Source organism: Ruegeria sp. CF5 (genome assembly GCF_056537325.1).
Genome location: NZ_JBQFRI010000003.1, coordinates 1 through 230,686, shown reverse-complemented (window position 1 = coordinate 230,686; position 230,686 = coordinate 1). Strand labels below are relative to the sequence as shown.

At 56.3% G+C, this 230,686-nt stretch carries 174 protein-coding genes, 16 pseudogenes and 1 riboswitch (1 of these 191 cut by a window edge); of the genes and pseudogenes, 84 read left to right on the top strand and 106 right to left on the bottom strand.

Annotated features, from left to right (window positions below; translation table 11 throughout):
* Both ACR0NW_RS10455 and ACR0NW_RS10450 read right to left on the bottom strand, forming a co-directional pair.
* Window positions 1–1,123: the 5' portion of a sulfatase-like hydrolase/transferase gene (locus ACR0NW_RS10455; RefSeq protein ID WP_480791684.1), read on the bottom strand. 518 nt of this gene lie to the left of the window's left edge; 1,123 of the gene's 1,641 nt are visible here — the first part of the coding sequence; it begins with the start codon at window positions 1,121–1,123; its stop codon lies off the left edge, out of view.
* Between the two features lie 24 nt (window positions 1,124–1,147).
* Entirely contained in the window at window positions 1,148–1,390 is a 243-nt protein-coding gene (locus ACR0NW_RS10450; RefSeq protein ID WP_480791683.1) for a hypothetical protein, read from the bottom strand.
* Between the two features lie 236 nt (window positions 1,391–1,626).
* Here ACR0NW_RS10450 and ACR0NW_RS10445 point away from each other — a divergent pair, with 236 nt between their 5' ends.
* Complete coding sequence (locus tag ACR0NW_RS10445; protein WP_480791682.1) at window positions 1,627–2,871, top strand: tetratricopeptide repeat protein; 1,245 nt, start codon at window positions 1,627–1,629, stop codon at window positions 2,869–2,871.
* Between the two features lie 135 nt (window positions 2,872–3,006).
* Here the strand turns inward: ACR0NW_RS10445 and ACR0NW_RS10440 are convergent, their stop codons facing one another.
* From ACR0NW_RS10440 to ACR0NW_RS10395, 10 genes are all read right to left on the bottom strand, one after another.
* Entirely contained in the window at window positions 3,007–3,459 is a 453-nt protein-coding gene (locus ACR0NW_RS10440; protein ID WP_480791681.1) for an SRPBCC family protein, read from the bottom strand.
* 106 nt (window positions 3,460–3,565) lie between these two features.
* Complete coding sequence (locus ACR0NW_RS10435) at window positions 3,566–4,378, bottom strand: XdhC family protein (RefSeq protein WP_480791680.1); 813 nt, start codon at window positions 4,376–4,378, stop codon at window positions 3,566–3,568.
* A 12-nt stretch (window positions 4,379–4,390) separates the two neighbouring features.
* Window positions 4,391–5,530: a vWA domain-containing protein gene (locus ACR0NW_RS10430; protein ID WP_480791679.1), complete on the bottom strand. Its 1,140-nt coding sequence runs from the start codon at window positions 5,528–5,530 to the stop codon at window positions 4,391–4,393.
* A gap of 47 nt (window positions 5,531–5,577) precedes the next feature.
* Complete coding sequence (locus ACR0NW_RS10425; RefSeq protein ID WP_480791678.1) at window positions 5,578–6,444, bottom strand: AAA family ATPase; 867 nt, start codon at window positions 6,442–6,444, stop codon at window positions 5,578–5,580.
* A gap of 53 nt (window positions 6,445–6,497) precedes the next feature.
* A complete protein-coding gene (locus ACR0NW_RS10420) occupies window positions 6,498–8,915 on the bottom strand; it encodes an aerobic carbon-monoxide dehydrogenase large subunit (protein WP_480791677.1) in 2,418 nt (805 codons plus the stop codon).
* On the bottom strand, window positions 8,912–9,406 hold the full coding sequence (locus tag ACR0NW_RS10415) for a (2Fe-2S)-binding protein (RefSeq protein WP_480791676.1): 495 nt from the start codon (window positions 9,404–9,406) through the stop codon (window positions 8,912–8,914). Before ACR0NW_RS10415 ends, ACR0NW_RS10420 begins: the two co-directional genes overlap by 4 nt.
* 14 nt (window positions 9,407–9,420) lie before the next feature.
* On the bottom strand, window positions 9,421–10,254 hold the full coding sequence (locus ACR0NW_RS10410; protein ID WP_480791675.1) for an FAD binding domain-containing protein: 834 nt from the start codon (window positions 10,252–10,254) through the stop codon (window positions 9,421–9,423).
* Between the two features lie 140 nt (window positions 10,255–10,394).
* Window positions 10,395–11,477 carry an MHYT domain-containing protein gene (locus ACR0NW_RS10405; RefSeq protein ID WP_480791674.1) on the bottom strand — a complete coding sequence of 361 codons (1,083 nt, stop codon included), beginning with the start codon at window positions 11,475–11,477 and terminating at the stop codon, window positions 10,395–10,397.
* A 528-nt stretch (window positions 11,478–12,005) separates the two neighbouring features.
* Window positions 12,006–12,398: a hypothetical protein gene (locus ACR0NW_RS10400; RefSeq protein WP_480791673.1), complete on the bottom strand. Its 393-nt coding sequence runs from the start codon at window positions 12,396–12,398 to the stop codon at window positions 12,006–12,008.
* Window positions 12,395–12,595, bottom strand: coding sequence for a hypothetical protein (locus ACR0NW_RS10395; protein WP_480791672.1), 201 nt, complete (start codon window positions 12,593–12,595; stop codon window positions 12,395–12,397). The genes ACR0NW_RS10400 and ACR0NW_RS10395 overlap by 4 nt, the downstream gene beginning before the upstream one ends.
* Before the next feature lie 218 nt (window positions 12,596–12,813).
* On the opposite strand from ACR0NW_RS10395, the gene sigZ reads away from it, so the two are divergent.
* Together sigZ and ACR0NW_RS10385 are read left to right on the top strand one after the other, a co-directional pair.
* Window positions 12,814–13,356, top strand: coding sequence for an RNA polymerase sigma factor SigZ (gene sigZ, locus ACR0NW_RS10390; protein WP_480791671.1), 543 nt, complete (start codon window positions 12,814–12,816; stop codon window positions 13,354–13,356).
* A gap of 99 nt (window positions 13,357–13,455) precedes the next feature.
* Window positions 13,456–14,166, top strand: coding sequence for a glutathione S-transferase family protein (locus tag ACR0NW_RS10385; RefSeq protein ID WP_480791670.1), 711 nt, complete (start codon window positions 13,456–13,458; stop codon window positions 14,164–14,166).
* A 274-nt stretch (window positions 14,167–14,440) separates the two neighbouring features.
* On the opposite strand, the gene ACR0NW_RS10380 is transcribed toward ACR0NW_RS10385, so the two are convergent.
* From ACR0NW_RS10380 to ACR0NW_RS10365, 4 genes are read right to left on the bottom strand one after another with little or no spacing between them, the layout of a single operon-like run.
* On the bottom strand, window positions 14,441–15,478 hold the full coding sequence (locus tag ACR0NW_RS10380) for a CaiB/BaiF CoA transferase family protein (RefSeq protein ID WP_480791669.1): 1,038 nt from the start codon (window positions 15,476–15,478) through the stop codon (window positions 14,441–14,443).
* Window positions 15,475–15,930, bottom strand: coding sequence for a MaoC family dehydratase (locus ACR0NW_RS10375; protein ID WP_480791668.1), 456 nt, complete (start codon window positions 15,928–15,930; stop codon window positions 15,475–15,477). Before ACR0NW_RS10375 ends, ACR0NW_RS10380 begins: the two co-directional genes overlap by 4 nt.
* Window positions 15,931–15,933: 3 nt before the next feature.
* Window positions 15,934–17,916, bottom strand: coding sequence for an acetyl/propionyl/methylcrotonyl-CoA carboxylase subunit alpha (locus ACR0NW_RS10370; protein WP_480791667.1), 1,983 nt, complete (start codon window positions 17,914–17,916; stop codon window positions 15,934–15,936).
* Between the two features lie 8 nt (window positions 17,917–17,924).
* Window positions 17,925–19,469 carry an acyl-CoA carboxylase subunit beta gene (locus ACR0NW_RS10365; protein ID WP_480791666.1) on the bottom strand — a complete coding sequence of 515 codons (1,545 nt, stop codon included), beginning with the start codon at window positions 19,467–19,469 and terminating at the stop codon, window positions 17,925–17,927.
* A 90-nt stretch (window positions 19,470–19,559) separates the two neighbouring features.
* On the opposite strand from ACR0NW_RS10365, the gene ACR0NW_RS10360 reads away from it, so the two are divergent.
* The 3 genes from ACR0NW_RS10360 to ACR0NW_RS10350 all read left to right on the top strand — a co-directional run bounded on the left by ACR0NW_RS10360 (window position 19,560) and on the right by ACR0NW_RS10350 (window position 22,251).
* The gene (locus tag ACR0NW_RS10360) at window positions 19,560–20,732 is read left to right on the top strand and encodes an acyl-CoA dehydrogenase family protein (RefSeq protein WP_480791665.1); all 1,173 of its coding nucleotides are present in this window, start codon (window positions 19,560–19,562) and stop codon (window positions 20,730–20,732) included.
* Between the two features lie 61 nt (window positions 20,733–20,793).
* On the top strand, window positions 20,794–21,387 hold the full coding sequence (locus tag ACR0NW_RS10355) for a TetR/AcrR family transcriptional regulator (protein ID WP_480791664.1): 594 nt from the start codon (window positions 20,794–20,796) through the stop codon (window positions 21,385–21,387).
* 9 nt (window positions 21,388–21,396) lie between these two features.
* Window positions 21,397–22,251, top strand: coding sequence for an HpcH/HpaI aldolase/citrate lyase family protein (locus ACR0NW_RS10350; RefSeq protein ID WP_480791663.1), 855 nt, complete (start codon window positions 21,397–21,399; stop codon window positions 22,249–22,251).
* Between the two features lie 243 nt (window positions 22,252–22,494).
* Here ACR0NW_RS10350 and ACR0NW_RS10345 read toward each other — a convergent pair whose 3' ends face one another.
* Together ACR0NW_RS10345 and ACR0NW_RS10340 are read right to left on the bottom strand one after the other, a co-directional pair.
* Window positions 22,495–23,010: a hypothetical protein gene (locus ACR0NW_RS10345; protein ID WP_480791662.1), complete on the bottom strand. Its 516-nt coding sequence runs from the start codon at window positions 23,008–23,010 to the stop codon at window positions 22,495–22,497.
* Window positions 23,011–23,085: 75 nt separating this feature from the next.
* Window positions 23,086–24,006: a tyrosine-protein phosphatase gene (locus ACR0NW_RS10340; protein WP_480791661.1), complete on the bottom strand. Its 921-nt coding sequence runs from the start codon at window positions 24,004–24,006 to the stop codon at window positions 23,086–23,088.
* A 105-nt stretch (window positions 24,007–24,111) separates the two neighbouring features.
* Between ACR0NW_RS10340 and ACR0NW_RS10335 the strand changes: the two genes are divergently transcribed.
* Window positions 24,112–25,023, top strand: a complete 912-nt coding sequence (locus ACR0NW_RS10335) for a LysR family transcriptional regulator (RefSeq protein ID WP_480791660.1) — start codon at window positions 24,112–24,114, stop codon at window positions 25,021–25,023.
* Window positions 25,024–25,176: 153 nt separating this feature from the next.
* Here ACR0NW_RS10335 and ACR0NW_RS10330 read toward each other — a convergent pair whose 3' ends face one another.
* The gene (locus ACR0NW_RS10330) at window positions 25,177–25,632 is read right to left on the bottom strand and encodes a PaaI family thioesterase (protein ID WP_480791659.1); all 456 of its coding nucleotides are present in this window, start codon (window positions 25,630–25,632) and stop codon (window positions 25,177–25,179) included.
* A 27-nt stretch (window positions 25,633–25,659) separates the two neighbouring features.
* Entirely contained in the window at window positions 25,660–26,532 is an 873-nt protein-coding gene (locus ACR0NW_RS10325; RefSeq protein WP_480791658.1) for a helix-turn-helix domain-containing protein, read from the bottom strand.
* Window positions 26,533–26,591: 59 nt separating this feature from the next.
* Between ACR0NW_RS10325 and ACR0NW_RS10320 the strand changes: the two are divergent.
* Window positions 26,592–26,774, top strand: a pseudogene (locus ACR0NW_RS10320) (DDE-type integrase/transposase/recombinase); the annotation flags it as partial.
* A 27-nt stretch (window positions 26,775–26,801) separates the two neighbouring features.
* Here the strand turns inward: ACR0NW_RS10320 and speB are convergent.
* The 7 genes from speB to ACR0NW_RS10285 form a co-directional block, all read right to left on the bottom strand.
* Complete coding sequence (speB, locus tag ACR0NW_RS10315) at window positions 26,802–27,740, bottom strand: agmatinase (protein ID WP_480791867.1); 939 nt, start codon at window positions 27,738–27,740, stop codon at window positions 26,802–26,804.
* A 38-nt stretch (window positions 27,741–27,778) separates the two neighbouring features.
* The gene (locus ACR0NW_RS10310; protein WP_480791657.1) at window positions 27,779–28,768 is read right to left on the bottom strand and encodes an arginase family protein; all 990 of its coding nucleotides are present in this window, start codon (window positions 28,766–28,768) and stop codon (window positions 27,779–27,781) included.
* Between the two features lie 73 nt (window positions 28,769–28,841).
* On the bottom strand, window positions 28,842–30,434 hold the full coding sequence (locus ACR0NW_RS10305; RefSeq protein ID WP_480791656.1) for an ABC transporter permease: 1,593 nt from the start codon (window positions 30,432–30,434) through the stop codon (window positions 28,842–28,844).
* Window positions 30,431–31,480 carry a quaternary amine ABC transporter ATP-binding protein gene (locus tag ACR0NW_RS10300; protein WP_480791655.1) on the bottom strand — a complete coding sequence of 350 codons (1,050 nt, stop codon included), beginning with the start codon at window positions 31,478–31,480 and terminating at the stop codon, window positions 30,431–30,433. Before ACR0NW_RS10300 ends, ACR0NW_RS10305 begins: the two co-directional genes overlap by 4 nt.
* A 72-nt stretch (window positions 31,481–31,552) precedes the next feature.
* Window positions 31,553–32,503 carry an ABC transporter substrate-binding protein gene (locus tag ACR0NW_RS10295; RefSeq protein WP_480791654.1) on the bottom strand — a complete coding sequence of 317 codons (951 nt, stop codon included), beginning with the start codon at window positions 32,501–32,503 and terminating at the stop codon, window positions 31,553–31,555.
* Between the two features lie 45 nt (window positions 32,504–32,548).
* Window positions 32,549–33,802 carry a Zn-dependent hydrolase gene (locus ACR0NW_RS10290; protein WP_480791653.1) on the bottom strand — a complete coding sequence of 418 codons (1,254 nt, stop codon included), beginning with the start codon at window positions 33,800–33,802 and terminating at the stop codon, window positions 32,549–32,551.
* Window positions 33,799–34,701, bottom strand: a complete 903-nt coding sequence (locus ACR0NW_RS10285; protein ID WP_480791652.1) for a dimethylarginine dimethylaminohydrolase family protein — start codon at window positions 34,699–34,701, stop codon at window positions 33,799–33,801. Before ACR0NW_RS10285 ends, ACR0NW_RS10290 begins: the two co-directional genes overlap by 4 nt.
* A gap of 109 nt (window positions 34,702–34,810) precedes the next feature.
* On the opposite strand from ACR0NW_RS10285, the gene ACR0NW_RS10280 reads away from it, so the two are divergent.
* A complete protein-coding gene (locus ACR0NW_RS10280) occupies window positions 34,811–35,716 on the top strand; it encodes a LysR family transcriptional regulator (RefSeq protein ID WP_480791651.1) in 906 nt (301 codons plus the stop codon).
* A gap of 15 nt (window positions 35,717–35,731) precedes the next feature.
* Window positions 35,732–35,935: pseudogene (locus ACR0NW_RS10275) on the top strand (IS6 family transposase); the annotation flags it as partial.
* Between the two features lie 71 nt (window positions 35,936–36,006).
* Here ACR0NW_RS10275 and ACR0NW_RS10270 read toward each other — a convergent pair.
* Window positions 36,007–37,047 carry a LacI family DNA-binding transcriptional regulator gene (locus tag ACR0NW_RS10270; RefSeq protein ID WP_480791650.1) on the bottom strand — a complete coding sequence of 347 codons (1,041 nt, stop codon included), beginning with the start codon at window positions 37,045–37,047 and terminating at the stop codon, window positions 36,007–36,009.
* Between the two features lie 441 nt (window positions 37,048–37,488).
* Between ACR0NW_RS10270 and ACR0NW_RS10265 the strand changes: the two genes are divergently transcribed.
* From ACR0NW_RS10265 to ACR0NW_RS10250, 4 genes are all read left to right on the top strand, one after another.
* Window positions 37,489–39,465, top strand: a complete 1,977-nt coding sequence (locus ACR0NW_RS10265; protein ID WP_480791649.1) for a DUF1989 domain-containing protein — start codon at window positions 37,489–37,491, stop codon at window positions 39,463–39,465.
* Window positions 39,466–39,502: 37 nt separating this feature from the next.
* A complete protein-coding gene (locus ACR0NW_RS10260; RefSeq protein WP_480791648.1) occupies window positions 39,503–40,474 on the top strand; it encodes an ABC transporter substrate-binding protein in 972 nt (323 codons plus the stop codon).
* A gap of 65 nt (window positions 40,475–40,539) precedes the next feature.
* On the top strand, window positions 40,540–41,589 hold the full coding sequence (locus ACR0NW_RS10255) for a quaternary amine ABC transporter ATP-binding protein (protein ID WP_480791647.1): 1,050 nt from the start codon (window positions 40,540–40,542) through the stop codon (window positions 41,587–41,589).
* Window positions 41,590–41,599: 10 nt separating this feature from the next.
* Window positions 41,600–43,117 (top strand): ABC transporter permease, encoded by a 1,518-nt coding sequence (locus ACR0NW_RS10250; RefSeq protein ID WP_480791646.1) that lies wholly within the window; start codon window positions 41,600–41,602, stop codon window positions 43,115–43,117.
* 305 nt (window positions 43,118–43,422) lie between these two features.
* On the opposite strand, the gene ACR0NW_RS10245 is transcribed toward ACR0NW_RS10250, so the two are convergent.
* Window positions 43,423–44,931: an aromatic amino acid lyase gene (locus ACR0NW_RS10245; protein ID WP_480791645.1), complete on the bottom strand. Its 1,509-nt coding sequence runs from the start codon at window positions 44,929–44,931 to the stop codon at window positions 43,423–43,425.
* A 1-nt stretch (window position 44,932) separates the two neighbouring features.
* Window positions 44,933–45,940, bottom strand: coding sequence for an ornithine cyclodeaminase family protein (locus tag ACR0NW_RS10240; protein WP_480791644.1), 1,008 nt, complete (start codon window positions 45,938–45,940; stop codon window positions 44,933–44,935).
* Window positions 45,941–46,046: 106 nt separating this feature from the next.
* Between ACR0NW_RS10240 and ACR0NW_RS10235 the strand changes: the two genes are divergently transcribed.
* Window positions 46,047–47,015 (top strand): LysR family transcriptional regulator, encoded by a 969-nt coding sequence (locus ACR0NW_RS10235; protein WP_480791643.1) that lies wholly within the window; start codon window positions 46,047–46,049, stop codon window positions 47,013–47,015.
* Window positions 47,016–47,017: 2 nt separating this feature from the next.
* On the opposite strand, the gene ACR0NW_RS10230 is transcribed toward ACR0NW_RS10235, so the two are convergent.
* Together ACR0NW_RS10230 and ACR0NW_RS10225 are read right to left on the bottom strand one after the other, a co-directional pair.
* Entirely contained in the window at window positions 47,018–48,271 is a 1,254-nt protein-coding gene (locus tag ACR0NW_RS10230) for an MFS transporter (protein WP_480791642.1), read from the bottom strand.
* Between the two features lie 128 nt (window positions 48,272–48,399).
* Window positions 48,400–48,777, bottom strand: coding sequence for a VOC family protein (locus ACR0NW_RS10225; RefSeq protein WP_480791641.1), 378 nt, complete (start codon window positions 48,775–48,777; stop codon window positions 48,400–48,402).
* A 40-nt stretch (window positions 48,778–48,817) separates the two neighbouring features.
* On the opposite strand from ACR0NW_RS10225, the gene ACR0NW_RS10220 reads away from it, so the two are divergent.
* Window positions 48,818–49,360: a winged helix-turn-helix transcriptional regulator gene (locus tag ACR0NW_RS10220; RefSeq protein ID WP_480791640.1), complete on the top strand. Its 543-nt coding sequence runs from the start codon at window positions 48,818–48,820 to the stop codon at window positions 49,358–49,360.
* 196 nt (window positions 49,361–49,556) lie between these two features.
* Here the strand turns inward: ACR0NW_RS10220 and ACR0NW_RS10215 are convergent, their stop codons facing one another.
* The 5 genes from ACR0NW_RS10215 to ACR0NW_RS10195 all read right to left on the bottom strand — a co-directional run bounded on the left by ACR0NW_RS10215 (window position 49,557) and on the right by ACR0NW_RS10195 (window position 54,057).
* Window positions 49,557–50,183 carry a LysE family translocator gene (locus ACR0NW_RS10215; protein ID WP_480791639.1) on the bottom strand — a complete coding sequence of 209 codons (627 nt, stop codon included), beginning with the start codon at window positions 50,181–50,183 and terminating at the stop codon, window positions 49,557–49,559.
* The gene (locus tag ACR0NW_RS10210; RefSeq protein WP_480791638.1) at window positions 50,170–51,405 is read right to left on the bottom strand and encodes a multidrug effflux MFS transporter; all 1,236 of its coding nucleotides are present in this window, start codon (window positions 51,403–51,405) and stop codon (window positions 50,170–50,172) included. Before ACR0NW_RS10210 ends, ACR0NW_RS10215 begins: the two co-directional genes overlap by 14 nt.
* A 90-nt stretch (window positions 51,406–51,495) precedes the next feature.
* A complete protein-coding gene (locus ACR0NW_RS10205; RefSeq protein ID WP_480791637.1) occupies window positions 51,496–52,248 on the bottom strand; it encodes a helix-turn-helix transcriptional regulator in 753 nt (250 codons plus the stop codon).
* A gap of 43 nt (window positions 52,249–52,291) precedes the next feature.
* The gene (locus ACR0NW_RS10200) at window positions 52,292–52,480 is read right to left on the bottom strand and encodes a hypothetical protein (protein ID WP_480791636.1); all 189 of its coding nucleotides are present in this window, start codon (window positions 52,478–52,480) and stop codon (window positions 52,292–52,294) included.
* On the bottom strand, window positions 52,480–54,057 hold the full coding sequence (locus tag ACR0NW_RS10195) for an FAD-dependent monooxygenase (protein WP_480791635.1): 1,578 nt from the start codon (window positions 54,055–54,057) through the stop codon (window positions 52,480–52,482). Before ACR0NW_RS10195 ends, ACR0NW_RS10200 begins: the two co-directional genes overlap by 1 nt.
* Before the next feature lie 175 nt (window positions 54,058–54,232).
* Between ACR0NW_RS10195 and ACR0NW_RS10190 the strand changes: the two are divergent.
* Window positions 54,233–54,343 (top strand): annotated as a pseudogene (locus ACR0NW_RS10190) (IS6 family transposase); the annotation flags it as partial.
* A gap of 109 nt (window positions 54,344–54,452) precedes the next feature.
* Here the strand turns inward: ACR0NW_RS10190 and ACR0NW_RS10185 are convergent.
* The 5 genes from ACR0NW_RS10185 to ACR0NW_RS10165 all read right to left on the bottom strand — a co-directional run bounded on the left by ACR0NW_RS10185 (window position 54,453) and on the right by ACR0NW_RS10165 (window position 61,480).
* On the bottom strand, window positions 54,453–56,306 hold the full coding sequence (locus tag ACR0NW_RS10185; protein WP_480791634.1) for an SLC13 family permease: 1,854 nt from the start codon (window positions 56,304–56,306) through the stop codon (window positions 54,453–54,455).
* 108 nt (window positions 56,307–56,414) lie between these two features.
* Complete coding sequence (locus ACR0NW_RS10180) at window positions 56,415–58,217, bottom strand: metallophosphoesterase family protein (protein ID WP_480791633.1); 1,803 nt, start codon at window positions 58,215–58,217, stop codon at window positions 56,415–56,417.
* Window positions 58,218–58,240: 23 nt separating this feature from the next.
* Window positions 58,241–59,749 (bottom strand): tripartite tricarboxylate transporter permease, encoded by a 1,509-nt coding sequence (locus tag ACR0NW_RS10175; protein WP_480791632.1) that lies wholly within the window; start codon window positions 59,747–59,749, stop codon window positions 58,241–58,243.
* A 13-nt stretch (window positions 59,750–59,762) separates the two neighbouring features.
* A complete protein-coding gene (locus tag ACR0NW_RS10170; protein WP_480791631.1) occupies window positions 59,763–60,278 on the bottom strand; it encodes a tripartite tricarboxylate transporter TctB family protein in 516 nt (171 codons plus the stop codon).
* Window positions 60,278–61,480, bottom strand: coding sequence for an ROK family transcriptional regulator (locus tag ACR0NW_RS10165; RefSeq protein WP_480791630.1), 1,203 nt, complete (start codon window positions 61,478–61,480; stop codon window positions 60,278–60,280). The genes ACR0NW_RS10170 and ACR0NW_RS10165 overlap by 1 nt, the downstream gene beginning before the upstream one ends.
* 93 nt (window positions 61,481–61,573) lie before the next feature.
* On the opposite strand from ACR0NW_RS10165, the gene ACR0NW_RS10160 reads away from it, so the two are divergent.
* The 4 genes and pseudogenes from ACR0NW_RS10160 to ACR0NW_RS10145 all read left to right on the top strand — a co-directional run.
* Window positions 61,574–62,557 carry a Bug family tripartite tricarboxylate transporter substrate binding protein gene (locus ACR0NW_RS10160; RefSeq protein WP_480791629.1) on the top strand — a complete coding sequence of 328 codons (984 nt, stop codon included), beginning with the start codon at window positions 61,574–61,576 and terminating at the stop codon, window positions 62,555–62,557.
* Window positions 62,558–62,632: 75 nt separating this feature from the next.
* Complete coding sequence (betC, locus tag ACR0NW_RS10155; RefSeq protein ID WP_480791628.1) at window positions 62,633–64,168, top strand: choline-sulfatase; 1,536 nt, start codon at window positions 62,633–62,635, stop codon at window positions 64,166–64,168.
* A 2-nt stretch (window positions 64,169–64,170) separates the two neighbouring features.
* Window positions 64,171–65,808 (top strand): GMC family oxidoreductase, encoded by a 1,638-nt coding sequence (locus ACR0NW_RS10150; RefSeq protein ID WP_480791627.1) that lies wholly within the window; start codon window positions 64,171–64,173, stop codon window positions 65,806–65,808.
* Window positions 65,809–65,865: 57 nt separating this feature from the next.
* A pseudogene (locus ACR0NW_RS10145) lies at window positions 65,866–66,099 on the top strand (IS6-like element ISPmar1 family transposase); the annotation flags it as partial.
* A 102-nt stretch (window positions 66,100–66,201) separates the two neighbouring features.
* On the opposite strand, the gene ACR0NW_RS10140 reads toward ACR0NW_RS10145, so the two are convergent.
* The 3 genes from ACR0NW_RS10140 to ACR0NW_RS10130 all read right to left on the bottom strand — a co-directional run bounded on the left by ACR0NW_RS10140 (window position 66,202) and on the right by ACR0NW_RS10130 (window position 68,878).
* Window positions 66,202–66,753, bottom strand: coding sequence for a HutD/Ves family protein (locus ACR0NW_RS10140; RefSeq protein WP_480791626.1), 552 nt, complete (start codon window positions 66,751–66,753; stop codon window positions 66,202–66,204).
* Between the two features lie 353 nt (window positions 66,754–67,106).
* On the bottom strand, window positions 67,107–68,312 hold the full coding sequence (locus ACR0NW_RS10135) for an alpha/beta hydrolase (protein WP_480791625.1): 1,206 nt from the start codon (window positions 68,310–68,312) through the stop codon (window positions 67,107–67,109).
* A 218-nt stretch (window positions 68,313–68,530) separates the two neighbouring features.
* The gene (locus tag ACR0NW_RS10130) at window positions 68,531–68,878 is read right to left on the bottom strand and encodes a winged helix-turn-helix transcriptional regulator (protein ID WP_480791624.1); all 348 of its coding nucleotides are present in this window, start codon (window positions 68,876–68,878) and stop codon (window positions 68,531–68,533) included.
* Between the two features lie 65 nt (window positions 68,879–68,943).
* Between ACR0NW_RS10130 and ACR0NW_RS10125 the strand changes: the two genes are divergently transcribed.
* A complete protein-coding gene (locus ACR0NW_RS10125; RefSeq protein ID WP_480791623.1) occupies window positions 68,944–69,864 on the top strand; it encodes an SMP-30/gluconolactonase/LRE family protein in 921 nt (306 codons plus the stop codon).
* 80 nt (window positions 69,865–69,944) lie between these two features.
* Here the strand turns inward: ACR0NW_RS10125 and ACR0NW_RS10120 are convergent, their stop codons facing one another.
* From ACR0NW_RS10120 to ACR0NW_RS10090, 7 genes and pseudogenes are all read right to left on the bottom strand, one after another.
* Window positions 69,945–70,394 carry a MaoC family dehydratase gene (locus ACR0NW_RS10120; protein WP_480791622.1) on the bottom strand — a complete coding sequence of 150 codons (450 nt, stop codon included), beginning with the start codon at window positions 70,392–70,394 and terminating at the stop codon, window positions 69,945–69,947.
* 77 nt (window positions 70,395–70,471) lie between these two features.
* Entirely contained in the window at window positions 70,472–71,731 is a 1,260-nt protein-coding gene (locus ACR0NW_RS10115) for an adenylate/guanylate cyclase domain-containing protein (protein ID WP_480791621.1), read from the bottom strand.
* A 25-nt stretch (window positions 71,732–71,756) separates the two neighbouring features.
* Window positions 71,757–72,923 carry an NAD(P)/FAD-dependent oxidoreductase gene (locus ACR0NW_RS10110; protein ID WP_480791620.1) on the bottom strand — a complete coding sequence of 389 codons (1,167 nt, stop codon included), beginning with the start codon at window positions 72,921–72,923 and terminating at the stop codon, window positions 71,757–71,759.
* 14 nt (window positions 72,924–72,937) lie between these two features.
* The gene (locus ACR0NW_RS10105; RefSeq protein WP_480791619.1) at window positions 72,938–74,170 is read right to left on the bottom strand and encodes an NAD(P)-binding domain-containing protein; all 1,233 of its coding nucleotides are present in this window, start codon (window positions 74,168–74,170) and stop codon (window positions 72,938–72,940) included.
* 27 nt (window positions 74,171–74,197) lie between these two features.
* Entirely contained in the window at window positions 74,198–74,758 is a 561-nt protein-coding gene (locus tag ACR0NW_RS10100) for an OsmC family protein (protein ID WP_480791618.1), read from the bottom strand.
* A gap of 311 nt (window positions 74,759–75,069) precedes the next feature.
* A pseudogene (locus ACR0NW_RS10095) lies at window positions 75,070–75,630 on the bottom strand (tetratricopeptide repeat protein); the annotation flags it as partial.
* A 33-nt stretch (window positions 75,631–75,663) separates the two neighbouring features.
* Window positions 75,664–76,623, bottom strand: coding sequence for a winged helix-turn-helix domain-containing protein (locus ACR0NW_RS10090; protein ID WP_480791617.1), 960 nt, complete (start codon window positions 76,621–76,623; stop codon window positions 75,664–75,666).
* Window positions 76,624–77,102: 479 nt separating this feature from the next.
* On the opposite strand from ACR0NW_RS10090, the gene ACR0NW_RS10085 reads away from it, so the two are divergent.
* A complete protein-coding gene (locus tag ACR0NW_RS10085) occupies window positions 77,103–78,320 on the top strand; it encodes an alpha/beta hydrolase (protein WP_480791616.1) in 1,218 nt (405 codons plus the stop codon).
* Window positions 78,321–78,587: 267 nt separating this feature from the next.
* Here the strand turns inward: ACR0NW_RS10085 and ACR0NW_RS10080 are convergent, their stop codons facing one another.
* Window positions 78,588–80,147, bottom strand: coding sequence for a winged helix-turn-helix domain-containing tetratricopeptide repeat protein (locus ACR0NW_RS10080; protein WP_480791615.1), 1,560 nt, complete (start codon window positions 80,145–80,147; stop codon window positions 78,588–78,590).
* 196 nt (window positions 80,148–80,343) lie between these two features.
* Window positions 80,344–81,261, bottom strand: coding sequence for a LysR family transcriptional regulator (locus ACR0NW_RS10075; RefSeq protein WP_480791614.1), 918 nt, complete (start codon window positions 81,259–81,261; stop codon window positions 80,344–80,346).
* Between the two features lie 115 nt (window positions 81,262–81,376).
* Here ACR0NW_RS10075 and ACR0NW_RS10070 point away from each other — a divergent pair, with 115 nt between their 5' ends.
* From ACR0NW_RS10070 to ACR0NW_RS10055, 4 genes and pseudogenes are all read left to right on the top strand, one after another.
* On the top strand, window positions 81,377–82,555 hold the full coding sequence (locus ACR0NW_RS10070; RefSeq protein ID WP_480791613.1) for a cytochrome P450: 1,179 nt from the start codon (window positions 81,377–81,379) through the stop codon (window positions 82,553–82,555).
* A 10-nt stretch (window positions 82,556–82,565) separates the two neighbouring features.
* Window positions 82,566–82,886, top strand: a complete 321-nt coding sequence (locus tag ACR0NW_RS10065; RefSeq protein WP_480791612.1) for a 2Fe-2S iron-sulfur cluster-binding protein — start codon at window positions 82,566–82,568, stop codon at window positions 82,884–82,886.
* A 33-nt stretch (window positions 82,887–82,919) separates the two neighbouring features.
* Complete coding sequence (locus ACR0NW_RS10060) at window positions 82,920–83,939, top strand: TRAP transporter substrate-binding protein (RefSeq protein WP_480791611.1); 1,020 nt, start codon at window positions 82,920–82,922, stop codon at window positions 83,937–83,939.
* Window positions 83,936–84,136 (top strand): annotated as a pseudogene (locus ACR0NW_RS10055) (hypothetical protein); the annotation flags it as partial. The gene ACR0NW_RS10060 and the pseudogene ACR0NW_RS10055, both read left to right, overlap by 4 nt.
* Before the next feature lie 49 nt (window positions 84,137–84,185).
* On the opposite strand, the gene ACR0NW_RS10050 reads toward ACR0NW_RS10055, so the two are convergent.
* From ACR0NW_RS10050 to ACR0NW_RS10010, 9 genes and pseudogenes are all read right to left on the bottom strand, one after another.
* Window positions 84,186–84,416: a hypothetical protein gene (locus tag ACR0NW_RS10050; RefSeq protein ID WP_480791868.1), complete on the bottom strand. Its 231-nt coding sequence runs from the start codon at window positions 84,414–84,416 to the stop codon at window positions 84,186–84,188.
* Between the two features lie 8 nt (window positions 84,417–84,424).
* Complete coding sequence (locus ACR0NW_RS10045) at window positions 84,425–85,846, bottom strand: pyridoxal phosphate-dependent decarboxylase family protein (RefSeq protein ID WP_480791610.1); 1,422 nt, start codon at window positions 85,844–85,846, stop codon at window positions 84,425–84,427.
* Between the two features lie 2 nt (window positions 85,847–85,848).
* Window positions 85,849–86,928, bottom strand: a complete 1,080-nt coding sequence (locus tag ACR0NW_RS10040) for a PLP-dependent cysteine synthase family protein (RefSeq protein ID WP_480791609.1) — start codon at window positions 86,926–86,928, stop codon at window positions 85,849–85,851.
* Between the two features lie 141 nt (window positions 86,929–87,069).
* Window positions 87,070–88,641, bottom strand: a complete 1,572-nt coding sequence (locus ACR0NW_RS10035) for a winged helix-turn-helix domain-containing protein (protein WP_480791608.1) — start codon at window positions 88,639–88,641, stop codon at window positions 87,070–87,072.
* A gap of 294 nt (window positions 88,642–88,935) precedes the next feature.
* Window positions 88,936–89,181 (bottom strand): annotated as a pseudogene (locus ACR0NW_RS10030) (DDE-type integrase/transposase/recombinase); the annotation flags it as partial.
* A 195-nt stretch (window positions 89,182–89,376) separates the two neighbouring features.
* A complete protein-coding gene (locus ACR0NW_RS10025; RefSeq protein ID WP_480791607.1) occupies window positions 89,377–90,426 on the bottom strand; it encodes a hypothetical protein in 1,050 nt (349 codons plus the stop codon).
* A gap of 23 nt (window positions 90,427–90,449) precedes the next feature.
* Window positions 90,450–90,761 carry a MocE family 2Fe-2S type ferredoxin gene (locus ACR0NW_RS10020; RefSeq protein ID WP_480791606.1) on the bottom strand — a complete coding sequence of 104 codons (312 nt, stop codon included), beginning with the start codon at window positions 90,759–90,761 and terminating at the stop codon, window positions 90,450–90,452.
* On the bottom strand, window positions 90,761–91,921 hold the full coding sequence (locus ACR0NW_RS10015; protein ID WP_480791605.1) for a fatty acid desaturase family protein: 1,161 nt from the start codon (window positions 91,919–91,921) through the stop codon (window positions 90,761–90,763). The genes ACR0NW_RS10020 and ACR0NW_RS10015 overlap by 1 nt, the downstream gene beginning before the upstream one ends.
* A gap of 78 nt (window positions 91,922–91,999) precedes the next feature.
* Window positions 92,000–93,028 (bottom strand): LacI family DNA-binding transcriptional regulator, encoded by a 1,029-nt coding sequence (locus ACR0NW_RS10010; RefSeq protein ID WP_480791604.1) that lies wholly within the window; start codon window positions 93,026–93,028, stop codon window positions 92,000–92,002.
* 178 nt (window positions 93,029–93,206) lie between these two features.
* On the opposite strand from ACR0NW_RS10010, the gene ACR0NW_RS10005 reads away from it, so the two are divergent.
* The 13 genes and pseudogenes from ACR0NW_RS10005 (at window position 93,207) to ACR0NW_RS09945 (ending at window position 109,329) form a co-directional block, all read left to right on the top strand.
* On the top strand, window positions 93,207–93,935 hold the full coding sequence (locus ACR0NW_RS10005) for an SDR family NAD(P)-dependent oxidoreductase (RefSeq protein ID WP_480791603.1): 729 nt from the start codon (window positions 93,207–93,209) through the stop codon (window positions 93,933–93,935).
* A gap of 12 nt (window positions 93,936–93,947) precedes the next feature.
* Window positions 93,948–95,102: a Gfo/Idh/MocA family protein gene (locus tag ACR0NW_RS10000; RefSeq protein ID WP_480791602.1), complete on the top strand. Its 1,155-nt coding sequence runs from the start codon at window positions 93,948–93,950 to the stop codon at window positions 95,100–95,102.
* A 10-nt stretch (window positions 95,103–95,112) separates the two neighbouring features.
* Window positions 95,113–96,027 carry a sugar phosphate isomerase/epimerase family protein gene (locus tag ACR0NW_RS09995; protein ID WP_480791601.1) on the top strand — a complete coding sequence of 305 codons (915 nt, stop codon included), beginning with the start codon at window positions 95,113–95,115 and terminating at the stop codon, window positions 96,025–96,027.
* A 45-nt stretch (window positions 96,028–96,072) separates the two neighbouring features.
* Window positions 96,073–97,110, top strand: a complete 1,038-nt coding sequence (locus ACR0NW_RS09990; protein ID WP_480791600.1) for an ABC transporter substrate-binding protein — start codon at window positions 96,073–96,075, stop codon at window positions 97,108–97,110.
* Window positions 97,111–97,183: 73 nt separating this feature from the next.
* Complete coding sequence (locus ACR0NW_RS09985; RefSeq protein ID WP_480791599.1) at window positions 97,184–98,668, top strand: sugar ABC transporter ATP-binding protein; 1,485 nt, start codon at window positions 97,184–97,186, stop codon at window positions 98,666–98,668.
* A complete protein-coding gene (locus ACR0NW_RS09980; RefSeq protein ID WP_480791598.1) occupies window positions 98,665–99,606 on the top strand; it encodes an ABC transporter permease in 942 nt (313 codons plus the stop codon). The genes ACR0NW_RS09985 and ACR0NW_RS09980 overlap by 4 nt, the downstream gene beginning before the upstream one ends.
* Window positions 99,603–100,610: an ABC transporter permease gene (locus ACR0NW_RS09975; RefSeq protein WP_480791597.1), complete on the top strand. Its 1,008-nt coding sequence runs from the start codon at window positions 99,603–99,605 to the stop codon at window positions 100,608–100,610. Before ACR0NW_RS09980 ends, ACR0NW_RS09975 begins: the two co-directional genes overlap by 4 nt.
* A gap of 12 nt (window positions 100,611–100,622) precedes the next feature.
* A complete protein-coding gene (locus tag ACR0NW_RS09970; RefSeq protein ID WP_480791596.1) occupies window positions 100,623–101,699 on the top strand; it encodes a Gfo/Idh/MocA family protein in 1,077 nt (358 codons plus the stop codon).
* Entirely contained in the window at window positions 101,696–102,811 is a 1,116-nt protein-coding gene (locus ACR0NW_RS09965; RefSeq protein WP_480791595.1) for a Gfo/Idh/MocA family protein, read from the top strand. The genes ACR0NW_RS09970 and ACR0NW_RS09965 overlap by 4 nt, the downstream gene beginning before the upstream one ends.
* A 501-nt stretch (window positions 102,812–103,312) precedes the next feature.
* On the top strand, window positions 103,313–104,479 hold the full coding sequence (locus ACR0NW_RS09960; RefSeq protein WP_480791594.1) for a 4Fe-4S double cluster binding domain-containing protein: 1,167 nt from the start codon (window positions 103,313–103,315) through the stop codon (window positions 104,477–104,479).
* A gap of 361 nt (window positions 104,480–104,840) precedes the next feature.
* A protein-coding gene (locus ACR0NW_RS09955) for an IS6 family transposase (protein WP_480791593.1) occupies window positions 104,841–105,513 on the top strand; the annotation gives its coding sequence in 2 pieces (ribosomal slippage) (window positions 104,841–105,164 and window positions 105,166–105,513; 672 coding nt in all).
* Between the two features lie 824 nt (window positions 105,514–106,337).
* Window positions 106,338–108,554 carry a VWA domain-containing protein gene (locus ACR0NW_RS09950; RefSeq protein WP_480791592.1) on the top strand — a complete coding sequence of 739 codons (2,217 nt, stop codon included), beginning with the start codon at window positions 106,338–106,340 and terminating at the stop codon, window positions 108,552–108,554.
* Window positions 108,555–108,609: 55 nt separating this feature from the next.
* Window positions 108,610–109,329: pseudogene (locus ACR0NW_RS09945) on the top strand (IS6 family transposase).
* 170 nt (window positions 109,330–109,499) lie between these two features.
* Here ACR0NW_RS09945 and ACR0NW_RS09940 read toward each other — a convergent pair.
* The gene (locus ACR0NW_RS09940) at window positions 109,500–109,781 is read right to left on the bottom strand and encodes an HlyU family transcriptional regulator (RefSeq protein ID WP_480791591.1); all 282 of its coding nucleotides are present in this window, start codon (window positions 109,779–109,781) and stop codon (window positions 109,500–109,502) included.
* A gap of 376 nt (window positions 109,782–110,157) precedes the next feature.
* Between ACR0NW_RS09940 and trhA (ACR0NW_RS09935) the strand changes: the two genes are divergently transcribed.
* Entirely contained in the window at window positions 110,158–110,805 is a 648-nt protein-coding gene (gene trhA / locus ACR0NW_RS09935; protein ID WP_480791590.1) for a PAQR family membrane homeostasis protein TrhA, read from the top strand.
* 273 nt (window positions 110,806–111,078) lie between these two features.
* On the opposite strand, the gene ACR0NW_RS09930 is transcribed toward trhA (ACR0NW_RS09935), so the two are convergent.
* Window positions 111,079–112,188, bottom strand: a complete 1,110-nt coding sequence (locus ACR0NW_RS09930; RefSeq protein WP_480791589.1) for a hypothetical protein — start codon at window positions 112,186–112,188, stop codon at window positions 111,079–111,081.
* Between the two features lie 91 nt (window positions 112,189–112,279).
* Here ACR0NW_RS09930 and ACR0NW_RS09925 point away from each other — a divergent pair.
* The 9 genes and pseudogenes from ACR0NW_RS09925 to ACR0NW_RS09885 form a co-directional block, all read left to right on the top strand.
* Window positions 112,280–112,372: pseudogene (locus ACR0NW_RS09925) on the top strand (acyl-CoA transferase); the annotation flags it as partial.
* Between the two features lie 535 nt (window positions 112,373–112,907).
* Window positions 112,908–113,780: a hypothetical protein gene (locus ACR0NW_RS09920; protein WP_480791588.1), complete on the top strand. Its 873-nt coding sequence runs from the start codon at window positions 112,908–112,910 to the stop codon at window positions 113,778–113,780.
* A 368-nt stretch (window positions 113,781–114,148) separates the two neighbouring features.
* On the top strand, window positions 114,149–115,144 hold the full coding sequence (locus ACR0NW_RS09915; protein WP_480791866.1) for an endonuclease/exonuclease/phosphatase family protein: 996 nt from the start codon (window positions 114,149–114,151) through the stop codon (window positions 115,142–115,144).
* 510 nt (window positions 115,145–115,654) lie between these two features.
* Window positions 115,655–115,963 (top strand): hypothetical protein, encoded by a 309-nt coding sequence (locus ACR0NW_RS09910; RefSeq protein ID WP_480791587.1) that lies wholly within the window; start codon window positions 115,655–115,657, stop codon window positions 115,961–115,963.
* Between the two features lie 397 nt (window positions 115,964–116,360).
* Window positions 116,361–117,896: a pentapeptide repeat-containing protein gene (locus ACR0NW_RS09905; protein ID WP_480791586.1), complete on the top strand. Its 1,536-nt coding sequence runs from the start codon at window positions 116,361–116,363 to the stop codon at window positions 117,894–117,896.
* Window positions 117,897–118,186: 290 nt separating this feature from the next.
* Entirely contained in the window at window positions 118,187–118,756 is a 570-nt protein-coding gene (locus ACR0NW_RS09900; protein ID WP_480791585.1) for a tyrosine-type recombinase/integrase, read from the top strand.
* A 355-nt stretch (window positions 118,757–119,111) separates the two neighbouring features.
* Window positions 119,112–121,502, top strand: a complete 2,391-nt coding sequence (locus ACR0NW_RS09895; protein WP_480791584.1) for a fatty acid cis/trans isomerase — start codon at window positions 119,112–119,114, stop codon at window positions 121,500–121,502.
* A gap of 71 nt (window positions 121,503–121,573) precedes the next feature.
* Window positions 121,574–122,242: a PAQR family membrane homeostasis protein TrhA gene (gene trhA / locus ACR0NW_RS09890; RefSeq protein WP_480791583.1), complete on the top strand. Its 669-nt coding sequence runs from the start codon at window positions 121,574–121,576 to the stop codon at window positions 122,240–122,242.
* Between the two features lie 308 nt (window positions 122,243–122,550).
* Window positions 122,551–125,085, top strand: coding sequence for a cation:proton antiporter (locus ACR0NW_RS09885; RefSeq protein WP_480791865.1), 2,535 nt, complete (start codon window positions 122,551–122,553; stop codon window positions 125,083–125,085).
* Between the two features lie 401 nt (window positions 125,086–125,486).
* On the opposite strand, the gene ACR0NW_RS09880 is transcribed toward ACR0NW_RS09885, so the two are convergent.
* The 7 genes from ACR0NW_RS09880 to htpX form a co-directional block, all read right to left on the bottom strand.
* Complete coding sequence (locus ACR0NW_RS09880; protein WP_480791582.1) at window positions 125,487–126,647, bottom strand: energy transducer TonB family protein; 1,161 nt, start codon at window positions 126,645–126,647, stop codon at window positions 125,487–125,489.
* Window positions 126,644–127,021, bottom strand: coding sequence for an ExbD/TolR family protein (locus ACR0NW_RS09875; RefSeq protein ID WP_480791581.1), 378 nt, complete (start codon window positions 127,019–127,021; stop codon window positions 126,644–126,646). Before ACR0NW_RS09875 ends, ACR0NW_RS09880 begins: the two co-directional genes overlap by 4 nt.
* A gap of 4 nt (window positions 127,022–127,025) precedes the next feature.
* On the bottom strand, window positions 127,026–127,352 hold the full coding sequence (locus ACR0NW_RS09870) for an ExbD/TolR family protein (protein ID WP_480791580.1): 327 nt from the start codon (window positions 127,350–127,352) through the stop codon (window positions 127,026–127,028).
* Between the two features lie 31 nt (window positions 127,353–127,383).
* On the bottom strand, window positions 127,384–128,046 hold the full coding sequence (locus ACR0NW_RS09865) for a MotA/TolQ/ExbB proton channel family protein (protein ID WP_480791579.1): 663 nt from the start codon (window positions 128,044–128,046) through the stop codon (window positions 127,384–127,386).
* Window positions 128,043–128,483: a hypothetical protein gene (locus ACR0NW_RS09860; RefSeq protein WP_480791578.1), complete on the bottom strand. Its 441-nt coding sequence runs from the start codon at window positions 128,481–128,483 to the stop codon at window positions 128,043–128,045. The genes ACR0NW_RS09865 and ACR0NW_RS09860 overlap by 4 nt, the downstream gene beginning before the upstream one ends.
* Before the next feature lie 593 nt (window positions 128,484–129,076).
* Window positions 129,077–130,390: an MFS transporter gene (locus ACR0NW_RS09855; RefSeq protein WP_480791577.1), complete on the bottom strand. Its 1,314-nt coding sequence runs from the start codon at window positions 130,388–130,390 to the stop codon at window positions 129,077–129,079.
* Between the two features lie 163 nt (window positions 130,391–130,553).
* On the bottom strand, window positions 130,554–131,459 hold the full coding sequence (gene htpX / locus ACR0NW_RS09850) for a zinc metalloprotease HtpX (RefSeq protein WP_480791576.1): 906 nt from the start codon (window positions 131,457–131,459) through the stop codon (window positions 130,554–130,556).
* 284 nt (window positions 131,460–131,743) lie between these two features.
* Between htpX and ACR0NW_RS09845 the strand changes: the two genes are divergently transcribed.
* A complete protein-coding gene (locus ACR0NW_RS09845; protein ID WP_480791575.1) occupies window positions 131,744–132,181 on the top strand; it encodes a hypothetical protein in 438 nt (145 codons plus the stop codon).
* Between the two features lie 22 nt (window positions 132,182–132,203).
* Here ACR0NW_RS09845 and ACR0NW_RS09840 read toward each other — a convergent pair whose 3' ends face one another.
* Window positions 132,204–133,184, bottom strand: a complete 981-nt coding sequence (locus ACR0NW_RS09840; RefSeq protein ID WP_480791574.1) for a serine hydrolase domain-containing protein — start codon at window positions 133,182–133,184, stop codon at window positions 132,204–132,206.
* A 246-nt stretch (window positions 133,185–133,430) separates the two neighbouring features.
* Here ACR0NW_RS09840 and ACR0NW_RS09835 point away from each other — a divergent pair, with 246 nt between their 5' ends.
* Window positions 133,431–134,411 (top strand): hypothetical protein, encoded by a 981-nt coding sequence (locus ACR0NW_RS09835; protein ID WP_480791573.1) that lies wholly within the window; start codon window positions 133,431–133,433, stop codon window positions 134,409–134,411.
* A 255-nt stretch (window positions 134,412–134,666) separates the two neighbouring features.
* Here the strand turns inward: ACR0NW_RS09835 and thiC are convergent, their stop codons facing one another.
* A complete protein-coding gene (gene thiC, locus ACR0NW_RS09830) occupies window positions 134,667–136,466 on the bottom strand; it encodes a phosphomethylpyrimidine synthase ThiC (protein WP_480791572.1) in 1,800 nt (599 codons plus the stop codon).
* A 102-nt stretch (window positions 136,467–136,568) separates the two neighbouring features.
* Window positions 136,569–136,689: riboswitch (TPP riboswitch) on the bottom strand.
* A gap of 183 nt (window positions 136,690–136,872) precedes the next feature.
* Here thiC and thpR point away from each other — a divergent pair.
* Window positions 136,873–137,391, top strand: coding sequence for an RNA 2',3'-cyclic phosphodiesterase (gene thpR / locus ACR0NW_RS09825; protein ID WP_480791571.1), 519 nt, complete (start codon window positions 136,873–136,875; stop codon window positions 137,389–137,391).
* A gap of 352 nt (window positions 137,392–137,743) precedes the next feature.
* On the opposite strand, the gene ACR0NW_RS09820 is transcribed toward thpR, so the two are convergent.
* Entirely contained in the window at window positions 137,744–138,616 is an 873-nt protein-coding gene (locus ACR0NW_RS09820; RefSeq protein ID WP_480791570.1) for a DMT family transporter, read from the bottom strand.
* A 91-nt stretch (window positions 138,617–138,707) separates the two neighbouring features.
* On the opposite strand from ACR0NW_RS09820, the gene ACR0NW_RS09815 reads away from it, so the two are divergent.
* A complete protein-coding gene (locus tag ACR0NW_RS09815; RefSeq protein WP_480791569.1) occupies window positions 138,708–139,589 on the top strand; it encodes a LysR family transcriptional regulator in 882 nt (293 codons plus the stop codon).
* Between the two features lie 267 nt (window positions 139,590–139,856).
* Here ACR0NW_RS09815 and ACR0NW_RS09810 read toward each other — a convergent pair whose 3' ends face one another.
* On the bottom strand, window positions 139,857–141,185 hold the full coding sequence (locus ACR0NW_RS09810) for an adenylate/guanylate cyclase domain-containing protein (protein ID WP_480791568.1): 1,329 nt from the start codon (window positions 141,183–141,185) through the stop codon (window positions 139,857–139,859).
* 294 nt (window positions 141,186–141,479) lie between these two features.
* Here ACR0NW_RS09810 and ACR0NW_RS09805 point away from each other — a divergent pair, with 294 nt between their 5' ends.
* Together ACR0NW_RS09805 and ACR0NW_RS09800 are read left to right on the top strand one after the other, a co-directional pair.
* Window positions 141,480–141,977 (top strand): DUF2267 domain-containing protein, encoded by a 498-nt coding sequence (locus tag ACR0NW_RS09805; RefSeq protein ID WP_480791567.1) that lies wholly within the window; start codon window positions 141,480–141,482, stop codon window positions 141,975–141,977.
* Between the two features lie 341 nt (window positions 141,978–142,318).
* Window positions 142,319–142,963: pseudogene (locus ACR0NW_RS09800) on the top strand (IS6 family transposase).
* A 64-nt stretch (window positions 142,964–143,027) separates the two neighbouring features.
* Here ACR0NW_RS09800 and ACR0NW_RS09795 read toward each other — a convergent pair.
* From ACR0NW_RS09795 to ACR0NW_RS09785, 3 genes and pseudogenes are all read right to left on the bottom strand, one after another.
* Window positions 143,028–143,129: pseudogene (locus tag ACR0NW_RS09795) on the bottom strand (IS6 family transposase); the annotation flags it as partial.
* Complete coding sequence (locus tag ACR0NW_RS09790) at window positions 143,117–143,557, bottom strand: invasion associated locus B family protein (RefSeq protein ID WP_480791864.1); 441 nt, start codon at window positions 143,555–143,557, stop codon at window positions 143,117–143,119. The gene ACR0NW_RS09790 and the pseudogene ACR0NW_RS09795, both read right to left, overlap by 13 nt.
* Before the next feature lie 57 nt (window positions 143,558–143,614).
* Window positions 143,615–156,811: a hypothetical protein gene (locus ACR0NW_RS09785; RefSeq protein ID WP_480791566.1), complete on the bottom strand. Its 13,197-nt coding sequence runs from the start codon at window positions 156,809–156,811 to the stop codon at window positions 143,615–143,617.
* A 513-nt stretch (window positions 156,812–157,324) separates the two neighbouring features.
* On the opposite strand from ACR0NW_RS09785, the pseudogene ACR0NW_RS09780 reads away from it, so the two are divergent.
* Window positions 157,325–157,615 (top strand): annotated as a pseudogene (locus tag ACR0NW_RS09780) (DDE-type integrase/transposase/recombinase); the annotation flags it as partial.
* A 750-nt stretch (window positions 157,616–158,365) separates the two neighbouring features.
* On the opposite strand, the pseudogene ACR0NW_RS09775 reads toward ACR0NW_RS09780, so the two are convergent.
* From ACR0NW_RS09775 to ACR0NW_RS09750, 6 genes and pseudogenes are all read right to left on the bottom strand, one after another.
* Window positions 158,366–158,528 (bottom strand): annotated as a pseudogene (locus ACR0NW_RS09775) (transposase); the annotation flags it as partial.
* Between the two features lie 140 nt (window positions 158,529–158,668).
* Window positions 158,669–162,748: a CHAT domain-containing protein gene (locus ACR0NW_RS09770; RefSeq protein ID WP_480791565.1), complete on the bottom strand. Its 4,080-nt coding sequence runs from the start codon at window positions 162,746–162,748 to the stop codon at window positions 158,669–158,671.
* Between the two features lie 91 nt (window positions 162,749–162,839).
* Window positions 162,840–164,861, bottom strand: coding sequence for a mechanosensitive ion channel family protein (locus tag ACR0NW_RS09765; RefSeq protein ID WP_480791564.1), 2,022 nt, complete (start codon window positions 164,859–164,861; stop codon window positions 162,840–162,842).
* Complete coding sequence (locus tag ACR0NW_RS09760; RefSeq protein WP_480791563.1) at window positions 164,858–166,588, bottom strand: alpha/beta hydrolase; 1,731 nt, start codon at window positions 166,586–166,588, stop codon at window positions 164,858–164,860. Before ACR0NW_RS09760 ends, ACR0NW_RS09765 begins: the two co-directional genes overlap by 4 nt.
* A gap of 151 nt (window positions 166,589–166,739) precedes the next feature.
* Window positions 166,740–168,914 (bottom strand): caspase family protein, encoded by a 2,175-nt coding sequence (locus ACR0NW_RS09755; protein ID WP_480791562.1) that lies wholly within the window; start codon window positions 168,912–168,914, stop codon window positions 166,740–166,742.
* Window positions 168,915–168,932: 18 nt separating this feature from the next.
* On the bottom strand, window positions 168,933–175,571 hold the full coding sequence (locus ACR0NW_RS09750) for a CHAT domain-containing protein (RefSeq protein WP_480791561.1): 6,639 nt from the start codon (window positions 175,569–175,571) through the stop codon (window positions 168,933–168,935).
* Window positions 175,572–175,831: 260 nt separating this feature from the next.
* Between ACR0NW_RS09750 and ACR0NW_RS09745 the strand changes: the two genes are divergently transcribed.
* Window positions 175,832–178,960 (top strand): CHAT domain-containing protein, encoded by a 3,129-nt coding sequence (locus ACR0NW_RS09745; RefSeq protein WP_480791560.1) that lies wholly within the window; start codon window positions 175,832–175,834, stop codon window positions 178,958–178,960.
* Between the two features lie 38 nt (window positions 178,961–178,998).
* Here ACR0NW_RS09745 and ACR0NW_RS09740 read toward each other — a convergent pair.
* The 5 genes and pseudogenes from ACR0NW_RS09740 to acdA form a co-directional block, all read right to left on the bottom strand.
* Window positions 178,999–179,367: pseudogene (locus tag ACR0NW_RS09740) on the bottom strand (IS6 family transposase); the annotation flags it as partial.
* A gap of 129 nt (window positions 179,368–179,496) precedes the next feature.
* Window positions 179,497–180,669 (bottom strand): CaiB/BaiF CoA transferase family protein, encoded by a 1,173-nt coding sequence (locus tag ACR0NW_RS09735; protein ID WP_480791559.1) that lies wholly within the window; start codon window positions 180,667–180,669, stop codon window positions 179,497–179,499.
* Window positions 180,666–181,886, bottom strand: coding sequence for a pyridoxal phosphate-dependent aminotransferase (locus ACR0NW_RS09730; RefSeq protein WP_480791558.1), 1,221 nt, complete (start codon window positions 181,884–181,886; stop codon window positions 180,666–180,668). Before ACR0NW_RS09730 ends, ACR0NW_RS09735 begins: the two co-directional genes overlap by 4 nt.
* On the bottom strand, window positions 181,873–183,495 hold the full coding sequence (locus tag ACR0NW_RS09725; RefSeq protein ID WP_480791557.1) for a thiamine pyrophosphate-binding protein: 1,623 nt from the start codon (window positions 183,493–183,495) through the stop codon (window positions 181,873–181,875). The genes ACR0NW_RS09730 and ACR0NW_RS09725 overlap by 14 nt, the downstream gene beginning before the upstream one ends.
* An 8-nt stretch (window positions 183,496–183,503) precedes the next feature.
* Window positions 183,504–184,721 (bottom strand): 3-sulfinopropanoyl-CoA desulfinase, encoded by a 1,218-nt coding sequence (gene acdA / locus ACR0NW_RS09720; protein WP_480791556.1) that lies wholly within the window; start codon window positions 184,719–184,721, stop codon window positions 183,504–183,506.
* A 94-nt stretch (window positions 184,722–184,815) separates the two neighbouring features.
* Here acdA and ACR0NW_RS09715 point away from each other — a divergent pair, with 94 nt between their 5' ends.
* On the top strand, window positions 184,816–185,703 hold the full coding sequence (locus tag ACR0NW_RS09715; RefSeq protein ID WP_480791555.1) for a LysR family transcriptional regulator: 888 nt from the start codon (window positions 184,816–184,818) through the stop codon (window positions 185,701–185,703).
* Window positions 185,704–186,006: 303 nt separating this feature from the next.
* Here ACR0NW_RS09715 and ACR0NW_RS09710 read toward each other — a convergent pair whose 3' ends face one another.
* Window positions 186,007–186,477, bottom strand: a complete 471-nt coding sequence (locus ACR0NW_RS09710) for a PaaI family thioesterase (RefSeq protein ID WP_480791554.1) — start codon at window positions 186,475–186,477, stop codon at window positions 186,007–186,009.
* Window positions 186,478–186,602: 125 nt separating this feature from the next.
* Window positions 186,603–187,694, bottom strand: coding sequence for an NAD(P)/FAD-dependent oxidoreductase (locus tag ACR0NW_RS09705; protein WP_480791553.1), 1,092 nt, complete (start codon window positions 187,692–187,694; stop codon window positions 186,603–186,605).
* Between the two features lie 86 nt (window positions 187,695–187,780).
* Between ACR0NW_RS09705 and ACR0NW_RS09700 the strand changes: the two genes are divergently transcribed.
* The gene (locus ACR0NW_RS09700; protein WP_480791552.1) at window positions 187,781–188,128 is read left to right on the top strand and encodes a winged helix-turn-helix transcriptional regulator; all 348 of its coding nucleotides are present in this window, start codon (window positions 187,781–187,783) and stop codon (window positions 188,126–188,128) included.
* A 524-nt stretch (window positions 188,129–188,652) separates the two neighbouring features.
* Here the strand turns inward: ACR0NW_RS09700 and ACR0NW_RS09695 are convergent.
* The 8 genes and pseudogenes from ACR0NW_RS09695 to ACR0NW_RS09660 all read right to left on the bottom strand — a co-directional run.
* A pseudogene (locus ACR0NW_RS09695) lies at window positions 188,653–188,817 on the bottom strand (IS6 family transposase); the annotation flags it as partial.
* 246 nt (window positions 188,818–189,063) lie between these two features.
* Entirely contained in the window at window positions 189,064–190,512 is a 1,449-nt protein-coding gene (locus ACR0NW_RS09690; protein ID WP_480791551.1) for an NAD-dependent succinate-semialdehyde dehydrogenase, read from the bottom strand.
* Window positions 190,513–190,582: 70 nt separating this feature from the next.
* Window positions 190,583–192,253 carry a BCCT family transporter gene (locus ACR0NW_RS09685; protein WP_480742193.1) on the bottom strand — a complete coding sequence of 557 codons (1,671 nt, stop codon included), beginning with the start codon at window positions 192,251–192,253 and terminating at the stop codon, window positions 190,583–190,585.
* A 66-nt stretch (window positions 192,254–192,319) separates the two neighbouring features.
* Entirely contained in the window at window positions 192,320–193,783 is a 1,464-nt protein-coding gene (locus ACR0NW_RS09680; protein ID WP_480791550.1) for an aldehyde dehydrogenase, read from the bottom strand.
* Between the two features lie 14 nt (window positions 193,784–193,797).
* Window positions 193,798–194,835: an LLM class flavin-dependent oxidoreductase gene (locus ACR0NW_RS09675; protein WP_480791549.1), complete on the bottom strand. Its 1,038-nt coding sequence runs from the start codon at window positions 194,833–194,835 to the stop codon at window positions 193,798–193,800.
* A gap of 6 nt (window positions 194,836–194,841) precedes the next feature.
* A complete protein-coding gene (locus tag ACR0NW_RS09670) occupies window positions 194,842–195,777 on the bottom strand; it encodes a flavin reductase (RefSeq protein ID WP_480791548.1) in 936 nt (311 codons plus the stop codon).
* Window positions 195,774–196,601, bottom strand: coding sequence for an alpha/beta fold hydrolase (locus ACR0NW_RS09665; RefSeq protein WP_480791547.1), 828 nt, complete (start codon window positions 196,599–196,601; stop codon window positions 195,774–195,776). The genes ACR0NW_RS09670 and ACR0NW_RS09665 overlap by 4 nt, the downstream gene beginning before the upstream one ends.
* Complete coding sequence (locus ACR0NW_RS09660) at window positions 196,573–197,175, bottom strand: amino acid synthesis family protein (RefSeq protein WP_480791546.1); 603 nt, start codon at window positions 197,173–197,175, stop codon at window positions 196,573–196,575. Before ACR0NW_RS09660 ends, ACR0NW_RS09665 begins: the two co-directional genes overlap by 29 nt.
* Between ACR0NW_RS09660 and ACR0NW_RS09655 the strand changes: the two genes are divergently transcribed.
* From ACR0NW_RS09655 to ACR0NW_RS09615, 9 genes and pseudogenes are all read left to right on the top strand, one after another.
* Window positions 197,174–197,971: a GntR family transcriptional regulator gene (locus ACR0NW_RS09655; protein WP_480791545.1), complete on the top strand. Its 798-nt coding sequence runs from the start codon at window positions 197,174–197,176 to the stop codon at window positions 197,969–197,971. The genes ACR0NW_RS09660 and ACR0NW_RS09655 overlap by 2 nt on opposite strands.
* On the top strand, window positions 197,964–198,260 hold the full coding sequence (locus ACR0NW_RS09650; protein ID WP_480791544.1) for a DUF1330 domain-containing protein: 297 nt from the start codon (window positions 197,964–197,966) through the stop codon (window positions 198,258–198,260). Before ACR0NW_RS09655 ends, ACR0NW_RS09650 begins: the two co-directional genes overlap by 8 nt.
* A gap of 681 nt (window positions 198,261–198,941) precedes the next feature.
* Window positions 198,942–199,946: an AAA family ATPase gene (locus ACR0NW_RS09645; protein ID WP_480791543.1), complete on the top strand. Its 1,005-nt coding sequence runs from the start codon at window positions 198,942–198,944 to the stop codon at window positions 199,944–199,946.
* A gap of 9 nt (window positions 199,947–199,955) precedes the next feature.
* Entirely contained in the window at window positions 199,956–200,903 is a 948-nt protein-coding gene (locus ACR0NW_RS09640; protein ID WP_480791542.1) for a DUF58 domain-containing protein, read from the top strand.
* Window positions 200,900–201,373: a DUF4381 domain-containing protein gene (locus ACR0NW_RS09635; RefSeq protein WP_480791541.1), complete on the top strand. Its 474-nt coding sequence runs from the start codon at window positions 200,900–200,902 to the stop codon at window positions 201,371–201,373. Before ACR0NW_RS09640 ends, ACR0NW_RS09635 begins: the two co-directional genes overlap by 4 nt.
* A complete protein-coding gene (locus ACR0NW_RS09630) occupies window positions 201,370–202,356 on the top strand; it encodes a VWA domain-containing protein (RefSeq protein ID WP_480791540.1) in 987 nt (328 codons plus the stop codon). Before ACR0NW_RS09635 ends, ACR0NW_RS09630 begins: the two co-directional genes overlap by 4 nt.
* Window positions 202,353–203,876 (top strand): VWA domain-containing protein, encoded by a 1,524-nt coding sequence (locus ACR0NW_RS09625; protein ID WP_480791539.1) that lies wholly within the window; start codon window positions 202,353–202,355, stop codon window positions 203,874–203,876. The genes ACR0NW_RS09630 and ACR0NW_RS09625 overlap by 4 nt, the downstream gene beginning before the upstream one ends.
* Entirely contained in the window at window positions 203,873–205,126 is a 1,254-nt protein-coding gene (locus ACR0NW_RS09620) for a BatD family protein (protein ID WP_480791538.1), read from the top strand. The genes ACR0NW_RS09625 and ACR0NW_RS09620 overlap by 4 nt, the downstream gene beginning before the upstream one ends.
* Window positions 205,127–205,239: 113 nt before the next feature.
* Window positions 205,240–205,733 (top strand): annotated as a pseudogene (locus ACR0NW_RS09615) (IS6 family transposase).
* 139 nt (window positions 205,734–205,872) lie between these two features.
* Here the strand turns inward: ACR0NW_RS09615 and ACR0NW_RS09610 are convergent.
* From ACR0NW_RS09610 to ACR0NW_RS09600, 3 genes are read right to left on the bottom strand one after another with little or no spacing between them, the layout of a single operon-like run.
* Window positions 205,873–208,914, bottom strand: a complete 3,042-nt coding sequence (locus tag ACR0NW_RS09610) for an efflux RND transporter permease subunit (RefSeq protein WP_480791537.1) — start codon at window positions 208,912–208,914, stop codon at window positions 205,873–205,875.
* 11 nt (window positions 208,915–208,925) lie between these two features.
* Entirely contained in the window at window positions 208,926–209,963 is a 1,038-nt protein-coding gene (locus ACR0NW_RS09605; RefSeq protein WP_480791536.1) for an efflux RND transporter periplasmic adaptor subunit, read from the bottom strand.
* A complete protein-coding gene (locus ACR0NW_RS09600) occupies window positions 209,960–210,427 on the bottom strand; it encodes a MarR family winged helix-turn-helix transcriptional regulator (RefSeq protein WP_480791535.1) in 468 nt (155 codons plus the stop codon). The genes ACR0NW_RS09605 and ACR0NW_RS09600 overlap by 4 nt, the downstream gene beginning before the upstream one ends.
* 364 nt (window positions 210,428–210,791) lie before the next feature.
* Between ACR0NW_RS09600 and ACR0NW_RS09595 the strand changes: the two genes are divergently transcribed.
* Window positions 210,792–211,847 (top strand): tyrosine-type recombinase/integrase, encoded by a 1,056-nt coding sequence (locus ACR0NW_RS09595; protein ID WP_480791534.1) that lies wholly within the window; start codon window positions 210,792–210,794, stop codon window positions 211,845–211,847.
* Window positions 211,848–211,913: 66 nt separating this feature from the next.
* Here the strand turns inward: ACR0NW_RS09595 and ACR0NW_RS09590 are convergent, their stop codons facing one another.
* Together ACR0NW_RS09590 and ACR0NW_RS09585 are read right to left on the bottom strand one after the other, a co-directional pair.
* Window positions 211,914–213,020: a ParB/RepB/Spo0J family partition protein gene (locus ACR0NW_RS09590; RefSeq protein WP_480791533.1), complete on the bottom strand. Its 1,107-nt coding sequence runs from the start codon at window positions 213,018–213,020 to the stop codon at window positions 211,914–211,916.
* Complete coding sequence (locus ACR0NW_RS09585; protein ID WP_480791532.1) at window positions 213,017–214,324, bottom strand: AAA family ATPase; 1,308 nt, start codon at window positions 214,322–214,324, stop codon at window positions 213,017–213,019. The genes ACR0NW_RS09590 and ACR0NW_RS09585 overlap by 4 nt, the downstream gene beginning before the upstream one ends.
* Window positions 214,325–214,770: 446 nt before the next feature.
* On the opposite strand from ACR0NW_RS09585, the gene ACR0NW_RS09580 reads away from it, so the two are divergent.
* The 5 genes from ACR0NW_RS09580 (at window position 214,771) to ACR0NW_RS09560 (ending at window position 220,770) form a co-directional block, all read left to right on the top strand.
* Window positions 214,771–215,472, top strand: coding sequence for a DnaA N-terminal domain-containing protein (locus ACR0NW_RS09580; RefSeq protein ID WP_480791531.1), 702 nt, complete (start codon window positions 214,771–214,773; stop codon window positions 215,470–215,472).
* Window positions 215,473–215,698: 226 nt separating this feature from the next.
* On the top strand, window positions 215,699–216,949 hold the full coding sequence (locus tag ACR0NW_RS09575) for a sarcosine oxidase subunit beta family protein (RefSeq protein ID WP_480791530.1): 1,251 nt from the start codon (window positions 215,699–215,701) through the stop codon (window positions 216,947–216,949).
* An 11-nt stretch (window positions 216,950–216,960) separates the two neighbouring features.
* Window positions 216,961–217,248, top strand: coding sequence for a sarcosine oxidase subunit delta (locus tag ACR0NW_RS09570; protein ID WP_170657547.1), 288 nt, complete (start codon window positions 216,961–216,963; stop codon window positions 217,246–217,248).
* Complete coding sequence (locus ACR0NW_RS09565; RefSeq protein WP_480791529.1) at window positions 217,245–220,205, top strand: sarcosine oxidase subunit alpha family protein; 2,961 nt, start codon at window positions 217,245–217,247, stop codon at window positions 220,203–220,205. The genes ACR0NW_RS09570 and ACR0NW_RS09565 overlap by 4 nt, the downstream gene beginning before the upstream one ends.
* Window positions 220,198–220,770, top strand: a complete 573-nt coding sequence (locus ACR0NW_RS09560) for a sarcosine oxidase subunit gamma (RefSeq protein WP_480791528.1) — start codon at window positions 220,198–220,200, stop codon at window positions 220,768–220,770. The genes ACR0NW_RS09565 and ACR0NW_RS09560 overlap by 8 nt, the downstream gene beginning before the upstream one ends.
* Before the next feature lie 9 nt (window positions 220,771–220,779).
* Here the strand turns inward: ACR0NW_RS09560 and ACR0NW_RS09555 are convergent, their stop codons facing one another.
* Complete coding sequence (locus ACR0NW_RS09555) at window positions 220,780–221,814, bottom strand: GlxA family transcriptional regulator (RefSeq protein WP_480791527.1); 1,035 nt, start codon at window positions 221,812–221,814, stop codon at window positions 220,780–220,782.
* A gap of 174 nt (window positions 221,815–221,988) precedes the next feature.
* On the opposite strand from ACR0NW_RS09555, the gene ACR0NW_RS09550 reads away from it, so the two are divergent.
* The 9 genes from ACR0NW_RS09550 to ACR0NW_RS09510 all read left to right on the top strand — a co-directional run bounded on the left by ACR0NW_RS09550 (window position 221,989) and on the right by ACR0NW_RS09510 (window position 230,454).
* A complete protein-coding gene (locus ACR0NW_RS09550; protein WP_480791526.1) occupies window positions 221,989–222,639 on the top strand; it encodes a helix-turn-helix domain-containing protein in 651 nt (216 codons plus the stop codon).
* A gap of 197 nt (window positions 222,640–222,836) precedes the next feature.
* Window positions 222,837–223,733 (top strand): class II glutamine amidotransferase, encoded by an 897-nt coding sequence (locus tag ACR0NW_RS09545; RefSeq protein ID WP_480791525.1) that lies wholly within the window; start codon window positions 222,837–222,839, stop codon window positions 223,731–223,733.
* Between the two features lies 1 nt (window position 223,734).
* Entirely contained in the window at window positions 223,735–224,418 is a 684-nt protein-coding gene (locus tag ACR0NW_RS09540; RefSeq protein WP_170657535.1) for a GltB/FmdC/FwdC-like GXGXG domain-containing protein, read from the top strand.
* Between the two features lie 20 nt (window positions 224,419–224,438).
* Window positions 224,439–225,767 carry an FMN-binding glutamate synthase family protein gene (locus ACR0NW_RS09535; protein WP_170657559.1) on the top strand — a complete coding sequence of 443 codons (1,329 nt, stop codon included), beginning with the start codon at window positions 224,439–224,441 and terminating at the stop codon, window positions 225,765–225,767.
* 84 nt (window positions 225,768–225,851) lie between these two features.
* The gene (glnT, locus tag ACR0NW_RS09530; RefSeq protein ID WP_480791524.1) at window positions 225,852–227,180 is read left to right on the top strand and encodes a type III glutamate--ammonia ligase; all 1,329 of its coding nucleotides are present in this window, start codon (window positions 225,852–225,854) and stop codon (window positions 227,178–227,180) included.
* A 120-nt stretch (window positions 227,181–227,300) separates the two neighbouring features.
* The gene (locus ACR0NW_RS09525; protein ID WP_480791523.1) at window positions 227,301–228,164 is read left to right on the top strand and encodes an NAD(P)H-dependent flavin oxidoreductase; all 864 of its coding nucleotides are present in this window, start codon (window positions 227,301–227,303) and stop codon (window positions 228,162–228,164) included.
* Window positions 228,165–228,483: 319 nt separating this feature from the next.
* Window positions 228,484–229,593 (top strand): aromatic ring-hydroxylating oxygenase subunit alpha, encoded by a 1,110-nt coding sequence (locus tag ACR0NW_RS09520; RefSeq protein ID WP_480791522.1) that lies wholly within the window; start codon window positions 228,484–228,486, stop codon window positions 229,591–229,593.
* A 15-nt stretch (window positions 229,594–229,608) separates the two neighbouring features.
* Window positions 229,609–230,046: a lactoylglutathione lyase gene (gene gloA / locus ACR0NW_RS09515; RefSeq protein ID WP_480791521.1), complete on the top strand. Its 438-nt coding sequence runs from the start codon at window positions 229,609–229,611 to the stop codon at window positions 230,044–230,046.
* A gap of 3 nt (window positions 230,047–230,049) precedes the next feature.
* Window positions 230,050–230,454, top strand: a complete 405-nt coding sequence (locus ACR0NW_RS09510) for a cupin domain-containing protein (RefSeq protein ID WP_170657526.1) — start codon at window positions 230,050–230,052, stop codon at window positions 230,452–230,454.
* Window positions 230,455–230,686: the final 232 nt, after the last annotated feature.

Below are 230,686 nucleotides of genomic sequence, written 5' to 3'. Positions count from 1 at the left end.
CGCCTTCCAGGTGTTGGGTCTTGCCGCCACGATAAATCAACTGGTTTAGACCTGATGTTCCCTCATAGTGATACATCAAGCCATTGTCAGCCATGATCATGACGACGGTGCTGTCTGCCTTGCCAGTTTCATCGAGCTTGGCCAGAACTTCGCCGATCCAGCCGTCCAGAACCTGTAATTTGTCGGCATGGAAGCCACCATTGCGGGAAACGGCCTCATCAGGATAGGCAAAGTTCAACGGATAAAGCGGCCAGTACTGCAGGAAAAACGGGACGTCCTGCGAGGCCAGTTGCTCCAGCTGTTCCAATGCCTGACGCTGATACCGTAGGTTCATTTCTTCGTATTTTGCCTGTGTCCATTCTTCGCCCGGCGCCATGTCGACTTCGCGAGCAAGGCCCCCTGCTTCACCTTCAACACCCGTTACGAGGCCGTAAGGTTTGAACCGCTCATCTAACTGGAACTGGTTAGACTGGCCCGATGCGTGGAAGCCAAGCATGTTGTTGGCAACCATCGCATCACGTGTCATCAAGCTGAGCTGAACTTGCTGATGCAAGGGAAAGGCCGCCCAGTCAAACCCCTGATTATGCGGGTAGGATTGTTCAATATCGCCCTGATGCCATTTCCCGACATGCACGGTGTTGTACCCTTCTTCCTTCAGGATTTCGGCAATCGTCACCTCTTCGGACGCCAGGCCTTCACCGACCAGAGCAACCTTGACCTCTTCCACGCCCGCACGCACCGGATGACGGCCGGTCAACATTGCCGTTCGTGTCGGTGTACAGGACGGCTCGGTATACATTCTCATCAGGGACATGCCCTCAGTGGCAAAATCGTTGATGTTGGGCGTATCGAAACCGGTGACGTAGTTCATCGTCCGGTTGCCCATCTGACCGAAACTGACATCGTCAATCAGAATATAAAGAATATTGGGTGGTTTACCGCCATTGGCGTCACGGATCTCGGAAAGCTTCGCTTCGATTTCTTTATCCTGCGCGTCCCATTGTTCGCCAAATTGCGCGCGGAGAAACTGAAACTCTCCATCATGAATGATGGGCGCATCCTGAGCAAAGCTCGGACCAGCCATCAGCACCATGGCCGAGACATGTTTCAATATTGATCTCATCGGTCTCCCTTCCCCCTTGTCGAATTACATCTTTCCTGCGCGCCGCAGCGACTGGACAATTTCATCCCGAAGTCCATCCAGGGTCTCGCGGATGTCGCATTCAAACTGGTACGATTGGCTTCCCGGCTCAGCATTCATGGAGAGATACTCGTCGCTGAGAAGCTGGTAGTCCCGGCAGATTTCATCGAACACCGTGTCCGCGCGCCGTAGGTTCGCAATTGCGGCGCGGTGGTCGGGAAACAGGGTATCAAGGACATAGCCTTTCAATTCCGACGCTCGTTCGACTGATCAACAGATTCCCGGATTGTTCGCCGAATTCACTTCTCACAATAGGTATATAAGGGCATAATACGGTATAATCATGGATATAAACCGCTGATACTATGGGATTATTCAGAGAAACCTCGCCTCTTCTGAATGAGGGTATTGCACCTGACAATGAGGAGGTGCGGGCTGCACTTCGACGACTTGTCAGGTCCTCGACCTTCGTGGGTTCACAACGATTGCAGGACTTTCTTGTCTATGTGGTCGAGGAATCGCTTAACGGCCGGGCCGATGACATCCGTGCCAAAACCATCGCAATGGATGTCTACGGCGGGACCATGTCCGAGATGGCGCGTCGAGAAAATGTGGTGCGGGTAGACGCTGGTCGCCTGCGTCGCAAGCTGGCCGAATATTATGTCGAAGATGGCCGCGATGAAATCACTGTTTTCGATCTACCAAAAGGCGGATACGCACCTAAGATATCGTTTAGGTCGCCAGGGACGGATCAGCCCGAAATACCCAAGAAAGAAACCAGGACGTACACCTGGCCAAGCCGGTTCATTGGGATTGCGGGGGTTTTCCTAATTATCTGTGTTGCTGTGGTAATTGCGTTAATGTCGACAAATCGTGGGGTTCCGGTCAGCCTGCCGGTCGATAGCCTGAGCCAAGATGAACGTCGCGCTATATTTGATGCATCCCCCATGCGGCTTCAGGCCGTGAACTTGGCCAATTCGGGCCGCGATTTGATCTTTCCGGCCTTAGAGCCTGCGCGACTGAACGGAGCCCTGACAATATTCAAAGGGGCAATCGAAAACGACGACAGCTATTTCGGAGGCCATGCAGGAGCAGCGCAAGTTGCAGCAACTATGGCGCTGGTTACACCGGACGCTGATCCGACCGGCGACTTGCTGCGTTACGCGGACACACGGGCCAGCAGGGCGATTGAACTGGCACCCGAAACGGGGTGGAGCCAAGCTGCAAAGGCCTGGGTCGAATTTACCAAGGGAAATTGGCCTGAAGCTATGGAGTTTTCGTACAGGGCACAGCGTTTGGCACCAAACGACGTGCACGTGCTGGAGTTCGTCTCACTGATCCTGTTGTACTCAGGTGAGTTCGAAAAAGTCGTGGCGATCAGCGAAGATGCGCTGTCGAAAATAGATCTGGACCGGGGTTATGTGTTTCAGAACGCGATGGGGTCTGCAAAGTTCCATCTGAAAGATTTCGAAGGTGCAATTTCCGCCTTTGAGCAGGTGACCGAAAAGGGCGGCCCCGTCGGTCCTGTGTCTGTTGCCTATCTGATGGCAGCTCATCAGATGCAGGGTAACGAAAGTGAAGCCCAGGCCTTGGCGGACAAACTCTCGCGTGAGTGGCCTGAAAGTCGGGTGGATATTTTGTTTCAGAGACTGTTTGCGAACCCGGAATACGGGGTTGAATTAGGTGACGCTATGAAACAAGCCAATTGGAAGCCAAAAGCTAACGAATGAAGTTCGTGTCTTGGCTAAACCCGTGAAAATTATGTTGGAAGACTTACGCGGCCAACTGTCCTTTCAGTGATACTCAGATGATGATTGAGCGAAGAAAGTTCGCATCAAACGGGCTCCTTTGGTCTGTGCGGCAGCCTAGCCGACGTGTTGCTCGGCTACGATTTCCCCAAACCTGTCGAAAAACTTGGCTGAAAGTTTTTTTGCTGTCCCTGCAATCAACCGGCTGCCCAATTGCGCAATTTTACCGCCGATTGTGACCTTGGCGGTATAGGATAAAACCGTTTCCTCGCCCTCCGTGCTAAGATTGACATCTGCACCCCCTTTGGCAAAGCCCGCAGCGCCACCTTTTCCTTCACCAGTCAGGGAAAACTCATCCGGCGCTTTGGAGTTGTCCAACGTCACCTCGCCGCTAAACCGCGCTTTGACGGGGCCGATTTTGAGCACAACTTTAGCCTCCAAGTGCTCGGGAGAATGTTGGATCAGTTCCTCACACCCGGGAATGCACTCACGCAACACATCCGGATCATTCAGCGCTCGGTACACGACGTCACGCGGAGCAGAGATACGGATTTCGTCATTTAGTTCCATTTGAGAGTCCTTTACTCAACAACATCTTGGGAAAACGCGAAGTGCGGTCTCGGCCGCCTCTTCCGGGGTCTGTTCTGGCATCACAGTCCGAAAGGACTGCAACCAATTACGCCATTTTTTCATCATGTGACGTCTCCTCGGATTTGTCTGAATTCCGCCAGAGGATGATCTCGGCAAGGATCGACAGGGCGATTTCGTGCGGGTCGATTGCATGGATATCCAGACCGGCCGGTGACTTAAGCCGACTGGTCTGCTCGGCGGTCAGTCCCTGCGCTTCCAACCTCTCGCACAACACCTTGGCCTTGCGGTGGCTCGCGACCATCGAAACGCTTCGTGCTGGTGATTCAAGCGCAGATTTCAGCGCTGCGCCATCGCCCTTACCCTGTGAGGCGACCACTGCGAAATCCCGTGGCTCAACCCCCAAAGCACTTAGGTCATTCGGATCAAAACCGATAAATTCCACCGAGCTTTCCGAACCTTCAGGCAAGCAAACACGCAATCCGATCAGCGCCGCGTGCGCGGCAAGCGCGTGTGCAATTGGAGACTCTCCGAATATGATCAGGCGCGGGGCGTGCTGATAGGGTTCGATCAGCAAATCGACCGTTCCGCCCGAAGGACAACCGCTTTTGAAGGTCTCAACACCATCTGGGTCTGTCATCGCCACTACCTTGTCCGAAGGTTTCACGCGGATCATTTTCGGAGTTCCACCAGACAGAGCCTCCTGCGCCGATGCGCGTACGACGCGCTGCACGCACGCTCCGCCCAGATGCCCCAAAATACACCCATCCCGCGTGATCACGGCCTTGCCACCTGCCTTGGCCGAGGTTGCGTCGGCAGTGCGAAGGACCGTTGCCACGCAAAAGGCGTCGCCCTTTTGGCGCAACTCCTCAATCGTATCGAAAATGTCGAAACCTGCCATCGCCGTGTCCTTTCACAGTTTTCGAAATTCGGATTCCAATGCCACCAGCGCGTCGAGCGTGTTGGCCGGTAGGTGCGCATCCAGATACGGCTCCGCAGCCTGCATAGCGGCAGCAATAGGCTGATAGTCTTTCCATCCTTTAAGAGGATTCAGCCAGACGATCCGCCGTGCCTTGCGCCGAATCCGAGCCAGAGCATCTCCCAGGGCCTCAGGTGACGAGCTGCAATAGCCGTCCGAGAGGATCAAGACGATCGTCCGCCCGTTCAATGCGCGGGCACCGTATCCGTTCAGAAACTTCTCAAGGCTTCCCGAGATGTCGGTCCCACCGCCGAACCCTTCGGCCATGAGTGATAACCGACCAGCTGCGCGCAGCGTGTCGTGATCGCGCAGCGCATCGGTTACGCGCATCAGACGGGTGTGAAAGAGATAGGCATCCGCCTCTGTTCCACTGCCAATCAGACCTTTGAGGAAGGCCAGAAAGACCCGTGAATAGACCGTCATCGATCCGCTGACGTCACACAAGGCCACAATCCGCATAGGGCGTGATGGGCGAGCGCGGCGATACAGATCCATCGGCTCTCCTCCTCGTGCGAGGCTGGCGCGTTGAATCCGGCGCATGTCCAAAGCAGAGCCCCGCAGAGCTTGCTTTCGCCTACGCGAGCGGCGGTCGCGGATCGCACGCGCGATGGCGGTCGCGGCCTGTTCCGCCTGCCTCAGGGCGTCTTCATCCATAAGTTCGCGCAAATCCCGGCGCGACAGGTTAGCCGTGCGGGTTGCAATTAGCTTCCCGTCTCTCCCCACGGCCTCCCCATCGCTGGAATCGGGTGCGGTGGCCTGATCGGTGCTGGTCTCGGATTCCTGAACATCCTGGCTCTCTTGCTGCCAGATCATCGGCTTGGCGGATTGAACTCGCACATGCGCGGTTTGGGCGGTTCCCGAGCGTTGCTTGCCGGTGTTGAACCAATAGGCTTCGAACAGGTCATCGAACCGCCGCCAATCGTCGGCGTCGCCGGCCAGCAACACGCAAAGCGCCTGCTGGGCCTGTCTGACATCCGTCGCCTCAACCGAAGCCAGTGCAGCCAATGCGTCTCCCGTCTCAGCCGGCCCGACGCGCAGTCCGTTCATACGCAAATGCGCGATGAATCCGGACATGCGATCCGCCAAACCAGATGCGCGAGTGGGGAACCGGGTGACCTGCATCACGCCACCTTTCCAATCAGACGATCCGTCACCTCTGGCGGGGCAGCGTCGTAATCGGCTGCAGTTTTCAGAAGGCAAACAAGGGTCGCCTGAACCTCTTCGCGGGACTGCGCCATGTCGTTTACGCCCAGCCCCGAAAGGGCAGCCGCCCAGTCCAACATTTCGGCAATGCCAGGGGTCTTCTCCAAGTCTTCTTTGCGCAGCGCCTGCACAACGCCAACAATCTGGCGCGCCAACAGCCCTTCGACTTCGGGCATGCGGGCTTTCAGGATTGCCAATTCCGTTTCACGCGATGGGTAGTCAAGGAAACTATACAGGCAACGACGCCGCAGCGCGTCCGAAAGGTCGCGTGTTCCATTCGCCGTCAGGATCACGATGGGCCGCGAACGCGCCTTGATGGTGCCAAGCTCGGGGATTGTGATCTGAAAGTCCGACAAAATCTCGAGCAGATAGGCCTCAAACTCCTCATCTGCGCGGTCGATTTCATCGATCAGCAGAACAGGTGGCTCTTCTTCGCTGATTGCTTCCAACAATGGTCGCTTTAGCAGATAGTCATCGGTAAAAAGCTGGGCCTCGCTGGTGCCACCCTGTGCTTCGCTTGCACGGATGGCCAGCAACTGGCGCTGGTAGTTCCACTCATAAATCGCATGGCTGGCGTCCAGCCCTTCATAGCACTGCAACCGGATCAACCTCGCCGCGCGCTGCGCTGCCAACGCCTTTGCGACCTCGGTTTTGCCAACCCCAGCCGGCCCTTCCAGCAACAGCGGGCGCCCAAGTGTCTGCGCCAGATGCAGCGCCATCGCCAAACGGTCGTCGGCAACATAGCCCACCTCGGCGAGGCCTTGCTGTATGTCCTGCAAGCTCATGCCATTCTCCCGGATTGCCGCCGCGCCGGGATGCAGCGCGGCGGCTTTTCCTTTTAGCCGTGCATTCCCAGACCGTTAGCGATCTTCCAGATGCGCCAGTGGTCATGCGGCATGTGGCTCTGAACAAGGCCAAATGGGCGGAATGCATCATGCACCGCGTTCGAGAACGCGGGCACACCGCCGACATTCGGGCTCTCGCCCACGCCCTTGGCACCGATCGGGTGATGCGGAGATGGCGTCACCGTGTGATCGGTGGTGTAGTTGGGCGTCTCCCATGCCGTGGGCAGGAAGAAGTCCATCAGGGTACCAGTCTTCACATTGCCCATCTCATCATAGGCAATTTCCTGACCCATCGCGATGGCCAACGCTTCGGTCACGCCACCATGGACCTGTCCTTCGATGATCATCGGGTTGATCCGAGTACCGCAATCGTCCAGCGCATAGAACTGCCGAACGTCCCATTCGCCGGTATCCACGTCGATCTCCATGACACAAATATAGGCCCCGAACGGGTAAGTCATATTCGGCGGGTCATAATAGCTGACAGCCTCAAGACCGGGTTCGAGCCCTGGGATTGCCTGATTGTAGGCGGCAAAGGCGATTTCCTTCATGGTCTTGAACCGTTCGGGCGCGCCTTTGACTAAGAACCGGTCCACGTCCCATTCGACGTCGTCGTCATGGACCTCAAGCAGGTAAGCCGCGATCATCTGCGCCTTAGCGCGGATTTTACGGGCGGCCATCGCCGTTGCCGCACCGGCCACAGGTGTCGACCGAGACCCATAGGTGCCAAGACCATAGGGCGCGGTGTCTGTGTCACCTTCCTCCAGAGTGATGTCATCGGCAGGTAGGCCGATTTCGCTGGCGATGATCTGGGCAAAGGTCGTAGCATGACCCTGACCCTGGCTGATCGTCCCCAGCCGCGCGATGGCGGAACCTGTTGGGTGGATTCGGATTTCGCATGAGTCGAACATACCCAACCCAAGGATATCGCAGTTCTTCACGGGTCCGGCCCCAACGATTTCGGTGAAATGCGTCAGGCCAATTCCCAGCAGTTTGCGGGTCTTTCCTGCCTTGAAATCCTCAATCCGTTGCGCCTGTTCGGCCCGCAGACCTTCATAGTCCACGGCCTTCAACGCCTTATCCCACGCAGTGTGATAATCGCCCGAGTCATATTCCCAACCCAGCGCGGACTGATACGGGAACTGATCGGCCTTGATGAAGTTGATCCGGCGCAGCTCGGCTGCGTCCATGTTCAGCTTGATGGCCAGAACCTCGATCATCCGTTCAATGAAATAGGCAGCCTCGGTCACCCGGAACGAGCAACGATAGGCAACACCGCCCGGAGCCTTGTTGGTGTAGACACCGTCTACAGCCAAATAGGCGGTCGGGATGTCGTAGGACCCGGTGCAGATGTTCATGAACCCGGCCGGGAACTTGGTCGGGTCGGCACAGGCGTCAAATCCACCATGATCCGCTGTTGTATGGCACCAGAGACCTGTGATCTTGCCATCTTTGGTCGCAGCGATCTTGCCCTGCATCCAGTAATCGCGGGCAAAGGCGGTGGACATCAGGTTTTCCATCCGGTTCTCGACCCACTTCACCGGCTGGCCGGTGACAATCGAGGCGACAACCGAGCAGACGTAGCCCGCATAGGCACCAACCTTGTTACCGAAGCCACCACCGATATCGGGGCTGATCACCCGTATATTATGCTCAGCTAGACCTGAGATCAGCGACACAACGGTCCGGATCGCGTGGGGGGCCTGGAAGGTGCCATACAGCGTCAACTTGCCGGTGACCTTATCCATCGAGGCTACACAGCCGCAGGTCTCTAGCGGGCATGGGTGGGTCCGATGGTAATAGACCATCTCTTCGGCCACGACATCGGCTTCTCCCAAAACGGCCTCGGTCGCGTCTTTGTCGCCTTGTTCCCAGGTGAAGATATGGTTGTGATGCTTGCGCGGGCCATGGGCGCCCTCGGTCTGACCCGCAAGGTCTTCGCGCAAGACAACATCGGATTTCAGCGCCTCGAAAGGATCGGTCAGGACTGGCAGTTCTTCGTAGTCCACCTCGACCAGCTCTGCCGCATCCGCTGCGATGTATCGATTTTCGGCGACGACATAGGCGACTTCCTGTCCCTGGAACAGAACCTTGCCATCGGCCAGCACCATTTGCTTGTCACCGGCGAGTGTCGGCATCCAATGCAGACCCAGCGGCGCCAGATCCTCGGCCGTCAACACGGCAACAACACCGGGCACGGCCAGTGCGGCTTCCTTGTTCACACTGACAACACGGGCGTGGGCATAGGGCGACCGGACAAAAGCACCGAACAGCATTCCATCCAGCTTGATGTCGTCGACATAGTTACCTTTGCCTTGGGTAAAGCGCACATCCTCGACGCGTTTGCGCGAGCTTCCCAACCCTTTGAGATTGGCCGCGCGTTCTTCGGGGGTCATGGTTTGATCGTTCATTCCGCGGCCTCCTTCTGAGCGTTCAGCATGTCAGCCGAGGCCGAGATCGCCTTGACGATGTTCTGATACCCGGTGCAGCGGCAGAGGTTCCCAGACATGCCAAAGCGGATTTCTTCCTCGGTCGGGTTCGGGTTTTCCTGCAGCAAGCGGTGCGCGCGGGTGATCATTCCCGGCGTGCAAAAGCCGCACTGCAGCCCATGATGTTCACGGAACATCTCTTGCAATACACCGAGGCTGCCATCGTCATTGGTCAGCCCTTCGACCGTGGTGATATCGGCGCCGTTCACCTGCGCCACGAAGGTTGTACAGGATTTTACGGATTTACCGTCGATATCCACGGTGCAGGCACCGCAATGGCTGGTCTCGCACCCGATGTGAGGACCGGTGATTTTCAGGTCTTCCCGCAGGAAGTGGATCAGCAGCGTGCGCGGCTCGGCCAGACCTTCGACCTGCTTGCCGTTCACGGTGAGTTTGACGTGCATCTTCGACATAAGTGTTCCTCCCCTCAGCCCGCGCGGCTTTGCGCTCGGTCGATGGCGCGGCGCAGCATTACGGCGGCCACGTGTTTTTTGAATTCGACGGGACCGCGGTTGTCGGCCACCGGGTCGATCGCGGCGAGCATCGCAGCAACGCAACCGTCCACGTTGCCCCCGGCCAGCTGTGCGCTCGCTTCGTCGGACCAGATTGGCGTGTCGGCCAGGTTAGTCATCGCGACCGAAGCCTGGCCATTGCCGACCATCACCGCAGCCGCAGCCGTCGCGTAATCGCCGATCTTGCGCTTTTGCTTTTCATAGGCTTGGCCAACACCTGCACCCGGCACGGGGATCGAAATCCTGGTCAGGATTTCCTCGTCCTCACGCGCGGTGAAATAGGCGGCCTCGTAGAAATCCCGGGCTGCGACGCTGCGGGTGCCATCCGGACCGGACAGCTCAAACGTTGCGTTCAGGCACTGCATCAGCCCGGGCATGTCATTGCCCGGATCGCCGTTTGCGACGTTGCCGCCTACGGTCCCCATGTAACGCACCTGAGGGTCCGCAATCTGCAAAGCAGCCTCGCGGATCAGCGGAATGGCGGTAGCCAGACCATCGTGGGAGATCAACTCATGCTGCGTGACCATCGCGCCAAGCGTCACGGTGTCGGATCCGACCTCGATGCCTTTCAATTCGTCAATCGCCTGAAGGTCCACCAAATGGCCCATCTCGGCCATGCGCAGCTTCATCATGGGGATCAGGCTGTGACCGCCCGCGATCACGCGCGCTTCGTCTCCATATTCTTGTAGAATGCCAATGGCCGAGGCGATATCGCCTGGCCGGTGATACTCAAATCCGGCTGGTATCATGTTTTTCCTCCCTGGGTCCGAGCGGTATGCCTTGGGGAACCTGCGAGGTAGGAAAGAACGTACGACCTAACGCTTCCAGCGGTCGAGAACAGGTCGCGCGGCTTGTTTCACGAAATGCGAATAGGCTGCACGAACTGCGATCAGAGGCCTAGAGCCTCGCGAATGTCCGTCAGGCGGGACCGGCTAACCGGCACTTTGGTCAACGCGTCGACCCCGTCAAAATAACAGGTACCGTTGTCCTTGTGACGTTCAAAGCTAGAGACGTGTTTGGGGTTCACCAGATAGCTGCGATGGGCGCGCAAAAACCCGTCCGGTTTCAGGCGGTTTTCAGCCTCGGTGATCGACCATGGACAGAATAGTTTTTCAGCACCCATATAGAGAACGGTATAATGCCCCTCGGCCCGGATGGCGGCAATGCTGGCGGGCTCAGTGAAATATGTCTGGCCTTCACGCTCGAACGGAACTCCGGCGCGCAGGGTTGCAGGTTCCAGCGGGCGTTCGGGCACCAACTTTTCCTTCGGTTCGATGAACGAGATCCCGGTTAGCAGAAAAGCTCCGCAGATCAGGAAAACGGAAACGGTGACGCCCATCGCCAACACCTGATTGTCCAGCGCGGGCCCCGCACCGCCAGCGGTGTCACTTGCCACAAAGTCGGTCAGACTGGTCGCCACAAAGTGCATAGTGAAAACGGCCAAACCAAAGCAAACTGTGCCCAGCAGAATATTGCGTTGCGTGCGGTTGCCATAAGCAACCCAAATAGCCGCGACCGACAGGATCACCGAGGCCAACGTCGCCAGTGCTACGTCCAAAACATTGTACACGGGGCGGCATAGCTGCATTCCGGCCATACCAATGTAGTGCATCACCACGATGCCCAGCCCCACGATCACCCCCGATCCGATCATCGTCTGAGGCGTACGCGGACGGAAATGCAGTAACAGCAGCGCCAGCCCAACCATCAGGATCGCTACAAGCGCGGAGATCAGAGTTATCAGAGCGTCGTAATAAAACAGTATCGGCAGCTGCAGGCCCAGCATGGCAACGAAATGCATCGACCAGATACCGCCGCCCAGAATGACCGCAGCCAGAGCAACGACAAGCTTGCGGCGCTGGCTATCCAGCCGGGACGCGCCATGCGTCAGATAAAGGCCGGTAAATCCGGCCATCAGCGCCACGGCCAAAGAGGCCGCCACAAGCCAAGCGTTGTGCGAATAGTCCAACATATAGGTGTACCCGCCCTCCCCAGCGCGTGCCTGACGTTAGCAAACTGAAATTCCCGGCACAATCTACTCTGACCGGACTGCAGCAGCGGCGGAACGTGTCTGCACGAAAGTGTCCTGGCTAGAGAGGGATCGCTCTTGCTCAAAATGGTAGCGGATCCAGGCATGAAAGGTGGCGATTACTGGAAATTCCATCCAAGTTGCGTCCAAGCAAGCTTCACCCCTTCAGACATTTTGCCTGCCTCCTACTGCCACCGACCTATCCAGGCGATCACGATGTAGAGTAAGGGCCAGGCCCGAGCAAATATCCAGTTGGCGCGAAGTCCTTTTCGGGCTGGAAGAGGCAGCTCGTGGCCCTGAGCGGACAATCAACGCAGGTCAGCGATGCTGCTACGCGGCCCGTCAGAAGAGACATTCGTTGCATGAGCGAGATCAAGGTTCATGCTAACTCGCAGATTGCGGGCAAAACTGTCATCCGTTTGTTGATTTTGAATGCCTAGTTTTGCTTTTGGTGGCGCCCAGAGCGATCGCTCAGGCAGCATTTGGTAGAAGAAAGATTGAGCGAGCTTTCTCAGCGTTGAGCCTTTCACGGTCATACCACTTCATTAGCACGTCCTTCGACATGAGGTCGGAGTTGCCCGCAACAAACGCATCAAAATCTACGTTGGGATTACTGTCCATTCGTTCAGCGATCAGGCTCATGAAGGCGTAGGTGATCGTTAGATTGAATTTCCTTGGTGCTCCGGCCATTGTAGCCAAAGTTCTGATGCCTTTCGCGTAAATTGAGGCGGCATCGATAAAGTCATATTTCCGAAGAAGATCGAAAGCCACGCGAACATGATCCGCGTGGTGAAACGCCGTGTTATCAATCTCGTGCGCTTCGAATGCGACGGTAATCGGGGCCATGTCAGGTGTCTCGGTCAATCGTCGACCTCCTTGAATTTGTGACTGTCCTCCGCGCTCAAATCCAAGTCATACACCGACTTGAGTTGCGCTATTTTCTTAATGGTTTCCGGCGAGAATGGTGGTTTGTTTTCAAAGCTGTGCAGCGCGATACCCTCAACGAGATCGCCTAACGACATATCCAGATGCTCTGCAGTAGCTTTGAGAACTTTCAGCAACCGTTTCTCGATCCGTAGTCCAGTTTGGGTTCGTTCTACTCTTGAAGTCATTTGTTACCAATGTACCAATGTAACAATAGAGTCAAGAACAGAATTAGAGGTTTGGCATTCACCAACCAATGGTCAAAGCTGGCAGGAAACCCATGCCAATCACTTGTCAGCAATGGATGTGCACTGCGATAAACCGAGAGACAAAGTGCAAAACGGCAGGTGTAGATATGAACGCGGAATCAGTAGTCGCAGAATACCAGTCATCTCTTCGGGCGTTTCTGCTGTCTCGACTGCGCGATCCATCAGATGTCGATGATGTCCTACAGGACGCTTTGGTGAAGACGTTTCGAAACCTTCACACACTGAAAAACGAAGACAAAATTAAGCCTTGGCTGTTTCAGATCGCCAATAATGCCTTGATGGATCACTTTCGTCGGAAGAGACACGAAACATCGATTTCGGCCGATGACCTTTGGTATGATCAGCAAGACGCCGTAGCCGAACATGCCTTCGAAGGATGCGTCGAGCCATTCCTGAACGCACTGCCCGGCGAGGCCGGAGAACTTCTTCGCGCGGTTGAACTGGAGGGTGTATCTCAGAAGGAATATGCAGAGCGTTTGGGCATTAGCTACTCAACGCTTAAGTCGCGGGTGCAGGCTAGTCGGAAAGAAATGCGCAAACTTTTTGATCAGTGCTGTGACATCGCCTTTGCCGCCGACGGATCAGTATTGGATTACAGCAGAAAGTCGCGAGGGTGCGATACCTGCTAAGGCCGCTCAGCGGTGCAACTAAAAAAGTTCATCCGACCTTCGTCTTTCTCGAATGCCGAGCGTCTCACTCATAGACATCGACATTGAAAGGACAAACCGATGATCAAAATCGTGAGTTTCAAAATTTGCCCCTTTGTTCAGCGTGTGACCGCGTTACTGGAAGCCAAAGGAGTTCCATATGACATCGAGTTCATCAACCTCAGCGACAAACCACAGTGGTTTCTCGATATTTCTCCCACCGGACAGGTTCCCATGCTGATCACCGAAGACGGCGAGGCGCTTTTTGAAAGCGACGCCATCGTTGAATACCTCGAAGAGGTGACGCCGGCTCTCGTGGGCGACGTTACTCCGGTCCAACGCGCAAAAGATCGGGCATGGAGCTATCAGGCGTCTAAACACTATCTGGTTCAATGCAGCACCATGCAAAGCAAAGACCAGACCGTCCTTGCAGACCGTGAGGCCAAGCTGACCAAGGCGTTTGAGAAAGCCGAGAAGCAGCTGGGAGATGGCCCATTCTTCAACGGGAAGACGCTTGGAAATGTGGACATAGCCTGGCTTCCTCTATTGCACCGGGCGCAAATTGTCAGGGAGCATTCTGGATACGACTTCCTTGCCGACTATCCGAAGGTTCAAGCGTGGCAGTCCGCCCTTGCTGAGACCGGTCTCTATGCGAAATCTGTGGCAGATGACTTCGAAGAGAAGTTCTCGGAATTCTACCTGTCGGATCTTACGTTTTTAGGCCGCGGCGCCGATTTCTCGGAGCCAAGTTTGGCAGCAGAACGCTCGAAGACAGCAAGCTGCTGCGGATGAATAGATCAGTGGGTCACCGATCTTGGTGACCCATCTTTTTTCTCGAAAGCCGTCATTCGCTGTGATCGCTTCAAGGAGAAGACTGGGCTCACTACCGACCTCGGAGCGAACGCAGCATCCGATCGACAAGCGCTTTGCTCTTGGTGAGGGCGGCCCATAACAGACCTTCAGGTTACTGCCTGCAAGAAAGCTGATTAGGGCGAAACCTGCCATTGCATTGAACAGCTCGCACCAGTTTGAGTGTTTACTGTTTCACTTCTCCCAATCAGTTAATTCATTCTATCGGGGTGAATCGAGGTGCCGCAGAAACGAAGACCGAGCCGGTATCTCGGAGAATTGTCCGGCGAGACTTCATATGGCCACTCTTTCCGACCTCTTCCACTGGAACCACCCATGAGAGGCAGGCGTCCGGTGTGTCTACTGCCCTCTGCAAAGTGTCCAAATTCATTCTCTCGATTGCGCTGGCAACTTTCTTGCACATCTCTGGCCAATTTTTCCGGTTCATCTGGTCGGAAAAAATAGGGTCAATCAGGTTCAGAGCCTCGCACATGGCCGCGTAGAATTTCGGCTCGATCGCCCCGGCTGCGATGTAGCGGCCATCCCGGGTCTGATAGCAACGATAAAACGGGGCGGCACCATCAAGCAGGTTGCCCTCTCGGCCTGGTTGCCAGACCCCCGCATTCGCCCAACCGTAAGTCAGGGCCATCAACAAGGCAGCGCCATCAACCATGGCAGCATCGACGACAGATCCCTTACCCGTCGTGTGGGCAGCAAAAACTGCAGCGACTATACCGAACGCTCCCAGCATTCCGCCCCCACCGAAATCGCCAACCAGAGAGAGCGGGGGTGAAGGTGGTTGATCCGCTGGCCCCATGGCGTGCAGCGCGCCGGTTTGGGCGATATAGTTGATGTCATGCCCGGGGTGCAAAGCAAGCGGCCCGCTCTGCCCATAGCCCGTGATACGGCAATAGACCAAAGCTGGATTTACCTCATGACAAGTTTCGGGGCCAAGCCCCAATCGCTCCATGACGCCGGGGCGGTGCCCCTCCAACAGGACATCCACCTTTGCAAGCAGGGCGCACACCCGGTTGCGTCCCGTTTCTGACTTCAGGTCTACGGGTATCTCGTCGGCGCGACCGCGCAGCAGCATGTCACTGTCGCCAACATCTACGCCATTCGGCTGCCCTCCGGGGCGTGTGATCCTGATGACTTCTGCTCCGTGATCGGCCAGCATCATGCCGCAAAAGGGTACCGGGCCGATGGCGTCGAATTCCAGAACCTTCAGCCCAGCCAGAGGTTGGACCACGGTCATGTTGCTGGCCTTTTGCGCATGAAGGCCACACGCTTGCAGCTGGCGACCAGAACGCCATCCTGATTGCGTGCTTCATGTAAGAAATTCACGATCCCTGCATCAGGCCGGGAACCGCTTTCCCGGGAGCTTTCGACCGTGGTCTGGATACGAAGCGTGTCGCCATGAAAGACCGGTGCAGGGAAGGAAACATCACTCATGCCCAGATTGGCGATGGTCGTGCCAAGTGTGGTTTCATTGACCGACATGCCGATCATCGCACCAAGGGTAAACAGCGAATTCACCAATGGCTTACCGAACTCGGTTTTCTCTGCAAAGTGGCGGTCGATATGAAGGGGTTGCGAGTTGTAGGTGAGCGAGCAAAAAAACATGTTGTCCGCCTCGGTGATCGTGCGGGTGATCGCATGGTCGATCACCATTCCCTGGGTAAACTCTTCGAACCAAAGTCCGGCCATGGGTTAGCCCTCCACGTCTGTCAGATTAAGTCGAACAAGCAATGAACCCGCCTCCACGGTCTTGCCTGCTTCTGTCTGGATGCCCGCAACCGTGCCCGCGGTGTTGGCCTTCAACTCCATCAAAAGCTTCATGGATTCCATCACCACAAGCGTGTCCCCCTCGGCCACCTCTGCCCCCAGTTCGGCGCGCAGCTCGACGATCAGTCCGGGCATCGGTGCCGTGATGTGGTCGGGAGATGCAGCAACGTCTTCCTGTCGCGTGGCGTTGAAATCCCCCAGCATGACGGCCTGATGCGTAGCATCGAAATTCCGCCCCCAGAGATGGACAACTTCCCCGCAAATCACTGCGCCAATTCGATCTTGAACACCGTCCCGGACGACGGTCAGTGTATGTGGATCGCTCCAAACCGCCTGAGCCGTTTCCGAACGGCCATCCCGTGTAACCAAGATCCCTTCGGGCGTGTCCGCAAGCGTCACGCGCTGTGTGGGGTCCTGCGCATCCAGATAGGTGGTTCGCGCCGGATGTCCGGCGGCTTGCAACAGGCGGAACCCTTGGACATTCTGCCAAGGAGAGGTCGCCAGTTTCGGCTGAACATGCAATGCAAGTGCCGCAAGGGTCAGGCTTTCATTTTCCTCTGGTTGCCAGCCGTCAGGCCATTCTTGCGGCAGGAAGTCGGTTGTGGCACGACCGGAAAGGAACCGTTCGCGCAGAATAGCATCACGCAGGAATAAGCGTGTGGTCTTCAGACCTGCCACTTCCAGGTGCTCCAACCCCTTGGCGAGTTTCTGACAGGCCATTTCGCGATCGCTTCCGTGCGCGATTAACTTGGCCACCATGGAATCATAGCTCGACCCGATAACGGACCCGGTCTGAATACCACTGTCACTGCGCAACTCGGGGCTGACCGACCAGTGCAGGATCATTCCTGTCTCTGGCCGGTACCCATCGCTTGCATCTTCGGCGGTCAGGCGGGCCTCGATAGCGTGGCCGGAGCACGTGACTTGATCTTGAGTGATTGCAAGAGGCTCTCCTGCTGCGGCACGCAATTGCTGCTCCACCAGATCTAGCCCGGTAATTTCCTCGGTCACCGTGTGTTCAACCTGAAGTCTTGTGTTCATTTCAAGGAAATAGAAATCCTCGGTTTCGGCATTAATGATGAACTCAACTGTGCCGGCGCTGTCATAATCGATCCTGCGGCCCAGCCCGGTGGCGGCCTCGTAAAGCGCTGCGCGGGTGTCGGCGCGCAAATTTGGTGCGGGGGCTTCTTCCAGCAGTTTCTGATGATTGCGCTGCACCGAACAATCGCGTTCGAACAGGTGCAGCATGTGCCCATGCTTGTCGCCGAGGAGTTGAACCTCGATATGGCGCGGATTCTGGATAAGCTTTTCCACCAGAAGCCGGTCATCGCCGAACGACCGTTTCGCCTCGGTACGGGCGGCTGAAATGGCGGCGGCAAGCTCTTCCTGATCAAAGACCGCACGCATTCCTTTGCCGCCGCCGCCAGCACTGGCCTTGACCATGACAGGCAGCCCGATATCGCGGGCGGCTGCGATCAGGGTGTCATCGGACTGATCGGCGCCGGCATAGCCGGGGATGCAGGGCACGCCTGCGGCCTCGGCAATTATTTTCGCCTCGATCTTCGAGCCCATCGAGGTGATCGCTGCAATATGCGGCCCTACCCAAGTAATGCCCATATCGGCACAGCCTTGCACCAGATCGGGTTGCTCGGACAGGAAGCCATAGCCAGGGTGGATGGCCTGCGCACCGGTCTTTCGGGCAGCGTCCAGAATGCGATCGGTGCACAGGTAACTATCAGCAGCTGCGGCGGGACCGATATGCACGGCCTGATCGGCCATCTGCACATGCAACGCCCCGGCGTCCGCATCCGAGTAGACAGCAATGGTGCGCAGACCCATTTTTCGGGCGGTTTTGATGATGCGGCAGGCGATTTCACCGCGGTTGGCGATAAGAAGGCTATCAAACATGTCGGGCCTCACATTCTGTAGACCGGGCGCGGGCCTGTATCCTGATCTTCCCCGGCCGCCAAGGCGATGCAGAGGCCAAGAACGTCGCGGGTCTGGTTGGGTTCGATGATGCCGTCATCCCAGAGCCGGGCGGTGGCATAGTAGGGGTCGGACTGTTCTTCGAATTGGGCGCGAGTGCGGGTATCCAGTTCGGAGATATCTTCTTCAGTGGCAGGGGATTTCAAGCTGGCGCGTCGCAGATCGGTGACGACAGTCGAGGCCACGTCCGGGCTCATTGTGGCAATCCGGGCATTGGGCCATGAAAACAGGAAACGCGGGCGGAATCCTCGACCGCACATGCCGTAGTTGCCTGCGCCATAGGAACCGCCAACCAGCACTGTGTATTTGGGCACCCGTGCGTTGGACACCGCATAGACCAGCTTGGCCGAGTGCTTGGCGATGCCTCCGCGTTCGGCCTCGGCACCAACCATGAAGCCAGTGATATTTTGTAGGAAAATCAACGGAATCTGGCGTTGATCGCACAGCTCGATGAAATGCGCGCCCTTGACCGAACTTTCGGAAAACAGCACCCCGTCATTGGCAAGGATGCCAACGGGGTAGCCATGAATGTGCGCAAAGCCGGTGATCAGGGTTTTGCCGTAATCCGGTTTGAACTCGGAGAACTCCGACCCGTCCACCATGGTCTTGATCAGCGCGCGCATATCGATTGGGCGTTTGAGATCAACCGGGGCGTGATCTTGAGTTTCTCCGTGGGTAGGCGAAGGGGGACAGCTGGCCTGAGAAGGAGGCGTGATACGGCGGCAGTCACCTAAATTGGCGATGATCTCGCGGAGCTTTTGCAGGGCGGTTTCCTCATCCGCTGCAATATGGTCACTGACACCAGAGACTTGCGTGTGCATTTCCGCCCCGCCAAGGGTCTCGCCGTCCACAATTTCGTTGATCGCGGCCTTGACGATGGGTGGACCACCCAGATGGATGCGCCCGGTGCCCTTAACCAAGATCACCTGATCCGAGAGCGCGGGTATGTAGGCGCCACCTGCAGTGCAGCCGCCAAAAACCACCGAGATCTGCGGGATGCCTGCAGCCGACATCTGGCACTGACGCCAGAAGCCGCCGCCGAAATGATCCTGGTCGGGAAAGACGCGATCCTGCTCAGGTAGAAAAGCGCCGCCGCAATCCACCAGGTAGATGCAGGGCAAACGATGTTGCTGGGCAATTTCCTGCGCTCTGGAATGCTTGCGCACGGTTTCGGCAAAGAAGGACCCACCCTTAGTGGTCGCATCATTTGCGATAATCATGCAGCTGCAACCATGGATCATACCGATGCCCGTAACGATCCCGGCACCGGGTACTTCACCGCCGTACAGGCCATGCGCCGCAAGCGGGGACAATTCCAGAAACGCGCTTCGGGGATCGAGGATCATCTCGATCCGATCACGCACGAACAGCTTGCCACGCTCATTATGGCGGGCGCGGAACTTCTCTCCGCCCCCTTGTGAGGCATGCATGTGCCTTTCCCTCAGTTGGGCAACCAGATCGGTGATGTCCGTCATAGTCGAATCCCTTGCTCTAATTTTGGGTTGTAAAACTACCTAACGACCGTTAGAAAAGCTGTCAACAGGCCAAACCAACGGAGAATCGCCATGACGGCACTCGGATTTGACGCCACGACCTCCAGCAGCTTCTTTTTCGAGGAGGAGCACCACATGTTGCGCGCCCAGGTGCGCCGTTTTGTCGAAGAGGAAATCAAACCTCACGCGGAGGCATGGGAAGAGGAAGGGGCCACGCCCCGCAAACTCCTACGCAAAATGGGTGAGCTCGGGTTCTTTGGTATCACTTACCCTGAGCAATATGGTGGTTCGGACATGGACGAACGCGCCACGGTCGTTCTGGCCGAAGAGTTGGGGCGCAGCACCTATGCCGGAGTGGCGATCACTGCGCTGGTTCATACCGACATGGCGTCGGTCCACATCTTCAACGCCGGCAATGAGAAACAGAAGCAGAAATACCTGCCCAGGGTGATCTCTGGAGAGATCATTACTGCAGTGGGGGTGACGGAACCTGATGCCGGGTCGGATGTGAAAGGCATTCGCACTACGGCACGGCGTGAGGGCGACCACTACGTCCTGAATGGTGCCAAAACCTTCATCACAAACGGGGTGCTTGGCGACGTGTTCTGCGTCGCCGCCAAGACCGACCCGAAAGGCACGCCAAGCCAGAGCGTCACAATGTTCATCGTCGAAAAGGGCGTGGAGGGGTTCACGGTCTCACGATCCTTGAAAAAGCACGGCTGGAACAGTTCGGACACGGCAGAGCTGTCTTTCGTGGATGTTCGTGTGCCGGTTGAGAATGTGCTTGGTCAGGAAGGCCGAGGTTTCTACGAAATCATGAAGAATTTCCAGAACGAACGGTTGGTTCTTGGTGCGATGGCCATGGGCGAGGCGCAAGCTGCAATCGAGTTGACCGTGCAATATGTGAAGGATCGCAAGGCGTTTGGAGCACCTCTCTGGGACAAACAGGTGATCCGCAAGCGGCTTGCCGAGCTTTCAGCCAAGGTCGAAGCCGGGCGCCAGATGATCTATGCCACCGCGGCAAGAGCAGCAGCGGGTGAAGACCTGGTGCGTGAGGTTTCGATGATCAAATCCTACTGCGGCGAATTGGTGAACGAGGTCATGTATGCCTGCGTCCAATACCACGGCGGTATGGGCTTCATGCGTGGAAGCGCCGTCGAACGCATGTCGCGCGATGCCCGTGTTCAGTCCATCGGCGGCGGCGCAACGGAAGTCATGCTGGAAGAGATCGCCAAACGGATGTGATCCCCTTGCAGTTGGAACAGGAGTTGGAAAGACTCCTGTTCCGAAGTTCAGGAGAGTGATCGTGCCCGAGACCACGCAAAAACCGCGCCAAAAAACCAAAGCCGCGACCGCACGCCAGGAAATACTTGCTGTTGCCGCAAGCAAGATGCGCCGAAATGGCTATGCTGAAATGTCCCTAAGGGACCTGGCCACCGAGGTCGGCATGAAAGCGGGAAGCCTGTATTACCATTTCCCCTCCAAAGATGCGCTGGCCACCGAAGTCATGCGCCTTGGGGTCGAGGTAGTTCAACAGGCTGTGCAAAAGGCATTGGAGGAACAGGACGAAGCTACGGCCCGAAACCGCCTGATTACCGCAATGCGCGTTCACTTAGAAACTCTGCTGTCGGCAAGTGATTTCTCTTCGGCCCACATTCGTTGCTATCCGTTCGTGCCGGATGCGGTGCGCGCCGAATTGACAGAAGTGCGCAAAGGCTATGACCGAGACTGGGATGACATCATCTCGGCCTATCTGGGCCCCTCGGCAGAAGCGGCACAGATACGACATCTACGCCATACCCTGTTGGGGGCGCTCAACTGGTCGCTGGAATGGTTCGATCCGAACCGGGACAGTGTCGATACCTACATAGTCTCACTGGCTCAATTGCTTCCTGAATAGGAGAAACTGATGAAGCTCCCCCCTCATGCCTTCGGTTCCTGGCTGTTTGTGCCCGGAGATGACACGAAAAAGCTGTGTAAGGCTTTGGGGAGTGATGCGGATGTGTTGATACTGGACCTTGAAGATGCCGTGACCCTCGACAGGAAGAGTATTGCACGTTCGTTGACCTCGGCGGCGCTACGCAAAAAGGCACAACCTGCGCGCTATGTCCGGGTTAATGACTTGTCTACGGGGCGTACGGCTGAAGACGTGGCCGAAACGATTGCGGGACGCCCCGATGGCTATGTTCTGCCGAAATGCGAAGGGCCACAGGATATCGAAGCCTTGGCGGTTATAATCCGATCTCATGATCCCGAACATCTGCCCGGCATCCTGGCCATCTGCACGGAGACAGTCCGCGCAGTGCGCAACCTGATGCGGCTGGATTGGTCGCACCCGATGCTGATGGGCTTGGCCTGGGGCGGAGAGGATCTTAAGGCAGACATTACCGCGTACGCGAACCGATCAGACGAAGGCCACTACCTCTCGCCCTTTGCCATGGCCCGTAATCTAGCCCTTTTTGCAGCACGGGACGCGGGCGTGTTGGCAATTGATGCCGTATACACCGATTTCCGAAATGAGGCGGGTCTCGTCGAAGAAGTACGGCAAGCAAAACAGTCCGGGTTCGATGGCAAGATGGCCATTCACCCGGTCCAGGTCGGGCACATTCGAGCAAATCTTAGGCCCGATCAGGCTGAAAAGAACTGGGCCGCGAAGGTTGTTGAATTGTTAGAAGCAACCGAAAACGGCGTGGCTCAGTTGGATGGTCAGATGCTTGACCAACCCCACCGGAAGTTGGCACAAAAAATTCTTGACAGTGCTTGATACCCGAACAGCATCCCTTCTCAATCGAATGTGTTTCGAAAGGGCAACTCGGAGCAAAGCCAACGTTAGCAATCATTGCTGCAAAAGCCCGCATTCCGCCGACCCGCGGATTTGAATTGTCCCCTTCGGGCTGCGACCTGCCAATTGAACTGATTGCAGAATATGGCAACTTCGAACTCTTGTTTCCGATTGCCTTCAGGTAAACGATTCTAAGCCATCGCCGAGCAATTTTTTGTTGTCATTTTAAGACGTTTCTTGAGATTCTGGTCGACCTTCTGAACCGTCTCGATTGAACCAGCCGTTTTCCTGGTGTTGCTCCACAAGCCAGGCTTCAATCTGTTGCGCCAGATTTTCGGATAGTCCGTCCAACTGTTCTTGCTTCGTGCGCACATAACCTGAACCAGCGGCGAAAGACGCCAGTGTCGTGTCTTCAAACACTGTGAATTGCTTGGGTTGATCGGTCAGTTTATGGCGTGCCGCATCATCCCAGACAGAAACCTCGGCAATCAGAGCCGATTTTGGGCTCAGCAAGATTGGTATACCCGGCGGGGCCAGCATGTAGCCCCCAATACTGACTGCAATATGATAAAATCGGGTGCCGGGGTAGTCACCAAACCGTTCGTCAATTGCCTGGTCCACACTACGCTTCAGTTCCAGTTCGGAAGCCCGGCGCGAGAGCGGGATGCTACCGGCGGAATCGGCGACTACGACGCTGTGTCCCAGCTTGAAGTCACCAAGGTTTTTGGGTGCATCGACCAACCGGCCCGTGCTGCACCCCGCGGCTAGAAACAGTACCGCAATCTTTAGTAGTTTTTGCATGGCGCTACTGGTGTTTCAGTTCTGAACGAGCAAGTTTTTCCTGATCGCTTCGACCTCTTCATCACTGATGCCGAGAACATCGCGACGATAGGTATCGAAAGAGCCATGAGCATCTTTGACCGCCTGGATGGAAGCCCTGATTTGTTCCGGATGCGCGCCGAAGGCGGGGCGTAGCGAGTGAGGGCCCATGCCAACAAGATGCTCCAGCTCGTCATAGGTAAAGGCATTGGTGGTGAGGTAGTCGCGCAGAGCGTCTTCTTCGGAGTAGCCCAAAGTCAGCATGGTGATGGCGGCCATGAATCCCGTGCGGTCCTTTCCCCCGGCGCAATGAAAGAGCATCGGAAAGTTGTTCGCATCTGTCAGCAAATGCAGGAACCGCGACACTTGCGGATCAAACTTGGTTGCAAAGTCCTGGTAGCGGTCGATCCTGATCTGGCGCAGATCTACATTGTGATCCGCAAGCAACCGGTCGATCTCCTCGAACTTTCCGTCGAACCACATCGGACGGATTTGCGACGCGATCTCTATAGGCATGATCTTGGCGATGTCGGCGGGGTCTGATCCTATAGGCAGATTGACGGTGAAATCTACGGAAGGAATCTGCGCGTTCGGGTGTGTTTTCAGTTCTTCCGGGGCGCGCAAATCAACGATGGTTTCTATGCGAAGGCTATTCAACTTGGCAATGGCGACGTCGGAAAGGTCATCCAATTGATCCGAACGAAAGAGAACACCAGGCTTGATCCCCTTATCCGGCGTCGTGAGTTCGCGAAAATTCTCAAGCCCCTCAACCGGATGGGTAACTTTCACGTGTTCACACTCCGATGGCAGATCAATGTCCAAATCAGTGTTGCAGGCGTTAGTTTGCGCGGTCGCTGTGCCGACAGAGAATGTGCACGCAATTACCGCTGCCAAACTTAGTGGGGAGTGCGCCTTCATACCGTGTTTCCTCAAAGTAGATATCTGGTGATCAGACGCTCTTTAATCAGAGGCAGGGCCGATATAGAAAGTTAAAGTCCATATAAAATTCCGATAGAGTTTCGAATGCCCGAAATCGAACAGTTACGCGCTTTTGTCACCGCAGTTGAATGCGGCTCGTTCTCGGCCGCTGCACGAAAGCTGGGAAAAGCACAATCTGCCGTTAGCGCGACGATCTCCAATCTGGAGATTGATCTAGATCTGGATCTGTTCCACAGGGATGGCTATCGCCCAGTGTTAACGAAATCCGGTGAATCAATTCTGAGGCACGCAAGGTCGGTGTTGAGCAGCATAGACATGCTTCGCGGGCAAGCTGAGGCGCTCTGCGGAACTGTTGAGCCCAAATTTTCCTTCTTTGTCGAAGACGGTTTGTTGGTGGATCGGGTTCGAAGTCTGATCTCAGGCATGGCCGACAGATTCCCAAGCGTAGAACTCCAGGTAGAGCAGCTTTCGAGGTCTTCTGTTCTAAACGCAGTTGAAACAGGTGAAGCGGACGCTGTTTTCGTAAGTGAGGCGCCAAAGGGAGCGCGCAGCTACAGGTGTCTGGGCGTCGGGTTTCAGAGGATCGTGCCCGTGTGCCACGTTGACCACCCGCTGGCTAGGCTGGCAACTGTAGGCCGGCAAGATCTGTCGCAATACCGTCAGGCAGTCGAACGAAATTTAGAACCGAAAACCACAGGCGAACGCGTGTTCAGCCCTAATATCTGGATCTCAAACACCCCGACCACCAGAAAGGCACTTGTGATAGAACGCCTGAGCTGGGCCGAATTGCCAGTCGTTTCGGTGGAGCAAGAAGTCTTGCGCGGCGAGTTGAAGGTTCTGGAGTACGAATTCGCCCAGAACGCGATCCTAAAGACGGTGGATTTCCTTGCTACAAACGCGACCGATCAAGGACCTGTAATGAGGTGGTTGACGAGTGAAATCACATCCTGGGATCAGCGCGCCTGGGTTGGCGATCATCAAGTTGGCAGGCGATAGCAAAGCCGAAGTTCTAGAAAACAACGAGAACTCACCATTTGTCCGGTCAACCGTTATGCGACACTGTGGTTCTCAATGCCCGGTCCATGCGAGAATTCAGCGGTCTGCAATGGCGGCGTCTTGGAGAGAAAGCGCGTTCTCCAAAACAAAAAGTCATTGCCTGATCCCGCTGCGGCCGACGATGGCCATCATGGTTCCTGTCATGGTGGCTATTACCTTCTCGGTCCCGCCCTTGACCGCATATGCAGTTGCATTCACCACGGTCAATGTGCGCCCAGGTTTGACCACCTCCGCCCGGAACAGGAACCTGTCGCCATCTGCAGGGGCAAGCAGGTTGGTTTTGAACTCGACGGTTAAAATCGCGGCATCGTCCTCCATCAGCGAAAAGGCCGCATATCCACACGCGCTGTCGAGCGCTGTCGAGACGATGCCGGCATGAATGAAACCGTGTTGCTGCGTGAAATCCGGACTGTAGGGCATCATCAATTCGATCTTTCCCGGTTCAAGAGCGACGATCTCAATGCCCAGCGAACCCATCGCGGGCTGTTTGGCAAAACTGCTGCGAACTTTCGCCTGATAATCGGCACTTCTGGGTTTGTGTTCCGACACGCCTGCTCCCTCCATACTGGCTGTTCATCAATCGAACGAGATAGCCAATCGTATGGTGGAACCTGGGTCGCGGTCTTGAACGAAATGGACAGAGTGGGCCTTCCACAGATTGGAAAATTGCCGGGGCGTCTTGCCGGACATTTTACGAAAGTCTCTGGAAAAATGGGGTTGGTCCGAATAGTCGCAACCATAGGCGATGTCGCTCAGGCTTTGGTCGTTTTTTGCCAATTCAGTCAAGGCCCTATGAAACCGCGACAAGGTGTTGTGCCGTTTGGGAGCTAACCCGGTTAGAGCCTGAAAGCGACGGCGCTCGGTGCGCCTGCTCATGGGACGGTCAGGGCGAAATCTGTCCGCTTGCACAGACCCTTGACGCTCAAGATTCAGGAGGTCGCACAGGTTTCGGGTTGCAGCCCGGAATTCGGTTTCGAGCTCGGCAAAAGGCAGGTCCGCCTTCATTAGCTTCATGTGCTTTTGCTTTATTTTGGCCAGATCATCCGGGGCAATGGCCTGCAACGCTTCGCCAATACAACAGCGAAATTTGGCACCAAAGACCCACCCATTGTCCGGAGCCATTCGCTGACGGGGCGCAGTTCCCGGTGGTGTCACCATAATTTCGGGCTGCCCTGAACATGCGCGGGCATCATAGGCGAAGCGAACGGTTGTCAGATGCGACGCGAATTCTGTTTGGCTTATCCGGCTAAACTTACCTCGATCTCGCAGAATAAATGCACATTCCAACGCAGCCGTTTGATCCGCCGCAGGGTCAAATTCAAGGTAGAACGCGTCGGAGGGATGGGTATGAGGCAAAAGGCGTCTTTCTTTGCGGTGCTTTATGTCAAGCAAGCGGTAACGACGACATCTCGTCAAGAAAAACGCCGGGTCGCCAGTTCGCGTTTCCATCGTTGTTTGATTGGGACACAGGGTCAGAACCAAAGAACACGGGGGGCTTGAGCGAGTATCGGTGTGCAGGCGCAATCGCTGAAGCAGCGCGTCGTCGTAAGGTTCTGAGCGACCGCTCTTGGATAGTGGATGAAATGCACATCAAAGTGAAAGGCACGTGGGCCAATCTCTATCGCGCTGTATATAAACACGGCAAAACCCTGGATTTCATCCTGTCCAAGTGGCGAAATAAGCCAGCCGCCTGATTAACCTTCAGCACAGAGCCGCACTCAAGGCGTGTTCTTCGCAACTGTTTCAGACAGCACACATATAAGCTCAAACATCAAAGATATACCCAGCCAGGCCGTGCCACCTGCAGCATCAAAAGGAGGCGCCACCTCAACCAGATCAGCCCCAATCAGATTGACACCCGCCAGCTCGCGGATCACTTGCTGCGCTTGAAAACTGTTCGGCCCGCCGATTTCAGGCGTGCCGGTTCCCGGGGCATAGGTCGGATCAACAAAGTCGATATCATAGGTGCAATAGGTCGGCTGTTTGCCGACAATCTCTCGCACTTCGGCCATGACATGCGGGATGCCACGTTCGAACAATTCCTCGATGCGGATGATGCGAACGCCCTGATCGATACCCCAGTCAATATCCTCGGTATTATACGCGGTGCCCCGTATTCCGACCTGCACAAACCGGTGCGGATCGACCAGCCCTTCCTCGATAGCGCGGCGGAAAGGCGTGCCGTGAGTGAATTTATTTCCGCCGAAATAGCTGTCGAACAGATCGGTGTGGCTGTCGAATTGTATCAGACCAAGCGGGCCGTCAGCCGCCAGTGCCCGCAGGATCGGCAAAGTCACCAGATGGTCGCCACCTGCCGTCATCGGGGTGATGCCGTTCGCCTTCAAATTAGCGTAGAACGCAGTGATCCGATCCAGACTGTCGTGGATGTCCACCGGGTTCGGCGGCACATCCCCCAGATCGGCACAATTGACAGATGAGAACGGACTGACGCCCGTGGCAGGGTTCATTGCGCGGATCATGGTGGAATAGTCACGCAGTTGGCGCGGCCCGTGCCGCGCACCGGGGCGGTTAGTGGTACCACCATCCCAGGGCACGCCGACCAGACCCATCTGTACCTCGGAATATCGCGGATGATCCGGCGTCAGAGCGGGCAGCCGCATGAAGGTCGGTACGCCTGCAAACCGTGCCAGTTCCATTGCCGAAACCGGTTGAAAGAAATCGCTACCCTGCTTGTTCACTGTGCTGTCTCCGTCTTCACGTTTTCCGCCACCATCGAGATCATTTCAAACATGATCGCCGAAGCCGTCAGAGCCGTGATCTGATTGGGGCTGTCCTTGGTCGGCATCATGCAAACGATATCACCACCGACGATGTTCATCCCGCGCGCCGCGCGCAGCAGGGTTACGGCCTCGTCAATGTCGAACCCTTTTTCACCTGGTTCCAAGTTCGACACAGCAGGCGCGATCGACGGATCCAAACAGTCCAGATCAAAGGTGATATATACTGGCCTGCCTTCCATGACGTCCTTTATTTGCTCCACGACATCCTCAATCCCGCGTTTGCGGAATTCCTTCATCGTCACGACGTTGTAGCCGTAGTCATACGAGGGCTGCAGCCAGTCCAGTGTGCGCGCGTGGCCGCGCAGACCAATCTGCATCGAATGGTGCGGATCGACATTGCCCTGATCGACAAGATAAGCGCCCCAATGGGCGGCCGATTTCTTGGCGCCGAGGAAGTGATCAACCTTTGTGAAGACATCCGTATGGGCATCGAAGTGCAGAAAACAGACCGGCTCGCCTCCCGTTATATTGCCGCGTCCCAGCGCCTGCACGATGCCCCCGGTGATCGAATGATCGCCGCCGACCGAAATCGGGCGGGCCCCCGCCGCGTCGATTTCGTTGTAGAACCGGGTAATCTGCTCGATACAGTCTTCGTTGTCATTGGCGCGGGGAAAGGGCACATCTCCGACATCGGCAATCTTCGCCGCGGTCCATGGGTCAATCTGAAACTCACTATGCACCCTCCGCGCAACCGAGGATACGTTGCGCAGCGCGCGCGGGCCAAGGTGCTGATCCCGCTCAGTGGTTCCATTGCCAGCGGAGTGCGGCACGCCTACAAGGGCGATGTCCAGCCCTTGCGGGCCTTCGTTAGGACATCGGAACATGGTCGGAATACCCCACCAATAGAGATTGTCCATCATGGATTTCAGATGTTCGTCAGCCATTCCACAATTCCATTTTGACCTTAAAAGAACGCCCCGGCGCAACAGTACGCCGGAGCAGTTGGGGGGAGGAAACCTATGACCTGCCCACCTTACGGCGGTACATGCCTTGGGCTATCCGGTCGATCACCATGGCGCAGAACAGAATGGCCAGACCGCCCAGCAGCCCCTGTCCCTTGGCCGCGTATTGCAGCGCTTCCAAAATCAGCGCGCCCAGGCCCTCGGCCCCAATCAGCGAGGCGATAACCACCATCGATAGCGACATCAGAATGGTCTGGTTGATACCCGTCATGATCGACGGCAGCGCAAGCGGCAGTTCGACGTTGAAAAGCAATTGCCGTTTCGAACAACCAAAGGCGATTGCGGCTTCTTTGGTGGTTTCCGGCACACCGCGCATTCCAAGCGCCGTCAGGCGGATAACGGGAGGCATGGCAAAGACCAGCGTTGCCAGAACGCCCGGTGGTTTGCCGGTGCCGAAAAAGGCGATGATCGGGATCAGATAGACAAACGCGGGCATGGTCTGCATAAAGTCCAACACCGGCTCGGCAAAGGCATAAGCGCGTTTGGATTTGCCGAACCAAATGCCCAGCGGAATACCGATCACAATGCAAAGGAACGCCCCGGCGCCAATCAACGCGATGGTGATCATCGACAGTTCCCACAGGCCCATGAAGGCGAGATAGGCCAGCGATGCGGCCGTAAAGATCGCCACCCTTGGCCCTGCAAGCCGCAGTGCCAGCACCACGGTTACAAACATCACCACGGGCCAGGGCGTCTGGATCAAAAGGATTTCCAGCCCATCCAGCACCCAGCGGATACCGGCGGTTACCCCGTCGAATACATCGCCGAAATTGTTAGCCAGCCAGTCGAAACCCGCGTCCCCTTTCTTGGACAGATAGGCGAAGTACTCGCGACCCACAGGGAATTCTGTGATTGAAATCCGATCCCCCAGCAGCCCGCCGGTCAGCTTGGCGACAAAAGCGTTAGGATCAGCGACGGTAAAGCGGATCAAGGTCAGCGGCCAGATTGCCAGTAGACCCAGCAGACCGAACATGATGCTTGAACGGTTGATACCTGCCTGTTCCTTCTGCGAAGCGCGCCAGCGCAGATACTGCGCCTCATAGGCGTAGTTGGCATAGAACCCCTCAGCCAGCTTGACCAGGACCAGCAGGACCAAACCGGTGATCAGGATACCGGTTGCTTCGTTTGAGGCAGCATTCGCGGCCTCAAACGCCTTATCCGCTGCACCGCGCAGGTTATCGGCGATCTTCAGTTTGGCATCGGCGCCTGCAACGTCCCCCGAGGCGGTCAGCTCGGCCGCCTGCGCCTCTCGCTTGGCGATATTTTCCAGCAAGCGGTTGTAGCGCTCCAGTTGGTCGGCCCCCAACTGGCCCCACAAGCCTCGGCCAAGTTGCACTAGCGCAAAAAGTTCCAGTACCAGAAAAATCCAAAAGAAGCCCCAGGCCCCACGCGCCGCGCCCCAGATCGGACCGAACACAGCAGCCATCGTGTTCCACGACCAGGCAAAGCCGGTCTGGCCTTGTATTTTAGCGAACTCGGTAGCGTAGTATTCTGCGTTTTCGACCGCAAAAGCCTCGACGCTGTGGTTCTTGACCACCGCATCCCCCGCGCCCATCATTCCTGTTTCTGTCATGGTTGCATCGGTCATGCCTTGCCCCCCTGAATACCTTTCAGCAGCGTTGCCCGATCGACCACGCCGATATCTGCACCGTCATCGCTGGTGATGACGATCACGTTGTCAGTGGTGATGGCGATATCGATCAGATGATCTAGATCGGTGCCGTGATGCGCGCGAGGGCTTTCATCGAAATTCACCGGGCGCGAGGGCACATATTCGCTGATCGGCACCATGATCGAATGGGCAAAGACCAGCTTCAGCTTGGAAATACCGTCCACAAAGTCACGTACATAGTCGTCGGCGGGTTGGGTCACGATTTCCTCGGGCGTACCAATCTGCACGATGCGTCCGTCTTTCATTATAGCAATACGGTTGCCGATGCGGATCGCCTCATCCAGATCATGAGTAATAAATACGGTGGTTTTGTGCAGTTCAGCCGACAACGCCATGAACTGATCCTGCAATTGACGACGGATCAACGGATCAAGCGCAGAAAACGGCTCGTCCATCAGCAATACGTCAGGATCCGAGGCCAAGGCCCGCGCCAATCCGACCCGTTGCTGCATGCCGCCGGATAGTTCTCTTGGGAACCGGTCCTCATACCCCGTCAGGTTGACCCGTTCCAGACAGCGCTGCGACACTTCCCAGCGTCGCGATTTTGGTTCGCCACGTACTTGCAGGGGAAAGCCTACGTTGTCTCGGACGGTACGGTGCGGCAGCAGCGCCATGTGCTGAAATACCATGCCGATGTTGTTGGCACGCATGTCGCGTAACTCATTGTCGGACAGGTTCAACATGTCATTGCCCATCACGTCGATACTGCCTGCAGTGGGCTCGATCAGTCGGTTCAAATGGCGCACCATGGTAGATTTACCAGACCCCGACAGGCCCATTACGCAGAAAATCTCGCCCCGTTTCACGGAAAACGAAACGTCGGCGATCCCCACCACGCAACCGAACTCCTGCAATACTTCAGGTTTGCCAAGGCCCCTTTCGCGAATGGCCGACATGGCTGCATCTGCGTTGGGGCCAAATATCTTCCAGACACCGTCCAGAGTGATTACGTCGTCTGTCATGGCTTGCTCCCGGCCTGACCAAAGATGTTTGGGAGTGTTGGGCGGCACGAAATTCGTGCCGCCCGGTGATTGTCAGTTGAACCAGGAATCCACCAGATCGGTGTTTTCATCGACCCACTGACGGGCGTATTCCGCCGGATCAATCCCATCCACGGACAAGGCATAAACGATCGCATTAACCTGATCAGTGCTCAGCTTGACCTTGGACAGCATATCCGCCGCCTCGGGCTGCGCCTCTTCCAATGCCGAGGAGTAGAACACGTGCAGCTTGGCCGCATCCCACGCGGTCGGTGCGGTCGAAACCTCCAGCCAGTTTGGGTCATCCGTTGGCTGGGTAATCGACCACTGCGCCTCGTCATAGGCAGGCTCAGTCAGCGGCACCAAATCATAGAGCGAGAACATGTGATGCGGCGTATAGCAGTAGAACACGATGTTCTGACCCTGCGCGACGGCATTGTCGACCTGCGCCAGCGCCAGTGCCTCGTCCATTTCCATCAAGTTCATGGTCTCGGCATAGCCATAGGATTTTGCCCGGATTTTCTCGACATTGGTCGAGGCCCAGCCCGCGCCGCCGATCCACATCTCGCCCAGACCATCACCATCGGTGTCGAAATTTGCCGCCATGTCCGGATCGGTCAGATCGCTGAGCGCGCTGATACCGGTCCGTTCCTGAGTGTCCTTGGTGACGCAGATCTGCTGGTCGGACAGAACAGCGTTCGGGTTGAATTTGACGCTGCCTTTTTCAGTGACAAACGTGTCATGCAAGTTCTGCTGGTTAGGCAGCCAAACCTCGGGATGGACATGCATCGCACCGGAATCCATCGCCTCGAAGATGATCGGGTTGGTACCATTCTGCAGCTCAACCGACAGGCCAAGGTTATCCTCCAGCGCGACCTTGAGGATATGCGCCGTACCGCGGACCGAGGCCCAGTTAGGTACACCGATGATAACATCCTCGGCCAGCGCGGTGGTACCAAAGGACATCGCCAGAGTTGCGGAAGTCAGTGTTTTCCAGACTTTCATTGTTTTGATCTCCTGATCTGTTGGACATTTTTTGTTATTGCCGCTTCAAACAACCGGTTCCGGTGCCAGTGCGGATTGGTGCGACAGCGCCAGCGCCGCCTGAAACAGAACATTGCAGCCCGCCGTCAAATGCTCGGGCTCAGCCCATTCCGCCTCGTTGTGGCTGAGGCCATCTTTGCAAGGAACGAACACCATTGCGGTGGGCACTTTGCGCGCAATCATGCAGGCATCGTGCCCGGCACCCGACACCATGCGGCGATGGGGATAGCCCAAGGCGCGGGTGGCGGTTTCAATGGCATCGACACAGCGCGCATCGAACCGGACCGGCGGGTTGTGCCAGATCATCTCGGGCTCCACACGCGCCTCGGTCTCAGCCAGCGCGGCCTTGCAAAAGGCGCTATCCATGGCGCTAAGAACCTTGTCGTCGGGATTGCGAAAATCGATGGTGAACTTCACCTCACCGGGAATGGTGTTGCGGGAATTGGGGCTGACATTCAGCTCGCCCACTGTACCGACCCCATCCGGGCCATGGGCCAGCGCGATCTCTTGCACCGCGTTGATCATCCGCGCGGCCGCGACCAGCGCATCGCTGCGCCCCGGCATCGGGGTGGATCCGGAATGCGCGTCGCGGCCGGTCACCTTGACATCATACCAGCGCTGCCCCTGCCCGCCGGTGACAACGCCGATGACTTCACCATGACGCTCCAGCACCGGACCCTGTTCGATGTGCACCTCCAGAAACGCGCCCATTTCATGTGCGCCGCAGACTTCGGACCCGGCATAGCCAATTCGGTTCAGTTCTTCCCCCAGGCGCAGCCCGTCAGCATCGGTACGCGACAGCGCAAAGTCCAGTTCGAACAGCCCGGCATAAACGCCGGAGCACAGCATGGCGGGTGCAAACCGCGCGCCTTCCTCGTTGGTCCAGTTGACAACTTCGATGGGCGCGTCGGTTTCAATCCCGTGATCGTTCAGGCTGCGCACCACCTCCAACCCGGCTAGCACACCGTAGACACCATCGAACCGCCCGCCATGGGGCTGCGTGTCCAAATGGCTGCCGATGGCAATTGGCGGAAGATCGGGCTTGCGACCGGGACGGCGGGCAAACATGTTGCCCAGCCGGTCGAATGTCACGCTGCACCCCGCCTCTTCGGCCCAGCGGGTGAACAGATCGCGCGCAATCTGGTCATCGTCGGTCAGTGTCAGTCGCCCGCAGCCGCCTGCGGGCAATGCACCGATCCGCGCCATCTCCATCAGGCTCTGCCACAGGCGATCGCCGTTGATCCGCAGATCGGTTATCATGCGTCTTCGCGGTGCAGTGCCTGACACAGGCAATGTACGCCGCCACCACCGAGGGTAAACATCGACATGTCGGGGTCATAGACTTCGAAACCCAGCGCGCGCATCTTGGCGTTCAGATCCGTAGCCCCGGCCATCGACAGAACTTTGTTACCGCCCAAAGCCACCAGATTGACGCCCAGGTTCTTGGCCTCTCGGTATTCGACGTCGACGATCTCGATACCCCAGCCTTTGACGATATCGACCAACCAAGGCTCCATCGCGTCAACACAGGCCACGGCCAGTTTCTTGGCCAGAGGCACAATCAAACCGTCCATATGCACGAATTCGCGGCTGATCGGGGCTACAACAGCCTCCCACCCTTCGGCCCGAACAAATTCGGCCACCTGTTCCGAGCCTTCCTGTTCGGACCTCTCGCCGCAATATCCGATCAGCACGCGGCCCGGTTCGATGATGTTGAAATCACCGCCTTCGAAATGGCCAGCCGTAGCGAATTTCCAGATCGGAATGTTGTTTTCCTGATAGAACTTGATCGCGGTGGCGTAATCCGCCCGACGACATTTTAGCTGCATATGGCAGATCAGAGCCCCCCAGGGCGTCATGGCCGAACTGTCGCGGGCAAAGAAGTTGCGGTGCAGCACCTCGTCACTGTCCAGATAGTGACAGGTCACACCGTTTTCTTCGTAGATCGAGACCATCTCGGCATGTTGCGCCATCGCCAGTTGCAGATCGAATTTCACGCCTGTCTTGTGCGCATTGGCCAACGTGCGCCCGATCAGAGGACCAGCCTCGACCCATTTGAAATATTCGGGGCGACCCAGCAGAATATCCGTCAGCTTGGCATAGTCGTTGTTGATGCCCCAGTTTTGTGAGAGCCCGCCATCTAAACCCATATTGCTCATATCCTCCCATGGGTAAGCATTTCGAGCCCGAGCGTCGCATGGGATTCATTTTGATTAAATTACAAAGTAAGGGACTTAACTTTTACAAATATACAAGTATAATCTGCTTATGCTTCCCCCTTCCCATTCAAAGGCTGACTTACATCTGCTCTACGTCTTCTCTGTCGTTGTGGAAGCACGTGGGTTTTCGGCAGCGCAAATCGTGCTGAATGTCTCCGCATCGACAATTTCCCGGCAGATATCCGACCTCGAAACCCGTCTGGGCATGCGATTGTGCCAGAGAGGCCGAAAGGGCTTTCGACTGACGGACAAAGGGGAAATCGTCTATGCCGCTTCTCGAAAGCTGTTTGCCGCGCTCGACCATTTCGGCGAGGCGGTGGATGGCACACGTGGAAAACTCGTCGGTCGCCTTTCAGTTGCCGCGATAGACAATTGGGTATTCAACGATGATGCTCCAATTATGGGTGCGCTCACCGAATTTACCAAGATAGCCCCAGACGTATCAATCGAGCTGCATTCTCTCGCGCCCGACGATATCGAAGTCGCAGTTCAAGACGGTCACGTCGCCATAGGTGTAGGAGTGTTTCACAAACATAAACCTGGGCTGATTTATGAGCTTCTTGGAACCGAGAAAATCGGCCTCTATTGTGGAAAGGGACACCCTTTGTTCGACGCTAAGGCGCCAGCAGATTTTGAGCGTCTTTTGTCAGAAGCAAATTATTGCAAGCGCGCCTATTTGAACGAGGACATTGTGGCCCCGATTTCATCTGGATTGCGATCAAACGCTTGCGCACATCAGATTGAAGGAATTGCGATGCTGGTATTGACCGGCAGATATATTGGGTACTTACCCGAAAGCTTCGCCGACATCTGGGTACGTGATGGAAAATTGCGAGCAGTCGCAGGAGGTACGTTCGATTTGAAGTCAGATATAAAGCTTGTCCGGAAGCGTGGTGGGGAACCAAATTTAGTTAGCAAGACCTTCATCCAACTCTTAAAGGGCTCGAGGCAATGAACAAATTTGTCCGGGATTTCTTTCTTCTACCCAAACAATGCTTCGTGTTTGCGCGCAAAATTGGTCTGTCGCGATCTGGAAGAAATCATGGCGGAACGTTGTGTTGAACTGGATCTCGCGACGTTGAACCGCTGGGTGGGCAAATACGCTGTGCTCGTGGCTAAGGCCGCGAAATATCGAAAGCGTGCTGCGGATCGTTCTTGGCGCTTAGATGAGACTTGAGCCTCCCCAACTAAACTCAACAAGTATCGAGCCGCACTCATACTTCAGAGCGGTTTGCGACTGAACCATCACATCTTTGTAGCTGAGTTTCGTATGGCAGAGTTTCTTTCAATCACCCTTGCCTCTAGCATTTCAGCTTCTGGTCTCTCCTGAGTAGAAATCCACCTCGCCAATGCGGCCGCTGCCCTTTCGCCCATTCGGGAAACCGGAAGATGAACTGTGGACAAGGAAGGAACAGCGACGGCAGAGCTCGGCAGATCATCCAGGCCCATCAAAGATACGTCTCCCGGAACACTTACTCCTTTGGATTGAAGGCCAAACAAAACTCCTAACGCTACGACGTCCGAAAGGCACAGAATAGCGTCCGCCTTAACCGAGTTGCTTACGATGCGCGCAGCTGCCTCGGCCCCACCGCGAAGACTGATTTCAGTCTCGACTGTTGCGAGTTCACCATTCCAATCCACCGCGCGTAGCCCAGAAAGCCGAGCTAGTGTCCGGTCATTATTGTGAACCGGGCCGTGTACCACGGTGATTTCCCGATGCCCTAGTTCAATGAGGTGCTGCAATGCCAATTGGGCCGCGGCCTTGTTGTCGTATCCGATCGTTGGCAAAGGATTGGAGCCGTCAAAATAGGATGTGATGATCGTGGGGATCATCGTACGTTCGACAAGTTCGTGGAACTCATCGGAATGGGTTGCGCCGGTAACGATCAGGCCTTCTGCCCCAATATCGACAAGCCCCTTCGCCTTTTTGGCTTCTATCTGCAGGTCAGAGTCAGTCGTGGCCACAATCAACGATAACCCATCTTCGGAGAGTTTTCGCTCCAGAGCGGCCAAAAACCGAGCGAAAATGGCGTTGTCCAGTGTTGGAACCAGCGCGCCTACAAAACGCGTACGGCCAGAGTTAATTGCTCGGGCAGCCGCACTAGGGACGAATCGAAGCTCAGCAATTGCTTTCTGAACTTTTTCCAGTGTGTCCTTTTTCACCACCCCCGGTTCGTTCAGCACCCGCGACACCGTTGCGACTGATACGCCGGCAGCTTTTGCTACATCTCTGAGATTTGCGCGTTTTTTCAGCGCCGGGTCTTTTTTCGTCACTTGATTGTGCATCCCATTTGCCGGGTTTCAACGAAAGTGTTGACATATGTAACTAGTTTCATCAACCTCTGTAACTAGTTTCATAACTGAGAATCTAACAGAGACATGCAAGGTTCTGCCGTCTTACACGAGTTCACGAATTCCGGGTTCATAAGCCCCGGACGGAGATTCCCCGGGTTCCCGAGGACTTCGGGCGTCCGAAGATATGTCTTGGCATCTCGAGAAGCGATCCGCCTAAAGATGGGCCCAGGTGATTTGTTGTCATTGGAAGCGACATCGCAGACACAGCCTCTGGAAATTGTTGCATTTCTCGACGGGCAAACGGCGCTCGCTCATCTGGGCTTAGAGGCAAACGGAGCAGTTGATAACAACGAGTTCAACAGCGAGCCACTCGCAGGTTGGATTGGTGCGAATGGCGGGAACCCAGCGCAAGAGGCTCCAAGTTCCAGGGTAATGCCCTCTGTAGAGCCGCTGGTCTTGCGCACTGACAAACCCATCACAGTTTGGCTGATCCGGCCAACTCCTATTTCCGGCTTGATTGAAGGAACCGGTTCTGGCTGTGTCGCGATTTCTCATACGATTGCAGCTTCAAGCGAGCCTTTGCTGCCGCCCCTTTTGGGCGATACGCGAGACGAATTCACTGTGCCGCGCGGTACGGGGCTTTCATACGAGCTGAAAGCCGGTGAATTTGTTCAAATCATCGATGTAGAGGGGCAGCAGTGCTCTGACTTCATGGCGCTCCGATCCGACGGATTGGATCGCGGAGCCGAATGGATGATCGACTCGACCGCGACGCGTTCGATGGTGCGACGCGCCTATCCGGGCCCCGGGTTGCTGGACAAGTTCTATGACAGTGAGATGCGGCCGCTTCTCAATGTGGTTCAAGATACCTGTGGGCGTCACGATACGTTCGGTCTGGCCTGCACCGCCCGCGGTTATGAAGAGCGCGGCTTTCCCGGCCACGTGAACTGTTCCGATAACATGTCAAATGCGCTGGCGCCTTACGGTGTCGCGCTTCGGACAGCTTGGCCTGCGATCAATTTCTTCTGGAACACGTGGATTGACCCGGCGACGCACCACATCCTTACCGAAGAATCCTATTCTCGCCCCGGCGATTATGTCGCCATGCGCGCAATGGAGGATCTGGTGTGCGTTACAACCGCCTGCCCGGACGATATTGACCCAATCAATGGCTGGAATCCGACGGATGTGCACGTGCGCATCTACCGTCCGGAAACACCGATCCGCCGAGCGGTTGCCTATCGTGAAAAGGAAGATGCCCCGATGTCGATCAGTCAGGAATCCGCATTTCATGACCGGCTTGCCCCTCTGACCCAGCAATTCGCACCTGCTCGCGATTTGTGGGCACCTGTCAGCTTTCCCGCGCACGGTACATTGGGCGAGTACTGGGCATGCCGCGAGGCCGTGACGGTGCAGGACATGAGCGGGTTACGCAAATTCGATATTGTCGGTCCGGACGCCGAAAAATTGCTGCAGCAGGCAACCACGCGAAACGTCGCCAAATTGGCGGTCTGGCGTGGATCTTACACGTTGATGTGTGACGAAAGCGGGTCGGTCATTGATGACGGCACGCTTTTCCGGCTTGCGCCCGAGATTTTCCGCTGGTGCTGCGGCTCCGAAGAAAGCGGTCGGGCGCTGCAAGCATTAGCAACGGATCTGGACCTGCAGGTTCGGGTACACGCAATGCAGAACGCAATGCCGAACCTTGCCATTCAGGGGCCAAAATCTCGCGACCTGCTACGCAAGATCGCCTTTACTCAACCACACGTGCCTTCGTTGGATGACCTGAAGTGGTTCGGGGCCACGATCGCCCGCCTCAATGATCGGGAGGGCGCGCCATTCATGCTCTCGCGCTCGGGGTACACCGGAGAGCTGGGCTACGAAATCTTCTGTTCCAAGTCTGACGCGATTGCGATCTGGGACGCGGTTATGGAAGCGGGTCAAGAATTTGGAATTACACCCATGGGCTCGGCTGCGCTGGATATCATCCGGATCGAAGCCGGGTTGGCCGCAGCAAATGCTGAATTTGCACACGGGGTCGACGCATTTGAGGCAGGTCTGGGCTTTGCAGTCGATTTGAAGAAAACCAGTTTCACAGGCAAATCCGCGCTTGAAAGAAACGCAAGAGAGCCGCGTCGCGCGCTCAAAGGTTTGCTGATCGGCTGTGATGATGTGCCCGCCCAAGGCTCCCCGGTCTTTGCAGGCGAACGCCAGGTCGGCGTGGTCACCTCGGCCACCCGCTCACCGATGCTGGAACACGCAATCGCCATGGCACGTTTGTCAGTCGAGCATGCAGAGAACGGCACACAGTTAGAAGTAGGTCAACTTGACGGACGAATGAAGCGCCTGGGGGCAACGGTATCGGACATTCCATTCATAGACCCGCAACGCAAGCGGGCGCGCGCCTGATGGCGCAATCAACACAACGCAACGGGAGAAAAATGACATGAGAAAACTGACTTCACTGACAGCAACCCTGGCTCTTGCCCTTGGGGCTACTTCAGCGTTGGCGCAAGAGAAGGTCATGGTGGGCGAACCCAGCTGGCCCGGCGCAAAAATCATGAGCCGGGTCATCGGTCAGGTCATCGAAACACGATTGGGAGGAGAAGTCGGGTATGCGCCGGGCGCCAATGCCGTGATTTTTGCTGCCATGGACGGCGGGCGTGGCGACATTGATGTGCACCCTGATGTCTGGTTGCCGAACCAGTCTTCTTTCACCGACGAATATGTCGATCAGAAATCCACCGTTGCGCTGTCTTCCGGCAACTATGAGGGCCGTGCAGGAATCTGCGTTCCGAACTACATGGTCGAAGATCACAATATCAAATCGATCTACGATCTGGCCACGCCAATGGCGCAGGAGCTGTTCGACTCGGACGGTGATGGCATGGGCGAAGTATGGGTCGGTGCGTCCGGCTGGGCATCGACCAACACCTTCAAGGTTCGCGTGCGCGACTATGGCATCGAAACCTTCCTGACACCCACAACTGAGGACGAAACCGTTTTCTATTCTCGACTCAAGGATCAAATTGATCAGAAAAAGGGCGCTGCATTCTATTGCTACGCACCGCATTACGTGCACGCGCTCTATGATGTGACGATCCTAGAAGAGCCTGAGCACGACGCGGCGACATACAAGATGGTTCAACCGGATCAGGACGCCGACTGGTATAACAAATCGCATGTCAGCACAGGCGAGCCTGTGAAAACCGTGACTGTTGCCCATTCTAAGTCGTTGGAGCAGCGCAACCCGGCTGCGGCTTCTTTCCTGAGCAACATCAACATGGATGCCGATCAGCTCAGTGGCCTGACATACGAAGTCGTGGTCAAGGGGCGCGACACCGATGAGGTTGTCGCCGAGTGGATTGCTGCGAATGGCGATATGGTCGACGGCTGGCTTGGCCTGAAAACCAACTGATACCGACGGGCCCCCGGCCAATTTCCGGGGGCACAATCTGCAAGCTAGACCAAAGTGGGGCCAGTATGACGGCAGATATTGCAATCGATGCACGTGGCGTTTGGAAGGTGTTCGGCGCACGAGCACAGGACGCGCTGAAAGCCATTCACAGCGAAGGGCTGAGCAAGGCCGAAGTGCTAGAGCAATTCAACTGCGTTGTCGGTGTTGCCGATGCCAGCTTTGAGATTGAGCGCGGTGAGCTGTTTTGCGTCATGGGCCTGTCCGGGTCGGGCAAGTCGACCCTGGTGCGCCACGTAAACCGCCTTTTGGAACCTACCGACGGCCATATCTACCTGGACGGCGATGACGTGATGGGCCTGAACGACGAGGGCCTTCGCGACTTGCGGAACCGCCGCGTTGCGATGGTGTTCCAGAACTTTGGGCTGATGCCCCACCGTACCGTCCGCGACAATGTCGCCATGCCTCTGGAAATTCGTGGCACCGGAAAGGCGCGTCGCTGGGAAGAGGCAGATCGCGTTCTTGAGTTGGTGGAGCTTAACGGCTGGGAAGACAAATACGCACATGAGTTGTCCGGCGGCATGCAGCAGCGAGTCGGCCTTGCCCGTGCCATTGCTGCGGACCCTGAGATCCTGTTGATGGACGAGCCGTTCTCGGCCCTAGATCCACTGATCCGCAAGCAATTGCAGGATCAATTCATGGATCTCAGCCACAAGCTCAACAAGACTACGATGTTTATCACGCACGATCTTGATGAGGCGATCCGCATCGGCCACCGCATCGCGATCATGAAGGACGGGCGCATCGTCCAGATCGGCACGCCCGAAGAGATTATTCTGAACCCGGCCGATGATTACGTCGCCGACTTCGTCGCCGGGATATCCAAGCTCAACATGATCTTCGCTCATTCGGTGATGAAACCTGTCGACGAATTTGAGGCACGCCATGGAGAAGTGCCCGATGACGCCAAAGAGGCGCATCCCGATATGGACTTGTCCGACCTGATGAACCTTTGCGTTGAAGGACACGGTGTGGTGGCGGTCACGCAAGGTGGCAAGACCGTGGGTGTGATCAACCGCGCGGGTCTTATCCGGGCAATCCAAGACAGTCAGGCATAAGGGGGCCGTGATGAAACACGTTGATGCACAACAGGTTCAACCCGAAACCGCCTACCGTCTGGAAGGTTTGATCGGCGACTTCGTCGGACAGAACCAGACCTATTATCAAAAGACTTTCGCCTACATGATGCAGGCGCCAGGCTACCGGTTCACCCTCAATAAGGCTGCGGCCATACTGGGCCCGATCTGGTTCGGGGCACGTGGCCTCTGGTCGTGGTTCTTGGGCTTTCTGGTCCTTGAGACGCTCGCCTACATTCAAATTGGCTTGGGGCTTTTCGGCGATCTCGGGCGGGAATTCCGCGAGCGGGCTGAACAGATTGAACAAACCCTGGCATTGCGACGCCAACAGATCGAGGCCGCAGAACAATCCGGCGCTGCTTCGCTGGACTCCCTCAAACGCGCAGCAGAGTCTCTGGAGGGCGCATTGGCCGGAGCGCAGGAAGCTGCCCAAAGTGCAGACTCCACCGGTATTACTTATCTAGCGGTGGGGATTGTCCTGCTGCTCGCGGTGAAGTTCCTGGCGGCATCGTTGGCCAACTGGACGCTGGAAGGTCAGTTCGCACGTTGGCGGTCGGATTCCAGTGTGGCGCATGGATGGTCCGGGACCCGGATGGTCGTTGCCTCCGCTTTGACTTTGGTGGTCGTCGTGTTGTCAGCCATCAAGTTTGCCCAACCTGATGCGCTGGCCGTTTTGAAAACCTTCCCAACCAACCGGGACTGGCGGCTGAATGTCGGAGACGGCGTACAGGCCGTCTTTGAGTGGACCAAAACAGCCGGGCGGGGATTCTTCGACGGGCTGACCTATGGAATGCGTACGCTACTGGACTGGATTGAAGTCGTTCTGGTCGATACCCCCTGGCCGGTAGTAGCGCTGGTTATCATCATGTTGGCGTACCTTTCCGCAGGAGCACGCGTTGCGATCTTCACCGGTGCAGCACTGGCTTATCTCGGACTTCTGGATTTCTGGGAAAAAGCAATGACAACCATTGCGTTGCTCGGAGCGGCCGCGTTGATCTCGATCACGCTGGGAATACCACTTGGTACCTATTGTGCACGCCGTCCGCGCGCGTTTGCGATCGTGCGACCAATTCTGGACTTCATGCAATCAATGCCGTCATTTGTGTATCTTATCCCGGTTGTTGCTTTCATTGGGTCCGGCAAACCGGCCGGTGTTGTGGCGACAATGATTTTCGGCAGTCCTCCAGTGATCAGGTTTACTGTTCTTGGATTGCAACAAGTGCCTGAAACGGTGCGTGAGGCCGCAATGGCTTTTGGTGCAACACCAAGCTACCTACTCTGGCGTGTCGACCTGCCATTGGCACACAAGACAATAATGGCGGGCGTAAACCAGACCATTCTCATGTCTCTTGCCATGGTTGTTGTGGCGTCACTGATCGGGGCAAAAGGTTTGGGTGAGGATGTGTTGGAAGCGCTGCAATATGCTGCGGCAGGTCAGGGCATATTGGCAGGGCTCGCCATTCTGTTTTGTGCTCTAATTCTGGATCGTATTGTGGCCGGTAAGAAATGAGCCCTATTGCGAATTGGATATCAACCAAGGGTTCTGTCGCTAACTTTTTGTGGGCCACATAGATGGGGTTGATAAGCTGACTATCCCGCCATTAGTGCGAACTGGTGAATATCCGGAGTCTGGGCATGAATTGACCTTTGCGGATCAAATTGACCAATTCGATAGGCTCTGTTGCGTAGAGGCCAATCCCAGTGCAACGACCTCCGGTTTTCGACTGTTTTGAGAGATCGCGGGATAGGTGTGCCCAGAGAATGGTGATCTCTTCACTTGTAACAAGTTTGCGACACGTCCCATCTGAACTGTGCTCAGGTTTGTCTGCTCGCCTCTGAATACTTCAATAGAAATTGTGACAAAGCCTCAATCTCCTGAGTAAGTGGTCTATCGCCTTCGAGAGAAGGAGACATACCTCGCACTTGCACATAGGTGTTTTGAAGGAACCCTCCCATCTGGCTACAAGTGTTCCGCAGTTCCGTTGCCTGGCAAGCGATAAGCAACTCGATTGCCGCCAGGCTCAACACGTTATCGACAATACGGTCCAATGCGGCGACAGCAGTGGGAGAACCTGTCAGGCAATCCTCCACCCCGTTGGCATTCACGCTTGGCCAAATCGGCGCCGGTTGTGCGCTATGCGCGATTTCAGACACCAGAGCCTCGGCAACTTTCATGACCGGGGCGAACCCGTTAGACGAACTGTTCGGCATGGCAAGGAAGTTGGGCAAACCGCTGAATTCTGGATTCAGGAGCTTGGACACTCGTGCCAATTGCGCCATCGCCAAAGGCACGAAGGATCGGCTCAGTGTTTCTGTCACCCTGGTGATGTCAGAAGAGAAATAGGCGCCGCACGACACCATCCTTTCGCTGTCCGCAAGTGCAACCGGATTGTCGCTGGAACTGTTGATTTCAACCTGTAGACATCCAAGAGCCTGGTCCAGTGCAGTGCGTGCCGAACCGTGGATCTGCACAACATTGCGGAATGACAGTGGATCCTGCAAGCGCCTGGCTTGTTTGGGATCCATTAGATCGCTTCCGGCCAACCTCCTGCATAGGCCCTCGCCAACTTCAAGATGACCAGCATGAGGTTTGATGGCCAGAATACTCGCGCACAAAGGGCCGGTATTAGCCCGGAACCCTTCCATCGACATGGCCGCAGAAGTCTGAGTGGCTTCGAATGCAGCGATAGCTTTTGACACGGATAGCGCCGCCATTCCGACAACCATGCAAGAGTGATTTGCCAGCGCCAAACCTTCGCGCGGTGCAAGCTTCAATGGCGCTATACCATGCGACCGCATGACCTCGGCGCTCGCTCCTATGCTTCCGTCAGGTCCGCGCATTTCTCCTTCGCCAATCAGCGCCAGCCCGATTGTGGCATTTAGTACCAAATCCGCCGCGCCGATTGATCCCAGCGAACCCACCACCGGAACCAGACCGGCGTTCAGACAGTCTGCTATGTGCCGGGCGACCTCGGGCCGGGCCGCGCTGTATCCGTCAAGCATCGTGTTCAACCGAATGATCAACCCTGCCCTGACCGTTTCTGGCAGCATTGGTGGACCAATCGCATGAGCCCGACCGCGCAGAGTCTGCACCGAGAAATCAGACAAGACCTCGGCATCAAGCACTTCGGTGGCCCGTGCGCCAAGGCCGGTTGTCACCCCATAAACCGGAGTTTTTTCATCGATAGCCTTCTCGACCAGAGCATGCGTCCGGGCCATCTTGCGCAGCCCTTTTGAGCTCAGATCCAAACGCCAGCTTTCGCGCGCTGCCCGAACAAGCGCCTCGACCGTCAGAGGCACACTATCGAGCCGCAGAGTGTGCACGTCAGGCATCCCGGTACAGAAGGTTCTGCACGATCCCAAGCTCTCGGGCGCGCTCCAGTATCTTTGCGCCAAGGGCTATATCGCTTGTCGACATACCGCGATGCCAAAACAGGATGGTTTCATCATCTGCTTCGCGTCCCGGTTTCAGACCTGCGGCAATCTCGCCAATCTCGGCGTAGAACGAGTCCTCACTGACAAGTCCCGCATCGATATGTGGTCTGAGCGCGCCCAGATGACCGGCACGCATTTGTCCAAGATCGTCCATAACGAGCTTGTCGAAATTTTCGATGAAATCCATAGGCAATGTGCTCATGGTACCGTAAGGCACCACGAAGGCGCCCTTTTTGACCCAGGACCGATCAAAGAGTGGTGTCGGCGTTGTCAGGCGGGTTGCTTCAACCAGAATGTCCGCGCCATCCAGGCAACTTTGCCAGTCGTTGGTCACGATCACGTCTTTGCCCAAATCTTGGCGCAATCGCTCCCCAAACGTGTCCCGGCTTTCCGGGCGCCGTGAGTGCACCCGAATTTCTTCGAAGTCGAACAGATGGTCCAGCAACCGCACATTCCAATAAGACGTGCCGCGTGCCCCGACATGACCCAGAACTTTTGGCTTTCGGGGACCCAGCCATTTGGCCCCCAATGCGGTCAGCGCACCCGTTCTCATGTCAGTAATGCCCGCCGCGTCGATCACCGCGCGCGGCGCTCCGGTACGGGGGCAGAACAGATTCAACAGTGCCAATTCGGATGGCAAGCCGTGTTTATAGTTGTCAACAAAATCCCCAACAATCTTGACCCCGGCATAGTCCAGAGGTTCGACATACCCACGCAAGACATTGAAGTGCCCGTTAAAGGCCGGATCAGGTGTCAGGTGCATGCGCGGCTCGATCACGGTCTTGTTTCGACCAGCGGCAATCAGAGTCTGCTCGACCGCGTCCAGTATGTCGTCATTGCTGAGAGCCACCCGGTCAACTTCCCGGTGGCCTAGATACTCGATTTCTATACGAGCCATGTTCGCCATTCCCTTTTTTCCGCATGATGACGTTTCTGTGGTGTCGTTACAGACTAAAAAATGTGAGGCTTGCTTTAGATTTTCTGATTCCGAAAGGGTCAACGTGATGCGCCTTCCTCCGCTAAATGCGCTCAAAGCCTTCGAAGCAGCAGTGCGGTTAGGAGGGTTCACTCAGGCCGCGTCCGAGTTGGGAGTGACGCCTGCTGCAGTCAGCATGCAGGTTAAAAACGCTGAAGAATTTCTGGGCAAAACGCTCTTTCTCAGACAAAACAACCGCCTGCTACTGACGGACGCCGGGCGAACGTATTACCCGGCAATTTCCGAAGCTATAGCCGCGATATCTGACGCAACAGAAAAGCTGATGGAAATTGATGCCCGTTCTGGGATCGCAGTCAGTACGATCCAGTCTTTGGCAGAAAATTGGGTGGCACCGGCAGTTTCACGCTTTCGGGCCAAGTTTCCCAATACAGGAATCGAGCTTCGGATCGAAGCGGATCCAATCAATTTGCGGGACACGCGCACCGATCTCCGGATCACTTCTGAAAGCCACCTCTATCCGCATCACGATCACGTGCCGCTGTTCAAGGACGCAGCTCATCCGTTTTGTACGCAGGAGTTTTACGACAATCACATCGCAGGATCAGGGATTGCCAACCTGCCCGATCATCTGTTGATCCATACCGATTGGGGAGAGCAATATGCGTCGCACCCGACATGGGCCAACTGGTTTCGTACTGCTCAGATCGCACGGACGCCAGGCATGCGAAACGGTTTGCGCGTGGGCGGGTCAGCAATTGCCTTTGCGCTGGCAAAACAGGGGGCGGGCATCGCGTTGGTGCCCCGGACGCTCATAGACGCGAGACGCGCCGGTGATGACGGTTTCCATGTCGGAGAGTGCGGGCTGCCGATGCCGTATTCATACTTTGCGATTTTGCCCGAAACGTCTCGACACGTTGGCGACGCGGGTTGGAGTTTGACCCTTCAGACGTTTCTTGATGAACTGGTCCCGGTATCCGGCGCGGATGTCAAAACGATTGCCGAAACGCTCGGTTCAGGAAAAATCTCAAAAACATAAGCTTAAGAAGCTTTGCTGTCCGTGCTGGCTTCCTCTTCCTGAACCCAACTCTCTGCTTGCAACACCCCTGGCTGTGCTGTGCCGATAACACCAACAACTTGCACATCCCCGGTTTCCGAAGGCGCCGCAACCCGGACGCGCCGGATCAACGCGAGCATGGCAACCGCGACTCCGAGTCCGGCCAGAAGAAATTGCAACCCCCGCCCGCCAAACAGGGAAATTGAGTTTGGCCCTAGCATGGTTCCCACGAGTAAACCAATGTTCAGCAGCAGGACCATAGTGCCGCTGGCGGGCACGATCTGCGACAGCTTGAGTTGATCGTTCGCGTGCGCCGTGAGGATCGAATACGCCGGATACAGTCCTATCGCGATCAGAACAAACCCATAGACAATATGCGAGGGCGTTGTGTCGATCGCCATCCAGAGGCTTGCCAGAGCCGTTATGACCCCCAACCCGATGACCACATACCGCCGATCGGTCTGATCGGACAGCCAACCGATTGGGTATTGAACAACTGCTCCGGCGATTAGCGCGGCAACCAACGCTCCGGAAGCCTGCGCCGCAGTGAAACCCTGTTGCAATGCGTAAAGAGGCAGCGTGATGTAAGATGCCGCAACACCGATACTGACAAGAACAATACCGATGACGGCGATTGGTGACACCTTGTACAGGCCGGGCACCGACATGCGCTCGGGCGCGGTGTAATCAGGCGCTTTGTTGCCGGACAAAAGCAGCGGCACGATGGACAGGGAAATCAGAATGGAAACGAGGCCGAACAGAAGGTTTCCGGTGGGATCGGGGAACCCGACAAGAGCGGTCCCCAGGGCTGGTCCCGCAAGTTGGATAATGAAATAGAGCGACAGTACTTGAGCGCGCGTGCTGTTTTCTGACTTCGCGTTCAACCAGCTTTCGGTGATGACATAGAGACCCGGATAGCAGAATCCGCCAAGCAGCCGCATCGCGCTCCAGCTGATCGCGTCACTGGTCAGCAAATGCACGATGGCCGCGATGGAAACCAGTGACGCAAGGGCGGAAAATGCCCGGATATGCCCGACATTCTCAACCAGTCTCGGTGCCAGAGCGGTCCCAGCCAGCGCGCCCAGAGGATAGCTGGCCTGCATTACGGAAATTGTGAAGTCACTGAACCCAAGGCTTGCACCACGGATCGTTAACAAGGTCGCCAAAAGGCCGTTGGCGACCATCAGCATCAACATCCCGAGGAACAATGCCCAGTTTTCGTTTAAAGCGCGTATCATAGCCAACGGCTACTTCGGGCGGCAGTGTGTGTATACTATCCTCGCGACATGCGAATGTCGCATGCCTATCGTCGCGCGTCTTGCTGCAAAGTTGATCTCTTGCGAAAGCTTCTGGTTAGATTTCGGGTTCAGGAATTCCCGGTCAGATCCTCGGCCAGCATGAGGGCGTTGTTGTCTGGGTCATAGAATGTCGCTGTCTTGACCATCCCCTCGACTACATCCGTCTCGCCGTCGAATTTCACGCCGGCTCCTTCCAGTTTCAGACGGGCATCATCGAGGTCGGCAATACCGAAGACCGGAACGCAATTCCCTGGCACCGGTTCGGTATGTTCACCCAGACCTATTGTTACACCATTGGTCGCGGAATGAAGCTCGGACCAGCCTGCCTCATCCGCATGATATATGGTTTTGAAACCAAGTACCTTCTCATACCAATCCGCGCTTTCATGACGATCTTTGACTGATAGCGCGATCGTTAAAGTGTTTTTCAGCGACACAAGTGACATAGCGGTTCCTGTTGATTAAAAAATGTAGTAACTATACTTTATGGACATTAATCTGCTTGTCAACATCACGTCAAGGGCCTGGTCCCTCCCAATTCTGGCAAGTCTTCACGCAGCGGTCCCCGGTAGGCAATCAAGGCTGCTGGCTGCAACTGGCGCCAGCAGAACTGCCTTAACGCAAAGCATAGATCATCTGATCAGAATCGGTTTGCTGGAGCGGAATCCGGGGCATGGGCACCCTCTCAGACCGGAATTCCGGTTGACCGCTACGGGTAGGCAGGTTGCAGTGACCGCTCATAAAATCATGGCGATGACCGAAGTAAATAGTCTGAAATTGCTCCGTAAATCGTGGACTGTACCGATATTGGCTTCGTTGCGCACGCCGCGGCATTTCACTGAAATCAGTAATGAGCTTGCCCCGATTAGCGACCGGGCGCTTTCCCAGTCCTTGAAAGCGATGGAACAGAGCGACTGGGTGCGCCGAAGCGTCATTCAATCGGTGTATCCACCAAGGTCTCTCTATGAAGCGGTCAAAACGGGCAGAAAAATCAACGTGATCCTGACGTCCGAGAACAGCCTCGGATGATCGCCGAGGTTCTGTGGCGATCTTTTACGAACCATGACCTGTTTAGGCGATTGAAATGGAGCTAAACGGCCAGTTCTGTGAATTGACGGCTCGAACAGATGCCCGGAGTGAAAACCGGGCTTTCGCTGCTTGCGGCACTTGTGCCCGCTAATGCAGACGAGTGTCGATTGACACTCATCACATTGCGATGCGTCTGTCATGCATCAGATGTAATCAGCTTCGCGGCCAGACCAAGGAACACCACACCCGCCAACCTCTGCAAAACAGTCTGTGTCTTTTGTGAATTCGAGAGGCGTTCACCGGCAAGGCCGGCCAAAGCTGCGAGACCTCCGAACAGGATTAGGGTTACTCCAGTCATGGTCAGGCCCAGAAGTAGAAGCTGTGTCTCGACACTTCCAAGAGCGGGATCGACGAATTGCGGCAGAAAGGCCAGCATAAAGATCGCCACCTTAGGGTTGGATATGTTCATGACCAGCCCCCGGCAAATCAGGCGCGACGCGGAAGATTGGGCGGCACCTTGCGCGTTCAGATTTCTCGCACCCGCACGAAGTGCACCCCATGCCAAGTAGACGAGGTAAGCGGCCCCCAGGGTCTTCAAGACAGTGAACGCCGAAGGCATGGCCTGCATCACGGCAGCCAGCCCAACGGTCACAGCGAGAGTGTGAAGAAGAAGCCCTGAACACAGGCCAATAGTCACCAGCACCCCTGCGCGCCGTCCAGATACCGCCGATTGCGTCAGCACGAAGATATTGTCGGGACCGGGAACAAGCGCCAGCAATGCCGATGTGCTCACAAAGATTATCAGGGTTTCAGCGGTCAGCATTTTCGAGTCCTTGGGCGTTTCTGGTTTCGTGGTGCCTGGCCAACTGGAATAAGCCAGTCGCCATGATGGCGCAAAGAGATAGACCGGTGCTCAGCGGCAGGGCAGTTTCATCGTAGTAGAGACCAGTCACGTAACCCGCAGCGACACCGAGAATGATCTGGATACTGCCGATCGCGGCAGATGCGGTGCCTGCGCGGGCTGCAAAAGGCTGCATGGCGCGGGCCGTCGCATTGGGCAGAACGATAGACAGACCAAAGACTACGCCGGCGGCAGGGGCAGCAACAGCAAGGGGCGTTCGAACCTGCAACAGTGAAAAGGTCAACATGAGCCCTCCACCCAGCAGCGATACAACGAGCCCCAAGGCTGAGACCAGATGAAAGGGCATCCGTTTTAATAGCCACGCATTTAACAGGGCGCCGCACAGCAGAGCCGAGGCCGACAGAGCGAAGTAGTAGCCGTATCGTTCGGCGGGCAAACCAAATCCGTCGATCAAAACTGCCGGCGAGGCCGTGATGTAGCACAGCATGCTGGCATAGATGAAACCTCCGGCCAGCATATAGGCACGCGAGGTTGGATGCCCGAGCACGCGGGCATAGCTTTGCAGAGACCCTCGCAGGTCAACCGATCCACCATGTGTGGCCGGGGCAGTTTCTCCATACCAGAGAATCGAGATCGACAAGGCCAGTGCGGACAGTGCGGCAAGCGCCCAGAACACCCCCGCAACACCAAAGCCTGCTACCAGAACACCACCGATGGTTGGGGCGATCAGGGGACCGAAAGCCATGGCGAACATGACCATGGCCATGGCTCGTTCCGCTCGCGCACCCGTGTAACAATCCCGCAGGATGGCGCGCGCGATGACCGGACCACAACCTGCCCCCATGCCTTGCAGGAACCGCAGCGCATAAAGTGCTTCTATCGAGGCTGCCCATAGCGACAACACGCTGGTCAAGGCAAAGATGGCCAGCCCGGCCAACAGGACGGGTTTTCGTCCATACCTGTCCGAAAATGGCCCGTAAAAAGGTTGCATCACGGCATATCCCAGCAGGAACAGGCTGACGATGGCATGGGTCGCGGACACGTCCACGGCAAAAAGCTCGGCCAGGGCTGGGATGGCTGGCAGCGAAATGTCGGTTGCGATCGCTGTCAGGCTGGTCAGCCCGCCCAGAAACGCGAGCATCGGGGCGTCACTTCGTGCTAGTGTATTGGTCGTATCGGTCAATCAGGGCTCCGCACGAGAGTCTTCAGTTAGCGGAGCATGTCTCTTCAGGTCGTTTTCTTCTGTCCTTCCAAAAGGGGGACAAAGGCGGCGTCAGCGGTCTGCGCCGCAAAGCGTGAACAGGGCTGATTTTGAGTTGACGCCCAGCTTAGCATAGGCCCGTTTGCGGTAGGTAACGACGGTGCTTGGGGCGACGTTAAACTCCCAAGCGATTGCTTCTGCTGTCTTGCCGCGCAGGATACCTTCGCAAATTTCACGCTCACGGTCGGACAGTGAGAGCAGTGGGCTGCGCATGTCCTGCGGTTGGCGGTCGGAAAAATGCAAAAGCGCCAACTGCCCCAAAACATCCAGCAACGGGCTGTTTGCCATTTCCGGTGCGAACGCCCCGCTCTCGGTGAAACGGTAGAAATTCACTCCCAGACAGGCGGTGTCGCGCCGCGCCAGGACCGTCAGTTTGTCGGTGATGCCCGGCTTTTCAAAATAGCGGTGGCGATAAAGCGGCGCCATGTTGTGCATCAATTGGGCCAGCGAGAAAACATTCGTGCCGTCGCTATCCATCAGGCAGGCGATTTCCGGTTTCAGCGGATCATCGACATATCCGGTTTCCAGATATTCCTGCGCCAACCGGTTTGCATTCTTTTCCGGGTGGGTGTTGAAGGACAGATAACAGGCAGGTTTACCTGCTCCGTAGGAAAACACCATCACCTGATCGGCCCCTAGCAAGGAATCTGCCAGATCCAGGAAGGATTGGTTGAAACTCTTTTCACCTACCTTTGCGATGCAACCAGCCAAGCTGGCCAGCGTGTCGGGCGTGCAAAAGACAGAATTGTGCGCAATGTCAGGCATGCGCACATTCTGATGAATTTTCAAAGGGCTGGCAACGGCGGCGTCACGCTTGTTCAAGATGGCTCTGTGCAAAGCGGATCATCTCTATCGCCCGGGTTACGTCCCCAAGTTCACGCGCCATCAGCAGGCTCAGCTTACACAGGAAGAGTTCGCGGTCGTTTTCAGCGACGGTGTCCAGAGCCTTGGCCATGTCTTCGTAGAAGATTTCGAGATCAGAGAAATATAGCGGCATCAGTTAGTCTCCTTCTTGCCAAAGGCGGCTTTCATCTGGGCAGCAATTTCATCCACTGCACCGTTTTCCCAGATACCCGCGAGATAGCCGTCGGGGCGGATCAGCAAAGTCGCACTGGACTGAATGCCCAGACGGGCCTGAAGGCGCTGTAGGACATCGTCGCCAAAACTTTCGCGGATTTGCCAGGCGGTGATCACCTCCAGCTGTGGATCGAAGTCACCAAGGGATGTCCTGAGGCCCGTAAGCTCTGACGAAGTCGCGTCGCCCAGTACAACTAGCGTGAATCCGTTGCCAAGCAGATCACTGAGATAAGTTCGGTCCGACAGTTTCTCGTCCGGCATGACCGCTCCGATACCTGTCGGCGCAGCGTCATTGGTCAGGACAGCGCCGCCAGCGGAATAGACATAAGGTTCCATTTGGCGCGGATTGGCGAACTCCCCGGCCCATTCATGATCAAGCGACAGGGACAGAGCTGCATCTCGCATGAGCGCCCAGCCCTTGGTGGGTGGGGTCATGAATCGCGCGGATTTCGAAGCGTTGGCAAACACATCCAGCGTTGCGCCGCGCCGTTCAGGGCTGTAGCTGTCAATCAGTCTCTCATCGCTCAGCCCTTTCAGCACTCGCGCAAGTTTCCAACCTGCGTTTTCTGCATCGGCCAATCCGTTATTGAGCCCGCGCACCCCAAAAATAGGCACGATGTGGGCGCTGTCTCCAATGAAGATCACTCGACCGTCGCGGTAGTCATCCAGTGCAAGCGTATTGGCCGAATAAATGCTCCACCATTCCAATTCCCAGTCGCCATCATAGCCGATATCGTCGAGAATCCGGGCCACGTTGGCGCGAATATTGTCTTCCAAAATAGCTTCTTCTTCGGATTGCCCCTCGGGAAGCTGATAGTCCACGCGCCAGATATTGTCGGGCTGACGGTGGATCAGGATGGTCTTGTCAGGGTTCGACTTGCTGTCGAACAAGGCCCGGCGGATGGTGGGATAGTCGTGATCCATCTGCACGTCGGCAATCACATACCGACCCGGGAAATTATTGCCTTTCAGGCGCAGCCCCCGCATCGTGCGGATCGGGCTGCGCGCGCCATCGGCGGCCAGTATCCATTCAGCATCACAGGTATAGTCACCATTAGTGTCACGGACGCTCAGCGTTATCCCATTTTCTGTTTCTTCGATGCCTGTCACCTCGCTGCACCAGCGGGTCTCGATCAGGTCGGAAGCCTCGGCCGCATCCCATAGGTACTGCTCAATATACTGTTGCTGTATATTGTACATCGGCAGGTATTTCTCGCTTTCGGTATGCGGCATTTCAAACTCCAGGATCTGCTTGCCACGATAGAAGCTGCGCCCCTTGGTCCAGCCGTAAGCCTTGTCGACAAAAGCCTTCACGACCCCTGCGCGTTCAAACGCCTGGTAACTGCTGCGTTGAATGCAGATCGCCCGACTGCCGTCGTTGAACGTGTCCTTGTTATCGAACAGGACCGAAGGGATGCCGAACCGCGCCAAGGTCAGGGCGGCGAACATGCCCACGGGACCCGCGCCGACAATGGCCACTTTGAACGTTTTCCTCACCAGAACATGATCCCGTTGCGGTGCGGTAAATGTGGGGTAATTGAAATACAGCGAGTCTAATTCGCCCTTTCCTGCAGGTCGCAACGTGTGATCCTCCTGATAGTTGACGCGTTGACTATCAGGATGGCCAAGGCAGCTCGTCCGTGCTGTCCCTCATTAAGGAGGACAGCCTTTCAAAGAGATCATGCACAAGCGCGGCGTATCGGCCGATCAAACGACTCTGAACCGATGGATCACTCGGTATTCCGCTGCAATCGCAGAAGCAGCGCGTCGACGGAAAGGGCCAGCTCAAGCCCGGAGTCTGTCCATTTCGTCAGTTCACAGAATTGGCCGCCTAACCTGCTGCATTGGTGAGTTCGCCTGGCCCAGCGAATATTGCGCAACAGAACCGTTCTTTAGACCGCAATCACAAGGACAATCAGAAACAACATTGTCATCACGCCGCCGACTCTCGAAAAGTCTTTGACTGAATACCCGCCAGGCCCCATGATCAGCGCATTCACCTGATGTGTAGGTATCAGGAAAGAATTCGATGTCGCCAGAGCCACGGTGATGGCAAACAATGCCGGATCAGCACCCAACCCAATCGCAATGTTTACTGCCAAGGGAACCAAAAGCACCGTAGCACCCACGTTGGACATCAGCAGGGTAAACACCGTTGCCAAGCCCGCGATCGCCGCCTGCGAAATCCAAATCGGGGCGTTGCCAAGCAGTTTCAGAACTTGCTGAGCAATCCACTCTGCCGTTCCGGTCGACTGCATTGCAACCCCAAGAGGAATTAGGCTGGCCAACAAGAACACCGTGCTCCAACTGACGGCGCCGTAGGCGTCATCAATGATCAAAACGCGACTAACGATCATTCCCGTGGCCCCGACAAGCAGGCAGATCGACAGTCTTAAGTCCGAAAACAGAACCAAACCAAGCGCGGTGGCAAAGAACAACAAAGCCCATCCCACCTTCTGGGGAACCAGTTCTTCGTGGGGGAAGTCCGAAGTCACGACGACAAAATCGCGGTTCTTTTCCAGTCGCACCAGCGCGTCCCATGGCGTGTGACACACCAGAGTATCACCCGCCAGATAGGGAATTTCACCAATATCCTCCTGATCGCTGGAAAGCGTCTCACCGCCCCGATAAATCGCCAGCGGCGCAAGGCCGTAGATTTTGCGCAACCAGCTCGACCGACCCGTTTCTCCGATCATACCGGACCCTGGAGGGATGACGACCTCAGCAATACCAGCCTTGTCCGGCTCCAACGCATCCGAAAATCGATCCAGCTTATCCAGTGATGCGAGCGAATAACGAGCATTGAATTGCTTCAGCGCTTCGACATCCGCGATAATCGCCAGCGCTCCGGGGGCTTCAATGACCATGTCACGCGGCGGTGCCATGATGACGGTTCCGCCCTGTTGAACAGCAATGATCTGGAGGTGGTTACTGCGTTGGATATCATCGACCGTCTGCCCACCAACGGTGTGATTTTCCGGCAAGGAAACTTCGTGGATTGTTCCGACGATCCCATACGTTGCATTGATATATTCTTCCACACTGAGACCCTCGGCCACGCCAACATCCTGTCTGGCAGGCAAAAGAAAACGGCCCAGCACCGTAAAATACACAAGTCCAGTCACGACCAATGCTGCGCCGACTGGCGTGACATCGAACAGGCCGAACGTATCCATCTGTTGCTGGGCCGGCAGCGTGTCGTTGATTGTCAGGATCAGGTCATTGAGCAGGATCAGGGGCGATGAGCCGACCATGGTCATGGTGCCGCCCAGAATGGCGCAGAACCCCATCGGCATCAGAAGGCGCGGCATCGACAAGCCGGTCCGCACGGATATCCGGGATACGACGGGTAAAAACAATGCAGCGGCTCCGACGTTCTGCATGAATGATGAGATAACGCCCACGGTCGATGAAATCAGCAACATGATCCGGGTTTCGGTCGTCCCGCCCACCCGCATGATCCAGCGGGCGACATGCGACAGGACCCCGGTTCGATCCAACCCGCCCCCGATGATCATGACGGCGATGATGGAAATCACCGCGTTGCTGGCGAATCCTTCAAACAGATGCCGGGGATCGGCCAGACCCTGTAAACCCGGCACGGCGGACAGAACGCCTAACGTGACCATAATCAGTATGGCCGCCACATCGACCCGGACGATTTCCGAGACAAAAAGGAACACCGTAACGCCCAACAGGATCAACACTACGACCATTTCTGTCGTGAGCCCGAATGCTTCCATCATGTTCTTCCAACCTTGGGTTTAAGGCCTGGCCCGCCTGCGCGATCAGGCCGTCGATGCCCCGCAAAAACCCCCACCGAAAGTCCTGGTGAGGGTCAAGTCTTGGGGATTTCAGATGTTCCCAGCGTGCCGCGCGCGTACAGCCTCCAGCAGCGGCCGCGGGTTGTTGCAGCGATCAATGGCTCCGTTGCGCACGAAATAGCCCCGGTCCACATCGACCAGAGTATCGCAATACACGCGCGTGTTTCTGAGCCTTGTTCGGGTATCCATCGCCTCCACAACCCGCGCAACGGTCGCATCATCGTCGGTATGCGGCACGGCGGGGTTGTCTCCGGCAAAGCGTAGATGCACCGATGCTTTCAAGCCGTGGGCGGAGGCCGCGTGATCCATTGCGGTAAGCCGCTCGGCCACAGGATCAGTATTTCCCAAGCGGAACACCGCGCCCACGATCCCGCAGGATTTCGGCTTCGCAGCCAGTGCGGCCAATTGGTCGGCATCCGTCGCGTTGAACCCGTGGTTTATGACGTGGAAATAGGTACCCTCGGCCTTGATGTCGTCCTTCGTGCGCATGCGAGAGATATAGATCGGTAAACCGGTTACCTGATGCGCATTGGTCAACTGATCAACCGAAGCCTCGACATCGCGCCAATTCATTGTGATTTCCCAGTCCTCCAGATTGCTTGCTTCGGCCGCGATCATGTCCAGCACCGATTGATTGACACTCCAACCGAACAGCGTTGTCCGAAACCCCAGATGTTTGAGAACGGCCAGTCGGGCGCGCCGCGCGGGATCCAGCAGATCATGGAGCGGTATGCGAATGTCGCGCACGCCCATCTCTTGCAGCGCCAGTAGGTGATAGTCGTTGCGCACGGGCTTTCGGTCAAACTCGTCCAGGCCGCCACTGGGCGGTACTTCCGAGATTTCGGCCCAGTTCTGGCGCAAGTCGAAACCGATCAACGGGCTGGTGTTCTCTCGCGGTTCCGGTGCCAGTTCCAGCATCTCGCCAGCCGGTTTTTCACCCGGTGACAACTCGACCCCGTTCGTGCGCACAAATTTGGTGACGTGACCATTTTCATAAACGTTGACCACGAAGTAACCCAGCTTGGCAGCATCATTGCGGCCAAATTCGCTGCCTTCGGGCGGGATCGCGCGCAGCATCTCCGAATAGTCCTGCCGGACAAAGCTGGTGGAAGGCGCAAGGTAGAAATCCGTTTCGCCATAGCGGTCATACCAGAAGTTGTGGGCATGACCCGAGAACATGGCCTCGACCCCATGCTTTTCGAGCAGCCCCAACAGCCAACCCCGGCCCGGTTGGTCGGTGTTGTCATAATGATCCAACTCGTCGGAGTAACATAGATAAGCCGGATGGTGCAGCATCAGCATAATGCGTTGCCCTTGGGCATCGGCCAGTTCAGCCTCAACCCATTGCTGTTGATCCGCCTCGGCCTGCAGCCCGGAATTGATCAACTGTGCATTCATCAGGACAAAGCGCACCCCACCCTTTTCAAAGCTGTGATACTGCGCCCCGAACTCACCTTCCCAGGCCTCGATCATTTCGGGCGTGGTTGGGCTGGCTGGTCCACCACTGATCGGCGTGTCACCTATATCGTGGTTACCCGGCAGAACGTGGATTGGCACGTTCACGTCGGACACAATTGCGCGGTAGGCTTCGGCGGCCTGCGCATACAGCACACCGGTTTCGGGTACGGGATGCAGCAGATCGCCAAGATGGATGACAAATTCCACATTCCTGCGATTGATGTCAGCAACGACGTAACGCAATCGTCGGTTGGCCCGGGCGTTCACGGGAAAAGGCGAATTGCACTTGTCCTCGTCCGGATTGACATGCGTATCCGAAATCACTGCAAAGCTGTATGCAAAGCGCCCCAAGCCAGCATTGTCTGCGTTACCCATGGAATTTTCCTTGTTCCTCGGAATTATCCGCCGGTTGTCAGCACGGAAGCCTGTCCCGTGCGCGAGGCGCGGATGCGGGATCGGATCAGCACGAATATCGACAGCGCCGTCAGCAGCCAGAACAGCCAGCAAATCGCGTTTCTGACAAAGATCGACAGGCTGCCATCAGACAACAGCAGGGACTGGCGGAAATTGTCCTCAAGAAGCGGTCCAAGAACGAAGGCGATCAGGAAAGGTGCAACCGGGATATCAAGCCGCAACATTGCGAAACCAACCAAGCCCATGCACAGCATCACCAGAATGTCGAACAGGTTGTTGTTCACCGCATAAGCGCCATAGACGCAAAGGGTGAAGACGATCGGATACAGGATACGGTTCGGGATCAGTGCAACGCGGCTGAAGGTCTTGATGGCGACTTTGCCCACGATAAACAGGTACGCGGAACTGAGTAATATCCCCATGAACAACGCGTAAATCATTGGCAGGTTTTCAGCGAAGAGGATGGGGCCAGGGCGCAAGCCATGGATCATGAAGGCACCAAGGATGACGGCCGTGATCACGTCCCCAGGCACGCCCAGTGCCAACAGTGGGATCATCGTCGCCCCGGCCACGCCGTTGTTCCCAGCCTCGGCCGCGGCAACGCCCTCGGGCTCACCCTTGCCGAAGTTTTCCGGATGTTTCGAATTTCTGCGCGCTTCGCTATAGCTCAGGAATGCCGCCGGGGCGCCGCCGATGCCGGGGATGGCCCCCAATATCACGCCGATGAAACTGCCTCGGATAACCGATTTTAAGGTATTACGGAATTCAGCAAAGCTCGCACCGCTACCCAGTTCCTGACGCTGTGCGCCGGGCGGACGGGGACGGCGCGTCGCACGGTCCAGAATTTCAGGGATCGCAAAAAGGCCGATGAGCACCGGAATAAAGTTCAGCCCGGACATCAGCTCGTAATTGCCAAAGATGAACCGGTTCGTGCCATAGATCAGATCCAACCCAACAGTGGCCAACATCAGCCCGAGGCAAGCAGACAGGATACCTTTGGTCAGGCTCGGACCCGCGACACCTGCGATTATCGTCAGGGAAAAGACGATCAGAGTGAAGAACTCTGGCGGACCAAAGCGCAGTGCAAAGGTTGCCAGAAAACCGGCGAACATGATCAGGGCGATGTTCGAGATCAGATCGGCCACACAGGATGCGTAAAGCGCTATATCCAACGCCTTTCGCGCCTGTCCCTTTTGGGCCAGCGGATACCCGTCCAGAATGGTACAGGACGCAGCCGGGGTTCCGGGCGTTTTGATCAGGATCGCTGTCAGTGACCCTCCATACAAGCCGCCTTTATATACGCCCAGCAACAGCAGGATGCCGGTCACAGGCGGCATCGTAAACGTAAAAGGCAGGGCCAGAGCCACACCCATTGGTGTCGTCATCCCCGGTATCGCACCGATGATGGTACCGATCAGTACGCCGATGCCTATTACCAGAATGTTCTCGAAGCTGAGGAATAGCTGAAATGCCGTGGAAATATTCTCGATCATGCTCACGTTCTCCTCAGCCTAGCGTTTCGAAAATGCCGAGGGGCATTGGCACACCTGCGACGTGCAAGAAGAACAGGTACAAAAGAACGGGAAGAACGATGCTGATTGGAATGATGTAGTACCATTTCCGCTCGCCGAAGAAGAGCATCATGGCGAGCATCAGAACGATGGAGCTGGCTACGACCCCCAAGGTCGTCAACGCAAAGTAAAACGCGAACAAAGCAAAGACCAAAATGACCGTTCGCAGGGTTCCGGGAAGCGTGTCCAGTTTATAGACAGCATCGGCTTCTGCATCTTCGTCCGGATCAAGTTGCGGCGCTTTCAAAAAGTAGGACTCGGCCAGCAAACACAGCGCGACCAAAACCACAGCGATCGATATCACCCGGGGCCAGAATTCAGGCGACAACGCCGAGATTTCCACGGAACCCGGAGAGTCGACGCCTGCCGGGATAAGGATAATCAGGGTCAGAATACCAAGGACAAGAAAAAGCGCCCCGGCAAAAAGGTCCCTTTTCTTTGACTGGTCCATTACCTGCTCCCTCCCTTGAGCACATTCAGATCAAGTTCAGCGTTTGCGATGTTTTCATTGAGTGACATCAGCCGCGCCGCGCCCATATGGGTCATCGAACTGGACTTGATCTTGATTGGCTGCTGCAGATCGGCTTTCAGGTTGTCGATCTGCTTTCGAAACGCCTCCAAATAATAGGGTGACTGCGCCAACGGACCGGCAAGCAACACCAGTTCAGGCTGCAGAACTGTCAGGCTGAGCGAAAAGCAGTTTGCTGCCCTGGCGCCAAAATCCTCCAAAGCCAATCGGTATTCCCCGTCCGCCTCATTTGCAGAAGAGACAATATCCCAGATTTTTTGGGCTCTTTCTTGATCGGACAGCGCGTCAAACACCTCTGGGGCCAGCAGTTGGCGCAGCAACGCTTTTCCGCCGCACAGGTCGGACAAGGCAACGGGCGTATTAGACCCTACACCTTCAGTGGTTTTGGCTTCGGTAAGAACACCACCAACCCGTCCTATCCCGCTGTAAGGTTCGCCATTGACTTGCAGACCAATACCAAACCCCATCGCGCAATAGATCACGGCAACATTTTCAATGTTCCGCGCTGCCCCAAAGGCAGCCTCTGACTGGCAAATGGCAGCGCTTGGCGTTTCCAGCACAACCGGAACTCCAAGCTCCTCTCCTACGATTCCGCAAACATTGGTCTCTTCGACCCAACCGAGAGTGGGCGCGGAAATTACGATCCCGCGGGCTTTATCCAGATTACCGGCGATGGTCAGACCAACCCCGAAAAGCCGGTCCTTATCCTGGACATGCTCTTCAATCAGAGCTTTGGCTTTTTTACAGCACGCCCTGATAAAGCTGGTGCCATCGGTCAGCCCGGCCCCGCCCGCATCCCATGATGCAATACGATTGTTCGAAAGATCGGCAAGCGTGACCACCTGTTGGTATGCATTGATGCCGATACCGATCACATAGCCGCCAGATCGATCCATGGTCAGCTTTTTGGTTCTTGGCCCTCTACGCCCCTCGGGCTGAGACACACCGACCTCTTGAACCAGACGTGCTTCAATCAGTTCGCGCGTGATCCTTGAAACACTCGCGGCATTCAGCGCGAGGTTATCTGCGATCTGCGTTCGGGAAATGGTTCCTGATCCCAAAATCTCGCCAAGAACCCTCTGCCGGTTCCCGCGACCAATCTCTTCCTGTGACCAACCTGCCATTTTGCACCTCCTGAATGTATCTTTACTTAATTATTTACTTACTGCAAGTATTTTATTATGGTGAGTCCCACTCGATTCAGGGAGACGCAACAAATGACACTCAGAAACACAGTAGCCTCCGCGCTAAGCAGCCTTGCTTTGCTCGCGATCCCGATGGGAGCGGCGGCGCAGGATTATCCAAGCAAACCAGTGACTTTAGTGGTGCCATATGGCCCCGGCGGCGCCGCTGATCTGGCCGCGCGAACCCTCAGCACTGAGGCGCCGGACTACCTGGGTGAGAACATTCTGGTGGTAAACAAGACCGGTGCGGGTGGAGTCGTCGGCTCGACTCAGGTCGCGAAATCACGCCCTGATGGCTACACCCTGCTGATGGCGCGCGTTGGCTCTCAGGCCACCGTTCCGGCGATAAACCGCACAATTCCTTATAAGTGGGACGACTTTACCTTTCTGGGTCTGATCGAAAAAAACCCCTTTGTTTTGGGCGTCAGCGCAGACTCGCCGTATCAGAGCTTTGATGAACTGAAGGCCGCGATCTCAAATGGCGAACGCCTTTCCTATGCGTCCGCCGGTGTAGGCACGCTGTTGCATATGGCCATGCTCATCATGTTGGATGATCTTGGCGTCGATTCCGAAGCGCTGATCCATGTCCCATTCAAGGGCGGCGGCAAGGCGACCGCAGCCGTGGTCGGCGGGCATGCTGACTTGATCTTCCACAATCTCTCTGGCCTTTCCGGTGCTATAGAATCCGACCAGATCCGCCCCCTGCTGACCACCACACCTGAACGCTTTGCCGCAATCCCGGACACGCCGACCGCGCAAGAACTGGGCCACCCGAACCTAGAAAACGTCGTCGGCTGGACCGGCGTCTGGGGGCCTAAAGACCTGCCCGAAGATGTCGTAGCAAAATGGGTCGAGGTGCTTGGCGCGATTTCGGCCGATGAAAGCTGGGTCGAGACAACTGAAAAACTGGGCTCTGTCCCAACGGTCCTGTCACCAGAGGAAACCAAGACTTTCGTCGAAGGTCAGGTTCAGACCTTCAGCGACACTGCCGAAAAGTTGGGAATGGTAATTCAATAACAACTTCAGCATCCCGGGCGGCCTTCCCTTCTTCGCGCCGCCCGGGACTAACCTGCTTTTTCTCAGGAAACGAACATGGCACGTCCAAACATCCTATTCATTCAGGCGGACCAGCTCGCGGCAAACGCGTTGGCGGCCTATGGCAACAAGACTGTCAAGGCGCCCAACATTGACCGGATTGCGGAAAATGGAGTGGTGTTTGAAAACTGCTATTGCAACCTGCCCATGTGCGGTCCGTCCCGCGCATCGATGCACGCGGGCAAGCTGCCCTTCTCGATTGGCATGTACGACAACGCCAGCGAATTCCACTCCGATATTCCGACATTTGCACACTACCTGCGCAGCATGGACTACCGGGTCGAGATGTCCGGCAAGATGCACTTTGTCGGGCCCGATCAATTGCACGGATACGACAAACGTCACACAACCGAAATTTACCCGGCCAACTTTGCCTGGACCGTGGATTGGTCCAAAGGCCGTGAATACAAACCCACCAACCTGACAATGGCCCCCATTCTGGAAAGCGGCCCCGCGATCCGCACCATGCAGATGGATTACGACGACGAGGTCGAATACCATGGCGTTCAGGCCTTGTATGATCTGGCGCGAACAGGCGACAACAGGCCCTTTATGCTGACGGTTTCCTTCACTTCTCCACACTCACCTTTCGTGATCGGACAGGAGTACTGGGACCTCTACGATCATGATGAGATCGAATATCCAGCCGTCCCGCCTCTGGAACTGAACGAGATGGATCATCTCAGCCGCAACCTGCACTATTGCCAGTCGCGTCACGAGTTCACCGTCACGCCTGAGGACCGGCGCAAAGCCCGCCATGGCTATTACGGGATGATTTCGTATATCGACCAAAAAGTCGGGCGCCTTGTCGACGTTCTGAAGAAGACCGGCCAAATCGACAACACCATCGTTTTCCTCACCGCCGACCATGGCGAGATGATGGGAGAGCGTGGCATGTGGTTCAAACAACACTTCTTCGAATGGGCCTCCAGCGTGCCCTTCATCGTCTACGCACCGGATCGTTTCAAACCGGCGCGGGTGAAGGAGAATATCTCGCTCATTGATCTTCTGCCCACACTCACGGACCTCGCCGCTGAAGGTTCATTCGCGGATTATGCCTCTCCTATCGACGGGCAATCTCTGGTCCCTGCCCTGAACGGCGACACTTCTGGTCTTTCAGATGTTGTTATCTCGGAATTTGCCGCAGACGGATCCACCGGCCCCAGCCGCATGGTCAAAAAAGGTCCGTGGAAGCTGATGTGGCTCGAAGGAGTCGACACGCTGCTGTACGACATTGAAGAAGACCCCAACGAAGTGAACAACCGCGCAGCCGATCCGGATTGCGCGGATATCCGGGCAGAGTTGGAGGCGCTCCTTTTCGACAACTGGAACCCGGACGAACTGAACGACACGATCCGTGCCAGCCAAATCCGCCGCCTCGCCATTCACAAGGTGACCGAAGGCGATCCGACTTACGTCTACACTGTCCGCAAAGACGACGATGAACGGTACATCCGCAACGCAGGCGCTGCGGACACCAAGGCGCGCGCGCGCCTTCCCTATGTGGCTCCGGCCAAACCTGATCGGGTGTAAGAATGTCGTATGATTACATTATCGTAGGCGCAGGCTCAGCTGGCTGCGTCATCGCAAACCGATTGTCCGCAGACCCGAAAATCCGCGTGCTGCTTCTGGAAGCCGGCGGAAAGGATACCAATCCCTGGATTCACATTCCGGTTGGGTACTTCAAGACCCTGCACAACCCGAACACCGATTGGTGCTATAAGGCCGAGCCCGACCCAGGTCTGAACGGGCGCGCGCTGGATTGGCCGCGCGGCAAGACCCTTGGGGGGTCCTCTTCGATTAACGGGTTACTTTATGTCCGAGGCCAGAAAGAGGACTATGACCGCTGGGCGCAACTGGGCAATACCGGCTGGTCCTGGGACGACGTGCTACCCCTGTTCAAACGGTCGGAATGCCATGAAGATGCCGACCCAGAACTGCACGGCAGAGACGGCGAACTGGCCGTGTCGCTAATCCGCGCCAAATCCCCGATATCCGAGGCCTTCATCGAGGCCGCCGTCGAAATGGGCGTACCGCGGACCGAAGACTATAACGGCGAGAAACAAGAGGGCGCAGGCTATTTCCATCAAACCGCCCGCAAAGGGTTACGTTGCTCCTCGGCCAAGGCTTTTCTGACGCCGATCAAATCAAAGCGTCAGAATCTTGATGTCATCACGCACGCTCACACGACCGGCCTGATGTTTGCCGCTGATGCACCAAAACAGGTGACCGGAGTCGCTTATGATCGCAAGGGAACGCCCCAAAAGGCCATGCTGAACCCCGGCGGTGAAGTGATCCTGTCCGCCGGTGCTATTGGCTCGCCTCAGCTGCTGGAAGTGTCGGGCATCGGCAATCCGGACATTCTGAGCGCCGCAGGGGTCGAACTGCGTCACGCGCTGCCGGGCGTGGGTGAACATCTTCAGGATCACCTGCAAATCCGCCTTGTTTACGAGGTCAACGTTCCGACACTGAACGATGCTATCAACAATATCTTCCATCGAGCAGGAATCGGCATCGAATACGCCTTGCGCCGCACTGGCCCCATGAGCCTTGGTGCCAGTCAGGTGGCCATCTTCGCCAAATCCATGGAGGGGCTGGATACCCCCGACATCCAGTTCCACTTTCAGCCGCTGTCCGCCGACAAGCCGGGGATTGAGATGCATCCGTTCTCGGGCTTCACCTCCTCGGTATGCCAGTTGCGGCCGGAAAGTCGCGGCCATATCCATATCACTTCGTCAAATGCGCACGACTACCCAAAGATCGTGCCGAACTATCTGTCGACAACCGGCGACCAGCTTTGCGCGATCCGCGCTGTGAAATTTGCCCGCGCCATGACCAAGACCAAGGCCCTCTCTCCCTTCATCTTGCGCGAACATGTTCCGTCTGGCACCGTTGAAACTGATGAGGACCATCTCGAAGCCGCCCGTAACATGGCGCAGACGATCTATCATCCCACTTCAACCTGCAAAATGGGTACAGATAACCGCGCTGTTGTTGACCCTCGCCTGCGAGTCCATGGCATTCGTGGCCTTCGTGTCGCAGACGCCTCGATCATGCCCGACATCGTCAGCGGCAATACCAACGCCCCGGCTATCATGATTGGAGAAAAATGTAGCGATCTTGTGCTGGCAGATCGCTGCAGAACGGATCTGTTGCAAACCTTTGGCAGTTGATGGCCTGATGGTTAGCAGTTGAATGACTTCCGGTCTTATCCAGTTGAAAGCCTACTCATAATTTCCTTCAAAGGAGCGCAGTATCCGAAGGATGTTATCCTGTTCGCGGTCTTCTCCTATGTTCGATACGGTGTTTCCTACCGCGCTTTGGAAGAGATCATGTACGAACGAGGTGTTCCGGTTGACCACACCACGCGGAACAGATGGGTCACGCGATATTCCGGCGCAATCGCTGAAACAGCGCGTCGGCGCATTCAGAACTTTGCAACAAAGCCTGTTACCAACACCTGGTCGGCAGGACGCCACGTTGTGCACTGGGGTAACATCGCGAACATGATACTATTGTTGCGCTACAAATCGGCGATCTTCGACCTGCTCAAGGCCATATGAAACCTAGCGATGCGTCAAAGAAACAATGACATACCGCCCTTCCCCGCTGGGTTTCAGCTGCGGAACGAGACCCTCGCAGACACCGGTATCCTGCGTCTCAAGCACAAGCGTGTCATCGCACATAACCTGACCCTCTAACACATGCACAATCGTAGTGCAGCGTGACCGACCCGCTACATGAGCGATTTCCGAGGCATCCAGAATTCGGACCTCGGCCTCGATCAGTTCAGGGTTAAAAATTAGGTTGAAGTTCTCAACAGGCGTGCTGTGACAACGCCCTGTGATCTTTTCACCACCGGGGAACCTTACGGGCACAAAAGGACGCGCCTCATAGTCACGCTCGACGCCTAGCAGACGCATCCCGTCGCCTCTGACCACCGTCAGGATACGCTCAAGTCCGTCAAAATTCGAGAACGGGCCATCGCCCTCAACCAGAGCAAGGCTCAGCCGCCACGCCAGCACGCCCCGGATAGCATGGTTTGCGATTTCCCGCGTCTTGCCGCCCCCATTCTTCCAAGGGTTGAGGGCATAGTCGCGCCATCGGATGATCTGCATATCGTGCTTCACTGCGGCCATTCTGAGTATATATTTATCGTGGATAACGCCAATTAATGATGTTGTGAACACCATGGCTGGACCTCATGGCAAACTGAGCAAAAGGGATATGGATCTGTCGCAAATTCCTTTGAAGGCTGAGGAGATGTCGCAGGTACGTCCCAGAACACTTATTTCCTACATCCTATGAATTGGCCGACATGACGGATGGCCAAAGGCGCGATCCGTCGCATGTTTTACAAAACCGGTATACCCATTCACCCAAATTCTGTCAGATCATTAATTTATCTGCTCTGACACAACTTGCCTCATTCCGCTTGGCCTTTGAATCCCAATACCGCATGGCCCAGTGGTTATTCGCGCAAAAAAGATTGGCAGTGTTCGACCAGCATGTGAAATGCCGGTTCATGCTGCAGCAGGATGTGGTTCTTGCTGTCCAGCGTAATAAATCTCGCATCAGGGATACTCGTGGCAAAGGCGCGTCCACTCTCGATTGGAATTTCAGCGTCGTCTCGTGCGTGTAAAACGAGTGTCGGTGATTTTACTTTGTCCAACAGATGCGAAACGTCGATTGTCCCAAACATGTCATGCAAATCTCCGGCCATCTGAGGCGACACAGATTTGCGTTGAAGTTCGTTAAACCATTCCGCCTGTTCATGTGTCGCTTCGGGCATGAATCGGGATGTAAAAAGTTGGCGAAATTCCGAGTTTGGCTGCCCCCAGCCAGTACGCATGAGCATACTCATGGCGATCCGCTGCCCAATGGCCTTCTCGTTTTTGTTAAACCGCCAGCCTTGCGCGAACCCGCCATAAATTATGATCTTGTCCACCTTATCCGGCTGGCGCGTCGCAAAATCCGCCGCCACGGATGCGCCTTGCGATATGCCGAGCAGCGAGAATTTCTTAAGCGCAAGATGGTCGACAAGACATTCCAGATCCCGAACGCAGTCTTCGTAACTGACCGTGGGGACATTTCTGTCCGACATTCCGTTTCCGCGTTCATCGTATCGGATCAGGCGAGCTCCGAGACCTAAAGCTTCGATCCAATGGCGCCAGACAGGGCTCTCCAAATCGTATTCAAGGTGTGACATCCAGTTCGCAGTTTTTAGGAGAACGATTTCACTGTTCGGGTCGCCCAATTCGGAATATGCAATTCGGGTGCCATCAAAGGATTTGAAATAGCGAACGTCTTGGCGGATTGCATCATAATCGGGTTTGGCCGCTCCAACAGCGGGCAAGGGGTCGGGCTCTATGGGCGAAACAGGACTGACAAATCTGAACCCACGACCATGTACAGTCTTGATGATGCCTTGCGCCTTACCGGTATCGCCTACAGCTGCGCGAACATCGTGAATACGGCTGCTTAGCGCTGCATCAGAAACAAATCTGCCGTTCCAAATGGTCTCGATCAACTCATCTCTAGTTACTACGCGATCGCGATTGCGCAACAGGTAAGACAGCACATCAAAAACTTGAGGTTCAACAGAAACGATTTCTCCTTCGCGACTGAGTTCGAACCGCTCGCCATCCAGAATGAATGTGCCGAACTTGTACCTCATCCCATCACCACGACGAAAACAAATCACCCTTCTTAGCCGTCACTCGTTCGAAGCCAAATCGCCACGGCTGGCCGAGTGTAGCAAGAACAGCACTTTAACGCCATTTGCTAGGTTCGGCTTCAATCTGCTGAGACACCAAGTGTTCCTCAGAATGTGTTGAGATCATTCCATGAAATTCTGGTCACTGGCACAATCACAGCTTGGCAGGGTCAAAAAATTCAGGATTTGTCCTTGTCAGATAAGTGTTTTGCCCACTCTTTGCTGAACACTCCAAGCGGACCGAGGTGGTTATACAAACGGAGCCCGAGTTCCGTAACTTCGTAACCCCCTTCAACCCGATGAACGAACCCAGCCATTTGCAACTCTTTCAGGCGCTTATTCAGCGCTGCGGGCGAAATGGTTTCACACTTGTCCTGCAAGTTTCGAAAGGTCGTCGGACCAATCTCGCTGAGCGTCCACAAAACACCCATCGCCCAGTGCCGACCGAGAAGATCGAACAAGGCCATGATAGGCGCGCCGCTCTTGGATCCGCGCACCGGCTGCCCCGGCATCGGTATCTTGCTCATTGCTATACTTTCTGTAGCACTTGCTATAAGCTATATTATTTATAGCAAAGCTGATGAGGCCGCCAGTGACGAAGACAGAAACCTACGAAATTCGCGATGAGAGATTTAAGCGTAGTGTTAAACTGGGTGAACCGGTCGAACGACTTTGGACAGGCGGGAAGTGGACCGAAGGACCAGTCTACTCACCAGCGTTCAAATCCCTGATCTGGAGCGACATACCAAATGACAGACGACTGCGATGGGATGAACTGAGCGGTGCGGTTTCGGATATCCGCAGCGGGCTTGGCTGCTATACCAATGGCTCGACACTTGACCGGCAAGGCCGCATCGTCGCCTGCGAACACGGTACAAGGAGTGTTACGCGAATTGAGCACGATGGATCAGTTTCCACCCTTGCCAGCCATTTCAACGGTAAGCGCTTCAACAGCCCCAATGATGTAGTTGTTCGTTCCGATGGCACGATCTGGTTTACCGACCCAGCTTACGGGATTGAATCCGACTATGAGGGCTTTCAGGCCGAGCCCGAACTGGATGGAGAACATGTATACCGTCTGGATCCAACGACCGGCGCAATAGATCAAGTAACCACTGACTTTGCCTGCCCAAACGGCTTGGCATTTTCGCTGGATGAAGAGACCCTTTACATCGCTGACAGCGGTGGAACACGTTACCCCAGCGGTGAGCATCACATCCGTGCATTCACGGTGGATTCAGACGGAACACTCACCGGCGGAGAGGTGTTTGCCGAATGTGAGGCGGGTGTTTTTGATGGGTTTCGCCTCGACACGCAGGGCCGAATTTGGACAAGCGCCTATGACGGCGTTCATTGCTTTCACCCGTACGGAACATTGCTCGGCAAGATTTTTGTTCCGGAAAAAGTATCAAACGTGTGCTTCGGCGGTCCAAAGCTCAACCGCCTGTTCATCACCGCGTCGACCAGTGTCTATACCGTTTTGTTACCAACGACAGGTGCACTCTTATTTTGAACGCGGGGCCTTCAACTGATTCAAGCGGTTAGCGCGATCAGGACCGGTTGAACAACACTGCTCCCATATCCAGTTTTCGCTCACAATCCAGCCAGAGGCATCGTGTATGTTGTGGCGGTGCCTTCGACACATATCTCTCCGCTGCTGTCGGTGACACATACCTTCAATTGGCAAATCGGCTTGTCATCGCGGACCGATACAACTTCGATGTGGCCCGTGATTTCTTCATCAACTCCGACCGCTTTACTGAAGTTCAAGTTTGTATTCAGAAAGACCGTTCCCGGCCCCGGAAGATCCTCAGCTACACATGCGTTCAAAATACCGGTAGTGACCCCACCTTGAACGATTAGCTTCCCAAACGGGGTCTTTCTTGCCAGCTCCTCGTCGTAGTGCACCGGATTTCGGTCACCTGTCATTTCAGTAAAGGCATGGATATCCCTGACGCGGGTTAAACGACTACGACTTGCACTCTGTCCCGCTTCTGGTTTCCCTTTGATAACGCCAACCCAACCATCCATTTCCGTGTTCATCTAAGCCTCCTATCCTTTCAAATTGATCCGTACTTTGTTCCATCACATTAGGTTGCCCAAATTACCCAGCGCGCAGTTCACCCGACCAACCAATAGCTGTTTACAGGTCCAATACCCTTCGCGACGAAGGTGCCGCGTGGTTCGAAATGGAATTTGTCACGCAGCAATTCGCGGGTGACAGAGCAGACTTGAATGCGACCCGGCAGACTGTTTGCTTCCATACGCTGCGCCAGATTTACTGTATTCCCCCAGATGTCGTAGCAGAATTTGCGAGTCCCGATCACACCGGCCATTAACGGGCCAATACATATACCAATGCGTAGTTCGAAGTTGGTTCCCTCACACGGTGACGCCGAAACCCTATTCATTTCCAAAGCCATCCCGACGATTGCTTCCGCATGATCCGCATGCGTTGTGGGTACGCCTGAAGCAACCATGTAGCCGTCGCCAATGGACCGGATTTTCTCGACGCCAAACCTTTCGGTGAGCGCATCAAATTCCGTGTGTAATTGGTTAAGAAAGGCCACTGTTCCTTCAGCGCCGAGTTTTTGAGAGATCGTGCTGAATCCGACGATATCGGCGAACAAGACCCCGGCCTCGTCGTAGTGCGACGCGAAAGAGCTTCTCCCAGTCTTTAGCTGTTCTGCGACCTCCTCCGGCAAAACGTTTTGCAAAAGCCTGTCAGATCGAAGGCGTTCATCCTCCAGATCGCGTTGAATCGCGGCGCGATGAACTGCAAAATAATAGGTAAGCATGAAAGCGAGGACCGAGATGCCGGCGAAATTCAAAACAAACAGCAGGTGACGCATGCTGTCCGAAAGGCTGTTGTCCACTGTCAAAAATGGTTCACACAACCAATAGACGGCAAGTGCCGCAAGAAAGGTTAAAAACCAAAGCGTCGATTGCTGTCTGTTGGCAAAAAGCAAAGCACCTATGGGTGAGGACAGCGACCAGATTATGACACCACTTGAGGCCTCGAAGCTACCGAGCGAAAAAGCCAACGCAACAGGCAGAGCCAAGCTCAATAAAAGCTGGCTGACAGAAAACACCTGATATCTTCCGGTTTGTGAAAAGATGGCCATACTGATGGCAGATGCGATGGCGTATCCCCAGGGAATAGCCGCTGACAAAGGTTCACCACCGAATTTGTAGATTGCGCCCCAGAAAACCGCCAATGTTGCCATCAGAATAGTTGAGCACACCAACAAAGACTTTTGCAGGCGAATTTCTGGACCGTCATCAGGTAGCTGACCCAGCTTGATCAGACTATTGGTCGACCACCGAAAAACAAAGGGATGTCCGCGGTACTCCTGATATGCAATGTTTTTAATAGTCATGGCATCACCAAGTCTCAATTCAGCGCTAAGCCGCTGTGCGTGCGAAGTCAGCGCTTTCCTCCAAAGCCATCTGTTCGTGTTTCATCGCCTCAGAAAACTCCTTGTGCAGCGACTTGAGCCGGTTCATGTCCCAGCGCCTTGAAGCTATTTTCTGAGTGATCTCGAAAACGTCGAACGCATATTGGTTTCGCGCTGTCTGGTATGCCGCCGCGTTGCCAGGAGTTCTGATCAATGCGGTGGCAAGCCGATTAGCATCCAGAAACGCGTCAGTTATGCCATGCGCTGTTGCCGGATCCTTGAAATACCCGGCATCTCCAACCAAAGCCCATCCTGGACCCGCACAATCGCGAACGTGCCCCGGAGCGCCGGCAAAACGCCGTGCTTTGTCTGTTTGACCTCTTTCCGCCAGTTTTTTGGCAAGCGCGGGCTCCCAAATCGACAGCATATTGGTCGCGCCTTGATAAGGGTCGTTTTTGAACCAACCTGCAAATTGGTCTGGTGCGCAAGACGCGAACAGACAATGTTCACCACCTGTTGTTGGTATCAGCCCGGCAAACGCCCCTTCGTCGAAATACCAGCGATACCCCTGGTTCGGAACGTTCCTCACATAGGTGTAAACAGTCGAATACCGATCCGCAGAGCGCGCAACGTAACGAGAGTTGACCATCTCGGCCACGGATGAACAGCGCCCATCCGCGCCAACCAAAATATCCGTTCCGACAATCACGGATGAACCGTCCCGCTGCCTGATAACAACGCCGACTACGCGCCCACAGTTCTTCTTTATGGTCGCGATAGCTCTGGTTCCCAGATGCATCTCTGCACCCGCATTGATCGCTGCGTTAGATAAAACCTTGTCAAGCAACCAACGGCGTGGGGCGTAAAGACCCTTAACACCATCCTCGGGCTTGATATCGACTGTAAGTTTTTCACGCCCATAGTGAAAATGGGTTTGCCGAACCGGTGGCGTTCCCGCCTGATCGATTTGATTTAACAATCCCCATCTCTGCAAAAGCGATACGGCAGGGCGCATAAGTGCGTGCGTTGAAAGAGTGTCGCCAATTTCGCAATCGCGTTCGATAATCAGGACGCGTGCACCGGCACGGGCAAGCAGCATGGCGGTGGCCGATCCGGCGCAGCGTCCGCCGACGATGATTGCGTCATATTTGAAGTGGTTAAATTGATATCCCATATTCTTACTCCTATTCAGGCAACCAGCCGTTGGCTTAGATTGCGGTGAAGATGAGAAGCCAAAGCATGCGCATCTTCTCCAGCACCGGCGATGAAGGTCGACTTACGCTGGCGCAAATAAGGAAGCCCCATCACGTAGAGACCCCGGGCGACCCAGCCACCGTGGTGCTGCAATCTTGCTTTGCGATCGAACACAGGCAGGTTCAGCCAGCTGAAATCCGGCCGGACCCCAGTTGCCCAGATCACTGAATTGAAACGCTCCTTGGCAAAATTCAGTTGCAGTCGCGGCTGGTCCGGGACCAAAGTTGCGTCGAAACGCTGTGATGGCGGAAAGAACTCTTCAAAGTCCTCGGCAGCGATCCAATCATCCACCGCTTGCAGAAGCCGGTTCATCTTGAGATCAGCAGCCGCGCATTTGTTTTCCAATGACCCCGAAAACAGAGCATTTCCGTCCCGGATCATTTCCAGACGACCCGCTATTTCCACCCCAATGTCCGTCAGAGTGTTGAGGTCGATGTGATGTTCAGCAACCAGCCCAGGCGAAGGCGTTCGCCGGACCCGGTCGATGTCATCCACCAGATCAAACGGAGTTGAATATAATCCGAGTGTATTAAGCCAGTGCAGGATGTCGGCACGGCGGTATCGCCTTGGCATCCGCACGTGATTGCCAACGGCTAGTGTAACTTGACGCCCTGAAGCCTGAATTTCCTGCGCCAGTTGAAGTCCCGAAGCGGACGCCCCGACAACCAGCACCTTGCCGCCGGGCAAGTCATTGGGGCGCTTATAAGAAAGCGGCGTCAATTGCCTTATGTCGCGCGGCAATTCGGTGGCAAATGCAGGGATTGCTGGCTGGGCGCAGGCTCCGTTGGCCATAACAACACTCTGGCATGTCATCCCACCCTGATCCGTTTGTACGCGATACCCGTCCCCAAGAGGATCAACTGCCAAAACAGTTGTCTCGGTCCGAACTGGCGTTTGATGATAATCGGCAAAGTAGTCGATTTGCGATGCAAGTTCAGAGACAGACATAAATCCGTCTTTGTCTGCCCCGCTATAGGACATGCCTGGAAGGCCATTCATCCAATTTGGGGTCAGAAGATGCAGACTGTCCCATCGTTGGGTTTTCCAGCTGTTTGCGATCTGGCCCCGTTCCAGGACCACATGGTCAACTCCACGCAAACTCAACTCGCGGCTCATGGCGAGTCCGGAATGCCCGGCGCCGATTATGACGGTCGTAATATGTTTCATGACACTCGCTCCTGAGCCATGTCACGGTCAGGTGACCATAACTTTGACGTTTCCGGGGTTGGTGATGATATCGAACACAGCTGATCGCTTTTGTGATTGAGACACGACAGCTGCGATTTCTTCTTGGGTGGCGTCAGCATCAATGTCGAAACTCACCCGGACTGCACTGAAGCCATTTCGCACATCCGCGTCCACGCCAAGGATGCCGTAGATGTCCATGTCACCTTCGACAGACGCTTTCACTGAGTGCAGTTGAATCCCACGGTTTTGTGCAACTGATGCGACACCCGCGCTCAGGCAGCTTGCCAGTGCTGACAGAACGATCTCAACCGGAGTTGCACCATTGTCTGAGGCCGCGAACTGCGGTGGGTGGTCAGCATCGACAGTAAAGGTCTTGTCGTGCGTCTGTTCCTCGCCCAGACCATAGAACCCTTTGACCGTGGAACGGCTATGAACGCCGCCCATCCATTCGCATTCTGCGCGCCATGTAAATTGCGCTGCTGCCGGCGCATCGCGCAGAACTTCGCGTGCACCCATCAGAGCGTCTACATTTACGCCATTGTCTACGGTTTTTTGTTGCGGTTGCATTTCAGTTCTCCTTTTCTAGGTCGCCCGCATGGGGCAGCTTCTCAAAACTGAAGCGCTTCTGTTCAGCGCTCGCTTCGATAGCTATTTCTAGGAAACAGCAGCGCGCGATGCTTGAAGGTTGCTTAGGGATTTTGTGGAGATTTCTTGGGGAAACGCTTGGGTCGGTGCTGATGTGCGAACCATAAACTCGCCAAAAATCAGCGAGAACTCACGATCAGCACCTCGTAACACATTGCTATTATTTTATTTTCGTTGAGAAATTAGATTTACGAGAAAGCCGAACTACTCCAGCGTCTGCACCGACTAATTGATCAGATTTTCAGGCCCGCCTTTTGCAGACCACTCAAGAACAGATCCTGGACCGCGGATTTGTGACTGCTGCTTTCACGACTGAAAAACCCCCGCCACTCGTCAGGAGTTTCTGGGAAGCGCGCCATTTCATCTTTCGATACGCGCAGAAATTCCGCCAGAGTGTCTTCGGCATCGGCCTGCCGACCGGCATGGGCGTAGCACGCAGCCAGCAGCGCCCGCGCATTATTGATTGGAAAGACGATTTCCTGAAGGTCAGAGATGGCGGTGTCGTACGACTGCAGCGCAAAATGAGCTTCGCCCCGAATCCAAGGTATCCAGTTTAGCTCAAACGGATCCAAACTTCTGGCAATGGTCAGTCGCTCCAACGCTTCTTCAGACTGACCGCATTCCACCAGAAACGCCGCGTGGAGCGTGATGACCGCCACGTCATTGGGGTTAAGTGAAAGAGCGCGCTCATATTGGCTTTGCGCCTCAGGAATACGATGTGAATGCAGTAATGCCTCACCAAAATGTGCGTGCGCCAAGGCATTTTCGGGGTCCAGTTGAATGGCCCTACGACCGTAATCTAGCGCTAACCTGAGTGACTGATCTGGTTACTGGGACCAGCCGGTAAAAAAGGCCATATCGTGAATTGCACCAATGAGCATCTGCGCGCGCGCGTTGTCGGGGTCCTGTTCAAGAATTTTGCCGAGCAAATCCAGCGCTTCGGTATGTGCTTTTTTTGAGACCTGATTGTAATGGGCCTGGGCTCGCAGGACCAATTGGCCGACGGATAGATCCTTAGGTGGTTGCGACGATGTCAGCCGCTGACCCAACGCATCTATTCGCCCCACAGTCGTCGCCGCAAACCGCCGAGAAATCTGGTCGATTGTCTCCAAAGTATCACGAAGATCTCCATCCGAACTGTCCGCCCAGAATTTCTGACCACCATTACAATCCAAAAGGTGGGCGTTTATTCGGATTTTTCCGTTCAGCACCCACAGATTTCCACTCAGTACAAAATCCGCTCCTACCGAATTGCCAAACTTCCACTCGTCAGAATCTGATGTGTTCCGGTGATCCATTTTTCCTGCGAAAGAAACGCTGTAATGGCGGAATTGGTAGAGTTCAGTTGCGATGGATTTCGACAATAATTCTCCCAGTTGGTCTTCATCCGGATTGCGACTTATTGCAGTAAACTGAAGAACAGCAATTGTGGGTCTGGTGTCCCCTTGGATCGGAGATTTGCGAACGTTGGGGGTATCGACATCGCCAACAGGATGCAGAAACCGAAAGCCCCGGCCATGTACCGTGCGAATATATTTCTGTTGATGCCCATCATCTCCCAAGGCTTTTCTGGCCGAACTGATCCCACTTGAGACTGCGGCATCAGAAACAAATCTGCCTGCCCAAACCACCTCAATCAACTCTTCCCTGGAAATCACCCTATCCGTGTTGGTTATCAGGTGTGAGATGAGATCGAAGACCAATGGTTCTATTGAAACTGGCGCACCAGACTTGCGCAGTTCCCTCTTCTCCATATCCAAGGTGATGTCGTCGAAGTTATACTTCATGACGATATTTTATCGCTTTATCGCCAAATGTCACACAAACTGCATTGATTAAGCTGGAGCTGATCTGGGCACCGATCTTCACGTCTTCAACAGATATGTCCAAGTACCAGCAACGTTAACATTCCCGCCAACATTGAACTAAAGACTGCTAGTCAGGTGAAACCGCCCAAGGAAATTGCTTCCATGGTTGGCTCGGACAAAACCGATAACTCCCCAAACCAAAACCAAACAGCGCTGAGCATTTTTTGAAGTCCGGTTTGCGCAGTAGGAGATTAACAATCTAATTTGCGTGTGCCAGTCTGATGTCAGAGCATCCCTGGTAGGCACAATGATTGTCTTAAGGAAAACAGTAGCCTGTCGTTCCTGAACAACTGGCTCAAACAACAGCACTCTTGAGTTTGCGTTGTTTCAAAGAGTGCAACGACCGGAATACTGCATAGAAGCTGGCGAAAGGGGCGAACTAATGCGCGGAATAGGCCATGAAATACGCATTTGAATCTGTCGTTGTTGAAACGGATACATTCGACGTGTTTCTGGCTGGTGATCGTATCCGACTTGAGCCCAAGGTCTTTTCACTACTCAAATTTCTGATCGAAAATCGGGAGAGAGTTGTTACAAAAGCCGATTTGGTGGACGGCGTCTGGGATGGCAGGTTTATTTCCGATGCAACTATTTCAAGCGCGATCAAGGCGCTGCGCCAGGCCTTGGGTGATGACGGAAGAAATCAACGTATAATCCGCACCGCACACGGCCAGGGCTTTCGGTTTGTCGCAAGAGTTTTTGAGCAAGAGACGGATAAAAAAATCTGGACGGAAACCAAAACCGATATTCCGGAATACCGAGATGAAATAAACTACTGCATGACAGATGACGGTGTCAGCCTTGCCTACACCATATCGGGATCGGGTTTTCCCATCGTTAAAGTGGCAAACTGGCTTAGCCACGTGGAATACGATTGGGAAAGCCCTATATGGGCGCACTTTTTGAGATTTCTCACCGAGGACAATACACTGCTCAGGTACGACGAAAGAGGCAATGGAATGTCGGACTGGGAAGTGGAGGATTTCACCTTAGACAGGCTGCTTGATGATCTGGAAACAGTGATCAATGCATCGGGTTTCGACAAGTTCATTTTATACGGTGTATCCCAGGGCTGTGCGATTTCTGCCGCATATACAGCGCGACATCCTGAACGGGTTGCAGGCCAGATACTGTATGGGGGCTACAGTCGAGGTTGGAAAAGGCGCAAAATTCCCGAAGAAAAGGAAAAACGTACTGCGATGACACAGCTCATTCGCATTGGTTGGGGCGAAGACAACCCGGCCTTTCGGCGTATCTTTGCGTCACTTTTCGTCCCGGATGCGGATATCGAGCAGATCGAGTGGTACACAGATCTTCAAAGCAAGACGACAACTGGAAAAAACGCAGCTAACATGGATGAAAGCCTAGCCGATCTTGATGTCTCAGCAGTACTGCCTGAAGTTTCAGTCCCTTCACTTGTACTCCACTGTGAGGACGATGCGGTTGTACCATTCAAAGAGGGTCAACGTCTGGCTCAGCTAATCCCAACTGCAAAATTCATCAGGCTCTCCGGCCACAATCATATCTTATTAGAAACGGAACCTGCCTGGGTGGATTTCAAATCAGAAATCAAGAAATTCCTTGGCGAAATTTCGACCGCTCATCCCGAAATGTGAACAACAACGCCAAGTTGGGTTAGGCCGGAAGACGTCTTGTTCGATCACAGGGTGTGAAGGTCAATCTTACGCTTTCAGACTAATTCGAACGGTATCGTCGGTTTAAATGAGCTTGAATTCTCTTCCCTGCCCCGACTGCTACTATGCAGATCCAAACACTATCGATTGCCTACTGCAATAATCCGATCTTCACGCAGAAAAGTCTGGCATCGCCCTCAAGCCTATGGGCAGGAAAGATTGTTTGATGTCAAGATCATTGCCGCGCAATTATTGCAGACCGGCCTTTGCAAGACTCGTCAAATAGCTTTCCAGAACTGAGGTATCTACTCCTAGCGCGTGCGCTCTTACGAAATCCAGGGAAACCCTTGGCTCAATGTCTTTTGCAGATTGCAGAGCACTGTAAGCCTCAAACACTCGATCAGCTTCTGCTAGCGACGCCGCATAACTAAGAAATGCCTGATGCCCACAATCAACTTTCGCACAAGCCAAACGACATGTGTCAATCGCCTCGTCAAGTCTGCCGAGATAACGCAATGCAGAGCCCTTGTGCTGAAGTGTCGCCCAATTGATCGGCGCGTGCGGATTCAACTGCAAAGCCTTGTCGAATTGCCCAACAGCAGTTTTGGCATCCCGTGCGCCATAATAGTTTACATGCCCAAGGCCTTGATGCGCACCAGCGTAATTGGGGTTAATCTCTATTGCCGCGCGCATCTCTTCGCGCGCGAGATCCACCAAGCCATTGATTAGAAACAACCGGCCGCGGCAATAGCGAGCAAGTGGATCCCTACGATCCAGCTTGGCAGCGGTATCTGCGGCCTTCTGCGCTTCTGATAGAGCGTCAGACGCGTTGTTAACGTGATCGAACAGAGTTGCCGTGATCAGCGTAAAAGCCAAATGGGCGTGTGCACTGGCAAAGTCGCCAGCTTCGAGCGTTGCTTGCCGAAAAAGATCGATAGCTGACAGGTGGTTGTCCCGGCCACCTTGATAATATTGATAATTCCCTCTTTGAACCAACTCCCAAGCACCCAATGTGTTCGTCGGAAGCATCTGTGCCCTCGAGCGTTCCGCGAACTGGATTTCCGGCTCTACAGCGACGGCAATCGCCATCGAGATTTCATCCTGCAGAGCAAGAATATCCTCGAGTTCGCACTCAAAGCGCTCCGACCAAAATTGATGGGCCGTTTCAACTTCGGTCAGATTGGCAGAAATACGCACTTGGTTTCCGGACTTCCGAAAACTACCGCGCAAAAGGTAGTCGACGCGGCATTCATTTGCCAAATCCAAAGCAGCTTGCGCGGTATCTGAACTGGCTCCGGACCCCTTTAGTGAGATCACCACCAAGTTGTGCGAACGCGATATCAACGCACAGATATCCTCAACGATACCTTGGCATAGATAGTCTTGGGTGGCGTCTCCCGATAGGTTTGAAAACGGACAGGTCGCGATTGCCGGTGTACGGTTGGGCTTTGATGCAATTGGCCTGCTCCTGTTTGTCAGCGCCTCAGCTGCAGGTTCTTCAGCTACTTTGGGCAAAAACCGGAAGCCCTTCCCGTGAACGGTCTTAATGTAAGTTTGGGATGTCCCATCATCTCCAAGTGCGGCGCGAGCGGCACTGACGCACGACGATATCGCAGCGTCAGAGATCACACGCCCATCCCAAACTTCAGCCACTATCTCGTCGCGGGATACCACGCGGCCGTGGGTTTGTATGAGATAAACGAGAAGGTCCAAGACCTTCGGTTCCACAGAAACAACCAAGCCGTCGTAAATTAGCTCTCGCTTGCGGATATCGACCACATGTTTGCCAAAACGATATACGCTCGTCATGCTTTTTACTTCCGCTCCATAGAGCCAAGGACCACCACAAGTATAACATAGCTTGCTTGAACATCTGCTGCCTGACACCGCAGTTCTCGACCTCAAATACAAGGATAGTATGAGTTAGAGCGGGTTTTTGCAGCACGTGCTTGAACAGGCACCAGCGCTTAGACTGGGGCGTGCACCACACCGCAGAGGTATCATCCTACGGGCTTGAGCAAGATACTCTTCCCGAACTTTCCACAAGGATTTTCCGAACCCAAGCGTGCAGCTTTGAGTGATGGGTGCGGGTGGTCCAGAACAGGTCAATTTCCAGCTGTTCGGAAATCGGCGCTTCGACGCGATGCAAGGCAGGGTCCAAGGTATTCGCCAACCGCTGAGGCATGCAGGCGATCAGATCTGATCCGGTCAGGTAAGCGGCGACATCGCCGTATTCGGAAAGCTCCACCATAGGCTCCAATCGCACGCCGTGGGCTTTCAGTGCGTCGATATATAGCGGTTGCCAGTCGCCGGCAAACTGCACAACAAGGTGATTGGCTTGCTGCAAGGCATCGAAGGTCAGCGGAGTTTGCGCCAGCGGGTTATTGGGGTCCATCACGTACATATAAGTGTCTGAGCGGACGTGACGCTTGAAGATGTGGTCCCCCTTCAATTGCACCGGTCCGATAAGCAAATCGCATTCGCCACGTTTCAACTGCTCTTCACCCAGTGCGCTGGAGGTCAGGAATTTCAACCTGAGGTTTGGCGCCTGCGATCGGATTGATGGGATGAAGGCGGGTAGAATCGTCATGCGTTCATAATGGTTGCAGGAAATGGTGATCGTGCCAGTCGCCGACGCCGGTGAAAATTCGGGTTCGTTGGTCAACCCTTCGAACTCGGTCAGCAGTCCCGAAACATGACCCACAATCACCTTGCACCGCTGAGTGGGAACCATCTGATTACCCTCGCGTGCGAACAGCGGATCTTTGAAGATCTTGCGCAAACGCGCAATCGTATAGCTGACCGTGGATTGGGTCATGTTCAGCCTATCGGCGGCAACCGAAAACGATCCGAAATCGTGAACGTATTGAAGCACCTGCAGCGATGCGAAGTTTGTCTTCAGGGTATTTTTGGACAAATCCATGAAAAGCATTGTCTATCGAGTTTTTCGATACCCTAAATCAAATACATTCGATTGCCTATATGCACACTTGCGCGTCACCTTTGCCGTCATCCGCAAATCAATGCACGAGACGCCAATGCAATCCGCTCCGGTTCTATCCGATGTCAGCATCGAAGAGCTGACCCAAAACCCCTATCCGGCCTTTGAAAGAATCCGCGCGCTCGGTTCTGCGGTCTGGGTGGACAGCGCCCGCATCCATTTGGTGACGCGGTTCGATGACATCATGACCGTTGAACGCAATCACCACCTGTTTGCCTCGACTAACCCCGGCTCGTTGATGAACAAGGTCATGGGGCATTCCCTGATGCGCAAGGATGACGAGCCCCACAAGATCGAACGCGCCGCGATCGAACCCTCGTTCCGACCAGGGGTTGTAAAAAACCACTGGGCCCCCCGGTTCGAAGAGATCGCCACTGGCTTGATCGACGGGTTCAAGAACGCCGGTGAAGCTGATCTGTTCAATAGTTACGCCGCACCTATGGCGTCGCTGGCGTTGATCGACCTGTTGGGTTTTGAAGACGTGGCGTGGCAGGATATGTGTTGGTGGTCGCAGGCGCTGATGGACGGGGTTGGCAATTATCAGTCTGACCCCGAGATCGCCGATCGGGCCAAACGCGCCTCGGATGCGATTGACGCCGCCATCGACCAAGTGCTCGACAAACACAAGGCGCACCAGAATCCGTCGATCCTGTCCTCGGTGGCCCATGCGGAACATCCTCATTCGATCGAACAGATCCGCGCCAACGTGAAGGTGATCGTTGGCGGTGGACTGAATGAGCCCCGCGACGCGATCCTGACCGCAGTCATGGGGCTTTTGCAAAATTCGGACCAATTGGCGCAAGTGCAAGAAAACCGAAAGCTCTTTGCCAAAGCGTTCGAAGAAGCCGTGCGCTGGGTTTCGCCCATAGGGATGTATCCCCGCCGCGTGACCGAAGATACGGTTCTGGGAGACACACAGCTGAAGGCCGAGGATCAGATCGGCATCTGCGTTGGCGCCGCCAATAGGGATGTGTCGCATTTTGAGAAGGCGGAACAGTTCAACATCAACCGTCCACGCGCGCAGCACCTGGCCTTTGGCGCCGGCCCGCATTTCTGCGCCGGCACATGGGTGGCCAGACAAATGGTCGGCGAAATCGCCCTGCCGATGCTGTTCGACCGCCTGACGAACCTGCGCCTGCAACAGGATCGCCCGCCGGTGGAACGCGGCTGGGTTTTCCGAGGCCCGGTATCATTGCCGGTCGCATGGGATGTTTAAGGAAACGCCGATGATCAACCTGACTTTTGTACAACCCGACGGGACTGAGGTCACGGTCACCGCCACCGCGGGCGACAGCGTGATGAAAACTGCGCTCGATCATGGTGTGCCGGGCATCAGCGCCGACTGCAACGGCTCGGCCGCCTGTGCCACTTGCCACGCGTTCTTTGCCGAAGACCTTTTACCGGACTTGCCCGAGATGGAAGGGCATGAAGACGACCTTTTGGATTTTGCGGCGACCGAACGGCAGGCAGGCAGCCGCCTGAGCTGTCAGATCACCGTCTCCGACCGCCTCGATGGGCAAAGAATCATCCTGCCCGAGGCGCAATAAACACCCATCAGTCATGCTTCAGGGAGGAAACACATGACGACAGGAAAACTGACCAGTCTTGTTGCGGCGGCGGCGCTTGCGCTGAGCGGAACCGCCGTTCTGGCCGCGGATTACACGCTGACCATTTCCAGCTGGGCGCCGCCCACCCATGGTATCAATGCCAAGATGTGGCCGCGATTTGTTGAGATGGTCGAAGAGGCGACCGACGGCAAGGTCACGGCCGAACTCAAGCTCGGGCTGGCTCCACCGCCGGCTCAGATGGACCTGGTTATGGATGGGGCAGCCGACGCCTCGATCATTTTCCATGGCTATCAGCCGGGCCGGTTCGTTGCGACCAAGCTGATCGAACTGCCCGGCTACGAAGGTTCCGCCGAGGCGGCCTCGGTCGCCTATTGGCGCGCGCATGAGGCGCATTTCTCCCAACTCAACGAGCACCGGGGCGTCAAGCTTATCGCGCTGGTGACCCATGGCCCGGCACAGCTGCATTCAGACGCGCCGGTCACTGAGCTAAGCCAGGTGGCAGGCATGAAGGTGCGTGTGCCTGGCGGCGTGGGTGGTGACGTCGGCGCGGCGCTGAACGCGACCGGCATCAAGATTCCGGCACCCAAGGTCTATGAAACATTGGCCTCCAACGCCGCTGACGGGGTGGTTATGCCAATGGAAACCCGTCAGGGCTTTAAGCTGACTGAAGTGGCCAAGAACGTCTATTGGATGCCGGGTGGCCTTTATCGAGGGTCTTTCGCGCTTATCATGAACGAAGACGCCTTTGCCGATCTGCCCGCCGATTTGCAGGTGACGCTGGACGAAAAGGTCTTTGGCGAACCGCTTAGTCGGATGGCCGGCGCGATGTGGGACGAGATCGACGAAATCGGGCTTGAACTGACCAAGGCCGACGCAAGCAATACGATCAATCAGGCCTCCGAAGCCGACGTCGCAGCATTCAAACAAATCGCCACCAACATCCGCACCAAGGTGATTGCTGAAGTCGCCGAAAGCGGCGTCAACGCCGAAGCGGCCTTTGCCCTCATCCAGGCCGAGATGGCCACGCAATGAACCGTCTACCGGGCCGGAGGTTGGAATTCGGCCCGGTTTTTTTTATCTCCAAATACACTGTTCCTGTGTTGGCCGAACGCGGTGTGCGGGTTGATCACGCGACCCTCAACAGGTGGGTTGTGAAGTATTCGCCTCTCGTGGCGACGCGTGCGCAGTCCAAGAAGCGGCCAACTCTGAAATCTTGGCGCATGGCAGAGGCAACGCTCGACCGAATCGAAATCGCTAACATGATCCGCAAAGGTCAACTCACACTTGGATTCTGCCCGTTTCGCCAATTTTCGGAATTGGCTGTTTAACCCGGTGGTTCGGCGAGACTACTTTGTCCAGTAGAAGCTTCGCGACAAAACCCGGTTCGACATCCTGCCAACCCCGCACGCAGCGGGTGCCCTCTTCGTCGTGTCCCATCAGCCGCTTGTAGCCAACGACATCCAGCACAAGGATTGCAGCCTGTCTGCGGTCGATGTGGGCTTGGGTCACGACGATCTTCACTCATTGACGGCGCCCGTCTGCACCTCTGCCCATGCGGATGTTATCGTGTTGATGACGGCATCGACCTCGGTCAGGCCTGTCGCGTTGCAGATCACCGAAATACGCATAACCCATGCCCCCTTCCACCGGGCGCCACCGACAAAGATCACACCTCCGTCGCGTATACGTTGGATGACCGCCTCGGTTGACGCCCTGCGTTCATCGTCGGTGGCGTCCGGAGAGCCAAAATCAACGATAATTTGATTCAATTGAACGTCGTTAAGCACTCGGACACCGGCGATACAGTCCAGTTTTGCCGCGATCTGTCTTGCTACGCTACAGTGACGATCAACAAGCTCTTCGATCCCGTCACGCCCCAACGACTTTAGCATCGCCCAGGTCGGGATGCCTCGCGCCCGTCGTGACAATTCCGGCACCAGAAAACATGGGATGCGGTCATCTCTGTTTTGCGCGGGCAAATAGCTGGCGTCGATCTGCATGGCTTGCTGCAACGCGTCGGTGTCGCGTACGATTGCATAGCCGCTGTCAAACGGGGTTTGCAGCCATTTATGCCCATCAACAGCCCATGAATCTGCAAACTCGACACCAGTGGTCAACGGTTTGTAATTTGGGCTTGCGCGCGCCCAAAGGCCAAAAGCGCCATCGACATGCAGCCACGCCTGCGCGTTTTGAGCGATATTCACAATCTCGGGGAACGGGTCGAACGCCCCGGTATTGATCTGCCCAGCCTGGGCTATAATGATCTTTGGGTCTGTCGTTTCGGCGGCCCGTCGTTCCAGATCGGCCGGTACCATCCGGCCTTGCGCGTCCGTCCGGATCCGGCAAACCCGGTTGCGGCCGAGCCCGAGATAACCCAAAGCGGAAAACACCGAAGTGTGCGCGTCATCGCCGACAAGCACTGTAATCGGTGGCGCTCCAAAAAGCCCATCGGCATCGGGATCCCAGCCGTGCCGCCGCAAGATTGCCCCACGCGCAGCAGCCAGCGCCGTAAAGTTGGCAACCGTTGCACCAGTTACGAAACCCACTGCCGCCCCACGGGGTAGGTCAAGAATGTCGAGCAGCCATTGCCCGGCGATCTGCTCCACCGCAGATGCGGTTGGTGAGGATTCGTGAAAGGCCGCGTTTTGCCCCCACGCACTTACCAGCCAATCCGCCGCGATGCCCACGGGATCCGACCCGCCCAGTACCCAGCCAAAGAACCGTGGGTGGACCATGGGTGTCAGACCGGGTTCGCCCTTTTGAACCAGTTCTTTGATAACCGCTTCGCCGTTTTGGCCCTGCTTCGGAAGCGGCTCATCAAAAGTCGCCAACATCTCGCCATAGCCTTGTGCCAGCCCGCAGGGGCGACTGGAAACGCCCTTGCGATACTCTGTGGCATGGGAAAACCCGGACCTGAGAACTTCAAGTTGGTCTGACATCTTCAGACCATCTGGCTGCCGGGAGTAGATTTGGAGATGGCGATTTCTTCCTCGGTCATCTCTTCGGCGATCCCCTCGAATAACGGGGTCGACAAATAGCGTTCGCCCGTATCTGGCAACATGCACAGGATCGTGGCACCGGGGTCTGCATTTTCAGCTATCTTCATCGCTATTGCGAAAGATGCTCCGCCCGAGATGCCGGTCAGAATGCCTTCTTTGCTTGCCAGTTTGCGGGCCCATTCCACACCAACGGAACCAGGCACAGGGTGCAGCTCGTCATAGTAGGCGTTGTCAACCGACTCTTGCAGAACTGCGGGGATAAAGTCCGGTGTCCAGCCCTGGATCGGATGGGGCTCAAATGCGGGATGGCTACCTGCAGGAGAGCCGTCTTCATTCCGCTCGGTTGGAATGCCGCTGCCAAGAAGCTGCGCGTTCTCCGGTTCGGACAAGATGAATTTTGTTTCAGGACGTTCCTTACGCAACACACGCGCAACCCCTGTCAGGGTACCGCCAGTGCCGTAGCCCGTAACCAGATAGTCCAATGGCTTGCCGTTAAAATCACTCAAGATTTCCTGCGCCGTTGTTGACGCGTGAATCTCGGCGTTGGCCTCGGTTTCAAACTGACGCGCGAGCAACCACCCATGCGCTTCCGCCAGTTCGACCGCCTTACGATACATGCCAAACCCTTTTTCGGCACGTGGAGTCAATACAACCTTGGCGCCAAACATCCGCATCAGCCGTCGGCGTTCGACCGAGAAGCTGTCTGCCATTGTCACAACCAATGGGTAGCCCTTCTGCGCACAAACCATAGCCAACCCAATGCCGGTATTGCCGCTAGTGGCTTCAACAACCGTTTGACCAGATTTCAACGCACCGCTGCGTTCCGCTGCTTCGATGATGTTGAGCGCCAACCGGTCCTTCACTGACCCTGCTGGATTGAACGCTTCAAACTTGACGTACATGTTGACGCCTTCCGGCCCAAGGTTGTTGACCCGGATCGCCGGGGTGTTGCCAACCGTATCCAGGACGCTGTCGTAGATGCGCCCATTTCCTTGAGTTGATCTGAGTTTTCCTTCGGTCATCGCATTCCCTCATGTCTTAACTCGACCGGCGCCAAATTTGAGCGCCAAATCCACAAACCATTCTGCATCATACCGGAAGGTCAGTCTTGAGTAGTTCTTGAGGGTTTCGTGAGAAATAGGTCGAGAGATGCCGCCGTGCCCTCAGATTTCGGGGATACCATGGCGGCTCAGGGCTGTCGAAAACCGCTCGCGAATAATACTGTCCGAAAATGGGAAAGACCGAAAGAAATGCTCTTGGGTGATGCCCAGGCGGCTGACCCTAAGTCGCTTGGCCCAATCCGCCGCTTCACTATGGTTTCCAGCCAGCTCGTTTGTGAAGACAGCTATCATCGCGATTAAGTCATGGGCTCCGGGTGCGTTCGCAGCCCTGACACCCCAATCTGCGGCTTCATCGTAATGCCCTTCAATTGCGTGGCTCATCGCGCGTGTGCCCAGCATGGCATACAGCATCGGATCCAGTGGGCTAAGAATCCTTGCCTCATCAGACAGGCGCCGTCCGGTGTCGGCGGCGCCTGACACTGTCTCGGTCCATGCGCGCGCGTAAATCCCCTGCGCAAAATTGGGGCTAAGTGTGGTTGCACGGTTCAGCCAGCTTTTAGCACAGTCGAGGTCGCCCACAAGCCACAGAGACCGGCCCATGCTGAAATTGGCAAATGGGTCCATGGGGTCAAGTTCGATCGACCTTTCCGCCGCTGACCGCGCAGCGTTAACGGCCACATCGCGGTTATTGGAGTAGTGCATAAAAGCTGTTTTGAAATGCGCAAATGACAATGCAGCATGGGCGCGCGCAAAGCTGGGTTCCAGTGATATGGCCTTTTCGAACCTTGAAATCGCCATGTCATTTTCGTTCGCTTCAAACTTATAAAGAGACTGCAGACCCAGATGGTATGTGGCCCAAACGTCAATGTTTTCGGGTGAACGCAGACGTGCTTTGGTAGCTTCGCTTAGGGGAATCTGGATTTCGACCGCGAATATCACCTGGGCCAGAATTTTTTCACGCACCTCGTGAATGCCATCCATGTCGGACCTGAATTGGTCGGCCCAAATAACCTTACCGTCTACGGTATCCGTTAACACAACTCCTATCGAAACTTGCCGCCCCAAGACTTCGACAGTGCCGGTTACGCAATATTTCACGCCCAGGCATTGATGTATTTTTCCGAAATCGTCCACTGAAGAGCGAAATCGGAAGGACGACCCTCTGGCAATCACGGAAATCCACCGCAACCTCGCGATAGTCGCAATCAATTCGTGTGGAATGGCCTCACAAAGTGTCTTGGCTTCATCACTCGTGCCAATCATCTCAAAAGGTAAAATCGCGATGGAAGGACGCCGAGCCGCACCCACCCAAGCATCTTCACCGCCGTCCAGATCTACGGGTGGTTGCGTCACGTTGGCCGGAATTCCATTTCGCACCTCCGCGATCCAGCGAAACCCCTTTCCGTGAACGGTTTTTATGACCTCTTGCAGATTGCCCGTATCGCCGACCGCGCGCCTGGCCGATTTGACACAGGTCGAAAGGGCGGAATCGGACACGGCGCGTCCGTCCCAAAGCAGAGTGAATAGTTCCTCCTTCGATACAAGCCGTTCGCGGTTTTCGATCAAGAATTGCAAGAGTTGGAATACCATCGGCTCAACGTCGATTCTCGCCCCGTCACGGACAAGCTCCTGACGGGCGAGGTCCAGTTTCAGCTCGCCGAACTCGTAGATCATTTTGAAACTTTAACAGATTTTCCTCTCCCGTCGAATGCTGCAGAAGGAGAACATTGAGGTGGCGTACTGAACTTCAACATTTCGTTCTCAGACCAACAGGGAAAAAATTGTTTCGGAGTATTTCGGCTGAGTTCGGAAAACGTTTTGGGACGCATTGGTGAAAAGATCGACTTGGCAAATCCAGTACACAGGAAGATGGTTCTGTTGCGAAATTTTCGCTGGGCTTGGCGAACGCACCAATACAGCAGGTTAGGCGGCCAATTCGGCGAACTGGCGAAATGGACAGAGTCCTGGTCAGAGCTGACCCTTTCGGATCATGTTCGCGACTTCGATGCCTTCCAACTTCGAAGTTGCACAGGTGAACGATTTGAAGCCGAGCATCGGGCGTTTTCGTCTTTTGATGAAACGGTGATCTTGTTCCACGATGTTATTGAGATACTTGCGCCTTACCATCTCGATCGGGGTCGGACAGCCGAACCCCTTGAGCATTCTGTTGATAGCATTGATGCCAGCTGTGTTAGCACCGCTCTCGTCGATGACTGCACCTGATCGAGCTGAAACATTGCGGGACGATCCGACCCAGCCTGTCTGGTTAGGCAGCAGTCCCTACCCGTTCACTTAAGTAATTCTAAAGCTGTGTGCACAGCTTTGAGTTGGCGTTTTTGCTTGCGCGCGAGATGCTAGTTGCAAATCCCGAAGTCTCGTGAGGGGCTAATGACAGCTCGTTGTATCCAATCAAATGTCCAGAGCTTCTAAATCAAACGGCATAAGTAACTTCTCGTTTGTTGTAGTTCGGATCAGAAGTTGGTTTTCCAAGGCTTCAACGGCACTAACCTCAGCTGCACCGGGCCAACGAAGCGCACCGATGACATGGGTAATTTCAACGTGGTGATGGGGGGCCAGATGAATGACACCATGCCCATTTGGAGAGCTGTTTTCGCCAGCCCCCAGGATTGGCGAAGCGGCACCCTCTTCGACCCCAAGGCAGGCGAAGTGTCGACTTGACCACGGCGCATAGTAACGTCCACCGTTCGAATGCCACAACATTGTCATCGGCAGTTTTTGGGCTGATTTAAGTGATAGGAATACATCACCTTCCACTGGACGAATGACCGCGGTCCATCCCAATCGCTCTTCAGACGAATCCAATCCAACAACAAAGTCTTCACTCTGCGGAGACCATGGGTATTTGGACAGATTCACCTCGCCTTCTACTCCGGGAAAAGACGTCAAAGTTCTGCTTTCAGCCGGATATCGAAGTGCTGAATAGCCCAACGCCGGATCAACCTCCTGCGGCACCTGAGGCGTCCTCCAGCACTGTTTTCGAGAGGTTTGGATGATCCCGCCATTGGGCAAAGATACGTTTGCATGATTTGCGATCGGTATCGCCTCGTCACCACCAATGAAAGTGTGGCGCTGGTAGACAAATGGATGCCCCGGGCGCAATGTAATCTCTTTTAGTAGCTTTGCGCCAAAGACTGTTTTTTCGAGCTCAGCGCGTAAGTAATTGTTGGTTTTTTCCTTTAGTATCCAACGTGAGTTGGGCGGCCAGCCGTGAAGCGGCGATGCCCCCTCAGTTGACCCGAATGGAGCGCAGAAAAAATCACCGCCCAGCTTCTTCAGATGAGGCGCCATCCCCTCGGGCATGACTTCGTCTGTTCCGACCCACGGCGCGCGATGCAGTGGCGAAATCTCAACACCGCCATCGTTTACAGTAAAGCTTTCGATCAACCCCAGCTGCAAATCGAATGAAAGGCGGATACCCGTCGCAGTCAATTCGATCAAGAACTTCTCCTAATCAAATAAAATTACTCTATGAATACCAGAACGCGCCCATTTCCCACCTTAGTTTCGTAGGTTTGGAGATCATCACATACAGGCGCCCTCAGAGCTTTTCCCGAGCGATAGTCGAATAGTCCATTATGTTTAGGGCACTCTATCTCATAGTCCATCACCAGACCGTCCGATAAGTGCACTTGTTCGTGCGTACAGAGACCATCGGTGCAATAGAACTCATCATCCACACTACGAAAAATTGCGTATGTTCGATCCTCGTGGTCCCAACGGATGACGTCTTCTTCCTCGACATCATTTATGGCGCATACGTCAATCCAAGGCATTACGTTCCTCCCAGATCACTACTCACAGCCCCTGTGTTTCGCTCGGGCACTGCCATGTGCAAATGATCTCGATATGGGCGTGCCGTTGGCGGAAGCGTTTTTCGAATTGCGTAATTTGGATCTACTCGTTGCTTCATGACGGAGCTCATCATTTCCCTGTAGCCATCCCAGATCGAGGTATTCGGCGGCGGCAAATCATCCTTGATCAGTTCATGAAGCGCTGGAAGAGAGTAATATGGAACCATCGGGAACATATGATGCTCAATATGGTAGTTCATGTTCCAGTAAACCCAACGGCTTATCGGGTTCATATAAAGTGTGCGAGAATTCAAACGGTGATCAAGAACGTTCTCCGCAAACCCTCCATGCTGAAGCAGCCCCGTCATTACAAAATGCCAGCACCCATAGACCCGAGGGCCACCTATCAAAAGTGTGGGTATCAGGGATTTCCATGCGGCCCCGGAGGCAAGCAAAACAAATGAAATCAGCAAGACAGCAGCGTAGATTGCGATGTGGACTCGCGCCCAAAAAACCGCTTTTTGCCATTGGCTTTCCGGAATGTAATCCTGCTCTTCTTGAGACAAGTTCCCCATGGCATTTCGCATCAGAACTTTGAGCGAAGTCCAGGTTTCAACAATACCTACAAATGCAAGCGCCTTCAGGATCAGGCTGATCGGGTGCATCCACGCTATTTCCGGATCGCGGCCAACAATGAGTGTATCGGTGTGATGCCGCGCGTGGCTCCAGCGCCAGTTGACCGGGTTTCGCATGATCTGGAAGGACGCGATGTGGTACACGACGTCGTTCATCCAGCGGGTTCGAAACGCCGTTCCGTGCCCGCATTCGTGCCAACGGCTGTCGCAGGCAGAACCATACACGACACCGTATGCAAACCAGAAAGGTACGCAAAGCCAACTACCCCAGAAGTACAAACCGCCAGCCGCGAAAACAAAGTGCAAGGCGATCCAGATCACTGTGTCACGAATGGCCGGCGCATCCCTGCGTTTCATAAGCGATTTCAGTTTCTTACGAGGAACCTCGCTGTGGTACCACTCTGCGGCCGACAGACCGGTTTCTATCGCTTGACGCGCATTCACACCAGTCAGGGAATAGTCTCGAACGGTGAGTTCAGAGCCAATGGGCGCGGTCGACTTACTCATTTCCCCTTTCTCCATCGCTCACAGCGCTTCCCACGCGTCTTCCTTGACTATAGCAAAGGCGCCTGAATTTTGGCTTCGCTAACTGGGTGGCGCAGAACTTGCTCGTTTTACAAGCTCAACAGGAAGCGCTGATTTCATTGGAAGCGCTTTGCCAGTGTTCGCCAATTGGCCCAGCAACACCTCTGCCGCTCGACGTCCCAGTTGATGCCGATCTTGTCGGATCGTTGTCAGTGCCGGAACATAGGATCCTGACATTTCGATATCGTCGAAACCAACAACCGAAATGTCACCGGGCACCTTCAATCCACCTGCGACCAGCCCGGAAATCAACCCAAAGGCAACCATATCCGCAGCGCAGAACACCGCCGTTGGGCGCTCGTCCATCGCAAGTATTCTTCTGGCAGCTTCATGTCCGGACTCCAGCGAGAAGTCGCCTCTGATGATCCACTCGGGCCTCGTTGGAAGACCCAAGCGAGTCCGTTCTTCGACCACACCCTCACGCCGAGCGGTCGTCAGAACATTCCCGTCAGGACCGGTAACATGCGCAATTTTCTTGTGGCCCAAATCGTGCAGGTGCCTGATCGCCAATCGCGCACCTTCGGCGTTGTCGCTGGAAATTACCGGAAAGGTCTCGCCTTCCACCCATTCACACAAAAATACGATGCGGTCGCTTGCTCCGTATGTGATGCATTGCTGAAGTGCGGCCGACGGTATTCCACCATCCAATGAGATTGCGCCATCAATTCGACCGTCGCGAAAGTACCCAGCGAGAGTTTCTTCCTGCAACGGGTTACTTTCGGTGTCGGTGATCAGAACTGCGTAATCCGACCCGGCGAACCCCTCGCTGATACCAGCGAGAATGCCCGAATAAAATGGTTTCCCGAGGTTGGGAACAAGGATCAGCACTGCTCCTGCCCGCTGCATCCGCAGGTTTCGGGCAGCTTGATTAACGCGATATCCCGTTTCGCGAATAGCCTCCAAAACAGCTACACGTGTTGATTTTGACACCAGATCGGGGTTGGACAGAACACGACTGACAGTGGCCGTCGACACCCGCGAAGCACGTGCAACGTCCTGTATTGTGGCGGGTTTGGGCATCTTGCTCATGGCTTGACAGTCGATTTCTGGCTTGACTCGAATCTCATGTGATGCCGATTATGTAATCGATTACAGTTTTTGAAAAGCCAGTTTTTCGCAAAATGTAATCGTTTACAACAGGATTTCGTTCGCCATGGGGGAAGTGATGGCATCCAGTTTCAAACGCTTTCGAAAGCCGGGCGCTTAGATGACCGCCAAGGCCTCCTTCGATTTTACCGGAGCAAATGTTCTGGTGATTGGTGCCAGCCGGGCGGGTATCGGTGCTGCGATTGCACGAGCGTTTCAAAACGCCGGTGCGTCGGTCGAAATCACGGGTGTAGAACCGGAATGCATCGAAGAGGACGCCACCCGATTTGCCTACACTCAACTGGATGTAACCGACACGGACGAAGTCTACAATTTCGCAAGCACGCGCGACCATATTGATGTCTTAGTCAACTGCGCAGCGATCACACAGCGTGGCAAGGAAATGGCGCCCGAATTCTTCTCTCATGTACTGGATGTAAATCTGACAGGGTCTTTTCGCTGTGCCGAGGCGCTACACCCTGCCCTGTCGGTTGCAAAAGGGCGCGTCATCAATGTGGCCTCAATGTATGCGCGTTTTGGCTCACCTCAGAATCCGGCCTATGGCGCGTCAAAGGCTGGTGTAGAACAACTGACAAAATCACTGGCGATTGCGTGGGCCGAGGACGGCATTCGAGTGAATGCCATTGCACCGGGGTTTGTCGTGACCGAGCAATCTGCCCGGGCCCGAGAAGACATCGGTTTCACATCAGCAATCGAAGCCCGCACACCACTGGCACGTTGGGGAAAGCCGGAAGACATCGCCGGCACAGCCATGTTTCTCGCATCCGATGCGGCGGCTTTTGTGACTGGTACCTGCGTGATCGTGGACGGAGGATATTCGGTTGTTTGACAGGAGCACTCCATGAACCACGTCGCAAACATCGGGGCGGCTGTGATCGGGACCGGCTTTATAGGTACGGTGCACGTTCAGGCCCTTAGGCGTCTCGGCGTAGATGTAAGAGGCGTCGTTGGATCATCGCCAGAACGCGGTAGGGATCGGGCGCGCGAAATGAGCGTAGCCCGCGCCTATGACTCTCTGGATGACCTGTTGGCAGATGAAAGCGTCAATGTCGTACATGTGACGACCCCCAATCACGCACACTACTCGCAGGTGAAATCGATCCTGGCTGCAGGCAAACATGTCATCTGCGAGAAACCCCTTGCCATGACGTCCACTGAAAGCGCCGAAATGGTCGACCTAGCCAAGGCTTCGGGCAAGATCGCGGCGGTTTGCTACAACATCCGGTTTTACCCCTTGAACCAGCAGGCCCACGGCATGGTCATGTCCGGAGATCTGGGTGATATCCGTTTTGTTACCGGGCACTACCATCAGGACTGGCTTGCCAAACCCACCGACTGGAACTGGCGGTTGGAAAGCAAAATGGGCGGCGCGCTGCGTTCTGTTGGTGACATCGGAACACACTGGATTGATTTGACAAGCTTCGTCACCGGCTTGAAAGCAGCATCGGTCATGGCAGATCTGGCAACCTTCATCCCGGAACGCCAGAAACCACTCGGCTCGGTTGAGACGTTTACCAGCGGAACCGGCGAATCCGAGAGGGTTCGCATCGATACCGACGACGCCGCCATGATCCTGATCCGTTATGAGAACGGAGCACGCGGCGTGATGAGCACATCTCAGGTGAACATGGGTCGAAAGAACTCGTTGCAGTGGGAAATCGCCGGAGCAAAGGCCAGCGCCGCCTGGGACAGCGAAATCCCGGACCATCTGTTCATTGGGCATCGTGACGCGCCGAACCAGACCCTGATGCGTGACTTCACCTTGATGAACGACACTGGGGTTGCTGCCGCAACATTGCCGCCCGGGCATGTGGAGGGCTTCGCAGATTCCTTCCTTAACTTTTTCCGGGCGGTCTATTCCGATGTCATCGCAGGCGGGCGCCAGCCAGCCAGCACGTGGGCCACGTTTGAAGATGGCCATTACGAGATGCGGTTCTGCGATGCCGTCGTGAAATCGGCGAGTGAGAGCCGCTGGGTAGATTTGAGCGAGATTTGAGGGCGATGATATGAAACTGGGCTTACTGACTGCACCGTTCGAAGACTCTCAACTGACAGAGGTGGCAGCCTGGGCCGGAGCCAATGGATTTTCGGCCATGGAGGTTGCCTGCTGGCCAGCGTCCGGTGGCGAACAACGGCGGTATGCTGGAACCAGCCACATCAACGTGGATGGCCTGTCCTCGGATCAGGGCAAGGAAATTGTCGGACAACTCGCCGATCAGGGGATCGAGATTTCGGGCCTCGGATACTACCCCAACCCGCTCCATGCTGATGCAGAGCATCGGGCTGAAGTTATTGGCCATCTGAAAAAAGTGGTTACCGCTGCGGGCGTGATGGGCGTCAAAGTAGTCAACACATTCGTTGGCGGAGACCGCACTCTGCATCTCGACGCGAACTGGGAGCGCGCCACCGAGATTTTCAACCCCATCGTCAAGTACGCGCAAGACGCCGGAGTACGCCTGTGCTTTGAGAATTGCCCGATGATCTTCAGCTATGACGAATGGCCCGGAGGGCACAACATCGCATACTCGCCAAAAATCTGGCGCCGGATTTTTGAGGAATGGGGCGATGGGGTTGGTATGAATTTTGACCCCTCGCATCTGATCTGGCAATTCATCGATCAGACACGTTTTATCAAGGAATTTGGCCCTCACATGGCCCATGTCCACGCCAAGGATGTGATGGTCGATCAGGACGGGCTTTATGAGAATGGGGTGATGTCAACCGGCATGGGATGGCAAATCCCTCGGCTTTGCGGGCTGGGCGATGTGGACTGGCCGGATTTCTTCTCTGGCCTTTACCGCGTCGGATACGATGGTCCGATCATTATTGAGCATGAAGACAGGCTGTTCGAAGGGACAGACGAAAAGATCAAGCGGGGTTTCCTGCTGGCCCGGGATGTCCTGTCGCCATTCATCAAGTGAAGAAATTATCACATTTGAAACGACTAAAACTGGGAGGAAAATGAAATGAAAAACCAACTCTATGGCATTGCTGCAATTGCGGTTTCAGCATCTCTTTCAACCATGGCAATAGCTGATGGGCACAAGCAGTACACCATTGGCGTGTCCAACACCGTTCAAGGCAATGGCTGGCGCGAACAGATGATCTGCGCCATGCGTGCGCAAGCTCTGGTCGAAGCCGATGTGACAAACCTGATCGTCGCGCATCGCAACACCGATTCAGCCGGACAATTGGAAGACATCAACAATCTCATCGAAGCGGGTGTAGACGCCATCGTGCTGAACCCATCCAACCCGGATGCTTTGAACTCGGCACTGGAAAAGGCGATGTCTCAGGACATCGTCGTTGTTGCCGTGGATGCGGGTGTTTCGGCTGACGGTGCCTACATTCTGTCGAACAATCAGGAAGAATACGCCTATCTTGGCGCCAAGTGGTTGTTTGAACAGCTCGGTGGCAAAGGTGACGTTGTTTATATGCGCGGTATCGCTGGCGTCTCAGCCGATACAGATCGAGACAATGGCTTCAAACGAGCATTAGCCGAACACCCCGATATTAATGTGGTGCATGAAGTTTTCACCGGCTGGCAGCAAGACCAGGGCAAGCAACAGATCTTTGACTACCTGGCCACCGGCATCCCGTTTGACGGTGTCTGGACCAGCGGTATCGACAATGTAATCGTCGACGCGTTCACCGAATCCGGTGCTCCCCTGGTTCCAATCGTTGGCGCAGACAACGCTGGCTTTGTTCAATATCTGACCGAGGTTGAGGGATTGAACGGCGCGGCAGTGACAAATCCCGGCTCGGTTGGCGGCGCTGGCATTGCTCTGGCTGTCGACATTCTGAACGGCGAGGCCCCTGAGAGTAAAACAGTCCTTGTCGACCCCGTACTCTGGGAAAACGCGACGGACGCGGGTCGCGAAACGATCAAAGCAGCTCAAAATCCAAATCTGGACCCTGAGTGGCCCGTTTCTGTGACTGTTCCCGGCTGGACCGACTACACGATGGAACAGATCATCGACTGCAAAGGACCCGGCGAGGGTTGATCCCAATTGACTGGCCATCCGCCCCTAGCTGGGCGGATGGCAACTCTAATATTCTCGGTATTCAAGGGCTTCCATGAGCAGTACACCACTCCTCGACGCGTCTGACGTGGCCAAAAGTTTTGGCGCCGTGCGCGCATTGACGAATGCCCACCTTACGGTTGCCGAAGGCGAGATCGTCGCCTTGATGGGCGCGAATGGTGCTGGCAAGTCCACTTTCGTCAAGATCATTACCGGTGCCCTGAAACCCGACGAAGGACAAGTGTTGATCCGGGGCAAACAGGCGTTTGTCGGAAGTCCCGCCGAAGCCCGTCGATCCGGTTTGGTGCCGGTCTATCAGGAACCGTCGCTCATTCCTGATCTCGATGTGTCCGACAATCTCAGGCTGACCGACACACCGGCCGATCAGTTTCGAGGCTGGGTTTCAGAGCTTGGGATCGAAGACCTGAAGTTGTCAGCGATGATTAGCGACCTGCCACTTGCCACACTGCGTATCCTTGATCTGGCACGCGCACTGGCAGTTGAACCGGACGTGCTCTTGCTGGACGAAATGACCGCAGCGCTGCCGACAGATTTGGTTGAGCGCGTATTGAAAACCGTAAGGCAAAAAGCAAACGACGGTATGGGTGTGATCTATGTTTCCCATCGCTTCACCGAGATTTCGGAACTGTGCGACCGGGCTACGGTTTTGCGGGATGGCATGTCTGTCGGAGACCTGGACATTGAACCGGGCGTAGAAGAACGCGTTGTCGAATTGATGTTGGGTCAAAAGATAGACATTGGAACACGTCAGATCCTTCAAGCAAATAGACCACAGGCTAAGACACCGCGCCTGAGCATTAAGTCACTGGCGTACGAACGCAGCTTCTCGGACATTTCGTTCGACTTGTTCCCCGGCGAGGTCCTTGGGGTGGTCGCGCTTGAGGGTCAGGGGCAGGATGAGCTGTTTGAGGTTCTGGCAGGCTTTGATCGCCCATCTTCAGGATCGATGGAAGTTGATGGGAAACCTGTAAACTTCGCCCACCCCGCCGACGCCATTGCAGCCGGGATGACTTTCGTGCCAGGCGACCGTTCAGATGCACTGTTGGCGCAAAGGTCAGTCAAAGAAAACATCGCTCTGCCATTTTCAGCCCGGCTCAAAAACTGGGGGCCAATAAAATTGCGGCATGAGCGCGATCGGGTCGCCTATGCGATTGAGAAACTGCAGATCGACACACGCGCGCAGGGTGAGGTGCAAAGGCTTTCTGGTGGCAACCAGCAGAAAGTCACCATTGGCCGCTGGCTGGCGACAGGTGTTGAAACCCTGCTTTTATTCGATCCAACTCGTGGCATAGATGTGCGCACAAAACGCCAGATTTACCCGCTTGTCCGTGAGTTGGCAGATCAGGGAGCGGCGGTTCTGTTCTACACGTCCGAGTTGGAAGAAATCCCGCTGGCCTGTGACCGCGCTGTCGTAATCTTCAACGGACGGGTGGTTGATGTGATCGATGCGGCCGACGCGGATGAACAAACTCTCATGCGTGCGGCCTATGGCCTGACCGAGACGGAGGGCGCGGCGTGAGCGTGGTCATCCGAAAACACGCATGGGTCATGGGGTTAGCGGTTCTTCTCATGGTCCTTTTGACCATCACAAAATTGATACAGCCAACTTTCGGTGCGTCCGGACTGGAGAGTATTGCCCGCGCCGCCCTGCCCTTTGCTTTTGCAACCGCCGGTATGGCCATCGTCGTAATCGCTGGCGGTATCGACCTGTCTGTTGCCTCTATGATGGCGGTCTGTGCCGTGACCGCAGCCGTTCTGATGGAACGCATGGCCGGTGTACCGGCCTTGTTTATCGTGTTGGGGGTCGGGTTTTTGATGGGGTTGATCAATGGTCTTTTGATCGTTGTAACGCGCGTGCCCGACATCGTTGTGACACTCGCCATGTTGTTTGTATGGGAAGGCGTTGCGCTGTTGATCCTTGAGACACCTGGCGGCGCAACTGCAGATTGGCTGGAACAGGTAATACGCGGTCACTTTCTATTCGACGGGCTGCCCAAGGCACTGCTCATCATTGCCTTGGGCATCGCTGTTGTCTGGTTGCCGATCCGGCGTTCCAAACTCGGGCTCTCGATCTACGCCACCGGATCAGACGAACTTGCCGCCTTCCGCTCTGGCGTTTCGGTGGGAAGAACAAAGATAGCGGCCTATGCGCTATGCGGGCTGTTCTGTGCCATGGGGGGTCTAAGCCTCGCTGCGCTGACCGGGATTGGAGAGCCGGTTCCGGGGCCATATCTTATGGCTTCGGTCGCGGCCGTAGTACTTGGCGGCGTCGTACTGGGCGGTGGCAAGGGCGGCCTGCTTGGGCCGATCATCGCGGTGTTCATTTTGCGGATCATTCGAACGATCCTGACATTGCTTGCTGTCGACCCAAACGTGACCACGATTATCGAAGGCACGATTATGGTTCTGGTCGTCATGCTGGGCACCGTGGCTTCACTAAAGGGAGCCCGCCGATGAGCATGGACACCACAGACCCGCCGATGGTCCGCTTTGGCCGGTATCTGCAAGACAACCCGATCATCCCGCTATTGGTCTTCCTTGTCTTGATGATCTCTGTGCTCGAAGTATTGCGGCCAGGTATCGTTACCCCGGTCCGAGCGGGCCGGGATGGACTGATCTCTACTTTTTGGGTTGGCAACCTGATCAAGTTTGCAATTCCGCTGGCGATGCTTGCGGCTTGTCAGGTGCTGACAATGCTAACCGCAGGAATAGATCTCTCGGTCGGAGTAGTCGCCACTGTTTCAGCCTTCGTCTGCGCAACACTTAGTGCGATTTGGGGCGTGACACCTGCAGTATTGATCGCGCTTTCAGCTGGCCTAGTTGTGGGCTTTGTAAATGGCATCGGCGTGGGATTGGTCCGGGTCCATCCATTGATCATGACCCTAGGAACAGGGTTAATCGCCACCGGATGTCTACAGGTCTATCAACGCCTCGTCATCAATGCTGGCACCGAAATTCCCGCCTTCCTTGCATGGCTCGGTACCGGCCGCACCGCTGGTATGCCGAACGGCCTTTTTGTTTTCATCCCGTTTGCGCTCTTTATCCTATGGCTCATGCGCTATACAGGATTTGGTCGGCTGCTGTTCGCCCTGGGTTCCAATGAGCAGGCCGCTAAGCTGTCCGGAGTCCGAGCTTGGCAGGTCTATCTGGGGCTCTACGTGCTTTCTAGTTTGATCGCCGCGCTGGCCGGGTTGCTCTACCTCGGCATGATCCGCCAGACCTCGTTGAGCCTTGCCAACCCCTTATTATTACCCTCTGTCGCTGCGGCGGTGATTGGCGGCACATCAATCTTCGGGGGCCGTGGCAGTTTCGCAGGCGCGATCGTAGGCGCGCTAATACTGCGTGTACTCGATACTATGCTAACATTGATGCAAATGCCGGAAGGTGCGCGCACGGCCCTGTTTGGGCTGATCATTCTTGCAGTTACCGCACTCTACGTCAGGATCACCGGCACCCGCTAAAGGGAGTTTCCAATGGCCAAATTCCGGATCGTCGGCATCAGTTTCGATCACATGCATATGGGTGACTTGCTTCGGATGGTGCACGATCATCCAGACGCTGAAATCGCCGGTATATTCGATCCTGATCGGGACAAGATGATGGCAGCGGCAACGGCATTCAGCGTTCCCGAAGATCGGATCTTTACCGACTTCGACGCATGCATGGCTGCGGGACCCTACGACATGGCTATTCTTTGTGTGGCAACGGCTCAGCATGCGGAATACACCGAACGTCTGGCCTCTTACGACCTGCATATTTTGGTTGAAAAGCCCTTCGCTGCATCTGCTGACGATGCGCGCCGTATGATGACTGCAATGAATAGAACCGACAAGCAATTGATCATCAACTGGCCATTACGATGGGTCGAAAGCCATGTGACGGCCAAACGGTTGATTGATGACGGAATGATCGGGGACCTGCGCGAAGTGCATTTCTATGACGGGAATCGCGGGCCTCTGTTCCATCTGGCCGACAAGGTCGAAGTCACCCCGGACGAGGTTGAGCGTCAGAAACCAAACTCCTGGTGGTACAAGCGGGCATCGGGTGGTGGGTCACTGTTGGATTACCTTGGCTATGGAGCGACGCTTGGAACCTGGTTTTTGGGGGGCAAGGAGCCAATTGAGGTGACATGCACAGTCGATGAGACGCCGGGGATCGAAGTCGACCAACATGCCATTGCCGTTTGCCGTTATGAAACCGGGCTATCCAAAATGGAAACACGCTGGGGCACCTTCACAGATCCGTGGACCACGCAGCCTCAGCCAACCTGTGGGTTTGTCTTTGTGGGCACAGATGGCACCATTTCATCGCCTGATTATGCCAGCCACCTAACAGTTCAGACCCGCGCCCGACCTGAAAGGCACGAGTTTCCAGTGACTGCGCTACCGTTGGGTGAACGAAATCCGATCGAATACGTGCTTGGCTGCATTTCCAAAGGAGCCCCGGTCGCAGGGCCGTTGGATCCCGCCCTTTGTCTGACTGCACAACGGATCGTCGATACTGCGCGTCGTTCGGCACGCGAAAAACAAACACTCCGGTTGCTGCCATGAGTGGCGACAGTGCTGACACGGACCAGTATGCTTTAAAATCGGCCGAGCAGCGGGACGTCCCTGCCCCGGACTTACCGTATACGCCGCCGATGCCTCGACACTACAGGCCCCGGATCGGGGTTATTGGTACGGGCGGAATCTCTGCAAGCCATCTTGATGCCTACCGAACGGCAGGCTGGGACGTCGCCGCAATCTGGAACCGTACGCGCGCAAAGGCTGAGGAGAAAGCTGCTTTGTACTGCCCGTCTGCCCGCATCGAAGATAACTGGCAGGCACTTCTTGCCGATAGCGAGATCGACGTTGTCGATGTCACGCTGCACCCTGAACATCGTGTGCCAATCATCAAAGCTGCCCTGCAAGCGGGCAAACACGTGCTCAGCCAGAAGCCCTTTGTCACCGACCTCGATCTGGGCAATGACCTTGTGAAGCTGGCAGATGATCAGGGCGTTAAACTAGCGGTAAACCAGAACGGTCGTTGGGCCCCGCACCTGTCCTGGATGCGCGAGGCGGCTTCAGCCGGATTGATCGGTGATGTTCTGTCTGTCCACATCTCGCTTCATTGGGATCACAGCTGGACTGCAGGTACTCCATTTGACGAGATTGAACACCTGATACTCTACGATTTTGGGGTGCATTGGTTCGACTTTCTCACGTCCCTTGTCGGGGACAGGGCCGAAAGCGTATTTGCAACTGCTACACCTGCGCGCGGTCAGGCAAATAAAGTCCCCTTGATGTCGCAGGCATTGGTACGTTTGGACCAAGGGCAAGCAAGCTTGGTGTTTGACGGGGGCGTGCCCTATGGCCCTCGTGACACAACATACGTGGCGGGTGCGACCGGCAGCCTGACATCAGTTGGACCGGATCTGTCGACGCAATCTGTGACACTTGAGACAGTGCATGGCATTGCGCGCCCGGCGCTCAAAGGACAATGGTTCAACGACGGGTTTCGTGGAGCCATGGGAGAGCTTCTTTGCTCTATTGAAGACAATCGAGAGCCCACGGTTTCTGCAAGGAACAACCTAAAGTCTCTGGCCATCGTTTTCGCAGCAATTGCATCGTCCAAAGGCAACAGAGAAATCAAAATAGGAAGCATTAGAACAATCGACACCTGAATGAGTACTCTCAAACAAAATCGATACAATTTTGGTCTGTGCTTTCAAACTCGAACTGATACCGCTCGACTTATTCAAGCCATTCACAGGAGAGCTTCTGTGATTGCGCCGGTCCAATCAGAAGAAAAGGCGTGGGAAAGCCTGTCGAAGCGTTCAGGCGGTGTCTTCACACCTTTGCAGCGCCATCTCCCAAAGGAGGAGAGGATTGCTCTTGGATGGATGTTGAAAGACGACGAGCCCTCGGAACTCGCTAAGTTCGGACTAAAGAGCCCTGAGCCACGACGCTGCGGTCACAGTCTGTAATGCTGCCATGCGCTTCGACGCAAAATCTGTACGGTTCTAATCCCCAAATAGGCGATGACTTCATCAATGCCACATATTTCCAACTTCGAGCACGAGCAATCCATCGACAACTAATGTGACAACACCTCAAATTGGAGGTATCTGAAATCTAGCCACCTACCCTTTGACAACTACCTCACCTCATCGCATCGTCTCACCATGAGTTATCCCTCCAATAGTCCCCAACGAGCGGACGACGCTGCTGCAGGCATTGATGTCACGGACGAATTCGAACGTTTCAACCAGCGTAATGACATTTTTACCCGCGCCTTCTGGGATGAGCGTATCCGCAGCAAACAGACCGACGCGTTCTTTGCCTCGTATCGGATGGAGGCTATCCCTCGTCGTGGTGACGGGTTCACCCAACGTGACTTCGCGCTCAGAAACGCAGCCTGGCTGATTTCAGACTTGATCTCTGAAAGAGGTGGCCAGACTGGAAAGCGCGAAGGTTTCCAGGCCCCCATCGACAACGACACACCCATAGCCCCGACACAGCAACCGATTGACGATCCCGCTGCGATGGCCAAGGAAATCAAACGCATCGCTAAATTCTTTGGTGCCGATCTCTGCGGCATCACTGATATGGACGACCGTTGGCTTTACGCAACCCGCGTTGACACCCGTGACTTCTCCGACGCGCCCAACGACCTGCCTGAAGGCATGACATCTGTCATTGTGATGGGCCATCAGATGGATGAGGACCTCGTCGCTACCTATCCTTCCGCGCTCGCGGGGGCCGCCACCGGACGTGAATATTCCCACGAGGCCAGCATCGTGATGCAGCTAGCAGCCTATATCCGAAATCTGGGCTATGAGGCCACAGCCTCTATGAACGACACCGGTCTCGTGATCCCTTACGCGATCAAAGCGGGCTTGGGCGAGTATGCCCGTAACCAGATGGTGATTACGCCTGAATACGGGCCGCGCCTGCGGTTCTCCAAGATTTTCACCAGCCTTCCATTGGCCCATGATCCACCCAAGCCCTTAGGTGTACGTGCTTTCTGCAACATCTGCACCAAATGCGCTGATGCCTGCCCTGTTAAAGCGCTCCCTTTCGGACCGCCTGAGACTACTGATGACCCATCGGCCATCAAGGGTGTGCGAAAGTGGACTTCCGACGCAGCCAAGTGCTTCGGGTTCTGGGCCAAGCTGTCCTCTGATTGTGCTATTTGCATGCGCGTCTGCCCTTTAAACCGGGACTTCACGCGATGGCGCCACCGTCTTTGTTTGAAGTTGGCGCTCTCGCCTTTTCGCAGAGTTGCACTCTGGTTCGACCGTAACCGCGGCAAACGCGCCAAACCCGCTGATTGGTGGAGAAGCCCGTGACTTCAAGCGTGATTGAGGCCTCAGCCCGGTTTGCTGCCATTCGCAGCGTGCGCTATTTTTGGCACCGGTCGAACTCACAATTTGCGCAGCAAGACAGCCATTCAACTTAGGCCGACGCTCAAGATGAGCGTACAAAAAGTTTATGAGACAACTAGAAGTTTTCAGCGGCACCAGCCGTTCTGAGAGCATCGGCAACGAATTCCCAGTCCGCATTGTCGGTGTACCTCAATCGCCAAGCAAATCGATGTATCCGCTGATTTTGCCTGCGCAGTTCTTGCAGGTACTGTCGCAAACTTCACCCCTACCTGTCAGATCGAACGCAGTTCTGTTAACGCGGGCTAAAATATGACGGGAGCAGGCCGTGACGATCTCATTTAAAGGCGTGCGTTTTCCGAAAGACGCGGTTTTCCTCTACCAACGCTACGGTGTTTCATATCGGCATCAGGAAGAAATCATGGCGAAACGTGGCGTTGATCTGGATCATGCAACGCTGAACCGCTGGGTTAGTCGATATGCAAGCCTCATTGCTGATGCAGCACGGTATAGAAAGCGTTCTGCAAATCGTTCGTGGCGCATGGATGAAACCTATGTGCGGGTCAAAGGCAAATGGGTTTATCTTTACCGAGCCGTTGATAAATACGGCAAAACCCTGGATTTCATGTTGTCCGAGCGCAGCAAAAAAACCAGCTGCGACAAAGTTCTTTGCCCGCGCGCTTGAAGTGAACGGCCAACCGAGCAAGATCGTCATCGACAAAAGCGGTGCCAACACAGCTGGCATCAAGGCGATCAACAAGATGCTCAAGAGCTTTGGTTACCCAATCCCGATCGACATGGTCAGGCGGAGATACCTCAATAACAATGTTGAACAGGATCACCGTTTCATCAAACGAAGGATCAGACCCATACTGGGCTTCAAATCTTTGGCTGCAGCCGCATCTGTCCTGACCGACATAGAACTGGTCAACATGATCCGCAAAGGTCAATTCACACCCGGACTCCGTCCGTTTCAGCAGTTCGCCCAACTGGCGGGGTAAACTGCTAATCAATTCCACTGATGTTCTGCCAACCAAAAAAAGTTCGCGACAGAACCCTGCACAACATCTTCGGAAATCCAGATCGTCACGTTACCTCGACGCCGGAGACTTTCGTTGTAATCCGAGCAATTCGTGACACGGTACTTTGCCTTGGGAAACTTGTCGCGACGAGCATCATTGAACTTGTATGGCATCCACGGCAACTCACGAAAAGGATAGCACCAGAGCTAAACCGGGAAGACGATCCGTGCGACAATATCTTATAGGACGCGGACTTCATGATAGTGGGAAAGGAGCAGCTTTTCAGGTAGTATCTGGAAGAATATAACGCGTCGGTTGTGGCGCAGCTGAACCTATTTGAACTAATTTATGCGCGCGTCACTGCCTCTCACTAGACCAAGGGGGGCCGCATTATGCGCCTAGAACTGCTAACTTTGACGATTTCAGCATCTATTGTATTCGCCAGCCAGTCCAACGCGGCATCCGTAGGTGCTGACGGTGGCATCACTCTTTGGGTTTCTTACGACGATAGCGGCGCAGCGACTCCGCTGGACATAGATGACACTGTTTCATCGGTCGCTTCGGTCCCCGGCGGATCGAGCTGCGAATTTACAAATGACGCCCGGACGGCAATTGGCGCACCTGACAGCCCCGGCCAATGCCCGGGTGATGCGGCCAGTTGCACCGGTCGTGAAAAAGTCACCGAGGACATCACACGCTTTGCTGAATGGATTTTCCAGTCGACAGAGGGCGCGAACTATCTGCGCCGGGTTTACGTCGCTGACGAAGGGCGGTCATGGGATAGTGCGGATGTCCGCTGGAACATGAACACGTCAAGTTCGTTCACGACCAGCGGCGGATGGAAAGATACCGCCATCGCAATCGACCTCCAAAGTGCTGAGCGCAAGTGCATTCATGACGTACTTCATCATGAGTTCGGACATTACTTTCACAGGCTTCCCGATCGCTACGCTCGAGACATATCCGCAAATTACTACCGGGGGCGAATAGACGGGGGCGACATCTTTCCCGTTGGCGTTACGACCGGTGATCCGAATACTGTGATGTCCTCCAATTTCCCGCATGTCTTCGTCGATGAAAGCAACGCGTCAATCACCGTCGAATACACCCCTCCTGGCGGCTCTGCCGTCACCGGTGAAGTGTTGACGCCGGATCTTCTGAATGATGCAGATCCAGACAATGACGGACCTGATCGGGCGCATAGCGTGCATACAATGCCATTCGCGCAGGACGAATGGAGCTTTATGCCATCCGAACATGCCAGCCTGTCGGGTGTGCATATCACCGGTAACTTTCCGGCTATGGATTTCTCGACAATGCCTGCGCCTGATATTGTGTTCATCGGCGACGACGCGGAGCCCCCCGGCACGGTCCTTCTGCTCGACCGCTCCGGCAGCATGAGCGTGCAAACTGATGGTGTGCCGGCAAGCCAATATGTGCAGGAGGCTGGGCTTTATCTCTATCACAGTTCGCGGCCAACCGATTTTGTTGGCACCTATCTCTACAACGCAAATATCGAGGAGCTTTTCGAATACGCGGCCTACGATCCCAACAATGCTTTGTCACAAGCAAATTTCCGCCCCGCTCAAGGGTTGACCGACATTGCGCTCGCTCTTGAAACCGCAATTGACGAGCTTGTGGACGAGCATACCGAGGCGGGTGTCAACGGCGCGAATATCGTGCTGATGTCGGACGGCAAACAGACCACCGGCGCTAGCCTTTGGGATCAGGTGGACCGCGCCAACATGATGGGCATTCGCATCAACACCTTTTCCTTCGGTGACGCCGACGCGGCAACCATGGATCAAATCGCGACGGACACCTCAGGCGGCTCGACTGTCGTTTCTGAAAGAGAAGAAGCATTTGAACTGAAGATCGGGATGGCACGAGAATTCAGCGAGATTCGCGGCTATACACCGGTCCACTCGCTGAAGGAGCGATTGCTCAAGAAAGGGCTGGTTGATCGGCGCGAAGTTTACGAGGGGCGGTTTACGGTCCCTCCGCGTAGTCGTGATCTTCAGTTCTACAGCTTTCTCGAAGGCGGAACTGCCGCGAGTTTCGAATTGGAGCTCATCGACCCCTCCGGGAATCCAACACTGGGCACCGCCGACAGCATTGCTGTTCGCGGACGCTTCAACGGGATCAAGGTTGAAAAACCCGAAGAGGGGGTCTGGACCTATCGTCTGAAGGGAACGCGGGACTCCGATTTCGTCATCCCGAGCAACCGCCCGTTCGAACTGACCGCCTATGTTCTCAATCCTGACTTGCATGCAACACTCAAGGCGACGCGCCAGGATGCGCCGGCCGGCACGGTCAGGGTGGAGGCCAGCGCCATCTATCGATACCCACTGACCGACATAACCGCACGGCTGCATATCTTCCGGGCTGGGGATAGCATGGGCTGGATCGAACTGTACGATGACGGGCAAAGCGGGGGCGATTTCCATGCTGGCGACGGCATATACAGTGGACTTCTCGATCTTGGGGAATTCGGTCTGGACCGCCCGCTGGATGATGACCGTAAGCGTGGCAAGACGCGGCTTGATGCCCAGTTTCTGATCGTTGAGCGGTCAAGACCGGCTCCCAATGCGCATTATGAGAGTGGTACCGACCTTGGCGAATTGACGAAGAACTACGAGGAACAAGCCAAGAGCCGCCTGCCTTTCGAGGTTTGGACAACACGTTCCTTTGACTTCACCGAAGATGACCGCAAGGGAGAACGCAAGAGGCTTAGACCCCTGCACCCGCGAGATCAGCAAAAGGCGCTGCCTGGCGGCACCGGCAAGATAGTGCTGGCCGTCTTCGGCATCCAACCACGCAAGAGCGCGTTGCAAATATCGCTCGGACAAGGTGTCGATGTTTCTTTAGAGGGAATTCGATATTCGGAACGCAGGCTCGGCGGTCGCGTCGAGCTGTCCTACGCGGTATCGAAGGACGCAAGAGAGGGTGCGCGCGATCTCATCCTGCAATTGAACGACGAAGTGATGCGGCTGAATAATCTTCTGTTCGTTGTGCGATGAGATCAAATCGGATCTGTTGCAGATCTTTGACTGTTGACGCACATAAGTGCTTCGAATGAGTGGATTTCGAAATATTGAAGTCGAAAGTCTGTTTATAATCTCTTTCAAAGGCGCACAGTATCCGAAAGACGTGATCCTCTTTGCTGTCTTCTTCTAAGTCCGATACGGCGTGTCGTACCGTGATCTTGAAGAAATCATGGCGGAGCGCGGCGTTTCGCTAGATCATACGACGCGTAACCGCTGGGTGACAAAGTACGCTAGTGCAATCGCCGAAGTAGCGCGTCATCGAAAGGGAGCTTGCGACCGCTCCTGGAGAATGGACGAGACTTACATCAAGGTGAAAGGTAACTGAGTCTATCTCTTTCGAGCTGTCGACAAGCTCGGCAAGACGTTTGATATCATGCTTTCGCACCGTCGAAACAAACCCGCTGCCACCAAATTCTTTGCCCTGACGCTGGAGGCCGACGGGCTTCCGAGAAAGATTGTCATCGACAAAAGCAGCGCTAACACGGCGGGTATCAAAGCCATAAAAAAGATGTTGAAAGGCTTTGGTTGCCCGATCCCGATCGAGATGGTCAGGCGGAATTACCTTAATAACTTCGTGGAACAGGACCACCGGTTCATCAAAAAACGCACTCGACCGATGCTAGGGTTCAAGGCCCTCGCTTGAGCAGCGGCTACACTGGACGGAATCTAAGTGGCGCACATGATCCGCAAAGGTCAACTCACGCCCGAAATCTGTCCGTTTCGTCAATTTGCAGAACTAGCGGCATAAGCCGCGGGTTCGGTGTCAACTCTTCGTTCAGTCAGAAACTTTGCGACAGAACCATTGGGCTCCCCGAATTTACCCTAATGGGATGTGTCGCACAGTTTTGGAGCTTGCTCAGATGTGGCTCGCAAAAGGCCATTGACGTGGCATCCGTCGATCGCAGTGCGAGCTAAAAGCTACCGGATTCCTGAATCGAAGAGGCGATCGCCCTGTTCGTCAATAATCTGCTTCCCCTTGGCGACACTGAAGCTTTCGGCCTGGTCCCGGCTTTCAAAAACATCCGCCCGAATTACCGTATGTGTCTTGCGATCTCCGTCGATGGTCTTTTCGATACGCGCCGACAGACGATACTTGCCACCCTCGGCAATCAGTTCAGGGAAGATGTCGAACCCTTTATAAGCGACCGGCTCCGGCTCAGACTTTTCGCCGCCACCGAAGAGTTTTGAGAAGAGGGACATGGGCGGCTCCTTTCAATGTTTGCTCGGACCGGAGACTAACGCTGCAGAGGGCCGGGGTGAAGCGGGTGGCGAAATCAGATCACCGGTCGTCTATCCAATAGCACGCTCCGTGCACGATCTAAACGTCCCGATTCGCGGTGAAAGCTCGGTCCTCCGCACCATTATCCCTTGTACGAACCGGCCCAAAGCCGACTTTGAGATCGTCGTTTGGCTTCTGCGTTTGCAACCACATACCGGACGTTGGACATATTGAAAAAAAAGGCGAGTTAGCAGGTGGAGAGGAAATCTGTCGTAGCACCGAGATCTGACGCGCCGGAAGTATGGACACTCCGCATGTCTGGATGTAGCGCCAGACAAATCTTTGCCCGGAACCAAAATGACGGAAACGACATATCCAAGCCCTGTCCAATCGCATCGCCATGCCGACATTGCCGTCCATGCGATCGGGCTGGTAGCGATCCTGATGGCCGGCGGACTACTTCTTTATAAATCAATCCTCGGCCTCGAACCGAAACTGGTTCTTGCGGTCGTGGTTTACGTACTTTGTACGCTGTCCTCCAATCTAGCATCCGTCGCCTATCACTTTTCCACGTGGCACCACGGGCGCAAACTGATGCGGCGCATTGATCACGCTGCGATCTACCCCAGCATTTCGGGTACCTTCACACCTTTTTTCGTCTTGGCAGGCACGACATGGACGATGGCCTTGCTGTGGATTTGTTGGGGGCTGACAGCCGTGGCCGTCTGGAACAAGATCACGAACGAAACGGTCAAGTCACAATGGTCAACTGCATCCTACCTTGGACTAGGCGCAATTGGGTTGAGTGCCCTTCCTGACCTCACGAATGTACCTATCACAACATTGTGGTGCATTTTGGCTGGCTCCGCCGCCTACGTCATTGGAACAGTGTTTTATGCCCAAAAAACTGTGCCTTACCGGTATGCTGTTTGGCATGCATGGGTAAATATTGGCGGAGCGCTGATGTTTGCGGGGATATGGATAGCCCTATCCACTCAATGGTAGATTTTGTAGAGGCAGGGAATAACTGCTTCGCAATCGGTATGTTGGATATTGCAGTGGAATAATAGATATGCTCTGGGCTCATAGGATCTGTTATGTCTCACCGCAGAGAACGGATGCATTGAGCCCACACTTCTAATTTTCGGCAACGCGGCGAACGGCAGCTTTTTACAACAATCTGTCGGATCGGCGCAACGCAGAGCAGGCGCATGACTGCGTACCGGGGTTGATCGTGGCGAAGTGGGTGGTGGGGAGGCAATAGCCACTTGGTGCCTATTATCCCCGCGAAAACTCTCGACCGGCAGGGCCAGCCAACAGGAGTAACGGCCACGCCACACTTGCGAGCAGTATGACAGTCACTGTCAATCCGCTTCCGAAAGGTGCTGCTTGTGTTGCCTCGACGTACACCGTCCAAAATATTTCTGGCCCGTCAGCATAGTCGAGCGCAGCGGCACCCGCGACGATCAGTATCGCTTTGTAGACCATGCCGACCATAGCAATTGGAAGTGAAACACCTGCTGCCCACGCAAGCTGCTTGCTTTCGCCTACGCGGCGCAGGAGAGCGTGGAATGTAAGCAGGGTCGCTGCATCTGCAAGCCCCAATAGAAGTGGAATCAAATATAGAACTGACAAGGTCGGTCCGCTAACTCCAAAGCCTAATCCAATGAAGAACGAAGCGCCAAATACGAAGAGCAGGCCGCCATGTGCTCCGCTGCCGGAAATCGCGGCGACAAAGCCGTGCGCCGTCTCCATTATCCGTCCGATTCCCTTACCTGTTTCGTTCCAGATTTTTTCTGTTTCCGCGGCCGCCTCGTCGGGATCAACGCCCAACTCGACCGCTCTTTTCCGCGCAATTTCCTGCTGTTTCGCAAGCATTCGCTTCTCACGTTCGCTGTGCGGATTCGGCTTGACCGCCGCAGACATCAACTGAAGAAAACCACCGGTCAGAACTCCAACCAATGCGATTGTCGAAAGGTCTTGAAGGAGCGAATTGCAACCTGTCCCCAAGAAGGCTGCCAAAAAGAGTCCCCATACAACAGCGGCCGTGCCGACAAGCGCGATCAAACCCACAAAGATCCCTCGCCTCTGTGTTATTCGGGTTAGCAAGGCTTCCGGTTTGGGGGCCAACGATGAAAGCAGGAATAGCATCAGCAAGAACGCCAAATAGATGATTGCGCCAATGGCTACGTTTGATGCCGTTATTGGGGCACACCGGAAAGAGAGGACGCTGCTCCCGTCGACCGTATCTGGTCCGCCCATAGCCCAGCCAAGCACAAAGGCCGCGAGAAAGTACAGTAAGGCGGGCAATACAGATGCCTGAAACACTCGGAGAAAGAATTTCGCCGGGCTTGTTGTGGGCGCGGGGGATGCATCAGAGTTTGACATCAAAATACTCTATCTCGGCTGTCCCGCATTCGTTGCGGTGCCACGGGTGTCGTGAATACTCTTTCTTTTTGACGATCCAGACAAGATTCAGATGCTCACTTCTCGTGAAACCATTCTTGCCGCGCGGCACGCACGGCTCTCGGTGCCGCCCGCCACAGCCCTGCGCGGCGAGGTGTTGCCCGAGCCTCTCCATCGAGACCGATATGCCTGAAGTGCCGCGCTAAGCGATGTATTTGCGCTGGGTACTCGGCCATTGTTCGTAGAGAGTAAGTGCTGAGCGGCATTCTAAAGCGCAGAGCATGGTCGTTCAGCAATTTCACATAGCATTGCAGCATTGCCATCAAGTTTGTGCGTCAGCGCCGCGCTCTCGTCATCTCAATTGGACATAAGAGCCCATCGTACTCGTTCGTCAATCCGCAACGAATGTCAGGTTTTCCGAAACTCTTGGAGCCCAATGCACCTCAAGACTGCCAACTGCCTGGGCGGCAAGAGGCTATGAGTGGAATAGTCGGATGCGGATCAACACCACGCTCTCCTCTTGTCACACTAGCTCCCGAAAACACAATTGTGTGCCATCCATTGAAGAACAACCCGCTGAATCCGGCGGCTCGTTCTGAGAGCTTTGGTACCCATTTCACAACTGTTTTCTGATCTTCTGCATTGCGCCGGATGTGAATTGGTTCCAGTGTTCTTCTAGAAATTTTTTTCATATCGGATTCATGGCACAGAAATTTCTAAAACAGTTTTGGTGGGCGAGAGGCGTTGTTGCGGCGATGGCGCTTCTTTCGTTGATTGGTCCACTACTTGAACTTAAGCGATACGAGCTTTTACGAATATTTCATGCGATGATCGTTGGATGGACAGAATTTCTTACGGTTGTCACAAGGCTCCTAGCATCAGTTGTTCCCTTTTTTGTACATCCACTGGCTGCAAATGTCCTGATCCTTGCACTATCATCTGCACTCCCTCTATACTTCATCTCATTTAAGAAGATGGCTATGTTTGACCTTAAGTCGGTTCGTCGTAGCTTTCTGGTTCCTCTGTCGGCTTTTCTGTTTTCTTCGGCAGCGTTCATTTTGGCTCTCATCCTAGCACACACATTGGGAGAAGTAGCAAAAAACGAAACTATCCTTTTTGAAATTGATGGCCAATTTGATGCGTTTTCTGAGCAATTCAATGAGTACTTGGAAGACAACAAAGACGGAGAATCTACTTCGGCGCAACCTAGGTATTTTCGTTTTTGCGTTGATGCCGACAAAAGCTATTGGGATACCAATGATTGCTTTGTTGCAGGATTTACTAACGCTGAGTTAATTACGCTTAGTAAATCTGACCAGCCGGCAAAAGAAGTCCTCGACCAATTTCACCAAGCAGCATTTGAGACAGTAAATCGAATTTACACGAAATTTCTGCCCGCGGCTATTGTGATACTTATGGCTTGCGTATCGTTAACGTCGCACTTTGAGAGTCAATATAGGTTAGGTTTGTTTCATTTTGCGGTTTTTCTGATAACAATTGAAGTGTTATACTTCCTTCCATTAATAGGAGAAGTTCTAAAGAGGGCCGCTGATAAGGTTTTGGCAGAAGCTTGACACATGCTCCAAATGCATTCGTTTCAAGACTATTACACAAAGAACTGGCAAGGCTTCGCGCATGCTTCCAATGGATGGAAGATGCGTAAAGCGTCAATGTCTCTTTGCTCCTTCAATCAAAATACTTCACGCAATGTGGACATTGAGCGAACGACCGCTTTGTCCGCAGGGCGTCAGTTCGTCGGCGACCAAATCTCGTGGTTGCAGCGAAAATCTCCTTTGACGGGCCGCAACGCAGCGATAACTGGCTCCGACCAATGGCAGGTATGGCCGAGGTTCAGAAAAAACTGTAGACTTCTGCACGGCTCATCTGCACGTTTCAAAAGTATATTTTTTTAAATTCTATTAAGGAGACCGCTGTGAAAATTATGAACTGGAATATCGAATGGATGAACCGCTGGTTTTCCGGTAATCACAATCCTGCCTGGGGTAGCAACTCAATGGATGCGCCAGATGCACGGATCGTAGCTCAAAGAGTTGCCAACATAGTCACGGCAATCGATCCGGATATCTTGTGCATCCAAGAAGGACCAAGCGCCATCCAGGAAATGAGCTTATTCATCTCTGATTTTCTTTCTGACAACGGCGACCCGCTTTACGAGGCGCTGATTGGAAAAGCTGGTGGTTCGCAAAAGCTATACGTGCTCAAAAAAATAGGAGGTGCTGTTGCTGATTTTGATCATGCAACCGACGCCTTGACGCATGAGTTAGAAGACGTGTGGCAGGCGGACGTCGACGGGGATCTGCTTTTGCAGCCCTATGATTTTACGCGAGCACCTATGGTTGTCGACATCAATCCAGTTGCTGGTGATCCTATTCGGATTGTCAACCTACATACCAAGTCAAAATATGTTCATAACGGCGAAAGCCTATTCAATAATCCTGCACGTCGCCACGAGTTTATCGCCTCTGCGATGAAGGCACGACGCCGTATTTCTGCTGAGGGTTTCCGCCTCAGAACGTACCTTGATCAATTGGTTCAGAATGAGCCATCAGAGCGTATCATTGTGACGGGCGATTGGAACGATGGTCCTGGCCCAGACTTCTTCGAACGACAGTATCTTACCCACAATGTGGCAGATATCGTGCTAGGAAGTACGTTCTACCCCGACTTGATTTTTCGTCATCCAGTATTGGAAAGGGTGCCAGCAAATGCCTTGTTTACCTCACGCTTTGACGATTTTGTAGATGGGATACAAGATCGCCCCCTATTGTTGGATCACTTTGCGGTTTCGCCCGGTTTGTATGATGATGTTCAAGATGCGGGTATCGCGCATTCCGAATTTGAGAGTGAGCTAGAAGGAAGCGGGGTCAACCGCACCCAAAGGGCAAGCGACCATCGTCCAATCTGGCTGGAGATATAACAATTAGAGTTTAGCTTGGCCCGGTTTGAAGTAACCAACCAAATCCGTTGCCTTTCGCAGAGGCCATAGCGGTAACAAACCGAGATGAATTTCCATGTCGCCAAGCAAAGTGTTCTGCATCCGCGATGAATGTCCGGAAAGTAGACTGCCGGCGCAGCATTGGACAGATGTGTTGGATGTCGGCTATGGGCCGGACGATCCTGCTGCATTTGCGAGCCCGTAAAACTAGAGCAACGGCCGGTAAGGGCTCTGAGCCGCCTAATGCCCATGCGGCAAGCCCCTTGGTGCGGGCGTGATGGAATCAGACCTCTAAAGGTTAGGCTAACCCTTTAATTTTGTGCCGTCTTGCACGACGTGCGATCATTAGGAAGTCTGAAGCAGAGGTTTGGATCGCAAGCGGCGAATTCTGGCAGCGAGCCCTTAATAACTTCTTCTCCTGACCAGTTGCGAAGTATAATTGGCTAGGTTTCAATGACTTTGAGTTGCTCAGTGAGTCTGGAGACAAAAAGAATGCTGCGATCCATAACGATGCATGATCCGAATACCAACGCGCGGGCTGTGATCGAAGCGGATGACCAAACACTTGAAAAAATATGCGATGAGGTCAGCCAAAGTTCTTTGGCTATGGCTGCGCTTCTCAAGGGGTATGAGGAAGTTGCGGCTTCCCTGAGGCGGGGCGACATTTCTAGCCCCACTCCACCCGCCGAATACTCCGTGCTTTACCAGATTATGAACAATCACGATCCACGGTTTGCAGGAACACTTGGCTCCAAAATTATCAGACACCTAGAGGACAGGCTTATCAAAAAAGTGGATTAGGCGTCTTAGTGAATTGGTCTGCTTTGTCCGCTCCTCGATAGTCGAATTCACGCGCAGCGAAGGGGCGGTTCGAGTTTAACTCCACAGAGTGGCGTTAAATGACCGCTCTGACGCCCCATGCTGCTTCACAGCGAGAACTACGCCGCGCCCGCGATGTTTTTCTGCGTCAGCAGTAGCTGCGTGAGTAAAAGGCTGGTCTGTCCGCCCAGAGCGGTCATTCGTCGCAACTCCCTCCAATGTCTGCTTCGCGGACTTTGCCGACTTTTGCTACGGCTGCGCCAATGTCGGCTTTCAGTTTGCTGGGCAAAACACCGGTCGTTTTTGTTTGTAGCACAAACCTTGCCAAGCGAACCAACCGACGCGAAGTTAGATGCATTACAACCCAAGGCCTTCAAACTTGACCGATATCGAGCGCATAAACGCCCTGACAAACAACGCCCGGAACACCTGGTTCGTCCTCCTCGCCGCCCTCGTCTTCGTCGGCATCACCCTGATGAGCATTGAACACATCGACTTCTACGGCGTCGACCGCGCCACCACCCTGCCTTTGGTCAATGTCGAGGTCCCCACCCGCGCCTTCTTCATCGCCGCGCCCCTCCTGATCGCCGCCATCTACAGCTACTTCCATCTCTATCTCGTGCGCCTCTGGGATGCGCTTTCAACCGCTCCAGCCCGGATTGACAACCGCCCACTCGGAGACGTCATCACCCCCTGGCTTGTCACCGATGCGGCCCTCCACATGCGCGCCCACCGCCGCAAAGAGTTCTGGTCCCCAACAACCCACCGAGTGCTGGAAAGCACCGCAATGTGGCTCTCCATGCCCGCGCGCACCTTTGGGCTGACGCTGGCGGCCGCCCTCAGTCTGTTCACCATGGGCTTCACCGGACTTACCAGTTTTCTAATGCTCCGACGTCGCATGAAAAACAAAGACATCCGAAACTCCGGCCACATCTTCCGCGTCGCCCCGGGCCTTCTTAGCCTCGTCTTCCTTTGCTTTCCCCTTGTCCTTATCAGTTACATCCGCACCGAAGGCGAACTTACCCGCCTGTCGGACGTTTTCCCAATCCTCGCACCCCACAGGGACCGCATCGCCGCAATCGATGCGCGTGTCTCCGCCCTCGACCCAACGGGCCGCATCCTAACTCTCGCCCCCCTCAACCTGACCGGAGAACAGCTCGTCCGGCGCCCCCAAGGCTGGCTCCCCTATGCAGAGGCGCAAAAAGACTATTTCGCGTCCTGGTGCATACGCGAAGCCGCGCCCTGCAAACGCGACGACCTTGACGAAAAACAGGAACGCGCATTCACCCGAGAGTGGAACGTCCGCCGCTCCGCTGCCCGCGGCGACTTGCAAAAACCCAACTGGAACGACGTGGGCGCCAACAAACCCGACCTGCGCAACGCCATCATGCCCAACGCGTTCCTGAGCGGTTCCCATCTGACCTTAGCACAGATGGAGGGGGCAGACCTTAGCGGAGCGCAGTTGGAGGGGGCAGACCTTAGCTACTCCTACTTGACAGGAACAAAAGACAGAAAGAGCATTCTAAAACACACAAACCTCAGCGCGAGCGCAAACAAAGGCGGCGCGCTGAGGTTTGTGGAAATGACCGAAGTCGTTTTCGACGGGCGTATGGATTTTCGAAATGCCTTTCTGGATGGATCCGTAGCCATGACAGATGCCCTCCGCATTAAACTGGGTGATCAATGCCAATCGCGGCTGGACATCGTGCTGCCAGACATAGAATTCTACGGTCGTTGGCTCGGCTGGCTACAAGCAAAACCAATTGGTGTGGATGTATTTATCAATGCACGTGACGCACTTCCTGAGGAATGGAGCGATGTCGACCCCATTGCCCCTGATCCTGGTTGTGAATGGAAGCCCCCACTCGCCGAAGTCGAAGGTGCGACAGACGCGCTCGATGCGGGGCAGAATTAATCATTTCGCGAAGGGCTGCGCGCCGGAACTATCTAAGTCAGTTTTTCGGTGCTGAAACAATCATTTTGGCCGAACTGCGAAGCAAGACCGGACATTCGTGCATGGTGCAGCATTGGAAACTTTGGGCTCACAGCCGACCTCGGAGGCAGCGCAGCATCCTGTGATATTGGACCGCGTCAACGTCGGGTTGTCGTTGTGGGTGGGCATGGCGGATCGGAGGATCAGTCACGGAAACACCAAACTTACCTGCCATTCGCGCGCTTCGCCAAGCCTGGAACAAAGGCCGTATCGTGGGTCAAAAACGCCCGCTGAAACCAAAACATGTCTGGGCGATCCGAGTTCGCCTCGAGCTTGCCGACAACCATCGCGATCTTGCGCTTTTCAACATGGCAATCGACAGCAAGCTTCGCGGCTGTGATCTGGTGAAGATGAAGGTTGTCGATATCATGTCATCGGGTCAGATCAAGGAACGCGCTTCAGTACTGCAGAGCAAGACGCAGAAACCTGTGCGCTTCGAGATATCCGAGGGCACTCGTGCCTCTGTTGAGAAATGGATGGAAGATGAACTCATGGTCGGTTCAGAATACCTTTGGCCTGGCAGATTCCACGAAAGGTTGCATATCTCGACGCGTCAATATGCGCGAATTGTTCGAGACTGGGTTACATCTATCGGCCTTGAAGCAAGCGCATATGGAACCCATTCAATGAGGCGCACGAAAGTCACCCAAATCTACAAGAAAACTGGCAACCTCAGAGCGGTCCAGCTCTTGCTAGGCCATACCAAGATGGACAGTACAGTCCGGTATCTCGGCGTCGAACTCGAAGATGCCTTGGCTATCGCCGAAGCCATTGAGATATAGCGCCAATGGGTCGCCTTCACGGGCGGCCCATAGTGGACTCTCAGCACACTTTCCCAATTTCCCAATGCTGCGGTTGCAGCCTGTATTGCGGACGTTCATAGTCGTTGCAAAATCCAATGGACGAAGCATCGTGCCGCAATGACCATGCGCTCTGCAACGCCAGCGTTTCGATGATAGCACGCAACTGCGGGCATTCAGCCAGACTAGGTCGCGTAAAGAAGTAAACATCTTTACAGGTAGTTCTTAGTCTTCGATCCAATCGAGAAGATGAGATCTCTACAGATTTCGACTTGGAATATTTTTGGAGATCACGCCTATTTGGATTTCAATGCCTAACAACGTTGGGAGAGGTCTGATGCCGAAAGCTACACTATTTTCTGACTGGGCCGTCTGGATCAGAGTCGCTGCTGCATTCGTGCTTGTGTTTTGTACCTCTGTTAAGGCTGCCGGAGAGGCGGATGTCGCAGCCCCTGAGAATCAAGAATTCGTTTTGCATGATGAAAACTGGACCGAAGTCGAATCGATCTTGAACGCCCGCTGTGTCGTCTGCCACAGCTGCTATGACGCACCATGCCAGCTGAAACTCACGTCGCCGGAGGGGCTGTTGCGCGGTGCGAGCAAACAAGCTGTTTACCACACTAAGCGATTGAATGACGCACGACCCACCCGGCTTGGTGTTGATGCTAAAACCCCCGCCGAGTGGCGAGCGCTTGGGTTTTTTTCGGTTGTTCGCGATCCCGGGCAACCCGCAGCTTCTCTGAGCTTGCTCGAACGATACCTTGACCTTTCACATCAGAACCCATTGCCGGAAAACGCGCCTGTTCCAGATGAGCTTAGTCTAACCATCGATCGCCCTCTCGTCTGTCCTTCGTCACGAGAGTTCGGGACGTTTCGCAATGACCATCCACTAGCCGGCATGCCATATGCGACAGCGCCACTTAGCGACACAGAGTATCAGACACTGACGTCCTGGGCGCGTGGCGGAGCGACAGTTTCCTTCTTACCGGCTGAAATTCCTGAAGAAATCAAGCGGCAGATCGCAGATTGGGAATCGTTCTTGAACGGCGATGACATTCGAAGCCGTTTGATGAGCCGGTATCTTTATGAGCACCTGTTTCTGGCGCGGCTACACTTTCTGGGGGATAATTCTAGGCGGTTCTTTCAGCTCGTACGTTCGACCACGCCGCAAGGTGAAGCTATCGACATCATCGCGACACGACGCCCGTTCGACGACCCAGGCGACAAGCCGTTTTTCTACCGTTTGCAGCTGGTCGACGAGACCATTGTACACAAAGAACACCTTGTATACGAACTTGGGCCTGAGCGTATGGCGCGATACAAGGAACTGTTTCTCACTCCGAACTGGAGCCTGTCAGACTTACCCGATTACGGAGACGCGGAAGGCGGTAATCCATTCAGCACGTTTGGGCAGATACCGGCCAAGGGCCGCTATCAGTTTCTTTTGGACGATGCGCTGTTTTTCGTCCGCAGTTTCATACGTGGTCCAGTCTGTCATGGGCAGACTGCCGTCGATGTGATCGAAGACCGGTTCTGGGTCAGCTTCCTGGATCCAGATTCGGATTTGTCGATAACCGATCCGAGCTATCTTGAATACGGAGCCGAATTTTTGGAATTGCCGGTTTCGCAAGTAAATCAAGGTACACTAGGAGATTTGCAGGCGTTTTCGCACGGGAACCAGGTCAAATACCTTGAGTTTCGCGATGCAAAATACCGAAATAGCCCGGTGCACCAAACCGGTTTCGGGTATGAGGCCATCTGGGATGGCAACGGCACCAATCCGAATGCGCTGATCACTGTTTTCCGACATTTTGACAACGCTTCCGCAATGACTGGATTTCATGGCGGGATTCCTGAAACAGCCTGGGTTATCGACTATCCGATTTTTGAACGTATCTTTTACAATCTGGTGGCGGCATATGATGTCTTCGGGCGCGTCGAACATCAGTTGGCAACACGGTTGTACATGGACGAACTGCGTATGGAAAGTGAAGATATCTTTCTCAATTTCATGCCAAGAGACGTCCGCCTGCAGATGCACAGGAACTGGTACCAAGGCTCTCTTGCTGAAATTTATACATACTGGCATCGACGCCGTGTCGATGACGACGTTCCTACGGGTATTGATTATGAATCAACTCAGCCCAAACAGGAATTCCATATGACATTGCTGAACCGTGGCGAAGGGCTTTGGTCAGTTTCAGATCCAATTAACAGGTGTTCGGACGTGAGTTGTTCCCGATTCATGGATCAAGATACCGCTTCTATACTTCGTGATCTGGCAAACCAGACCGGTGACTGGATAAAGTTCTTGCCTGACCTTTCTGTTCTGGTGATTGAACAGCAGGGTGGGATGACAGATATTTTCACGCTTGTGCACGACAAGGCGCACTACAATGTAGCTTTCTTATTTGATGAAAAGGCGCGCCGGGAACCGGACGCGGACGTTTTGACAATCCTTCCTGATTTGATCGGAAGCTATCCCAATTTTTACTTCAAGGTACAGCAGGTCCAGTTGGGCATGTTCATTGATACCTTAAAGTCAATTCGAAACCAGAACGATTATATGGAGTTTGTGGCGGAATATGGTGTGCGCCGGACGAGTACGGATTTCTGGCCGTTAAGCGACCGAATTCATGAAACTTTCTTCAGTCGACACCCGGTTCAAGCGGGTATCCTCGACCTGAACAGGTATATGGATCCAAATTTGGACGATGCGCCAAACTGAGTCTGTGGCTTTGATTGCCATAAAGATTTGTTAACTTGGCGTATCACCGTTCGACGCCTAAATTCTAAGTCATGCGTTACCTTGCACATATTCGCCCGGCCTACAGTAGGGCCGAGCGTTTCAGCGACGGAATTGTGCATATTTTGGGCGTAACATCGGCGCTTGTTGCGGTCCCGGCGCTCATTTCGATGACACTCATCAATCACGCCGACCCCACTGCTGTTCTGGGTGTTTCAATCTACGGTACCACCCTTCTGTTGATGTTGTCCTTTTCTGCCCTGTACAACATGGTAGAAAGTGAAAGATGGTCTGAGCTTCTCCGCCGGCTCGACCACTCTGGCATTTACGTCAAAATCGCGGGCACTTATACACCATTCATTCTGCTTTCAGGCACTCCGGCCACCGGGCTCCTCATCGGGCTGTGGTCATCGGCAACGCTTGGATCAGTTCTGAAAATGACAGATCCCATTCGATTTCGATGGTTTGGGCTTGTGTTGTATCTGGTGATGGGGTGGGCGATCGTCTGGACAAACCACTCTATGCTTGCCGAACTCTCGCACACTGTTCTGACGCTAATGATTGCTGGCGGTTTGGCTTACACTTTTGGTGTCGGGTTTTATCTCGCGGACCGCCTGCCGTTCCACAACACGATCTGGCACGTGTTGGTATTGACCGGAAGCGCCCTGTTCTTCGTTGCTGTGACCGTCCATGTTTTGCACATGCCCCATGTCACGCGCTAGATTTTCGTTAGTTTTTTTTGAACGGCAACGTTATAGCTTGGGCGTACTTAATAGAGCGCCGCTTTCAGGCTCAGAGCAGATCTCGGATGCGTCACAACACTCGATTGAGCTAAACGCGTGACCAAATTCGATCACGGCCCAGACCTGCCGTCACTCACCGCGCTGGTGTCGCACTGCGGCCCGTCATTCCTGACATACGCTGCAACTGCACAGTCTGGACGAGTGTAAGTACACACATTGATTCCACGTGGTCGATCCGGCTTGAAGGGTAGATTCCATTAGTTCGAGTTCTCAGGTAACAAGTAATGATGGATATCGTCGTCATTACGACCATCATCACTTCTCTTTTTGTTGTAATCGGCGTGGCGGAACCACTGGCCGCGCGAATGCGCCTGCCCTACAGCGTTATCCTCGCCGTCCTGGGGATAGTGATCGGGCTTGGCGCGACGTTCTTTCTCGACACTGACCTGACGGATGCACTGAACCCGGGGGCGCAGGCAATTATCGATCTACCGATCCGGTCAGACGTCTTCCTCTATGTTTTCCTGCCAACGCTGCTCTTTCAGGCGACACTCGGCATGAACTTGCGCAGGATGCTGGATGACTGGATGCCCATCCTGATGATGGCAGTTGTGGCAGTGATTGTCGCGACTCTCTCCATTGGCTATGCGCTGAGTTGGGTAAGTGCCCTGCCGCTGGCCGCCTGCCTGTTGATCGGCGCTATTGTGTCGACAACTGATCCTTCGGCGGTTGTCAGCATTTTCCGGTCGATTTCGGCACCGCGCAGGTTGTCGCGAATAATTGAGGGTGAAAGCCTTCTTAACGATGCTGCTGCGGTCGCTCTTTTCGGGTTATTCATGAGCTTCGTAATGCTCGGGAGACCCGATCCATTGCTAAGTGAAGCCGTGGGGCAGTTTCCGCTGTTGATCGCAGGCGGAGCACTCACTGGTTGGCTCATGGCCCGCATGGCGGTCTGGCTGATGGCTTTTGTAGATCGCTGGGAAATGGCGCAGATTTCAATTTCCATTGCGCTGCCTTACCTCGCCTACATCGTTGCAGAGCAAAGCGTCGGGGCTTCGGGTGTCATTGCGGTGGTGGCCGCAGGTCTTACGCTCAACCTCACAGGCCCCGGTCGTTTGTCACCGGTCGCCTGGACAAATCTGCAGGAAGTTTGGGATCTTCTGGCACATTGGGCAGGCGCGCTGATCTTTATTCTTGCAGCGTTGCTGATACCGAGATTGCTGGAAGAGGTGCGGCCGTCCGACTTTGGCCTGCTGGTTGTGGTGGTTCTGGCCGCGATGTTCGCACGGGCAGCAATTCTGTTCGGGCTGCTGCCATTGCTTACGGCAATAGGCCTGTCGCCTGCTGTTGAACGCCCCTATCGCACCGCAATACTGTGGGGTGGACTTCGTGGTGCCGTGACGCTGGCGCTGGCGCTGGCTGTTACCGAAAGCACGCATGTCCCGCTTGAGACCAAGCGTCTGGTCGGCATTCTGGCCACTGGCTTTACGCTGTTTACACTGATTGTTCAGGGTACAACCTTGCGCACGGTGATCACAAAACTGGGGCTCGACAGGCTTTCTCCGCTTGATACCGCCCTGTCGCGTCAGGTGGTCGCGGTCGCCTTGCAATCGGTTCGCGAGGACGTGTCCCGCACCGCAGAAAACTACAACCTGACCCACGATATCGTCAGAAACGAAGCCAAGCAGTTTAGCGAACGCCTCGACGAGGCCGTAAAGGCCGCTGAAGACAGTGCACAGATCCTTGATCGTGACCGGGTCACACTTGGCCTTATTGCGCTAGCTGGTGCAGAGCGGGATTCCGTCTTGGCTCGGATGCGGGAACGCACCATGTCATCGGTCCTGAGTGAGAAGATTCTGTCCGATGCGGATCGGCTCATTGAAGGCGCACGGACTGGCGGGCGGATCGGCTATCAGCGCGCATCAAATCGGTCGGTCGTTTACGGCAGATCTTTTCGGATCGCCGTTTTTCTGCACAACCGGCTTCGAATTTCGTTCCCGCTCACGCGTCTTACAACGGATAGGTTTGAAAGATTGCTCATGCAACGTCTTATCCTGCAGGACCTCGACGGGTTCGTCCGCGGCCGCATCCGCCGGATCCACGGCCGCCGGGTTGCAGAATTGCTGGATGAAGTGTTGGCGCGTCGATCCGAGGCGGTTGAAACAGCACTGGACGGTCTGCGGCTGCAATTTCCCGGTTATGCCGAAAAGTTGGAGCGGCGATTTATCCGGCGAACCGCGCTGCGCCTTGAAGAACGTGAATATGCGGTCATGCGCGAAGACGGCCTTGTGGGCGAAGAACTTTACTCTGTGTTGATGCAGGAAGTGGCGGCGCGATATACGTTGTCTGAAGGGCGTCCGAAGTTGGACATCACTCTTAAAGGACGGGATCTGGTCAGGCAGTTCCCACTATTTTCCGATCTCGACAAATCTTCGCTCAGGAAACTCAGCCGGGCGCTGCGTACCCGATATGCCAACGCGGGTGATACCATCATATCCAAAGACGAATTCGCCCGGAGTGTATTCTTCATTGCTTCCGGGGCGGTGGAAGTGGAACTCGGCAGGCACAGCTCGCGGCTGGGTCGAGGTGAAATGTTTGGGCAATTGGCCATGCTATTGAAACGGCCTCGTCGCGTAAACGTCCGGGCGTTGGCACCCTCGACCCTGCTTATGCTTGACGAGGCAAGTTTCCGGCGCTTGCTGCGGCGAAGCAAGGCCATGCGAAACTCTGTCAAGATGAGCGCTGACAAGCGCATGATCGACCCAGCGGTGTTGGATCTGGATGAGGCAGAGGGATCCTCTGAACAAGGGACCATATCTTGAGAGATTCTCAATTGGAAAGGAACCGCGAAATCAACAGTGGTGTTTCACTGGCACCAGTCGGGTTCTGTTTCGTTGAATGTCTACTCCTATCAGAGGCTAGTTCACTCGAAAAAAACCGTCACTACCCTCAACATCTCGGACAATCGCCCCAATTGCCGACCTCTCATTTTAAGAGCGTCAGTCAGGAAGTACAGCTGTATGAGACAGCGGGCCGCACGATCTGCGATATATCAACGGCCCAATCCGGTCATTGAGTCTTGCCAACTGATGCTGCGCCGCGACCCGTCGAACCTGCTGTTCGCTGCAGGCGCAAAATCAGAGACTGGCTAAACTCACGCTGCCCGGACGAAATGAACTTTCGCTGCGCCTCCACCAAGGTCGGCTATCGCCTGCGCTGCTGATCATTTGATCTGATAGAAAAATGAAAGCTTTCGGCTTACGCCGCCCGGCGGGCGCGGAAAGGGTGCCGCGCTCTGAACCTGTGCCTTGGCGGCACGGTTTAGATTCTGGGAACCTGAACTGTCTACGATGTCGACCCAAGCCAGCGTTCCATCCGGATTGATCTCGAAGAAAACCTGCGCGAACCCTCTGTCTTTGACATAGACGACCGGAGATCGATTGAGATGGACTAGTACCTCACCGGCATAGTTTGTTGTGTCAGCGTTGCCCGGTCCGCGCCCACCTGACCGGCTTCCGCTGCTTCTCTGACTGAAGGCATCGACACCATCGCGCTGATAGGTGCGAAGCGGCGACTCGACCAACTGCGTGGGATTGCGCAGGTCACTGAAATCGTTCAATCCGTCGCGCAAACCCTTCAACGTGGGTGTTGGCCGCTCTTCGCGTAGACGCGGGCGCGGAGAAGTGGCCATGGCCAGATCGGTCGCATCCGTTTCTTCATCGCTTGCTGCGGCATCGGGTTCGTCAGGCACGGGCTCAGCCGTTTCAAGCGGGATTTCCGGCACGATAGCCGCCTGTTTTAACGGGACAACCGGAACTGCCGCGGTCTCGGGCGCCGGAGCAATCGTGGCAGCAGGTGCAATGGATGGCGCGACCGCGGTCTCGGCCTCAACGGGTGCTGCGTTGCCGTCAGCCGTGCCAACCGGAGTTTCTGTAACCGTGTCGGGTTCCACCGGCGGTATTGCGGCCGTTTCCTCGGCGGTGTCAGCGCCATCTTCGGGCGGGTCTTCACCCTCTGGCGCGTCAGGTTGAGGCGGTTCCGCTGCCGTCGGTTGCAGGATTTCGGCAGTGCCGGTGTCGGGCGATGACACTTGTTGCGGGTCGTCCGAGGCCACACGCGCATCGCTGGTCGGTACTTCCGCCGGTTCAGGTTCCGCCGCCGTCTCGACCGGGGGATCGGGCACTTCTGCGGGCTCGGGTTGCACCGGTTCGGCGGGGGCATCCGCCAGATCTTCGAAAGCATTGCCCAAGGCGACCGTGTCCGCTGTGCTGTCCGCCGCAGGCCGTTCTGTCGGGTCAGGCACAACAACGCTCAGGCCAAAAAAGTGAACCAGCAGCGACACCAGCAGGGCAATCGTCGCAACAGCCAGCGACCGGCGGATCATTCGAGGGCCTGCACGGTCACGAGAAACACCGAGGATGCGCCAAGGCGGCGGAGCGTGCCGGTGACCTCGATCAAGCGGGCGCCAGAGACGTTGCGGTCGGGTACGATCCTGACGGGTTCGGTGCCGTGGCCCGCCATGTAAGCCTCCGGATCGGTCGCTGTGCCGCGAAAGCTCAGGCTTCCGTCCTGGTGCAGCACCAATGCGTCGGGCGGTTCCCTCCCCTCAAGCTCGGTTGTGTTCACAAGCTCCAGATCGGGGTCGAGCGGTGCGGCCAGCGTGCCGGTAATCAGGAAGAAGATCAGCATCAGAAAGACGACGTTGATCAGGGGGATGGTCGAGGCGAGTTTGCGGCGGGGACGGGCGTGGCGGATCATCGGCTCACTCCAACACCGTTACGCTCAACCCGTCGCGCCCGCGTAGGCGAACCAGCAGATCCACCAGCCGCTGCGCCGAGGTGTCGGCATCAAGGCTGACCAGAACCTGCCCGGCCTCGACCCGCCCGGCCAGCTCATCGAGCGAGGTCGGCGCGCCATTCAATGTCAGCCGCTCTGCGCCAAGTTGAACAAAGACCCGTTCCGTCGGTTCGCTGGCTGCTGCGCCCCCGGCGGTTGCGCTGCTCAGCTCGATCTCGCTGAAACGCGAGAAGGTCGATGACAGCATGAAGAACAGCAAAAGCAAGAAGATCACGTCGATGAGCGGTGTCACCGACAAAGGTCGTCTGACAAAGAGCGCTGCCCTACGCATGCTCGGGCGTTACCGAGGAGGCATCGGTTCCCGCCGCCGCGATGGCCTGACCCGGCACCAGCACGGTGCGCAGGGCTTTGTCCGCGAAGACCCGCTCGCGCGCGGTGCGGCTTTCGAACCATGAGAGCAGCATCGAAGTAGGCATGGCCACGGCAAGGCCAACCGCCGTGGTCACCAAGGCGACCCAGATGCCGCCGGCCAACAGAGAGGGATCGACAGAGGAGCCCGCCGTCTGCAGGCTCTGAAACGCTTCGATCATGCCCAGTACCGTGCCAAAGAGCCCTAACAACGGGGCGAGCTGCGCAATGGTGTCCAGCAAACGAAAGCCTCTCTCAAGCCCGGCAAGCGCCAGACCCGCTTCGGCGTCCAAACGATCATCGAGGCCGGGCGTCTCGGGTGTATCCATTGCGGCGCCGACAATCGGGGCGAGGTAGCTGTGGCTGTCGTCAAGACGCGCACGCGCCGTCTGCCGGTCTCCCTTGTCCCAAGCTGCCAGCGCCTCGGACAGAACCCGGTGCCGACCGACCCCGCAAGCCGCAAATTGCCAGAGCTTATAGATCGTTACCGCCAAGGTCAGCACAGACATTACGATCAGGATCGCGACCACCGGACCGCCCAGGGCCAGAATCTCGCGCAGGGCATCAAGCGGGTTCATCCGAGAAGCTCCACTGCGACACGGCTGCTTGGAGACAGCGCCTCATGGCAGACCTTGCTCTCGGCCCCTGCGACAACGCAAGAATTCGCCCCGTTGATCAATGCCCGTCCCACCATGTCGCACGACATGCCGGGCAGATCGAACTGACGCACGCGCGGTCGTCCCGCCGGTAAATCGCGGAAATCGAAGAGCGACAGGCGCACGACCCCACCGGTTGGATCGAATATCACGGTCTCGAACACGGCTTTGTCGATCTCTTCTTCTGTCATGTTTTGCGCAAAGAAGGTCAGGCGACAGGCGCCATCAACATCCTTAAGCGCATTCAGTTCAATAAGAAGGCCCGATGGTCGCTCTGTGGTGACCTGTGCGAGCAGCGTCGTCTGAAACGAAGATGCTACGACCAAAAGCCCAGCAAGAGCAAGGCGACGAAATAGCATGGTTTGTCTCCCGAGCGCAGATTTCTTGAATGCCATAGAACCGCGACGCTCCGCGTCGGCCATGCCAAAACTATGTCAACTCGTCCCTGCTTTAAAGGGCCATTCGAGACAGCCTTGGCAGCAGCCAAGGTCGGCTTTCAGCAATCGCTTCCATTTATTCAAGGTACCGCATTTGGGACTATGGGCTCGAGCTTACCTTTGAAGCGCCGCGGCATTAATACACTCAAACCATCGCACCAAGTTGAAGACGGCCCAAAACCGCCATTCTGACACGCCGCCGTTAACGACTGCTGCGGGCCGTTCTCGTTTGAATGCGACGCGTCCAACGATAGGGTGCAGCACTTGTTCCATCGCCTCCATTCAGGTTGTTTGCAAACCCACAATGGCACACCGAGGCCAGCGGGGCGTCTAAACCTTCAGAACCTATATGGGCCACCCGCTTCGGCTTGGATTAACTGCATCAAAAACCAGTCATTTGAGGTCGGACAACCCGAAACTCTGTGCAGAGGTCGGCAGACTAAAAGGTGTGACCACCTGAATCGTTGGTCGTGCCCGGCATGAGCAGGCGAACATGACCAAGCCATTGCATGGCTCTAAGAAACTTCGTCCTCCGTGGGTTTTGCAGTCTCGACGATGGCATCTGGGTGGTGCCAAACCAGCAGACCGATCACTGAGGAGGCTGCAAAGCAAGCAATCAGGCCGAAGGCCACTGCGAATGTGCCGGTCGCGCTCAGGGCATAGCCCGTGATGACAGGAGCCAGAAATCCGGCAAGGGCAAAGCCGCTGTTCATTACGCCCATGCAGGTTCCCGCGCGCTGCGGCACGATATCGGCGATGACCGCGTAAAAAATCGGATTTGCTCCGAGCCCTGCAGATACGGCGACCGAAATGCAGATCAGCGCGATTGGGAAGCTGTCGACAAAGGCAAGAGGCAGAACTGCAAGCGCAACAATCCCGTGGAGGGCCGCCATAGGGTAGGTTCTCGCGATCCGATAGGTTCCGGTCCGGATCAGCAGCCAGTCCGACAGCCTCCCCACAGTATACAGCGAAACCGCAGCGGCGGCCCAAGGTATCGCTGCCGCCCAACCGATTTGCTTGAGGTCCAGATGATAGGTCGTGCGCAAGAACTCAGGTAGCCAGGTCATTACGAAAAAGATGAGGTAACCGAACACAAAATACGACCAATAGCTGGCCAGCAGGGTAGGTGTTCGCAGCAATATCCTGAGATCTTCGCGCGACAGCCGACCGCTGTTTTCAGGTCTCGCCGTGGCGTTGCGGCCTTCGAGGACATAGTCCTTCTCGGCGCTGTTCACGAAACGCGACATTTCAGGTGAATCACTGGATAGCCAGAGCCACGCGGGCAGCCACAAAAGGCCTAGCAACGCGAGGCCAAAGAACATTACGCGCCATCCAAATTCGACGATGACAAATGTGGCCAATGGGGCGCCGACCGCCAGCGCCAGCGGGATCGCGACCAGCGCAGCACCCATGGCCGTGGACCGTTCGTGCGGTGGCAGCCACCGTTCCAGAACGCGCGAATGTGCCGGAAAGGACGGCCCCTCAGCCAGCCCAAGCGCCATGCGCGCGCAATACAGCATGGCGAAACCGACTGCCGCACCGGTCCAGCCGATTGCGACGGACCAGAGCAGAACGGCAAATGCAAAGGTCTTGCGGGCTCCGAACCGGTCAGCGAAATATCCGCCGGGCAGCGTTGTAAGAAAATAGCCGATGCCGAAAGCGCCCAGCACCAATCCCAGTTGAGAGGATGACAAGCTGAACTCGGTTTGAATGGCATGGGCCGCGTAGGAAATCGCCGAGCGGTCGACATAGTTGATCGTGTTGATCAAAAACAAAAGCGCTATAATAGCCCAACGAAATCGGGTCGCAGGCACGGTCGCATCAATCATAGCGTCGCCTGGTCAGATAATGTCTAATGTTTCAGGAGTATAGACGGTGCCGGGGCATGATGCCAATCAAAACCATTGGTGACCAGGGCGGGCCGGTTTCAGGTCGATCTGCATGCCGACGGGCACCGGATAGCAAAAGCGTCTCAACCCAGCTTGAAAAACATTATCCCCAGGGACCTGATTCAATCCGCCCCTTTCTTTCCCGATCAGTGTCGCTTTTGCGTGGAGAGGCCGTTTGCCCGGCAAGTTTCCTCAGCGCCGCAATGCGATTTGCGGTCGAGGGGTGCGTCGAAAACAGTTTGTCGCGGGTATGGGCATGCAGGGGGTTGATGATAAACATATGCGCAGTCGCCGGGTTCCTCTCGGCCGCATCATTGTCAATTCGGGCTGCACTCAGCTGAATACGCTCCAAGGCCGAAGCTAGGGCCAGCGGCTGGCCACAAATTTCGGCACCGATCCGGTCTGCCACGTATTCTCGTGTACGGCTCATTGCCATTTGCACCAGCCCTGCGGCCAGTGGCGCCAGGATCATCAGCGCGATGGTTCCAACCAGACCAATCGCGCTGTCCCGCCTTCCGCCGAAGAACAGCGCAAAATTTGCCAGCATTGTAATGGCGCCTGCGAAGGTGGCGGTGACAGTCATTATGGCGGTGTCGTGGTTCTTGATATGCGCAAGCTCGTGGGCAATGACACCAGCCAGCTCGTCGCGGGACAACGTCTGCATCAGCCCGGAGGTGACGGCTACCGCCGCGTTGTTCGGGTTGCGCCCTGTAGCGAATGCATTTGGCTGAGGCGTGTCCAGCAAATAGACAGCAGGGGTCGGCATGTTGGCGTTTTGCGCCAGATACTCGACCAACTGAGAAAGCCCCAACGGGTCATCGCCTGGAACGGGCCGTGCATTATGCATGCGAAGAACCATTTTGTCCGAGTTCCACCATGTAAACACGTTCATGCCAGCGGCAATCACCAGGGCAAGGAACATCCCCCCGGTACCGGCAAGAAGATATCCCAACCCCATGAACAAGGCCGTCATAGCGGCCATCAATATCGCAGTTTTCGTATAGCCCATGCGTTGTGTTCCTGCGCACAATCTTCGGGTAAGAATTCACCCTATCATATATTGTCTGCGGGGTTGGTTTCCATGGGCTGTGACAAATAGGAGAGCATTCGGCGATGCGTCAAAGCTGGCTTTTCAGGCCCCGTAGGTCGCCCATTGTCGTTCCCTCATGCACAGTAGCGGCAACTTGGGCACGTTAGTATTCGATATGCAGCAAGTGAAGTGTTTCACTTTGGCGGGAAGCGCTTTCGGGTACAATATATCCCACGTGGTTGGTGAGTATTGTGAGTCAGTAGATGTATTTGTCGAAGATCGACCGGCATTGTGATGCCGCAAGTGACGTTCAGCGAAACAAGTTTGCGCGGAAGCATCCATTGCTGGATGACGCCGCGGTTCACGCAAAATGGAAGAACGGTTCCTGGCAGATCACGCGCATAGGGGACATCTGGAAGCGGGCGGGGAAAATACTGTCGGTCCCTTACGAAGGCGCAGACGCCTATCCTTCGTTTCAGTTCGCTGAAGATGGCACGCCGCTGCCGTTGATGGAAGAAGTGTTGAAGGCGCTGCCGCGTGACATGACACCGTGGCAATGTGCATTTTGGATGACCTCACCCAAAAAGGAATTGGGTTGGAAGCTACCTGCGGCCTGCATCCGGATGGGCGATGATCGGGTGATCGACGTCGCTGGCCGGGCCGGTGAGGAGCGGGATATCGTCAAATTTGAAGTGCACTGAGAGGTTCTGAGCGTCCGGCCCGTCACCCTGCGACATTCAGGATAGGGCCGTCCAGCAATCGGACAAGCTCTCCAAAATAGCCGGCCGACCGGGCGGGTCGCGTTGGATCGGATGTGATCGCGACGGCAAGATTGCGACGGGGATGAGCCGCAATAATTTGCCCTCCGTAACCTCGGGCCAGCACATAACCGGATGGTGAAAGGAACCAGCCATAGCCGTAGTTCAGGCCAGAGAAAGCCGATCGGCCGCGCGGTTTTATCGAGGCTGAGACCCAGCTTTCCGGAATAACCTGCTTATCCTCAAAAACGCCCCGGTCCCGAAGCATCACCGCGATTTTCAGCATCGCCCTTGGTGTAATCGCCATCTCATTGCCGCCGAGGTAGTAGCCTTGCGGGTCCCTCGTCCAGGCTGGGATTTCGATGCCCAGCTGGGCGCCCAATCGCCCACGCGCCAGTTCCAACAGGCTGTGTCCCGTCGCTTCGGTCAGGGCCGCACCAAGGATGTGGGTCGACCCGGTGGAATACAGCATCCGCTTGCCGGGCTCGGCCACCATGGGGCGGGTGAGCGCGTCCGTTATCCAATTCGGAGAGCTGATCCATTCGCCATAATTGCTACCGGACGTCCTTTCGAGACCGGCCCGCAATGTGACCAGATCCTCCATGGTGATATCTGCGGATCCGGGCGTCGCATTTTCCGGTAACAGCTGTGGCGCGACCTCGTGCAGAGTGGCATCGACCGAGGGAACCTCTTGTTTCTCGATTGCTACGCCAAGCAATAGCGCAACAATGCTTTTCGAGCAGGATTTGATATTCGCCGGATGATCCAGGCCAGGACCCTTGGGGGCTTGGGCAAAAACCGTTTCGCCTCCGCGCTGGACCTGTAGAGAATGCAGTTGTGGCAGGTTGAGGATTTCATCACTCAGGCCATTGGATTGCCCACGCACAACATGTGGAACAGTCAAAGACGCGGTGGATGTAGCCAGAAATGTACGACGCGTAATCATGGGCTTTATTTGGCGACGAAAATCCGGATGTCCAACGGAAAGGAACAAGTTGGCGGCGGTTTTGCAAAAATGATGACACTTCTGTCGAGTTATTAGCGGCCCCGGACAAGACCGTCGTGTTAACGCAGAGATTGGGGTAATGGATTAATCAGCCACAGTCGGCAACGGACCTTTAAGGCGCATCGTCATTCTTCGAGAGTTTCGTGGTACTCTGGCAGTGAGGATATTCCAGCAGGGGTTTTTCAATTGCCTTCGAATGCACTCCGTCTTGTTATCGCAGCCATGTTCATTACCGCATCGGTGGGAACACTGCCAAATAGGGTGGATGCGCTATCCGCTGACATTCCAGACTGGTTGCAGCGACATGTGGGAACGGGCGACGGGCAAATTGCGCCGGTGGTCCTGAAACGGGCGCGGGCGCTTTACCAGAAAAAGGTCCGTCAGGGCGCGGTCAGAAACCCTTGTTACCTTGCCAAGGATGCGACACGCCCGAGCACGTCGCCCGGCGGCAATCCCGGACGCCGGTTTTATGTCATTTGCGAGGCGACGAGAACATTCCGGGCCGTCTCGTCCGGCTATGGCAATGGTCGGAAATTACGACGCGCGAATTTCTCGAACGGTCGACAATGCGCCAAGAATTTCAGTAATGCGGAAGGGTCGAAGCTGACCACGGGCGGGTCTTATGTGACGGCCGAAACGCGAACCTCGTTCAAGGGGTACTACAGCCAGTCAGGCACGCGAAAACCCTTCTATCGCACGTTCCTTCTGTTTGATGGAGAAGGCGAAACAAGCAACGCCCGCGAGCGGGCCATCGGTGGCCATCCCGCTGTATTTCTGAAATGGCAGTGCCGGTTCAAAAACCCGCAAAGTCCTCATGCTGACAATGAAGGGTATGTCCCATACGGAAGGTTGGTGAATTACACCGGCGGTCGCAGCAACGGATGCACCACGTGGTCCCAATCTGCCTCGCGGGACATTCTGGCGCTGGTGGAGGGGAATCCGACGACCCTCTACATCTATCCTGAATCCGATGATATCAACGCCGTTGCGAAAGCGGTCAAAAGGGGAAAATCGCTGTCGCGGGCCGGGTTGTACTGGAACGCTGCGTGTCTACAGACCATCGGATCTCCAAAATTCTGGCCCAAAAGCGATCTGCAGCCCATCATCAATCAATGGCGGGATTCCCTGCCCAAACAGCCACCGCTAGAATTGCCGATCTGCAATTGAAATCAGGTGGCTGGGTCGCAAAATCATTGAAAGTTTAGGAAGGGCCTTCGCTCGACGCACCTATCTTCCGGGTTTCAGCTATTTGCCGAGATCGCAGGATAGGTGTGCACAGTAAGTCGCTGACTTTGGCCGTTCCAAAATTTTGCGACACATCCCTTGACCATCATAATCGGGATGGGGCCATACCCGCACCAACGCGCGTAAGCGTGCCAGTTGCATTGCCGGCGCGAGGCCGGCAAGCAGCTGAAATCGTGATCATTCATCCAGCTCAGTCACGGGTATATACAGATCGCCGCCATCGCGAAACTTCTCGGTCATGGCCTTCATCCCCTCTTTCTGCGCTTCGCTGCGAATGTCGTGGCTGATCCGCATCGAGCAGAATTTCGGACCGCACATAGAACAAAAATGCGCCACTTTATGCGCCTGCTTGGGCAAGGTCTGGTCGTGGAAATCCCGCGCCGTCTCGGGATCGAGCGAGAGATTGAACTGATCTTCCCAACGAAATTCGAACCGTGCGCGGGATAGCGCATCATCACGCCGCTGCGCCCCGGGTAGACCCTTGGCCAGATCTGCGGCATGGGCGGCAATCTTGTAGGTGATCACACCGGTTTTCACGTCATCACGATCGGGAAGACCCAGATGTTCCTTGGGCGTGACATAGCACAGCATCGCACAGCCGAACCATCCGATCATCGCCGCCCCAATGCCGCTGGTGATATGGTCATAGCCCGGTGCAATATCCGTGGTCAGCGGTCCAAGTGTGTAGAATGGCGCCTCGTGGCAGCATTCCAACTGCTTGTCCATGTTCTCTTTGATCTTGTGCATGGCCACATGACCCGGCCCCTCGATCATCACCTGGCAATCCTTTTCCCAGGCGATTTTGGTCAGCTCGCCCAGTGTTTCAAGCTCGGCAAACTGTGCCTTGTCATTTGCGTCGGCAATCGAGCCAGGGCGCAGGCCGTCACCAAGGCTGAACGCCACGTCATAACGACGGCAAATCTCGCAGATTTCAGCGAAGTGCTCATACAGGAAGCTTTCCTTGTGGTGGTACAGACACCACTTGGCCATAATCGAGCCGCCACGCGACACAATGCCAGTCACCCGGTTCACCGTCATAGGCACCATATGCAAGCGCACACCGGCGTGGATGGTGAAGTAGTCGACACCCTGTTCGGCCTGTTCGATCAGCGTATCGCGGAACACCTCCCAGGTCAGGTCTTCGGCGACGCCGTTCACCTTTTCCAACGCCTGATACATCGGCACTGTGCCAATCGGCACCGGGCTGTTGCGGATGATCCATTCGCGTGTGTTGTGGATGTTGCGCCCAGTAGAGAGGTCCATCACCGTATCCGCGCCCCACCGGATCGCCCAGACCATCTTGTCCACTTCTTCCTCCATGGAAGAGGTCACGGCAGAGGTGCCCATATTGGCATTGACTTTGACCAGGAAATTGCGCCCGATAATCATCGGCTCGCTTTCCGGGTGGTTGATGTTGTTGGGGATGATCGCACGCCCGGCTGCAATCTCGGCGCGCACGAATTCCGGCGTCACATAATCGGGGATGCGAGCCCCAAAATCATTGCCATCCCGAAGACAGGGTGATGTCTCGCGAAGCTGGTTTTCGCGGATTGCTACAAACTCCATTTCCGGCGTGATAATGCCCGCGCGAGCATAGGCCAGTTGGGTCGGCGCTGCGCCGTCCTTGCCACGCAGAGGGCGTGGTTTGACCGGAAATTCCGGCGTCAGTTTGTCACCCTGAACAAATCCGTTGTCGGCGTCGGTGATCTCGCGCCCGTCATATTCCTCGACATCGCCACGCGCCTTGATCCATTCGGCACGCAGCGTCGGCAAACCTTGTTTGATATCGGTCAGGGTGTCAGGATCCGTATAGGGGCCGGAACTGTCATAGACCGGCAGAGGCGCCTCTCCTGCTGTCGGGTGGGTTGAAATCTCGCGCATGGGCACGCGGACATCGTCATGTAGCTCACCCGCGACATAGATTTTGCGCGACGCGGGCAATTCACCGGTGGTGATTTTCGGATTTGGGACATTCATTTTGGCGCTCCTCAAGCTCAAGCCGAAAAAGAACCAGATGAATTTGGTGAGGAGGCAAGGGCTCAACACGAGCCCATTTATCAGATCGCAGGGTCCAGATTTAGCAATACGACCTTAGCTTCCTACGCCAGTATCAACTGGGTCAGGTTCAAAGGGTCGCGTCACCGGGTTTTCACCCACTCAGCCTCTCAGTCCCCTTGGCGGGACTCCCCTGCATAGGTTCTCAATAGGAACGAACAGTGTGATTGTAAAGTTTCAAAATTGGTCATTGGCGCAGCCGCAGCGAATTCACCTATTTCTGCCTCAACGCCATCTGAGACCCGGTTTTGAACGTCCGGAATGTGCGGTTCGCGAATTGCTGCACGGGCGAGACTACGAGTGGTGCTAAAGGTCTAGAAAGGGCTCTATGCGGTCTTTCATTGCGATATCGCTTAGCGACGACGTAAAGGCAGCTTTTGTGCCCTTGCAACGCGCGCTGCCGGTCGGCCGACTGGTATCGTCGGACAACATGCACTTGACGCTAGCCTTTCTGGATGATCAGGCCGAGGAGACCTTAGAGGAATTGCATGAAGAGCTTTTGGTACTTTCAGCTCCACCCTTCGGCGTCACCTTTTCAGGGATCGAAATTTTTGGGCAGGTTCTGGCTGTCGCAGTGGAGGATTGTCCGGCACTTACAGCCTTGCACCAAAAAATCCATACTGCCATGCGTCGAGCTGGGATCGTGCTACCCCGCCGGCGCTTTCGCCCGCATGTGACTATTGCTCGCTTCAAACCAGGACAACGCGAGGCGGTTCAGCTCGTCCAACATTCGCGCACTATGAACGCCTTGCCAAAGATGCCGGTGACCGGCTTTACCCTATACCAATCGACCTTGCGCCCAGAAGGTGCCAGACACGAAGCCTTGGCGCATTATATACTCAGGTGACGGGCGCCGTTGAAGCCAAACGGCCAGCGCTTGGCATACATGTATGAAAAAGAAGATCGCTGTTGAACGCCCGTCCAAAAAACGCTCCTTGGAGCGGTCGCAGCGATAACTCTGTTTGTCCACCACTTGCCATTACTCGCCGGTACTCCAAACGTCCGGTTTTCGCAGTTTCGTGACCTGCTGTACAAGCAAAATGCTGGACCACATTAAATAGCTGGAAAGGGCTCTTTCGATCACCGGGGACGTCGCAGAGCATGGCTGCATCGAGCCTAAACTACGCGGATCTGCGAGTTGCTCGAATGTTTGGCTTTTGCGCGGCCCTCGTAGGAAAAAAAGCTCTGAGCATCTAATTTCATTGCTGTGCGCGAGTATTGGACAGCAATAAGCCGCCTGAGATGATCAGAATGCCACCTGCGATAGCCCCGATACTGGGATGCTCACCAAAAACTACGAAACCCAAGATCATCGCAAAAATCAGCCATGAATAATCAACCGGTCCCACAACCGATAGCGGTGCGATCCGGTATCCCCTGATTGTACAATACTGTGCCGCGACTGACAGTGGCCCGAGCGCAACGCAACCGACGACGAGCGTTGCACTGATATTGCGCCACTCCAGCATAGCCGGGAGAGAAAGGAGAAGGATGCCAAAGCCGGAGACATAGAGCATCATAGACAGTGCGCTTTCGGTCTGGCTCAGGGTTCGGATCAGCAACCCTTCAGAGGCCATAAACAATGCACTGAGAAGAGCAACAAAGGCTGGGAGACCTGCGATGTGGCTTTGGAATGCGCCTTGTACGGCCATGATTAGTCCTGCTCCGGCAAGTGAAATTGCTATGGCCAGCCAGTGGCGTCTTCCAACATGCTCTTTAAGGAACAGGACGCCAAGCACCACGGTTATAACTCCGTAGAGGATACCGATGGCCGATGCGTCTGCCACGGGCATATGAGCGGTTGCCCAAGTGATGGCTGCCGCAGCCGAACATCCAAAAACCGTGCGCAAGAAATGCTGGAACGGCACATTGCTTTTGTACTGATTGAATGAACCTGAGCGCACCACGAGCCAGGACACGGTCACAAAACTGCCAATGTATCTCAAAAACAGGATCTGAAAGGTTCCAATTGCCCCGTCGGCAAACTTAGCAGCCGAGAAAATCACTGTGAACAAAGCGGTGCTGAGAAGAACCCAGAGGATCGCTTCGACATACTTATTGGGCGACGACATGTATAACCTTTTTGGAAGAGATTGGTTACTTCTAAAGACAGTTTCACATTGGACTCAAACTAGTTATTCTATGTCTGAGTGAGAGATTTTGATGCAGCTTCCAAGTTCAATATCCTTGAACGCTCTGCGCGTTTTCCTGATCACATCCCGGCATATGAGTATCAAGCTGGCTGCTGAAGAGCTTTTGGTGACACCGGGGGCAGTCAGTCATCAGATAAAGTCGCTTGAGCAGTCTTTGGGAACTCAGCTTTTTGTCCGGAGCAATAATGCTATCGATTTGACGGATGCTGGTGCCCGTTTGGCGCAGAAAGCCATGCCAGGATTGCAATTGATCCATGCTTCTCTTGCTGATGCCATCCACAACAAAAACGTCCTCCGTGTCCGGGCGTCCATGTCATTCGCGGTTAGATGGCTGATACCGAAACTCTATCTTTTCAAAGCGAAGAACCCCGACGCGAATGTGGAAGTCGAGACCTTTTTTGATGGTGCTCGCCAACTGTCCGGCAGTGCAGATGTCACAATCGGATATTACCGTGAGAGCGAACGCCCGGTCGGAGTAAGTGACCTATTCGATGATGTCTGCCGTCCGTATCTTTCACCGGTCTTGCTATCAAAACTCGCAGACCCACGCGACTTGACTACCATTCCGGCGATTCAATGCGCAAAAGGAAATTGGGATTGGCATCTCTGGATGGAAAAATCGGGTTTATACGATGTACATCTCAAGTTCGCAGACCGCTTTGACACGGACGATGCAGCCTTGCGTGCGGCTTGCGCCGGGCTGGGGATGATACTCTCTTCCACTTTCATGGTTGAGACTGAACTGTCCGATGGACGGCTTGTCCCATTACCTGAATGCACCGAGTTCAGTGCTGGATGCTACACCTTGCAAGTCGGAGAGCACCAAACAAACCTAACCCGCAGATTTGTTCGCTGGTTGCAAGAAATTGCCAAAAGCCGCCATAAGCTTTAGCGCGGCGTAAGCCCGCTTTGTCCGCTCATCAGCAATTTGTGACCATGTATTGAATGTCTAGAATGTGCGGTTCGCGACCTGCTGCGAGAGCGAAAGACTGATGGCGACTAACTTTTGGTAAGGACTCATACAGCCAGTCCAAGCGCACCGCAGTGAATGGCAGCAGCGCGCCCAACGCGAACGTTGATCGTTGCACAGTCTAAGTAGTCTTCTACTAAGAGCGGACGAAACAACGCGGTATTGTACTCTAAATATGGTCTGAGCATGTCATTCGGAGAGTACGAACAACGGCCAATCTCCGGGCACTCCTCGAAGTTGCCGGGCCTCCAATTCGGAAAAACTCAAATCCGCCCCCAGCGCCAGATCCTTCACCGTTTGCGATACCAGAATTTCGTTGGGACTAGCTTCATCCAATATGCGTGCTGCCACGTGCACGGCCAATCCACTCAAATCATGATCTCGAATATCGCATTCACCCGTATGAATACCTGTGCGACTTTGAAGGCCCAAACGCGTCGCGTCGTCTCGAATAATTGTGGCGCATTCAATGGCGCTCGTCGGTCCACGGAAAGACAGCAAATAGCCATCGCCAGTATGTTTCACAAGGGTTCCGCCGAAAGCTCTCAGCCTTTGTTCGACTTTATGGTTGAGCTGCTCCAATACCCCACGCCAGCGTTCATCACCCATACGAGCGAGTTGCTCGGTCGAACCGACAATGTCCCAGAATATGACAGTCATCAGTGCCCGATCGGCGGGCGACAAAATCGCTTCGCCAGTGACAAACGTACTAATTTCCGAGATGATCGATTCTTGGTCACCATACCAAACGATGTGGTCCTCCCCCGGCAATAGACGCAAGGTCGCTCCCGGGATGTGCTCCGCCAAATACTTCGCGTGTTCCACACCGCACCAACGATCACCTTCACGGTGGAGGACCAGCGTCGGTGCCTGTATTGCAGTTAGCACGCCGCGGTAGTCAATATCGTAGTTCATTTGTGCTAGCTTGGCCATTGCGCGCGGGCTGGCTGCATATCGTAGATAGGCGCTTAACCATTCCGTTGCCGCCGGGTTATTGGCGATGCTCGGCGCGCCATCCAAACTTACTTCCACTTCACGAGAAAAGTCGCTGAATTTGTTGACCTCAGCCCGCAGTTCTTCGGGTTTAAGCCCATACGGGTAGTCCGGTGCCCATTTGTAAAATGCCCGGCTGCCGTTGAGGATCAAATGGCTCACACGTTCGGGAAAGGTTGCAGAAAATACTGACGAAATCGCACCACCTTCCGATGCCCCAAATACCGCCACTTTCTTGGTTCCCACAGCATCGAGAACAGCATTTATGTCTTGCGAGCGCTCTTCAAGCGTCGGGTACCCTACGTCGCGGTCCGACATACCTACGCCGCGTTTGTCAAAAAAGATCACGCGGGAAAACCGACCGAGCTTGGTCATAAATCTAGCATAATCAGGGCTTTCCCATGCATACTCGACATGCGTGGCCCATCCTGACGCCCAGAGAAGATCGATCGGCCCGCTACCGAAGACCTGATAGGCGATATGCACGTCGCCCGCCTTTGCATACTGCGTTTTGGGACGCTTCATTGCTTCAGTATTCCGCACAACGCCAAAACGGTCAAATGCCAACAATGAAGGAAAATGCATGCGTTGAAAGCATATCACCAAAGGGCGCAATGTCTGCACAGCTGAAATTTATCACCCTTTTTGAACGTTCGGAGTGCGCGGTTCGCGACTAACCGAACAAGCAACATGTTCGACTGTGTTAGAGCCCGGTTGGGGCTCACAGCAGACATTCGAAAGTTCACAATAGGGAGGGGCGTCCCTCTACTACAACGCAGTCGTTCGACAGCTCGACAATTCGCCTCAGAAGAGCGAACATTGCCGGCAGCCAGTAGCAATAGCGGACCGATTAATTCTATGCCAATGCCATGGACATATAGGCAGGCGACAAGGGAATGGCGCGCATTTATTGGCGACATCAAAGAACGGATGTCGCTGGGTTCTGACAACAATGCTTATACTGCTGTGGATGGTGTGTTTCAGACCTTTCGGCGTCGATTGACTGCTCAGCAAGGATTGGACTTTGCCAGCGTTCTCCCGTCAGTATTACGGGCGATTTTCGTACATAATTGGGATGTTACGACCCCTCCAGTTCCGTTCGCTGAGCGGCAAGATTTAATTGCTGAAGTAAAAGGTTTGCGGAAAAATCATAACTTAACGCCAGACAACGCTATCGAAGCCACAGCATGGGCAGTATGGCGTTGCACAAACCACAGGGAACTTGAGCGGGTATTGATGAGGCTTCCTGAACCGGCGCGAGAACTCTGGCATGTGGAAGTCGACAATCCAGCCGAATTGCAGCAACGCATCTTTTAGTTGCATTGTGTTGCACGTCGTGGATTGGCTCTCTGCAGACATTGGCCCCCTTCTATCTTTGTGTCAGAGTTGGTCAACTGAGTTCCAACAAAGGTGCAGATTGATGATGCTAGAAGTTCTAAAATCAATTGCTGCGCAATATTCAGCGAGGTATGATGACTACAGCATCGGATTTAGCCCTGATCTACCTTTTTACCAAGGTGAGGACTGAAGCCGTGAAGAATCTGTTGCAAAGTTTTGACCATTGACGGTCAAGGATATTGCGAGCGAATAACTCTCTCTGTTTTATGGTCGAAAGTCGGTTCATGATCTCATTAAAAGGCGCGCAATATCCGTAAGACGTGATCCTGTTCGCGGTGTTCTTCTATGTCCGATACGGTGTGTCATATCGTGATCTGAAAGAAATCATGGCCGAACGAGGCGTGTCTGTGGACCACACTACGTTGAATCGTTGGGTTACACGGTATTCCGGCGCGATCGCTGAAATTGCACCGCGTCGCAAAGGACCATGCGACCGTTCCTGGAGAATGGACGAGACGTACATTCGAGTGAAGGGGACTTGGGTCTAACTCTATCGAGCTGTCGACAAACGCGGCAAAACACTCGACTTCATGTTTTCGCGGCGCCGTAACAAACCCGCCGCCACGAAATTCTTTGCCAGAATGCTAGAGGTCAATGGTTTGCCGCGAAAGATTGTCATCGACAATAGCGGCGCAAACACAGCGGGCATCAAAGCTGTCAATAAAATGCTGAAGGGATTTGGTTGTCCAGTTCCGATTGAGATGGTGAGGCGGAAATTCCTGAACAACATCGTGGAACAGGATCATCGTTTCATCAAGAGACGTATCCGGCCAATGTTAGGGTTCAAGGCATTCGCTTCAGCGGCGGCAACGCTGGGCGGCATAGAAGTGGCGACTATGATACGAAAAGGTCAAATCACGCCGGGAGTCTGTCCATTTCGGCAATTTGCAGAATTGGCTGCTTAGCCCTCCGGTATTTTGCTATCAGCGTGGCCAGTTAAAACTTCGCAACAGAACCCAGGCGGATTGATTATCCTGCCAGTTGAACAATCTGCTGAAACGGGGAGAGATCGGGCGTGAATTGGCCTTTGCGGAACATGTTGACTGGTTCGATACCGGCTAGGGCAGCAGACTGGACGTCTGGCTAAACCCCGTAAGATCGAAACCAAAGGAGATCGGCTCTCCGATACTGTTTTTGGCGTCAATCCGCAGCTGATTGCCCGCGCGCATTGCTGACACCCATTCTTGTGAGACCGGAGAACGGGCGAAACAACCCTGCGCTTCACAAGTCAGAAATTCGAGGCGCGCAACTTCGGTTTCATCAACCTTCGCAATCAGCCCTTCAGCAAACAGCAAACCGAAAGGCAAAGTTAGCACGGTTTCCGTCTCGTCCTTCCCCGCAGCTTTGACAAACGCGACAGATGCCAGTCTCTGATTGTTTTCACTCAGAATAATGCTTTGGGTCATTTCGCAGACCAGTTCATCCCCGTTCGCCAGATTGCTGCAATTGACTGACCACAGTGACGCGTTGCTTTCCTGCGCGGCAAGTGTGTGCGCCATCCCCAAGGTCACCCCCAAAGCACAAACCCAAGTTTTCATTCTGCTGTCCCTCATTGACTAAAATTGTATTCCGATCCCCAGCCCGACTTGCAGGGTCTCGGTTGAGTCTCCGAACATATGGTCGACACTCAGATTGATAAAGCTGCTGTCATCGATAGCGAAAAGCCCCAGATTGGCTGACACTAGCCCATGCGCGTCGCCTACATAGCTGGTGTTCGAGAACCCTCCGTCACTTGCACTCGCGCCGCTGAATCTGGCAGTCACCGAAACGGTGTCATCGGACGAGATGATGGCACCGGCCCGAAAGCTCGCGCGCAGTTTCTGCGAAGCGCTCAGGGTTTGTTCCGTCCCGACCTCAAGCGAAGGTGTCAGCGAGTAGATCATTTCGCTGTCGTCCTGCAGAACGATCCCCGAAAGAGTTGCCTGACCATTGCTTTCGGTCGCAAGGCGTGTAGCGTCGATCGCAATTTCGGGTCTCAGGTAAGAATTGCCTCCCGTGAACCGATAGTCATAGGCCAGACCCAGCCGCAAGTTCTGGTGGTTCATTTTGTGCTTGATTGAACTGACACCGACCGTGTCCACAACGTTTCCATTGGGCAGCACGCCACTAATCCCGCCGGCACTGACCGTGTCATAATCCGACCACCCGGCAGACAGCATGGCCGCAAATTCCCAAGCACCGACATATTTGGTCAGCGACGCCCCAAGGTTAAATCGGTCACCTGTCGCATTGTATTGCGATCCGTTGCGCAGGCTCATCTGGTCGTGACCAACCGCGAAACCAGCGAACAGCTCATCCCCAACGGGCATCCGGATACCAGCCGACAGGTTAGTGCTGTTGATGTCCAGCTCGTCGTAGATGCCAGTCTGGTCGCGGTCGTAGAAAGACCTTGCACCCGAGAACCACACACAGTTTCGCGGATCGTCACCGGTTTTATAATCGGTGAACCGTTCGCAATTGTGCAGAACATCGGCAAAAACCCGGGTGCCGTAATAGGCATCCACCACATCCGCTGCGTAGTCAGCCGTTGTAAGGCTGTCGATCGCGGCAATGACATCGGCCTCTGACTGCATGTTCCCGATCAAGGCAAACAGTTCGCCCTGTGCCGCCGATCCCTGCCCGTTCAGCACCTGATTGATGTAGTCGCCGACTGCTGCCTGGTTCGCATTCATTCCCGCCGTCGAATAATCCGGAGTGATCACCAGATCAATCGAACTGCCGTCCGAGGTAGAACCGTTCAGACCAATGGAATAGTCCAGCACGACGGTGTCCTGAATTGTCGTACCAGCGTCTGCCGCGGTTCCATCGGGGTTGATGATGACGAGCGGCAATGCGCGTTCCAGCGTATTGAGCTGAGGCGTCAGAGCGCCCCCCATCGTGGCGTCACCGGTGACATTAATCAGGTCGCTGTCGCCGCCCGATGCACCCGACGTCAGGAAGTACACGTCGAAGGTCGACGTTGCTGTATCACCGAAGGAAAGGCTTCCGTTAACGTTTGTTGTCTGACTGACATTTTCCGTAAAGATGAAATCGCTTGCCTGGACCGTAGACGTCAAATCCTTTTTAAGACCTACATTGGCGCCCAGAACCAGATTACCGTTCACCTGCATGTGCCCGTCGGCACCCAGATCGACCGACTCGAGCGCATAAAAGTTTGCGTCGTCTTCGACGGTCAGACCGTTAGTGCCAGCACCCAGATCCAGGTTCCCGAGTGCCGTCCCTGCAAGCGAAATCTGGTCATTTCCGTCGCCCCCATTCACCAACTGATTATTTCCAGCAAGCAGCATGGTGTCCCTGGACAAGGTCACTACGTTGTTGGTGCCGCCCTCGACAACGATTGATGCGACGGCGTCCGCTTGACCCGAGCCACCCATGACAACGCCATCAAGCCCAATCGTGATCGCACCGGCGCCATCGCGCCCTTCGGATTGTGCCAGAACGCCGATGCCGCCATTGCCGACGGACAGAATATTTCCGTCCAGCGACAAGTCGATGGCTCCTCCCGAACCTGCACCACCTGCAGCGCCACGGAAGACCGAATCCACCATGCCACCGCCACCGCCCAGAGACTGAGCTACGATGCCAATTGCGTTTTTGCCGGTCGTCACGATGTTGCCGCTTTGCGCGAATGCGATATCGCCGCCGTCTCCGCCATTGTCGGCGGATAGATCCACTGTGACACGGCTGGCCTTCATATCAGTCGAAACAAGACCGCCGCCGCCGCCAATGCTTTGGATGACAAACCCGTGAGAGCCTTTTCCATTGGTGGTCACGTCACCAACATTGGCAAAATCAACGTCTCCTCCATCTCCGGTCGAGCCGTCCTGCGCGCCCAGAGTCACATCTGCGCGTCCAAGACCCGAAATGACGACTTCGCCGCCGCCCGCGCCAATGCTTTGGACGCTTTGTCCAAAGGACCGATCACCGCTGGTGAACACGTTGCCATCCAGCGACAGGTCGATATCACCGCCATTGTTGTTGAAGCTGGGATCAGAGCCCAGGATCACCGAAGCAACCTTGCTCGTGCCAGCTGTACCGTTGCTGTTCAGAACAAGCTTACCGCCGCCACCGCCGATGGACTGTGCCGCACCTGCCGAGGAAAACGCGCCATCGGTTCCTACATCCCCCGTCCGGCTGCCGTCCACATCACCACCGCTGGCGTCATCGGTGTTAATCGCACCCAGACGCGCTGTGATGTCGATACCGTCACCGTCTTGAACGTCCACCGTGGTCGTGGAAGTCCCGCCGCCACCGCCGACACTTTGCAGCATCAGGCCGGTTGACCTGTCGCTTGTCGTGGCGATGTTGCCTTTGTGTGCCTGGGTAACCTGATTGCCGGCCATGCCCGACACATCATCGCCGCCAAGGGCGATATCGCTGCTGACGACAGAGCCGGTTGCGCCAGAGGTCGTTGTGGTGAAATCGACTGAGGTATCGACATTACCGCCGCCGCCATTCACCGACTGAACGAATACCGCTTCGCTGCCTGCACCGTTTACCAGAATATCTCCTGTTGAGTTGACAGTCACAGCACCCACGGATCCGGTCGACCCTTCACGGGCCCCCAGCACCTGCGAGATTGTATAGTCCAATGCAGAGACCAACGGGGACGACACCGAATACCCGGCATTGCCGCCACCGCCGCCGACGGACTGGGCATAGATGCCAAACCCGTTTTCTGCGTTCACAACGATTGTGCCCGTGTGGTTGACCGTGACGTCTCCGCCATTTGCACCTGACCCTCCCGATCCGCCGATGGCGATTTTCGAGTAGGACTTGCCGGTCATGGTGTTTTTGATGTCGTTCACATCCATGGCAACGGCCAACCCGCCATTGCCACCGCCACCACCCACAGATTGCGCCATGATGCCATAGGCGCCTGCGCCATCAATCTGGATGTCACCGCTGTTGGTAACAACCACGTTGCCAGCGACATTGCCGGTGCCACCCGAGCCACCGATGTTCAACTGCGCTGTTGGTGAGCTGCTGTCCCCGGTCTTAAGGCGCAATGTCCCTGTGATCGAGCTGCCGCCATTGCCGCCGCCACCACCGATGGATTGGGCATAGATGCCATGTGCGGCGTCTCCGGTCGTTACAATCGTACCGGCATTGGTCACCGAGACGTCGCTGCCGGTGCCTCCGGTGCCACCCGATCCGCCTAGACCGAATTGCAGCGCGCGCCGTGTGCTGGCCTCGGCCCCGCCATAGCGTCCGTCAACCGAAATTGTCGAGCCACCATTGCCGCCACCACCACCGATGGACTGCGCAAAGATGCCGTGGCTTTCTTTTCCGGTGGTCAGGATCGTGGCATCCGCTTCGTTGACAACGGTCACTGTGCTGCCGGACCCTCCGGTCCCGCCCGATCCGCCGATCAGGATTGCGTTGGTCGTAGCGCCATCCGAGGACCGGCCAAGAATGATGTTACGCACCTGTTGCGCGTCGCCACCGCCGCCGCCAACAGACTGCGCGTAGATGCCAACAGATTTGTCTCCGATCGTCTGGATAATGTCCCGGTTGGTGACGAATACGGCGGCAGACACTGCCCCGGTGCCACCATTACCACCAACAGACAGGGTCGCCGTGTTACCGATGTCCTTGCGCAGGCTGATGATCCGGTTTTCAACCACTCCACCCATGCCACCACCGCCGCCAACGGATTGGGCGAATATGCCGTGGGACATCGTGCCTGCGGTGCTGATAAGCCCGTCGCTGACCACAGTCACCGTATCCGAGGTCATGCCGTCGCCGCCCGTACCACCAATATTGATCGAAGCAGTTGTGCCCACTGTCGACGGATTGACCACAGCTTTGATGGTGTCGAGGTTCGATTGGCCTGCCTGCACCATCCCGCCAGTACCGCCTGCGCCGCCAATGGACTGCGCCATCAGGCCAACAGACCGGTCACCGAAGGTTGCGATCTGTGCGGTATTGGTCACGTCGACCTTGCCGCCAACGCCACCCGTTCCGCCCGTACCGCCAATGGACAACGCGACTGAGATGCCTTTGCCGGCCGAATTGCTGGCCTTGCCACCATTGCCACCGCCGCCGCCGACGGATTGGGCAAAGACACCATGGGCATCCGTACCCTGCGTGACCACAGTACCCGCTACTACAGACGTCACATCGCCCGCTGCGCCTCCGGTGCCGCCTTCAAGCCCCACCGACAGGCTGGCCTTGTTGCCTTTGCTGTCGCCGGTCTTTGGTGTCCCGATGCTGACTGAGGTCGACGACGAGTTGCCGCCCCCATTGCCGATGGATTGCGCAAAGAACCCGTATGAACGGTTGCCCGAGGTGCTGATGATACCGTCCGAGCTTGCATAGACATCACCACCGCTTCCGCCCGTACCACCCGTACGGCCGATCTGGATGTTCACGTTGCCGCCATCCACCGATGTCGAGGCCGAGTTGTAGCCCGCATTGCCGCCGCCGCCGCCAACAGACTGGGCGAACAGACCATGCGAATCCGCCCCTAGTGTGGTGATATTGCCGGTATTGCGCACATCGACCGAGCCACCAATGCCGCCGTCACCCGTACCGCCGCCGATCGCCAGCCCAAATCCTTTGTTGGTCGCATCCGAGGCCAGTTCGTAAGTCATGCCCAGGTTCAGGGCTGCGTTGCCGCCGCCTCCGCCGATGGATTGACCAAACACTCCGTGGCTGCTGTCCTGCAAAGTAATGACATCGCCATAGTGGTCAATATCTACCGTGCCGCCATCACCTGCGGTTCCGGCAGCTCCACCGATGGCGATGACTGCTGAAACGCCGGTCTTGTTGCCGCTGGAATCCGCCGGGTTCACCTTGCCTTCCAGTTCATCCAGAACGGCGTTGTAATTGGCGATCACCGAGTCGTCGACGCCCGTGTTAGTGGGGGTCTTGCGGTCTGTTGAATCGCCCGTGCCACCATTGCTCTGGCTGCCGGTGGTCTTGCTGATTCCCACAACCGCGTTGATCCCGGCGTCACCGCCACCACCGCCGATGCTGGACGCCTCGATACCGTGTGAACCCACGCCATCGGTCATGATGGTGCCCGCTGCTGCAGCAGAGGTTCCGCGTGCGACGGTCACGTCGCCCGCGTCTCCGCCAACACCACCAAAGCCACCAATGCCCATGGCAATGGGTGAGCTGTCCTTGGTGCCGACAAAGGTCGCATTGATACCGCCGGTGCCGCCTCCGCCACCGATGCTTTGGGCAAAGAGACCGCGTGCGTGGTAGCCGTTTGTCGAGATATTGCCGGTTTGCGTGACCGATACGTTACCTGCATCCGCGCCGGTGCCGCCGTGACCGCCCAGGCCGCCCACGATACTCAGATCGGTCTTACCGTCGGAATTGTTGGAATCGCCATAGTTCAGCTGCCCGGTCACGTTCAGCGCACCATTGCCGCCGCCACCCGCAATGGACTGGGCCAAAACGCCATGTTTCCAGTTGCCCGCAACCGTGACAGAGCCCGCGTGATCTACGGCCACGTCACCGGAAACATTGCCGTTTCCACCAAAGCCACCGACACCAAAGGTAACCGACGGAATCTTGCCATCTTTGCTCAGCGCAATTCCGCCCGACACGTTCAGACCACCATTGCCGCCGCCGCCACCGATGGACTGCGCCATCAGACCTGCTGAGCCATCAGTATCCTGCTTTTCTTCGTTGAAGACCCCCATGTCTATAAACAGACGCTCCAGCCCGAAATTCGAAGCCAGTTCTTCGGTCTCATCAACAATCGTGTCGCCAAGGAAATCGCGCAGCTTGTCTTCGAAAGTGGTGGTGTCGGGGATCGAGATATCGTCCGGATTGGTCGAAACAGTGATATCCGCCTGCGAAGTAACCGTGACATCACCCGCTTTGCCGCCGTTGCCCGCAAAGCCGCCAACGCCCACGATCAGAGAGCTGTCGGATACGATCCCGCCGGAAACGTTCAGGCCGCCATTGCCGCCACCACCGCCAACGGATTGCGCCATCAAACCTGATTGACCAGTGCCATGTGCCATGATCGTGCTGCCTGCGCCAATGCTGACGTCGACATCACCGGCGTCACCACCGCCGCCGCCGAAACCACCGACACCCACGACGACGGCATAGGACTTGCTGCTGTCCGTCTGACCTGCGCCGGGTTTGCCACTGATCGCGATACCGCCGGAAACATTGGTACCGCCATTGCCGCCGCCACCGCCGAGACTTTGTGCGATAATGCCACTGGCACCTTTGCTTTCATCGACGACAAATGTACCGTCCGGCTGTTGCACCATCGGCACCGCTTGCAGGTTTCCGGTGTAATCCAGATCGACCGCGCTTGCGTCGCCACCCGATCCGCCAAAACCTCCGACGCCCGCCGCGACTGAAAAGATTGTGTCCGACCCCGATGGTTTGGTCAGCGCCAGCGAGCCCGAGATGTTGACGCCGCCGGTTCCGCCGCCGCCGCCGAGACTTTGCGCGAACAGGCCATGCGATCCGTCCCCCGCTGTCACGACGTCACTTTGAACATCCAGCGTAACGGTACCGGCATCTCCGCCGCCGCCTCCAAAACCACCAAGACCTAATCCAACGGCCGCGCCGGATTTACCCGTCAGGTTCACCGCGCCCGAGACATTCAGGCCGCCATTGCCGCCGCCGCCACCAACCGATTGCGCCATGACACCGATGCTGTTAGCGCCCGTAGTAACCACCGAGGTTGGCCCGCTGCTGCCCACGCTGGACCGCAAGGTACTGATAACGTTGCCTCCGCTACCAGCCCCACCGCCGAATCCGCCGACACCCAGGCTGATTGAACCGCCGTTTTCCTGACTGATGCCGAGCGAGGCCGAGATATTGGTGCCGCCATTACCGCCGCCGCCACCAAGGCTCTGAGTCAGAACACCTGCGCTGCGGTCACCGCTGGTGTTGACGCCACCGGTAACAGTCGACTGGACCAGCGCACCGGCATTTGCACCGCCTCCACCGAACCCGCCGACGCCGATACCAACCGCCGCGTTTGTCGTCCGGGACAGGGACAAGGCCGCCGAGATGTTGGTGCCGCCGTTACCGCCGCCGCCGCCAAGGCTCTGCGTCAGAACTCCGACCGAGTCGTCTCCGGTCGTCGTGATATTGCCGGTGACTTGTTGCGTGACGCTCTCGGCCGAGCCCCCGGAACCGCCAAATCCACCAACTCCGATCCCAAGACCACCCGAAAAGTTACTCGCCACTGAAATTGCGCCGGAAATATTCGTGGCGCCATTACCGCCGCCGCCGCCAAGGCTTTGCGCTACGACACCGGCAGAGCGCGAACCGGACGTGCTGACGTTGCCCGAGAACGTGTTGTCGACCACGCCGCTGGTGCCGCCGCTGCCGCCAAATCCACCAACCCCGATGCCCGCTGCACCCGATCCGGTGCGGGCAATGCTGAGTGCGCCCGATATGTTTACGCCGCCATTGCCGCCGCCACCGCCGACGGATTGAACCAGAACACCGGTCGCGTTTTCACCGGTCGTGGTGACGTCACCGGTAATCGATCCTGTGGCTGCGCTTGCGTTTCCACCGTCTCCGCCGGACCCACCAATGCCGACGCCCACGGAGCCACCGCCAGTGCCCGAAATGTTCACGGCGGCCGAGACATTCAGCCCTCCGTTACCGCCGCCGCCTGCAGCGGATTGAACCAGAACGCCACCAGAGTTGTCTCCGGCCGTCGTGACATTGCCGACCACCGTACCGTTGGCCGTATCTGAGTCGCCACCGTTGCCGCCGCTTCCGCCAAGCCCGACGGACGCTCCGCCGCTGCCGGTTCCCGCAACCGTAACCGTCGCCGAGACATTCAGGCCGCCATTGCCACCGCCGCCGCCAAGGCTTTGGACAATGACACCGCCCGAGTCGTCACCTTGGGTTGAGACGTCCCCGGTCAGAGTCGCCTCTGCCGTGCCGCCATCACCCCCGGTGCCCGACGCACCGCCGAGACCGACCGAAGCGCCGCCCGATCCGGTTCCCGCCGCGGCAACTGCGACGGAGACATTCATGCCACCATTGCCACCGCCGCCGCCAACGGACTGCACCAGCAGGCCGGTCGAGGTTTCCCCCTGCGTAACGATGTTTCCGGTGACGTTCGCCGTCACCGCCGAAGCATCACCACCGCCGGTTCCGCGGCCTCCCAGCCCCACAGCTGCCGCGCCGGATCCGGTGCCCGCGCCACCCACCGAGGCAGAAACGTTAAATCCCCCGTTGCCACCACCGCCGCCAATGGATTGGGCGACGATTGCGCTCGACTGTGCGCCTTCAGTTTTGACATCGTTGGCGACGGTCAGGCCGACAATACCACCATTGCCGCCGCTTCCGCCGGACCCGCCCAGACCGACGCTGATCGCCCCCGAACCGGTGCCAGCACCCGCCAGTGCCGGTGAAACGTTAAAGCCTCCGTTGCCGCCGCCGCCACCGACGGATTGGGCCAAAATACCCACCGAAGCATCGCCTTTGGTCACGACATTGGCCGTAGTGCTGGCCGTAACCTGACTGCCATCACCGCCGCTGTCCCCCGACCCGCCCAGACCGACGGACACCGAGGCCGCACCCGTTCCCGCGCCCGACACGGTCGGAGACACGTTGAAGCCCCCATTGCCTCCGCCGCCGCCAATGGACTGCGCGACAAACCCGTTTGAGGCAAAACCGTCTGTCAGAATGGTCCCGTTGGACGTCAGAGTAACATCGCCCCCATCGCCACCCGTGTCACCCGAGCCGCCAAGACCAACGCTTACAGCACCGCTTGCGGTGCCTGCTCCAGACAGGACCGCGGAGACGTTAAAGCCGCCATTACCACCACCGCCACCAATCGACTGGGCCACAACACCCGATGATTGGTCGCCACGGGTTTCAACGGAGTTGTTGGAAGTGGCAATCACCGTGCTGCCGTCACCGCCACCAGCGCCCGAACCGCCCAGACCGACGGACACTCCGGCACCTGCGGTGCCCGATCCCTGCACCGAAGCACTGACGTTGAACCCGCCATTGCCACCGCCGCCGCCAATAGACTGAGCCAGAAACGCAGTGGCTGAATCGCCTTGCGTCAAAATTGTGCCGTCAGACGTCAGTGCAACCGCGCCGCCGTCGCCACCACCGTCCCCGGTGCCGCCCAGGCCAACGCTGACAGCACCCGACCCGACGCCTGCCCCGGCCCCAGTGCCGGACACATTGAAACCGCCGTTACCCCCACCGCCGCCGATGGATTGCGCCACAACGCCGGACGATCTGTCTCCGGCTGTGACGATGGCATTCGTTGTGGTCAGATCGACCGATCCGCCGACCGCGCCGCTGCCACCGTCGCCGCCCAGCCCAACTGAGACCGCGCCGCTTGCAACACCTGCACCCGCCAGGGATGCGCTGATATTGAAGCCGCCATTGCCGCCACCGCCGCCGACGGATTGCGCCAGAACAGCCGTAGAGTCAGCTCCGCCAGTATTGACAGCACCTGTGACACTGCCAGTCACCGATTGCCCGATACCGCCGCCGGATCCGCCGCCGCCAAGGCCAACTGTAACCGCGCCGCCGCCCGCTCCGGCACCAGCGATTCCGGCTGTGACGTTGAAACCGCCATTGCCACCGCCACCGCCGATAGATTGGAAGACCACGCCGCTCGAGCTGTCGGCCAGTGTTGTGACATTACCAGCAACCTCGCCTTCGACCACGCCGCCGTTGCCGCCGGAGGCGCCGTCTCCACCCAAACCGACGCCAATTGTGCCAGCGCCTGCGCCTGCTGCAGCAACACCTGCGGTGACGTTGAAGCCACCATTGCCGCCGCCGCCGCCAATGGACTGAACCACAACCCCGGTCGAACGAAGACCTTCGGTGCGGACATCACCATTGACGCGCACATTGGTAACAGATCCACCGATGCCACCACTTCCACCGCCGCCGCCAAGTCCGACATCGACTGTCCCGGCACCGGCTCCGCCTGCAGCAAGGCCTGCCGCCACACTGAAACCGCCATTGCCGCCACCGCCGCCGATAGATTGTACGATGATTGCCCCGGAATCGTCGCCGCGCGTCGTAACGTCTGCGTCAACCTCAGCGATGACGTCCCCGCCATCGCCGCCACCGCCAGCCTTTCCGCCAAGGCCCACGCTGATCGATCCGGCCGCCGCGCCGCCAATATCAGCACTGGCCCCAACCGCGTAGCCGCCGTTGCCACCGCCGCCGCCGACGGACTGCGCGACGATACCGCTGGAAAACGCTCCGCTGGTCTCGATCGTATTGCCGCCCGCGATCAAAGTGACATCGCCACCGATTCCGGCACCACCGCCATCTCCACCGACACCAACGTTAATTCCAACCGCGGCCCCGCCGCTGGCGCTGATCCCTGCCGCGATGCTACCGCCGCCATTGCCGCCGCCGCCGCCGACTGATTGAGCGATTATCGCGCTGGAATTCGTTCCGGTGGTCGTTATGTCAGCATTGGTACTAACCTGCACAAGCCCGCCATCACCGGCGCTGCCGGCCTGACCGCCGATACCGACCGAAACATTGCCGGAAAACAGCGCCGAGGCTCCTCCGGTAGCGGCAACAGCCAGTCCACCGTTACCGCCGCCACCGCCGACCGACTGAAACAGCATTCCCGTTGACCGGTTTCCGGTTGTTACAACTGTACCCTCGAACCCTGCAGCTGTCGGCGCACCACTGCTGTCGAATTGCCCAACGGTGACATCTCCGCCTTTGCCGCCCGAACTGCCATCGCCGCCGACCCCGACGGCCAGAGACCCGGAAACCGGACCGCCGGAAACTGCAACCGAAACGGCATAGCCGCCGTTACCGCCGCCGCCGCCAACGGATTGCAACATGACACCGGTGGCGTCGTCGCCACCGGTTTGCACTGAAGCCGATCCGCCACCGCTCAAAGTGACATCACCACCATCGCCGCCGCTGCCCGCCGAGCCCCCGACCGAAACTGATGCCGCACCAAAGGCGCCTACCGCAACCGATACAGCGCCGCCGCCGTTGCCGCCGCCGCCGCCAACGGATTGCGCGAATACACCCGTCGACCGATCACCGGATGTCTGAATGGCCGATGGTTGGCTGCTGTCGGTGTTGGAAAGCGTCACGTTGACGTCACCACCCCTGCCCCCAGCACCGCCGTCGCCACCGATAGCAACCCCCACGAACGCGCCCACAGATCCGGACGATCCGCCATTACCGCCGCCGCCGCCGATGGACTGGGCAATAATACCCATGGCGTCGTCACCGGTCGTGGTAATGATCCCGTCATTCACGATAGTGACGGTCGAGCCGCTGCCACCGCCGCTACCATTGCCACCGACCGAGACCATACCGCCGGACGATCCGCCGTCACCGCCGCCGCCGCCGATGGATTGGGCGATGATGCCACGCGCACCGTCGCCTCCGGTCACAATACGCCCGTAGTTACTGACGCTGACCGCATCCCCTGTTCCACCATTGGACCCTGTGCCGCCGATCGCCACCAGACCATAAGAGTTCGCGCCGGTGCCGCCGCTGCCACCAATGGACTGCGCCATGACTCCGTCAGAACCCGCACCCGATGTCAGAATACTGCCGGTGCCTTGAATAGTGACACTGACCGGGTCGCCGCTACCGCCGTTGGAGCCGACGCCACCCAGCGACAGGGCCACCAGCCCGCCTGCAGTTCCACCTGAACCACCACCTCCACCAATGGACTGGGCAACAATCCCGCGCGCGAAATCACCCCGCGTTTCAATCGCACCGGCATGCGAGACATTGACCTCCCCCCCGTTGCCGCCATTGTCTGCGCCTCCGATCAGCGACACCAACAGGTTGCCGCTGGTCCCTGCAGAACCGCCGGAGCCACCGATTGACTGGGCATAGATCCCGTTCGCATAATCTCCGGTTGTCAGAATGGTGGCGCTTGATCCGGTGTTTACGGTAACTGTGCCGCCGCTGCCGCCATAACCGCCGTCGCCCGATGACCCGACTAGACCCCACTGTGACCCTCCATTGCCACCATTGTTCGAAACGCTCAGCGCATAGATACCGTCAGCCTCGTCTCCACTTGTCGAGATCGAACCGTTTTGAGTAACGGTCACGTTGCCGCCGTCGGCCGAATGCCCCCCGGTGCCCCCGCCTGGGGCCGCAAAACCGCTGCCACCGTTGCCAGCCTCACCGCTGCGACTGTACGCGAAAATACCGTCGTTATCGCTGCCCGAGGTCTGTATCGTGCTGCTGGCGGATTGAGTCGCGTTAACAGTGCCACCCTTACCGCCATCGCCACCGTCGCGCCCGTCCCAGAAACTCAGATACGAGTCGCCACCATTTCCGCCATCACCGCCAACGCTGCCGACTTCCCATCCGACATTGCTGGTCGCATTTACGTTACTGGTCAGAGTTTTGGTCTGCGTTGGACCATCGTCGCCATCACCGCCCGAGCTTGGCGGCACGAACAGCGCACCATCGCGCCCGTTGCTGCCATCCTGACCATATACAACCTGATTTACGCCATTGGGTCCTGAAACATCCACCGGCGGCGTCACGGCACCCGGCGAGCCGCTACTGTTGAAGTTGCTGTTGTACTGAGACAGCGTCAATTGCGTCGACAGGCTGGTGGTGCCGGTCGCTCCGCTACTACTGATCTGGGCGGTCGTCCCCGTAAGCGAAACAATACTGAATGCAAGCGGTGGATTGTCGGAATTGTAAACTGTATCGCCCGCACCTTTAACCAGGAAAACGTAACCATCGGTTGTTTCCACAAAGGCCGTTGTACCCGCTGTAGGCGTCGAAGCTGGATCTACAATCAACGCGCTGACGGTAGTATCCAAACCGGTCACAGGGTTAGTGACCGTGTCCCCAACTTTCGATGTTGAAGTGGGGGCTGCGAGCAATGACGTTGAAAAAAAAGCAAAAAAAGCCGTCGACAAAAGCAGTATTGATTTTTTTGTCACTCGCTAACTCCGCACCTGGTTTGGTCACAACTGATGGACACAAGCCGGGCTTCCGAAGAACGGAAGTCAACAACTCGAAAAAACCCCATCACAATTTCAAGCAGGTTATGCGCAAGTTTAAGGAGATTGATGTGACAAAGTTCACACCTATATGGTTTCTTAACGCCAATTGCACAAATGCAACATCTGAGGTGCAGGTATAGGATCAAATCGCGACTTCGACACCGTCTAAGGTAACCGATGCAGATCCGAAAGTTATAAACCCGCACATACCGGATGCCCCGTTTGATGAACTGATGGGACTCTGTCGCAAACTTTATCGTCCCAATGTACCTCCGGGTGGAATGATCCAATGGGTGGTTGTTTTAGGACAATGTTTTGGAATGCCCATTGATCGACTTCAAAGGTGCGCACTACCCACAATCGGTGATCCTGTTCGCAGCATATTTCTACGTCGCTTCGGCGTTTAATACCGCGACTTGGAAGAGATCATGGCGGAGCGTGTGTGACAGTTGATCATGCAACGCTGAATCTTGGCGCATGGATGAGACGTATATCGAAATCCGTGGCGAATGACTGCACCTGTATCGTGCCGAAGATCGCGACGGTCTAACCCTTGAATTTATGATTTCTGCGAAGCGCAACACGAAGGCTGCAAAGAAGTTCTTCGCCAACATGATCTACAAAAGTCAGCTCGGATATTTAACAAGCGGATACCGACAATTTGTAGAGCTTGCTGGATAAATGACACCTCCTCAGAGCGCTAGCTTTGAACAGTGCCAAACTTTGCGGCAAAACCCCATATATGGGCAGGCCTATTTTGTGAAATAGTACTCGGTGAGAACAATAATTTGTCGCTATAATTGCACTCCTACAATGCGAGCCAAGTGGAAAATGGCAGAGAGCGGCGGTCCCGACCCGCAAGCTTCAAAAGCCCCGACAGATTAGCAGTCTGCGCCAACACCTTGTTGGTTCACTCTCTTTGTTGGAGCAGCCGGCCTTAGACCAGCTCAACTCAAACGTTTCACTTTCAGTTCGGTCGTTTCCCCTATGCTTTGAATAATAGAAGGAGGTTGTCCTAATTTGATTTCAGGTCCGTCCAACTTGAAAGCGACGTGGAACTCTTTCTCGTTTCACCTTTCAAGGTCATAATCAGGCAAGAAAAAACCCGGTGAGCATTTGCTTCCGGGTCAAAAACGTCTCTATGTGGCTTCAGATCACCACGTACATGAAAGCTTTCGACCGCTTATAGCGAACGAACTCAAACTTGGTGAATTGTGAGCCATGTTAAACATACTAATTCCTTTACAGAATTATCGAATAAAAAAATTGATCCCGGCCGTCAACCCCTGAGATTGTCTGACCCGTCTTCAGCAATTTCAGTCGCCAATGTCCGGGCGAACGGAGAGACCTTTGAATCAGGATTCATAATCAATGGACGACGGTTGGTGCGAGGGCTATGGCCGTTACGAAGACTTTGGGACAGCGGTCAATAGCATGTCGCCACGCGCCTCCAATCCTTGAACCAGCCGAGCATGATCTCGATGCGGTTTCGCCGCTTGTATCTGCGCTTGTCGTATTGGACCGGTGTCTTGCCTTACTTTCGACAGGGGAAACTAGGAAACTGCAACTACATGCATAGCTCTACTGCCCATGTAAGCAAGCAACTAGCATGCACCCAAAACAGGCTGAACATTTCTTCAACTTTGGAAGTTTCTATATTCCCAAGACAAGTTAGGCACCATTTGCATTTACGCCAGTAACCTGAAATGGCGCCCAGGCCGCAGGATGCGCAAATGAACGGCTGGTTGCATCAAGACTAGTATCGTTCATCACCGCAACCATCGCCCGCCGCACGGCCTCTGCTCTTGACATGCGGCCGTCCAGTGCGTGTGCAACAGCATCTGGGGTCAACGTAGCGGCCACATCGTCCCGGACCGGCCAATGGGATACAAGCAATGAACGCGCTCCGGCAAAGAAGAACGATCTTGCCAGACCGGACAGGCCCTCTGCATCTGGGCTCTGATCTTCTCCGGCAGCGGTATCGCAAGCCGACAGAATGACCCAATCCGCATTGAGATCAAGTTGGGTCACTTCTGACGCCGTGAGCAACCCATCATCGATCCATGCGCCGTCTGCGGCGGCGGCCTGCAGTTCTGCGATGGTTAGCGATGGTGCGCAGACGTTTGTCTGCGCGCCTCCGCGCTCGAATTGCGCATTCAGAACGTCTGGCCCGCAATAGGGTGGAGTCATGGCAAGTGCGGGCTCGCCCAGCGTGTCAAACGCACCCGCCATCAGCCCATGGGTCGCAAGGACAATGACCCGAGAGGAGGGCAGCAAACCGGTGGCCTGCGCCTGTGCAAGCGCTGTTTCCGAGGCGTCTTGCCCCAATAGCACCGCACTTTCTGGTGCATTGAAAGCGGCCGCGAGGCGTTCGATTTCAAGACGCGTTCCCGGCAATTGTGGAAGCTCACCAATGCGGTGCGCATCCGCTACGCCTGAGCGCATATAGGCCTGTGCAATCTCGATAGGGCTGGCAGGTGGCGGGTTTGTTGCATGGGAAAAGACAGGATCGCCCAACCCGAAAAACGGGTTCTGCCGAGTGCCGTCAACTGATAGGCCCGAAGCGCGCAGCGCCCGCAATGACGAAACGGCAGGGACTACCGACAGGGCGCGATTGGTGCCCAACCATTTGGTTGCGCGCAGGATGTCAGGATCAGCGTCACCCCTAGCACCGCCATTGGGGACGTCCATAACGAGGGTGGAAAACGGTAGGCTGAGCAACATGCCCTGCGGCGCAAGGATCCATTCTGATTTTTCCGCGATGACGCCCTGAATGCTCGGATCCCCCAATAGCGTTTCATAAAGCTGATGGGCAAAGCTGCGATCAAAAACCCGTAAACGCGCCTTAGTAGGTTCATTGGTCAGGCTGAATGTGCCGCGATTGCCGGCAGCAAGCGCCAGATTGCCCGAGGACGCCGAAGGATCCAGAAGGGCATGTAGGTACTTAATGTCTGCTTTCAGATCCTGTTCGCTTCGGGTCATTTCTGCCCAGGCAAAACGTTCCCGGCTGACGGCCCAGACGATACCGGGGGCATCGCCTTGGGGCGGCGTCAACAGGATGAGCGCCTCGTTTGGTCCCAGCAAAGGCGGTGATCCGGCCGTGCCCATCACGTCGGCAATCGAAACAGGCCTGGGCGCCATGATCTCGAACACACGGGGAAAGCCGCCCTCAAGCTCGGCGCCGATGTCTCTGACCTGTTCGATGGCCTTGGCCCGTTTTTCCTGCAAGTGCAGAATACGCGCGTCGGTTTCAGCATCACGCGCGGTGGGCTGTGCAACTATAGCTGAGATGTCGTTGCCGAAGCTAATGACCTCCGCTTGAGCCATCTCGTAAGACGCGAATATTCTCTGCAAACCAGCATCGCGCAGGGTAAGCCGCGTCATGGCGCGCGCCACCGCTTCTGCGGCCCCTGTCTCACCAAGCTGCGCAGCATAGAACGCGTCCACGGCCAGCATATCCCCAAGCTCTGAGGCGTCGTAATCGGCCTCCCTGAACCGTATCGGACCGGCATTGCCTTGCGGCATCAGCCCTGCCGCCCACGCCTGCGTCACCAAGGCCCGCCCGGACCGTTTCGCGTCTTGAAGAGCAGCACCGCGCGCGGCACTGTCCAGCACAGCGGTTAGCAACAGGCGTTCTTCTTGCCCTTCGACAATGTCGGCCCAAACCTCAGCGGCTTCGATGTGACGGCCATACTCCGCTAGCGCGACTGCAATTCGTTCCCTTATGTCCAATGTCCGCAGGCTTGCGCGCCCATAGTCACGTTCAGACTGTTCCGCATAGTCGCGCAGCATGGCGAAGGAATTTTCTGATTGTGTCCCTTTACCCAAGCTCATGGATTGGGAAAACAATTTTGAGGTGACAATATCGGAATCCGGACCATAGATCGCAAAGGCCAGCGTCATACCTTCTTGCATGATCTGGTTGGCCTCATCGGTACGGCCCGTGTTTTCGAGGATCGAGGCAAGATTCCCCATGGCCTGCAACGTTCGTTTGTCTGTGGGTCCGAACGTGTTCTGCATCCGCGTAAGAAGGTCGCGCGTCAGATCGAGCGCGATGTCATACCGGCCTAGATTGATCTCACGCGCCGAATACCCTCCCAGAAAGTCAATGGTTGTCTCATGATGCGGGCCAAGCGTGGCCTCGGCGATCTCATAACCGTGCTTAAAGATGTCCCGCGCTTCGGTTATGAACAGAAAATCACGAAAATAAATCTCACCGATGTCATAGAGCGGCTCCAGAACTTCGCGGCTTGCAATCCCGTGTTCGAATTCACGCTGCGACAGCTCGAACTGCCGGATCGCCAAAGCACGCTCGGGCGTGTAGGTCACACCCTGTTCCTTGGCCAGATCATACCATTTGGCGGATTCTGCCGCGTCCTGCCGGACACCGCGCCCGATTTCATGCAGGAACCCGAGTATTGATTGCGCCTTGGCATGACCCTGTTCCGCCGCCAGCCGATAGAGCCGCGCGGCTTCGGAGTAATTCACCGGTACACCGCGCCCGTGATAGATCATGAATCCAAGATCATACTGGGCAGATGAATACCCCTGATCCGCCGCCAACCGATACCATTTTGCAGCCTGGACCGGATCCTGTACCACGCCATCCCCACGCTGGTACATACTCCCAAGCGCATGTTGCGCAAGTTTCTCATCTTGCGCTGCCGCCTTGTGATACCACTCGGCCGCAAGCGTCAGATTCTTTGGCGCACCAACACCAAACCGGTGGGCCAACGCTAGTCGCATTTGTGCATTTGCGTTGCCCTGTTCGGCAGCCCGGCGAAACCACTCGAACGCAGCCGGAGGGTCTGCAGCAACGCCCTCTTTTCCATCTCTGAAAATACTTCCAAGGTTCAGCTGGGCAATTTCATGTCCCTGTTCCGCCGCCAGCAGATACCATTGTACCGCCTCGGGCCAGGATTGCGGCACCCCGTTACCCTGCGCATAGAGGTAGCCCAGCTCGAACTGCGCCTCTTGATCGCCTTGCTCCGCTGCCAGTCGAAACCATCGGGCGGCCTGCGCGGCATCCTCAGCCACGCCGTACCCGTATTTGAAAAGCTTGCCCAACATCTGCTGGGACAGCACATAGCCTTGCGCGGCAGAGGTTTCGTAGAATGAGACCGCGCGGGGCAGATCCTCTGGCACTTCGCTGCCAATGCGATAGATCTCGGCCAGATTGAACTGCGCTACACTGTGCCCCTCTTCAGCGGCCCTGTGCCACAAGGTCAGGGCGCCTGGTACATCCCGTTGCGGACCTTCCGCGAAATAGAGTGATACGCCAAGGTCGAACTGTGCATCGATATGTCCGCCCTCTGCGGCGCGTTGCAGCCAATGATCTGCCTTGGCGATGTCTTTCTCAATGCCGTCGCCCCGGCGGTACATACCGCTCAAGTCATATTGCGCCGTGCTGTGCTCTTGCGCAGCAGCCAGCTGAAGATATCGCAGCGCTTCGGAGTTGTTTTGCGGCACGCCCCTGCCATCCATATAGAGAAGGGCCAGAATATACTGGGCCCGCGCATCGCCTTTTGCCGCTGAGCTCAGATACCAGCGCGCGGCAATCGCGTCATCTGCGGGAACACCAAACCCGTTCAGAAACATAAACCCGACTACAGCCTGAGCCCGCGCATTCCCATTCTCGGCAAGCGGCATCAACGTTTGCATGGCAGTTTCATATTCTTCGGCGAGGAAGGCGTCATACCCCTGCTGGAAATCTTGCGCCCACACAGTTTGCGGGCCGCCGATCCAAAGCATAAGCGCTATCGCAACGGCACAAATTGGACCGGGACGTCGAGTTAGGTGGCGCGCGATTGTTGTTGACCGCTTTTTGCCTCTCCTGTGCTCTCTACCCATCCGAAATCTTGTCCAGCGCGGCTTCGGCCCCAAGGGAAGACCGGTTGCGATCGGCCGAGATGTCCTCGGTTGCACGCACATGCACCTGACGCGCCGCGACAACGATCCCCTCGCGCTCGAACAATACCCGTAGTTCTTCATAGACGCGGCGGCGCAGGGTCCATTGATCTCCGGGGCGGGCGGTGAATTTGCACCGCACGATCATCACACCTTCTTCGATGCCGATGACCCCATTGCTTTTAAGCGGTTGCAGGAACTTCGGTCCCAGCTCGGGATCTGCGCTCAGTTCCTGACCCAGCACCTTGATCTTCTTGCGCAAGATCTCGGTATCAACGTCGAAGGGGACGCGGAATTCGACCCTCACAACGACCCAGTCGCGGGACATGTTGGCGATCGTCTTGATCTCACCATAGGGGATGGTGTGGACCGTACCCAGATGATGCCGCAACCGCATTGACCGGATCGAGACCTTTTCAACCGTTCCTTTGGCTGTTCCCAGATCGACATATTCGCCAATCCGAAACGCATCATCGATCAGAAAAAACAAGCCGGAAACCACATCACGCACCAAAGTCTGGCTGCCCAGACCAATGGCGAGCCCAACGATCCCCGCCCCGGCAAACAACGGCATCACATCCACGCCAAGCGCTGACAGAATGCTGATGGCTGAAACGAATACGAGCCCCAGCAACAGCATAATCTTGAACAGGGGTACGATGGTTCCAAAGCGCGACCCGGCGGTCGTTTCGGTCATGGGTGTGGCACTGTCGGCTTGGGCCCCGAAATGCTGCGACACGGCATTGACCACCTGCCACATCAGGAAGGTCAACAGGGCTGTCATGCCCACCTGCAACAGTGCACCACGGATCGTTGAGTTGATGTCCAGCATGAGCACATCCAGCCAGATGGGCGACCATATCCAAAGCAGTCCGAAAAGTGCTGCTCCGGCGATTGTGGGCATCCCGGCACGGCGGGCAAGGTCCTGCAACAATGAGGGCGGGGCCCCGGGGTCGATGCTGCGCACCGCATCCTCAAGCCAAAGGGCCAGCGCCAAGGCCAGCAGAATCACCAGAAAACTGTACAGGGCCGCTGCGTTGGCCTGCGTGAATCCGGTCAGCAGCAGCAGGCTTGTGGCCAGAAAGGACAGCGCGATGTAGGTGATCGCCAACAGGTGCCATTTGCTCCCAAACCGTTGCCACCCCTCTGAGCGCACCGACCCGTCGGGCCAATAGCTTAGCAGCGCCCCGATCGCCTGCTTGTTCAAAAACAGCGCCACCACCAGCGCAACGGTGACACAAGCCCGGCCGACAAAGGTAAAGCTGAGCAACGTAATCTGATCCAGTCCGCCTTGGGCAAAAAGCTCGGTCGTCACAAAGATGCAGGCGGCAAACCCGGCAACCAGCAGGAACGACAGGTAGAGCCCCCGGATTTCCGCGGCACCGATGACCTCCTGGCGACCCTTGCCATTGGGTGAGGTGAAATGTCGGCGCAAAACCGCTTCAGCTGCCCGTATAATCAGGATTGGCGGGAACGCAGCGACCATAATCGCCAGAGACACAGGATCCGCGCGCAGAAGGACCAGCAATGGCAGGTACAGAACAAGACCAAAGGCCGTCAGTGCCGTTCCTTCAACCAGGGCAGCCCACCACAGGCCGCGATCCGTGGTCTGAACTGGTCTGAACCGTTCGAACATCCGTCGGATCAGTATTTCGGCGACTGCGGCAAGACCCGTGCAGAGCAGGATCCAGCCAAGGGCCGCAAAAGGCTGGAACCCGTATTGTGCCAGCCCTGCCAGAAATTCCCCCAATTGCTTTGGCAACAGCGGCAACTGCGCCATCACCTGTTCCAGCGCTTGTCCTGCAATCAGAACACTCTCAACACCTGCGCTGATATCAAGCGATAGTAGACTCTCATCCGCCGCCTGCACCGCATCCGCACTAAACAGACCGGTCAGCGCGGCAACCGGCCCGAGGCGGGCCGATCTGCGAATTATCGAGGGTGCGGTCCGGCTCATTCGGTGATAATCGCCACGAACTGTTCTTCCAAAGCAGCCGCTTCGGCCGGGTCCGTGGTGGTTTTGGAAATGAGGGCGCGGATCTGGTCAAGATCAACCTCGGGGTCTTGCCATGCCGTTGCAATCAGGCCCATGATCTTGCCCACGTTGCAGACCCCTTGCTTATAAACCCACGCTTCGGACGCAGAGCGCTGCAGACCACAGCGACGGTCGGGCGCACTGTTCCGCCAGATCAGGGCCATGATGTCCACCAGTGCCGAGCTGTCATTGGCAAAATAGCTATGCGCCAGCATATCCTCGCCCAAATCAGACATATCAACAGTATCCAGATGCGCCGAAGGGGCGCCCGTGTCCTCACCCTGTCCCGCCCGGGGCATGTTGCCATGCAGCTTGCGCGACGTGACCAGCGCCCAGTCCTGACTTGAGGTATAAAGCGTCAAGCGCTGTGCCAACGGGCGAATGGTGCGTGTCATTTCGGCAAACAGGCCCGCATCTACATCGGGCGCTGCAAAAAAGACCTGACCGAACAATGGCTCCTGCAGCTCTTGATCGGACCGGCGTTCGGCCATCAGCTCAAGCGCGTCGGTCAGCGCCCGGTTGCCCATGGAATGAGCAACGATGTGGATCACATCAGCCCCGGATTGCGCGCGCAGTTCCTCAAGAAATCTGGCCAGTCGCCGACCGCTCAGCCGCACCACGGCTGTGTCGGCCACGTAGCTCATGGTGCGTCCGGCCGAGGGCCAGGAATACAACACCGGGACGCCGCGGTAATGCATGTCATGGGCCAGCTGCGCCGCCCGTTTTGCAGCAGCGTCAAAGCGTACGTTAAAACCGTGGATAAACACAAACGCTTCTTTCCGGTTTCGCGTGGCCATCTCGGCCTGCATTTCACCGAAGAACACGGATTGTGGCAGCGGCGTAATGCGTTGTAGCACAACATGCCGCGCAGGGTTTTCGGTGAATTCCAATCGCCAGATCGAGGGGGCCTCGATCGCGCCGGGCACATGTGTATTGGGGATCGAGACCGTCAGCGTCCCGTATTCCAGCTCACCCCGACCGTCGCCATAGAACTCGGCAGGCGCGTCGCTGCCGGTCTGTGCCCGGTCGGTGGCGTAAAACACCTGCACCTCGCGGAACCCCCCCGCATCCCCGGCTTTGCGGGTACTTGCAACGGCGGGAGCGCCCCGCAATTCGGAAGCGGCCTGTTGCCAGCGCAGCACCTCATCGTCCTGACCCATGCGACTGGCCACTTCAGCCGCCCGATCCCATACACGCGCCAGATCATCCCCGGCCTGCCCGCCCTGTTGCAGATAGGCATATTCGAACTCGAACATGCGCCGCACCAGCGCGTAATCCCCGGCTTGTTCCGCCAGACGCAGGGCGCGCAAGATCATCGCGCTGGGATCCAGCCCCAGCGAAGCACCCTGTCCGGCGGCAAATTGCGCAAGCTGCGCTGCAATCTGAGCTGCCTGAGCGCTTTCACCGGATTGCTCGATCTCGTCCAGCAACAGGGTATTGAGATCAAAAACCACCCGCAAATCCGGAGGGTTCGCCCCACTGGCCTGCGTAATCGCCTGTTGCAGCAATGCCTGCCGCTCCTGAGCGGTTTCGGCGGCAGAATAAGACAGCTCGAACGTGATGGGATCAAAGGGGGCGGTGGTCTGCTGGGCCAGGCTTGATGTTGCGAAAAAACCGGCCAGAAGTGCGGGGAGAACAATCCGAAACATGTCTTACCTCGGGGCTTCAACTTTCATGGGCAATAGGCGCCCAGATCCGTATATCGCAAATGACGGTCCCAACATAGAAATAACCGAAACGAAACAGATTTCAGCCATGGCCGTGCCTGCTGTGGCGGCTTCGTGACCTTCATGCGCGCTATCAGTCATGGGGCAAACCTTCGCGCGCCAGCGCTTCGCGGCGCGGCAGTATCTGCCAGTCGAACCGTTCAACCCATAGATTGGCTACTCCGACCTCACCCAAATTTCCGCGCAGCCCGGTACGCTTGCCCATTTCTTCCAGAAAGGATGCCGCCGAACTTCTCGATCGCGTTCGAATTTCGGGGCCACAGGTATCGAGCACACCGCGCAGATCCAGAGCCTCGGCATTTTCGCGCGCCTCGGTCACGACCATGAACAGCCGTTCATGCCCGGCCTTCTGCGCGATCCCGTCGCCTGAGGGGCAATCGGCGCAGATCGTCAGTGCGCGCCCCACCTTCGCCGGGATAGTAACCCCCTCGACCCGAGCATAGGCGGTTTCAACGCAAAACTGGCTGTCGATATAGACGCGGTTCACGTCGCGGGCGGGGCCCTGAAACGTGCCTTGCGCCTCGATACTCAGCTGATCGCATTGGTTCAGAACCTCAACCCGCGGCATCTGGCGAGGCCGGGCCGACGTCAGCGCGGCTTTGCATTCGTCCTGCAAGGCCGACAGGGTGTTGGCGTCACGCGGGCGGTTCTGCATGTCCGTGTCGTTCATCTTGATGTTGACCGCGACCGGGTTTCCAAACAGAATCGAACCGCCTGACCCCACGCTGTCCAGCATCCGCGCCACACGTTCCGCTTTGAATATGCGAACGAGCAGAGGTTCAAGTTCCGCCTCGTCGGGGTGCCAGGCCAGACCAACCGGGCTGTCGCCTTCGGCCACTTTGGGTCCGAACCACAGGGCACCGTCATAAAGACCAACGGAGATATCCGAGCCCGTCGGTGTCAGTTCGATCCGGGCGGTATCCCCCTCATTTGCGTTGGCCACGGCCGCAACAAGCGCAGTGTAGAGCGGGTGGTCCATTGCCAGTTCCTGCCCGGTCTGCAGTTCAACCGGGGTGCCAAGCCGCAATGTCAGGTCGATGGGCCGGACCCGTACACGGGCAAACCGGGCCTGATCCGGCAGAACGCCAGAGACCGCGCACAGAGTTTCGGCCTGCGCCACGCAGCTATCGTCCACCGGCGCCAGCCTTGCCGATTGTGCTGTGGCCGAAATCACCTGCGCCATGCCCAACTGCTCCTCGGGCCCGTCAGTGGCGTCCGCAACCAGTGAGACCAGCGCGCCTTGCCCAATCCCATGCAGCAGGCCCGCTGACATCTGATCACCAGCCACCGCGTATTGCCGCAACCCAATCGTTCCCGATCCTCCCAGAACCGTCGCGTCGATCAGGTTTCCTTCCCACAAAGGGGTTTGCAGGCGGGCCGCGCCGGGAATGTCGGCGCTGTTCATGTCGCTAAGCACAGCCTGAAACAACTGCCGATAGGTGCCTGTGTTCTCCTGCGTCAACCGTGCGGCAAGACGCGAGGAAAATAGGCCGTACCAGCCATTGCCAGAAGCGGCATTGGGATCGATCTCGATCTCGCGCGCCAGTTCTGAGGATTGTGCCGCGTAAAACGCCAGATACCGGCCCGGCAGATCATCATCGCCCGGTCCGTCCATAGGTGCAGCATTCGGATCCGCAGGCGCGCTGGTCTGGACATCTATTCCCAAAAGCGCAGGATCGACAAAACGCGTTGCCATGTCCGGGGCGCTGGAGCGCAGGCCAGAACCGGAATGGCAACTGTCGAGGACAAACCACACATCCGCCCCGCGCGCGCGCAGGGCCGCCACCCTTGCGCCCAGTTCCTCGTCGCGGATTGCATTGGGGATTTCGCGGCTGCCCGATACGGCGCGACCGGTATCGGCGGGCAGAAAAACCTCGTCCAGACCGTCGGTTTCGTCACCATCATCATCGGGCTGTTGAGTGCCGTGGCCCGACAGGTGAATGTAAACAAAATCGCCCGGAGCGACGCGCCGGGCCAGATCATCCAGCGCACCCAGAATGGCAGTCCGCGTGGGGCGCGCGGCACCGTCGATGCCGTCGGCCAGAACCGCAACATCAAAATCCGCACGGGTCGACAGGGCCAGACTCAGCAGTGACACATCATTCCTTGGGCCATTCAGATCCGTGATCCCGATCCCGTCGGTATAGTCCGAGACACCAACCAGCAGCGCAAAGGATGAGGCCTGCGCCATCCCCCCCACCATGAGGCCAAGTGCAGCCACGCCCATCCAGATCGTTCGTTTCAACATCTTCGTCCCTCATTTCGCTTAGGGTTGACCCAGTAGGATCAGGCCCGACCAATGGCCGGGTTGCGCAAAACCACCGCCGCGTTCCAACGCGGCCAGTTGCGCTAGTCTCAGGGCCTCGGCCCGTGTGTGACCAATAGACATTGCATCATAGACATCCGTCGCCAGCGCCTGCATGGCTGTGTCGTTCACAGCCCAGAGCGTGGCAAGAACGCTGGGCACTCCTGCATGGGCAAACGCATGGGCCAGCGTGCGGATCTCAACGCCGTCAGGCCCCATCGCGGTTTCGCAGGCCGAAAGAAACACCAGCTCGGCCTCGGCCAGAGGCAGGGTCATGATCTCGGGCAGGGTCATCTGGTGGTTGTCCGCCAGCAGCAGATAGCTGTTGCCAGGCGTTTTTGGGTCCAGCTTGCCATGCATGGCCAGATGCAGGAATCGGGCGTCAGGGGCTGTGGCCAGCAGGGTGTCATAGGTGGCCTCATCCCCGATGCGCAATTCAACAAAGTCGGGCGCCAGCATATCGGCAACCTGCTGTGCCTCTTCGCGCGCGCCGGGAAGGGTGCCGTCGGGATCGCCATAGACCACATGGCTCAGCCCGATGGATGGAGGTTTGTCCAACATCTGTTGCAGAAAATAGAGGGTCGGTGCGACGGCCAAATCAAACCGTTCGACCGCATAGCTGGGCCGCGCGCCGGTTGTGTCGCGCACCAATGCCCCGAAAGGCAGGTAGTTTAATGCCCCGGTAGGGGAAATCACCAATGTCGCCCCTTCGGGTACAAGGTTTTCAATCGGGGCCAGCAGATCGCGATAGAGCCCGGCCAGTATCGCGGTCAGCTGTTCCTGCGTTTGTGCCGACTCTGGTTCAGTCGGCTGGTCCTCATCCATCACAAAACCGCCGCGCAGGGCGCTTTGGCTTTGTGCGCGCAGCAGGGACACGGCGGTGCGCACGCGGTCGTCAAGATCGGCCGATGACAGCTCGACCTCGACCACATGGGACAGATCAGGTCCCACAAGATTTATGTAGAGGCGCTCATCCGTCGGCAAAAATTGCGCGATCACCATTGTCTCGGGCAGGTCTTTGGCAAGACCCTGCAAATCCAGCGGATTCAGCGCCAGCATGTTGAACAGGGCCGGGTTGGCCTGCTCGATCCGCGACAGCAGCGCAATGTCGCGCTGGCGCAGGCGGGTCACCTGTTGATCCAGCTTCTTGTCACTGCCGCCCTTGGCCAGATCCGCATCCAGACGGGCCTCAAGCTCGGCCAATTGGGCGCGGGCGGCGCGGAACTGTTTGGCAAGACGCCCCGCCTCGCTGCCTTCGGGCAGCGCTTCGAGCAGAATGTCATTCACATCCCGCATCTTGCTTTGTTCCAGCGCGCTGAAGGCGAAATCCCCGCGCTGTTCGGTGATCAGGAACCGCTCGGGGCCCGCACCGCGCGGATCAAACAGCGTCAATCCCCAGTCGGTGCCTACATAGATGCGGCCGCGCGTGTCGCTTTCAACCGCATGGATCGCCCGGCTGCCGTAATCGGCAAAATCCCGACCCGGCAGCATCTGGTTAATGCGATCCGGCACGAACCATGTGCCCTGATGCAGCGCCACCAGCCCGCCAACCGCGCCGAACAAATACAGATCTTCGCCCAGCTGCGCCCCGCGTGTGCCGGAATAAAGCGCAGGCTGGACCGCGCGCGCGGCCATATACGAGGCCTCTTCTCTGACATCAAATTCTTCAATCTGCCCCCCCTTCATCCGGGCGAACCCGCCCGAGGTTGCCAGAATCGATGACCCATCGCCCAGATCGGTGCTGGCCGTCACAAACCAACTGCCCGAAACGTCGTCATCGGGGACCTTCTCGAATGCACCATCACGTAGGCGAAACAAACCGCCATGCAGCTTTTTACCGTCATGGGTGATATGGCCTTCGTTCGATGCGACAACCATCACCTCACCTTCGGGGCTTTCAAAGACAGTCGACAGCCAGCCCGTGTTGAAAGGGGCAGGTGTGTCGGCATAGGTGGAAAATTCGGCGACTTCTCCATCTTTCCAGCGGAACAGGCTGCCACTGACTGTGACCCAGATCGTGTTGTCCTGTGCGACGTGAATATCATCGATCATCCCGTTGCCTGTGCCATCAATCGGGATGGCCTCGAACAAAAGCTCGCGCCGCGTGGTGCCACGGGTATAACGCAGGACCTGATTGTCGGAATGGGTGATCAGATCACCGTTGGGGGCCAAGGCCAGATGCCGGGCGGGGATATCTACAAAACGGCTGTTGATCCCGTCTGGGTTCTCATGATCGAATGCTTCGATCCGGTCGCCAAACGCCGCATAGGTCACGCCGATCTGCGGATCGCTGATCAGGTCATAGACCCGGTCCTCGCTCAACAGCACGGCCTGATCGCGCAGATGCATCTGCAGGCCCCGCGGGGTCAGTACCGCCAGCGTGTCGCCAACCACATCGGTTGCCAGAGCGGCCGGACGCCGGTCGCCACCCGGCAGGATCAGATGGTCAAGCACCCCGTTCTGGAACAGAGAAATCCCTTGATCGGTCATGACCCCCAAAGCAGGACCCCGTCCGGGAACATCCAGCGCCATCAAACCATAAGGATCATCCGTGGCGACAATCGCCTCCTGCCCCGGCAGTAATCGCCAACTGGCCGTCCCGGAGGAAACCGAGGCGGCATTGGTCCAGATCAGCTCGCGACCGCGCAAGGCATAAAGGCGGTCCTGATCTGCGTCATAATAACTGTCGGTCAGCTGTTCATCCGAAAGGTCGACCCGCGTACCCTCCAATGGCTGGAACCAGCTGCCCTTTTCGCCCATGACGATCCAGCCTCCGGGAAAGGGGTGCAGGGCGCTGACAGGCTGGTCCGAAATCTTCTGTGTGTTCATCGGATCATTGGCGTCGATCAGGAAAAGACCGTCAGGCCCCCCGGCGGCCACATGGCCCTGGGCGACCCCACCGCCCTGCGCCAGCGTTGCGCTGCCCAGAGCGCCGGTCGGCTCATGGCGCGTCGCTTCCGGGCCTTCGGCGACAATCACGCCCTGCCGGCCTGCAAGCCAAAGTGTTTCGCCCACCGTCATGACCGCAGACAGATCCGAGGCGCTGTCTACCTCGGCCAGATCCCGCACCGATGAAAGCTGATAGGTGTCGGGATCAACGGTGAACCATTGCCAGTGTCCCCCCTGAAACAGGCCCAGCCCCTTGTCCGAGACCACTACCGGCCTGTCGTTCCACAAGGTCAGGTCACGCAGGGTTGTGCGATTGGCAAAGACGGCGGGCACGATCACATTGGTACGGAGCGTTTGCCAGAAGCCCGGATTGCCCAGATCTGTCTGCGCCAGCCAGCTGTCTTCAGACAAGGCCCGCAAAGGGGACTGGGCCAGCGCCGCGTTCAGACGCGCGATCTGACTGTCCAGTTCTGGGTGCCGGGGCAGGTTCGTCAGCCAGTCCACCCAGCTTTGCCATTCTGCCAGTTCCTCCAGCGGAATGCCTCCAGGCCGCACCTGCATTTGCAACGCATGCCAGAGGATCATCGCTTCGGCAGCCGCGTAATATTCGACCAGTTTCACCTCACCCGTCCTATCCCAGTCCTGAACGGCCAGAATCGAGTTTCTGAGCAGGTCATTGGCCTCATCAGCATAGCCAAAACGGTCTCTGACCCGGGCTACAAGCGCTGCGGCAAGGACAACAAAATCCTCGACATACGGTTCTTCGTTGTTCTCGAAATCTTCGCGTAGCGCGGTCAGCGCCGCATCCTCGGGGTATCGGTCCCATTGCGACAGGGATTGCGCCGACAGGTTCTTCATCTGGTTCACACGGCTCATGAGGCTTTGCATGATCTGTGTGACGCGCAGCGCAGTCTCAGCCGATTCCTCACCGCTCTGAGCATCATAGCTGCGGGTGCGGTCAATCTCTCCGTCTGCGTCATAGCTGACCGTCATATGGCCGACACCCACAACCTCAATCCGGGTGACCAAGCCGGTTGACGGGTCATGTTCCATCCGCAGCTCATCCCCTTCGGAGTTGCGAATGCCGATGATCTCTCCCACATCGAACCAGTCCTTTGGGACGCTGTAGTCGAGGGTAAAGAACCGCCCGTCGCCATAGCGCACACCAATCAGATTGCTGTGCGCATCCCGGTCCATATGCACTTCCATAGCGCCATACCGGAAATAGATCATCTGCCCGCTCACAAGGTCATCGCAGCGTTCTTCCTCGATCCCGTCAGGGCCAACCCACAAGATACATCCCTGATCGAGATCGAGCCGTTTGATCCGGCGGCTTTCCGAGCGTGCTTTTTCACGCGCGTCTTCAATCCACAACTGGTAGCGTTGTGATTTTGCCATGCTCAGACCGGTGTCATAGCGGTCGCGGTAAAACGCCTTATGCGTTCCCAGTTTGGCATTGGCCTCATCGATCTGTGTTTGTACCGGCAGCTCGGGGTCGACGATGCTGGCCTGCTCGAACAGGTTCAGCGCGGCCATTGCAGATCCGCCCCAAAGGGTATGATAGCGGCCGACTTCTCGCACCCAGTCTCCATAATGTGGCACGCGGTCGATCATGCGGTCGAGCAGACGGAACTTGGTGATATGCGGAATGCTTTCTGCAACCGTGGAGTCACGGAAAAGCACGCTGTAGCGGCGGAATGTATCTCCATCCAGACGCACCATTTCATAGGTCGCGCGTTCCAGTGCTTTTGAAGGCCCTTCGAAACGATGCAGGCGAAAGGACAGGTCGAAATAGGTCTTGGCGCCTACGTTCTGTGGGTCCATCTGCGTCAGGGAGGACAGGCCAAAGGCCAGCGCATCGGCGCGATCCGGCAGCGCCTCATCTTCGACCGCGTCGGCAGCCAATTCGGTTCCTTTGGTGATTAGGGCAGCGATCTGCCATTCCGGCGCATCAGCGGTTTCAAGCGCGTTGCGGGCTTCGGTCAGGGTTTGCTCAGCTGCGTTCCAATTTGCCTGATCCGCGAGTTTTACACGCGCCATGCCGATCCAGGGAAAAGCCCAGCCCGGATTGGCTTTGATCGCTTCATGCCAGATCGCAATCGCGTTGGTGTCTCGCATATCCGCCAGCGTTTTCCAGCAGTTTTCGCAAGTCGGAGTCTGTGTTGTGGCCTGCTGCAGGAGCTCACGAGCCTGCCCGGGGGCTTCGGCGTAATCAACCGCACGCGCCAGTATCCAGCTGCTGGTATGTCCGGCTTCGACCCGTTCACGCACAGCGCTCCATGCCAGATCCCGGGCGCCGGATGCGTTGAAATTCCATGCAAAATTTCCAATCACCCAGTGAATCGCCGGAAATTCTTCCCGTGCCTCGTCATAAAGCCGCAGGACCAAGCTGAAATCCTCAAGTGCATGGGCGCTGCGCCGGGCCTGGTCCATCAGCTGTGCATCGCTGGGTCCGCCGGCTGCTTTATGCGCCGCAATGATATCCAGTACGGCCTGCGGTTTATCGAGTGCCAATTGGTTGCGGGCCGCGCCAAGAGCGATCTCAAGATGCGCGGGCCGGGCTGCGAAGGCTTGGGCAAAGAAAGGTGCGGCCTCAGTGTCTTTCTTGATCTTGGTCAGCGCCTCGCCGCGTTGCCACGAGACAATCGGGTCATTGAGAAAGGCGGCTACAGCGACGGAGGTTTCATGATCTGCGCGGCCTTTCTCGCCCTGATCCAGCAGCGCCTGCGCATATAGTCGTGCCGCCTGTTGCGCGCGCCTGTTTTCAGGTTCGGCCAGCGCCACCCATTCTTCGATCACGCGGCGCGCGTCGTCAAATTCCCATTGCGCAATCAAAGTGCGTGCAAGGTCGGCGATCGGTTCAGGTGAAAATGGGTCGATGCTGGCGGCGACCTCAACAAAATCGCGCGCGACATCCAGATTGCCCATAGATCGCGCGGTTGCGCCTCGTCGCAAGTTGAGGCCCACAGCGTCGGGAATTGCCTGAGCCCACATCGTATATGAAATCGCATCCTCATGATCGCTGCGTGACCTGACGGATAGCAACCAATGCGCATAAGCACCGGCCGGGCTGTCCGCCAGATCGGGATCGCCCAAAATGACATCTTTCAGCGCTGGATCGCCCGGGATCGACCATCCACCACGCCCGGCCAGTCGCCCTGCATCAAAGCTGTTCGGATAGGCCATCAGCAGCTTGCGACCCAATCTCCAGCAAGCATCTGCGCGCTCACGCGGGCAATTGGCGTAAGCTGTTGCCAATGTTGTGACGTATGGAACATCCTCCGACGCCAGCAATTCATCCGTCAATGCAATCAACCGGCTCTCATCCCAGGTACGCTGCGCAGCGACCAATTCGCTCGCCCAGATCTGCGCCTGTGTCAGCGGCGGTTCGGTTCCTGAAATTTTCGACGAATCCAGCCCCTGCAATCGCCAATGTGTTGCGGCCCAGACATAGGCGGCCAGAGGGTTCGGGTTGGGTTTGGTCAGTTCGGCTTGGGTCTCGCGCAGGATGCCTTCGAATTCACCTGCACGGAATTGCGAGACCCATCCCCGGTACTGGGCATCGGCATAGAGATCCTGTGCCCGTTCAAGTGGCTCAGCCAGAGGTGCGAGGCGAGCCCCTGAATAGGTGACTTCGGATTGTCCGAGAACAAGAGACGCATTTGTAGCAAGACCAAGCGCGGATACGATCAAAAAAACAAACTTTTTCATATTCAGGATAGTTCGCCCATTTTTCTTATTGAATCCACTATTGTTTTTCTTACTCGGGTCAGTCCTAATGTGAGATTTTTGCAGAAATGCGGCGAGACCGATAAATAATGGATCATTGGGTTTCACCGCACGACAAATCGCCCTGGGCTGCGATAACAGCACAAGGCTAGAGCGCATTGGTGGTCGAAACCAAATTAGATTGGCGCATGCGGTTCTCAATTGCATAGTGAACGCGGTGGCTTTGCATATGAGAGATCGGCATGCGTGTTTCATGGGATACCCAAACGCTTTGGAAAATGGCCATTCCGTTGGTGATGGCGTTTTCCTGCCTCTCTGTCTGGTGTTCACCCGCCCGTAGCCAAAGCGAAGATTTCAATACGCTCTATCAGGAGTTCCTGAGCGCATTTAAGGATGCGAGTTACGAGCAGGCCGCGCAGACCATGGAACGTGCCATCGAGGCCTATGACGCCGCCGGTTTTTCTTCGCCTGATGAACGCGCGACACTTATTTATTACCTGGCCGAAGCGCATGTCCGAAATGAAGACGCTCCGGCGGCCTTGCAAGCCGCTCAGATGGGGTTGTCGCAGCAAGACCCGGCGCTTGTTTCCCGCTATCCTGAGTTCAACAGGATCATGGGCTGGGCACATGAGCGTCTTGGCTTCTATGGTCTGGCATCGGGCGGGTATTCTCAGGCTGCTGAATTAGGCAAGCTCTTTAACGAGTCGCAACCGGGGCGGTATCCGCCAGATGTGATTGCGGGTCTCGAATATCTGACGGCCAGCGCAAGGACCCGCGCAACGACCGTGATATCTGAAAAGGCGTATATCGAGCCGATGCGCGCGGCGCTGCAACGTTTTGAGGCGGTGACAAACGCACCGGCCTATCGGCTGCAATATGATCTGGCGCGCGCCCTTGTCAGTCAGGGTCTTGGTTTCGAGGCGCGGTCGCTGTTTCAGGAGCTTGCCTCGCAGGCACCGTCAGATATCCAGAGCATCGCCCTCGCACGCCTGGCCGTTCTGGAATGGAATAACGGAGAGCGGCAGGGCGCAGTAACGGCGGCCAAGGCAGCTTTGGCGCTGGACACGCTGCATCCATCGCGTGCTCCGGTGATGCGCACGATCGTCATTCTCGGTGAAGACACAACCTCAACGGAACGGTTTGCCGCTGCTCGCGCCCAGCTCGACAGTCTTGCACAAAGCGAGACGCGGCGGGTTCACGAGGATCTGTTGAGCAGCGTCGAGATCATCAAGATAATGACCGATGCGATTACTGACGCCTTGCTGGATCAGGATGCGCAATCGGCTGAGACCGCTGCGGCGGGCAAAGTGTTGGTCGACGAAATATCGCAATTGGCGTCCAATACGGACCTGTTCATATCGGATGCATTTGGCCAGCGCCTGATCCGCGATCTCAGGCTGCAAGCTGCGCATATTCACGAACATCTGGGGCAGGACAGTGAGGCGCGGGCCATTTTCAAGAATATATGGCTGACCGGCACCGCCGGGACCGTGCAGGAACAGGTTCTCGCACAGGCAGGGCTGGGCCGGCTGGGCATGTCCGATTCCGGTGAGCTCATAAACGACCTGGATACGCTTTCGGCGTTTTCGCGGCACGCAGCAGAGATGGCCGAGTTCTTTCTGACACAGATCCCCGCCCGCGCCCAAGCGATGCAATCGCGGCAGATCGAACGCTTTGCCGTTATTATGGAACAGGCCGTGGATGCCGCGTTTGACAAGATCGTTGACCGTGGGGTTATGGGTCCCGCGGACGCGCCCAATGTGCTGGACGGGTTCAACCAGAGCGGCACTTATGTCTTTCCGTGGGAAAGACGTGAGGGTAGCGGCTATCCCTCAAACGCGGGCAGTGGCTTATATGCAAAGGAACTGGGGGATGTGTTTCGGCAGATCCAATTGGCCAGGCAGAGCAGCGCCGCCCGCGCCATTGCACAGATGACATCGCGTCAAGTCGCGGGATCGGACGCGCTGGCCCAGGTTTTGAGAGAGCGCGACAGGCTGATCGAAAAGCGTTTGAGCATTCTGGAGGGAAGCTCTGAACCGGAACAGGATCGTTTTGCGCGGCTTGCAGAGGTCGACGCAGAAATGAACCAGATTGAAACGGCGCTGGATCGGGATTTTCCCGAGTACCGCAACCACATTGGTCTCAGCCCTCTGACATTGCCCGAAGCGCGCGCTTTGCTGAAGGATGGTGAAACGCTGATCACATATATGCAGACCAATGTCGGTTTGCATATCTTTGCCCTTTCGACCGAACAGGTGATCTGGCACCGCGCACCGGTGAAAGGACAGTGGGTGGCCGATATCGTGGGCAAGCTGCGACAGGCGCTGGATCCGCAAGGACCACTGAGAGGCCCGGTGCGTGGCTCATTCAGTCTGGAACCGGCTGAGGAAAATGATTTTACATGGTTCGACCTGACCTTGGCGCATGAACTTTATGTTCACGCACTTGGCCCGATTGCCGCCCATCTTCCTGCGGAGGAAACGCTGATCATTGCGGCGGATGGACCGCTGCAATCCATGCCCTTCGCAGCCCTGGTGACCGATCAGCCAAACCAAGATGCGCGTGGGTTTGATCGGTTTCAACAAGCGAGTTGGGCCGTCCGTGACTATACATTCGTGACAATTCCGATCCCCGCAACCATGCGTGCGCTGCGCAATCCAAGGCTCGAGCGTCCGGAACAAGGCACATTTGTCGGTGTAGGAGATCCTGTGTTTCGCTACGATAAGGAGTGGTTGCGCCTGAGCCAATTGCCCGAGACCGAAGACGAATTGCGCAGGCTCAATGACATTGTGGCAGGTAATTCAGGAACGCTGCATCTGGGCGACGGCGCGCACGAAGCCGCCTTGTCTGATCCGAGCTTGGAAAGCGTATCCGTGGTTGCCTTTGCCACACATGGTTTGATGGGGGGCGAGGTGCAAGGTTTGTCCGAACCGGCATTGGCGCTCACTCCGGCGCAGGCCGCGGTCTCGTCTGTTTTCGGAACGGGGGATGGTTTGCTGACGGTTAGCGAAATTGCTCAGCTGCAATTGAATGCCGAGCTGGTTTTGCTGTCCGCCTGTAACACAGCGCAGGGCGCAGGAGGTGAAGGCGCAGAGGGCCTGTCCGGTCTGGCGCGCGCCTTCTTCTACGCTGGGGCGCGTCAACTGGTTGTTTCACATTGGGCCGTTCAAAGCGACGCTACCGTCGAACTTACGACCGGGATGTTTCATGCATTGCGAGCGGATGCCGCCGGACAAACGATGCCCGAGACATCAAAGATCGGCGCGGCCGAGGCGCTCCGCGCGTCGATGCTGAATATGATAGACAAGCCTCCGCAGGCGGAATGGGCACATCCCGGCATCTGGGCGCCGTTTGTTGTTGTTGGAGGGTAGTTACTTCTCGCGGCGCGTCAGCAGCGCCAAAGTTAGAGGGAATTGAAGCCTAGCATTGGTCGAGTGCGTCTCTTGATGAAGCGATGGTCCTGTTCCACGATATTACTCAGATACTTCCGCCTGACCATCTCGATCGGGATCGGGCAGCCAAAGCCATTTAGCATCTTGTTGATGGCTTTGATGCCAGTTGTGCTAGCACCGCTCTTGTCGATGACGATCTTTCGTGGAAGGCCGTTGCATTCAAGCATTCGAGCGAAGAACTTCGTAGCAGCAGATTTGTTCCGACGCCCTGAAAGTATGGAATCCAATGTCTTACCGTGTTTGTCGACCGCTCGGTAGAAATAGACCCACGCACCTTTCACCTTGATCTTAGTTTCGTCCATCCGCCAGGAGCGGTCACATCCTTGGGATATTGTGCGCCTTTGAAAGAGATCATGAGTTGGCTTTGGGCTAGTTGGGAGCGAAAACCTTCCACGCGCAAAACCCAAGCACGTCAACAGCCACGAATGCGCTAGACACTGGGAAGATATCGTCGGTCATTGCAGTTCACTCAGGATTTCGTCGGTGTGTTCGCCAAATTTTGGTGGTGGACGACGATAGCTTACAGGCGCCTTAGAGAACCGCAGCGGATTTCCGATCATGTCAATTTTTCCTGAAACCGCATGCACACTCGGCACAGAAATGCGCATGTCGCGGGCCGCCACTTGTTCGGATTTAAACACGCGGTCCAAAGTGTTTACGGGGCCAACAGGCACTCCGTTTGCCTCCAAGCCGTCGATGATGTCCTCGATTGGAATGTCTGCGAGTGCCGTCGCGATCAGATCGACAAGTGTCTCACGATGCTGCAGACGTTCCGGGTTTGTGGCAAAGCGCGGATCGGTGATCCATTCGGGCTTGCACAACCAGTCGGAAAACCGCGCAAACTGTGCATCATTCCCCACGGCGATGACGACATGCCCGCCGCGGGCCTCAAACACTTGGTATGGAACGATATTAGGATGCTGATTGCCACGGCGTTCGGGGAGTGCGCCACCGATCAAATAGTTGGTACCTTCGTTAATCAACCAGGCGATCTGGGTATCGACCAACGCGACATCGATATGCTGCCCCTGCCCTGTGACATCCCGGTATCTCAGAGCCGCCAGGATGCCCGACGAGGCATACATGCCGCACATCACATCGGCGATGCCGACAGCCACTTTCATAGGCTCGCCATCCGACGCGCCTGTCAACGACATGATCCCGCCATAGGCCTGCGCCATAAGGTCATAGCCAGGTTTGCTGGCGTTCGGTCCGGTCTGCCCGAACCCGGAAATCGAGCAATAAACAAGACTTGGTGATACGTCGGACAGGCTGTCGTAATCTAGACCATATTTCTTCAACGCGCCGGGTTTGAAGTTTTCGACCAAAACATCGGATCGGGCCGCGAGCTTCCGGACGGACTGTTGCCCTTCAGCGCTTGCGAGATCGATCGCGACGGAGCGCTTGTTCCGGTTTGCGCAAACGAAATAGGCGCTGAGGTCCGATGCGTTGCCATCGACGCCTGTGACAAATGGGGGCCCCCAGCTTCTCGTGTCATCACCAGCCGTGCGTGGGTTCTCAACTTTGATGACGTCCGCTCCCAAATCCGCCAGAAGCTGCGTACATGTCGGGCCAGCGAGAATACGACTGAGATCGAGGACCTTGAGGCCCGATAGCGGGCCGGTCATGCTGCGACCCTCAATGATCCTATCGCAGCCTTGATGCGCACGCTGGCAGATCGAAGGTCTTCCTCGGAGGCGGCGGTCGAAATGCGGATATGAGGCGACAGTCCGAAGGCGGTGCCTGGCACAGTTGAAAGATGGTGTTTTTCCAGAAGCCAGGTGCTTACGGCGGTATCGTCCGTCAAGATGACGCCGTCAGGAGTCATCTGACCAATGAGCCCTTCAATACGCGGGAAAACATAAAAGGCACCTTTCGGCCGTAGGCACGAGATGCCGTCGATCGCGTTCAGCGCATCAACGGCGATGTCGCGACGGTGTTCGAAGCTTGCGGCGCGGTTTGCAAAGAAGTCGGTCGGCCCATTAAGTGCCGCCTCCGAAGCCGCCTGGGAAATAGAACAGGCATGTGTGCTGCTCTGACCCTGAACCATATTCATCGCCGCGATCAGGGGTGCGGGACCCGCGCCATAGCCGATGCGCCAACCGGTCATAGCGAAGACCTTTGAAACGCCGTTGACGAGCAAGGTTCTGGTTTTCAAGTCAGGGGCAACATTCAGGATCGAGACGAAGCGGTGCCCCTCGAACATCAGATGCTCATAGATATCATCGCTCAGAATCCAGACATGGGGATGCCTACGCAACACCTCCGCAATGGCCGTGAGCTGCGCCTTTGAATATGCCCCGCCCGTTGGGTTGGATGGCGAGTTCAGCATCAGCCATTTGGTCCGTGGCGTGATTGCCTTTTCAAGCCGTTCCGGCGTCAGCAGAAAACCATCTTCCTGCGGGCAATCCACGATGACGGGTGTGCCATCGGCGACGGCCACCATGTCAGGGTAAGACGACCAATAGGGTGCCGGAACGATCACTTTATCCCCTTTTGAAAGCGAGGCCATAAAGGCGTTGTAGATGACCTGCTTCGCGCCACTCGAGACGGTGATGTCGTCTGGTGCATAGTCGAGTGCGTTGTCACGCTTGAGCTTGTCGCAGATCGAGGACCTGAGTGCTGGTGTGCCTGCTACGATGGTGTAACGCGTTTCATCATTGTGAATGGCTTTGATCGCAGCGGCCTTCACATGATCGGGCGTTTTGAAGTCAGGCTCTCCGATCCCAAGATCAATGATCGGATGTCCCTTAGCTTTCAGAGCGCGCGCCTTCGCAACAAGCCCCATGATCATCGAAGGCGCGACTGCGGCCAAACGGTCGGCACGCATATCAGATCCGTCCATCGTAAGCCCCCCGATCAATCACGGCGGCGATGACCGTAAAGCTGTCTGCGTCTTGCGCAGCAGCAAGAGCGTCCTTCAGTTCCGCTGCTGACCCAACTGTATATCCCGCGCCGCCAAAGGCCTCTGCCAAGCGTGCAAAGTCATGTTTCGCAAAGTCGACGCCTGCGTTTTTGAGCTGTCGGCCCCGCTGTTTGATTTCAATCAGCGCGAGGCTGGCGTCTACGAAGACCACGAAGATGGTCTTGAGACCGAGTTCCGCCGCCGTCGACAATTCGCCGGCGACCATTAGCATGCCAGCATCTCCGGAGAAGGACACAACGGGGCGCTCGGGCTCGATCAGGGAGGCTCCCATGGCTAGCGGAACCGCGCAGCCCATCGTGCATAGAGCCGAGGACTGCAACAGGCCCTTCGACGCGTAGCAGTGCCATTTCTGTGACAGCAGAATGCGGTGCGCGCCGGAATCCACCGTGGCAATGGTGTTCCTTGGCAGCTTGTCGCGACAGATATCGATGACCACCCCAGGTCCCCACACATCCGTCTCGGCAAAGGCCGTGGTCAGGCCATCGCGCACTTTGCCAATCCTGCCGTCCGACCAGCTCGGCGTGATCGCAATGCCATCTGACAAAGCATCTAACGTGAGCCCGACATGGCTGACGAATTGAAGGCTCGACTGGTGCATGTAATGGGTGTTGGGCTCAGCCGAGATATCGATGACTTTGACGGCTTCTGCGTCCCAGACCTCGCGCCACCCAACCCGCATTTCAATCGGGTCGTAGCCAGCACAAATGATCAGATCGGCCTGCTGCACAAAGGGCAGCAGAATATCATCGTTCTTGGGCGACAGGCCTGCACCCCCCAGGCAGAGAGGGTGATCTTCAGGGATGACGCCCTTGGCCTTGTAGGTTGTGATGATCGGCACGTTCTGCGCTTCGCAAAAGCGCAAAATGGCGGCGCCTGCATTATCCTTGAGCGCATCGAGGCCTGCGATCATCACGGGTCGCTTTGACGATGCCAGCCACGAACGGGCAAGCGTGAGATCATCTTCCGCAGGAACAACGGCACTCACCTTCGCGCGACGACGCATCTCAACTGGACCGGGTTTTGCATCGGCCACGGAGATCGGAACGTCGATATGCACCGGGCCATCCCGACCATCTGTTGCAATGGCAACGGCCTTGTCGGCAATTGTGTCCGCGCCATCGGCGGTCAGCATGAAGCTCGCCTTCGTGATGGGGCGAAACACCGCCTGATGGTCGAGAACCTGGTGGGTATAGGTCAAGGCTTCGGTCGCATCGACACAGCCAGTCAGGACGATCAGGGGAACGCGGTCTTGTTGCGCGTTGGCAACAACATTGACGCCATTGACGGCACCGGGACCGACCGTTGCCACAAGAATACCCGGCGCGCCCGTCATGTGATGCGCGCCCTCGGCCATAAAGCCGGCGCTGTTCTCGTGCTTGCACAGGATGAACTTGATACCGGCCTTTTCGAGCGCATCGACGATCGTCAACACCTCGCCGCCCGGCATCCCAAAAGCATGCCTGCAGCCAGCCTCGTAGAGCCGCCGCGCGACAAGGTCGGCAGCCCGAAGGTCTTTTTTAGTTTTCATGGGGCCTCCTATTCAGCCGCGAAGCACGCTGGAGTCGTGAGGAGCGCATATCCGTCACGCGTCTGTGGTGTTTTGATGCCAAGAATGTTCCCGGCGACTTGAGTTCTGAGGATCTGAGCCGTGCCGCCGCCGATGGTGAACATGCGAACATCCCGATACATGCGCTCCAGAGGTTCGCGATCGCTATAGCCCCGCGCGCCGAACATTTGCAGCGCGTCACCAACAACCTTGATGGCCATTTCGGAGGCAAAGAGCTTGGCACGGGCGGCCATTGTCATGTCAGGGTATTGGCTGCCGTTTGGGCCACGCGAACGCGCCGCCTCATGGAGCAGCAACCGTGCCGCATGCACTTGCGTGTCCATATCTGCAACCATCCATTGAAGGCCCTGAAACTCCGCAAGCGGACGCCCGAACTGCTCACGCTGGAGGAGATAGCGCTTGGCATGGTCGAGCGCCCCGGCGGCGACACCCATAGCGATGGTGCCTGCGCCAACGCGTTGTGAATTGTAGGCATTCATCAGGTCGGCAAAACCACGTTTGAGGCCCGAAGGCGGTCTGACCAACCACTTCTCTTCGATCTCGACATTCTCGAACCGAAGCTCTGCTTCTGGCATCCCGCAGAGGCCCATTGTGTATTCGCGGCCCACGACGGTGAACCCCTTTGGCATCTCGCCCGTGATCGGGTCGGCAAAAAGGATGAAGCCGCCAATGCCCTGCCCGACACCCGCTTCATCAAGGACGCGAGCAAAAATCAGGTGAAGTTTCGACACCCCGCCGCCGGTGATCCAGTGCTTGGTACCGTTCAGGATGTATCGATCACCCTGTTTGCGGGCGGTGGTCTGCATTTCGGTCGCAGCGCTCCCGGCCTCGGGTTCCGTGATGCAAATCGCGGGTTTGTCCCCGGCCAGCACATGAGGTGCGCAGAATGACTTCTGCTCGTCATTGCCGTAGCCCATCACAGCGCTGATGCCACCCATATTGCCCTCGACAACGATACGAGCTGTCAACGTACAAGCCTTGGCGATCTCTTCGACCACCATGGCGACGTCCAGGAAGCTTGCGCCCTGACCACCATATTCCTTGGGAATAGACATCCCCATGATCCCGGTATCGACGAGTTCATCGACGTTCTGCCAGCAGTAAGCGCGAGATTTGTCCCACTCTGTGGCACGTTTCTCAAATCCTGGCGCCAATTCTCTTGCGGCATTTACAAGCGGATGTGTCATGGCATATCCCTCATTCTCTTTTTGTTAGAATACGCTTGTCAAAATTCAGCACAATCGAATAAGATTTGATATCAAATTCAGAGTTTCTTAAGTTATGCAGACGCGTTCTCTCAGAACCCTGGTGCGGGTGTCAAAGGTCGGTTCCTTTGCAAAAGCGGCTGAGCAATTGAATATGACGCTCTCTGCCCTTTCGATGCAGATGAAAGCATTGGAAACAGAGCTGGGCGTCGATCTCTTTGACCGGTCTGTGCGGCCGCCGCGCCTCACGCCAATCGGTCGGACCATCGTCGAGGCCGCGATCCCGCTTCTGCAACGCGAGGACACGCTTCTCGATCTTTGCAGACCCACGGATACACTGGTCGGACATTTCCGTATCGGCTTTGTCACGACCGCAGCTGTCCGTCTGCTGCCTGACTTCCTGAAAAACGCCAAGCGACATGCGCCGCGAGCGACATTTGCGTTCGAGACCGGTTTGTCGAAGGCACTTCAGGAGAAAGTCGTCAGCGGACAACTCGATGCCGCTCTGGTCACGGATGCCGAAGGTGTTCCCGACGCGCTCACAGAACTGGTCTTGAGGGAAGAACCCTTTGTTTTTGCGGCCCATGAGATGCTGCTGAAAGAGGGCCTTGCAGGATTGTTGCGTGAGCATCCGTTTTTTCATTTCATGCCTGACACGGGGATCGGGAAACTCATCGCTGGCGAAATGCTGGAGCACGAACGGCCAAAGGGGGCAGAGACGATCGTCCTCGATAATCTGGAAGCGATCATGGAATGTGTCTGTGCAGGTCTGGGCTTTACGCTTCTGCCCGCGCCCGATGTCGTCCGATACCAGTCCGCCGAGGTAAAAAGTATCCGCCTTCCGCAAGCCTCGGCCCGAAAGTTGGTTCTTGCGACAGCGCGCGACGGCGCGTTGGCGGGACGCGAAGCGGCGCTTGCTGGTTTGTTTCACCTGATCCGGCGCAATGAGCGAGGCTTTGAGTGATTGTCGTAGGGTTCTGTTGCGAAGTTTCTTGCTGAGTGCAGGTATCGCGCTGCACGTGCGGGTTAGGTGGCCATTGCTGCTATTGCTTAAACAGTTCATCGTTCCCTAAAGACTGCAACAGAACCCAAAGCGACCAATTGGGAAGCTACCTCCAATGGCCGCTTTGGTCTGTTTTAGGCTGTTGCGGTTGCTTCGATCTCAAATAGCAACTCTGGGATCGCAAGATACGATAAACTCAATGCCGCCCGGAGAGAGGCCTTAGGAGGCTAACACCGGGTATAGATCTGAGGATGATCGTTTTGATCAGATTTCTAAAATCAGACACGTAGAACTTCCGTGTGCATAAAGTGTCCCATCCTCACCCAATAGTCGAGCTTCGGCAGTGCCAGTTCGCGCCCCCACATGTACAGCGTGTGCTTCACAGCGTAGTGCGCCATGGTCGGGCCGAATAGCGCGCACCATGTTGACTTTGGTCTCAAGCGTAGTGAACGCTTTGCCCGCTGGAAGTTTGCTTTGAACCGCCACACCAAGAGCCGCGTCGAGTACTGTCATAGCCCAGCCACCGTGCACTGCACCTAAATGATTCAAATGACGGCCACTTGGGATGCAGTTCAAAACAGCCACTCCGTCGTCGACCGCCGACAACCGGAAGTTCATGGTGCGGGCCATCTCGGGTTGCGGAAAATCCTTTCCCATGGAGAGCTTTAGAAACTCAAGGCCAGACATTGTCTTGAGCGTTTCACCATAGTTCTTGGTTTGGATAGTGGCCGTCATGCCGGATTTCCTAACTTTTTGGACGCCCACAAGGGGCTCATACGCATGTGGAGTAAGTCCAACGTTCTGGAGTGCCGCGTTATTTTTTGAGAAGAGCGCCGAATGAACGTTCCTAATAGGCAGAGCTATTTTCTGAGGTCCGCAAAGCCAAATGCCTTGCGATATTTGGGAATAAAAAGCTCTTTCCCTTTCATCTTACGGGTGGTCCAATCACCAACTGTAGCGAAAAGCCAGCTATTGCCGATGACCGGACCCAGCGGGACCAAAATGGGCGCTTTCTTCCAGGGGCTATAGGGCTTCAGGTCCTCAACGGATGAGCCGCCCAGCACTTTCTTCAACATCTTTACAAGCCAGGGGTTCTGCCTGGTTGTTGCAACAATCGTCATGCCATCCCCTACATCGGCAATATCCCCAGCAACGAAGACATTTGGATAGTTTGAGGGGCGCAGCCACCTGTCGGTTTTCACTCGACCCGACTCCTCCAAGCTTGCGCCCGGTAGGTTTCGCACCAAGGATGTTTGGGGTTTTGAACCGATCACCGGAAACACCAGATCAGCCTCGATCACTCGACCATCGGTCAAGGTCACAGCTCCTTCAAAAGGCTGATCCATATGGCGCAGGTCCTGCGCTCTTTGGCCTAAGACAACGGTGACACCGAGGCGTTCGAGTTTGCGTTTGAGCTGCGCGCCCAACTTCGCCGGATACATTGGAAACAAGGCTTCGTCAGACGATATCAAGGTGATGGATTTGCCCGGCAGCGCTGATGCAATTTCTCCTGCGAGCTCTGTTCCCACAGCACCCGCCCCGACAATCGCGATCGAAGTCGCCTTTGCCAGCCGCGCGCTGATTTCTGTGCTAGCCTGACGGAAATCGGCGACGCTGTCGCCCGATGGTTTGAACGGGGCAGCATAGGAAGATCCTGTGGCGATCACGACGAAGTCCGCTGGAAAAACTGCACCGGATTCCAAAGTGACCTCTGATTGGGAGACTGAAACGGCGCGACCCCGCACGACCTGTCCTGATTTCAGCAGGTTATCATACGGTAAAATGATCTGGTCCAGTAATGTGGGCTCAACCAGCGCACGGATTGCGGCGGGCGGCTGAACGAAGGCTTCGCGTTGTTCGATGAGGGTGACGTCCGCAAAAGCGTCCAATTTCTGGGCGACCTCGAACCCGACATAGCCTCCTCCCACGATCACGATTTTCTTTTTGGCCATTGCGTTCCCCATTGCGGCATGATGCTTGGAACGTTAGCTATCTATGTGCGATCAAACCAACAAGTACGATCATTTAGGATACTGTAATGAAACTGGACGAGCCGGAAGAACACTGCCGGATTGAGGCGCTGATCTCGGCCATCTCAGGACGTTGGAAGCTGCTAATCATCTATTGGCTGGCGCAAGATAGCTGCAGGTTCAATCAGCTCCAGCGCAATCTGGGGCGCATTACCCATCGTACATTGACGCGCCAGCTCAGCGAATTGCAGGAGACGGGGTTTGTCTCTCGCAAAGACTTCCAGACCATACCGCCACATGTCGAATACAGTCTCACGCCACTGGGCCAAAGCCTGATCCCCCTTTTACATGAAATGCACGACTGGGCTGTGCAGAACGCGGGCAAATTGCCGGATCCAAAGACCCCTCCGAGCTAGCTTGGTTGGATAGTATTGGCTCAATGGGCAAACAATTCGCCGCGCCGAAGTCGAATACGTGGTTGCTGACGTTCGTGACCGCTGCAGAAATTTGCACTATGGGCTCGATGCAGACATTAGAAAGTTAACAATAGGGAGTGACGTCCGCTATGCGGGATAAAACGGAAGTTCAGTTCGTACAGCCGAACGTTCGAATTTAAATATTTTAAGCAATATATTGGGGCACATTCACCTACGGCGGATGTGTCACAAACTTTTAGAGCGGCCAGAGTCAGCGCCTTACTGGACACACTTGTCCCACGATGTCAGCAAACAGCCGAAAACCGGATGTCGTAGTGCTGGGGAATTGCCGCTTTCGGATCATGTTGGCGACCTCGTTGGCTCTGTTGCAATCTTTTTGGCAGTTGACGGCCTGATGGCCAGCAGTTGAAAGCCTACTCATGGTCTGCTTCAAAGGTGCGCATTATCCGAAGGACGTTATCCTGTTCCCCTTTAACCCGAACATATGTCTCATCCCTTCGCTAGGATCGATCGCAGCTACGTTTCCGACGACGTGCTCGGTCAGCAACCAGCGGTGAATACATAACAATCCAGCGGTTTAAGGTTGCATGATCGACGGAAACGCCTCGCTTAGCCAAGATTTCTTCCAGGTGACGGTACGATACTGAACAGCGCAGATAAAAGAACAATGCTGGCTAGATCACATCTTTCGGAAAGTGCGCACCCTTGAATGAGATCGTCACGGTTTGCTCCTGTCTTATCCGAGCACGCAGCTATCAGAACTGCGTTTGGGCTGACAGTTGCTTCAATGTTTGCGATAGAACCCCTTTCTGATCACCCCAAAAAAAATCGCGACACTGCATTCTGTACCGACCGAATTTGAATTGGGCGATCACCTGGTTCAAGCAATCGCCCAGTACTTTCCAACTTAAGTCTCAAACGCTCAAGCAGCAGTACTTCAGTTCTAGATAGTCTTCGATTCCGTATTTTGATCCTTCGCGCCCCAGCCCGCTTTCCTTGATGCCACCGAACGGTGCCACTTCGGTAGAGATCAGGCCCGTGTTCACACCGACCATGCCATATTCAAGCTCTTCCATGAATTGCCAGACCTGCGAAAGGTTCTGAGTGTAGACGTATGACGCCAGTCCAAATTCGGTATCATTTGCGGCAGCTATGGCTTCGCCAATCTCTGAGAACCGGAACACTGGCGCCAGCGGACCAAAGGTCTCTTCCCGTGCGACCGCCATATCCTGCGTTGCACCGGTGATGACGGTCGGCTGAAAGAAGGTACCGCCCAATTCATGCTCTGAACCACCGGTGGCGACATCTCCGCCTTTGTTCACCGCATCGGCGATGTGTTCGCGGACTTTGGAAACCGCAGCCGGTGTAATCAGCGGGCCAATCGCAGAACCATCGGCAAAGCCATCCCCAACCGGCAACGCAGCAACCGCCTGTGTCAGTTTATCGACAAAGGCATCATGGATGCCATCCTGCACATAGAACCGATTGGTGCAGACGCAGGTTTGTCCGGCATTGCGGAATTTCGAGATCATCGCGCCTTCGATGGCCTTATCCAGATCTGCGTCATCGCACACGATGAAAGGCGCGTTGCCGCCCAATTCCAACGAGAGCTTTTTGACCTGATCAGCACCTTGTTGCATCAGAATTTTTCCGACACGGGTTGATCCGGTAAAGCTGATCTTGCGCATCACGGGGTTATCACTGAACGCCTTGCCGATGCCAACACTGTCGGTGGATGTGACCACAGAGAACACTCCGGGAGGAATGCCAACTTCTTCTCCTAATTTCGCCATCGCCAGAGCAGACAAAGGCGTTTCAGCAGCAGGCTTGACCACCATGGCGCAACCGGCCGCAAGCGCCGGGGCCACTTTGCGGGCGATCATCGCGTTAGGGAAGTTCCAAGGGGTGATGGCACCCACGACACCAACGGGTTGTTTCATAACCACAATACGCTTATCGCGCTGATGGCCCGGGATCGTATCACCGTAGACACGCTTGGCCTCTTCGCCGAACCATTCGACAAAGCTGGCGCCGTACATGATTTCGCCCTTGGCCTCGGCCAGTGGCTTGCCCATCTCGGCTGTCAGGATTGCACCCAGATCGTCGACGTTGGTGACCATCAGGTCAAACCATTTGCGCAGAATTGCGGCACGTTCCTTGCCCGTCAGCGTGGCCCAGCCCTTTTGCGCGGATTGCGCCGCATTAATGGCCGCGTGTGCATCTGCGGCTGAACAATCCGTGACCTGCGCTATAATCTCTCCGGTCGAGGGGTTCGTGACATCGAACCGGGTATCGCGCGCCGCCCATTCTCCGTTCAAATAGGCCGCTTCAATCAAAAGATCGGCACGCTTCAAAGTCAGCATTGGTGTCTCCTGTGTGATTGCAAACGGGCGAGGATTTCCCCGCCCGTTCAAATTGGTTGGTGACGCCGGCTCAGGCGTGCAGATCACCGTCGAGCGCTGTTCCATCCGGTGCAACCTCGGACGAAACCGTGGTAGCCGAGCTGTCCTCGTAGAGGGACTTGATGACACCCCATGCCATCAGGACCACGAGGATCGAAATCGGAAGTGCGGCTGCAATGGCGGCGGTCTGCAGGGCAGACAGGCCACCAGCGATCAGAAGAACGGCAGCAACCAGACCTTGTGCAGCGCCCCACACGACGCGGTGCAGTTTCGGCGGGTGCGCATTGCCCATGGACAAGATCGTTGTCACGACCAGAGTGCCCGAGTCCGAGCTGGTGATGAACCACGTCGCCAGCAGGAAGGTGGCCAGTGCCGAGATCAACCAGGACAGCGTGCCATTTGAGGCCAGCAGGTCAATCGTGCCGTAAAGCGTACCGCCCAGGTTCCAGCTGTTGACCATTTCGATCAGGCCAGCGGTACCAACGCCATCTGCGGCGTTCATTTCTATGAACAGTGCGTTGCCGCTGAAGATCGAAATCCAGATGAAGGCCATGGTGGTGGGAACGAACATGGCGCCCAGCATGAATTCACGAATTGTACGCCCTTTGGAAATACGCGCCACGAACATGCCCACAAAGGGTGCCCAGCTCAGCCACCAGCCCCAATAGAACATGGTCCACGCACCTTGCCAGGCAACGTCGCCAGGCTCGGACGCGGTCCAGAACCCCATCGACCACAGACCAGTGGCATAGTCACCCATGGCGTTCATGAAAAAGCCGATCAGCCACTGGGTCGGACCTGCGAACAGGAAGAACAGAACCAGCAGGATCGACAGGATGATGTTCCACTCCGACAGGATGCGGATGCCTTTACCGATCCCCGAAACCGCCGACAGGGTCGCAACGATCGAGATGCCGACGACCAACCCGACCTTCAGCATGGTGCTCGTGCCCGTGTTGAACAGAACGTTCAGCCCTTCGGCCATTTGCGTGACACCAAGACCCATGGAGGTTGCGATACCGAACACTGTGCCAAACACAGCCAGCAGATCCACGGCGTGGCCAGCCGGTCCATAGATGCGATCGCCCAGGATCGGATACAGCGCCGAGCGGAAGGTCAACGGCAGCTTTTTGCGGAACGCAAAATACCCCAACGCCAAGCCGGTCATTGTATAGATCGCCCAGCCATGCAGGCCCCAATGGAAATTCGTAACGACCACCGCATCAACGGCCCGCTGCATGTTCATCTCGGTATGTCCGGCGGCATCGGCGAACGGGTTGTTTGGGTAGCCCCAACCCGCAGCATTGTCGAAGTAGAACAATGGCTCAGCGATACCGAAGAACAGGATGCCGATGGAAACGCCCGCCGAAAACAGCATGGCGAACCATGAGAAGTTGGAGAATTCCGGCCGGCTGTCATCGTCACCCAGGCGAATTGAACCAAACCGACTGAACATCAGATACAGACAGACAAAAAACAGGATTACGACCGAACTGATATAGTACCAGCTCAGCGCGCCCTCGACCCATGAACGAACGCCTTTGTAGACGCCGCTGGCGAAGTCGACGTTGAGAATTGTGAACAGCACAAAGGCCGCGACCATCGCTTTGGAAGCGATGCTCATCCCGTTGTGCAACCCTTTGAATATCCCCTTGTCAGAGACCAGATGGTCACCACTATTGGGGGGCTGGATGTCAGCCATGTTGGTATTCCTCCCATTGACAGATAAACGCACCGCTTGCCCTTGTTCGCGGTGAAGAGTTTCAGATCAGCGCATGACAAACGGATCCGGGATCGGATCGTCACTGGTGCGCAGCCAGACCGATTTGATCTTGGTGTAGTCCAGCGCAGCCTGCAGACCGCCTTCGCGCCCGTGACCTGAAAGACCATGACCTCCGAACGGAGCGATGGGGCTGACGGCGCGATACGTGTTGACCCAGACAATGCCCGCCCGAATGGCACGGATCATGCGATGTGCGCGGGTCAGGTTCTGGGTGAAGAGGCCCGAGGCCAGCCCGAACTTGGTGTTGTTTGCGATTGCAATGGCTTCTGCTTCGGTCTCAAACGAGGTCACAGACAGAACAGGTCCAAAAAATTCGTTGGTCAGACTGTCCGCATCTGGCACGTTCGAGCAATCCAGAATGGTCGGCGGAAAAAAGAACCCGTCTCTGTTGACGGGCTTACCACCTGTCAGCAGCTTGGCGCCCTGCGCAACCGACCGCTCGATCAGATCGACCGCGACGTCCCGCTGACGCTTTGTACAAAGTGGGCCAACCTCGGTCGCCATATCATCGGGTGCACCGATGATGACGGCTTCGGCCTTTTCCTTCAGCCGCGCCAAAAACGCGTCCTTGATCGAGGCCTGTACAACGAGGCGCGAGCCCGCGACGCAACTCTGGCCGGTGGCAGCAAAGATTCCGGAGACCTGCGCATTTACGGCGCTTTCGATATCGGCATCCTCAAAAACGATGAACGGGGACTTGCCACCCAGTTCCAGCGAGGTCGAGGCCAGATTTTCAGCCGAATTGCGCACGATGTGACGCGCTGTTTCCGGCCCACCAGTAAAGGCGACATGGGCCACTTTCGGATGGCTGGTCAGAGTGGCTCCTGCCACAGGACCACCAGTGATGATGTTCAATACGCCCTTAGGAAACCCGGCCTGATCGAAGATGCGCGCAAATTCCAGCATCGGCGCGGGCCCTTCTTCCGACGCTTTCAGGACAACCGTGCATCCCGCTGCCAGGGCCGGGCCAATCTTGACCGCCGACAGGAACAGCTGGGAATTCCACGGCACGATTGCGGCCACAACACCGATTGGTTCACGCCGCAGCCAAACCTCCATATCCGGTTTGTCGATCGGCAGATGCGCGCCTTCGATCTTGTCGGCCAGCCCCGCATAGTACCGGTAGTATTCGGCTACATAGGCAATCTGCGCCGATGTCTCGCGGATGATCTTGCCGGTGTCGCGGGTCTCCAACTCGGCCAGACGTGGTGCGTTTTCCGCGATCAGGTCGGCCAGCCGGTGCAGCAGCTTACCGCGCGCCGTTGCGGTCATCCCCGCCCATTCGGGCGAAAAGAATGCCTGTTCAGCGGCATCAACAGCATGATTGACGTCCTCGGCACTCGCGTCGGGCATCTGGGCCCAGACCTGGCCCGTTGCCGGGTCCAAACTGTCGAATTGCCCTGCACCATCCGAGAATGTTCCGCCTATATACTGTTGAAACTGCTGCATTTTACGCCAATCCCTTACTGAAACGCCGGCATGACGTCTTTGATGAACCGCTCTAGCGAGGCTTTCTTGCGTTCGAACGGCATGCTTGAATCGATCCAGAACGAGTATTCGTCGTATCCAAGCGCTTCACTTTTGCGCAGGCGGTCGATGACGGTACCGGCAGTGCCGATGACCAGATCACGCTCCATGTTTTCCGGTGTATAGAACGGATGCGCGGCGATTTCTTCGTCGCTCAGCGGGTCGATCAGTCCTTGCGTGATCTCCCGTTTGTTCATGAACCAGGCGCCGAAATAGCAATAGAACCGGTTCAATTCGATCGCCGCCTGTTTCACATCCGCTTCGTCTTCGGCCACATAGGTATGGCGAAGCAGCATAATCTTCGGCCGCGCAACTTCCGGGAATTTCTCGCAGGCCGCATTGAATTTGGACATGAGGTCTTCCACCTCATCATCGCCATTCCAAAGCGGCGTCACCTGAACGTTGCAGCCGTTCTGAACCGCGAACTCGTGGCTGTTCGGATCACGCGCCGCGACCCAGATCGGGGGGCCATCCTGCTGTATCGGCAACGGCGCAGAGGTGGTCTTTGGAAACTGATGGAACTCACCCTCATGGGCGTAGTCACCTTGCCAAAGCTTCTGCACGGCGGGCACAAGCTCGCGCATACGCTGACCGGCTTCCCAAGCGTCCATGCCAGGCATGATGCGCTCGTACTCAAAGCTGTAGGCACCGCGGGCAATGCCAAGATCCAGACGCCCTTCGGTGATGATATCGGCCATCGCGGCCTCACCCGCCAAACGGATCGGATGCCAGAATGGTGCAATCACCGTACCGGTCCCCAGCCGCACGTTCTTGGTGTGACGCGCGACATCTACCAGATTCAGAAACGGGTTCGGCGCGATGGTAAAGTTCATCCCGTGATGTTCACCGGTCCAGACCGCATGCATCCCGCCCTCGTCGGCGATTTTGCACAGCTGAATGAACTCATCATACAGCTGCTTCTGATCCTGATCCGGAGAGATCCGCTCCATATGCGCAAAAAGTGAGAATTTCATGCCAAGTTAGCTCCCAGCGGTAAGTGGTTTGACTTCGCCACTCACCTCATTTCCGTAATACACCCCGAAATTTCCGATGCGGCTTTCTTTGCCGAACCGCTCGAGCATGGTGCAGATGGCCGGATCGGCGATATCCATCAGAGTGGACCCGCTAATCTCGGTGAAAACACCATTTTCCGGTTCGCCATCGGCGGCCTGACACAGGAACGAGATGTGTTGAAGTTTGCGCGCTTCATCCTGAAAAACTGAGTAGATAAACCCCGGTTCCGCCTGTAGGCCGCTCTCGCTGATCAGGCGGGTCAGGGCCGCGTTGGCACCATCGGCCACATCATCGGTGGACGGAATGGTAAGGCGGCCATTGCCATCACCCTGCAGCAGGATTTTCCCATCCCGTTCGATCAGGGCGGACACGACCATTCCGGTCCGTTTGCTCAGGGCCTTGGCTTCGGCGGCGGGGGTTACATAGGCACCACGGGCATAGCCCAGACCGGGTGCAATATTGTGATCAAAGGCTTTGACCTCACCGATTAGGATCAAGTGGTCGCCTGCATCAACGGTTCGAGACATGTCGCAGTCGAACCAAGCCGAAACGTCATCAAGGATAGGCGATCCGTTGGGGCCAGGCAGCCAGTCAACAGTCGCAAACCGGTCCTCGACCGGGCGAGCGAAGGTGTTCGACACCTCTATCTGGCCTTCGGACAGAATGTTGATCGCGAACTTCGACGTGTTCGCGAAGGTTTCATAGTTGCTTGATGTATTGGCGAGGCACACCAGCACCAAAGGGGGCTCAAGCGAGACCGAAGCAAATGAGTTTGCTGTAAAACCCAGCGGGTTGCCGCTCTCATCATGCGCAGTCACGACTGTGACGCCGGTCATGTAGGTGCCAAAAGCATTGCGCAAGGCGCGCGGGTTGCTCAGCATGCGCGGGTCGAATTCGATCATTTTGGGTCAACCTCTTCCGATGGGGTTTGCAACCAGGTTTCCAAAGCTGCATTCACGGTTTCCGGCGCAGTCAGATTCACCATGTGCCGGTGATTTTCGATCACGATGGCCGTCCCCTTCGGCGCGGCCTCCGCCATTGCGTAGGACATGGCCGGGGTCGAATTCGGGTCGCCATCTCCGGTCAGGGCCAGAAGAGGACAAGCAATTGTACCGAACCCTTCCGCATAAAGGGCATCACCGCGTGCAAAGGCGTTGTAGGCGGTGGCGTAGCCTTCGATATTAACGGCTGAAAGCCAAGCCGCAACGTCGTCACGCGCGGCCTGTTCGACAGGTGTATCGCCAAACCAACGCCGCAGCGGGGTTTCGACGTCAAAAGTTCCGGTTCCGATTAGTTTTGCGCGCTCAATCACGGACTTGCTTGAGGCCGCGTCCCTGCGGAACACCCCGTTCAGCAACGCGACCCGTTCAACCCGATGCGGGTTGCGCACAGCAAAACCGCCCGCAATCAGCGCGCCCATTGAATGGCCAGCAATATTGACGCGCGGCAGCTTCAGCGCATCCAAAACCGCCAACAACCAATCCAGAAACACCGGCAGTTCAGACCCTGCGGGGATCTGGTCACTGCCACCATGCCCCGGCATGTCCAACGCGATCACGTGATGCGTCTGTGCGAGGAACTCGATCTGAGGGCGCCAGGCTGCCGATTGCATCCCCACGCCATGGATCAGCACAACGGGGGCAGCTTGCCCGGCGTGGGATAAACCCGTCTCGCGATAGGCGACCGTGCCGAAGGGCTCAGACAGCTGCAGGGTTGTCGACATCATGGCCCAGTTCCTTGAGATCCTGATAACGGTCACCGATACGGTGATGTGGGCGACCACCAATCGAGGCACCAAGCGCGATCATGATCTCATCCGGTGCGGGCGCGTCTGCCACCTGCAACTGGATGGTCAGGTAATGGCTGCGCCGACCGCCATCGTTCTTGTCCATTAGAGGGATCTGCATCGCGGCATTTGCCGGACCGCGCGTGTTGGTGAACGCCAGATATGATTTCGCACCGACCGCCTCGCGATAAAAGTTACCAAAGCGCAAGGTGTGGATCAGGGCCGAACCATGCTCGACCTCGCCGTTGACTCCAACGATCGCAGCTTTGCCGTACCCTTCGACCTTATCCCCGCCACCGGCGGCATCGAGCACCATGTCGGTCAGCAGGCTGCCAAGGCCCGGCGCGCAATCATGAATCTCGGGTTTCAGGTCGTCCACAAAGCCACGGCCAGCCCACGGATTCCGTATCACTGCGACCGCTGCAATCATCTTCAGCGGTTGCTCTGCGACCTTCCCCCCTTCGATCAGGGTGTTTTCAACGTGCAGTAGTGTTTTGCGGATTTCGGCGGGCATGACGGTATTCCTTGCGATTCGTTGCGCTGTAACATGGTATACCAACATACCACCTGTCAATAATACCTTGTGCAGTAAACTCCATCACGATAGCGTCGCTGTCATGAGCACACCGAAGTTAGCGAAAATCGATCACCCGCCAGCCACCCTGCGAGACATGGTTCAGGAGCGCATGCGTGAAGCAATCATCGAAGGATTATTTGAGCCCGGCCAAAGACTTGTCGAACGCCCGCTGTGTGACCAATTGGGTGTCAGCCGAACAGTGATACGTGAAACCATTCGATATTTGGAAGCTGAAGGGTTGGTAGAAATTCTACCGGGCCGAGGCCCAATCGTGGCCACCATGAGCCGCGAGGATGCGCGGCAGATCTATGATATTCGCCGCTTGCTCGAGACAGCCGCCGCAGAAAACTGTGCATGCAATATCACTACTGAACGTGCTCGTGCTCTCAAAAATGCACTAAAGCGTTTGAAACAAGAATTCTCAGACAGAACACCTGGCGCTATCTTCCGCGCCACCGCCGATTTCTACTCAGAGATTTTTGATGGCGCTGGTCACTACATCGCCTGGGATGTCGTTCAGCGCCTGAATGGTCGGATCAGCCGACTGCGCATGATGACGCTGTCAGCCACTGATCGCGCGCTGCCCGGAATTGAGCATATGGAAAAGATTTGCGAAGCTATCGTTTCCGGAAATCCAGACGCCGCGCGTGCCGCCGTCGAAATTCATTTGGATGATACAACCGCAATCGCAGATCGGTTGCTTGCCGAAGAAGAGAACAATTCTCATGACTGAAACCGTCAAAGGCTATTGGATCGCCAACGTAACCGTGACCAACCCGGATGCATATCAGGATTATCAGGCCATCGCGCCGGAAGCTTTCCGAAAATATGGTGCCAAATTCCTTGCGCGCGGAGAAGCGGAAACTCTTGAAGGTCAAAAATGGCAAAGAAGGGTCATCATCGAATTCGATAGTATAGAACAGGCCCGTGCCTGCTACGATTCGGACGAATACCGTGCCGCGCGAGCAAAACGTTCCGGAGCGTGCCTGGCTGACATTGCTCTGATTAAAGGTGTCGCTTGATCACCCATCAGCATAGAACAGCACTCAAAGCGTGTTCTTCGCAATTACTTCAGATAGCACACATAAAAGCTCAAACGTCAAAGGGATCTATTGCAACCTATCAACTGTTGACGTCCAAAATTGCTTCGAGTGAATGGGTATAGAAATTTTGAAGCCGAAAGTCGGTTCATGATTTCTTTCAAGGGCGCACAGTATCCAAAGGCCGTGACCCTTTTCGCGGTGTTCTAATACGTCCCTTACGGAATGTCATACCGCGATCTGGAAGAAATCATATACCAACCTTCAACTGGATAATGCCTTTTGTCAAAAAGGCGCTATCGCCAAGAAGGTAAATGTTCAAAACTTCGCAAAAGAGCCATTTGCGGATGCAGCCGTCTGATTGGCTGACAGCTTTCCTTGTGGACGAGCTTCAGTTGCCGACACCACTGACGCAGTCACGGAAATCGACCATTTCCAGAGCCAACCCACCGAAAAGATAGCTTTTCTTCCGCTGTGCAGGTATCAATTTACAAAAGACCTTTCGAATCGGAAAAGTCCTGTACCAGCGATGGCTAAAGCTGATTTCCAGGGGTTTTGTCGCAGAGGCCCACGCCTCAAGACACTTGAAATTGAAAATTATTCCACCAGAAAATTCACTGACGGTCAGACCATTAGACTGTTCAAATTGTGAGTAAACTCAGCATGACCAACGACCATTCCAGTACATCATTCGCGCGGGACCAGATCTCGCAACTTGTCGACCGCATGGGCGCGTCCATTATCGGTCAGCGGGATGTGATTGACAGGCTTGTGATCGGGCTGCTGGCCAATGGTAATTTGCTGATCGAGGGTCTGCCCGGGTTGGCTAAAACCCGCGCAGTCAAGGCCATGGCCAAAAATCTAGACGCCAAATTCAGCCGAATTCAATTCACACCCGATCTGCTGCCCTCGGATGTCACCGGAACCGAAGTCTATTATCAGACCGATGACGGTGGCGCGTTCCGTTTCGATCCGGGTCCGATTTTCGCCAACGTTGTACTGGCCGATGAAATCAACAGGGCCCCGGCCAAGGTACAGGCGGCACTGCTCGAAGCGATGGAGGAACGACAGGTCACCGTTGCTGGAACCACCCACAAGATGGAACCACTGTTCATTGTGATGGCGACGCAAAACCCGATCGAACAGGAAGGAACCTATCCCTTGCCTGAGGCGCAGATGGACAGGTTCCTGATGCATGTTAACGTGACCTACCCGCCGATCGAAGACGAAGTTGAGGTCATACGGCTGGTTCGGAGCGAGGAAGCCAAAGCGAGCCAACCCAAGCAACCCAAAGACAAAACAGAAAACATCCCCCAGAGCGTTGTGTTTCAGGCCCGGCGTGAAATCATTCAGATCCACGTCTCGGACGCGATCGAAAGGTATATGGCAGAATTGGTCTATGCCACGCGAACACCCAAGCCCGTCAGTGCCGATCTGGCGCGCTGGATCGAGATTGGGGCCAGCCCGCGTGCCTCGCTTGCGTTGGACAAATGCAGCCGCGCCCATGCCTGGCTGCATGGGCGCAGCTATGTCGACCCGCTGGATGTTCGCGCCATCGCCCATGATGTGTTCCGTCACCGGCTGACGCTCAGTTTCGAAGCTCTGGGCGATGGCGTGTCTGCCAATAATGTGATCGACCAGATGCTGTCTCACGTCGCTTTGCCATAGGGGTTGCCTGTGCCTGTTTCGTCGACCGATATGCCGAACGATCCACGTGTTCACGTCGATATCGCGGGCTTGCGGCAGTTGGGCGAGCGCGCGCGCAAATTGTCCTTTTTGCCGCGCCAGCCTGCGCATTCGATCCTGAACGGCCGGCACACCTCAAAACTACGGGGCCGCGGCCTGAACTTTGAAGAGCTGCGGGAGTATTCAGAAGGCGACGACATCCGCACCATCGACTGGAAAGTAACGGCACGCACCCGGGTGCCCCATGTGCGCGTTTACACCGAAGAGCGCGACCGCCCCACTCTGCTGCTGGTTGATCAGCGCATGTCGATGTTTTTTGGCAGCTCTGTCTACATGAAATCGGTGATCGCCGCCGAAGCAGCCGCCTTGGCAGCGCATCGCGTACTGGCGCAAGGTGACCGAGTTGGCGGCCTGATTTTTGGCGACACTACGATGGCTGAGCACCGCCCACAACGCAGCCACAAGGCGCTGGAGCAATTTCTACACTCGATCGCTGCTGCCAACGCGATGTTGACCGCACAGGCCCCGATCCCCGAGGAGACGTCGATCAACCGAGTTCTGCGGTCAGCAATACGCATTGCCAAATCAAACGCGCTGGTGATGGTGTTTTCCGACTTCGACGGGGTGGATGACGAGACCGAAAAACTAATCTCGGCTCTGGCGCGGGCACATGATCTGATCATGTTCAATGTCTCGGATTTTACGACCCTGGGTTTACCTGACAATCTGAAAGTGACGGTGACCGATAGCGGCCTGCAGGCAGAGATTGACACCCGAACGGCAGATACGCGCCACCGGATCGAAACGTTCCTGCATGGGCGAATTGAAAGTGTCCAGTCCTGGTCGCGGAAATATGGCTTTCCTCTGCTTTCGCTGACCACGTCCAGTCCGGCACTGGATCAGATTGCACAGCTGCTTGGGCATGGTGCGCCACGATGAACCAGACATTTGAGGGGCAGAACCTGATCGAATTGCTGGACCTGCTGGAAGACGTCCCGCAACCGCCTGCAGTCTCGATGACACCGCAGACGCCCGGCTGGACAGTTGTTTTCCTCGGGCTGGCTCTTGTTTTAGTCATGCTTTGTATATGGCTATGGCGACGCTGGCGTGCCAACGCCTATCGGCGCGCTGCGCTGGCGGAATTGCAGCGCTCCGATGATGACGCTGCCGCGATCGCCGACATCCTGCGCCGCACAGCACTGGCCGCCTTTCCTCGGGACAAGATCGTTCCGCTGACCGGCGAGGCGTGGCTGGACTTTCTGGACAGCACCTATCCTGGATCAGCCTTTGCAAACGGCGCAGGGCGCGCTGTGTCCACAGCACCTTATGAACGCGCCAGAGCGGTTCCGGGTTTGCGTGACGTTGCTGCGGACTGGGTGCGCCTGCACACAGGATCAACCCGCGCATGACGGTGGCACTGGCATATCCCTGGGCGCTATGTCTGTTGCCTCTGCCATATCTTTTGTGGCGCCTGCTTCCCCCCCACCGGGAACAGGTCAGTGCGATACGCATCCCGTTTTTCCGCCAGATCACCCACGCCGCCGGGGCCGAAGGACGTGCGGGCGCGGCCGTTCTCGACCGATCATGGATCCAGATGGCCGTTGCCAGCATGGTCTGGGTGCTTATCGTGTTCGCAATAGCCAAGCCAGAACAGCTGGGCGAGCCGGTCGTGATAGAAACGTCAGCCCGCGACATCGTTCTAGCTGTCGACATTTCGGGGTCGATGGACGAGAGAGATTTTGTGACCCCCGGCGGCAATCGTCAGCAACGGCTGGCAGCGGTCAAAGATGTCCTGTCCGATTTCATCGCAACCCGTGACAGCGATCGCATGGCTCTGATCATTTTTGGCACCCGCGCTTATGTGCAGGCGCCTTTCACCGAAGACCTTGCCAGCCTGCAGGGGTTTCTGGACCAGACAGAGGTTGGACTGGCCGGTCCCAATACAGCGCTTGGCGATGCCATCGGTCTGTCGCTACGCACATTTGACGCCAGCGAAGTTGACGACCGCGTTCTGATACTGCTCAGCGACGGGGCCGATACAAGCAGCCGGATGTCCCCTGCCAACGCCGCTGCGGTGGCGGCAGAGCGGGATGTCACGATACATACAATCGGGGTCGGCGATCCAGAGGCCTCGGGCGAGGACAGGGTCGACCTGACCGCCCTGAAAGACATCGCTTCTGCCACCGGCGGGGCCTATTTCTTTGCCAATGATCAGACCGCATTGGAAGAGGTTTATGCTGAGATCGACGCGTTGACACCACGGCTGATCGAAACCCAGAGTTTCAGGCCCCGGATCAGTCTTTTCCACCTTCCGATGGGCCTGGCCATTATGCTGATTGTGGTGACTGCCGTGGGTCTGACCATCACCTCTCGCAGAAGGGGCCGGGCATGAGCGCTGCTTTGGAGGCCTTCCATTTCATCCGGCCTTATTGGCTGGTGACAATCCTGCCCATGCTGGCGCTGTGGTGGATCATTCGGCCCAAAGACGCCGGCCGAACGCGACAATCCACCGGCATCGCTCCCCACCTGGCGCAGGCGCTGGAGGTCGGTCGCCGATCACGCAGGCGGATTTACCCGATTGACATGGTTGCATTAACCGGGATCTTGCTGGCCCTTGCAACGGCAGGGCCGACCTGGAACCGTATTCCCAATCCATTGGTCGCCGAAACAGCCCCGTTGGTGGCGGCGCTGAAGGTCGCACCATCGATGAATACCCCTGATCTTGCACCAACCCGGCTGGAACGGGCCAAATTCAAGGTCCTTGATCTGATCGAGGCGCGCGCAGGCGCGCGCACCGCACTGGTCGCTTATGCCGGGTCAGCTCATCGCGTGGCCCCCCTGACCGAGGACCCGAACATCCTGCGGCCCCTGATCGATAGTCTCACACCAGAGGTGATGCCGGTTCAGGGCGACGACGCCGCAGCAGCTCTGGAACTGGCCATCGAAATCCTGGCAACCAGCGACACGCCTGGTGCCATTCTGTTTGCGCTAGATGATCTGAACCCGTCGGTTCTGGCAGAATTGAACCAAACACGCGACCCCCCGCGCCCACCAATTGTTTTTTTGGTTGCCGCGCCCGACACCATCATCATCCCTCAGCTGGATCAGGTCGCGGACGCCACCGTCATCAGGCTTGGTCCTGATGGCTCTGACATCGCGCGGATAGAGCGCATTCTCCGATCGGTTCATCAGGCGACCTTGGCGGCGGACGAACGGTTGCAGTGGAATGACCGAGGCTGGGTGCTGCTCTGGCCGATTGCCATTCTGGTAGCCCTGTGGTTTCGGAGGGGTTGGACCATGCGCTGGGGGGCGATGATATCGGCCATTTGGCTGAGCACTGTACCGGGCACCGGGCATGCCGAAGGCTGGATCGACTGGTTTCTGACCCCCGACCAACAAGGATGGCGCGCGTTTCAGGACAAACGATTTGCCGACGCCGCTTCCCTGTTCCAGGACCCGATGTGGAAAGGCTATGCCTTGTACCGCTCTGGCCAATACGACGCGGCCATCGACGTGTTCCAGCCGCTCGACACCGCCGATGCTGCCTTTGCTCAGGGCATGGCCCAGGTTAAAAATCGCCAGTACCGCCCGGCAATCCAGTCGTTCGAAACGGCGCTTGAGCGACAGCCCGATTTTCCCGAGGCCGCCCACAATATCAACGTCACCAAGGCCATAATCGAGTATGTCGAAGACCTGCGTGAACAGTCGGACACCGGTGAGGAAGCTGGGATTGGTGCTGACGAGATCGTGTTCGACAACGAAGCAGGACGCGGCGCAGACACCCAGATCGATGCCCCGCAAGAAGAGGCCACCCCCTTGAATACCGACCAATGGATTCAGGCAATCGACACTGATATGGGTGACTTTCTACGCAGCCGGTTCCTGCTGGAGAACTCTCGGAGGGGCCAATGATACGCACGCTGCTGATCCTGATTCTGGCCCTGTCCCCAGTTGCGCTTGTCGCGAAGGACACACCCTTGATCAGCGTTGAACTGGCCGAAACAGAGGTGATCGTCGGACAGCCATTGATCGTTCAGGTGAAAGTATTGGTATCGACCTTTACGCCTGCACCGCCCGAGTTTCCGTCACTGGAAGTGCCTGGGTTGATTGTGAGGCTACCGCAGCGCGCATCACGGCCAATCACGGAAACGGTCAACGGCGAGACCTGGTCGGGGGTGCAAAGATCTTATCGCGTCTATCCACTGCGGGCAGGAGGCTTTGAAATACCGGCCCAAACGGTCAGCGTCACCTATGCCACGCCAGGCGGGATCGAGCCCGTCACGGTCGAACTTGATACTGATCCAATTCGATTTCAGGCCATTGTGCCGGATGCAGCCGCAGACCTGTCGCCTCTGATCATCGCAAACGGATTCACGCTGTCGCAGACGCTAGACGTCCCCGATGCGTTTGATGTGGGTGATGCGTTGGTGCGGACAGTGACTGCCGAAATTTCCGGTACAACACCTATTCTGATACCGCAGTTGATCCCGGACACCAACCAGAACCAGTTGCGCGCATATCCCAAAGACCCCAGCGTTTCCGAACACCAGGACCGGGGCTTGTTATCCGGAACGCGCACGGAAACCGTAACCTATCTCGCCGTTGAACCCGATAATATCACACTGCCCGAAATCACAGCCAAATGGTTCAATCTGCAGTCCGGTGCCGTTGAAACCGCTATGTTGAGCGGCGCAGATCTGACTATTACAGGGACCGCAGCACCTGAGGCAGAGCAACGAGCGCCTGTCATCCTGCTGATCTTCGGTGGCCTCGGCCTGTTGATCCTTGGGACAGCAGGCTTTGCGCTGCAACGGGTCCTGCGCAGTGCGGTGCGGCGCGCCCGCGTCTACTGGCAAAACTCAGAACCCTATGACGCACGGCAGGTCCACGCCGCCATCAAGCAACGCGATCTTGGCCGAACATTCGACGCATTGACCAAATGGCAGCTGCATGTCCCGAACACGTCAATCGCCTCACTGGACGACGCAATTGCACGGATCGGTGCATGCTCATATTCGGCGCGACCTGACACAGCCCGGGCCGTCTGGCCTGAGCTGTCTACAGAGTTCACCAACCTTCGCAGGCAGAGCCGCCGCCTGCACCACGCAAACTCAGCGGACCTGACGTTGCCTGACCTGAACGCATCTGCACGTAGACACTGAGAATTGGTGGATGTATTGCAAACGGTTCTGTCGCAAATTTCTTGAGCTCTCTGTTTGAATTGAAACCCTTGTGATACCGGCAACCCGAATTTCAACTTGGGAGTGCAGAGAAGATGGTTTCATTCAAAGGCGCGCACTTCCCAAAGGATGTGATCCTTCATGCAGTCTTCTTCTATCTGCGCTACGGCGTATCATACCGCGATCTGGAAGAAATCATGGCGAAACGTGGTGTAGACCTTGATCACGCAACGCTGAACCGTTGGGTCAGTCGATACGCTGGTCTCCTAGCTGATGCCGCACGGTATCGGAAACGCCCCACAGACCGTTCATGGCGTATGGATGAAACGTATGTGAAGGTTAAAGGTGAATGGGTTTACCTCTATAGAACCATCGACAAATACGGCAAAACTCTTGACTTCATGCTGTCCAAACGCCGGAACAAGACCATCGTTTATTCAAACGACGGATCAGGCCCATGCTCGGCTTCAAATCCTTCGCTTCAGCCGCATCTGTCCTGGATGGCATCGAGTTGGTCAACATGATCCGCAAGGGTCAATTCACGCCTGGACTCTGCCCGTTTCAGCAGTTCGCGCAATTGGCTGGATAGTCGACCCGACTGCTCAACCTATTCGGCCTTCAAAAATTGCGACGGAACCCACCAAAACCTTGGCCGCATAACCAGCGGTCAGATGCCAATCTTCAACGCTCAGAAACAACCTGCCAATCCGGCCCTGACCTTTAAATACTCAGGGCGCTGTCACCTCCTGCCGTTCATCCCGTGAGAAAAAAACCAGATAAAAGACAGGTGCGGCAACCATTGTCAGGATCGTGGCGAAGGCCAGACCAGCCATGATCGTTACGGCCATCGAGACAAAGAATGCGTCCGTCAGCAATGGCGCCATGCCCAAAATCGTCGTGATTGCCGCCAGCATAACGGGGCGCAAACGCGAGACGGATGCTTCGACGATGGAATCACGCAGCGGTTTTCCACTGGCACGGACCAGATCGATTTCCTCGACCAGCACAATACCGTTCTTGATCAGCATTCCCGACAAGCTGAGCAACCCCAACAGCGCGGTGAATGTGAATGGCAATCCGGTGCCCAGCAATCCGATTACCACTCCGTTCACAGACATAGGCACCAGCAGCCAGATGATGATCGGCTGGCGGATTGCGTTGAACAGAAGCACCGAAATCATCACCATGATCAGCAGGCTTAGCGGCAGTTGCTTGCCCAGACTTTCCTGAGCGTCGCGCGAATCTTCAAATTCACCACCCCATTCCATTTTGTATCCCGGGGGAATCTCCATCCCCTCGATCGCATCGCGCACTTCACCGTGCACTTGCGCAGCGGTCATGTCCGAGGGGATGTCGGCGCCGACGGTGATCGTGAGGACGCGATTGCGGCGATGTACAAGTGTGTTTTGCGATTTGTACTCGAATCCATCGACCATTTGTTCGATTGGCACCCACTTTTCAGCCTGCGCCGAATAGACGACCTGATCCACAACTGAGTAGTCACCATCAACCGGCCTGCGCAGGATGATCGGGATCAGACGGTCTCGTTCACGGAACGCACCTCCGGTGACGCCATCCGTCGAGAACAGAAGCGTAGCCGCGATGTCTTCACGTGTCACGCCTGCGGTTTGCGCCCGTTCGGTCGCGTAAATCGGCTGCAGCGCCAGTTCCTTTTCCCGCCAGTCGTGCCGAACCCCGATGACATTCCCGGATGCTTCAACCATGCGCTTTTTGGCTTCCTCGGCCAGCTGGCGAAGAACCACGGGATCGCTGCCAGAAAACCGGGCCTGGATCGGGTCACCGCCGCCCGGGCCAAAGATCAGACGCTTGGTCCGAAACTCTCCTTCGGGGAACAGAGCCGTTCCATAGGCTTCAAGCTCGGCCTGAAGCTGCGGAATGTCGTCCAGCGTTTCCGTACGAATGATCATGTGCCCATAGCTGGGATTGGGTTTCTCGGCAGCGTAGGTCAGCATGAACCGCGTTGCCCCCTGCCCGACGAAGGTCGTGACAGAAACCACATCGTCCCGCTCGCTCAGCCAGTCTTCGATCTGTGCCAGGTCCTGGGACGTCCGTGCAATCGGAGTGCCCTGAGGCAATTTGTAATGCACGAAAAAGAGAGGCGTGTTGGAGTTTGGGAAGAACTGCTGCTTCATCAGCCCAAACCCCGCGAAACAGGCAGCTGTAACTGCAACCAACCCCACGATGACCAGCCAACGAAGCTTGAGTGCCATCTTCAGGGTCGCGCCATAGGCTCGAAACAGCCAGCCACCATATGCATCAACCTCACCTTCCTTGCCCTGCTTGAAGAAGTAGTGACCCAACATCGGGGTAACGGTCAGGGCCAAAAGCCAGCTCAGCAGCAACGAGATAGCGATCACCGCAAAGAGCGAGAACAGGAATTCACCGGTCGCGTCGGGGCTCAGGCCGATACCGGCAAAGGCCATGATCCCGATGATGGTAGCGCCCAGAAGGGGAATCTGAGTTTTCGATGCCGCGTCATCCGCTGCATCGCGCGAGTTCTTTCCGCGCAGCATGGCGATCTGCATACCTTCAGCAACAACAATGGCGTTGTCGACCAGCATCCCCATCGCGATGATGAGTGCCCCAAGCGAAATCCGCTCCATCTCGATGGAAAACAGTGACATGAACAGAAGGGTGCCCACGACAGTCAGCAGGAGCGTACTGCCCACAACAATCGCCGCGCGCCACCCCATGAAGATACCTAGCACTGCAACAACGATCGCAACCGACATTGCCAGGTTCACAAGAAAGTCGTTCGAGGCTTGTTCGACCACGACATGCTGCTGATAGATCGGCAGGATTTCGACACCAAAAGGAATATCCGAATCCAGCTCGGCCATCTTGGCATCCACACGTTTGCCGACCTCAACAATGTTTTCTGTCGATAGCCCGGCGATACCAAGTGTAAAGGCTTCGGTCCCGTCAAAGCGGATCATCAGGTCGGGGTCGTTCTGGCGACCGCGATAGACATCCGACATGTCGAACAGGTTGATAACATGGCCCTGAGAGCCGACGGACAGACCCGCAATCGCGGACACGCTGTCCGACCCTTCGGCAGTCAGCAGCGTAGTCAGGCTGTTGTCGGATCGAAGTGAGCCTGAATCGTTGACCGAATTCGCATTTGCAATTGCGCTGTTGATCGCCTGCAACGGAACGTTCTGGTTCACCGAGATCGCCAGGTCAGGTTCGATAAAAATCGCTTCCTCGGGCAGTCCCTGAACTTCGACGTCGGCAACACCATCCACCGTCAGCAATTCCCGCCGCAGGAAGGTGGCCAATTCGTGTTTTTCAGCGTCCGAAAACCCCTGTGCGGTCACGGCGTAGAACAAACCGAACACATCGCCAAATCCGTCATTCACGTAGGGCTGATCTACCCCCTGCGGCAAGCCGCGCGCAGCGTCCCTTACCTTGGCGCGCAGTTGCGTCCAGATGTCCGGCAACTCGCTTCCGTCGTAAGTCGACTTGATCTCAACCTCAATCAGGGATTGTTCGGGACGGTTGACCGAGGTGATGATGTCCACCTCGCCCATTTGCTGAATGGCGGATTCGAGGGGTTCGGAAACCTCCAGCGCCACTTGCTCGGCTGTTGCGCCAGGATAAGTGGTTACAATGACGGCCTGCTTGATCGTAAAGGCGGGATCTTCCAACCGTCCAAGCGAGAAGAAACCCCAGATGCCGCCAAAGAGCGCCACGAGGATGATGAGCCACGTATAAAGCGGCCTGTCGATTGATGCGCGCGCGATGTTCATCAGTCTGCCCTTCAGTTTGCAAACCCGGCAAAGCGGCGCACCGCCTGCCCGTCACTCAGGGCGCTACCGCCGGCGACCACAATTTCATCCCCGTCGGACAGGCCGGACAATACACGCACGCCCCCCGTTTGTGTCGGTTCAATTTCCACAGGAACCAGGCGGACCGTACCTTCATCCGCTCCGACCGGAGAAAACATCATGACACCGAGATTGCCTTCGGCATCGGCGACAATGGCCGTCGCAGGAACGATGATACCGCTTTGATGATCCTGAACCTGCACATTCACCGTGACGGACGATCCGGGAAGAATTTGCATTCCCTCGGGCGGTGTCAGGCCGAAATTGATCCGGAATGTTTGTCCCACGCTCGACGTTTCCGCGTCAAATTCCCGGACCTGCAACGGGAACACCTGATCACTGGCAGGGAATTTGGCCGTAATTGTAACGTCTTCCTGTTCGCCGGTGCGCTGGAACAGGATTTCAGGCACGTCGACCTCGATCCGCAGTTCCGACATGTCGTGGATGCGTACGATGGGCGATCCCGCCGATACGGTCGTGAACGCCTCGACCGTGCGGCTGGACACGAGCGCATCGAACGGGGCAGTCAGCGTCGCGTGTTCCAGGGCATATTCGGCGTCGCGCACCGCGATCGCCGCCAGTTGGGCATTGGTATCCGCATCATCCAGTGCCACCTGACTGACCGTCGTCCCCTTCAATCTGGCAAGACGGGCGACGGTGCGGTCCGCCTGATCTTTCTGAAGTCGTGCGCGACTGAGTTGCAGTTCGAACGGCTCCTGATCGAGTTTTGCAATTAGTTCGCCCCTGGGGATAACCAATCCTTCGGTCACAGGCATTTCAATGATCTGCCCCGCGACCTGAAAGGCCAGATCAACCGTTTGACGTGCGGCGACGCGGCCAAAGAACTGGCGCGAGAATCCGGGCGACGTTTCACTCACCAATAGCAATTTCACCGGTTTCGGAGCTTCCTGCGCCGTGAGCGAGGTCGCCAGCAGGATCAGGCCAAGGCCCAGAATCGACGGGAGCTTCATTTTTTCAAACCTTCAGGTATGCCTGTTTCCAGGACGTTATCTCGGATTTTGACGGCCAGCCTGGCGAACTCGGCGGTTTCTTCATCATTCAGTCCCGAAACACTGCGGAACAATTCGCCAGCTTCGTTTACGATTTGCCTTCGAACGTCTTCACCCTGTTCCGTCAACACTAATAACCAGGCGCGACGATCACTTGGATCACGCTGGCGAACCAGATACCCGGCGTTTTCAAGTGCATCTGCTGTAGCGGTGATCGTTGAAGGCAACGTGAGCATGTCGCAAGCCAAGACACCCATGCGTTTTGGCTGTTCCAATTTGATCACCATATGGCATTCCTGATGGCTCAGGTCGGTCTGGATCGCATCAATGCTCTCTTCCAGTTTCCAGTAGAGTGCATACACACCCATCATCGCCTGAATTTCGGGACTGTATCCACCAAGTGAGCGCTCATTCTGTTCAGCCATTTTATCGCCCTCAATAGAATTCGTGGTGATATACTTCAATAAATGAAACATTCAAGATGCAAACGAGACGCACTACATAAGAGAATCTCGATTGGGTTAGCGCGTGAACGGGCGGCTTCAGAGTTTGCGACACATCCGTTCTTCGGTCCCAAAAGATTGCAACAGAACCTGCAACAGAACCGTTTGCTACAATGCCCTGCCCTCCTCAATATTCTCTTTTAGCAACCCCCTGCCCCCTTAACGCGCAAAAATTGACACTTTTGCTCGTTACTTTCGTGACGCCCTAAAATCATATTTACATTCGATAAGTACCGCTTATCACTTATGATTGATTTGACCGGAAATATCCCCCATGATGCAGGCCATGACGCTTCCTGCCTCCTATCTCCCCACGGCCTCCCTTGCCCTGTCTCAGGCAGATCAAGAGGCGCTCACTGATCTTTATGTGCGTGGCACGCCCGCCAACACGTTGCGGGCTTATGAACGTGACCTGATCTATATAACTGCATGGAAGGCGGCGCGCTTCGATGCTGCGCTGGCTTGGCCCGAGACCGAAGAAACTGCTCTTTCCTTCATCCTGGATCACGCCCGCGACCTGAGTGACGCGGTCTCGGAAGACCGCGCGCGCGAAACCGCCGAAGCTCTGATCGCGCAAGGGCTGCGCAAATCCCTCGCCTGCCCTGCCCCATCGACGCTGGACCGGCGCATCGCCTCCTGGCTGGCGTTCCACCGGATGAAAAACCTGACCGGCCCCTTTGGCACGCCTCAGGTCAAACAGGCCCGCTCTAAGGCGCGCCGTGCCGCTGCCCGCCCCCCTGCCCCGAAGTCGCAACACCCCATCACCCGCGATGTGCTGGAACAGCTGCTGGAAACCTGCCACGGCACCCGCCGCGATTGTCGCGATCGGGCGATCCTGATGTTGGGCTGGGCCTCGGGCGGTCGGCGACGGTCAGAGCTGACTGGGCTGATGCGGGAAGACGTATCGCTGAAAGAGTTTGAGAAGCGCAGCATTGTCTGGATTTCTCTGCTCGAGACCAAGACCACCCAAAAAGGTGAGACCCCGCGATTGGTTCTAAAGGGTCGCGCCGCGCAGGCGCTGGTGCATTGGATCGAGGTTGGCGACATTACGGATGGCCCCCTCTTCCGCCCGGTTTCCAAGGCCGACCGGGTATTGAAACGCCGCCTGTCACCGGACGCGATTTATCAGATTGTCAAACATCGGCTGAAACTGGCAGGACTGCCAGAAGATTTCGCCTCGCCCCATGGGCTGCGCTCGGGCTTTCTGACCCAGGCGGCGCTGGAGGGCGCCCCCATCCAGGCCGCAATGCGCCTGTCTCTGCATCGCTCCATGGCTCAGGCCCAGAAATACTATGACGATGTGGACATCGCTGAAAATCCGGCGACCGATCTGTTGGAGTGACCCTCCAAATAAAATGCGCCGGGCCTCAGACCCGGCGCCTCTTTCAGCACGAATTCACATTGGGTCTTACCCACGGGTAAGATCGTCATCCTCTTGCAAATCGTCGATCAGGGTTGCAATCGCCTGCTCCAGTTTGGCGCGGTCGACCAGAGTAAAATCCATGTCATAGCGCAACTCAATCCGCCCGCTCGAGGCCGAGCATTTTGCGACCCCTGCCCGGCCCGATACCTGAAAAGTTGTCTTGGCCCGTCGGGGTTTACTGCTTCCCTGTGTGGCGGCTTTCTTCGGCGCACCGCCATCAGGTGTCACAAACGCTCGAAGGATTGCCACCTCGCGCGCGCCGTCCCGATCCGGCTCGCCCATCACTGCGGTGCTGACCTGACGGATCAATCCGGGATCCGCATCCAACTTGCGTTTTAGCTCCACACCCACATTGCGCGGGATTTCGTTAGGATACATCAACACCTTGTCCAGCATCATCAGCAAGCTGGCAAAAGAACGGATGTAGCTCCGCTTGGTGTAGGTGGCGGATTTGAACAGGATCGCAACTGCCTTGTCGACATCAGTACAGTCATTCGCCGGATCTTCGGCAAAGGCCCGAGCCAAAGAACCCATCTCGGCAAATGAGATATCCTTGCGGATCAGGTTCTCGTCCACCATGCGCCGATAGCTGTCGTTCAGATCGGCCGCATCGGAAATACCGGACGGGATGCGGGCATAAAGATCGTCGCCCGTTTCTTCGAGCAGCGCTCGATAGGCGGACAAACGGCGCATCCCCTGGATCAGATCGAACCGCCCGTCGGACCGGCGTTCAAGGCGGATCGGGTTGGACAAACCTACTTCCCGGATCGATTCCTTCAGCTCCTCCAGCTCGGGGTCCGGTCCCGGTTTACGGTCGCGGGTCAGTTTTTCCGTAACCACATCCGAAAGGGCAACGTGTTCGGTCACCAGCCCCTCGGAGCGTAACCGAACCAGTTCATGTGCAAGGCGATCATTCTCTGCCCGGATGGAATCTTCGGTCGTCTGCTGATCGCGCAGGGCATCAGCATTTTCAGAAATCGCGGTCGCCATCGGGCCGCGGCGTTTTTCAAGCACCTTGTCCGGTACTTTGCCAACCGGAATGTCCTCCATGGCCGGCATGTCGATATCAAACATTCTGCGTTTCCGGCTCATGTGTCATCCTCCAGCTTGTCCCAGGCCGAAAGCATCACGCCCCGGAATTCATCATATACACTGTCAAAGGTCGAACGCGCCCGACGCCAGGTTTCCCGCGTCATCTCGCGATAATCCATCTCATAAACTGAACTGAGAAAGCGGCCGGATTGTTCCACTGCGCGCGTCATCTCCACCGGGTGCTCTGCGACGTGTTCGCCGAACACCTTCTTGAACGCATCAAACATTGCCAGATGCAGAGCGTTTCCGGGTTCATACCGGGTCAGCAGAAATCGCAGCTCGCAAAACGTCTTGGGCAGACCGATCTTACCCGTGGGTAAGGTCTTGTCGAACCCGTAGGCGAGATCCTCCAGAGCCTCGGCAAGTTGCCCGATAAAGGATGTGGTCGAGTCATACTCCCAATAGCCCGGCCCTGAGGGAACATAAAGCATGTCGGCCGCAAACACCGCGTTCATGGATTGATAGCCAATCGCCGGCGGGCAGTCGAAAAGGATCAGGTCATAGGAATCATCCGGGATCTGATCAAGATAGCGCGATACGGCCGCAAAGAACGACCACTCCGGATTTAGGTGCCTGTACTGAGCCGATGCAAACTCGACAAAGGCGGCATTGGCGCAGGAGGGGATGGCGTCGATGGCCGACCACGATGTTTGCTTGATGAAGTCACCAATGCGCAAATCCCCCAGACCCATGTCGGTGATCGCGGGTGGCAACTCGCGGCGGGGCAGGGCGGTACCGGATTCGGCCGCTGCGGGTCGGTTGTTCATCCGCTCGGTCTCACGGATCAGATCGCGGGCCATGATGCCCCAGACCGTAAAGTCCTCGGCCACATCCGTCAGACCCATGGAATGGCTAAGCGTGGCCTGCGGGTCGAAATCCACCACCAGCACTCGATAACCATCCAACGCTGCCGCGTGCGCAAGGTGCAGTGCAACGGTGGACTTCCCCGCGCCGCCCTTAAAGTTGGCGACCGCCGCCCGAATGGCGCGCTTGCCTGCAGGACGGGGCGGCATCAGGGACTTGCGATTAATCTTCAATCGCCGGCGCAGTTCATTCACCTCTTCCAGACTGAACCAGCGCTGACGTCCGTCTGGCTCAACTTCGCCGCTAGGCAAGGAAGGGTCCGCTGCCAGCTTGCCGCGAAATGTCGACTGGTTGATGCGAAAGATCAGCTCGGACACCTCCCAGCTTGAAAACCGGCGGAGGGTCTTCTCCATCTCGGGGCTGAAGGTCTGCTGGCGAATCCAACCCTGCAGTTTAAGGGACTGATTGCGTAATGCGTTCAGGTCTTCGTGCGTGTACATGCCTCAAGTCTCATAATTTAGGACGCTATTTTTTATGTTTTGTCTATTTACGCTTGATTTGCGTTTTATGCAAAAGAAAATATGATGTGAGTACGTTCTTACCCACGGGTAAGAAAACAAGGGCCTTGGGGCAGTGGGGCGATTCGGCCTGCCCGCGCGTAGGGGATCGACCAGTTCATTGTGCCGCGCCCCAGATTTAGGGGGACGCAAGATACTCACCCGCCCCATATAGGGGGACAAAAGACGCATTTAGGGGGTCGTACTGGATGTCCCCCATCACCAATATTCACCATTTTTCTTTTGATTTGAATTTGCTTGGATCAACCTAAAATCAGACTCCGCTTGACAGAATCGTTGGTTTGGACGCTAATTGTGGAAACTCGATGAAAAGCGTTGGCAAACCACGCAACATTGGCAGTCCAAGGCTGAATAAGGCAGGCGAAGCGGTGAGAACAGGGATACAGGTTGCAAAACCGGTCGGGCGAAATGCGTCGGCGCTCAAGTACGATATTCTATCTGCTCTGGCCGTACACGCGTTGTCAGGGGATAAGCACCGACAGCGCCTTATCCTTCGCATCATGGCTCTTATCACGACGCGATATAACTGGCGCAGCAATGAGTTGTCGATTGGGCGAAAACAAATCGCGCGTCTCTGGTCCGTGAACGAGCGGACAGTGAAACGCGAATTGGCAAAACTCAAAGCCATGGGGTGGATCGATGTAAAGCGCCCTGCAGCCCGCGGGCGGGTTGCTGTTTATGAGCTGGACCTCAAGCAGCTCATGATCGATACCACCGAGGTATGGCCCTTGATCGGAACCGACTTCCAGACGCGGATGACTGACGAGCCAGAGACCGAAACCAATGTCATTCAGTTCAAGGTCAAGCCGTCGCAGCCGGATGGAGCCGACAAGGATGTCTGGGTAGAGGTGCAATCAATTCTTCACAGACGCGATCCGGAATTGTGGAGCAGCTGGTTCCAGCACCTGACCGAATCCGAAAGGGCAGGGGGGGTGGTCACGCTGATTGCACCCTCGCGTTTCATGGCGGACTACATTGCCCAGAAGTGGTCCGGTCACTTATTGGCTGCCTATTGCCGCGTGGACCCCGAAGTCAGAACCGTTCACGTTGGTGTTGCCAGCGAGGTGTAACAACCCCGGTGGGAGTTACGCACTTGATCGCATTCTCGTTGGTTTGGCAATCATCGTAATTTCAAAGATGTTCCGCTAACGTCAATTCACGCCTGAACTCTGCCATGTCATTTGTTGTGCAGTTCCCGGTGTTGGGTGTCGCAGAATCTCAGCTCGACACCGCAATTTTGCTAAAAGGATCGAATGAAACTCACGCAGTCTGGTTGCGAACTGAAGTGAGTGAATCATGCATTTTTCTGGATTCCGGGTCATCAAAGAGGCTCTGACCGGGCACAAGGGCTGGAAGCCCGCCTGGCGCGACCCCGAGCCGCAAGGTGAATACGACTTTGTCATCGTCGGGGGCGGGGGGCATGGTCTGGCCACCGCATACTATCTGGCCAAGGAATTCGGCGAGGCCCGGATTGCCGTTCTGGAAAAGGGCTGGATCGGGGGTGGCAATGTCGGGCGGAACACGACCATCATCCGGTCGAATTATCTGCTGGACGGCAACGAACCGTTCTACGAGTTTTCGCTGAAACTGTGGGAAGGGCTGGAGCAGGATTTCAACTTCAATGCCATGGTCAGCCAGCGGGGCATTCTGAACCTCGTGCATACGGATGCGCAGCGCGACGCGGCGCGGCGACGGGGCAATGCGATGATCCTGAACGGGTCGGATGCGGAACTGCTGGATGCCGCCGGGGTGCGGGCAATGTACCCGTTTCTCAACTTCAAAAACGCGCGCTTTCCGATCAAGGGCGGGTTGCTGCATAGGCGCGGTGGAACGGTGCGCCACGATGCTGTGGCCTGGGGTTACGCGCGTGGCGCGGATCGGCGCGGTGTGGACATCATCCAGAATTGCGAGGTTACCGGGTTTCGCATCGAGGGTGGCAAGGTTCAGGGTGTCGAGACGACGCGGGGCTACATCGGCGCAAAGAAGGTCGGTGTCGCGGTCGCCGGGTCGTCCAGTCGGGTGATGGAAAAGGCGGGCATGCGTCTGCCGATCGAAAGCCACGTGTTGCAGGCGTTTGTGTCCGAAGGCCTCAAGCCGGTGATCCCCGGTGTCATCACATTTGGGGCGGGTCATTTCTATTGCAGTCAGTCCGACAAGGGCGGGCTGGTCTTTGGCGGTGATATCGACATGTACAACACCTATGCCCAGCGGGGGAACCTGCCGGTGATCGAGGATGTGGTCGAAAGCGGTATGGCACTAATCCCTGCGCTTGGCCGGGTGCGGTTGCTGCGGGCTTGGGGGGGCATCATGGATATGTCGATGGATGGCTCACCCTTCATCGATAGGACCCACATCGATGGCCTCTATTTCAATGGAGGCTGGTGTTATGGCGGTTTCAAGGCCACGCCTGCCTCGGGCTGGTGTTTCGCCCATCTTCTATCCACCGACCGTCCGCATGAAACCGCGACAGCCTATCGGTTGGATCGGTTCCGCAGCGGTCACATCATCGACGAAAAAGGGCAGGGCGCACAGCCCAACCTGCACTGAAGGAGGCCAGCATGATCATTAACCACCCCCTTCTTGGTCCGCGTGATGCGCAGGAATTCGTTTATCTGGGTGACGCGACCCTGATCGACCGCCCCGACTGGCAGGTCGAGAATGCTGCTGAGGCTTTTCACGATTATCTTTACCTGCGCGACAATCCCGCGGGCGAACATCAGGAGCTTTGGTATCACGAGCAGGGCGACCGGTCCTGGCTGGTGGTGACGCGCAATACCCTGACCCATGAAATCACCGAGGTCGAATTGGCCCGCGATGTGGCCCGGGCACGGGGGCGCGGCAGATGAGCGGACAGATTAATCGACTAAACGGTGGTCTGGTGGATCGGGGGCAGAGCCTGAAGTTCACCTTTGATGGCAAGCAGTATCAGGGACATCCCGGTGACACGCTTGCCTCGGCTCTTCTGGCCAATGGCGTGCGGCTGATGGGGCGCTCGTTCAAGTATCACCGCCCCCGCGGGCCCTTGACCTCGGGGTCTGAGGAGCCAAACGCACTTGTGGAACTTCGGACAGGTGGGCGGCAGGAGCCCAACACCCGTGCTACCGTGGCCGAACTTTACGACGGGCTTGAGGCGCGGTCGCAGAATCGGTGGCCGTCCTTGCGGCATGACGTTTTGTCCGTGAACGATCTGTTCAGTAACTTTCTGACTGCCGGGTTCTATTACAAGACGTTCATGTGGCCCAAGGCGTTCTGGGAAAAGCTATACGAGCCGATGATCCGCCGTGCGGCTGGACTGGGCAGCGTTTCCGGTCAGGACGATCCGGATGTTTATGACAAGGGATTCCTGCATTGCGATCTGTTGGTGATCGGAGCAGGGCCCGCCGGGTTGTCAGCAGCCCTGACCGCAGGGCGAAGCGGTGCGCGTGTTATCCTGGCGGACGAGGACTTTGTACTTGGCGGTCGCCTCAATGCCGAAATGATCGAAGTAGGTGGATCGGCCGGGTCTGACTGGGCAGCTCAGTCGGTGGCCGAGCTTGCGACGATGGACAATGTGCGCCTGTTACCGCGCACAACAGTTGTCGGTGCGTTCGATCACGGTATCTACGGTGCTGTCGAACGGGTGGCGGATCATGTGGCGGCACCGGTGGAACATCAGCCACGGCAAATCTTCTGGCGGATATATTCCAAACGGGCATTGCTTTGTGCGGGGGCCACGGAACGTCCTATCGCGTTTGCCAATAACGACCGGCCGGGCGTGATGCTGGCCGGTTCCGTGCGTGCCTACGTGAACCGCTGGGCCGTAACCCCACATGGGCGTGTGGCGATTTTTACCAACAACGACGACGGGCATCGTACGGCAACCGATCTGATGGCCCGTGGGGTTCAGGTCAGTGCCGTGATCGACACGCGGGCCGATGCACCGGCTATTGACGGAACTGAACTGTATGCCGGGGCTCAGGTGATTGGCAGCAAGGGGCGCCTTGGCTTGGAATCTGTGACCATCCGCACCAGTCAGGGGTTTACCCGTGATATCATTTGCGGTGGACTGGCGGTGTCGGGTGGTTGGAACCCGAACGTGCACCTGACCTGCCATCAGCGCGGGCGTCCACAGTGGGATGAAAACCTCGCCGCATTTGTTCCGGGTGAAACCTTGCCGGTTGGCATGTTGGTTGCAGGTGCTGCCGCTGGTGCGATGTCGACACATGCCGCGCTGGAAACCGGAGCCAGCGGCGCGCGCACCGTGTTGTCCGATCTGGGAATTCAGGCCGTCGCGGCCGAGGTGCCGCAAGCGGAGGATGCTCCGGTAAACCTGCAACCCTTCTGGTATGTGAAGGAAGGCAAAGGCCGGGCCTGGATCGATCAGCAGAACGACGTCACCGTCAAGGATGTGAAGCTGGCGCATCAGGAGAACTATGTTTCGGTTGAACATCTGAAACGCTACACCACGCTGGGCATGGCAACGGATCAGGGCAAGACCTCGAATATGGGTGGTCTGGCTGTGATGGCCGAAATGACGGGTAAGTCGATACCCGAAACCGGCACCACCATTTTCCGTCCGCCTTATACGCCGGTCGCGATGGGGGCGCTTGCAGGCCGTTCGGTTGGCAAGCACTTTCACCCGGTGCGCGAAACACCCAGCCACAAATGGGCAACCGAACTGGGGGCGGTGTTTACCGAGGTCGGCGACTGGCTGCGCGCGCAGTGGTTTCCGCAAAAGGGTGAAACCCATTGGCGGCAATCGGTGGATCGCGAGGTTCTGCAGACCCGAAACTCGGTCGGTGTATGCGATGTGACTACATTGGGCAAAATCGACGTGCAGGGTGCTGATGCAGCAGAGTTCCTGAACCGGATTTATGCCAACGGGTTCGCCAAACTGGCTGCGGGCAAAGTTCGCTATGGTCTGATGCTGCGCGAGGATGGCATCGCTTATGACGATGGCACGGCTGCGCGGTTTTCCGAGGACCATTTCGTGGTGACAACGACCACCGCCAATGCGGTTCTGGTCTATCGCCGAATGGAGTTCGCACGCCAATGCCTCTGGCCGGATCTGGATGTACAGCTGATCTCGACAACCGAAGCATGGGCGCAGTTTGCCGTCGCAGGGCCGAATTCACGCAAGCTGCTGCAAAAGATCGTCGATCCGGAATTCGATATCTCGAACGAAGCATTCCCGTTCATGGCCTGCAGTGAAATCACCGTGTGCGGCGGGTGCCGGGCGCGACTGTTCCGAATTTCATTCAGCGGTGAGCTGGCTTACGAGATTGCGGTTCCCACACGTTACGGGGATGCGATGATCCGGGCGTTGATGGATGCGGGGAGTGAATTTGGCGTTGTGCCATATGGGACCGAAGCGCTTGGCGTCATGCGCATTGAAAAGGGGCATGCGGCGGGCAATGAACTGAACGGCACAACAACAGCGCTGAATCTTGGACTTGGGCGGATGGTCAGCAAGAAGAAGGATTGCATCGGCAATACCCTGAGCGAACGTGAAGGCCTGAATACGGATGACGCATTGCGACTGGTGGGGCTGAGGCCAATGGATACCAGCCAGCCCGTTACTGCGGGTGGTCATCTGATGAAACGGGATGGCCCTGTCGATGCAGATCATGACCAAGGCTATGTGACGTCGGCGGCCTATTCACCGATTCTGCAATCTTCGATTGGTCTGGGGTACCTGAAAAGCGGCGCGGGGCGCATGGGCGAGGTGCTGCGGCTGGTCAACCCTCTGGAGGGGACCAGCGTCAACGTCGAAGTTGTCAGTGCCCATTTTGTAGATCCGGAAGGGGAGCGTTTGCGTGCATAGTCTGAAAGCCATCACCCCGCTGGGAAGCACAGAGCCCAAGGTTTCAACCTTCCCCGACCTTGTCATTGCTGAAGTTGTGGACAGGGCTTTGGCGTCACTGTCCAAGCGACTTGGCCATGAGGCCGAATTTACAACCCGGGCGGGCGACCTGTTCGGATTCGAATTGCCCCAACCGGGTCGCGCAGAAATCGGAAGCACTTTTTCAGCGTTCTGGATCGGTCCGGACAGCTGGATGGTTGATGCAGCATACGCAACGCATGACTGCCTGGCATCCAATATCAAGCAAACCTTCGGCGAGACCGCTTCGGTTGTTGAGCAAACCGACGGATGGTGCCGGTTCGATGTTACGGGGAACTTGGTTTTCGATCTGTTCGAACGGTTGTGCAATGTCGACATCCGGGAAATGCAGCCGGGAAGCGCAACCCGTTGCTCAATCCACCATATCGGCTGCTACCTCTGGTGCAGGGATGCGGGGGGTGAATTTTCTGTATTGGGGCCAAGATCATCGGCGGGGTCGCTGCATCATGCGCTGGTTGAAATCGCACAAATGCTCAGCAGGTCTTGAAGCATCGATCTAATGAACGGGTGAATTGCGCGTCACCCGGAACCGGTTTCGTTCCTGACGGTCCTGTCGGGGCGAAGATCCGAATTGCTCAAGATAATTCCGGGACATGGATGTCGGGTTTGTGTACCCGACTGCATGAGCAATGGAAGTCAGTGAATCCTGCGTATAGATCACCAGTTGACGCGCGGCACGCAGGCGCAGCAGGCGGTAATACTCTCCGGGGCTCTGGCCGATCGCCTGTTTGAAGCTCCGCTCCAGATGTCGGGCGGATACACCAATACGCTGTGCCACTTCGCGGGTTGTCAGTGGAAACTCCAGATTTTCAGAAAACAGGGTGACGGCATGCGATACCATGTTGGGCAGGTGATCGGCCGTGTCGTCGGTTTGAAAGGCCGGAGTTTTTTGCCTGATGCCGGGGCTGCGGATCGCCGGGTGCTGAAACCAGCAGGCGACTTCGGTCATGATGGCCTCGCCCAGAGCGTCTTCGATCATGTGCAGGGACAGATCAAACGCACCGGCGGCACCCGCAGCGGTGCAGCAGCGCCGGTTCATGACAATTACGTCGTCTGTGATTTCGATCTGCGGAAATTCGGTCTCGAATGCCGTTCGGTAACACCAATGTACCGAACAGGTCTGCCCGTCCAGAATGCCTGATCGCGCCAGCGGGAAAACACCTCCGCTGACCGCGCAAAGCCTGGTTCCGTGCCGGGACATATACCGAAGCTTGCCGATTGAGTAGTCAGGATCGCAGAACCGACCATCCGGTTCGGACAACACAAACAGAAGGTCGACATCGCCGATGCCACTTAAGGCCCCTTCAGCCTGAATGGGAATTCTGGCGCTGGAACAGACCGGCCCTCCGGTCTCGGAGAATATGTTCCAGTGGAACACGTCCTTCCTTGCGATTTCGTTGGCAGCGCGCAGCGGTTCGATAACGGATGAAAGGCAGGCCATCGGAAAGCTGGGAAGCAACAGGATGCCGATGGAAATCCGGTCCCTTCCACCAAAGCCAAAGTCTGTCAGGGGTGCCGAAACCCGATGCATGTCAGCCTCTGCTTGCAGTGTCGCGCCGTTTCCGGGCCGGTTGGTGTTCAGGTATCGAACAACTTATCACAAATATCCCTGAGGGGAAATAAAATTTCATGGCAGGGCATCTACACAAGACGGGCAACAGTGTGCGATGTTGGGGAAACGACTTTGACGATCAAGAGGAAAACGATGGCGCGGACCGACAAAACCGATGAGAAAATTACGCTGTCGCAAGACCCGCACAAAGTCAGAGACAGTGGCGAAAAGAATCTGGAAACCGCCATCGGGCGCGAAATTCGGGCCTTGCGATTGCAGCAAGGTGTCACCATTGCCGAGCTTTCCGGACTGACCGGCTTGTCCATCAGCATGCTGTCAAAAATCGAAAACGGTTATACATCACCGTCACTGACAACCCTGCAACTGCTTGCGAATGCGTTAAGTACTCAGATCACGTCCTTTTTCCGCCGTTTCGAAGAGACGCGGAATGCTGTTCATACCAAAGCCGGTCAGGGAGTGGAAACCCAGCGGGCAGGAACACGGGCCGGGCATCAGTACAACTTGCTGGGTCATCTTGGCCAAAACGCAAGCGGCGTTGTGGTTGAACCTTATCTGATCACATTGACGGAAACCTCGGATACCTTCCCGACCTTTCAGCATGACGGGATCGAGATGTTGTACATGCTGGAAGGCGAGGTCGATTACCGCCATGGCGACAAGATCTATCCGCTGAAGCCCGGCGATACCCTGTTCTTTGACGCGGATTCTCCACATGGGCCCGAGGTTCTGCTGAAGCTGCCGGCGCGCTACCTGTCAATCATTTCCTATCCGCAGGCGAACTGAGTCCAATTCCGGAATGATTCGCCCGGGATGGTCGGCCGATTTATGTGCGTTTCCACTCAGACGCGGTGGATAGTTGAATGAGATGGTCTTCAAAGCGCCAAGAATATTCCTGATGTGAAAAAATATTTCCTATTGTTGATCTGATGTGGACCCGGTGCTAGCCTTGGGTTCAGGATCAAAACAGGAGACCTTCACTGATGTGTGGAATTGTCGGTCTATTTCTGAAGGACAAGACACTGGAGCCGCAGCTTGGCGCGATGCTGACGGACATGCTGATCACGATGACGGATCGCGGACCGGACAGCGCGGGTATTGCGATTTATGGTCACGAAGCCGACGGGAAGGCGAAGTTGACTGTTCAATCCGATACGCCGGATGCGGACTTTGCCACTCTGGCAGATGAGTTGAGTGCGGCAATCGACACGCCGGTCTCGCTGCGCCGCAACGATACCCATGCGGTAGTGGAAGTCGAGGCCGCAAAGGTCGGCATCGCCCGGCAAGCAATTCGCGAACTGCGCAGCGATCTGCGTGTGATGTCGGATGGCGACGTCATCGAAATCTACAAGGAGGTCGGCCTGCCAAAGGACGTGGCAGAACGGTTCGATCTGTCGGTGATGCAGGGCAGTCACGGTATCGGCCACACCCGGATGGCCACGGAATCGGCGGTAACGACCGAAGGTGCGCACCCGTTTTCAACTGGCGGAGATCAATGCCTGGTGCACAACGGTTCGCTCAGCAATCACAATGCATTGCGGCGTAAGCTCAAGCGCGAGGGCGTGCGGATCGAGTCGATGAATGACACCGAAGTCGGTGCGGCTTACCTGACATGGAAAATGCGCGAAGGTGCGAGTTTGGGCGAGGCGCTGGAAAGCAGCCTTGATGATCTTGACGGGTTCTTCACCTTTGTCGTCGGCACAAAAGACGGGTTTGGTGTGGTGCGTGACCCCATCGCCTGCAAACCGGCGGTCATGGCCGAAACCGATCAGTACGTCGCCTTTGGCAGCGAGTATCGGGCGTTGGTGAATCTGCCGGGGATCGAAGATGCCAAAGTCTGGGAACCCGAGCCCGCAACCGTCTATTTCTGGAGCCACTGACATGCAGACATATGATGTTGCCGAAAACGGCCTGCGCGGACTTAATTCGACATTGCAGGCGCAGAACCGGGAAACCAATCAGACCAGCTGGGAAGTTGTTAATCCCAAGGGCAGCCATGCCATCGCGGTGGGGTTGGATGCGCCGATCGAGGTCACGGTCAAGGGCTCGACCGGCTACTACTGCGCCGGGATGAACCAGCAGGCGACGGTTAGGGTACAGGGCTCGGTTGGGCCGGGCGTGGCCGAGAACATGATGTCGGGCACTGTTGTGGTTGACGGTGACGCCAGCCAATACGCCGGTGCCACTGGCCATGGCGGGCTGCTGGTGATCAAGGGCAATGCCAGTTCGCGCTGCGGTATTTCGATGAAGGGAATCGACATCGTGGTTCATGGCAATATCGGCCACATGTCCGCCTTTATGGCGCAGGCGGGCAATCTGGTGGTCTGCGGCGATGCAGGCGACGCGCTGGGGGATTCACTGTACGAAGCGCGCCTGTTCGTGCGTGGTTCTGTCAAGAGTCTGGGGGCGGATTGCATCGAGAAAGAGATGCGGCCCGAGCATCTTGAGATTTTGAAAGACCTGCTGGAACGCGCCGGTGCGGATGCCAAACCGGAAGAGTTCAAGCGCTACGGCTCGGCCCGCCAGCTGTACAATTTCGACGTCGACAACGCAGCTGCCTACTGAGGAGAAAGGGTATGAAAGATATGGAAACCACCATCCCCCGCACCCTGCCGATCCAGTCGGCGACATTCACCAACGAAATCAATGCCGAAATTCGCCGCGCGGCGGCAACCGGCATTTACGACATTCGCGGCGGCGGGGCCAAGCGCCGGGTGCCGCATTTTGACGACCTGCTGTTTCTGGGGGCGTCCGTTTCCCGGTATCCGCTGGAGGGCTATCGCGAGCGGTGCGACACCTCGGTGACATTGGGCACGCGTTTTGCCAAGAACCCCATTCAGCTGGATATCCCGATCACCATTGCCGGAATGAGTTTTGGAGCGCTGTCGGGTCCTGCAAAAGAGGCGCTTGGCCGGGGCGCAAGCGCGGCAGGTACTTCGACAACCACCGGCGATGGTGGTATGACGCCCGAGGAACGCGGGCACTCCAGCAAGCTGGTTTATCAGTATTTGCCCAGCCGCTATGGCATGAACCCCAACGACCTGCGCAAGGCGGATGCCATCGAGGTGGTTGTGGGGCAGGGGGCAAAGCCCGGCGGCGGCGGCATGTTGCTGGGGCAGAAGATCAGCGACCGCGTGGCGGAAATGCGGACGTTGCCCAAGGGCATCGACCAGCGATCCGCCTGTCGTCACCCCGACTGGACCGGGCCGGACGATCTGGAGATCAAGATACTGGAACTGCGTGAAATCACCGACTGGCAAGTGCCGATTTACGTCAAGGTCGGCGCGACCCGTCCTTATTACGACACCGCGCTGGCGGTGAAGGCCGGGGCCGATGTGGTGGTCATGGACGGGATGCAGGGTGGAACCGCCGCAACGCAAGACGTGTTCATTGAACATGTCGGCCTGCCGACGCTGTCATGTATCCGTCCCGCCGTTCAGGCGCTGCAGGATCTGGGTGTGCATCGCGAGGTGCAACTGGTGATCTCGGGCGGTATCCGCACCGGGGCGGATGTGGCCAAGGCGATGGCGCTTGGTGCGGATGCGGTGGCCATCGGTACTGCAGCGCTGGTGGCATTAGGTGACAACGACCCGAAATGGGAGGCCGAGTATCAAAAGCTGGGTTCGACCACCGGTGCTTATGATGACTGGCACGAGGGGCAGGACCCCGCAGGGATCACCACGCAAGACCCCGAACTGGCTGCGCGGCTTGACCCGGTCGAGGCTGGGCGCCGGTTGCGCAACTACCTCAAGGTGATGACGCTTGAGGCGCAGACCATCGCGCGGGCCTGTGGTCACAACCATCTCCACAATCTGGAACCAGAGGATCTGTGCGCCCTGACAATGGAGGCCGCCGCCATGGCGCGGGTGCCGCTGGCGGGCACAGACTGGTACCCGGGCAAGGCCGGGTTCTGATTTGCACAACATCAAGAGGCGCGGCCCGAAAGGGCGGCGCCTTTCTTCTATGAATTGACATCAACAGGGAAAGGAAAGCCGACCATGACAACAGATCTGGCTGCTTTCGCCAAGGAAAAAGGCGTCAAATACTTCATGATCTCGTTCACCGATCTGTTCGGTGGGCAGCGGGCCAAACTGGTTCCCGCGCAGGCGATCGCAGATATGCAGGAAGACGGCGCTGGCTTTGCCGGGTTCGCAACTTACCTCGACATGACGCCAGCGCATCCCGACATGTTGGCTGTGCCTGACCCATCCTCGGTCATCCAGCTTCCATGGAAGCCCGAGGTCGCTTGGGTCGCGGGGAACTGCGTGATGGAAGGCGAGGACGTGGCGCAAGCCCCGCGCAATGTGCTGCGCCGCCTGATCGACGAGGCGGCTTCGGAAGGTCTGCATGTTAAAACCGGGATCGAGGCCGAGTTTTTCCTGCTCACCCCGGATGGTGAACAGATCAGCGATCCGTTCGATACGGCCGAAAAGCCTTGCTATGACCAGCAGGCCGTGATGCGCCGCTATGACGTGGTGCGTGAAATCTGCGATTACATGCTGGAACTGGGCTGGGGGCCGTACCAGAACGATCACGAGGACGCCAATGGCCAGTTCGAGATGAACTGGGAGTTTGACGACGTTCTGCGTACGGCAGACAAACACTCGTTCTTCAAGTTCATGACCAAGTCGGTCGCTGAGAAGCACGGCTTCCGCGCCACTTTCATGCCCAAACCGGTCGAGGGGCTGACGGGGAATGGCTGCCATGCCCATATCTCGGTCTGGGATGCGCCGGGAGCGGACGCGAAGACAAACGTATTTGCCGGTGAAGGTGACGGACCGACCGGCGAAGTAGGTCTGGGCGAGAAGGGGAAGCATTTCCTCGGCGGCATCATGAAACACGCCAGTGCGCTGGCGGCGATCACCAATCCGACCGTGAATTCCTATAAGCGGATCAATGCCCCGCGCACCATGTCAGGCGCGACTTGGGCACCCAATACGGTTACCTGGACTGGAAACAACCGCACTCATATGGTGCGTGTTCCCGGACCGGGTCGGTTCGAGCTGCGGCTGGCCGATGGTGCGACCAACCCCTATCTGTTGCAGGCGGTGATCATTGCGGCGGGCCTGTCCGGAATCCGCTCGCAGGCCGATCCGGGTCGGCGTTATGACATCGACATGTATGCCGAGGGCCACACCGTGACCGACGCGCCGAAACTGCCACTGAATATGCTGGATGCTCTGCGTGACTACGACAAGGACGAAGAGTTGAAAGCGGCGATGGGTAACGAGTTCTCGGCCGCATACCTGAAGATGAAACATCAGGAATGGAACTCGTTTGTCAGCCATTTCTCGCGTTGGGAAAAGGAACACACGCTGGATATCTGACCCGGTTGCCCGGCGCGAATTCAGCAAAATTTGTGCCGCAACCAGACCTTGAATGTCGCCGGAGTGTTCGTTGCGCTCCGGCGAGCGTGTTTCAATCAACAGGTAATAGTGAGGTGGAGCGTGATCGATACACGATTGACCCGGATGTTCGGTTTGACCTGCCCGGTCGTATTGGCCCCCATGCCGGGGCTGGCGGATGGCCGCCTTGCCGCAGCTGTGGCACGGGCTGGTGGATTGGGTCTGATCGGAGGTGGAGATTGCGACGCGGATTGGATTGATGCGCAATTTCGCGCAACCGGGAGTGAAGCGGTTGGTTGCGGGTTCACGACGTGGCGTCTGGCTCAGGCACCTGAGGTGTTGGATCAGGTCCTGGACCGTCATCCGCGCGCAATCTTCCTGTCGCACGGTGATCCGCGCCCCTTTGCGCATCGGATAGCGCAGGCGAATGTCCGACTGATTTGTCAGGTGCAGGATTTGCAGGGTGCGGCATTGGCCGTTGACGCAGGGGCCGATGTGCTCGTTGCGCAGGGCTGTGCGGCTGCCGGACACTCGGGTTTCAGAACAACTCTTGCGCTGTTGCCGGAGGTCGCAGATTTCCTGCACCGAGAAGCGCACGATACCCTGTTGCTGGCCGCCGGTGGGGTTACCGATTCCAGAGGGATGGCCGCGTGTATCGTCATGGGGGCTGATGGCGTGGTTATGGGCACGCGGCTTTGGGCCAGCCTTGAAGGGAGGGTGCAGGAAGAGCAGGCCAGAACCGTCTTGCACGCGTCTGGCAACGACACGATCCAGATAGTCGAACCCGATGCCGACTGGCCCGAACCAATGACCCGGCGCGTTATGAGGGCCGCTTGCGAAGGGATTCCTGCGGGTGAAGGTATCGGTCTGATCCGCGACATGCCGCCGGTAGAGGATATCCTCAACGTGATGACCCAAAAGGCCGGGCGGCTGATGGTTCATGCACAGCGCAAGGTGATTCCGTAGCGCACCTGATTTGCCTGACCCTGAGTGCTGTCAGATCAGGTTTTCGAAGTTGTGACGGGCATGTGCTGCTTGATTCGAAGAGGCCCACCGGAAATTCCGGGGGCCTCGGTGATGTTTGCGCCAGAAAATACGAAAACAGCATTAAATCCGTTATGAATCGGTGAAATTTTGCGTAACCAACAATAAAATGTGATGTATTCGTAAAAATATATGGACACGGTGTGTTTTTCGCAGTTCACTACTGCACAGGCATCACGGTTTAACACCGGCAGTACAGCTGCGATGTCGATCTCGAAACCCTATGTCAGGAACTTGAACGATGAAGCCAGTCCATTCGTTGCTTGAGTCTTTCTACGAAGAAACCACCCCGAAACGTGGTCTGCCCTCGGCAGCCTATAAGGATACGGAATTCTGGCGCGCCGAATGCGCGTCGGTATTTACGCGCAACTGGGTTTGCGTCGGGTTCGCGCACGAGCTGAAAGCCGCAGGTGACGCCGTACCGGTTACCGTGGCCGAGCATCCCTTGCTGCTGGTCCGCAACACAGCGGGCGAGATCAAGGCGTTTCACAACATTTGCCGTCATCGCTGCCTGACGCTGGTGGATGCGCCCAAAAACGTAGGCAAGCTGATCCGCTGCCCGTATCACGCTTGGGCCTATGATCTGGACGGCCAGTTGCGGGCCGCACCCCATTTCGGTGGAGCGAATGACCACCAGGCCGATGGATTCGACAAGAAAAAGAACAGTCTTGTCCCGGTGCGCAGCCATGTCTGGAATGACTGGATATTCGTCAACCTCGACGGCACCGCGCCGGATTTCGACGAATACTCTGCCACCATTCAGGGCCATCTGGAGGGGATGGACTGGGACAAGCTGAACTGCATCGGAACGCTCGATTTCGGGGAAATCGCCTGCAACTGGAAGTTCATCATGGAGAACTTCATCGAGCCGTATCACGTGCAGTTCGTGCACTCCTCGACCACCGATCAGCCGCTCGAGGATCACTATACGATCATTGATGGAAACTGCATGGGCAGTGCCGTCGATCTGGAAGAAGAGATCGGGACTTCCGGCAGCTTGGGCGTCAGCTCACGCTATCTGACGCTTTATCCGAATTTCATTCTGGGGCGCTATTTTCCCGATCAGCTGGGGGTCTATCTCAACATCCCCACCGGTCCCGGCACCATGATGCAGAAACGGGCGCTTTATACCACCGAAGGCCAATCCCTGACACAGGATGAGGTCGAAGGCCTGAAAAAGCTGTGGTGGGACGTGCACAAGGAAGATCACGAAATGACGGAACGCCTGCAGCTGGGTCGGGCGTCAATTATCTCGGAGGAGGGCGGTGTTCTGTCCCCGGCGTGGGAGGACAGCGTGCGCGCGTTTCAGGAAATGGTGGCGCGCGATGTGACCGCCACGGAACAACACTGAATTGAGGAGAAAACCGTGACCGACAATCTAAGCAGCGGTTTCCGCCTTGCCCACACGATGATGCGGGTAACGGATATGGAGAAATCACTGGAATTCTACTGCGGGATTCTGGGGATGCAGGTTCTGCGCCGCACCGATTATCACGACGGCAAGTTCACCAATACCTTCATCGGCTATGGCCCAGAGGCGGAATCTCCGACGTTGGAACTGACCGAAAACTGGGATCAGGAAGAACCTTACGACAAGGGTAACGGCTGGGGCCATATCTGCATCGAAACCCCGGATGTCTACAAAGCCTGCGAGGAGCTGGCGGCTGCTGGCGTGAACATCACCCGCCCGCCGGGACCGATGAAAAACGGCACCCGTGTCATTGCATTCTGCGAGGACCCGGATGGCTACAAGATTGAGCTGAACGAAAGCATCCTGAAACATCTTGCCAAGGAAGGGTCCTGACCCATGGGCGATACACCAAGACTTATGAAATGGGATCTTGTCGAAGACCGGTACAACAAGATCGGCGAAGGCGACGGCGACACCTACATCAAACCGATGGTGACCAGCGCGTTCAGTGACACGATGTGCGGTGGCATCAACGTTCTCAAGAACATCAAGATTCCGTGGGACCTGACCTGTGACGAAATCATCTACGTTCTGGAAGGGACATTCCGGCTGGTCTGCGATGGAGAATCCTACATCTGCAATCGCGGAGACGTACTGTTTGTCCCAAAAGACAACCACATTTCTTACGAAGCGGATGATCGTTGCGTGATCTTCTACGCCGCCTATCCCCATAACTGGAAACAGCTGGCTGGCATTACAGAAGTGCCGGGCATCGACCCCAACGATTTTGTGGCGGGCTGAACGCCCGACACTGCCTGAAGGCGGGCGCCTTGATTGCTCTCCCAATTTTCGGGGCACCTGCCTTCCCCCACGGCGAAAACAACGCCTATTCCAAGCCGCCGTTTCTGGAACTTGAAACAAGGCGGCGCGCTGACAGGAGGAAGCCCAGTGCCTAAGGACAATGCAAACAGCAAGATCTATTACGAGAGCTTTCAGGACGCGGTTGAACGCAACCGCCCCAAAATTCCCGCCG

Bases quoted from the DNA above. Each gene is read 5' to 3' on its own strand.
- ACR0NW_RS10265 (WP_480791649.1), top strand. From the start codon at position 37,489: ATGCCCTCTGTAGAGCCGCTGGTCTTGCGCACTGACAAACCCATCACA.
- ACR0NW_RS09550 (WP_480791526.1), top strand. From the start codon at position 221,989: ATGGCGCGGACCGACAAAACCGATGAGAAAATTACGCTGTCGCAAGAC.
- ACR0NW_RS10250 (WP_480791646.1), top strand. From the start codon at position 41,600: ATGAAACACGTTGATGCACAACAGGTTCAACCCGAAACCGCCTACCGT.
- ACR0NW_RS10170 (WP_480791631.1), bottom strand. From the start codon at position 60,278: ATGGACCAGTCAAAGAAAAGGGACCTTTTTGCCGGGGCGCTTTTTCTT.
- ACR0NW_RS09585 (WP_480791532.1), bottom strand. From the start codon at position 214,324: ATGTACACGCACGAAGACCTGAACGCATTACGCAATCAGTCCCTTAAA.
- ACR0NW_RS10385 (WP_480791670.1), top strand. From the start codon at position 13,456: ATGATCAAAATCGTGAGTTTCAAAATTTGCCCCTTTGTTCAGCGTGTG.
- ACR0NW_RS10140 (WP_480791626.1), bottom strand. From the start codon at position 66,753: ATGCAGATCATCCGATGGCGCGACTATGCCCTCAACCCTTGGAAGAAT.
- ACR0NW_RS09930 (WP_480791589.1), bottom strand. From the start codon at position 112,188: ATGTCAAACTCTGATGCATCCCCCGCGCCCACAACAAGCCCGGCGAAA.
- ACR0NW_RS10085 (WP_480791616.1), top strand. From the start codon at position 77,103: ATGAAATACGCATTTGAATCTGTCGTTGTTGAAACGGATACATTCGAC.
- ACR0NW_RS10225 (WP_480791641.1), bottom strand. From the start codon at position 48,777: ATGTCACTTGTGTCGCTGAAAAACACTTTAACGATCGCGCTATCAGTC.
- ACR0NW_RS10185 (WP_480791634.1), bottom strand. From the start codon at position 56,306: ATGATGGAAGCATTCGGGCTCACGACAGAAATGGTCGTAGTGTTGATC.
- ACR0NW_RS09700 (WP_480791552.1), top strand. From the start codon at position 187,781: ATGAAACTGGACGAGCCGGAAGAACACTGCCGGATTGAGGCGCTGATC.
- trhA (WP_480791590.1), top strand. From the start codon at position 110,158: ATGACGGAAACGACATATCCAAGCCCTGTCCAATCGCATCGCCATGCC.
- acdA (WP_480791556.1), bottom strand. From the start codon at position 184,721: ATGACACATCCGCTTGTAAATGCCGCAAGAGAATTGGCGCCAGGATTT.
- ACR0NW_RS10425 (WP_480791678.1), bottom strand. From the start codon at position 6,444: ATGAGCTTGCAGGACATACAGCAAGGCCTCGCCGAGGTGGGCTATGTT.
- ACR0NW_RS10075 (WP_480791614.1), bottom strand. From the start codon at position 81,261: ATGGATTTGTCCAAAAATACCCTGAAGACAAACTTCGCATCGCTGCAG.
- ACR0NW_RS10020 (WP_480791606.1), bottom strand. From the start codon at position 90,761: ATGCCTTGGATTGACGTATGCGCCATAAATGATGTCGAGGAAGAAGAC.
- ACR0NW_RS09875 (WP_480791581.1), bottom strand. From the start codon at position 127,021: ATGATCCGCCACGCCCGTCCCCGCCGCAAACTCGCCTCGACCATCCCC.
- ACR0NW_RS09620 (WP_480791538.1), top strand. From the start codon at position 203,873: ATGATACGCACGCTGCTGATCCTGATTCTGGCCCTGTCCCCAGTTGCG.
- ACR0NW_RS10165 (WP_480791630.1), bottom strand. From the start codon at position 61,480: ATGGCAGGTTGGTCACAGGAAGAGATTGGTCGCGGGAACCGGCAGAGG.
- ACR0NW_RS09570 (WP_170657547.1), top strand. From the start codon at position 216,961: ATGATCATTAACCACCCCCTTCTTGGTCCGCGTGATGCGCAGGAATTC.
- ACR0NW_RS09665 (WP_480791547.1), bottom strand. From the start codon at position 196,601: ATGATGTCGACAACCCTGCAGCTGTCTGAGCCCTTCGGCACGGTCGCC.
- ACR0NW_RS10040 (WP_480791609.1), bottom strand. From the start codon at position 86,928: ATGACCGAAGGAAAACTCAGATCAACTCAAGGAAATGGGCGCATCTAC.
- ACR0NW_RS10135 (WP_480791625.1), bottom strand. From the start codon at position 68,312: ATGAGGTACAAGTTCGGCACATTCATTCTGGATGGCGAGCGGTTCGAA.
- ACR0NW_RS09855 (WP_480791577.1), bottom strand. From the start codon at position 130,390: ATGATTGATGCGACCGTGCCTGCGACCCGATTTCGTTGGGCTATTATA.
- ACR0NW_RS10045 (WP_480791610.1), bottom strand. From the start codon at position 85,846: ATGTCAGACCAACTTGAAGTTCTCAGGTCCGGGTTTTCCCATGCCACA.
- ACR0NW_RS10430 (WP_480791679.1), bottom strand. From the start codon at position 5,530: ATGTCCGGATTCATCGCGCATTTGCGTATGAACGGACTGCGCGTCGGG.
- ACR0NW_RS10110 (WP_480791620.1), bottom strand. From the start codon at position 72,923: ATGGGATATCAATTTAACCACTTCAAATATGACGCAATCATCGTCGGC.
- ACR0NW_RS09985 (WP_480791599.1), top strand. From the start codon at position 97,184: ATGAGCAGTACACCACTCCTCGACGCGTCTGACGTGGCCAAAAGTTTT.
- ACR0NW_RS09880 (WP_480791582.1), bottom strand. From the start codon at position 126,647: ATGATCCGCCGGTCGCTGGCTGTTGCGACGATTGCCCTGCTGGTGTCG.
- ACR0NW_RS09660 (WP_480791546.1), bottom strand. From the start codon at position 197,175: ATGCCCGCCGAAATCCGCAAAACACTACTGCACGTTGAAAACACCCTG.
- sigZ (WP_480791671.1), top strand. From the start codon at position 12,814: ATGAACGCGGAATCAGTAGTCGCAGAATACCAGTCATCTCTTCGGGCG.
- ACR0NW_RS09650 (WP_480791544.1), top strand. From the start codon at position 197,964: ATGACTGAAACCGTCAAAGGCTATTGGATCGCCAACGTAACCGTGACC.
- ACR0NW_RS10300 (WP_480791655.1), bottom strand. From the start codon at position 31,480: ATGACAGACGACGTAATCACTCTGGACGGTGTCTGGAAGATATTTGGC.
- ACR0NW_RS09845 (WP_480791575.1), top strand. From the start codon at position 131,744: ATGTATTTGTCGAAGATCGACCGGCATTGTGATGCCGCAAGTGACGTT.
- ACR0NW_RS10080 (WP_480791615.1), bottom strand. From the start codon at position 80,147: ATGACGAGCGTATATCGTTTTGGCAAACATGTGGTCGATATCCGCAAG.
- ACR0NW_RS09790 (WP_480791864.1), bottom strand. From the start codon at position 143,557: ATGGCGCACACACTTGCCGCGCAGGAAAGCAACGCGTCACTGTGGTCA.
- ACR0NW_RS09995 (WP_480791601.1), top strand. From the start codon at position 95,113: ATGAAACTGGGCTTACTGACTGCACCGTTCGAAGACTCTCAACTGACA.
- ACR0NW_RS10305 (WP_480791656.1), bottom strand. From the start codon at position 30,434: ATGACCGATGCAACCATGACAGAAACAGGAATGATGGGCGCGGGGGAT.
- ACR0NW_RS09715 (WP_480791555.1), top strand. From the start codon at position 184,816: ATGCAGACGCGTTCTCTCAGAACCCTGGTGCGGGTGTCAAAGGTCGGT.
- ACR0NW_RS10115 (WP_480791621.1), bottom strand. From the start codon at position 71,731: ATGACTATTAAAAACATTGCATATCAGGAGTACCGCGGACATCCCTTT.
- ACR0NW_RS10410 (WP_480791675.1), bottom strand. From the start codon at position 10,254: ATGATACCAGCCGGATTTGAGTATCACCGGCCAGGCGATATCGCCTCG.
- ACR0NW_RS10000 (WP_480791602.1), top strand. From the start codon at position 93,948: ATGAACCACGTCGCAAACATCGGGGCGGCTGTGATCGGGACCGGCTTT.
- ACR0NW_RS09670 (WP_480791548.1), bottom strand. From the start codon at position 195,777: ATGATCGAATTCGACCCGCGCATGCTGAGCAACCCGCGCGCCTTGCGC.
- ACR0NW_RS10310 (WP_480791657.1), bottom strand. From the start codon at position 28,768: ATGGCTGACGAACATCTGAAATCCATGATGGACAATCTCTATTGGTGG.
- ACR0NW_RS10230 (WP_480791642.1), bottom strand. From the start codon at position 48,271: ATGATACGCGCTTTAAACGAAAACTGGGCATTGTTCCTCGGGATGTTG.
- ACR0NW_RS09520 (WP_480791522.1), top strand. From the start codon at position 228,484: ATGAAGCCAGTCCATTCGTTGCTTGAGTCTTTCTACGAAGAAACCACC.
- ACR0NW_RS10060 (WP_480791611.1), top strand. From the start codon at position 82,920: ATGACGACAGGAAAACTGACCAGTCTTGTTGCGGCGGCGGCGCTTGCG.
- ACR0NW_RS09605 (WP_480791536.1), bottom strand. From the start codon at position 209,963: ATGAAGCTCCCGTCGATTCTGGGCCTTGGCCTGATCCTGCTGGCGACC.
- ACR0NW_RS09635 (WP_480791541.1), top strand. From the start codon at position 200,900: ATGAACCAGACATTTGAGGGGCAGAACCTGATCGAATTGCTGGACCTG.
- ACR0NW_RS10205 (WP_480791637.1), bottom strand. From the start codon at position 52,248: ATGCCTGACATTGCGCACAATTCTGTCTTTTGCACGCCCGACACGCTG.
- ACR0NW_RS10370 (WP_480791667.1), bottom strand. From the start codon at position 17,916: ATGTTTGATAGCCTTCTTATCGCCAACCGCGGTGAAATCGCCTGCCGC.
- ACR0NW_RS10350 (WP_480791663.1), top strand. From the start codon at position 21,397: ATGAAGCTCCCCCCTCATGCCTTCGGTTCCTGGCTGTTTGTGCCCGGA.
- ACR0NW_RS10070 (WP_480791613.1), top strand. From the start codon at position 81,377: ATGCAATCCGCTCCGGTTCTATCCGATGTCAGCATCGAAGAGCTGACC.
- ACR0NW_RS10435 (WP_480791680.1), bottom strand. From the start codon at position 4,378: ATGGCAGGTTTCGACATTTTCGATACGATTGAGGAGTTGCGCCAAAAG.
- trhA (WP_480791583.1), top strand. From the start codon at position 121,574: ATGCGTTACCTTGCACATATTCGCCCGGCCTACAGTAGGGCCGAGCGT.
- betC (WP_480791628.1), top strand. From the start codon at position 62,633: ATGGCACGTCCAAACATCCTATTCATTCAGGCGGACCAGCTCGCGGCA.
- thpR (WP_480791571.1), top strand. From the start codon at position 136,873: ATGCGGTCTTTCATTGCGATATCGCTTAGCGACGACGTAAAGGCAGCT.
- ACR0NW_RS09765 (WP_480791564.1), bottom strand. From the start codon at position 164,861: ATGAGCCGGACCGCACCCTCGATAATTCGCAGATCGGCCCGCCTCGGG.
- ACR0NW_RS10065 (WP_480791612.1), top strand. From the start codon at position 82,566: ATGATCAACCTGACTTTTGTACAACCCGACGGGACTGAGGTCACGGTC.
- speB (WP_480791867.1), bottom strand. From the start codon at position 27,740: ATGGAACTGGCACGGTTTGCAGGCGTACCGACCTTCATGCGGCTGCCC.
- ACR0NW_RS09750 (WP_480791561.1), bottom strand. From the start codon at position 175,571: ATGAAAAAGTTTGTTTTTTTGATCGTATCCGCGCTTGGTCTTGCTACA.
- ACR0NW_RS09655 (WP_480791545.1), top strand. From the start codon at position 197,174: ATGACGGTATTCCTTGCGATTCGTTGCGCTGTAACATGGTATACCAAC.
- ACR0NW_RS10130 (WP_480791624.1), bottom strand. From the start codon at position 68,878: ATGAGCAAGATACCGATGCCGGGGCAGCCGGTGCGCGGATCCAAGAGC.
- ACR0NW_RS09685 (WP_480742193.1), bottom strand. From the start codon at position 192,253: ATGGCTGACATCCAGCCCCCCAATAGTGGTGACCATCTGGTCTCTGAC.
- ACR0NW_RS10285 (WP_480791652.1), bottom strand. From the start codon at position 34,701: ATGAGCAATATGGGTTTAGATGGCGGGCTCTCACAAAACTGGGGCATC.
- glnT (WP_480791524.1), top strand. From the start codon at position 225,852: ATGACAACAGATCTGGCTGCTTTCGCCAAGGAAAAAGGCGTCAAATAC.
- ACR0NW_RS10325 (WP_480791658.1), bottom strand. From the start codon at position 26,532: ATGGAAACGCGAACTGGCGACCCGGCGTTTTTCTTGACGAGATGTCGT.
- ACR0NW_RS09840 (WP_480791574.1), bottom strand. From the start codon at position 133,184: ATGATTACGCGTCGTACATTTCTGGCTACATCCACCGCGTCTTTGACT.
- ACR0NW_RS10415 (WP_480791676.1), bottom strand. From the start codon at position 9,406: ATGTCGAAGATGCACGTCAAACTCACCGTGAACGGCAAGCAGGTCGAA.
- ACR0NW_RS09965 (WP_480791595.1), top strand. From the start codon at position 101,696: ATGAGTGGCGACAGTGCTGACACGGACCAGTATGCTTTAAAATCGGCC.
- ACR0NW_RS09810 (WP_480791568.1), bottom strand. From the start codon at position 141,185: ATGAAGCGTCCCAAAACGCAGTATGCAAAGGCGGGCGACGTGCATATC.
- ACR0NW_RS09755 (WP_480791562.1), bottom strand. From the start codon at position 168,914: ATGTTGAAACGAACGATCTGGATGGGCGTGGCTGCACTTGGCCTCATG.
- ACR0NW_RS09940 (WP_480791591.1), bottom strand. From the start codon at position 109,781: ATGTCCCTCTTCTCAAAACTCTTCGGTGGCGGCGAAAAGTCTGAGCCG.
- ACR0NW_RS10160 (WP_480791629.1), top strand. From the start codon at position 61,574: ATGACACTCAGAAACACAGTAGCCTCCGCGCTAAGCAGCCTTGCTTTG.
- ACR0NW_RS09990 (WP_480791600.1), top strand. From the start codon at position 96,073: ATGAAAAACCAACTCTATGGCATTGCTGCAATTGCGGTTTCAGCATCT.
- htpX (WP_480791576.1), bottom strand. From the start codon at position 131,459: ATGGGCTATACGAAAACTGCGATATTGATGGCCGCTATGACGGCCTTG.
- ACR0NW_RS09910 (WP_480791587.1), top strand. From the start codon at position 115,655: ATGCTGCGATCCATAACGATGCATGATCCGAATACCAACGCGCGGGCT.
- ACR0NW_RS09680 (WP_480791550.1), bottom strand. From the start codon at position 193,783: ATGCAGCAGTTTCAACAGTATATAGGCGGAACATTCTCGGATGGTGCA.
- ACR0NW_RS09675 (WP_480791549.1), bottom strand. From the start codon at position 194,835: ATGAAATTCTCACTTTTTGCGCATATGGAGCGGATCTCTCCGGATCAG.
- ACR0NW_RS10175 (WP_480791632.1), bottom strand. From the start codon at position 59,749: ATGATCGAGAATATTTCCACGGCATTTCAGCTATTCCTCAGCTTCGAG.
- ACR0NW_RS09895 (WP_480791584.1), top strand. From the start codon at position 119,112: ATGCCGAAAGCTACACTATTTTCTGACTGGGCCGTCTGGATCAGAGTC.
- ACR0NW_RS10255 (WP_480791647.1), top strand. From the start codon at position 40,540: ATGACGGCAGATATTGCAATCGATGCACGTGGCGTTTGGAAGGTGTTC.
- ACR0NW_RS09630 (WP_480791540.1), top strand. From the start codon at position 201,370: ATGACGGTGGCACTGGCATATCCCTGGGCGCTATGTCTGTTGCCTCTG.
- ACR0NW_RS10340 (WP_480791661.1), bottom strand. From the start codon at position 24,006: ATGAAGGCGCACTCCCCACTAAGTTTGGCAGCGGTAATTGCGTGCACA.
- ACR0NW_RS09545 (WP_480791525.1), top strand. From the start codon at position 222,837: ATGTGTGGAATTGTCGGTCTATTTCTGAAGGACAAGACACTGGAGCCG.
- ACR0NW_RS10180 (WP_480791633.1), bottom strand. From the start codon at position 58,217: ATGGGTAACGCAGACAATGCTGGCTTGGGGCGCTTTGCATACAGCTTT.
- ACR0NW_RS10090 (WP_480791617.1), bottom strand. From the start codon at position 76,623: ATGAAGTATAACTTCGACGACATCACCTTGGATATGGAGAAGAGGGAA.
- ACR0NW_RS09590 (WP_480791533.1), bottom strand. From the start codon at position 213,020: ATGAGCCGGAAACGCAGAATGTTTGATATCGACATGCCGGCCATGGAG.
- ACR0NW_RS10290 (WP_480791653.1), bottom strand. From the start codon at position 33,802: ATGATAACCGATCTGCGGATCAACGGCGATCGCCTGTGGCAGAGCCTG.
- ACR0NW_RS09610 (WP_480791537.1), bottom strand. From the start codon at position 208,914: ATGAACATCGCGCGCGCATCAATCGACAGGCCGCTTTATACGTGGCTC.
- ACR0NW_RS10215 (WP_480791639.1), bottom strand. From the start codon at position 50,183: ATGCTGACCGCTGAAACCCTGATAATCTTTGTGAGCACATCGGCATTG.
- ACR0NW_RS09915 (WP_480791866.1), top strand. From the start codon at position 114,149: ATGAACTGGAATATCGAATGGATGAACCGCTGGTTTTCCGGTAATCAC.
- thiC (WP_480791572.1), bottom strand. From the start codon at position 136,466: ATGAATGTCCCAAATCCGAAAATCACCACCGGTGAATTGCCCGCGTCG.
- ACR0NW_RS09705 (WP_480791553.1), bottom strand. From the start codon at position 187,694: ATGGCCAAAAAGAAAATCGTGATCGTGGGAGGAGGCTATGTCGGGTTC.
- ACR0NW_RS10280 (WP_480791651.1), top strand. From the start codon at position 34,811: ATGCTTCCCCCTTCCCATTCAAAGGCTGACTTACATCTGCTCTACGTC.
- ACR0NW_RS09595 (WP_480791534.1), top strand. From the start codon at position 210,792: ATGACGCTTCCTGCCTCCTATCTCCCCACGGCCTCCCTTGCCCTGTCT.
- ACR0NW_RS10360 (WP_480791665.1), top strand. From the start codon at position 19,560: ATGACGGCACTCGGATTTGACGCCACGACCTCCAGCAGCTTCTTTTTC.
- ACR0NW_RS09770 (WP_480791565.1), bottom strand. From the start codon at position 162,748: ATGCTTTGGATCGGCGGCCCGCAAACTGTGTGGGCGCAAGATTTCCAG.
- ACR0NW_RS10365 (WP_480791666.1), bottom strand. From the start codon at position 19,469: ATGACGGACATCACCGATCTGGTTGCCCAACTGAGGGAAAGGCACATG.
- ACR0NW_RS09565 (WP_480791529.1), top strand. From the start codon at position 217,245: ATGAGCGGACAGATTAATCGACTAAACGGTGGTCTGGTGGATCGGGGG.
- ACR0NW_RS10240 (WP_480791644.1), bottom strand. From the start codon at position 45,940: ATGGCTCGTATAGAAATCGAGTATCTAGGCCACCGGGAAGTTGACCGG.
- ACR0NW_RS09575 (WP_480791530.1), top strand. From the start codon at position 215,699: ATGCATTTTTCTGGATTCCGGGTCATCAAAGAGGCTCTGACCGGGCAC.
- ACR0NW_RS09625 (WP_480791539.1), top strand. From the start codon at position 202,353: ATGAGCGCTGCTTTGGAGGCCTTCCATTTCATCCGGCCTTATTGGCTG.
- ACR0NW_RS09760 (WP_480791563.1), bottom strand. From the start codon at position 166,588: ATGTTTCGGATTGTTCTCCCCGCACTTCTGGCCGGTTTTTTCGCAACA.
- ACR0NW_RS09535 (WP_170657559.1), top strand. From the start codon at position 224,439: ATGGAAACCACCATCCCCCGCACCCTGCCGATCCAGTCGGCGACATTC.
- ACR0NW_RS09860 (WP_480791578.1), bottom strand. From the start codon at position 128,483: ATGCTATTTCGTCGCCTTGCTCTTGCTGGGCTTTTGGTCGTAGCATCT.
- ACR0NW_RS10120 (WP_480791622.1), bottom strand. From the start codon at position 70,394: ATGAACACGGAAATGGATGGTTGGGTTGGCGTTATCAAAGGGAAACCA.
- ACR0NW_RS09555 (WP_480791527.1), bottom strand. From the start codon at position 221,814: ATGCATCGGGTTTCGGCACCCCTGACAGACTTTGGCTTTGGTGGAAGG.
- ACR0NW_RS09735 (WP_480791559.1), bottom strand. From the start codon at position 180,669: ATGACCGGCCCGCTATCGGGCCTCAAGGTCCTCGATCTCAGTCGTATT.
- ACR0NW_RS10005 (WP_480791603.1), top strand. From the start codon at position 93,207: ATGACCGCCAAGGCCTCCTTCGATTTTACCGGAGCAAATGTTCTGGTG.
- ACR0NW_RS10440 (WP_480791681.1), bottom strand. From the start codon at position 3,459: ATGGAACTAAATGACGAAATCCGTATCTCTGCTCCGCGTGACGTCGTG.
- ACR0NW_RS10010 (WP_480791604.1), bottom strand. From the start codon at position 93,028: ATGAGCAAGATGCCCAAACCCGCCACAATACAGGACGTTGCACGTGCT.
- ACR0NW_RS10260 (WP_480791648.1), top strand. From the start codon at position 39,503: ATGAGAAAACTGACTTCACTGACAGCAACCCTGGCTCTTGCCCTTGGG.
- ACR0NW_RS09970 (WP_480791596.1), top strand. From the start codon at position 100,623: ATGGCCAAATTCCGGATCGTCGGCATCAGTTTCGATCACATGCATATG.
- ACR0NW_RS10200 (WP_480791636.1), bottom strand. From the start codon at position 52,480: ATGCCGCTATATTTCTCTGATCTCGAAATCTTCTACGAAGACATGGCC.
- ACR0NW_RS09710 (WP_480791554.1), bottom strand. From the start codon at position 186,477: ATGACGGCCACTATCCAAACCAAGAACTATGGTGAAACGCTCAAGACA.
- ACR0NW_RS09920 (WP_480791588.1), top strand. From the start codon at position 112,908: ATGGCACAGAAATTTCTAAAACAGTTTTGGTGGGCGAGAGGCGTTGTT.
- ACR0NW_RS10105 (WP_480791619.1), bottom strand. From the start codon at position 74,170: ATGAAACATATTACGACCGTCATAATCGGCGCCGGGCATTCCGGACTC.
- ACR0NW_RS10100 (WP_480791618.1), bottom strand. From the start codon at position 74,758: ATGCAACCGCAACAAAAAACCGTAGACAATGGCGTAAATGTAGACGCT.
- ACR0NW_RS10420 (WP_480791677.1), bottom strand. From the start codon at position 8,915: ATGAACGATCAAACCATGACCCCCGAAGAACGCGCGGCCAATCTCAAA.
- ACR0NW_RS09745 (WP_480791560.1), top strand. From the start codon at position 175,832: ATGCGTGTTTCATGGGATACCCAAACGCTTTGGAAAATGGCCATTCCG.
- ACR0NW_RS10270 (WP_480791650.1), bottom strand. From the start codon at position 37,047: ATGCACAATCAAGTGACGAAAAAAGACCCGGCGCTGAAAAAACGCGCA.
- ACR0NW_RS10235 (WP_480791643.1), top strand. From the start codon at position 46,047: ATGCGCCTTCCTCCGCTAAATGCGCTCAAAGCCTTCGAAGCAGCAGTG.
- ACR0NW_RS10380 (WP_480791669.1), bottom strand. From the start codon at position 15,478: ATGACCGTGGTCCAACCTCTGGCTGGGCTGAAGGTTCTGGAATTCGAC.
- ACR0NW_RS09960 (WP_480791594.1), top strand. From the start codon at position 103,313: ATGAGTTATCCCTCCAATAGTCCCCAACGAGCGGACGACGCTGCTGCA.
- ACR0NW_RS09730 (WP_480791558.1), bottom strand. From the start codon at position 181,886: ATGGACGGATCTGATATGCGTGCCGACCGTTTGGCCGCAGTCGCGCCT.
- ACR0NW_RS09540 (WP_170657535.1), top strand. From the start codon at position 223,735: ATGCAGACATATGATGTTGCCGAAAACGGCCTGCGCGGACTTAATTCG.
- ACR0NW_RS09690 (WP_480791551.1), bottom strand. From the start codon at position 190,512: ATGCTGACTTTGAAGCGTGCCGATCTTTTGATTGAAGCGGCCTATTTG.
- ACR0NW_RS10375 (WP_480791668.1), bottom strand. From the start codon at position 15,930: ATGGCCGGACTTTGGTTCGAAGAGTTTACCCAGGGAATGGTGATCGAC.
- ACR0NW_RS10295 (WP_480791654.1), bottom strand. From the start codon at position 32,503: ATGAAAGTCTGGAAAACACTGACTTCCGCAACTCTGGCGATGTCCTTT.
- ACR0NW_RS09645 (WP_480791543.1), top strand. From the start codon at position 198,942: ATGACCAACGACCATTCCAGTACATCATTCGCGCGGGACCAGATCTCG.
- ACR0NW_RS09975 (WP_480791597.1), top strand. From the start codon at position 99,603: ATGAGCATGGACACCACAGACCCGCCGATGGTCCGCTTTGGCCGGTAT.
- ACR0NW_RS09865 (WP_480791579.1), bottom strand. From the start codon at position 128,046: ATGAACCCGCTTGATGCCCTGCGCGAGATTCTGGCCCTGGGCGGTCCG.
- ACR0NW_RS10150 (WP_480791627.1), top strand. From the start codon at position 64,171: ATGTCGTATGATTACATTATCGTAGGCGCAGGCTCAGCTGGCTGCGTC.
- ACR0NW_RS09510 (WP_170657526.1), top strand. From the start codon at position 230,050: ATGGGCGATACACCAAGACTTATGAAATGGGATCTTGTCGAAGACCGG.
- ACR0NW_RS10015 (WP_480791605.1), bottom strand. From the start codon at position 91,921: ATGAGTAAGTCGACCGCGCCCATTGGCTCTGAACTCACCGTTCGAGAC.
- ACR0NW_RS10335 (WP_480791660.1), top strand. From the start codon at position 24,112: ATGCCCGAAATCGAACAGTTACGCGCTTTTGTCACCGCAGTTGAATGC.
- ACR0NW_RS09815 (WP_480791569.1), top strand. From the start codon at position 138,708: ATGCAGCTTCCAAGTTCAATATCCTTGAACGCTCTGCGCGTTTTCCTG.
- ACR0NW_RS09885 (WP_480791865.1), top strand. From the start codon at position 122,551: ATGGATATCGTCGTCATTACGACCATCATCACTTCTCTTTTTGTTGTA.
- ACR0NW_RS10220 (WP_480791640.1), top strand. From the start codon at position 48,818: ATGGACATTAATCTGCTTGTCAACATCACGTCAAGGGCCTGGTCCCTC.
- ACR0NW_RS09820 (WP_480791570.1), bottom strand. From the start codon at position 138,616: ATGTCGTCGCCCAATAAGTATGTCGAAGCGATCCTCTGGGTTCTTCTC.
- ACR0NW_RS09600 (WP_480791535.1), bottom strand. From the start codon at position 210,427: ATGGCTGAACAGAATGAGCGCTCACTTGGTGGATACAGTCCCGAAATT.
- ACR0NW_RS09950 (WP_480791592.1), top strand. From the start codon at position 106,338: ATGAACACGTCAAGTTCGTTCACGACCAGCGGCGGATGGAAAGATACC.
- ACR0NW_RS10035 (WP_480791608.1), bottom strand. From the start codon at position 88,641: ATGATCTACGAGTTCGGCGAGCTGAAACTGGACCTCGCCCGTCAGGAG.
- ACR0NW_RS09725 (WP_480791557.1), bottom strand. From the start codon at position 183,495: ATGAAAACTAAAAAAGACCTTCGGGCTGCCGACCTTGTCGCGCGGCGG.
- ACR0NW_RS10405 (WP_480791674.1), bottom strand. From the start codon at position 11,477: ATGTTGGACTATTCGCACAACGCTTGGCTTGTGGCGGCCTCTTTGGCC.